At 67.9% G+C, this 226297-nt stretch carries 203 protein-coding genes, 8 tRNA genes and 1 pseudogene (1 of these 212 only partly in view); 129 read left to right on the top strand and 83 right to left on the bottom strand.

Features of this window, described 5'->3' with window-relative positions:
- Positions 1-780, top strand: the 3' portion of a protein-coding gene (locus AC1DGC_RS02595) for a phytoene desaturase family protein (RefSeq protein ID WP_478047151.1). 819 nt of this gene lie to the left of the window's left edge; the window shows 780 of its 1599 coding nt (coding positions 820-1599); its start codon lies beyond the left edge, outside the window; its stop codon occupies positions 778-780.
- 30 nt (positions 781-810) lie between these two features.
- Here the strand turns inward: AC1DGC_RS02595 and AC1DGC_RS02590 are convergent, their stop codons facing one another.
- From AC1DGC_RS02590 to AC1DGC_RS02575, 4 genes are all read right to left on the bottom strand, one after another.
- Positions 811-1641 (bottom strand): SEL1-like repeat protein, encoded by an 831-nt coding sequence (locus tag AC1DGC_RS02590; protein ID WP_394160848.1) that lies wholly within the window; start codon positions 1639-1641, stop codon positions 811-813.
- 141 nt (positions 1642-1782) lie between these two features.
- Positions 1783-3780 carry an alpha/beta hydrolase family protein gene (locus AC1DGC_RS02585; RefSeq protein WP_259205770.1) on the bottom strand — a complete coding sequence of 666 codons (1998 nt, stop codon included), beginning with the start codon at positions 3778-3780 and terminating at the stop codon, positions 1783-1785.
- Between the two features lie 111 nt (positions 3781-3891).
- Positions 3892-6792, bottom strand: a complete 2901-nt coding sequence (locus tag AC1DGC_RS02580; protein WP_259205767.1) for a TonB-dependent receptor domain-containing protein — start codon at positions 6790-6792, stop codon at positions 3892-3894.
- Positions 6793-7270: 478 nt separating this feature from the next.
- Positions 7271-10072 (bottom strand): TonB-dependent receptor plug domain-containing protein, encoded by a 2802-nt coding sequence (locus tag AC1DGC_RS02575; RefSeq protein ID WP_259205766.1) that lies wholly within the window; start codon positions 10070-10072, stop codon positions 7271-7273.
- Positions 10073-10279: 207 nt separating this feature from the next.
- Between AC1DGC_RS02575 and apbC the strand changes: the two genes are divergently transcribed.
- Together apbC and dcd are read left to right on the top strand one after the other, a co-directional pair.
- Entirely contained in the window at positions 10280-11137 is an 858-nt protein-coding gene (gene apbC / locus AC1DGC_RS02570) for an iron-sulfur cluster carrier protein ApbC (RefSeq protein WP_394160845.1), read from the top strand.
- A 166-nt stretch (positions 11138-11303) separates the two neighbouring features.
- Entirely contained in the window at positions 11304-11876 is a 573-nt protein-coding gene (dcd, locus tag AC1DGC_RS02565) for a dCTP deaminase (RefSeq protein WP_088433273.1), read from the top strand.
- A gap of 229 nt (positions 11877-12105) precedes the next feature.
- On the opposite strand, the gene AC1DGC_RS02560 is transcribed toward dcd, so the two are convergent.
- Genes AC1DGC_RS02560 through AC1DGC_RS02550 form a run of 3 tightly spaced genes read right to left on the bottom strand, consistent with a single transcriptional unit; the run spans position 12106 to position 13379 of the window.
- On the bottom strand, positions 12106-12273 hold the full coding sequence (locus AC1DGC_RS02560; RefSeq protein ID WP_259205760.1) for a LiaI-LiaF-like domain-containing protein: 168 nt from the start codon (positions 12271-12273) through the stop codon (positions 12106-12108).
- A 15-nt stretch (positions 12274-12288) separates the two neighbouring features.
- The gene (locus tag AC1DGC_RS02555; protein ID WP_259205759.1) at positions 12289-12711 is read right to left on the bottom strand and encodes an HIT domain-containing protein; all 423 of its coding nucleotides are present in this window, start codon (positions 12709-12711) and stop codon (positions 12289-12291) included.
- Entirely contained in the window at positions 12708-13379 is a 672-nt protein-coding gene (locus AC1DGC_RS02550) for a dienelactone hydrolase family protein (protein ID WP_478047150.1), read from the bottom strand. The genes AC1DGC_RS02555 and AC1DGC_RS02550 overlap by 4 nt, the downstream gene beginning before the upstream one ends.
- A 204-nt stretch (positions 13380-13583) precedes the next feature.
- Here AC1DGC_RS02550 and rimO point away from each other — a divergent pair, with 204 nt between their 5' ends.
- Both rimO and AC1DGC_RS02540 read left to right on the top strand, forming a co-directional pair.
- The gene (gene rimO, locus AC1DGC_RS02545) at positions 13584-14948 is read left to right on the top strand and encodes a 30S ribosomal protein S12 methylthiotransferase RimO (RefSeq protein ID WP_259205751.1); all 1365 of its coding nucleotides are present in this window, start codon (positions 13584-13586) and stop codon (positions 14946-14948) included.
- Positions 14945-15793, top strand: a complete 849-nt coding sequence (locus tag AC1DGC_RS02540; RefSeq protein ID WP_478047149.1) for a DUF3025 domain-containing protein — start codon at positions 14945-14947, stop codon at positions 15791-15793. Before rimO ends, AC1DGC_RS02540 begins: the two co-directional genes overlap by 4 nt.
- 88 nt (positions 15794-15881) lie before the next feature.
- Here the strand turns inward: AC1DGC_RS02540 and greB are convergent, their stop codons facing one another.
- Together greB and AC1DGC_RS02530 are read right to left on the bottom strand one after the other, a co-directional pair.
- Positions 15882-16388: a transcription elongation factor GreB gene (gene greB, locus AC1DGC_RS02535; protein ID WP_449334778.1), complete on the bottom strand. Its 507-nt coding sequence runs from the start codon at positions 16386-16388 to the stop codon at positions 15882-15884.
- A gap of 55 nt (positions 16389-16443) precedes the next feature.
- Positions 16444-17949 (bottom strand): helicase HerA-like domain-containing protein, encoded by a 1506-nt coding sequence (locus AC1DGC_RS02530; protein ID WP_449334779.1) that lies wholly within the window; start codon positions 17947-17949, stop codon positions 16444-16446.
- Positions 17950-18096: 147 nt separating this feature from the next.
- Between AC1DGC_RS02530 and AC1DGC_RS02525 the strand changes: the two genes are divergently transcribed.
- Positions 18097-19707, top strand: coding sequence for a transglycosylase SLT domain-containing protein (locus tag AC1DGC_RS02525; RefSeq protein ID WP_394160835.1), 1611 nt, complete (start codon positions 18097-18099; stop codon positions 19705-19707).
- Positions 19708-19827: 120 nt separating this feature from the next.
- The gene (locus tag AC1DGC_RS02520; protein WP_394160833.1) at positions 19828-20169 is read left to right on the top strand and encodes a ribonuclease E inhibitor RraB; all 342 of its coding nucleotides are present in this window, start codon (positions 19828-19830) and stop codon (positions 20167-20169) included.
- 94 nt (positions 20170-20263) lie between these two features.
- On the opposite strand, the gene asd is transcribed toward AC1DGC_RS02520, so the two are convergent.
- Entirely contained in the window at positions 20264-21106 is an 843-nt protein-coding gene (asd, locus tag AC1DGC_RS02515; protein ID WP_478047148.1) for an archaetidylserine decarboxylase, read from the bottom strand.
- Positions 21103-21753 carry an SCO family protein gene (locus AC1DGC_RS02510; RefSeq protein WP_259205722.1) on the bottom strand — a complete coding sequence of 217 codons (651 nt, stop codon included), beginning with the start codon at positions 21751-21753 and terminating at the stop codon, positions 21103-21105. Before AC1DGC_RS02510 ends, asd begins: the two co-directional genes overlap by 4 nt.
- A gap of 224 nt (positions 21754-21977) precedes the next feature.
- Here AC1DGC_RS02510 and prmB point away from each other — a divergent pair, with 224 nt between their 5' ends.
- From prmB to AC1DGC_RS02440, 14 genes are all read left to right on the top strand, one after another.
- On the top strand, positions 21978-22907 hold the full coding sequence (gene prmB / locus AC1DGC_RS02505; RefSeq protein WP_394160830.1) for a 50S ribosomal protein L3 N(5)-glutamine methyltransferase: 930 nt from the start codon (positions 21978-21980) through the stop codon (positions 22905-22907).
- On the top strand, positions 22904-24007 hold the full coding sequence (gene aroC / locus AC1DGC_RS02500) for a chorismate synthase (protein ID WP_478047147.1): 1104 nt from the start codon (positions 22904-22906) through the stop codon (positions 24005-24007). Before prmB ends, aroC begins: the two co-directional genes overlap by 4 nt.
- Positions 24000-25055, top strand: a complete 1056-nt coding sequence (locus AC1DGC_RS02495) for a 2-hydroxyacid dehydrogenase (protein ID WP_478047146.1) — start codon at positions 24000-24002, stop codon at positions 25053-25055. Before aroC ends, AC1DGC_RS02495 begins: the two co-directional genes overlap by 8 nt.
- Before the next feature lie 206 nt (positions 25056-25261).
- The gene (locus AC1DGC_RS02490) at positions 25262-26287 is read left to right on the top strand and encodes an aspartate-semialdehyde dehydrogenase (RefSeq protein ID WP_259205690.1); all 1026 of its coding nucleotides are present in this window, start codon (positions 25262-25264) and stop codon (positions 26285-26287) included.
- 88 nt (positions 26288-26375) lie between these two features.
- Positions 26376-28352, top strand: a complete 1977-nt coding sequence (locus tag AC1DGC_RS02485; protein ID WP_478047145.1) for a motility hub landmark protein FimV — start codon at positions 26376-26378, stop codon at positions 28350-28352.
- A complete protein-coding gene (locus AC1DGC_RS02480; RefSeq protein ID WP_259205674.1) occupies positions 28349-28729 on the top strand; it encodes a VOC family protein in 381 nt (126 codons plus the stop codon). Before AC1DGC_RS02485 ends, AC1DGC_RS02480 begins: the two co-directional genes overlap by 4 nt.
- Before the next feature lie 48 nt (positions 28730-28777).
- Positions 28778-29551 (top strand): tRNA pseudouridine(38-40) synthase TruA, encoded by a 774-nt coding sequence (truA, locus tag AC1DGC_RS02475; RefSeq protein WP_449334783.1) that lies wholly within the window; start codon positions 28778-28780, stop codon positions 29549-29551.
- A complete protein-coding gene (locus AC1DGC_RS02470) occupies positions 29548-30204 on the top strand; it encodes a phosphoribosylanthranilate isomerase (protein ID WP_259205657.1) in 657 nt (218 codons plus the stop codon). Before truA ends, AC1DGC_RS02470 begins: the two co-directional genes overlap by 4 nt.
- 223 nt (positions 30205-30427) lie before the next feature.
- Positions 30428-31108, top strand: coding sequence for a hypothetical protein (locus tag AC1DGC_RS02465; protein WP_478047144.1), 681 nt, complete (start codon positions 30428-30430; stop codon positions 31106-31108).
- Positions 31105-33123, top strand: a complete 2019-nt coding sequence (locus AC1DGC_RS02460; RefSeq protein ID WP_394160816.1) for a hypothetical protein — start codon at positions 31105-31107, stop codon at positions 33121-33123. Before AC1DGC_RS02465 ends, AC1DGC_RS02460 begins: the two co-directional genes overlap by 4 nt.
- A 120-nt stretch (positions 33124-33243) precedes the next feature.
- Entirely contained in the window at positions 33244-38601 is a 5358-nt protein-coding gene (locus tag AC1DGC_RS02455) for a DNA repair ATPase (protein WP_478047143.1), read from the top strand.
- Positions 38598-39320: a hypothetical protein gene (locus AC1DGC_RS02450; RefSeq protein WP_478047142.1), complete on the top strand. Its 723-nt coding sequence runs from the start codon at positions 38598-38600 to the stop codon at positions 39318-39320. Before AC1DGC_RS02455 ends, AC1DGC_RS02450 begins: the two co-directional genes overlap by 4 nt.
- Before the next feature lie 58 nt (positions 39321-39378).
- Positions 39379-40479, top strand: coding sequence for a toxic anion resistance protein (locus tag AC1DGC_RS02445; RefSeq protein WP_478047141.1), 1101 nt, complete (start codon positions 39379-39381; stop codon positions 40477-40479).
- Positions 40480-40715: 236 nt separating this feature from the next.
- The gene (locus AC1DGC_RS02440; RefSeq protein ID WP_478047140.1) at positions 40716-41162 is read left to right on the top strand and encodes an REP-associated tyrosine transposase; all 447 of its coding nucleotides are present in this window, start codon (positions 40716-40718) and stop codon (positions 41160-41162) included.
- A 1028-nt stretch (positions 41163-42190) separates the two neighbouring features.
- Here the strand turns inward: AC1DGC_RS02440 and AC1DGC_RS02435 are convergent.
- Positions 42191-43084: a LysR family transcriptional regulator gene (locus AC1DGC_RS02435; protein WP_478047139.1), complete on the bottom strand. Its 894-nt coding sequence runs from the start codon at positions 43082-43084 to the stop codon at positions 42191-42193.
- A gap of 94 nt (positions 43085-43178) precedes the next feature.
- On the opposite strand from AC1DGC_RS02435, the gene trpB reads away from it, so the two are divergent.
- From trpB to glmM, 5 genes are all read left to right on the top strand, one after another.
- Complete coding sequence (gene trpB / locus AC1DGC_RS02430) at positions 43179-44396, top strand: tryptophan synthase subunit beta (protein ID WP_259205629.1); 1218 nt, start codon at positions 43179-43181, stop codon at positions 44394-44396.
- Entirely contained in the window at positions 44393-45085 is a 693-nt protein-coding gene (locus AC1DGC_RS02425; protein WP_259205623.1) for a hypothetical protein, read from the top strand. Before trpB ends, AC1DGC_RS02425 begins: the two co-directional genes overlap by 4 nt.
- A 1-nt stretch (position 45086) precedes the next feature.
- Complete coding sequence (gene trpA, locus AC1DGC_RS02420) at positions 45087-45899, top strand: tryptophan synthase subunit alpha (RefSeq protein ID WP_478047138.1); 813 nt, start codon at positions 45087-45089, stop codon at positions 45897-45899.
- A gap of 138 nt (positions 45900-46037) precedes the next feature.
- Positions 46038-46922, top strand: coding sequence for an acetyl-CoA carboxylase, carboxyltransferase subunit beta (gene accD, locus AC1DGC_RS02415; RefSeq protein WP_259205613.1), 885 nt, complete (start codon positions 46038-46040; stop codon positions 46920-46922).
- Positions 46922-48289 carry a phosphoglucosamine mutase gene (gene glmM, locus AC1DGC_RS02410; RefSeq protein ID WP_478047137.1) on the top strand — a complete coding sequence of 456 codons (1368 nt, stop codon included), beginning with the start codon at positions 46922-46924 and terminating at the stop codon, positions 48287-48289. The genes accD and glmM overlap by 1 nt, the downstream gene beginning before the upstream one ends.
- A gap of 107 nt (positions 48290-48396) precedes the next feature.
- Here the strand turns inward: glmM and AC1DGC_RS02405 are convergent, their stop codons facing one another.
- Together AC1DGC_RS02405 and AC1DGC_RS02400 are read right to left on the bottom strand one after the other, a co-directional pair.
- Positions 48397-49251 (bottom strand): polysaccharide deacetylase family protein, encoded by an 855-nt coding sequence (locus AC1DGC_RS02405; RefSeq protein WP_478047136.1) that lies wholly within the window; start codon positions 49249-49251, stop codon positions 48397-48399.
- The gene (locus AC1DGC_RS02400; RefSeq protein WP_478047135.1) at positions 49238-50530 is read right to left on the bottom strand and encodes a glycosyltransferase family 4 protein; all 1293 of its coding nucleotides are present in this window, start codon (positions 50528-50530) and stop codon (positions 49238-49240) included. Before AC1DGC_RS02400 ends, AC1DGC_RS02405 begins: the two co-directional genes overlap by 14 nt.
- Before the next feature lie 193 nt (positions 50531-50723).
- Between AC1DGC_RS02400 and AC1DGC_RS02395 the strand changes: the two genes are divergently transcribed.
- The 19 genes from AC1DGC_RS02395 to AC1DGC_RS02305 all read left to right on the top strand — a co-directional run bounded on the left by AC1DGC_RS02395 (position 50724) and on the right by AC1DGC_RS02305 (position 68915).
- Complete coding sequence (locus tag AC1DGC_RS02395) at positions 50724-51659, top strand: isopenicillin N synthase family dioxygenase (protein ID WP_259205595.1); 936 nt, start codon at positions 50724-50726, stop codon at positions 51657-51659.
- 563 nt (positions 51660-52222) lie between these two features.
- A complete protein-coding gene (tpiA, locus tag AC1DGC_RS02390) occupies positions 52223-52978 on the top strand; it encodes a triose-phosphate isomerase (RefSeq protein WP_259205593.1) in 756 nt (251 codons plus the stop codon).
- Positions 52979-53032: 54 nt separating this feature from the next.
- Entirely contained in the window at positions 53033-53473 is a 441-nt protein-coding gene (gene secG / locus AC1DGC_RS02385; protein WP_478047134.1) for a preprotein translocase subunit SecG, read from the top strand.
- A gap of 63 nt (positions 53474-53536) precedes the next feature.
- Positions 53537-53621: transfer RNA gene (locus tag AC1DGC_RS02380), tRNA-Leu, on the top strand.
- Positions 53622-53734: 113 nt separating this feature from the next.
- Positions 53735-54091 carry an NADH-quinone oxidoreductase subunit A gene (locus AC1DGC_RS02375; RefSeq protein ID WP_038691968.1) on the top strand — a complete coding sequence of 119 codons (357 nt, stop codon included), beginning with the start codon at positions 53735-53737 and terminating at the stop codon, positions 54089-54091.
- Complete coding sequence (locus AC1DGC_RS02370; protein ID WP_259205588.1) at positions 54082-54636, top strand: NuoB/complex I 20 kDa subunit family protein; 555 nt, start codon at positions 54082-54084, stop codon at positions 54634-54636. The genes AC1DGC_RS02375 and AC1DGC_RS02370 overlap by 10 nt, the downstream gene beginning before the upstream one ends.
- Positions 54637-54668: 32 nt before the next feature.
- Positions 54669-55421, top strand: a complete 753-nt coding sequence (locus AC1DGC_RS02365) for an NADH-quinone oxidoreductase subunit C (protein WP_259205586.1) — start codon at positions 54669-54671, stop codon at positions 55419-55421.
- A gap of 89 nt (positions 55422-55510) precedes the next feature.
- The gene (locus AC1DGC_RS02360; RefSeq protein WP_259206509.1) at positions 55511-56740 is read left to right on the top strand and encodes an NADH-quinone oxidoreductase subunit D; all 1230 of its coding nucleotides are present in this window, start codon (positions 55511-55513) and stop codon (positions 56738-56740) included.
- Between the two features lie 94 nt (positions 56741-56834).
- Positions 56835-57362: an NADH-quinone oxidoreductase subunit NuoE gene (gene nuoE / locus AC1DGC_RS02355; protein WP_121038421.1), complete on the top strand. Its 528-nt coding sequence runs from the start codon at positions 56835-56837 to the stop codon at positions 57360-57362.
- 3 nt (positions 57363-57365) lie between these two features.
- Positions 57366-58706 carry an NADH-quinone oxidoreductase subunit NuoF gene (gene nuoF, locus AC1DGC_RS02350; RefSeq protein ID WP_259205581.1) on the top strand — a complete coding sequence of 447 codons (1341 nt, stop codon included), beginning with the start codon at positions 57366-57368 and terminating at the stop codon, positions 58704-58706.
- Positions 58703-60937 carry an NADH-quinone oxidoreductase subunit NuoG gene (gene nuoG, locus AC1DGC_RS02345; protein ID WP_478047133.1) on the top strand — a complete coding sequence of 745 codons (2235 nt, stop codon included), beginning with the start codon at positions 58703-58705 and terminating at the stop codon, positions 60935-60937. Before nuoF ends, nuoG begins: the two co-directional genes overlap by 4 nt.
- On the top strand, positions 60934-62025 hold the full coding sequence (gene nuoH, locus AC1DGC_RS02340) for an NADH-quinone oxidoreductase subunit NuoH (protein WP_259205569.1): 1092 nt from the start codon (positions 60934-60936) through the stop codon (positions 62023-62025). The genes nuoG and nuoH overlap by 4 nt, the downstream gene beginning before the upstream one ends.
- A gap of 3 nt (positions 62026-62028) precedes the next feature.
- Entirely contained in the window at positions 62029-62517 is a 489-nt protein-coding gene (gene nuoI, locus AC1DGC_RS02335; RefSeq protein WP_038687244.1) for an NADH-quinone oxidoreductase subunit NuoI, read from the top strand.
- Between the two features lie 6 nt (positions 62518-62523).
- Positions 62524-63183 (top strand): NADH-quinone oxidoreductase subunit J, encoded by a 660-nt coding sequence (locus tag AC1DGC_RS02330; protein ID WP_259205557.1) that lies wholly within the window; start codon positions 62524-62526, stop codon positions 63181-63183.
- Positions 63180-63485, top strand: a complete 306-nt coding sequence (nuoK, locus tag AC1DGC_RS02325; protein ID WP_017355932.1) for an NADH-quinone oxidoreductase subunit NuoK — start codon at positions 63180-63182, stop codon at positions 63483-63485. Before AC1DGC_RS02330 ends, nuoK begins: the two co-directional genes overlap by 4 nt.
- A gap of 7 nt (positions 63486-63492) precedes the next feature.
- A complete protein-coding gene (nuoL, locus tag AC1DGC_RS02320; RefSeq protein WP_449334793.1) occupies positions 63493-65688 on the top strand; it encodes an NADH-quinone oxidoreductase subunit L in 2196 nt (731 codons plus the stop codon).
- A gap of 23 nt (positions 65689-65711) precedes the next feature.
- Positions 65712-67220 (top strand): NADH-quinone oxidoreductase subunit M, encoded by a 1509-nt coding sequence (locus AC1DGC_RS02315; RefSeq protein ID WP_259205538.1) that lies wholly within the window; start codon positions 65712-65714, stop codon positions 67218-67220.
- 36 nt (positions 67221-67256) lie between these two features.
- The gene (gene nuoN / locus AC1DGC_RS02310; RefSeq protein ID WP_259205511.1) at positions 67257-68717 is read left to right on the top strand and encodes an NADH-quinone oxidoreductase subunit NuoN; all 1461 of its coding nucleotides are present in this window, start codon (positions 67257-67259) and stop codon (positions 68715-68717) included.
- A 121-nt stretch (positions 68718-68838) separates the two neighbouring features.
- A tRNA-Met gene (locus AC1DGC_RS02305) sits at positions 68839-68915 on the top strand.
- Between the two features lie 94 nt (positions 68916-69009).
- On the opposite strand, the gene AC1DGC_RS02300 is transcribed toward AC1DGC_RS02305, so the two are convergent.
- Positions 69010-69822, bottom strand: a complete 813-nt coding sequence (locus AC1DGC_RS02300; RefSeq protein WP_478047132.1) for a hypothetical protein — start codon at positions 69820-69822, stop codon at positions 69010-69012.
- On the opposite strand from AC1DGC_RS02300, the gene AC1DGC_RS02295 reads away from it, so the two are divergent.
- From AC1DGC_RS02295 to pnp, 8 genes are all read left to right on the top strand, one after another.
- Positions 69786-69862: transfer RNA gene (locus AC1DGC_RS02295), tRNA-Met, on the top strand. The genes AC1DGC_RS02300 and AC1DGC_RS02295 overlap by 37 nt on opposite strands.
- A gap of 1059 nt (positions 69863-70921) precedes the next feature.
- A complete protein-coding gene (gene rimP, locus AC1DGC_RS02290; protein WP_259205485.1) occupies positions 70922-71512 on the top strand; it encodes a ribosome maturation factor RimP in 591 nt (196 codons plus the stop codon).
- A 4-nt stretch (positions 71513-71516) separates the two neighbouring features.
- Positions 71517-73028, top strand: coding sequence for a transcription termination factor NusA (gene nusA / locus AC1DGC_RS02285; protein ID WP_259205483.1), 1512 nt, complete (start codon positions 71517-71519; stop codon positions 73026-73028).
- Between the two features lie 95 nt (positions 73029-73123).
- The gene (gene infB / locus AC1DGC_RS02280) at positions 73124-75763 is read left to right on the top strand and encodes a translation initiation factor IF-2 (RefSeq protein WP_259205476.1); all 2640 of its coding nucleotides are present in this window, start codon (positions 73124-73126) and stop codon (positions 75761-75763) included.
- Between the two features lie 78 nt (positions 75764-75841).
- A complete protein-coding gene (gene rbfA, locus AC1DGC_RS02275; protein ID WP_259205468.1) occupies positions 75842-76264 on the top strand; it encodes a 30S ribosome-binding factor RbfA in 423 nt (140 codons plus the stop codon).
- 119 nt (positions 76265-76383) lie between these two features.
- Positions 76384-77295 carry a tRNA pseudouridine(55) synthase TruB gene (gene truB / locus AC1DGC_RS02270; protein ID WP_259205467.1) on the top strand — a complete coding sequence of 304 codons (912 nt, stop codon included), beginning with the start codon at positions 76384-76386 and terminating at the stop codon, positions 77293-77295.
- A gap of 174 nt (positions 77296-77469) precedes the next feature.
- Entirely contained in the window at positions 77470-77730 is a 261-nt protein-coding gene (gene rpsO, locus AC1DGC_RS02265; protein WP_038687260.1) for a 30S ribosomal protein S15, read from the top strand.
- Between the two features lie 150 nt (positions 77731-77880).
- Entirely contained in the window at positions 77881-79989 is a 2109-nt protein-coding gene (gene pnp / locus AC1DGC_RS02260; RefSeq protein WP_259205453.1) for a polyribonucleotide nucleotidyltransferase, read from the top strand.
- Positions 79990-80101: 112 nt separating this feature from the next.
- Here the strand turns inward: pnp and AC1DGC_RS02255 are convergent, their stop codons facing one another.
- Complete coding sequence (locus AC1DGC_RS02255; protein ID WP_478047131.1) at positions 80102-81130, bottom strand: tetratricopeptide repeat protein; 1029 nt, start codon at positions 81128-81130, stop codon at positions 80102-80104.
- 251 nt (positions 81131-81381) lie between these two features.
- Here AC1DGC_RS02255 and AC1DGC_RS02250 point away from each other — a divergent pair, with 251 nt between their 5' ends.
- Positions 81382-82557, top strand: a complete 1176-nt coding sequence (locus AC1DGC_RS02250) for a glycoside hydrolase family 18 protein (protein WP_478047130.1) — start codon at positions 81382-81384, stop codon at positions 82555-82557.
- Here AC1DGC_RS02250 and AC1DGC_RS02245 read toward each other — a convergent pair.
- On the bottom strand, positions 82554-82937 hold the full coding sequence (locus AC1DGC_RS02245) for a VOC family protein (protein ID WP_478047468.1): 384 nt from the start codon (positions 82935-82937) through the stop codon (positions 82554-82556). The genes AC1DGC_RS02250 and AC1DGC_RS02245 overlap by 4 nt on opposite strands.
- 142 nt (positions 82938-83079) lie before the next feature.
- On the opposite strand from AC1DGC_RS02245, the gene AC1DGC_RS02240 reads away from it, so the two are divergent.
- Positions 83080-84651 (top strand): winged helix-turn-helix domain-containing protein, encoded by a 1572-nt coding sequence (locus tag AC1DGC_RS02240; RefSeq protein ID WP_478047129.1) that lies wholly within the window; start codon positions 83080-83082, stop codon positions 84649-84651.
- Here the strand turns inward: AC1DGC_RS02240 and AC1DGC_RS02235 are convergent.
- The 4 genes from AC1DGC_RS02235 to AC1DGC_RS02220 all read right to left on the bottom strand — a co-directional run bounded on the left by AC1DGC_RS02235 (position 84620) and on the right by AC1DGC_RS02220 (position 87947).
- Positions 84620-85696 carry a serine hydrolase domain-containing protein gene (locus tag AC1DGC_RS02235; protein ID WP_259205427.1) on the bottom strand — a complete coding sequence of 359 codons (1077 nt, stop codon included), beginning with the start codon at positions 85694-85696 and terminating at the stop codon, positions 84620-84622. The genes AC1DGC_RS02240 and AC1DGC_RS02235 overlap by 32 nt on opposite strands.
- Before the next feature lie 85 nt (positions 85697-85781).
- The gene (locus AC1DGC_RS02230; RefSeq protein ID WP_478047128.1) at positions 85782-87365 is read right to left on the bottom strand and encodes a PepSY-associated TM helix domain-containing protein; all 1584 of its coding nucleotides are present in this window, start codon (positions 87363-87365) and stop codon (positions 85782-85784) included.
- A 10-nt stretch (positions 87366-87375) separates the two neighbouring features.
- On the bottom strand, positions 87376-87639 hold the full coding sequence (locus tag AC1DGC_RS02225; RefSeq protein ID WP_478047127.1) for a hypothetical protein: 264 nt from the start codon (positions 87637-87639) through the stop codon (positions 87376-87378).
- On the bottom strand, positions 87639-87947 hold the full coding sequence (locus AC1DGC_RS02220) for a hypothetical protein (protein WP_259205417.1): 309 nt from the start codon (positions 87945-87947) through the stop codon (positions 87639-87641). Before AC1DGC_RS02220 ends, AC1DGC_RS02225 begins: the two co-directional genes overlap by 1 nt.
- Before the next feature lie 387 nt (positions 87948-88334).
- Between AC1DGC_RS02220 and thrS the strand changes: the two genes are divergently transcribed.
- The 9 genes from thrS (at position 88335) to AC1DGC_RS02175 (ending at position 96309) form a co-directional block, all read left to right on the top strand.
- Positions 88335-90239 carry a threonine--tRNA ligase gene (thrS, locus tag AC1DGC_RS02215; RefSeq protein ID WP_259205415.1) on the top strand — a complete coding sequence of 635 codons (1905 nt, stop codon included), beginning with the start codon at positions 88335-88337 and terminating at the stop codon, positions 90237-90239.
- A gap of 48 nt (positions 90240-90287) precedes the next feature.
- Positions 90288-90827, top strand: coding sequence for a translation initiation factor IF-3 (gene infC / locus AC1DGC_RS02210; protein WP_172407481.1), 540 nt, complete (start codon positions 90288-90290; stop codon positions 90825-90827).
- A gap of 441 nt (positions 90828-91268) precedes the next feature.
- Positions 91269-91466, top strand: a complete 198-nt coding sequence (gene rpmI / locus AC1DGC_RS02205) for a 50S ribosomal protein L35 (RefSeq protein ID WP_017355265.1) — start codon at positions 91269-91271, stop codon at positions 91464-91466.
- 10 nt (positions 91467-91476) lie between these two features.
- Positions 91477-91836: a 50S ribosomal protein L20 gene (gene rplT, locus AC1DGC_RS02200; RefSeq protein ID WP_017355264.1), complete on the top strand. Its 360-nt coding sequence runs from the start codon at positions 91477-91479 to the stop codon at positions 91834-91836.
- A gap of 195 nt (positions 91837-92031) precedes the next feature.
- Entirely contained in the window at positions 92032-93027 is a 996-nt protein-coding gene (locus AC1DGC_RS02195; RefSeq protein ID WP_478047126.1) for a phenylalanine--tRNA ligase subunit alpha, read from the top strand.
- 93 nt (positions 93028-93120) lie between these two features.
- Positions 93121-95502, top strand: coding sequence for a phenylalanine--tRNA ligase subunit beta (gene pheT, locus AC1DGC_RS02190; protein WP_478047125.1), 2382 nt, complete (start codon positions 93121-93123; stop codon positions 95500-95502).
- A gap of 26 nt (positions 95503-95528) precedes the next feature.
- Positions 95529-95828 (top strand): integration host factor subunit alpha, encoded by a 300-nt coding sequence (locus tag AC1DGC_RS02185; RefSeq protein ID WP_005410432.1) that lies wholly within the window; start codon positions 95529-95531, stop codon positions 95826-95828.
- Positions 95809-96165 (top strand): MerR family transcriptional regulator, encoded by a 357-nt coding sequence (locus AC1DGC_RS02180; RefSeq protein ID WP_068853353.1) that lies wholly within the window; start codon positions 95809-95811, stop codon positions 96163-96165. Before AC1DGC_RS02185 ends, AC1DGC_RS02180 begins: the two co-directional genes overlap by 20 nt.
- A 67-nt stretch (positions 96166-96232) precedes the next feature.
- A tRNA-Pro gene (locus tag AC1DGC_RS02175) sits at positions 96233-96309 on the top strand.
- A gap of 104 nt (positions 96310-96413) precedes the next feature.
- On the opposite strand, the gene AC1DGC_RS02170 is transcribed toward AC1DGC_RS02175, so the two are convergent.
- On the bottom strand, positions 96414-96998 hold the full coding sequence (locus tag AC1DGC_RS02170; protein ID WP_478047124.1) for a TetR/AcrR family transcriptional regulator: 585 nt from the start codon (positions 96996-96998) through the stop codon (positions 96414-96416).
- A complete protein-coding gene (locus tag AC1DGC_RS02165; RefSeq protein WP_345780464.1) occupies positions 96998-97342 on the bottom strand; it encodes a DMT family transporter in 345 nt (114 codons plus the stop codon). Before AC1DGC_RS02165 ends, AC1DGC_RS02170 begins: the two co-directional genes overlap by 1 nt.
- 185 nt (positions 97343-97527) lie before the next feature.
- Here AC1DGC_RS02165 and AC1DGC_RS02160 point away from each other — a divergent pair, with 185 nt between their 5' ends.
- Together AC1DGC_RS02160 and panB are read left to right on the top strand one after the other, a co-directional pair.
- Positions 97528-97839, top strand: coding sequence for a hypothetical protein (locus tag AC1DGC_RS02160; protein ID WP_394162398.1), 312 nt, complete (start codon positions 97528-97530; stop codon positions 97837-97839).
- A gap of 106 nt (positions 97840-97945) precedes the next feature.
- Positions 97946-98797: a 3-methyl-2-oxobutanoate hydroxymethyltransferase gene (gene panB / locus AC1DGC_RS02155; protein ID WP_478047123.1), complete on the top strand. Its 852-nt coding sequence runs from the start codon at positions 97946-97948 to the stop codon at positions 98795-98797.
- Between the two features lie 337 nt (positions 98798-99134).
- Here the strand turns inward: panB and AC1DGC_RS02150 are convergent, their stop codons facing one another.
- Entirely contained in the window at positions 99135-99608 is a 474-nt protein-coding gene (locus AC1DGC_RS02150; RefSeq protein ID WP_478047122.1) for a hypothetical protein, read from the bottom strand.
- A gap of 124 nt (positions 99609-99732) precedes the next feature.
- Here AC1DGC_RS02150 and AC1DGC_RS02145 point away from each other — a divergent pair, with 124 nt between their 5' ends.
- Both AC1DGC_RS02145 and AC1DGC_RS02140 read left to right on the top strand, forming a co-directional pair.
- On the top strand, positions 99733-100188 hold the full coding sequence (locus AC1DGC_RS02145; RefSeq protein WP_478047121.1) for a GNAT family N-acetyltransferase: 456 nt from the start codon (positions 99733-99735) through the stop codon (positions 100186-100188).
- 108 nt (positions 100189-100296) lie between these two features.
- Positions 100297-100470 (top strand): DUF1328 domain-containing protein, encoded by a 174-nt coding sequence (locus tag AC1DGC_RS02140; protein ID WP_259205127.1) that lies wholly within the window; start codon positions 100297-100299, stop codon positions 100468-100470.
- 79 nt (positions 100471-100549) lie between these two features.
- Here the strand turns inward: AC1DGC_RS02140 and AC1DGC_RS02135 are convergent, their stop codons facing one another.
- The 4 genes from AC1DGC_RS02135 to AC1DGC_RS02120 all read right to left on the bottom strand — a co-directional run bounded on the left by AC1DGC_RS02135 (position 100550) and on the right by AC1DGC_RS02120 (position 102940).
- Positions 100550-101320 carry a transporter gene (locus tag AC1DGC_RS02135; RefSeq protein WP_259205125.1) on the bottom strand — a complete coding sequence of 257 codons (771 nt, stop codon included), beginning with the start codon at positions 101318-101320 and terminating at the stop codon, positions 100550-100552.
- A gap of 75 nt (positions 101321-101395) precedes the next feature.
- Positions 101396-101821: a hypothetical protein gene (locus tag AC1DGC_RS02130; protein ID WP_394162406.1), complete on the bottom strand. Its 426-nt coding sequence runs from the start codon at positions 101819-101821 to the stop codon at positions 101396-101398.
- Between the two features lie 41 nt (positions 101822-101862).
- Complete coding sequence (locus AC1DGC_RS02125) at positions 101863-102102, bottom strand: hypothetical protein (RefSeq protein WP_259205116.1); 240 nt, start codon at positions 102100-102102, stop codon at positions 101863-101865.
- A 1-nt stretch (position 102103) separates the two neighbouring features.
- Positions 102104-102940: a MipA/OmpV family protein gene (locus tag AC1DGC_RS02120; protein ID WP_449335403.1), complete on the bottom strand. Its 837-nt coding sequence runs from the start codon at positions 102938-102940 to the stop codon at positions 102104-102106.
- A gap of 118 nt (positions 102941-103058) precedes the next feature.
- On the opposite strand from AC1DGC_RS02120, the gene AC1DGC_RS02115 reads away from it, so the two are divergent.
- Both AC1DGC_RS02115 and AC1DGC_RS02110 read left to right on the top strand, forming a co-directional pair.
- Complete coding sequence (locus AC1DGC_RS02115) at positions 103059-103733, top strand: response regulator transcription factor (protein WP_259205093.1); 675 nt, start codon at positions 103059-103061, stop codon at positions 103731-103733.
- Positions 103730-105085, top strand: a complete 1356-nt coding sequence (locus AC1DGC_RS02110) for a sensor histidine kinase (RefSeq protein ID WP_394162412.1) — start codon at positions 103730-103732, stop codon at positions 105083-105085. Before AC1DGC_RS02115 ends, AC1DGC_RS02110 begins: the two co-directional genes overlap by 4 nt.
- A 53-nt stretch (positions 105086-105138) precedes the next feature.
- Here AC1DGC_RS02110 and AC1DGC_RS02105 read toward each other — a convergent pair whose 3' ends face one another.
- Positions 105139-105420 carry a peptidase gene (locus AC1DGC_RS02105; protein WP_394162414.1) on the bottom strand — a complete coding sequence of 94 codons (282 nt, stop codon included), beginning with the start codon at positions 105418-105420 and terminating at the stop codon, positions 105139-105141.
- A gap of 125 nt (positions 105421-105545) precedes the next feature.
- Here AC1DGC_RS02105 and AC1DGC_RS02100 point away from each other — a divergent pair, with 125 nt between their 5' ends.
- On the top strand, positions 105546-106613 hold the full coding sequence (locus tag AC1DGC_RS02100; protein WP_394162416.1) for a linear amide C-N hydrolase: 1068 nt from the start codon (positions 105546-105548) through the stop codon (positions 106611-106613).
- A gap of 323 nt (positions 106614-106936) precedes the next feature.
- Here AC1DGC_RS02100 and AC1DGC_RS02095 read toward each other — a convergent pair whose 3' ends face one another.
- Positions 106937-107374, bottom strand: coding sequence for a MarR family winged helix-turn-helix transcriptional regulator (locus AC1DGC_RS02095; protein ID WP_259205081.1), 438 nt, complete (start codon positions 107372-107374; stop codon positions 106937-106939).
- Between the two features lie 78 nt (positions 107375-107452).
- On the opposite strand from AC1DGC_RS02095, the gene AC1DGC_RS02090 reads away from it, so the two are divergent.
- The 3 genes from AC1DGC_RS02090 (at position 107453) to AC1DGC_RS02080 (ending at position 109660) form a co-directional block, all read left to right on the top strand.
- On the top strand, positions 107453-108556 hold the full coding sequence (locus tag AC1DGC_RS02090) for an FAD-dependent oxidoreductase (RefSeq protein ID WP_478047120.1): 1104 nt from the start codon (positions 107453-107455) through the stop codon (positions 108554-108556).
- A gap of 184 nt (positions 108557-108740) precedes the next feature.
- Complete coding sequence (locus tag AC1DGC_RS02085; RefSeq protein WP_259205071.1) at positions 108741-109283, top strand: DUF3011 domain-containing protein; 543 nt, start codon at positions 108741-108743, stop codon at positions 109281-109283.
- Positions 109284-109456: 173 nt separating this feature from the next.
- On the top strand, positions 109457-109660 hold the full coding sequence (locus AC1DGC_RS02080; protein WP_259205065.1) for a hypothetical protein: 204 nt from the start codon (positions 109457-109459) through the stop codon (positions 109658-109660).
- Positions 109661-109762: 102 nt separating this feature from the next.
- Here the strand turns inward: AC1DGC_RS02080 and dxs are convergent, their stop codons facing one another.
- The 4 genes from dxs to AC1DGC_RS02060 form a co-directional block, all read right to left on the bottom strand.
- The gene (gene dxs, locus AC1DGC_RS02075) at positions 109763-111673 is read right to left on the bottom strand and encodes a 1-deoxy-D-xylulose-5-phosphate synthase (RefSeq protein WP_394162420.1); all 1911 of its coding nucleotides are present in this window, start codon (positions 111671-111673) and stop codon (positions 109763-109765) included.
- Positions 111674-111787: 114 nt separating this feature from the next.
- Positions 111788-112384, bottom strand: coding sequence for an HNH endonuclease (locus tag AC1DGC_RS02070; protein WP_478047119.1), 597 nt, complete (start codon positions 112382-112384; stop codon positions 111788-111790).
- A gap of 355 nt (positions 112385-112739) precedes the next feature.
- Complete coding sequence (locus tag AC1DGC_RS02065) at positions 112740-114533, bottom strand: acyl-CoA dehydrogenase C-terminal domain-containing protein (protein ID WP_394162424.1); 1794 nt, start codon at positions 114531-114533, stop codon at positions 112740-112742.
- Positions 114534-114578: 45 nt separating this feature from the next.
- Positions 114579-115067 carry an LEA/WHy family protein gene (locus AC1DGC_RS02060; protein ID WP_259205050.1) on the bottom strand — a complete coding sequence of 163 codons (489 nt, stop codon included), beginning with the start codon at positions 115065-115067 and terminating at the stop codon, positions 114579-114581.
- Positions 115068-116118: 1051 nt separating this feature from the next.
- On the opposite strand from AC1DGC_RS02060, the gene AC1DGC_RS02055 reads away from it, so the two are divergent.
- The 5 genes from AC1DGC_RS02055 (at position 116119) to AC1DGC_RS02035 (ending at position 124379) form a co-directional block, all read left to right on the top strand.
- Positions 116119-119478, top strand: coding sequence for a TonB-dependent receptor (locus tag AC1DGC_RS02055; protein WP_478047118.1), 3360 nt, complete (start codon positions 116119-116121; stop codon positions 119476-119478).
- Positions 119479-119539: 61 nt separating this feature from the next.
- The gene (locus AC1DGC_RS02050; RefSeq protein ID WP_394162428.1) at positions 119540-120124 is read left to right on the top strand and encodes an RNA polymerase sigma factor; all 585 of its coding nucleotides are present in this window, start codon (positions 119540-119542) and stop codon (positions 120122-120124) included.
- Positions 120108-121109 (top strand): FecR family protein, encoded by a 1002-nt coding sequence (locus AC1DGC_RS02045; protein ID WP_478047117.1) that lies wholly within the window; start codon positions 120108-120110, stop codon positions 121107-121109. Before AC1DGC_RS02050 ends, AC1DGC_RS02045 begins: the two co-directional genes overlap by 17 nt.
- 14 nt (positions 121110-121123) lie before the next feature.
- Entirely contained in the window at positions 121124-122926 is a 1803-nt protein-coding gene (locus tag AC1DGC_RS02040; protein WP_478047116.1) for an amidohydrolase family protein, read from the top strand.
- Position 122927: 1 nt separating this feature from the next.
- Entirely contained in the window at positions 122928-124379 is a 1452-nt protein-coding gene (locus AC1DGC_RS02035; RefSeq protein WP_478047115.1) for an amidohydrolase, read from the top strand.
- Positions 124380-124395: 16 nt separating this feature from the next.
- On the opposite strand, the gene AC1DGC_RS02030 is transcribed toward AC1DGC_RS02035, so the two are convergent.
- From AC1DGC_RS02030 to AC1DGC_RS02020, 3 genes are all read right to left on the bottom strand, one after another.
- On the bottom strand, positions 124396-124944 hold the full coding sequence (locus AC1DGC_RS02030; protein ID WP_478047114.1) for a lipocalin family protein: 549 nt from the start codon (positions 124942-124944) through the stop codon (positions 124396-124398).
- A 317-nt stretch (positions 124945-125261) separates the two neighbouring features.
- Positions 125262-125337 (bottom strand) — tRNA-Phe (locus AC1DGC_RS02025).
- 194 nt (positions 125338-125531) lie between these two features.
- On the bottom strand, positions 125532-126707 hold the full coding sequence (locus tag AC1DGC_RS02020; RefSeq protein WP_394162438.1) for a YbfB/YjiJ family MFS transporter: 1176 nt from the start codon (positions 126705-126707) through the stop codon (positions 125532-125534).
- An 83-nt stretch (positions 126708-126790) separates the two neighbouring features.
- On the opposite strand from AC1DGC_RS02020, the gene AC1DGC_RS02015 reads away from it, so the two are divergent.
- Positions 126791-127597 carry an AraC family transcriptional regulator gene (locus AC1DGC_RS02015; RefSeq protein ID WP_259203497.1) on the top strand — a complete coding sequence of 269 codons (807 nt, stop codon included), beginning with the start codon at positions 126791-126793 and terminating at the stop codon, positions 127595-127597.
- A gap of 48 nt (positions 127598-127645) precedes the next feature.
- Positions 127646-128383 (top strand): hypothetical protein, encoded by a 738-nt coding sequence (locus tag AC1DGC_RS02010; RefSeq protein WP_478047113.1) that lies wholly within the window; start codon positions 127646-127648, stop codon positions 128381-128383.
- An 18-nt stretch (positions 128384-128401) separates the two neighbouring features.
- Here the strand turns inward: AC1DGC_RS02010 and AC1DGC_RS02005 are convergent, their stop codons facing one another.
- Positions 128402-128821, bottom strand: coding sequence for a hypothetical protein (locus AC1DGC_RS02005; RefSeq protein WP_478047112.1), 420 nt, complete (start codon positions 128819-128821; stop codon positions 128402-128404).
- Positions 128822-129042: 221 nt separating this feature from the next.
- Between AC1DGC_RS02005 and AC1DGC_RS02000 the strand changes: the two genes are divergently transcribed.
- Positions 129043-130065 (top strand): NADP-dependent oxidoreductase, encoded by a 1023-nt coding sequence (locus tag AC1DGC_RS02000; protein WP_478047111.1) that lies wholly within the window; start codon positions 129043-129045, stop codon positions 130063-130065.
- 85 nt (positions 130066-130150) lie between these two features.
- Positions 130151-130315, top strand: a complete 165-nt coding sequence (locus AC1DGC_RS01995; protein ID WP_259203491.1) for a hypothetical protein — start codon at positions 130151-130153, stop codon at positions 130313-130315.
- A gap of 84 nt (positions 130316-130399) precedes the next feature.
- On the opposite strand, the gene AC1DGC_RS01990 is transcribed toward AC1DGC_RS01995, so the two are convergent.
- A tRNA-Ala gene (locus AC1DGC_RS01990) sits at positions 130400-130475 on the bottom strand.
- A 337-nt stretch (positions 130476-130812) separates the two neighbouring features.
- Between AC1DGC_RS01990 and AC1DGC_RS01985 the strand changes: the two genes are divergently transcribed.
- The 3 genes from AC1DGC_RS01985 (at position 130813) to AC1DGC_RS01975 (ending at position 137297) form a co-directional block, all read left to right on the top strand.
- Positions 130813-133362 carry a Cache 3/Cache 2 fusion domain-containing protein gene (locus AC1DGC_RS01985; protein ID WP_478047110.1) on the top strand — a complete coding sequence of 850 codons (2550 nt, stop codon included), beginning with the start codon at positions 130813-130815 and terminating at the stop codon, positions 133360-133362.
- Between the two features lie 318 nt (positions 133363-133680).
- Positions 133681-135978 (top strand): TonB-dependent receptor, encoded by a 2298-nt coding sequence (locus AC1DGC_RS01980; RefSeq protein WP_394162682.1) that lies wholly within the window; start codon positions 133681-133683, stop codon positions 135976-135978.
- A 185-nt stretch (positions 135979-136163) separates the two neighbouring features.
- Complete coding sequence (locus tag AC1DGC_RS01975) at positions 136164-137297, top strand: hypothetical protein (RefSeq protein WP_478047109.1); 1134 nt, start codon at positions 136164-136166, stop codon at positions 137295-137297.
- A gap of 121 nt (positions 137298-137418) precedes the next feature.
- On the opposite strand, the gene rnd is transcribed toward AC1DGC_RS01975, so the two are convergent.
- Positions 137419-138495, bottom strand: a complete 1077-nt coding sequence (gene rnd, locus AC1DGC_RS01970; RefSeq protein WP_259203485.1) for a ribonuclease D — start codon at positions 138493-138495, stop codon at positions 137419-137421.
- Positions 138496-138644: 149 nt separating this feature from the next.
- Between rnd and AC1DGC_RS01965 the strand changes: the two genes are divergently transcribed.
- Together AC1DGC_RS01965 and AC1DGC_RS01960 are read left to right on the top strand one after the other, a co-directional pair.
- Positions 138645-140513 carry a formylglycine-generating enzyme family protein gene (locus tag AC1DGC_RS01965; RefSeq protein WP_394162448.1) on the top strand — a complete coding sequence of 623 codons (1869 nt, stop codon included), beginning with the start codon at positions 138645-138647 and terminating at the stop codon, positions 140511-140513.
- Between the two features lie 95 nt (positions 140514-140608).
- Entirely contained in the window at positions 140609-141511 is a 903-nt protein-coding gene (locus AC1DGC_RS01960) for a M48 family metallopeptidase (RefSeq protein WP_259203483.1), read from the top strand.
- A gap of 19 nt (positions 141512-141530) precedes the next feature.
- Here the strand turns inward: AC1DGC_RS01960 and xseA are convergent, their stop codons facing one another.
- Positions 141531-142871: an exodeoxyribonuclease VII large subunit gene (gene xseA, locus AC1DGC_RS01955; protein ID WP_478047108.1), complete on the bottom strand. Its 1341-nt coding sequence runs from the start codon at positions 142869-142871 to the stop codon at positions 141531-141533.
- Positions 142872-142916: 45 nt separating this feature from the next.
- Complete coding sequence (queG, locus tag AC1DGC_RS01950; protein ID WP_259203478.1) at positions 142917-144005, bottom strand: tRNA epoxyqueuosine(34) reductase QueG; 1089 nt, start codon at positions 144003-144005, stop codon at positions 142917-142919.
- A 23-nt stretch (positions 144006-144028) separates the two neighbouring features.
- Between queG and AC1DGC_RS01945 the strand changes: the two genes are divergently transcribed.
- The 6 genes from AC1DGC_RS01945 (at position 144029) to AC1DGC_RS01920 (ending at position 151626) form a co-directional block, all read left to right on the top strand.
- Positions 144029-145516, top strand: a complete 1488-nt coding sequence (locus AC1DGC_RS01945; RefSeq protein ID WP_478047107.1) for an NAD(P)H-hydrate dehydratase — start codon at positions 144029-144031, stop codon at positions 145514-145516.
- Positions 145513-145995: a tRNA (adenosine(37)-N6)-threonylcarbamoyltransferase complex ATPase subunit type 1 TsaE gene (gene tsaE, locus AC1DGC_RS01940; protein WP_394162458.1), complete on the top strand. Its 483-nt coding sequence runs from the start codon at positions 145513-145515 to the stop codon at positions 145993-145995. Before AC1DGC_RS01945 ends, tsaE begins: the two co-directional genes overlap by 4 nt.
- A gap of 82 nt (positions 145996-146077) precedes the next feature.
- A complete protein-coding gene (locus tag AC1DGC_RS01935) occupies positions 146078-147670 on the top strand; it encodes an N-acetylmuramoyl-L-alanine amidase (protein WP_478047106.1) in 1593 nt (530 codons plus the stop codon).
- 186 nt (positions 147671-147856) lie between these two features.
- Entirely contained in the window at positions 147857-149725 is a 1869-nt protein-coding gene (gene mutL / locus AC1DGC_RS01930; protein ID WP_259203473.1) for a DNA mismatch repair endonuclease MutL, read from the top strand.
- 17 nt (positions 149726-149742) lie between these two features.
- Positions 149743-150672, top strand: a complete 930-nt coding sequence (locus AC1DGC_RS01925; protein WP_478047105.1) for a DUF1684 domain-containing protein — start codon at positions 149743-149745, stop codon at positions 150670-150672.
- Positions 150673-150675: 3 nt separating this feature from the next.
- The gene (locus AC1DGC_RS01920; RefSeq protein WP_478047104.1) at positions 150676-151626 is read left to right on the top strand and encodes a TraB/GumN family protein; all 951 of its coding nucleotides are present in this window, start codon (positions 150676-150678) and stop codon (positions 151624-151626) included.
- A gap of 75 nt (positions 151627-151701) precedes the next feature.
- Here AC1DGC_RS01920 and phaR read toward each other — a convergent pair whose 3' ends face one another.
- From phaR to gluQRS, 3 genes are all read right to left on the bottom strand, one after another.
- Positions 151702-152223 (bottom strand): polyhydroxyalkanoate synthesis repressor PhaR, encoded by a 522-nt coding sequence (phaR, locus tag AC1DGC_RS01915; protein ID WP_259203470.1) that lies wholly within the window; start codon positions 152221-152223, stop codon positions 151702-151704.
- Positions 152224-152766: 543 nt separating this feature from the next.
- Positions 152767-153507, bottom strand: a complete 741-nt coding sequence (phbB, locus tag AC1DGC_RS01910; protein WP_159497296.1) for an acetoacetyl-CoA reductase — start codon at positions 153505-153507, stop codon at positions 152767-152769.
- A gap of 71 nt (positions 153508-153578) precedes the next feature.
- The gene (gluQRS, locus tag AC1DGC_RS01905) at positions 153579-154463 is read right to left on the bottom strand and encodes a tRNA glutamyl-Q(34) synthetase GluQRS (RefSeq protein ID WP_259203469.1); all 885 of its coding nucleotides are present in this window, start codon (positions 154461-154463) and stop codon (positions 153579-153581) included.
- Positions 154464-154556: 93 nt separating this feature from the next.
- Here gluQRS and htpX point away from each other — a divergent pair, with 93 nt between their 5' ends.
- Positions 154557-155429 (top strand): protease HtpX, encoded by an 873-nt coding sequence (htpX, locus tag AC1DGC_RS01900; protein WP_259203468.1) that lies wholly within the window; start codon positions 154557-154559, stop codon positions 155427-155429.
- A 459-nt stretch (positions 155430-155888) separates the two neighbouring features.
- On the opposite strand, the gene AC1DGC_RS01895 is transcribed toward htpX, so the two are convergent.
- Positions 155889-156716: an inositol monophosphatase family protein gene (locus AC1DGC_RS01895; RefSeq protein ID WP_259203467.1), complete on the bottom strand. Its 828-nt coding sequence runs from the start codon at positions 156714-156716 to the stop codon at positions 155889-155891.
- A gap of 121 nt (positions 156717-156837) precedes the next feature.
- On the opposite strand from AC1DGC_RS01895, the gene AC1DGC_RS01890 reads away from it, so the two are divergent.
- The 3 genes from AC1DGC_RS01890 to AC1DGC_RS01880 all read left to right on the top strand — a co-directional run bounded on the left by AC1DGC_RS01890 (position 156838) and on the right by AC1DGC_RS01880 (position 160716).
- Positions 156838-157608 (top strand): RNA methyltransferase, encoded by a 771-nt coding sequence (locus AC1DGC_RS01890; RefSeq protein WP_259203466.1) that lies wholly within the window; start codon positions 156838-156840, stop codon positions 157606-157608.
- 61 nt (positions 157609-157669) lie between these two features.
- Entirely contained in the window at positions 157670-158593 is a 924-nt protein-coding gene (locus AC1DGC_RS01885; protein WP_449336158.1) for a phosphate/phosphite/phosphonate ABC transporter substrate-binding protein, read from the top strand.
- Positions 158590-160716 carry a putative bifunctional diguanylate cyclase/phosphodiesterase gene (locus AC1DGC_RS01880; RefSeq protein ID WP_259203464.1) on the top strand — a complete coding sequence of 709 codons (2127 nt, stop codon included), beginning with the start codon at positions 158590-158592 and terminating at the stop codon, positions 160714-160716. The genes AC1DGC_RS01885 and AC1DGC_RS01880 overlap by 4 nt, the downstream gene beginning before the upstream one ends.
- 55 nt (positions 160717-160771) lie before the next feature.
- Here the strand turns inward: AC1DGC_RS01880 and epmB are convergent, their stop codons facing one another.
- Positions 160772-161800 (bottom strand): EF-P beta-lysylation protein EpmB, encoded by a 1029-nt coding sequence (gene epmB / locus AC1DGC_RS01875; protein ID WP_259203463.1) that lies wholly within the window; start codon positions 161798-161800, stop codon positions 160772-160774.
- A 100-nt stretch (positions 161801-161900) separates the two neighbouring features.
- Between epmB and efp the strand changes: the two genes are divergently transcribed.
- The 5 genes from efp to AC1DGC_RS01850 all read left to right on the top strand — a co-directional run bounded on the left by efp (position 161901) and on the right by AC1DGC_RS01850 (position 166385).
- The gene (gene efp / locus AC1DGC_RS01870; RefSeq protein WP_259203462.1) at positions 161901-162470 is read left to right on the top strand and encodes an elongation factor P; all 570 of its coding nucleotides are present in this window, start codon (positions 161901-161903) and stop codon (positions 162468-162470) included.
- 318 nt (positions 162471-162788) lie between these two features.
- Positions 162789-164132 (top strand): TRZ/ATZ family hydrolase, encoded by a 1344-nt coding sequence (locus tag AC1DGC_RS01865; RefSeq protein ID WP_259203461.1) that lies wholly within the window; start codon positions 162789-162791, stop codon positions 164130-164132.
- Positions 164133-164148: 16 nt separating this feature from the next.
- A complete protein-coding gene (gene ubiG, locus AC1DGC_RS01860; RefSeq protein WP_478047103.1) occupies positions 164149-164877 on the top strand; it encodes a bifunctional 2-polyprenyl-6-hydroxyphenol methylase/3-demethylubiquinol 3-O-methyltransferase UbiG in 729 nt (242 codons plus the stop codon).
- Entirely contained in the window at positions 164870-165550 is a 681-nt protein-coding gene (locus AC1DGC_RS01855) for a phosphoglycolate phosphatase (protein WP_259203459.1), read from the top strand. The genes ubiG and AC1DGC_RS01855 overlap by 8 nt, the downstream gene beginning before the upstream one ends.
- Before the next feature lie 127 nt (positions 165551-165677).
- Positions 165678-166385 carry a squalene/phytoene synthase family protein gene (locus AC1DGC_RS01850; RefSeq protein WP_449336149.1) on the top strand — a complete coding sequence of 236 codons (708 nt, stop codon included), beginning with the start codon at positions 165678-165680 and terminating at the stop codon, positions 166383-166385.
- 255 nt (positions 166386-166640) lie between these two features.
- On the opposite strand, the gene AC1DGC_RS01845 is transcribed toward AC1DGC_RS01850, so the two are convergent.
- The 3 genes from AC1DGC_RS01845 to yidD are packed head-to-tail and all read right to left on the bottom strand — an operon-like array spanning position 166641 to position 169091.
- Positions 166641-167486: a M23 family metallopeptidase gene (locus AC1DGC_RS01845; protein WP_478047102.1), complete on the bottom strand. Its 846-nt coding sequence runs from the start codon at positions 167484-167486 to the stop codon at positions 166641-166643.
- The gene (locus tag AC1DGC_RS01840) at positions 167486-168832 is read right to left on the bottom strand and encodes a dihydroorotase (protein WP_259203455.1); all 1347 of its coding nucleotides are present in this window, start codon (positions 168830-168832) and stop codon (positions 167486-167488) included. The genes AC1DGC_RS01845 and AC1DGC_RS01840 overlap by 1 nt, the downstream gene beginning before the upstream one ends.
- A gap of 1 nt (position 168833) precedes the next feature.
- Positions 168834-169091: a membrane protein insertion efficiency factor YidD gene (gene yidD / locus AC1DGC_RS01835; protein ID WP_159497283.1), complete on the bottom strand. Its 258-nt coding sequence runs from the start codon at positions 169089-169091 to the stop codon at positions 168834-168836.
- 271 nt (positions 169092-169362) lie between these two features.
- Between yidD and dksA the strand changes: the two genes are divergently transcribed.
- Positions 169363-170634 carry an RNA polymerase-binding protein DksA gene (gene dksA, locus AC1DGC_RS01830; protein WP_478047101.1) on the top strand — a complete coding sequence of 424 codons (1272 nt, stop codon included), beginning with the start codon at positions 169363-169365 and terminating at the stop codon, positions 170632-170634.
- A gap of 112 nt (positions 170635-170746) precedes the next feature.
- On the opposite strand, the gene AC1DGC_RS01825 is transcribed toward dksA, so the two are convergent.
- The 3 genes from AC1DGC_RS01825 to cysS form a co-directional block, all read right to left on the bottom strand.
- A complete protein-coding gene (locus AC1DGC_RS01825; protein WP_449336151.1) occupies positions 170747-171997 on the bottom strand; it encodes an MFS transporter in 1251 nt (416 codons plus the stop codon).
- Positions 171994-172443: a SufE family protein gene (locus tag AC1DGC_RS01820; RefSeq protein ID WP_478047100.1), complete on the bottom strand. Its 450-nt coding sequence runs from the start codon at positions 172441-172443 to the stop codon at positions 171994-171996. The genes AC1DGC_RS01825 and AC1DGC_RS01820 overlap by 4 nt, the downstream gene beginning before the upstream one ends.
- A gap of 123 nt (positions 172444-172566) precedes the next feature.
- Positions 172567-173937, bottom strand: a complete 1371-nt coding sequence (gene cysS, locus AC1DGC_RS01815; protein WP_478047099.1) for a cysteine--tRNA ligase — start codon at positions 173935-173937, stop codon at positions 172567-172569.
- Positions 173938-174127: 190 nt separating this feature from the next.
- Here cysS and AC1DGC_RS01810 point away from each other — a divergent pair, with 190 nt between their 5' ends.
- The 11 genes from AC1DGC_RS01810 (at position 174128) to AC1DGC_RS01760 (ending at position 185725) form a co-directional block, all read left to right on the top strand.
- A complete protein-coding gene (locus tag AC1DGC_RS01810) occupies positions 174128-174691 on the top strand; it encodes a hypothetical protein (RefSeq protein ID WP_394162487.1) in 564 nt (187 codons plus the stop codon).
- 337 nt (positions 174692-175028) lie between these two features.
- Positions 175029-176039, top strand: coding sequence for an N-acetylornithine carbamoyltransferase (locus AC1DGC_RS01805; protein ID WP_259203445.1), 1011 nt, complete (start codon positions 175029-175031; stop codon positions 176037-176039).
- Positions 176040-176159: 120 nt separating this feature from the next.
- Entirely contained in the window at positions 176160-177353 is a 1194-nt protein-coding gene (locus AC1DGC_RS01800) for an argininosuccinate synthase (RefSeq protein ID WP_259203443.1), read from the top strand.
- Between the two features lie 91 nt (positions 177354-177444).
- The gene (locus tag AC1DGC_RS01795; RefSeq protein ID WP_478047098.1) at positions 177445-178533 is read left to right on the top strand and encodes an acetylornithine deacetylase; all 1089 of its coding nucleotides are present in this window, start codon (positions 177445-177447) and stop codon (positions 178531-178533) included.
- Positions 178534-178606: 73 nt separating this feature from the next.
- Positions 178607-179932, top strand: coding sequence for an acetylglutamate kinase (locus AC1DGC_RS01790; RefSeq protein ID WP_259203441.1), 1326 nt, complete (start codon positions 178607-178609; stop codon positions 179930-179932).
- A 5-nt stretch (positions 179933-179937) separates the two neighbouring features.
- Positions 179938-180537 (top strand): GNAT family N-acetyltransferase, encoded by a 600-nt coding sequence (locus AC1DGC_RS01785; protein WP_259203440.1) that lies wholly within the window; start codon positions 179938-179940, stop codon positions 180535-180537.
- Positions 180534-181487, top strand: coding sequence for an N-acetyl-gamma-glutamyl-phosphate reductase (gene argC, locus AC1DGC_RS01780; RefSeq protein WP_478047097.1), 954 nt, complete (start codon positions 180534-180536; stop codon positions 181485-181487). Before AC1DGC_RS01785 ends, argC begins: the two co-directional genes overlap by 4 nt.
- Before the next feature lie 74 nt (positions 181488-181561).
- Positions 181562-182857, top strand: coding sequence for an argininosuccinate lyase (locus AC1DGC_RS01775; protein WP_394162497.1), 1296 nt, complete (start codon positions 181562-181564; stop codon positions 182855-182857).
- Between the two features lie 70 nt (positions 182858-182927).
- The gene (locus tag AC1DGC_RS01770) at positions 182928-183188 is read left to right on the top strand and encodes a YciI family protein (RefSeq protein ID WP_394162499.1); all 261 of its coding nucleotides are present in this window, start codon (positions 182928-182930) and stop codon (positions 183186-183188) included.
- 11 nt (positions 183189-183199) lie between these two features.
- A complete protein-coding gene (gene proB / locus AC1DGC_RS01765) occupies positions 183200-184348 on the top strand; it encodes a glutamate 5-kinase (RefSeq protein WP_478047096.1) in 1149 nt (382 codons plus the stop codon).
- A 114-nt stretch (positions 184349-184462) separates the two neighbouring features.
- Positions 184463-185725: a glutamate-5-semialdehyde dehydrogenase gene (locus AC1DGC_RS01760; protein WP_259203433.1), complete on the top strand. Its 1263-nt coding sequence runs from the start codon at positions 184463-184465 to the stop codon at positions 185723-185725.
- Positions 185726-185807: 82 nt separating this feature from the next.
- On the opposite strand, the gene AC1DGC_RS01755 is transcribed toward AC1DGC_RS01760, so the two are convergent.
- The 6 genes from AC1DGC_RS01755 to AC1DGC_RS01730 form a co-directional block, all read right to left on the bottom strand.
- On the bottom strand, positions 185808-187019 hold the full coding sequence (locus AC1DGC_RS01755; protein WP_478047095.1) for a CynX/NimT family MFS transporter: 1212 nt from the start codon (positions 187017-187019) through the stop codon (positions 185808-185810).
- A 378-nt stretch (positions 187020-187397) separates the two neighbouring features.
- Positions 187398-187474 (bottom strand) — tRNA-Pro (locus tag AC1DGC_RS01750).
- 139 nt (positions 187475-187613) lie between these two features.
- Positions 187614-187690, bottom strand: a tRNA-Pro gene (locus AC1DGC_RS01745).
- 56 nt (positions 187691-187746) lie between these two features.
- Complete coding sequence (gene cydX, locus AC1DGC_RS01740; protein WP_259203427.1) at positions 187747-187860, bottom strand: cytochrome bd-I oxidase subunit CydX; 114 nt, start codon at positions 187858-187860, stop codon at positions 187747-187749.
- 53 nt (positions 187861-187913) lie between these two features.
- Positions 187914-189068, bottom strand: a complete 1155-nt coding sequence (gene cydB, locus AC1DGC_RS01735) for a cytochrome d ubiquinol oxidase subunit II (protein ID WP_478047094.1) — start codon at positions 189066-189068, stop codon at positions 187914-187916.
- A 15-nt stretch (positions 189069-189083) separates the two neighbouring features.
- Entirely contained in the window at positions 189084-190667 is a 1584-nt protein-coding gene (locus AC1DGC_RS01730; protein ID WP_259203425.1) for a cytochrome ubiquinol oxidase subunit I, read from the bottom strand.
- 228 nt (positions 190668-190895) lie between these two features.
- Between AC1DGC_RS01730 and cydD the strand changes: the two genes are divergently transcribed.
- From cydD to AC1DGC_RS01715, 3 genes are all read left to right on the top strand, one after another.
- On the top strand, positions 190896-192626 hold the full coding sequence (gene cydD, locus AC1DGC_RS01725; RefSeq protein ID WP_478047093.1) for a thiol reductant ABC exporter subunit CydD: 1731 nt from the start codon (positions 190896-190898) through the stop codon (positions 192624-192626).
- Complete coding sequence (gene cydC / locus AC1DGC_RS01720; RefSeq protein WP_449335917.1) at positions 192623-194308, top strand: thiol reductant ABC exporter subunit CydC; 1686 nt, start codon at positions 192623-192625, stop codon at positions 194306-194308. Before cydD ends, cydC begins: the two co-directional genes overlap by 4 nt.
- A 351-nt stretch (positions 194309-194659) precedes the next feature.
- Complete coding sequence (locus AC1DGC_RS01715; RefSeq protein ID WP_478047092.1) at positions 194660-195991, top strand: S41 family peptidase; 1332 nt, start codon at positions 194660-194662, stop codon at positions 195989-195991.
- An 86-nt stretch (positions 195992-196077) separates the two neighbouring features.
- Here AC1DGC_RS01715 and AC1DGC_RS01710 read toward each other — a convergent pair whose 3' ends face one another.
- Positions 196078-196482, bottom strand: a complete 405-nt coding sequence (locus AC1DGC_RS01710) for a hypothetical protein (protein ID WP_478047091.1) — start codon at positions 196480-196482, stop codon at positions 196078-196080.
- A gap of 272 nt (positions 196483-196754) precedes the next feature.
- On the opposite strand from AC1DGC_RS01710, the gene AC1DGC_RS01705 reads away from it, so the two are divergent.
- Together AC1DGC_RS01705 and AC1DGC_RS01700 are read left to right on the top strand one after the other, a co-directional pair.
- Positions 196755-197024: a hypothetical protein gene (locus tag AC1DGC_RS01705; protein WP_259203414.1), complete on the top strand. Its 270-nt coding sequence runs from the start codon at positions 196755-196757 to the stop codon at positions 197022-197024.
- Positions 197025-197171: 147 nt separating this feature from the next.
- The gene (locus tag AC1DGC_RS01700) at positions 197172-197852 is read left to right on the top strand and encodes a L,D-transpeptidase family protein (RefSeq protein ID WP_394162686.1); all 681 of its coding nucleotides are present in this window, start codon (positions 197172-197174) and stop codon (positions 197850-197852) included.
- 65 nt (positions 197853-197917) lie between these two features.
- On the opposite strand, the gene AC1DGC_RS01695 is transcribed toward AC1DGC_RS01700, so the two are convergent.
- Positions 197918-198823: a LysR substrate-binding domain-containing protein gene (locus AC1DGC_RS01695; RefSeq protein ID WP_478047090.1), complete on the bottom strand. Its 906-nt coding sequence runs from the start codon at positions 198821-198823 to the stop codon at positions 197918-197920.
- A gap of 132 nt (positions 198824-198955) precedes the next feature.
- Here AC1DGC_RS01695 and AC1DGC_RS01690 point away from each other — a divergent pair, with 132 nt between their 5' ends.
- The 6 genes and pseudogenes from AC1DGC_RS01690 to AC1DGC_RS01665 all read left to right on the top strand — a co-directional run bounded on the left by AC1DGC_RS01690 (position 198956) and on the right by AC1DGC_RS01665 (position 203759).
- Entirely contained in the window at positions 198956-199507 is a 552-nt protein-coding gene (locus AC1DGC_RS01690) for a hypothetical protein (protein WP_478047089.1), read from the top strand.
- A gap of 1 nt (position 199508) precedes the next feature.
- Positions 199509-199838 carry a hypothetical protein gene (locus AC1DGC_RS01685; RefSeq protein ID WP_478047088.1) on the top strand — a complete coding sequence of 110 codons (330 nt, stop codon included), beginning with the start codon at positions 199509-199511 and terminating at the stop codon, positions 199836-199838.
- A gap of 6 nt (positions 199839-199844) precedes the next feature.
- The gene (locus tag AC1DGC_RS01680) at positions 199845-200702 is read left to right on the top strand and encodes an MBL fold metallo-hydrolase (RefSeq protein WP_478047087.1); all 858 of its coding nucleotides are present in this window, start codon (positions 199845-199847) and stop codon (positions 200700-200702) included.
- Positions 200703-200709: 7 nt separating this feature from the next.
- A pseudogene (locus tag AC1DGC_RS01675) lies at positions 200710-201075 on the top strand (transcriptional regulator).
- A 31-nt stretch (positions 201076-201106) separates the two neighbouring features.
- Entirely contained in the window at positions 201107-202303 is a 1197-nt protein-coding gene (locus AC1DGC_RS01670) for a sensor histidine kinase (protein ID WP_478047086.1), read from the top strand.
- 106 nt (positions 202304-202409) lie between these two features.
- Positions 202410-203759 (top strand): chloride channel protein, encoded by a 1350-nt coding sequence (locus AC1DGC_RS01665; protein ID WP_478047085.1) that lies wholly within the window; start codon positions 202410-202412, stop codon positions 203757-203759.
- A gap of 380 nt (positions 203760-204139) precedes the next feature.
- On the opposite strand, the gene AC1DGC_RS01660 is transcribed toward AC1DGC_RS01665, so the two are convergent.
- The 19 genes from AC1DGC_RS01660 to ccmA form a co-directional block, all read right to left on the bottom strand.
- The gene (locus AC1DGC_RS01660) at positions 204140-205510 is read right to left on the bottom strand and encodes an ATP-binding protein (RefSeq protein WP_478047467.1); all 1371 of its coding nucleotides are present in this window, start codon (positions 205508-205510) and stop codon (positions 204140-204142) included.
- A gap of 17 nt (positions 205511-205527) precedes the next feature.
- Entirely contained in the window at positions 205528-206202 is a 675-nt protein-coding gene (locus AC1DGC_RS01655) for a response regulator transcription factor (protein WP_159496790.1), read from the bottom strand.
- A gap of 24 nt (positions 206203-206226) precedes the next feature.
- On the bottom strand, positions 206227-206895 hold the full coding sequence (locus AC1DGC_RS01650; protein ID WP_478047084.1) for a hypothetical protein: 669 nt from the start codon (positions 206893-206895) through the stop codon (positions 206227-206229).
- Positions 206876-207712 carry an SDR family oxidoreductase gene (locus AC1DGC_RS01645; protein WP_259203549.1) on the bottom strand — a complete coding sequence of 279 codons (837 nt, stop codon included), beginning with the start codon at positions 207710-207712 and terminating at the stop codon, positions 206876-206878. Before AC1DGC_RS01645 ends, AC1DGC_RS01650 begins: the two co-directional genes overlap by 20 nt.
- Positions 207712-208386 carry an iron-containing redox enzyme family protein gene (locus AC1DGC_RS01640; protein WP_259203400.1) on the bottom strand — a complete coding sequence of 225 codons (675 nt, stop codon included), beginning with the start codon at positions 208384-208386 and terminating at the stop codon, positions 207712-207714. The genes AC1DGC_RS01645 and AC1DGC_RS01640 overlap by 1 nt, the downstream gene beginning before the upstream one ends.
- Positions 208383-209879 (bottom strand): AMP-binding protein, encoded by a 1497-nt coding sequence (locus AC1DGC_RS01635; protein ID WP_478047083.1) that lies wholly within the window; start codon positions 209877-209879, stop codon positions 208383-208385. The genes AC1DGC_RS01640 and AC1DGC_RS01635 overlap by 4 nt, the downstream gene beginning before the upstream one ends.
- Positions 209876-210547, bottom strand: coding sequence for a thermostable hemolysin (locus AC1DGC_RS01630; RefSeq protein WP_478047082.1), 672 nt, complete (start codon positions 210545-210547; stop codon positions 209876-209878). The genes AC1DGC_RS01635 and AC1DGC_RS01630 overlap by 4 nt, the downstream gene beginning before the upstream one ends.
- A gap of 130 nt (positions 210548-210677) precedes the next feature.
- Positions 210678-211091, bottom strand: a complete 414-nt coding sequence (locus AC1DGC_RS01625; protein ID WP_394162531.1) for a DUF1330 domain-containing protein — start codon at positions 211089-211091, stop codon at positions 210678-210680.
- Positions 211088-211690: a cold shock and DUF1294 domain-containing protein gene (locus AC1DGC_RS01620; RefSeq protein ID WP_259203393.1), complete on the bottom strand. Its 603-nt coding sequence runs from the start codon at positions 211688-211690 to the stop codon at positions 211088-211090. The genes AC1DGC_RS01625 and AC1DGC_RS01620 overlap by 4 nt, the downstream gene beginning before the upstream one ends.
- Before the next feature lie 8 nt (positions 211691-211698).
- Positions 211699-212811 (bottom strand): homoserine O-acetyltransferase MetX, encoded by a 1113-nt coding sequence (gene metX / locus AC1DGC_RS01615; RefSeq protein WP_394162534.1) that lies wholly within the window; start codon positions 212809-212811, stop codon positions 211699-211701.
- A 67-nt stretch (positions 212812-212878) separates the two neighbouring features.
- Complete coding sequence (locus tag AC1DGC_RS01610) at positions 212879-213886, bottom strand: tetratricopeptide repeat protein (RefSeq protein WP_478047081.1); 1008 nt, start codon at positions 213884-213886, stop codon at positions 212879-212881.
- On the bottom strand, positions 213883-214371 hold the full coding sequence (locus AC1DGC_RS01605; RefSeq protein ID WP_478047080.1) for a cytochrome c-type biogenesis protein: 489 nt from the start codon (positions 214369-214371) through the stop codon (positions 213883-213885). The genes AC1DGC_RS01610 and AC1DGC_RS01605 overlap by 4 nt, the downstream gene beginning before the upstream one ends.
- Entirely contained in the window at positions 214334-214858 is a 525-nt protein-coding gene (locus AC1DGC_RS01600; RefSeq protein ID WP_394162692.1) for a DsbE family thiol:disulfide interchange protein, read from the bottom strand. The genes AC1DGC_RS01605 and AC1DGC_RS01600 overlap by 38 nt, the downstream gene beginning before the upstream one ends.
- Positions 214859-214960: 102 nt before the next feature.
- A complete protein-coding gene (locus AC1DGC_RS01595; RefSeq protein ID WP_478047079.1) occupies positions 214961-216874 on the bottom strand; it encodes a heme lyase CcmF/NrfE family subunit in 1914 nt (637 codons plus the stop codon).
- Complete coding sequence (gene ccmE, locus AC1DGC_RS01590) at positions 216875-217336, bottom strand: cytochrome c maturation protein CcmE (RefSeq protein ID WP_259203385.1); 462 nt, start codon at positions 217334-217336, stop codon at positions 216875-216877.
- A complete protein-coding gene (locus AC1DGC_RS01585; RefSeq protein WP_394162543.1) occupies positions 217333-217518 on the bottom strand; it encodes a heme exporter protein CcmD in 186 nt (61 codons plus the stop codon). Before AC1DGC_RS01585 ends, ccmE begins: the two co-directional genes overlap by 4 nt.
- Positions 217515-218291, bottom strand: coding sequence for a heme ABC transporter permease CcmC (gene ccmC, locus AC1DGC_RS01580; protein WP_394162545.1), 777 nt, complete (start codon positions 218289-218291; stop codon positions 217515-217517). Before ccmC ends, AC1DGC_RS01585 begins: the two co-directional genes overlap by 4 nt.
- Positions 218292-218387: 96 nt before the next feature.
- Positions 218388-219083, bottom strand: a complete 696-nt coding sequence (gene ccmB, locus AC1DGC_RS01575; RefSeq protein ID WP_478047078.1) for a heme exporter protein CcmB — start codon at positions 219081-219083, stop codon at positions 218388-218390.
- Complete coding sequence (gene ccmA, locus AC1DGC_RS01570; protein ID WP_394162547.1) at positions 219080-219742, bottom strand: heme ABC exporter ATP-binding protein CcmA; 663 nt, start codon at positions 219740-219742, stop codon at positions 219080-219082. The genes ccmB and ccmA overlap by 4 nt, the downstream gene beginning before the upstream one ends.
- 54 nt (positions 219743-219796) lie before the next feature.
- Here ccmA and AC1DGC_RS01565 point away from each other — a divergent pair, with 54 nt between their 5' ends.
- From AC1DGC_RS01565 to AC1DGC_RS01555, 3 genes are all read left to right on the top strand, one after another.
- Complete coding sequence (locus AC1DGC_RS01565; RefSeq protein ID WP_394162549.1) at positions 219797-220945, top strand: pyridoxal phosphate-dependent aminotransferase; 1149 nt, start codon at positions 219797-219799, stop codon at positions 220943-220945.
- Entirely contained in the window at positions 220945-221778 is an 834-nt protein-coding gene (locus AC1DGC_RS01560; protein WP_259203379.1) for an amidohydrolase, read from the top strand. Before AC1DGC_RS01565 ends, AC1DGC_RS01560 begins: the two co-directional genes overlap by 1 nt.
- Positions 221779-221870: 92 nt before the next feature.
- The gene (locus AC1DGC_RS01555) at positions 221871-222305 is read left to right on the top strand and encodes a hypothetical protein (RefSeq protein ID WP_259203378.1); all 435 of its coding nucleotides are present in this window, start codon (positions 221871-221873) and stop codon (positions 222303-222305) included.
- A 186-nt stretch (positions 222306-222491) separates the two neighbouring features.
- On the opposite strand, the gene AC1DGC_RS01550 is transcribed toward AC1DGC_RS01555, so the two are convergent.
- Genes AC1DGC_RS01550 through AC1DGC_RS01540 form a run of 3 tightly spaced genes read right to left on the bottom strand, consistent with a single transcriptional unit; the run spans position 222492 to position 226272 of the window.
- Entirely contained in the window at positions 222492-224312 is a 1821-nt protein-coding gene (locus AC1DGC_RS01550) for a pseudouridine synthase (protein WP_259203377.1), read from the bottom strand.
- On the bottom strand, positions 224305-225351 hold the full coding sequence (gene scpB / locus AC1DGC_RS01545; RefSeq protein WP_394162552.1) for an SMC-Scp complex subunit ScpB: 1047 nt from the start codon (positions 225349-225351) through the stop codon (positions 224305-224307). Before scpB ends, AC1DGC_RS01550 begins: the two co-directional genes overlap by 8 nt.
- Positions 225352-225366: 15 nt before the next feature.
- Entirely contained in the window at positions 225367-226272 is a 906-nt protein-coding gene (locus AC1DGC_RS01540; RefSeq protein WP_259203373.1) for a segregation and condensation protein A, read from the bottom strand.
- Positions 226273-226297: the final 25 nt, after the last annotated feature.

Below are 226297 nucleotides of genomic sequence, written 5' to 3'. Positions count from 1 at the left end.
GTGCGCCGGGTGCTGGTGGAGGGCGGGCGCGCGGTCGGGGTGGAAACACTGCAGGGTGAACGGATCACCGCGCGTGCGGTGGTCTCCAACCTCAACCCCAAGCTGCTCTACGAACAGCTGCTCGGCGCTGGCGAAGTGCCCGCGGCCACGCGCGAGCGGATGGCGAACTGGCGGTGTGGTTCGGGGACGTTCCGCATGAACGTGGCGCTGTCGCGCCTGCCGGACTTCCGCTGCCTGCCCGGGCCCGGCGACCATCTCACCGCCGGGATCATCATCGCGCCCTCGCTGGACTACATGGACCGCGCCTGGGTGGATGCACGTACCCACGGCTGGTCGCGCCAGCCGATCGTGGAGATGCTCATTCCCAGCACGCTGGACGACTCGCTGGCACCGCCCGGCCAGCACGTGGCCAGCCTGTTCTGCCAGCACGTGGCGCCGCAGCTGCCGGGCGGCCGCCACTGGGATGATCATCGCGAGGAGGTGGCCGACCTGATGATCGCCACGGTGGAGCAGCATGCGCCGGGCTTCTCGGCCTCGGTGCTGGGCAGGCAGGTGCTCAGCCCGCTGGACCTGGAGCGCATTTTCGGCCTGGTCGGCGGCGACATCTTCCACGGCGCGCTCAGCCTCAACCAGCTGTTCAGCGCCCGCCCGATGCTGGGCCAGGCCGATTATCGCGGCGCGCTGCCGGGGCTGTACCTGTGCGGGTCCGGCAGCCATCCCGGTGGCGGGGTGACCGGTGCGCCGGGGCACAATGCCGCGCAGGTGATCCTGCGCGGCTGAGGTGGCCGCTCACCGGCGGCGGTGCCGGGATTACTTGTGGTCAACCTTGGGCTGGATGTCTTCGGTCTGCGGCTCGAGCGCATCGGCCTGCGGTGCCACATCGGGAATGCGCGAACTGCGGCCCGGATCGGCCGGAACCGTGCTGACCGTGCCGACATCGACGCGGCCGACGCGCGGGGTCATCCAGATGCTGTCCTGGTACTGGCGGTACTTGTCCGGATCCCAGTAACGCTCGTCGTAGAACTTGGAGCCGTCGATCTGCTCGTCCACGCCGTTGGGGCCGGGCACGAATATCTTCACGTTGCTGGCGAAGCCGGTGCGGCTGCCGGTCATGCGGCGCCGTTCGCGGCGCATCGCCTGGTTCAGGCGCGGCATGGCCGCGTCATCGCCGAAGCGCGCATAGACCGCCTCGCCTTCGGCGATCGCCTGCGTCTGGCCGGTCGCATCCAGCGCCGCCCAGTAACGTTCGCGCAGCTCGATGAAGCCCTTGTAGCCACGTTCGGCGGCCAGGTCCATCCAGGCATACGCCAACGGCTTGTTGGCCGCGGTGCCGGTACCGTTCCAGAGCATCTCGGCCACCATCGCCTGGGACACCTTGTCCGAGTAGAAGCCGGCACGCTGGAAGAAACCGAAGGCGGCCGCCGGATCGTTGCCGCGCAGCTTTTCCATCCCGAGCATGCGGAAGCGCAGGTCCGGGTGGCCGTTGAGGAAGCCGGCGGTGATCATGACCGGATCGTCGGTGGGGTCGCTGGGCGCGGCGGCAGCAGCCTTGGCCTTGGTCGCCGGTGAGGCGGCCTGGGCCATGCCGGGCAGCAGCAGCGCGACGGCCAGTGCGGCCCCGAGATAGCGTGGTGCGTTCATGTGCATCGTTCCTTGATCGTCCCATGCGGAAAACCTTGGGTGACATGCTCCATCCGTGCATGGGCCGGAGGCATGCGGCGTAGGTCACTAGGCCAAACGGCAGGGCGGGCGGCTGCAAGGCCACCCGCCCTCGCATTCTACTCAGCGCGTGCGCGCGGTTCCGATATGGCGGTCAAAGAACTCCAGCATCTTGGTGTACAGGTTGACCCGCGCCGGCACCCCGTAAAAACCGTGCATCTCGCCGGACTGGATGATCACGCCTTCCGGCGCATTGCCTGCCTCGGTCAGCGCCTTGGCCATCAGTTCGGTCTGTTCGGGGACGGCGCGCATGTCGCGTGCGCCAGCGGCCAGGTACACCGGGATGCGGACTTCGGCAGCACGCCTGGCCGGCGACGCCTTGGCACGTTCGGCCGGATCCACGCCATGGGTGCGGCGGAGGTAGCGCAGGCCCGACTCGCGCTGCGGGATGTCGCCCTTGGTAAACAACATATCCACGTCGTAGACGCCCACGTAACCGAAGGCACACTTGAACAGGCCCGGCTCACGGATCGGCGCCATCAGCGCCGAGTAACCGCCGAAGCTGCCGCCGTAGATGCACAGGCGGTCCTTGTCGGCCACGCCCTGGTCGATCGCCCAGTGGGTCGCGTCGAGGATGTCGTTCTGGATGCCGTCGGCCCATTGCCGGTGGCCGGCCTCCTCGAAGCCCTTGCCGAACCCGCCCGAGCCGCGGAAATTGACCTGCAGCACTGCATAGCCGCGGCTGGCCAGCAGCTGTGCTTCCGGGTTGAAGCCCCAGTTGTCGCGCGGGCCGATCGGGCCGCCGTGCGGGTTGACGATCATCGGCAGCGGCTTGCCTTCCGCGCCCTTGGGCACGGTCAGGTAGCCGTAGAGCTGGCGGCCGTCGCGCGCTTTGACGGTGAACGGCCTGACCGTGGCCATGCGCTTGGCATCGAGCCAATCGCGGCTCTGCAGCAGGAAGCGGGCCTGGCCGGTGGCACGGTCGAACAGGTACAGCTCGCCGGGGTTGGTGTCGCTGTAGACCGAGACCAGGATCTTCTTGCCGTCTTCGGTATAGCTGGAGAACTGCACCATCTGGTTGGGGAAGGCCTCGCTCAGCGACTGGTACAGCGCCGCATCCGGGTGTTCCTCATCGACCAGGGTGACCTTGGGCGAGCCAGCCTGGTTGACCACGCCGATCAGGCGCGTGTCATCGGTGCTCCACATCAGCTGCGACACGTCGGTGACCGGGTCCTGGAAGATGCGGTGGAACTGCCCGCTGGCGGTATCCAGCGTGCCGACCGCAGGCGGTGCCTTGCCATCGTCCTGCTCGGCGTACACGGTGCCGTCGGCGGTGGTGCGCAGCACGCGCAGGTGCTGGCCATCGGCCTTGGACGCGTTGATCAGCGTCCAGTTGGTGCCATCGCGGCGATACAGCTCGCTGCGCTCATCGTACTCGCCGCTTTCATCGCGGCTGGAACTGCACACCGCAAAGCGGGGCTCCTTGGCCGCATCCAGTGCGATATCGCAGTTTTCCTTCGGCGCACGCGCCATCGGGGTACGTCGGCCGCTGATGGTGTCCACGCTGACCACCTGGGTGCCGGCACCTTCGGACGAGCGCGGGTAGCGCACCTGCATGATCACGTTCTGGTCGTCGCCGCGCAGCGTGTCCAGCAGTGAGTAGGACTCGTTGCCCACGCTCTTGCCGCGCTGGGTCGCGTCGCGGGTGCCGTAGAAGATCACCGGGCGGGCCAGGCTGCCGTCGGCATTGACCGCGAACCACTCACCGGTCGGGAAGGGCTGGGCATAGCCACCCTGCTTCTTGACCGCGTTGAACATCAGCCGTTCGGGCGAAATCCAGTAGAAGCTGCCCACGCTCTTCTTGTCGGGCAGCTGGTTGACCTTGAGTACTTTCAGGTCGCTGGTGCGCAGGATGGTCAGCACGTCCTGGTCGCCCAGGTCCACGCTGATGGCGAGGTAATCGCCGTTGGGCGAGATCTTGGCCGAGCTGTAGCTGGCGTGCTTGGCGAAGTCTTCGATGGAATAGGCGGCCGTCGCGCCTGCGGGGGCGGCGAAGGCAGTGGCGGGCAACGCGGCGGCGAGCGCGAGCGCCAGCGGAGCCAGCAGCGAGGTCATCTTCATGATCGAGGTTCCTTGTCCTGGCCGGCGGTGGAAACGGCCGGGTTCCAAAAAAAAGGAAAGCCCGGTTCAATCCCGGGCTTTCCGATGCGTCCTTACCTCATGCAGCGAGGATCAGAACTTGTACTGCAGGCTCACGTAGAAGCGACGGCCGAGCGGATCGGCGCCGATGAACGGGTCGTAGAACGGGTAGGTCGTGTTGCTGTTGTCCTTGCGGTACTGGTTGTCGAACACGTTGACCACCTGGAAGGTCGCCAGCACGTTCTCGCCGAACTTCTTGCCGACGCTCAGGTTCCACAGGAAGTACGGTTCCAGGCGACGCGAGTAGACACCGCCGGCGGCGTTGGTGCCGTCGGCTTCGGCATAGCTGAAGGCCGAGCCGTAACGGGTACCGAACACGGTGGTGGCCCAGTCGCCCTTGGTCCAGGTCAGGCTGCCGCGGGCGCGGCTGCGCTCGGGGTTGAAGTACTCCGGCGGCAGGTCGCGGTAGTCGATCAGCTCGTCGTCGGCGGTCTGCTGGTACTTGTTGGTCAGGGTCAGCGAGTAACCCAGGTCAACGTTGAAGCGGCCCCAGCGATCGGTGTCCAGCGTGTACTTGTAGCTTGCATCGATACCGCTGGTGTCCTGCAGCGCGGTGTTGATGTAGGCGTTGTTGATGCGCTGGATGCGGCCGTCGTCCGGCGAGCCGGGCAGGTTGGTGCGGGTGATCAGGCCAAGCACGTTTTCGCAGACCGAGGCACTCGGCACCGAGCGACCGTCGCTGGCGGTGCCCAGGCGGCACGCCGCTTCGGCGCGCAGCAGGTAGTCGTTGCTGAGCTGGGCAGCTGCGTCTTCCAGGCGGATGCGGTAGTAGTCAACCGTCAGCGACATGCCATCGGTGATGTCCCACACGAAGCCTGCGCCCCACGACTTGCCCTTCTCTTCGGTCAGGTTCGGGTTGCCGGCCACCAGGGTCTGCACCGAGTACTTGGTCGGATCGGAGGTCGGGGTGTTGCACTGGGTGCGGGTACGCGGGCCCTGGGCAGCGCCCGGACCGGTACCGGAACGGCAGGCGTACTCATCCAGCTCGGTGGTGTAGGACGCGGCACCGCCGGCGTAGATCAGCTGCATGTCCGGCGCACGGAAGCTGGTGGCGTAGCTGCCACGCACCAGCAGGTTGCTGAACGGACGCCATTCCAGGCCCAGGTTGTACGTGGTGGACGCGTCGACCGAGGAGATGTCGTCGTACTTGTCGTAGCGCGCCGCGGCATTGGCGTTGAGGCTGCTGAAGATCGGCACGCGGAACTCGGCGCCCACCGCGTAGCGGTCGCGGGTACCGTGGGTTTCACCGGAGCTGGTCAGGTTGTAGATGGTCTGGCCGTCGATCGGGCGCAGCTGGTCGGTGCGCGGGTCGCTCACCATGTCCATCTTCTGGCGGTTCCACTCCAGCACGCTGGCGAAGCCAACGGCGCCGGCCGGCAGTTCGAACAGGTCGCCGCTGATGTTGAACGCGGCGTTGGCCACGCTGGTCTCGGAGCGGTTGATCACGCGGGTCGCGAACGACTGGTAGATCTCCGGGGTGATCGGCGAGGACCAGCGATCCAGGTTCAGGCGGTGGATCGGGTAGACGCCCGCACCGGTGCCACCGGCGTTGCTGTAGCCCAGGACCGGGCCCAGGAAGTAGTCATGCACCGACTGCGCGAGCAGGCGCGGGCGGTCCATCTTGTAGTTGTAGTAGCCGTAGCCACCGGTGGCTTCCCAGTCGAAGCGGTCGGCGATGGTGCCACGCACGCCGGCGGCGAAGTCGTAGGTGTACTCGTCGTACTTGGTGCTGGCCGCATCGTTGCCACCCAGCTCGGCGGCGGTGAAGACGCGCTGCAGCTGCACGATGTCGCGCAGGCCGGCATCGTAGTAGTACGCGCTGGTGGCGCCGTTGGACAGGATGTTGAACTTGTCGCCCGAGGTGCCCCAGAACTCCGTGCCGGCGCTGGCCTTGGCGCTGGTGGTGTAGTAGTTGACGCTGGCCCAGCCCTGGGTGGTGTCGGTGAAGTCGAAGGTGCCGTAGCCGTACGCCGAGTAGAACTGGCGCTGGTTGGAGATCGAGCGCGCCGCGTTGCTGTCGTACGAGCCGCAGTAGGTGCCGCGCGCGGCGGTGGTGACCGTGGTGAAGCCCAGGGCGTCGCACTTGGCCTGGCCCGGGTAGTAGGCATTCTGGTTGACGGCACCGTTGGCCGAGGTCAGGCCGCGGATCGCGATCAGCGACAGGCCCGGGTTGGCGGTCTTGCCCAGCGGGCCTTCACGCAGGTCGGACAGCCACTCGCGCTGGTTGGCGTAGACCGCCTCGCGATCGCTGTACTGCAGGGCCCACACCGCGCTCCAACGATCGCCGGTACGGCCGCCGGTCAGTTCCAGGTTGACCGTGTCACCGCCGCCTTCAGCGGTGGTGCCGGTGGTCAGACGGACCAGGTTGCCGTCGTAATGCTCGCGCAGCACGATGTTGACCACGCCGGCGACGGCGTCGGAACCGTAAATGGCCGAGGCGCCACCGGTCAGCACTTCCACGCGCTCGACGATGCTGCTCGGGATCGAGTTGATGTTGGCGACGTTGTTGTCGCGGTTGTACGGCTGCGGGTACTGCGCCGGACGGCGGCCGTTGACCAGGGTCAGGGTGTAGCCCGGGCCCAGGTTACGCAGGTTGACCACCTGCGCGTTGGGGGTGAAGCCGGTCACGGCCAGGTCGCCGGTGAACGAGGAGGTGGTGTTCTGGGTCAGCGTCTGCAGCATGTCGCCGACGGTCTGGAAGCCTTCGCGGTCGATGTCGGTGCGGGTGATCACGGTCACCGGCGCCGGGCCTTCGACGTCCGAGCGCTTGATGCGCGAACCGACCACGGAGACGCGGTCCAGGTTGGTGGCGTTCTTGCCACCGGCCTCGTTGCCGGCTTCCTGTGCGAACGCCGGAGCGACGGCCGAAACGACCAGCGCCGATGCCAGCGCAAAGCTCAGCGGGTTGCGGCTGAGCAGCGTGCGATTTGCCATGAATAGTTCCCCTTGAAATCAGTTCTGTGCGCCAGGTGACGGTGAGCAGGCCTTCTTGGCCGAACCGGACACCTTTTTGCTCCCGACGGGCCCGTACCGCTGCCCCCTGTAATCAGCTTCACAAGCCGATGACTCGAAGTTAACACGAGCTTAACTTGCGCTGTCAACTGTTCATCACCGCGTCATAAAGACACGATCGGCAAACCGCCTTGCTGCCGTTGGGTTTGCGCTGAAATCTGCGCAAGTGATTGATTGCAAGGAATTTAGTTGCGCGTGCAACCATCCCCGGTAACCGCTCGCGGTGTCCCGGACTGGCGCTGGGGACAGTCCGGGCCATACACGGGGCGTTCATTTTCCTGGCTAAGAACAAATCGGAATAAGGACGGTCCTGCCGCCTTCGCCCGGGTCCGCGGCCGGCGTGCGGCACAAAAAAAGGCCCCGCCGAAGCGGGGCCTTTCGTCGTGCGCGACGGCGGCGATTACTTGCCGAAGTCGTACTTCATCTGCGCATACACGGCGCGCCCGTAGATGCTGTAGAAGGCGCTGTTGTACGGCGTGCCGGAGGTACCCGGGTAGCTGTATGCCTGGCCTTCGGGCATCTTGTTGAACACGTTGTTGACCATCAGCGACAGGGTCAGGTCATCCTGGGCGCGATAGTTCACGCTCAGGTTGTAGGTGGTGTACGAGCCCCACTTGCCTGCGGCCTTGCCCGACGCGGTGTGCACGTAGTCGTAGCCATTCAGGCCGGCCAGGTAGTTCGGGGTCTTGCCCACGTAGTTGGCGTAGGCGGTGGTGGTGAACCTGCCGAGCGACCAGGCCACGGCGGCATCGCTGCGCACCTTGGCGTAGTTGTCGTAGTTCCACATCGCCACCGGGTTGCCCAGCAGGTCCTGGAAGTCCTCGCCCGGCTCGGACTGCACTTCACGCTTGAGCATGTTGGTGTAGTTGCCCGAGAACTGCAGCGCACCGAAACGGCCGATGTCCTGCAGGTACTTGAAGCCGACGGTGACGGCCTGCAGGTTCTGGCGAGCCACGTTCATCTTCGGCGTGTACAGGCTGCTCAGGTTGCCGGCGGCGTCACGCACCACCCAGTCGGCCACGTTCTGGCAGGTGGCCGAGGCGGCGTTGGGCAGGCTGTTGCGGCAGTAGTACTCGGCCAACAGCAGCTGGTCGGTGCTGGCCGTGTCGACCTCGTTCTCGATCTTCCAGTTGTAGTAATCGGCCGAGATCGACAGGTTCGCCATCGGGGCCCAGACCAGGCCGGCGTTCCACACATCGGCGGTGATCGGCTCCAGGTCCGGGTTGCCGGCGCGCTCGGAGTACACCGAGACGCTGTTGTCGTAACGGCAGTCGGCGGTGTTGCCCGGCGCATAGCCCAACTGGCCGCAACGGTAGTAGTCGGTCGAGTTGTTGGCGTAGTAGCCGCTGGTGCCCTGGAAGGCATCGGACAGGGTCGGCGCGCGGAAGGCGGTGCCGTACTTGCCGCGGACCAGCAGGCTCTGCAGCGGACGGTATTCCAGGCCCAGGCTGTAGGTGGCCTTGTCGACGGTGTTGTCGGCGATCTTGAACGCGTCATAGCGACCGGAGGCGGTCACGGTGAGCTGTTCCAGCACCGGCATGCGCAGCTCGGAGGTCACCGCGTAGTTGCTGCGGTGGCCATTGCCGGCCACGGCCGACGAACCCCACGCCTGGCCATCGAGCACGCGCTGGTCGGGCGAGTAGTCCCAGCCTTCGCTGCCGCCTTCGACGACGACTGCAAAGCCGGCATCGCCGCCCGGCAGCGTGAACAGCGAGCCGTTGGTGACCTGCGCGCGCGCCAGGTTCTGCCAGGTGCGGCTGCGGTTGTGTGCGTAGCCGGTGAAGCTGGCGAAATCTTCCGGCGAGATCGCCGAGTAGAACGCGCCCCAGTTCGGGTTGTAGATGTCCCAGCCGTCTTCGTTGGTGCCCAGGCTCGGGCCCAGCACGTGTTCGGCGAAGTAGTTGTTGATCGGGTCCTGCCAACGCATGAACTTGTTTTCGGTGAGCTTGTACTCACCGCGGGTGAAGCTGGCGCTGTAGTCCCAGTTGCCGGCCGCGCCCTTGGCGCCCAGGGTGACCTGGTAGGAGCGGCTCTCGTCGCTGTTGAGCACGTCGTTGTAGCCCTGGCCACCGATGTCTTCCGGTGCGAAGGCGCGCTGCAGGTTGACCACCTTGCCCGAGGACTGGTCGTAGAAGCCGCCCATGGTGCTCTTGGTGCCCCACCACAGGTAGTTCGAACCGGAGGTGTACTCGGTCTTTTCCTTGCTGTAGAGCAGGTCGGCGAACAGCTGCAGGTTGTCGTTGACGTCGAAGGTCAGCGCGGAATAGAACTGGCCGCTGTCCTTGCCGTTCTTGACGGTCTTGTAGCCGGCGCCATACACCGAGCCGCAGGACAGGCCGGATGCGCGCGTGCCCATCACGGTGGTGCCACCGAACTGGCCGGCGACGCTGGCGCAGTTGCTCGGGTCCATCATGTACAGGCGGTTGGTATCGGCATCGATGACGGCGAAGTCATTGCCCGGCACCTGCGCGGTGTAGCCGTTGGCGTTGGTGGTGCGGGTGAGGTCGCGCTGGTAGCCCCAGATCGGGTTGCTCGACTCGATCTGCACGTTGACCAGTGCGTTGAAGCGGTCGTCGAACGCGCTGAAGCCATGCGCGGCGCTCAGGCGCACGCTGTTGCCGCCGCCTTCGGTGTAGCTGCCGCCACGCACGGTGACGGTGCCGCCGTCCATGCGTTCCTTGAGGATGATGTTGACCACGCCGGCGATCGCATCCGAGCCGTACAGCGACGACTGGCCGCCCGGCAGGACTTCGATGCGCTCGACGATGTCGATCGGGATGCCGCTGATGTTGTTGAACGTGTCGCCGCCGTTGTACAGCGCCGGGTAGGACATCATCGGGCGACCGTTGATCAGGTACTTGGTGTACCCCGGGTTCAGGCCGAACATGCCGGCCGCTTCAGCGCCCTGGGTGAACGAGGCGGAGGTCTGGCCGCCCTGCAGGCCACCGGTGGTCAGCGAGGACTGCTGCAGCACCTCGGCGACGCTGGTGAAGCCGCGGGTCTGGATGTCCTCGGCGGTGATCGACATCACCGGGGTCTGGGTTTCGAGATCGGTCTGCGGAATCAGCGAGCCGGTGACGGTGACCTTGTCGAGCGTCGTGGCCTTTTCCTGTGCCATGGCCGGAGCGGCTGCGGTGGCGATCAGGGCGGAGAACAATGCAGCGGCGAGCGTGTTGCGACGTGCGGTAGAGCTGTAAGTCATCAATAGTCCAAAGTGCAGAAACGAGAACGCACCCACGCCAAGATTCCCTCCCGCAATGCGCGGAAAACGCTGAACGTAGTGCCACTCGAACCTAACATGAACTTAACGAAAATTGCATGGATTGCTAGCAATTGCGATTTCCAGTCAGCGTTGGTCAAGGTTGTATGATGTTTGGCTATTCGTGCCGTTTTCTTTCGGAGTCATGCAGTGAGCAGCAACCAGACGCGTCGTCCCCATGCCAGCCAGGTGCAGAAGGGCCTCAGCCCGCATCCGCGCATCCGCAACGTGATCGCGGTGGGGTCGGGCAAGGGTGGGGTGGGCAAGTCGACCACCGCGGTCAACCTCGCCGTGGCGCTGGCCAGGCTCGGCGCGCGCGTGGGTCTGCTCGATGCGGACATCTACGGCCCGAGCGTGCCGGCGATGCTGGGCCTGAGCGGCCGCCCGGAGAGTCCGGACAACAAGTCGATCGAGCCGATGCGTGCGTTCGGCGTGGAAACGATGTCGATCGGCTACCTGATCGAGGACGAGACGCCGATGATCTGGCGCGGCCCCATGGCCACCTCGGCGATGACCCAGTTCTTCAATGACACGTTGTGGGATGACCTGGACTACCTGCTGATCGACCTGCCGCCGGGCACCGGCGACATCCAGCTGACCCTGACCCAGAAGATTCCGCTGGCCGGGGCGGTGATCGTGACCACGCCGCAGGACATCGCCACGCTGGACGCGAAGAAGGCGCTGAAAATGTTCGAGAAGGTGGAGGTGCCGGTGCTCGGCATCATCGAGAACATGGCCGTGCATACCTGCCGCAACTGCGGCCAGGTCGAGCACCTGTTCGGCGAGGGCGGCGGTGAGCGCATGGCGGCGCAGTACGGCGTGCCGTTGCTGGGATCGCTGCCGCTGGAGATCGGCATCCGCGAGCAGGGCGATGCGGGCACGCCGATCACCGCGGCAGCGCCGGAGTCGACGGCGGCGCAGGCCTACCTGCGTGCGGCCGAGCGGCTGGTCGAGGAAATGGGCAAGCGTCCGCGCGCGAGCATCCCGATCCTGTCCTCGCTGATCTGAGCGCGGCTGCCCTGGCGGCGGCGCATGGCGCCAGCCCGGCTCTGCCGGGCCGAGTCGTGGCCGGGCCAGGGGCGGCGCCGCTGGTCGCGGCGGGGGCGGCTGTTTAGAATCGTGGCCCGGGCGCCCGTTGGCGGTGCCGTTGTTCCTTTCGCACCCAGGACCCCCCATGAGCATCAAGAGTGACCGCTGGATCCGTCAGATGGCCGAACAGCAGGGCATGATCGAGCCGTTCGAAGCCGGCCAGGTCAAGCAGGCCAACGGCCAGCGCATCGTCAGCTACGGCACCTCCAGCTACGGCTACGACGTGCGCTGCTCGCGCGAGTTCAAGGTGTTCACCAACATCAACTCCACGATCGTGGACCCCAAGCACTTCGATCCGGGCAGTTTCGTGGACATCGTCGGCGACGAGTGCATCATCCCGCCGAACAGCTTTGCGCTGGCGCGCACGGTGGAATATTTCCGCATTCCGCGCGATACGCTGGTGGTGTGCTTGGGCAAGAGCACCTACGCGCGCTGCGGGATCATCGTCAACGTGACCCCGCTGGAACCGGAGTGGGAAGGCCACGTCACGCTGGAATTCAGCAACACCACGCCACTGCCGGCGCGCATCTATGCCAATGAAGGCGTGGCGCAGATGCTGTTCTTCCAGGCCGACAAGGACGACATCTGCGAGACCTCCTACAAGGATCGCGGCGGCAAGTACCAGGGCCAGACCGGCGTCACCCTGCCGCGCACCTGATCACCACGCGGGTGGCGCGGCGCACCTGGTCAATCCCCGGGCGTGCGGCCGCGTCCGGGCCTGGTAGCGCCGACCGTTGGTCGGCTGCCTCTGCGGCTACCGTTACTTTTCAATGGTGGCGACCAAAAAAAAGCGCGGCGTACGCCGCGCTTTTTTGTGGCCTGGTCCGGAGTCCGGCAGGGTAACCGGACTGTCAGTAGTCCTAAAAGCAGTGGACCAACGGTCCGCTCTACTTGCCGCGACCGAACAGCAACCCGATGCCGACCGCCACCAGGATCACGGGCCACCAGGTAAGGATAAGGCGACCCAGGTTCATGTTGGTCCAGCCCAGGTTGCTGGCCAGCAGGAACAGGCCGACGACGATCAGGACGATGGCAGCGACGAGGTTGGAACGCATCAGGGGCAGGGTCCGCTAGGGCTGGGGCGAATATCCTAGCCGTTCCTTCCAGTAGGCGACACGTTCGGACAGCACCTGGCCATCGTAACGGTGCGCCTGGCCCTGGCCCCACACCGGTCCGGGCCAGGCCGGATCACCGACGTGGCGGCCGATCACGTGGAAGTGCAGCTGGCGCACGATGTTGCCCAGCGAACCGATGTTGATCTTCTCCACCCCATCGGTGCCCTTGAGCGCCTTGCAGGCGCGGTTCAACTCGGTCCGCAGCTTGTCCTGCTGCTCCCCGTCCAGGTCGATCCACTCGGTGATGCCGGCCAGGCGCGGCACCAGGATCAACCAGGGGTACCGCTCGTCGTTCATCAGTCGCACTTGCGACAACGGCCCTTCTGCTACCAGTACGCTATCGGTGGCCAGGCGTGAATCCAGTTCGAACTCGCTCATCCAAGATGCTCCGCAAAGAAGTCCAGGGTGCGTTCCAGCGCCAGGGCGGCGCTGTCTGGATCATACGCATGTCCGACGCTGCGGTTGAAGCCGTGGTCGGCCGGGTAGACGAACGTGGCCATCTGCGGCAGCTTCTCGCGATGGGCCGCCACCGCCTCCGGCGGGATGCTCTTGTCCTGCGCTCCGAAGTGGAACATCACCGGCGCCTTCGGCGTTTCATCCAGGAACTGCACGTTGCGCGCGCCGTAATAGCTTACCGAGGGCAGGCCCAGCCGCAGCGCCGACAGCAGCGCGATACTGCCGCCCCAGCAATAGCCCACCGTGCCGACCTTGCCCGCCGGGGCCAGCCGCGAGGCCGCCGCGCGCACCACCTCCAGGGCCCTCTCCACGCCCAGCGCGTCCACCCGCTCCAGCCCCTGCTTCATGCCCTCGGGGGTGTAGGGCAGGGCATCGGGGTCGGCGTCCACCCCGTCGATGAGATCGAAGAACGACGGGGCCAGCACCGCATAGCCCTGCGCCGCAAAGCCCTCGGCCACCTCGCGCATGTGCGGGTTGACGCCGAAGATCTCCTGGATGACCACCAGGCCGGCCCGGGGCTTGCCCTCCGGGGTGGCCTGCCAGGCGCGGACCGGACCGTGATGCGTATCGAGCGTGACCCACTCACCCATGATGCGTGACTCCTGTTGGTTCAGGCATTCATTATCCGGCCCCCACCGGTTAGCGGGATGTCAGCGGCCATGCCGGATCGGGCGGCATCGGCGCGATCCGATTCAGGGGGCGGGGCGCAACGCCGGTATACTTGCCGCCGTTTCCGGCCCCAGGTCCCCACGCCATTCCGGCATGGGCCCAGGCCCCCAGAGTCCCGCGATTCCATGTCCCAGCTGAACCCCAAAGTCGGCTTCGTCAGCCTTGGCTGCCCGAAGGCCCTCGTCGATTCCGAGCGCATCCTTACCCAGCTGCGGTCCGAAGGCTACGACATCGTCCCTTCCTACGATTCGGCCGACGTGGTGGTGGTCAACACCTGCGGCTTCATCGATTCGGCCGTGACCGAGTCGCTGGATGCCATTGGCGAGGCGATGAATGCCAACGGCAAGGTGATTGTCACCGGCTGCCTGGGCAAGCGTCCGGAACAGATCCGCGAGGCCTACCCGAACGTGCTGGCCGTGTCCGGCCCGCAGGACTACCTGAGCGTGATGGAGGCCGTGCATGCCGCGCTGCCGCCCAAGCACGATCCGTTCGTGGACCTGGTGCCCGACTACGGCATCAAGCTGACCCCGCGCCACTACGCGTATCTGAAGATTTCCGAAGGCTGCAACCATAAATGCAGCTTCTGCATCATTCCCTCGATGCGCGGCAAGCTGGTCTCGCGCCCGGTCGATGAAGTGCTGCGCGAAGCCGAGCGGCTGGTGCGCGGCGGGGTGAAGGAGCTGCTGGTGGTGTCCCAGGACACCTCGGCCTACGGCGTGGATGTGAAATACGCCGAACGCATGTGGCGCGACAAGGCGTACCAGACCCGGCTGAAGGCACTGTGCGAAGGCCTGTCCGAACTGGACGCCTGGACCCGCATGCATTACGTCTACCCGTACCCGCACGTGGACGAGATCGTGCCGCTGATGGCCGAGAACCGGATCCTGCCGTACCTGGACATCCCGTTCCAGCACGCCAGCCCGCGCATCCTCAAGCTGATGAAGCGCCCGGGCGCGGTCGACAAGACCCTGGAGCGCGTGCAGCGCTGGCGCCAGCTCTGCCCGGACATCACCGTGCGCTCGACCTTCATCGTCGGCTTCCCCGGCGAGACCGAGGCCGAGTTCGAGGAACTGCTGGGCTTCCTGGACGAGGCGCAGCTGGACCGCGTCGGTGCGTTCGCCTACTCGCCGGTGACCGGTGCCACCGCCAACGACCTGCCCGATGCGGTGCCTGAGGAAGTGAAGCAGGAACGCCTGGCCCGCTTCATGGCCCGCCAGGCGGAGATTTCCGCCGCGCGCCTGGAGGCCAAGATCGGCAGCGTGCAGCAGTGCCTGGTCGATGCGATCGAGGACGGCATCGCGGTGGCCCGTTCCAAGGCCGATGCGCCGGAGATCGATGGCCTGGTGCATATCCAGAATGCCGAGGAAGCCAGGCTGCGCGTGGGTCAGTTCGTCGATGTGGAGATCACCGAGAGCGACGAGCACGACCTGTACGGCGATGCACTGATCGTGGAAACGGCGCGCAAGCCGTTCGATCTGCAGGTGCTGTGACCGCGGCGGCGGTCGATGCCGGTGGCACGCGCCGCCGTTTCATCGCACCGCCGCGTGGCGCGGTGGCCGCGGACGTCTTCGCCCAGCCGCTGTTTGCCGGCGTTTCCCGCTACGCCGATCTGATGACGGCGGCCGACTGGCCGACCGTCGCGGCGCTGGATGCCCGCCTGGCAGTGCCGGGCCGTCAGCTGGTCGAGCAGGACGAGGCGCTGCTGGCCGACGGCCTGCATTACGAGCAGCGCATTGCCCAGGGCCGCATCGCCACGCGCGCGGAGAACTGGCACGACCTGTTCAACGCGCTGGTGTGGGCGCGCCATCCGGCCATCAAGAAGGCGCTCAACGCGCGCCAATGCCTGCACATCGGCTGCCACGGTCCGCGGCAGCGCAACCGTGCGCAGGCGGCGCTGACCCAGTTCGACGAAACCGGCGTGATCGTGCGCGTCCACGATCCGGCGATGGTGCAGGCCTGGGATCGGCATGACTGGGCGGCGATGTTCGTGGACGGGGCAGGTCGCTGGCGCAGCGGCGAAATCGCCGTGGCGGCGGTGATCGGGCATGCCTTGATGGAGCAGGCCTTGCTGCCGGGGCGTCTGCTGGTGGGCAAGTGCGTGGTGGTGTGCGCCGACGAGGACGCGTGCGCCGTGGCGCAGGTCGCGCAGATGATCGAGAGCGGTTGCATCCTCGACGACCCGCTGGAACTGCGGCCGTTGCCATTGGCGGGCATTCCGGGCTGGCATCGGCGGCAGGATGCGGCGTTTTACCGGCAGGCCGACTACTTCCGGCCGCTGCGCGATGGCCGGTGCTATCCCGCGCCGCACACCGCCCGCGGCCCACGACGCGGGTGACACGCACACGGCAGGGTAGGTTGCCCAGCACCCGCCGATAGCGCTGCACCACCCGCGGTGACGCGGTGCGTTGAACGGCGCAAACGCCTCAGCCCACGCCGTACTCCACCGCGAGGATCGCAAAGCCGGTGCGCCCGCTGGGCAGTTCCACCTCGAATTCATCGTCCACGCGCTTCTTCAGCAGCGCGCGCGCCAGCGGCGAGTCGATGCTGATCCAGCCGGTGGCGGCGTCGGTCTCGTCCGGGCCGACGATGCGATACCGGCTCACATCGCCGCTGTCCACGTTCTCCAGTTCCACCCATGCCCCGAAGAACACCGCCTGCGGGTCGCTCGGCGTGGTATCGACCACGCGCAGTGATTCCAGCCGCTTGGTCAGGTAGCGCACGCGGCGGTCGATCTCGCCCAACTGCTTCTTGCGGTAGGTGTACTCGGCGTTCTCCGAGCGGTCGCCTTCGGCGGCCGCGGCGGCCAGTGCCTTGACCACCTCGGGACGGCGCACGCGCCACAGGTCATCCAGCTCATGCTTGAGTCGCTGGTGGCCCTGTGCGGTGATCAGGGCCGTACTTTTTTCCGCAGGGGGGCGCCAACGCGACATCGGGTCTGTCTGTGCTCTTCAAAAGGTGCCGCGGCAGGCGGCGCGGCACCGAGTATCAGCGTTTGCCGCCGAACAGGCCACCCAGGATGCCGCGCACGATCTGGTTGCCCAGCTTGGTGCCGACGGTGCGGGTGGTCTGCTTGGCCATCGTTTCAATCATGCCCTGGCGGCGCTTGGTGCCGAAGATGGCGTCCTTGATCGACTGCCCGAAGCCGCCTTCCTGCTGGTCGTCCTGCTCGCGGGTGCGGGCCTTGGGCGCATCCGCCTGTTCGACCGCCTTCTGCGCGCGCTGGGCCAGCAGTTCGGCGGCCGATTCGCGGTTGATGGCGGTGTCGTAGCGGCTGCCGACCGGGCTGCCGGCACGCACCTGGGCGCGCTCGGCCTCGCTGATCGCGCCCATCCGACAGCGCGGCGGTGCAATCTGGGTCTGCTGTACGGGCGAAGGAATGCCCTTGTCCTGCAGCGTCGAGACGAGGGCTTCGCCGGTGCCGAGCTTGGCCAGTACGGCGGCCACGTCCAGCTTCGGATTGGGGACGAAGGTTTCGGCGGCGGTCCGCACCGCCTTCTGGTCGCGCGGGGTGAAGGCACGCAGCGCGTGCTGCACGCGGTTGCCGAGCTGGCCCAGGATATTGGCCGGCACGTCATCGGGGAACTGCGAGCAGAAGTACACGCCCACGCCCTTGGAGCGGATCAGGCGGACCACCTGCTCGATGCGCTGGACCAGCGCCGGCGGGGCGTCGTCGAACAGCAGGTGGGCCTCGTCGAAGATGAAGACCAGCTTGGGCTTGTCCAGGTCGCCCACTTCCGGCAGCGTCTCGAACAGCTCCGACAGCAGCCACAGCAGGAAGGTGGAGTACAGCCTGGGCTTGAGCACCAGCTGGTCGGCGGCCAGGATGCCGATCACGCCACGGCCATCGTGGTTGACCCGCATGATGTCGGCCAGTTCCAGGGCCGGCTCGCCGAAGAAGGCTTCGCCGCCATCCTGGGACAGGCGCAGCAGCGAGCGCTGGATCGCCGCCACGGTCTGCGCGCTGACCAGGCCGTATTCGGTGGAGATGTCCTTGCGCTCGTCGGCGACCAGGCCGAGCAGCGCCCGCAGGTCGTCCAGGTCGAGCAGCAGCAGGCCGCGGTCGTCGGCCAGCTTGAAGACGATGTCGAGCACGCCGGACTGGGTGTCGTTGAGTTCCAGGATGCGCGCGAGCAGGGTGGGGCCCATTTCGCTCACGGTGGTGCGCACCGGGTGCCCCAGCTTGCCGTACAGGTCCCAGAAGATGGTGGGGCTGGCCGCGGGCGCGTAGTCGCTCACGCCGATTTCGGCGGCCCGCTGCAGCAGTGCCTCGCTGCCCGCACCGGGCACGGCCAGGCCGGACACGTCGCCCTTCACGTCGGCCAGGAACACCGGCACCCCGATCCGCGAGAAACCTTCGGCCAGGGTCATCAGGGTGACCGTCTTGCCGGTGCCGGTCGCCCCGGCCACCAGGCCGTGGCGGTTGCCCAGGCGGGGTTGCAGGGTCACGGCGATGTCGTCGGTGATGCCTTTGCCGAGCAGGATCGGATCCATGGTCAACTCGCTGGTGGACGTGCGGTGTGGGGAGGGTATCTGAATAGGCTGGATTCTAAACGTCGGCGCAGGTCCGGCTGCCTGCCGGGTTGCCCCGATGCAAGCGGCGCGGCTACTCTGCCCCTTCTTTCGCACACAGTGCCAAAAATGCCCGTTCCTGTCTTGCTTGTCCGTGGTTGGCCGCTGTTGGCGCTGGCTGCGATGCTGTCGTTCGTGCCCGAGGCACATGCCCAGCGGGTTTCCGCGCGTGATAAGGCCAAGATCGAGGCGCTGGACCAGCGCATGGCCGCCGCCGAGAAGCGCTACCGCGACGCGCTGGTACTGGTGGCCAACGCCGATCCGAAGGGCAAGAACGAAGGCGATGCCGCGCTGGAGGACATGGAGGACGTGATCAGTGCCTGCGTGGCCCAGAAGGGCTGCCAGGTGAGCAACATGCTGCCGGCCTACAAGCGCCTGCTCAAGGACAACGCCGATACCCGCGACAGCGACGACGCCACGCTGGCCAGCGATGGCGGCCTGCTCGAGGCCGACCCGGACCACACCAGCCCGCTCGCCGCCGACGTGCCCGAGGCCGCGCGCGCCGCGGCGCTGTTGAATGACAAGCGCCACGCCTTCGACAGCATGGTCGAGTACAACCCGGCCGTGCAGGCCGGCATCCGCCGCTGGCTGACCGACATGCGCCCGGCGTTGATGACCACCTACGAGAACTACCAGAACCTGCGTGCGGTGATGTGGCCCGAGTGGGAAAAGCGGGGCCTGCCCGAAGCGCTGCTGTTCGGGATCATGGCCAAGGAGTCCAATGGCCGCGTGCATGCCTCTTCGCGTGCGGGCGCCGCCGGGCTGATGCAGTTCATGCCCGCTACCGGGCGTCGCTTCGGGCTGGGCCCGGACGGTACCGGGTTCGACACCCGCTTCGATGCACGCAGCGCCGCCGAGGCCAGCGCGACCTATCTCAATGAACGCATGCGCGAGCTCAACGGCAACGTCGAGCTGTCGCTGGCCGGCTACAACGGCGGCGAAGGCCGCGCCGCGCGCGTGTTCAAGCAGAGTGGCGGACAGGGCTTCTGGGTGGACAGCGTGTACAACCAGTTCCCCGGTGAAACCAAGGACTACGTGCCGATGGTGATCGCCGCGGCGTGGATCTACCTGCACCCGCAGCAGTACGGCGTGGAGTTCCCGAAGATCAGCGCGCAGCCGGCCACGATCCGCCTGGCCAAGTCGACCAGCATCTATGAGCTGACCATCTGCCTGGGCAGCGCCGGCACCCGCGACGGTTACATGCGCGCGCTGCGCAACCTCAACCCGCGGTACGAGGCCGACGGCTGGATCCCGGCCGGCACCACGATCAACGCCACCACCCGCATCGCCGGTCTCTACAACCGCTACTGCGTCAGCGGTCCGCGTGCGGACCTGGCGCGCACCTTGATCACCGCCGACCTCAATGCGGCGATCGTGCGGCCGAGCGCGGCCAGCTATACCGGCAACGTGGCGGTGGGCAGCGTGGTGCCGGTGGCGCAGGTGCAGGCCACGGCCGTGGCCGCCACGCCGATCGCGCCGGTGGCCACGCCGGCCGCCAAGCCGAAGGCCAAGGCCAAGCCGGTACGCAGCCACAAGGTCGGCAAGGGCCAGACCCTGGGCGCGATCGCCGACAAGTTCCAGTGCGACGTGCGCGAGCTGGCGCGTGCCAACGGGCTCAAGGCGCCGGCCTACGCGCTCAAGCAGGGGCAGGTGCTCAAGCTGCAGGGCTGCGACAGGTAAGCGCCGCCGGAAAGGAGTAGGCTGCCGGCATTACGCCTGCAGCCCGCGCGCTGCAGCACATCCATCGCCGGCCGGGGCTGCGTGCCACGGCCCACAGGTAGACGCACACAGGACAGCAAGATGGATATCACCGCGATCAACGAGATGTTCGCCAACATCCGCGAGAACACCGATTGGGACCTCAATGGCCCGATGCTGTGGGGCTATTTCTTCGTCAACACCACCCCGGAGCCGCTGACCGGCCTGTCCGAGAAGCTGGTCGGCATGGGCTACACGCTGGTGGAGATCTTCGAACCGGACCTGGAGGAAGGCGAGGCGCCGTACCACGTGCTGCACGTGGAGCGCGCCGAGGTGCACGACGAGGCGTCGCTGGATGCCCGCAACCACGAGTTGCAGGCGCTGGCCGAGGCCAATGGCGTCGAGGATTACGACGGCATGGACGTCGGCCCGGTCGAGATCTGAGCGGATCGGATCACGACCAATGAAAACGCCCCGGGAAACCGGGGCGTTTTTGATTGTGCGGCGTGGACGCGCGGTTGCCACGCATGGCGCGGTGTTACCGCAGGGTGGCCAGGGGCTGGCCGAGTTGCACGGCATGCTCGGCATCCAGGTGCGGGGCGAACTCGGCCACGCCCGGCGGCAGCAGCACGATGACGGTGGAGCCGTAGTTGAAGCGCGCCATCTCCGCGAACCGTTCCAGGGTGATGCCCTTGTTGCGGTAATCCTTGCGGGTGATGGTGTCGCCGTAGGCAGGAATTTCTTCGCCGCCCCAGACGGTTTCCACGCCGGAGACCAGCAGCGCGCCGACCATCACCGAGACCATCGGGCCGAAGTCGGTATCGAAGTGGCAGACCAGGCGCTCGTTGCGGGCGAACAGGCCCGGCACGGTGTTGACCGCCGCCGGCCCGACGCTGAACAGACGCCCGGGCACGTGCACGGTTTCGCGCAGGGTGCCGGTCCACGGCATGTGCACGCGGTGGTAGTCCTTGGGCGAGAGGTAGACGGTGGCGAACAGGCCGTGGCGGAACACCTCGGCATCGGCGGCATCGCCGAGCAGTTCGGCGGCGGTGAAGGACTGGCCCTTGGCCTGGAAGATGCGGCCGTCCTCGATCGCGCCAAGCTGGCTGATGCGGCCGTCGGCGGGCATCACCAGGGTGCGCGGATCGGGCGCGGGCACGCGTGCGCCGGGCTTGAGGGCGCGGGTGAAGAACTGGTTGAAGTTGGCGTAGCTGCGCGGGTCGGGGTTGGCGGCCTCGGCGAGGTTGACGCCGAACTTCTCGGTGACGGTATCGATCAGCCAGCGCGAGATCCGCGGGTTGCTGGAATACGCCAGGCGCCGCGCCATCGAGGACAGCAGGCGGTGGGGCAGGACGTAGCTCAGCGTGGTGGTCAGGCTCATGGTGCGGTTTTCTCGGTCAGCGTCTGCAGGTCGCGGGCAATGGCCTGCGCATTGAAGGGGGGGCGGATCAGGCCGGCGAGTTTGCCGTCCGGGTCCAGCACGGCCAGGCTGGCCGAGTGTTCGAGGGTGTAATCCTCGGGATTCTCGTCGAAGTGCTTGCCGGGCACCTTCTGGAAGACGAAGCCGAGCGAGGTGGCAAAGCGTTCCAGCGAGGGGACGTCGCCGGTGGCGGCGAGGGTGTCCTTGTGGAAGGCGTGGACATATTCGCCCAGGCGGGTGGGGGTGTCGCGCTCGGGATCGACGGAGATGAAGACCAGGCGCGGACGCAGGGTGTCCGGCTGGGCTTCCCACTGCTTCTGGGCCTGGGCGAGGTCGGCCAGGGTGGTCGGGCAGACGTCGGGGCAGAAGGTGAAGCCGAGGAAGACCAGGGTCCAATGGCCCTTGAGCTCGCCGGGGATGAGGCGGGTGCCGTCGGACTGGCCCAGGTTGAAGTCGGGCAGCGGACGCGGCTGGGGGTAGAAGGTGATCGATTCGGTGGCGGGGCGATCGCTGGCCGGGGAGGGCGCGAACACTTTCTGCGCGGCGACCAGCCCCAGGCCGGCGGCCAGGGCGATGAGCAAAATGATGCCTGCGTTGCGGTTGAACATGGAAAGCCCGTTCCCGGAAGGGGCCACCATGATAGGGGGGGAGGCGGCGCTGGTGGGTTTTTTGGGGTTCTTCCACGCCAGAGGCAGCCGCACCGTCAAAGGCCCCGGTGGGCTGAAAACGGGGAGGGCACCGGAATGGTGGGCCCAACCACTTTCCACTGCAACGGATGCCGGGGGGCATGGGGTCGCCTATAATCGGGGGCCACTTTGTCTGTTGCCTTGCCATGACTGCCGAAACGGCCGCCGAACTCCATACGATCATCGACCTGATCCGCTACGGCACCAGCCGTTTCAATGCCGCCGGGCTCACCTTCGGGCACAGCTACGACAATGCCCTGGACGAAGCCACCCAGCTCGTCCTGCACAGCCTGCACCTCCCGCACGACCTCGGCCCGGCCTATGGTGCCGCCCGTGTCACCACCGCGGAGAAGGCCGAGGTGCTGGCCCTGTTTGAACGCCGCATCAGCGAACGCCTCCCGGCTGCCTACCTCACCGGTGAAGCCTGGTTCGCCGGCCTGAGCTTCAAAAGCGACCGCCGCGCCCTCGTGCCGCGCTCGCCCATCGCCGAACTCATCGAAACCGGCTTTGAGCCGTGGCTGGCCGGCCGCGACGTCCATCGCGCCCTGGACCTGTGCACCGGCTCGGGCTGCATCGCCATCGCCATCGGCCACTACTACCCCAATTGGGAAGTGGACGGCGTCGACCTCAGCGACGACGCCCTCGCGCTGGCGCACGAGAACAAGGAACGCCTGCAGGCGCACAACGTCACCCTGCTCAAGTCCGACCTGTTCAACGGTCTCACCGGCCGCCACTACGACCTCATCGTCACCAACCCGCCTTACGTCACCAACGACGAAACCGATGCCCTGCCGCAGGAATACTCCTACGAGCCGGACATGGGCCTGCGCGCCGGTCCCGATGGCCTGGACCTGGTCCTCAAGATCCTGCGCGACGCCCCGCTGCACCTCAGCGAGGATGGCCTGCTCATCTGCGAAGTGGGCGAGTCCGAACAGCACCTCATCAAGCTGCTGCCGGAAGTCGACTTTGCGTGGGTCGAGTTCAAGGTCGGCCAGATGGGCATTTTTGCCGTCGAATGCCGTGAACTGATCGCCCACAGCGCCCGCATCACCGAACTGGCAGCGCAGCGGCCGTGAGTTCCAACAGCTTCGGCAGACTGCTGACCGTCACCACCTTCGGCGAATCGCACGGTCCGGCGATCGGCTGCGTGATCGATGGCTGCCCGCCCGGGCTGGAGATCAGTGCCGACGAATTCGCCCACGACCTGCAGCGTCGCGCCACCGGCAAGAGCCGGCATACCTCGGCGCGGCGCGAGGCCGATGACATCGAGATCCTGTCCGGCGTGTACGAAGGCCGCACCACCGGCACCCCGATCGCGCTGCTGATCCGCAACACCGACCAGCGCAGCAAGGACTACACAAACATCGCCCAGCAGTTCCGCCCGGGCCACGCCGATTACAGCTACTGGCAGAAGTACGGCATCCGCGACCCGCGCGGTGGCGGACGCTCGTCCGCGCGCGAAACCACCATGCGCGTGGCCGCCGGCGTCGTCGCCAAGAAGTGGCTGCAGCAGCGCTTCGGCGTGACCGTGCGCGGCTACCTTTCGCAGCTGGGCGAGATCACCCCGACCGGGCATGACTGGTCGGCAGTGGAAGAAAACCCGTTCTTCTGGCCGGTCGCCGACCAGGTGCCGGCGCTGGAGAGCTACATGGATGCGCTGCGCAAGTCCGGTGATTCGGTCGGCGCGCGCGTCAACGTGGTCGCCGATGGCGTGCCGCCCGGCTGGGGCGAGCCGATCTACGGCAAGCTCGACGGCGAACTGGCCGCCGCGCTGATGAGCATCAACGCGGTCAAGGGCGTGGAGATCGGTGACGGCTTTGCCAGCGCCGCCCAGCTTGGCACCGAGCACCGCGACCTGATCACCCCGCAGGGCTTTGCCAGCAACCACGCCGGCGGCATCCTCGGCGGCATCTCCACCGGCCAGCAGGTCACCGCCTCGATCGTGCTCAAGCCCACCTCCAGCCTGCGCCTGCCCGGTGCCACGGTGGATGCGGCCGGCAACGCGGTCGATGTCATCACCACCGGCCGCCACGATCCCTGCGTCGGCATCCGCGCCACCCCGATCGCCGAGGCGATGATGGCCCTGGTGCTGATGGACCAGGCACTGCGCCACCGCGCCCAGTGTGGCGATGTCGGCGAGATCACCCCGCGCATCCCGGGCACGATCGATGGCTGATCGGCGCCCCCGGGTCTGGGTCAGCCAGCCGCTGTTCGATGATGTCATTGAGCAGCTCGGGCAGCATTTCGACCTGGACATGACCGGCGACGTCACCCGCTACACGCCGCAACAGCTGGCCGAACGGCTGGCCGGCGTGGACGGGGCGCTGATCACCCTCAACGAACGCATCGGCGCGGCCGAGATCGGCAACGCGCCGCAGCTGCGCGCGATCGCCAACGTCGGGGTGGGCTACAACAACCTGGACGTCGACGCGCTCAGCGCCGCCGGCATCCTGGCCAGCAACACTCCGGACGTGCTCACCGAGACCACCGCCGACCTCGGCTTCGCGCTGCTGATGGCCACCGCGCGCCGCATCACCGAGTCCGAGCGCTGGCTGCGCGACGGCCAGTGGGGCCAGTGGTCGTTCCAGACCATGCTCGGCGCGGACATCCACGGCAGCACGCTGGGCATCCTCGGCATGGGCCGGATCGGGCAGGGCATCGCCCGCCGCGGTGCGCTCGGCTTCGGCATGCGCGTGCTGTACCACAACCGTTCGCGGCTGCCCGAGGCCACCGAGGCCGAGGTCGGCGCGCAGTACGTGGACCTGGACACCCTGCTCGGGCAGGTCGATCACCTGGTGCTGGTGCTGCCCTACAACGCATCCTCGCACCACATCATCGATGCCCCCGCACTGGCGAAGATGAAGCCCACCGCCACCCTGGTGAACATCGCCCGCGGTGGCATCGTCGACGAGCTCGCACTGGCCGACGCCCTGGCCAACGGCCGGCTCGCCGCGGCCGGGCTGGACGTGTTCGAAGGCGAGCCGACGGTACGCCCGGAACTGCTCGCCCTGCACAACATCGTGCTGACCCCGCACATCGGCAGCGCCAGCCAGGCCACGCGCCGGGCGATGGTGCAGCTGGCCGTGGACAACCTGACCGCCGCACTCGGGCAGGGCCCGAACGCCGGCCACCCGCCGAGCGCGATCAACGCTGACGCGGTCGCTGCCGTGAAAACCGGCGGCGCGACCGTGGGCGGCAAGAAAATCGACGACGCAAAACGATAGGGAACCGCGCCGGCCAACAGGCGAGGTTCCCGAACCGGTAGGTACCGACCGTGGGTCGGTACACATCTCCAAGGCACGGCAGGTACCGATCGTTGGTCGGCACGCACATTCAACATTCCGGCAGGTACCGACCGTTGGTCGGTGCCCATCCCCCAAACAAGGCAGGTACCGACCGACGGTCGGTCCACCCAACACGAGGTTCCCCCATGAACAATCCAGATCGTCGTTTCCACGTCGCCGTCGTCGGTGCCACCGGTGCCGTCGGCGAAACCATGCTGGCCATCCTGGCCGAGCGCAACTTCCCGATCGCCACGCTGAGCCTGCTGGCGTCTTCGCGTTCGGCCGGTGGCGAGATCGACTTCCAGGGCAGCAAGATCAAGGTCCAGGACCTGAGCACCTTCGATCCGAACGGCGTGGACATCGCGCTGTTCTCCGCCGGTGGCAGCGTCTCCAAGGAGTACGGCCCGACGTTCGCCGCCGCCGGTGCGGTGGTGATCGACAACTCCTCGGCGTTCCGTTACGACGATGACGTGCCGCTGGTGGTCTCCGAAGTCAACCCGGAGGCGCTGAAGCTCCGCCCGCGCGGCATCATCGCCAACCCGAACTGCTCGACCATGCAGATGCTCGTCGCGCTGGCCCCGCTGCACCGCAAGTACCACATCGAGCGCATCAACGTGGCCACCTACCAGTCGGTGTCCGGCGGCGGGCGTTCGGCGCTGGAGGAACTGGGCAAGCAGACCGGCCAGCTGCTCAGCTTCCAGGAAATCGACCCGCAGCGCTTCCCGGTGCAGATCGCCTTCAACCTGATCCCGCACATCGACGACTTCCAGGACAACGGCTTCACCAAGGAAGAAATGAAGCTGGTCTGGGAAACCCGCAAGATCCTCGGCGACGACAGCATCCTGGTGAACCCCACCGCGGTGCGCGTGCCGGTGTTCTACGGCCACTCCGAGGCGGTCACCATCGAAACCCGCGAGAAGGTCACCCCGGACGCGGCGCGCGAGCTGCTCTCGCGCTCGCCCGGCGTGGAAGTGGTGGACCGGCACGAAGCCGGGGGCTACCCGACCCCGGTCACCCACGCCTCGGGCACCGATGCGGTGTATGTCGGCCGCATCCGCGAGGATCTTTCGCACCCGCGTGGCCTGAACCTGTGGATCGTCTCGGACAACATCCGCAAGGGCGCCGCGCTCAATGCGGTGCAGTTGGCCGAACTGGTCGCCGCCGAAGGCTGATCGCGTACCGCCGGTGGCATGGGGATGCCATCGGCGGCTGCACTACAAAACATCGCCGATCACGGGGGGAGCCGTTATATTGGCCGCCATGAAGAACCGGGCTCCGGGCGCACTGCGCCCGCTCAAGTATGTCTCCACGCTGGTGCTGGCCCTCGCCAGCAGCTCCGCCATGGCCCTGGGCCTGGGCGATATCCGCGTGCTGTCCAAGCCCGGCCAGCCATTGCTGGCCGAAATTCCGGTCATTTCGGCCGACCCGGCCGAGCTGCAGAACCTGCGCGTCGCCCTGGCGTCGCCGGTGACCTTCGCCCGGGTGGGGCTGGAACGCCCGGTCGGGCTGGTCAGCGAGCTGCAGTTCGAGCTCACCCGCAACGCGCAGGGCAGGGCGGTGGTCCGGGTCAGCACCCAGGCCCCGGTCACGACCCCCTCGCTCAATTTCCTGATCGAAGCCGATTGGGGCCAGGGCCGCCTGGTCCGTGAGTACTCGGCCCTGGTCGACGCGCCCAACAGCGCGCTGGCCGTGGCCGAACCGGAAATCGTCGCCCCCGCCGGCGCGATGTCCAACGCGATCGTGCGTGACCCGGAACCGGTGCCGGCAGCTGCAGCGGCGGCGGCAACGCCCACCCCGCCAGCCCAGGACACCCCGTCGCGCACCGCCCCGGTGCCGCCGCGCAACGCCAGCCCACGTGCCGCCGCACCCGCACCGGCGCCGCCCGCGGCGCGCCTGGCCGCCGATGGCAGCATCACCGTCCAGCGCGGGCAGACCCTGTCGCAGATCGCCGGTGCGATGGCGCGCGAGCAGGGCATCAACCGCAACCAGGCGATGATCGCGCTGTTGCGGGCCAATCCCGAGGCCTTCATCCGTGGCAACGTCAACCTGCTCAAGCAGGGCGCGGTGCTGCGTGGTCCCGCTGGCGACAATGCCACGCCGATCGATGCCAACGAAGCGGCCGCGATCGTGCGCGAGCATGCCGCGCAGTGGCGCCAGTCGCGTGCAGCCATCCCGCAACCGGCCAGCAGCGGCGTCGCCGCCACCCCGGGCCCGGCCACCGCGCCGGCCGCGGCCAGCGGTGCACGCCTAGAGATCGCCCCGGCGGTCGCGGCCACCGACAACAACGCAGGGACAACCACCGGCACCGCCGCCGGCAGTGAGGGTGACATGCTGGGCAACGACCAACTTCGCCAGGCCAAGGAAGACGTGGCCACGCGCGATGCCGAGATCCAGGAACTGCGCGGCCGCGTGGCCGAGCTGGAAAAACTGCAGAAGCAGCAGGACTCCCTGATCGCGATGAAAGACAGTGACCTGGCCGCCGCGCAGCAGCGCCTGGGCCAGGCCCCGGCCGCGCGCGAGGGTGGGGGCGCGGGCTGGTACTGGCTGGGCCTGGGCATCCTGCTGCTGGTCGTCGCCGGCTGGGCCGTGGCACGCCGGCGCAAGCCCTCGCCGCTGCCGCCGCTGCGTCGCGATGGCCTGGACGCCGCCGCGCTGGCCGCTGCCGTGCCTGCCGCCGACTACGTGGATGAACTGGCCGCCCAGCAAGACGCACCGGTGGCGGACGCGCTGGACAGCGAGGACTACGCCACGCCGCCGGACTACGTGCTCGATGGCCAGCGTCGCGAGCCGGTGTTCAGCCTGGAACCGGAGCCCGGCCATCGCGCACCGCACGTGGCCCCGGCGGACGACGTGGTCGCCGATGCGGTACCGGCCGTGGCCGACAGCGACGCTGACGCCGACGCCTTCGTCGCGCCGCCGGCGCATGCGCTGGCGGCCGCCGCGCAACCGTCCTTCCGCGGCGTGTTCGAATTCCCCGACGACAGCGCCGTCGCCCACGCCGATCCCGAGGCCGTGGCCGACGAGCCGGTGAACGAGGCTCCCGCGCACGGCGATGACAGCGGCGCTGCCGACGCGCATGCCATTCCGGCCGCCGGCCGTGATCGACTGGAACTGGCGATCGCCTACCTGGACCTGGGCGATGCCGATACCGCCCGCATCCTGCTGCAGGAAGTGGCCCAGGCCGCCGATCCGCACAGCCAGGCGCAGGCGCGCGAACTGCTGGCGCGGCTGGGATGAGCGCGGCGCCTGCACACCCCGGGCGGGAGCGGCGGCTGGATTACGTGGAGTTCGCCTCCACCGACCCGGCCGCCAGCCGCGCGTTCTTCAGCGCGGTGTTCGGCTGGTCCTTCGTCGATTACGGCCCGGACTACACGGCCTTCGATGATGGCCGCCTGCAGGGCGGGTTCTTCCGCGGCACCCCGTGCACCGCCAGCGCCGGCGCCGGCCTGCTGGTGATCTATGCCGATGACCTGGCGCCGATGGCCGAGGCGGTTGCCGCCCACGGTGGCCGGGTGGTCAAACCGGTGTTCTCCTTTCCTGGCGGCAGCCGCTTCCAGTTCGTCGAGCCCGGTGGCAACGAACTGGCGGTGTGGTCCGAACGCGACCCGGCCTGACCCCCTGGCCGGCCCTGGCCGGTTTCCCCCGACTTACAGAGGTTGACCATGCGCTACGCACTGGGCGTGGAATACGACGGCAGCGACTACAAGGGCTGGCAGCAACTGGGCGAAAGTGGCTGCCCCAGCGTGCAGGCCAGCCTGCAGGAGGCGCTGTCCTCGGTGGCCGATGCGCCCATCCACGTCACCTGCGCCGGGCGCACCGATGCCGGCGTGCACGGCCAATGCCAGGTGGTCCACTTCGACACCGACGTGGTCCGCGATCCGCGCGGCTGGACCCTGGGGACCACCACCCGGTTGCCGCGGTCGATCGCGGTGCGCTGGTGCGCACCGGTGGCCGACGACTTCCATGCGCGGTTCTCGGCCCGGGCCCGGCGCTACCGCTACCGCCTGCTCAACCGCCAGGTGCGGCCCGCGCTGGAGCGCCAGACCCTGAGCTGGGAGCGGCGCCCGCTCGATGCGGGGCGGATGCACGCGGCGGCGCAGGCGCTGCTGGGCGAAAACGACTTCAGCGCCTTCCGCAGCATCCAGTGCGAAGCCCTGCATGCCCGTCGCGAGCTGCAGGCCATCAGCGTGCGCCGCGACGGTGAGGTGGTGGAGGTCTGCGTTCAGGCCAATGCATTCCTTCATCACATGGTGCGCAATATCGTCGGTTCACTGATCCTGGTTGGATCCGGGGACAAACCGGTGTCGTGGATGGCCGAGCTGCTGGCCGGCCAGGACCGCACCGTGGCCGGACCGACCGCACCGCCACAGGGATTGGTGTTCGTTGGACCCTTGTACCCCGACAACTGGCACCTGCCCGCCGAGGTCACTTTATGAGCCGCTCTTTCTATCGCACCCGAATCAAGTTCTGCGGCATGACCCGCGCCGGCGACGTACGCCTGGCGGGGGAGCTGGGGGTGGACGCGGTGGGCTTCATCTTCGCCCGCGAGAGCAAGCGCCGGGTCGCGCCGGCCGAGGCGCGTGCGATGCGCCAGGCGATCGCACCGATGGTCGACGTGGTGGCGCTGTTCCGCGACAACAGCAAGGAAGAAGTGCGCGAGGTGCTGCGCACCGTGCGGCCGACCCTGCTGCAGTTCCACGGCGACGAGGACGAGGCGTTCTGCCGCAGCTTCAACATGCCGTACCTGAAGGCCGTGGCGATGGGCGGGCGTGACGACGTCAATGCCCGCCAACTGCAGCTGCGCTTCCCCAGCGCGGCCGGCTTCCTGTTCGACAGCCACGCCCCGGGCGGCGGTGGCGGCACCGGCGTGGCGTTCGACTGGACCCGCCTGCCGACCGGGCTGCACCGGCCGTTCCTGCTCGCCGGCGGGATCACCCCGGACAATGTGTTCGACGCGATCGTGGCCACATTGCCCTGGGGCGTGGACGTGTCCAGCGGGATCGAGTCCGAGCCGGGCATCAAGGACGGCTACAAGATGCGCAAGTTCGTCGAAGAAGTGCGCCGCGCCGACTGCCACGAAGCCGATTGATCGACGGCGGCCCCCCAGGGGGCCGGGTCCGGCCATTGCCGACACCCCCTGATGCCCGCCGCGCTTCGCGTGGCGGCGCTGCTATGGGCGTAGCCGCAAATTTCACGTAGCATCGACAGGACATGGCGCGGCCGGTACGGCGCGTAGTCGGGGCACGCCGGAGCGCGTGCCCACAGGAGGCAGCCGGGGGAAAGGTCGGCCGCCATCGCAGGGAAGACACGGAATGAACGAGTTCCTCAACGTCGTGTTGACGTTCCCCACGCTGCCGTACAGCGTCGTGCTGGCGTTTGCCGTGCTGTACTGGATGCTGGCCGCCTGCGGCGTGGTCGATGACGGCATGGCCCACGACGGCATGGACCTGCATCTGGGCGATGACGGTCTGCACGGCATTTCCGGCATGTTCTCGCGACTCGGCCTGGGCGGCGCACCGGTGATGCTGGTGATCGCGCTGCTGGCCTTCTTCGGCTGGACCGCCACCTATTTCGTGCATCTGTTCCTGCTGCAGTCATTGCCGACGCCGGTGCGGTGGCTGGCCGGCAGCGTCACCGCCGTACTCGCGCTGATTCCCGCCGTGCCGCTGAGCGTGATGGTGCTGCGCCCGATCCGGCGCCTGCTGTTGCGCCTGCGCCCGGTCGAGCAGGCCTCGCTGTTGGGCCGGGTGGGCGTGGTCGCCTCGCCCCAGGTCAGCGCCAGCAGCGGCTACGCCACCGTCGATGACGGCGGCGCCGGGCTGATCCTGCAGGTGCGCACGCGCGAAGGCGTGATCCTGACGCGCGGCGAGCGCCTGGTCCTGCTGGACTACGTGGCCGAACACAACCATTACCTGGTGGCGCGTGAAACCGACCACCCCGCGCTTTCCATCCAAGACAGCCTGATTCCGGGCGATAAGGAGATCCATCGATGAGTTTTGCGACCTTGGCCCCGTTCGTGATCGGGGTAGGCATCCTGCTGGTCCTTCTGCTCGGCCTCGCTGGCCTGTTCAAGGCCTTCTACCGCAAGGTGGACCAGGGCGTGGCCCTGATCGTCAACGACATGAGCTCCCAGCCGAAGGTGCACTTCACCGGCGCGTTGATCATCCCGGTGCTGTACCGCGCCGAGCTGATGCGGATCAGCCTGATCACCCTGCAGATCGACCGCCGCGGCAAGGAAGGCCTGATCTGCCGCGACAACATGCGTGCCGACATCGCCGTGGCCTTCTACCTGCGCGTCAATGAAACCCAGGCCGACGTGCTGCGCGTGGCCAAGGCGATCGGCGCCGATCGCGCCTCGGACAAGCATGCGGTGGATGAGCTGTTCAACGCCAAGTTCTCCGAAGCGCTGAAGACGGTCGGCAAGAAGTTCGAGTTCACCGAACTGTTCGAGAAGCGCCAGGAATTCCGCGACGAGATCATCGCGGTGATCGGCAACGACCTCAACGGCTACGCGCTGGAAGACGTGGCCATCGATTACCTGGAGCAGACCCCCAAGCTGCTGCTGGACCAGAACAACATCCTCGACGCGCAGGGCATCCGCAAGATCACCGAGCTCACCGCCACCCACAACGTGGTGACCAACGAGCTGGAGCAGAACGAAAAGCTGGCCATCACCAAGAAGAACGTCGAAGCGCGCGAAGCGCTGCTGGCCCTCGAACGCCAGCAGGCCGAAGCCGAAGCCCGCCAGAAGCGCGAGATCGACACCATCCGTGCGCGCGAGGAGGCCGAGACCGCCAAGGTCCAGGAAGAACAGCGCCAGCTGTCCGAGCAGGCCCGCATCGAAGCGCAGGAAGTGATCGAGATCCGCGAGCAGAACCGCATGCGCGAAGTCGAAGTGGCCGAGCAGAACCGCCAGCGTGCGGTGGCGATCGAAGCCGAGCGGGTCGAGCGTGCACGTCAGCTGGAGCAGGTCACCACCCAGCGCGAAGTGCAGCTGCAGGGCGTGGAGCGCGACAAGGTGGTCGAGTCCGGCAAGATGGACGTGGCCAACATCACCCGCGAGCGCATCGCCATCGACAAGACCGTGGCGCAGGAAGAAGAGCGCATCAAGGAAGTGCGTGAGGTCTCCGAGGCCGACCGCCAGAAGCAGGTGCTGATCCTCGAAGCCGAAGCCCGCGCGCAGGAACAGCTGGTGCGCCAGGTCAAGGAAGCGCAGGCCGGCGAGACCGCGGCCAAGCACCGCGCGGTGGAGATCACCACCCTGGCCCAGGCCGAGCACGAGGCGGCCGGCAAGCAGGCCGACGCCAAGCGCCTGCTCGCCGACGGCACCCGCGCCGAGCAGGCCGCGCCCGGCCTGGCCGAGGCGCAGGTGCGCGAAGCCTCCGCGCTGGCCATCGAGAAGGTCGGCATCGCCGAGGCCCGGGTGATCGAGGCCAAGGCCGACGCCAACCTCAAGCAGGGCACCAACGAAGCCCGCGTGCTGGCTGAAAACCTGCAGGCGCAGGCCCAGGGCGAAGAACAGATGGGCCGCGCCCGCGCCACCGCGACCGAGTCGGTCGGCGGCGCCGAGGCGGGCGTGGTGCAGAAGAAGCTGCTCGCCGAAGCCGAGGGCCTGGTGCGCAAGTTCGAGGCGATCGCCTCGCTCAGCGACACCGCGCGTGGCCACGAGGAGTTCCGCATGATGCTCGACAACAGCCTCAAGCAGGCCCTGGCCTCGATCGAAGCCGGCAAGGAAGTCTCGCGCGAGAACGCCGGGGTCATCGCCAGCGCGCTGCGCAATGCCGACATCGACCTGGTCGGTGGCGACGGCGGCATGTTCGAGAACCTGATCAAGGCGGTGTCGCTGGGCAAGTCGATCGAAGGCCTGGCCGACAAGAGCCCGATCGTGCAGGACCTGATGCAGCGCTACCTGGGCGTGAGCCCGCGCCAGGACGCCCCGCGCCAGATCAGCGAAGACACCACGGACACGGTGACCACCGTGACCGCCGCGGTGGTCGAAACCCGCTGAGACCCCCAATCGAGCGCCGCCCGCGTGGCGCGCTCGACCCTGGCGGTGGCCGTGTGGCCATCGCCACGCCTATCCCGGCCGGTTTGCCCGGCCGGTTGCAACTGAGCCGGAAGGAAGCCGATGTCCGATACCGCCAACCGTCCCGTGCCGTCCGTGCCGGAAGCCACCGCCAGCGTCGACCAGGCGGTCGCCCAGGGCGGCGCCTATGAGGTCCTGCGCCGCCGCCTCGGCGAGCAGGGCAGCCGCCTGCGCACGGTCGCCGATGCCCTGAACCGGCAGCGCCTGGCCGAGTTCGGCGACAGCCGGCTGGAGGTCACCGGACGCTTCCGCATCCGCAGCGAAAACAACTGCGTCGGCCGCGATATCGTGCAGGTCGGCCCCGAGCTGCTGCTGTTCGGCTACAACGTCTTCATCGGCCTCAAGACCCAGACCCGGGTCGAGGACGTGTTCGGCCTGTACCGCCTGGTCCAGGCCAACGATGGCTACGACGTGGTGCCGGTCGACGCCAAGGGGAGCTTCCTGGCCCAGCCCGGCTTCGTGCATGACTTCGGCGAGTTGTATGCCTACTACAAGCACGCCCGGCTGCTGCAGCTGATCGTGATCGGCGACAAGCTGCTGGCGGCGTTCCAGATCGGCGAACGCAGCAGCGATGTGCGCGTGTTCCGCTGGGCACTGGCCAGCGATGGCGAGCTCACCTACCTGGACGCACGTGGCGAGCGCGACATCGCACTGCCGCCGCCGTTCGATTTCGAGTGGACCCGCGCCACCCGCGACATGGCCGTGACCGGTCGCCATGCCCACCTGAACATCCTCGACACCCTGTTCGTGGAGACCACCGGCGGCGACCTGACCATCAAGGTCGAAAACAACACCGAGAGCGGGCAGGGCGTCTACAGCGAACCGGTGGATGACAGCACCCAGTCGCTGGACGATGCCCAGTTCGATTTCGCCCGGGTCGGCTCGCTGATCCTGCTCAAGGTGCTGCCTTACCGCGAAACCGTCTGGCGCGGGCTGATCTACAACACCCTCACCGGCAACATCATCCGCAACGATGCGATCGTGCAGGCCTGCGTGCAGCTGCCCGAGGACCACGGCATCATCTTCCCCGGCGGGTATTACCTGCAGAGCGGCGAGCACAAGGCCTTCGATGCGGCCATGGACGGCATGCAGTTCAAGCGCGCCATCCGCTCGCCCAACGGCGAGGACGTGCTCTACATCTTCTACGAGCGCGAGGGCGGGCGCTCGGCGCTGTTCGTCTACAACACCATCCAGCGCGTGCTGCAGAACCCGGTGTTCGGCCACGGCTACGCCTTCATGCATGACGGGCGCATGGTGCTGTTCCATGCCGAGGGAGACGAGCCGACGCGGATCCACGCCATGCAGGTCTGGCAGACCCCGTTCAGCAGCGACGAATTCGCGGCCAGCCGGCCCCCCGGCAACACCTTCATGGGCCGCATCGGCAATGCCGAGCTGGTCCGTGGCATTTCCAACCTGCTCGACCTGGCACGCACCATCGAAGGCGATGACGTCTCGGTGCAGCGGTACCAGCGCCTGGTGCAGGACACCCGCCGCCTGTTCGATGCACACCATTGGCTGGACGATGCCGAGTGTGGCGGCGCGGTCAGCCTGCTGCGCGAGATCAGCGGCACCGGCGAGTCGGTGCTGGACGAGTACGAGAAGGTGCAGTCGATCCGCGCCCAGTCGGCGCAGGCGATGGCCCAGGCGCAGGCCACGCAGAAGACCCTGCTGGCCCGCCTGCAGCCGGAAAACTGGACCGAGGTGCAGTCCTTCGTCGAGGCGCTCAACGCGATCTCGACCCAGCGTGGCCACCTGCTCACCATCCGCGATTACCGCTACATCGACACCGACCTGATCGATGCGATGACCGCCGCGTTGCAGGAGGCGCACCAGCGCATCGGCGCGGCGACCGGCGCGTTCCTGGCCGGCGATGCTGCCCTGGCCCCGCTGGGCGAACGCCTGCAGGCACTGGACGACGCCGCCCAGCAGGCCGGCAGCGCGCGCGTGCTCGACGAGCAGCTGGCCGGGCTGCGCGCGATGTCGGCCGACCTGGACATGCTCTCCGAACTGATGGCCGGGCTGAACGTCGACGATGCCACCGCACGCACCCGCGTGGTCGAGGCGATCTCGGCTATCTATGCGCGCCTCAACCAGACCCGTGCCCGCGCCGAACACCGTCGGCGCACGCTCGGCTCGGCCGAAGCGGTGGCCCAGTTCGCCGCGCAGTTCGCGCTGTTCTCGCAGGCCATCACCAGCGCGCTGGCGATGGCCACCGACCCCGAACGCGCCGACGAACAGATGTCACGGCTGCTGGTGCAGCTGGAGGAACTGGAGAGCCAGTTCGGCGAGCACGAGCAGTTCCTCGGCGACATCCTGGCCAAGCGCGAAGAACTGATCGATGCCTTCGAGGCACACAAGCAGGCGCTGCTGGATGAGCGCCAGCGCAAGGCGCGCTCGGTGCTGGACGCGGCCAATCGCATCCTGGACGGCCTGGCCAAGCGTACCGAGCGCTTCGCCAGTGCCGACGAGCTCAACGCGTTCTTCGCCGGCGATCCGCTGATCCTCAAGCTGCGTGAACTGGCCGAGCGCCTGCGCAGCCTGCGGGACAGCGTCAAGGCCGACGACATCGAGTCACGCCTGAAGGGCGTGCGCGACCAGGCCGTGCGTGCGCTGCGCGACCGCAGTGACCTGTTCGAGGCCGGCGGCAATGTGGTGCGGCTGGGGCCGCGCCACCGCTTCAGCGTCAACACCCAGGCGCTGGACCTGACCATCCTGCCGCGCGGTGACGAGCTGGCCATCCACCTCACCGGCACCGATTTCCTCGAAACCCTGCACGACCCCGAACTGGCCGCGCTCAAGCCGTACTGGCAGCTCAGCCTGGATTCGGAATCGGACGCGCTCTACCGTGGCGAGTACCTGGCCGGGAGCGTGCTGCGCGCCGCGATGGAGAACCGTGATGGCCTGGACCTGGCTACCCTGCAGCATGACGCGGCCGTACCCGCGACGCTGGATCGGGTGGTGCGCGATTTCGCCGCCCCGCGCTATCGGGAAGGCTACGAGCGCGGCATCCACGACCACGACGCCAGCCTGATCCTGCGCGCGCTGCTGCCATTGCAGCAGGCCGCGGGCACCTTGCTGCACGCGCCGCGCGTGCGTGCGTTGGCCATGCTGTTCTGGGCCGCCCGCCAGCGCCGCGAGGATGTCGTGCAGTGGCCGGCACGCCAGGCCGGTGCGGATGCGATCGCACGGCTGTTTGGTTCCGACGAAGGCCAGCTGGCCCTGCGCGCGGAGATGGCATTGGCGCTGGCCGCGTTCAACGAGGAGCACGGCCTGCCGTTCACCGCCGCCGACCATGTGGCCGCGGCGGCCTATCTGGCCGATGAGTTGTCGCGGGGCGAGCCGGTGTTCGCCAGCAGCCGCTACGCCACCGCCCTGGTCGAGGCCCTGGGCCAGCAGCTGCAGGCGGCTGGCCAGCGCGACAGCCTGGAGCGCGCGCTGCAGCGCGAGCAGGACGGCCTGTCCGCGCGCTGGGCGCTGGCAGGGCAGTGGCTGCGCGGCCTGTGCCGGACCCCGGCGCTGGCCGACCACGCGGGCTACGTCGACGAGGCCGCCGCGCTGCTGCTGGTCCAGCGTGCGCTGCGCACCCGCGCCAGCGATACCGTCCTGCAGGTCACCGTGGAAGGCCTGCTCGGCGAACACCCGCGCCTGCAACAGGGCCGCCTGGCCCTGTCGCTGGATGACTTCCTGGCGCGCCTGCAGCACCACGGCGGCGTCTTCGTGCCTGCCTTCCACGCCTACCAGGCGGTGCGCCAGCGCATCGTCGCGCGCGAGCGCGACAGCCTGCGCCTGTCCGAGTTCAAGGCGCGGCCGTTGTCCTCGTTCGTCCGCAACAAGCTCATCAACGACGTCTACCTCGGCGTGATCGGCGACAACCTGGCCAAGCAGATGGGCACGGTCGGCGAGAACAAGCGCAGCGACCTGATGGGCTTGCTGATGATGATTTCCCCGCCCGGCTACGGCAAAACCACGTTGATGGAGTACGTGGCGCACCGGCTGGGCCTGGTCTTCATGAAGATCAATGGTCCGGCGCTGGGCCACGAGGTGCGCTCGCTGGACCCCGCGCAGGCGCCGGATGCCACCTCGCGGCAGGAGCTGGAGAAGCTCAACCTGGCGTTGGAGATGGGCAACAACACCATGTTGTATGTCGATGACATCCAGCACACCCACCCGGAGTTCCTGCAGAAGTTCATCTCGCTGTGCGATGGCACCCGTCGCATCGAGGGCGTGTGGCGCGGGCGCACCCGTACCTACGACATGCGCGGCAAGAAGTTCTGCGTGGTGATGGCCGGCAACCCGTACACCGAGTCCGGCGAGGTCTTCAAGATTCCGGACATGCTGGCCAACCGCGCCGACATCTACAACCTCGGCGACGTGCTGGGCGGCATGGAAGATGCGTTCACCCTGAGCTACATCGAGAACAGCCTCACCTCCAATCCGGTCCTGGCGCCCCTGGCCACGCGCGACATGGCCGACCTGTACCTGCTGGTCGAACGCGCGATGGGCAAGGAGGTCTCCACCAACGCGCTCAGCCATGCCTACAGCGGCGCGGAGATCAACGAGATCGTGGCCACCCTGCAGCGCATGCTGCGCGTGCGCGACGTGGTCTACCGGGTCAACCAGCAGTACATCGCCAGTGCCGCGCAGGATGATCGCTACCGCACCGAGCCGCCGTTCCGGTTGCAGGGCAGCTACCGCAACATGAACAAGCTGTCGGAGAAGATCTCGCCGGTGATGAACGAGGCCGAGCTGCAGCAGCTGGTCTCCGACCATTACCAGGGCGAGGCGCAGCTGCTCACCACCGGGGCCGAGGAAAACCTGCTCAAGCTGGCCGAACTGCGTGGCCTGCTGCAGGGCGCCGAGCTGGAACGCTGGCAGCAGATCAAGCGCGACTTCCTGCGCAACAAGGCCATGGGCGCCGACGACAGCGACGTCGGCGGGCGCATGGTGGCGCAGCTGGCCGACATCGCCAGCGCGCTGCAGGTGCCGCCGCCGGCCGCGGCGGCCGAGCAGGAACCGGCGCCGTGGCCGGCGTTGCTGTCGGCGTTGGAGCGGCTGTCGGCGGCGCGTGCCGAACCGGTCGTCGCGCCGCCCGTCAGCCCCGCGCCGGCGCTGGCCGAGCCGTTGGCCGATGGCCTGCAGGCGGGGCTGGCGCCGTTGCTGCAGTTGCTGGGGCAGTCCCACCAGCAGCAGGTGCGCACCGGCGAGACGCTGGCACTGCTCGCCGGCTGGGTGCGCCAGCAGATGGACGCCGAGCCCGCGGCGCGGCAGCGCGTGCGACCGCGGCGCGCGACCACGCCGGAGGAGCGGGCGCTGGATGAGGCGTTGATGCGGCATTTCTACGGCGAGTCGGCCCGTCCGCCGCGCCTGGATGATGCCGCCGGCGACGACGCCCACGCATGAACACCACGCTGCCCGCGCCGGTCGCCCTCGACACGCCGCAGGCGGCGACGCTCGCGTCGTACGGCGATCCGTTGCTGCGGGCGATCGCACGCCGGGCGGATGCGCAGGGCGCGCTGCACGAGGGTGGCGCGGCGGGTCTGATCGATGCGCTGGCACGACTCGCACTGGCGTTGCAGGCGGCCGATCCGGCGTCGCTGCGCCGCCAGGCCGGCTGGTGGGGGCGCCTGCTCGGCCGTGACGTCGAGCGCCAGCGCGACGCCGACGCGTTGCAGCCGCAACTGGGCGTGCTGCTGCTGCAGGCCGAGGCGTGCGCGGCGCGGGTGCAGGCCGCCGCGGCGCAGCGGCAGGCAGCGGTCGCCACCAGCGAGCAGGCAGCCGCCGCGCTGCAGCAGTGGGTCGATGCCGGCAGCCAGGCGCTGCCCGGCTTGCCCGACGGCGATGGCGGCGCGCTGCAGGGGGTGCTGGCCCAGCGCCTGGATCACCTGCGCCGCCTGGCCGCCCTGCAGCGCAGCGAAGCGGCCCAGTGGCAGCTGCTGCTGGCGCAGGACGAGGCGTTGCTGGCGCGCTTCCGCCGCATCGCCGACATCCTGTTGCCGGCCTGGAAACAGGCCACGCTGGCGCGGCATGTAAAGGACCAGGCCCAGCGGAGCCAGCGCGCCGCGCAACTGCAGGCCGAGATCGCCGCCGAGGTTGCCTCGGCGCAGGCTAGACTGCGATGAAGACACTGCCCCTACCGGTGCGCCGCCGTCGGCCGCCCAACAGCATGGAGATCCACCGATGACCCAGGACCCGCAGGCCACTTCGACCCTGCCCGTGACCACGGCCGACGTGCTGGACGACGCGGCGCTGCAGGCGCTTGGCCTTGGCCGTGACGACCTGCCGAAGATCGAGGAGATCGGGCGTGGGTTGGACGACATCCGGCCAGGCAACCTGCAGGTATTCGGCCGCGACGCCGCCGCCAAGACGGCGGCGTTCTCCAGCCAGCTGCTGGACCAGGTGCGCAACCGCGATCTTGACGCCAGTGGCGACAAGCTGGGCGAGGTGGTGCGCATCGCACGCTCGCTCAAGCTTGACGGCCTGGCCGAGCGTTCGAAGGTACCGGTGATCGGCGGCCTGATCGACAAGCTGCGGGCATCCAAGGGCGAGCTGGTGCAGAAGTTCAGCGACACCAACCGCCAGATCGAACAGCTCATGGGGGACGTCGGCAGCCAGCAGGCCCTGATGGGCCAGCGCGTGGTCGAGTTCGACCACATGCACGAGATCGTCCGCGAGGAGCGCCACGGCCTGGGCCTGCACATCGCCGCCGGCAAGCGCCGGCTCGCCGCGCTGCGTGGCGAACAGCTGGCCGGGCAGGGCCAGGATGATCCGCAGCAGCGCATCCGCCAGGGCGAGCTGGACAACGCGATCCGCCTGCTCGACAAGCGCGTCGGCGACCTGGTGGTCATGCAGCACGCGGCCGACCAGTCGCTGCCCATGATCCGCCTGATCCAGGCCAACGCGATCCTGCTGATCGAGAAATTCAACACCGTCCGCGACATCACCATTCCGTCGTGGAAGCGCCAGTTCGCCATCCAGTTGTCGTTGGGCGAGCAGAAGAACGCGGTCGCGCTGTCCAACGCCATCGACGACGCCACCAACGAGATGATGCGCCGCAATGCCGACCTGCTGCGCCAGACCACCGTGGAAACGGCCAAGGCCAACCAGCGTGCGGTGATCGACGTAGCCACCCTGCGCCACGTGCACGAGCAGCTGATCGCCACCGTCGAGGAAGTGCGCACCGTCCACCGCGAGGGCATGCAGCAGCGCCAGCAGGCCGAAGTCGAACTGGCACGTCTGCGCGACGACGTGCAGCAGCGCCTGGCCGCCCCGACCACGTAACCCCACGCCACGCAGCCATCGGATCCACCGGCAAACGCGCCGCGCGCCGCGCGGCATCCACGCATGGCGTGGATCTACGGGACGCCAGATCGCGCGGTCAGATCCATCCCTCCACCAACCATCGTAGATCCACGCCATGCGTGGATGCTCTCCCACCCGACGCTGCATAGTTCGCCGACGCCTGAAGGAGCGGGGTGGCGATACAAGGCCGACAAGCCCGCACGCACCCTTTGCTCATGGCCAGTCCTCGCCTTCGCTACGGTCGTCAATCGCAACCCGGAAGCACGTACCTGTTGACGCTGGTCGTGGCCGGGCGCTGTCGCCTGTTCCTGGATCCCGGCAACGGTGCGCTGGTGGTGGAATCGCTTCGATACGCCGAACGCAACGGTTACAGCCGCAGCACCGCCTGGGTGGTGATGCCTGACCATGTCCATTGGTTGATGGAACTGCGGAGAGGCTCGCTGGCCAGTTGCATGGGCCTGTTGAAATCGCGCAGCGCCAGGCTGCTCAATCTGAGATTGGGCAGGCAGGGGCAGCTCTGGCAGCATGGCTATCACGACCACGCCCTGCGTGATGACGAGTCGCTTGTCCACGCCGTCCGCTACGTCATGGCCAACCCGATCCGCGCCGGCCTGAGCAGCGCGATCGGCGAGTACCCCCACGCCTGGAGCCGATGGCCGTAGATCCACGCCATGCGTGGATGCTCTCCGTACCGCCACCATGAACCGTGACCGAAAACGCGCCGCGCGTTGCGCGGCATCCACGCATGGCGTGGATCTACGGGATGCCGGATCGCGCGGCCCGGTCCATCCCACCACCGACCATCGTAGATCCACGCCATGCGTGGATGCTCTCCGTTCCGCCGCCATGCACCGTCACCGGAAACGCGCCGCGCGTTGCGCGGCATCCACGCATGGCGTGGATCTACGGGATGCCGGATCGCGCGGCCCGGTCCATCCCACCACCGACCATCGTAGATCCACGCCATGCGTGGATGCTCTCCGTTCCGCCACCATGAACCGTCATCGAAAACGCGCCGCGCGTCGCGCGGCATCCACGCATGGCGTGGATCTACGGGATGTCGACTCGCGCGGCCCGGTCCATTCCACCACCGACCATCGTAGATCCACGCCACGCGTGGATGCTCTCCGTCCCGCCACCATGAACCGTCACCGAAAACGCGCCGCGCCTTGCGCGGCATCCACGCATGGCGTGGATCTACGGGCTGCCGAATCGCGCTGCCCGGAACATCCCGCCACCGATCATCGTAGATCCACGCCATGCGTGGATGCTCTCCGTTCCGCCATCATGAACCGTCATCGAAAACGCGCCGCGCGTTGCGCGGCATCCACGCATGGCGTGGATCTACGGGCTGCCGAATCGCGCTGCCCGGAACATCCCGCCACCGACCACCGTAGATCCACGCCATGCGTGGATGCTCTCCGTCCCGCCACCATGAAACGTCATCGAAAACGCGCCGCGCGGCATCCACGCATGGCGTGGATCTACGCGATCACGGTTCGTTCGGCCCACGCCGGTGTGGATCCCCACGATCGCGGATCGTCCGGCCCATTCCAACATCCACGCCATCGTGGATCCCCACGCTCGCGCCTCCTCCGGCCTGAACCAATATCCCCAGGGTGTGGACCCCACATCCGGGATCGCCGGTTGTCCGCCCACGCCCAGACCCACGCGCAACCGCGAGGCCCGGTCAGGCGCGCGCCAGTTGCGCGGCCAGCCACCCGGCCAGCGCATCCACCCGGGGATCGCCCGCGCCCTCCGGCGTCGCCAGCACCCAGAATCCGCCGGTGGCGGCAAAGCCCCACGGGGCCAGCAGTCGCCCGGCGGCCAGTTCGTCGGCTACCAGCGGCTCCGGTGCGATCGCCACGCCCAGCCCGGCCACCGCCGCCTCCAGCAGGTAGTACAGGTGCTCGAAGCCGTTGCCGAGCTGCAACCGCGCCGGGTCCAGGCCGTGTGCCAGCGCCCAGGCCGGCCAGGCCTGGGGGCGCGAGGTGGTGTGCAGCAGCGGCTCGCCGAGCAAGGCCGACGGCGGGCGCTGGCGCAGCCGCGCCGCGGCCGGATGCTGCGGGCTCACCACCACGCCCACCCGCTCCGGCGCCAGTTCGCGCACCCGCCAGCCTGGCGGCCACGGCGGCTGGGCCAGCAGCAGCACCGCGTCCAGCGATTGCTGTGCCTCGGTGAAGCTGCCGTCCTGCGCGGACCAGTGCAGCGGCACCTGCGGCAGGTCGGCCTGCAGCACCTGCAGCCGTGGAATCATCCAGCGCGCCAGGATGCTGCCACTGCAGCCCAACACCAGCGCGTCGGCGCGCTGGCGGCGCTGCAGGGCGGCGACCGCCTCACGGATCTGCCCGAACGCGCCGGCGCAGGCCTGCTGCAGGGCCTCGCCGGCCGGGGTCGGGCGCAGCCCGCGGCCATCGCGCTCGAACAGCGCCACGCCCAGATGCTCCTCCAGCACGCGCAGCTGGCGGCTGATCGCTCCATGGGTCACGTGTAGGGACGCAGCCGCACGGCCCACCCCGCCCAGGCGGGCGGTCGCCTCGAAACTGCGCAGGGCGTTCAGGGGCGGCAGGGCCGGGGTGCTCATGTGAGTTTTCCTGACGGGTTGTCGCAGATAATATCGATATTGCTGCCATGACATGTGCGTTAAATTGTCAGCCTGTCTCAACCGGCTGTCGCGCATGTCCGCATCCCCCATTACCGATTTCCACGCCTACCCCGACGCGAACGGCCATTTCGGCCGCTATGGCGGCAGTTTCGTGGCCGAAACCCTGATCGGGCCGCTGCAGGAGCTGGCCGCCGCGTACGATGCGGCCCGTCGCGATCCGGCGTTCATCGCCGCCTACGACAAGGACCTGACCCACTACGTGGGCCGGCCCAGCCCGATCTACCACGCAGAACGCCTCAGCAAGCAGGTCGGCGGCGCGCAGATCCTGCTCAAGCGCGAAGACCTCAACCACACCGGCGCGCACAAGATCAACAACACCATCGGCCAGGCCCTGCTGGCCGCGCGGATGGGCAAGAAGCGGATCATCGCCGAGACCGGCGCCGGCCAGCATGGCGTGGCCAGCGCCACCGTGGCCGCGCGACTGGGCCTGGAATGCGTGGTGTACATGGGCGCCACCGACATCGAGCGGCAGAAGATCAATGTCTACCGCATGAAGCTGCTCGGCGCGACCGTGGTGCCGGTGACCTCCGGTTCGGCCACGCTCAAGGACGCGCTCAACGAGGCGATGCGCGACTGGGTCACCAACGTGCGCGACACCTTCTACATCATCGGCACCGTCGCCGGCCCGGATCCGTACCCGCGCATGGTGCGCGACTTCAACGCGATCGTCGGCCGTGAAGCACGCGCGCAGATGTTCACCGACTACGGCCGCCTGCCCGATGCCATCACCGCCTGCGTCGGCGGCGGCAGCAACGCGATCGGCCTGTTCCATGCCTTCCTCAACGACCGCGACGTGCGCATCGTGGGCGCCGAGGCGGCCGGTGACGGCATCGAGACCGGCCGCCACGCCGCCTCCATCGCCGCCGGTCGACCGGGCGTGCTGCACGGCAACCGCACCTACGTGATCTGCGATGACGACGGCCAGATCATCGAGACCCATTCGGTGTCGGCCGGCCTGGATTACCCGGGCGTGGGTCCCGAGCATGCGTTCCTGGCCGACGCCGGCCGCGCCGAGTACGTCGGCATCACCGATGACGAAGCCCTGGCCGCATTCCACCAGCTGGCCCACAGCGAGGGCATCCTGGCCGCACTGGAATCCAGCCATGCAGTGGCCCAGGCGATCAAGCTGGCGCGCGAGTTGCCCAGCGACAAGCTGGTGCTGTGCAACCTGTCCGGGCGCGGCGACAAGGACGTGCACACCATCGCCGCGCGCGAGGGCCTGATCCTGTGAATCCACTGCTGCGCCAGGGAAGTGCGCTGCTGATCGTGGTCGGCCTGAGTGGCTGCACCGCGCCGGATCCGCCGGTGCTCGCGGCCGCACCTTCGACACCGGCGGCGATCGCCCCGGCGCGGGTGCCGGCGAGCAACGACGACGACATCGCCAATCGTCCCATCCAGGACGATCCTGAGCCGGTACCGGCAAAGGAGGGCACCGATGAACCTGGCCCCGCCGTGGTCTCGGTCGCGCTGGATCATGCCGGTGACATGGTGGTCGGGCAGCGCTTCACCGCCGCCGACGCCGATGCGAACTGGCATTCGGCCGGCCTGAGCGAAGGGGGGCAGTTGGGTGGCTGCGAGTATTACGAGCGCGGCAGCCTGCCCGAGGGCATCTCGATGATGGTCGACGACGACCACGTGCAGCGCTTCGACCTGAGCCTGCTGGACGGTTCGGACGAAACCATCACCCAGGCCGGCCCGTTCGGACTGCGCCTGGGCATGTCCCGCGCCGAGGCGCTCAAGCGCCTGCCCCGGGGCAGCACCCACAAACCGCACGCGTACGATCCGGAAACGGGCGAGTACCTCACCTGGCAGGACCCCGGCTCGGATCTGGCGATCCGGCTGGAGATCTTCGAGGGCAAGGTGTCGATGTTGTACTGGGGCGCCAGTGGCGCCGTTGAATTGATTGAAGGATGTGCCTGAAATGTCAGTGGACCGTATCGATGCCTGTTTTGCCCGCCTGCGCGCTTCCCGGCGCAAGGCGCTGATTCCCTTCATCACCGCCGGCGATCCGGGCCTGGATGCGACCGTGCCGGTGATGCATGCGCTGGCGGCGGCCGGTGCCGACGTGATCGAACTCGGCGTGCCGTTCTCCGACCCGATGGCCGATGGCCCCACCATCCAGCGCAGCTCCGAGCGCGCGTTGGCGCGCGGGGCAGGGCTGCGCTACGTCCTGGAAACGGTGGCCGCGTTCCGCCGCGACGATGCCACCACCCCGGTCGTGCTGATGGGCTACCTGAACCCGGTGGAGATCCACGGCACCGCGCGCTTCGCCGAGGCGGCCATCGCCGCCGGCGTGGACGGGGTGCTGCTGGTCGACCTGCCGCCCGAGGAAGCCGCTGAAACCCGCGATATCTTCACCGCCGCGGGGCTGGCGCTGATCCTGCTGGCCTCGCCGACGACCGCCGATGCGCGCCTGGACACCCTGTCGGCGATGGCCCAGGGCTACCTCTACTACGTCAGCTTCGCCGGCGTGACCGGTGCCTCCGAGCGCCTGGACAGTGGCGCGGCCAGCACGCGCCTGCGTGACCTGCGCCGCCGCTCGACGGTGCCGGTGGTAGCCGGTTTCGGCATCAAGGACGCGGCCAGTGCCGCGGCGATGGCGGTCGAGGCCGATGGCGTGGTGGTCGGCAGCGCGCTGGTGGCGGCCCTGGGCGAGGCCACCGATGCTGCCGATGCCGCGCGGATCGCGGCGGGTTTCCTCACGCCACTGCGACACGCGCTCGACGCCGCCTGAATCACCCAAACGTACGTACCAGAATGGTTTGCGCCAGCCCCCCGGCAACCGCCGGGGGGTGCCCGAGCATGGAAACGGTGAGCTAGACTGTCCGCCTTTGCGGCCCCCGGGCCGCCCTGAACGGAAGTAGCATCCCGCATGAGTTGGCTCAGCAAGTTGATGCCGTCTGGCATCCGCACCGACAACGTCCCCAGCAAGAAGCGCAGCGTCCCCGAGGGCCTGTGGGAGAAGTGCAGCAACTGCGGCAGCGCGCTGTACGGTCCTGAGCTGGAAGAGAACCTGGAAGTCTGTCCCAAGTGTGGCCACCACATGGCCATCCGCGCCCGCGCCCGCCTGGCCTCGCTGTTCGATGCGGACAGCACCACCGAGATCGCCGCGCGCCTGGGACCGACGGACCTGCTCAAGTTCAAGGACCAGAAGAAGTACAGCGAGCGCATCAAGGCCTCGCAGAAGAACACCGGCGAGTACGACGCATTGATCGCCATGCAGGGCCTGCTCAAGGGGCGCCCGCTGGTGGCCTCGGCCTTCGACTTCGCCTTCATGGGGGGCTCGATGGGCTCGGTGGTCGGCGAGCGTTTCTCGCTGGCCGCTGAGAAGGCCCTGGACATCGGCGCTCCCTACGTGTGCTTCTCCGCCAGTGGCGGCGCACGCATGCAGGAAGGCCTGTTCTCGCTGATGCAGATGGCCAAGACCTCGGCCGCGCTCGGCAAGCTGCGCGAAGCGGGCCTGCCCTACATCTCGGTGTTGACCCACCCGACCACCGGGGGCGTGTCGGCATCGTTCGCGATGCTGGGCGACATCAACATCGCCGAACCGCAGGCGCTGATCGGCTTCGCCGGCCCGCGCGTGATCGAACAGACCGTGCGCGAGAAGCTGCCGGAAGGCTTCCAACGCTCCGAGTTCCTGCTTGAGCACGGTGCCATCGACCAGATCTGCGACCGCCGCGAGATGCGCGAGCGCCTGGCCGACCTGCTGGCCCTCCTGGGCCGCCAGCCGGCACCGGTCGCGGACGAGGCGGCCTGATGGGGGGCCGCAAGTACTTCGGCACCGACGGCATCCGCGGTCGGGTCGGGCAGGGCGTGATCTCGGCTGACTTCGTGCTGCGCCTGGGCAATGCGCTCGGCCGCGTGCTGACCGAACGCAACGGCCACCGTCCCGGGCACCGCCCGGTGGTGGTGATCGGCAAGGACACGCGCATTTCCGGTTACATGTTCGAAGCCGCGCTGGAGGCCGGCCTGGTTGCCGGCGGCGTGGACGTGCAGTTGCTCGGCCCGATGCCGACCCCGGCCGTGGCGTTCCTCACCCGCACCCTCGGTGCCGACGCCGGCATCGTCATCAGCGCCTCGCACAACCCGCACTACGACAACGGCATCAAGTTCTTCTCCGCCGATGGCGAGAAGCTCGACGATGCCACCGAGCTGGCGCTGGAAGCGGCGCTGGACGGGGCGTTCACCACCGCCGAGTCCGACCGGCTCGGCAAGGCGATGCGCGCGCGCGATGCCGTCGGCCGCTACATCGAGTTCTGCAAGGCCAGCGTGCCGCGCGCCTTCGACCTGCGTGGGCTGAAGATCGTGCTGGACTGCGCGCACGGGGCCACCTACCACATCGCACCGCTGCTGTTTCGCGAGCTGGGGGCGGAGGTGGTCACCATCGGCGCCGAACCCAACGGCGTCAACATCAACGATGGCGTCGGCTCGATGCACATCGACAACCTCGCCGCGAAGGTGCGCGAGGTGGGGGCAGACCTGGGCATCGCCTTCGACGGCGACGGCGACCGCGTGCTGATGGCCGACGACCAGGGCAATCCGGTCGACGGCGACGACCTGCTGTACGTGCTGGCCTCGTCCTGGCAGCGCAATGGCCGCCTGCGCGGCCCGGTGGTGGGCACGCTGATGACCAACTTCGGCCTGGAACAGGCGCTGGAGCGCATCGGCCTGCCGTTCGTGCGCAGCAACGTCGGCGACCGCTACGTGCACCAGGCCCTGGTCGAAGGTCGCGGCGTGCTCGGTGGCGAAGCCTCCGGCCACCTGCTGTGCCTGGACCGCGCCACCACGGGCGATGCCATCGTGAGCGCGCTGCAGGTGCTGGAAGTGCTGCGCCGTGAGGGCCACAGCCTGCGCCAGTCGCTGCAAGGCCTGCACAAGGTGCCGCAGAAGACGGTCAACGTGCGCCTCGGCGATGTGTCGGCCAAGGCCACGGTGCAGGCGGAGACGGTGCAGGCGGCGCTGGTTGCCGCCCAGCAGGCCGTGCAGGGCCGCGGCCGCGCGTTCCTGCGCCCGTCCGGGACCGAGCCGGTGGTGCGTGTCACCGTTGAAGCCGACACGGCCGAGCTGATGCAGTCCACGCTGGACAATCTGTCCAGCGCGGTCAAGGCAGCCGCTGCCGCCTGACGCGCGTCCGGCATGACGGTCGGTGTACCGACCAACGAAAACGCCCCGGGTTTCCGGGGCGTTTTCTGTTGCGGGCTGCCACGCATGGAGACGCCGGCGTTGCCGGCCTACGGCCCCGGCACCATCTTCTTCTGCCTGGCCTTGAAGCGATTGAACAGCGGCCCGATCAGCGGGTGGTAGCTCCAGGCGATGCGCTTGCGCAGCCAGCTGGCCGGACGGTTGCGGATGGCGAAACGATAGATGTGTTCCGGATCGCCGCCCACCACGTTGCGCCCGAACGGATGCGTCGTATGCAGGTAGCGGAAGCCCTGCGCGCGCGCGACCGGCAGGTAATCCTCGTCGAAATCGCCGTAGGGCCAGCACAGCGTGTCCGAGACCTCGCCCAGCTGCTGCTGCAGTACCAGGCGCGCCATCGACAGATCGCGGGTAATGCCCTCGCGCTTCTGCTCGCGGCTGATGTCCTGCTTCATCCAGCGCGTATGCGTGTGCGTGTGGCAATGCACTTCGAACGTGCCGGCGGCGATCATCTCGCGCGCTTCGCTCCAGCGCATCATCACATCATCGGCGCGGCCCTCGCGCAGGATCGCCGCCTCGCAGCCGCGGTGGTCCGGCGTTTCCGGCAGGGTGGCACCGGCCTGGCCGGCATGCGGCCGCGCGGGGCCTTCGCCCATCCAGCCGGTCACCACGAACACCACCGCATGCATGCCGTATTTCTGCAGGATCGGATGCGCGTACACCCAGTTGTCCAGGTAGCCGTCATCGAAGGTGATCACGATCGACCTGCGCGGTACCGGCTTGCCGGCCAGGAAGTCGGCGTACTGCGCCAGGGTCAGCGAGGTCCAGCCGTTGCGGGCCAGCCACGCGATCTGGCTCTCGAAATTCTCCGGCGACACCGTGATCATGCCCGGCGAGGGGCTGACGTGGTGGTGCATCAATACCGGCACGGATCTAGCGTTGGCCATGGCCCAGTTCCTTCAACCACTGGTGGTAGTAGTGTTCGGTCGCTTCGGTATGCCCCGACGGGGTGAAGCGTTGGGCGGTGCGCATCCATTCCCAGCCGGCACGGCCCATGCGCTGGCGCTGCTCGGGGTTCTCGACCAGGGTCTGCAGTGCGTGGCTGAGCGCGTCCCGATCGCCGAGCGGGGCGAGCATAGCATTGCTGCCTTCGAGCACCATCTCCGGTACCCCGCCCACGCGCGTGGCCACGATCGGCACGCCCACGTGGGCCGCTTCCAGGAACACCGTGCCGGCCGCTTCCTTGTGCGTGGCCAGCGCGAAGATATCGAACGCGGCCATCAACCGGCACGCGCCCAGGCGGAAGCCGAGCAGGTGCACCTGCGCTTCCAGGCCGAGCTCGCGGCGCAACGCCACCAGCCTGTCCATCATCGGCTGGCCATCGCCCACGATCACCAGCTGCAGGTTGGGGTGCTGGCGGCAGAGCGGGGCGATCGCGTGCAGCAGGTCGATATGGCCCTTGGGCTCGCGCAACACCGCCACGCAGCCGACCACGATCTGCGCCGCATCAAAACCGAGCTCGCGGCGCACCTCCGCGCGGGTGTCCTGCACGCATTGCCACGGATCCTCGGCGTCGATCTGCGACCACTGCGGCGGCACCGCGATCGGCGGCACGATGCCGATGCGGCCATCGTCCACCCCGCGCGACACCAGCAACTGCTTGACGTAGCTGCTGACGGTCATCACCCGGTGCGGCAGGCCGGTGTAGGTAAGCAGCGAATTGATGGGGCTCATCAAATGGCGCGAGCGCACGACCAGGCGCGCGCCCCCCAGGCGTGCGCCCGCGGCGGCGATCAGGCTGTCGCGGCGGCTGGTGGTGTTGACCACGTCGAATCCATGGCGGGCCACCAGCTGTTTGACCGACCAGATGCCCCGCACCAGCCGCAGCAACCCGCCCATTTTCAGGTAATGCACGGTGAAGCCGGCTTCGCGTGCGGTCTCGCCCAGGCGGGCCCCGGGCTGGCACAGCAGGGACACGTCGTGACCGCGGTCGCGCATGGCCAGCATGTGGCGATAGATATAGATCTCCTGGCCGCCGAATCCCTTGGCGGCCTCGGTGTGCAGGATCTTCAGCGGCGCGAATGCCGCCGGGGCATTCACCGCTGACCTGTCCAGGACCGGGGTGGCGCGCCGGGGTACGGGCGCGGCGGTCACCGTGCCATGCGCCGTGAGCGCCTGGTTCGGGGACAGGGAAGGGGCGGGAACGCTGGGGTGGAAAGCATCCATGGAGCGGCTCGGGTGGCGCAGGAGGGCAGGGGACGTGGCGGCGGCTGCGTCGGCGACCCGTCCAATCGAGGCGGGCGGCGCATTGTATCGGTTTGTATCTTTGTATCGGCAGTGCCGGTGGTCGGATCTGGCACAATGTTCAGCCGGGCCACAGTGGTGGCCCGCGACCCATCCGAACTAGCCAGGAACCGCTGTGAGCCAGATCCCGACCCTCGATATCACCCGTTTCGATAGTGACCGCGACGCGTTCGTCGCCGAACTGGGCGCGGCCTACCGCGAATGGGGATTCGCGGGCATCCGCAACCACGGCATCCCGCAGGCCGACATCGACGCCGCCTACGAGGTCTTCAAGGCCTTCTTCGCGCTGCCGGAGGAGACCAAGCGCAAGTATCACGTGCCGGGCAGTGGCGGTGCGCGCGGCTACACGGCATTCGGGGTGGAGACGGCCAAGGGCTCGCAGCACTTCGACCTGAAGGAGTTCTGGCACATCGGTCGCGAGATCCCGGATGACTCCAAGTACCGGGACGTGATGGCGCCGAACCTGTGGCCGAGCGAGGTCCCGGGCTTCCGCGAGCGCGGCTACGGCCTGTACCAGGCGCTGGACCAGTTGGGCTCGCGGGTGCTGTCGGCATTGGCCCTTCACATCGGCCTGCCGGAAGACTTCTTCGCCGACAAGACCAACAACGGCAATTCGATCCTGCGCCCGATCCACTACCCGCCGATCACCGCGGAGAACATCCCGAACGTGCGCGCCGGCGCGCATGGGGACATCAACTTCATCACGCTGCTGGTGGGGGCGAGCGCGGCCGGGCTGGAAGTGCAGGCGCACGATGGCAAGTGGGTGCCGTTCACGTCGGACGCGGACACGATCGTGGTCAACATCGGCGACATGCTGCAGCGCCTGACCAACCATGTGTACCCGTCGACCATCCACCGCGTGGTCAACCCCCCGGGTGAGCAGGCGCGCCAGCCGCGCTATTCGGTGCCGTTCTTCCTGCACCCGAACCCGGATTATCTGATCGACGTGCTGCCGACCTGCATCACCCCGGAAAACCCGAGCCGCTACCCGGAGCCGATCACGGCCCACGGTTTCCTGGAAGAGCGCCTGCGCGAGATCAAGCTGAAGTAAGCGATCCGTCGGGACAAACGAGAAGGCCGCCGCAAGGCGGCCTTCTTCATTCCGCGCCGTGCCGGCTTCTGGCTGGCTCCAGGCACTGCTGCCCTGGCTGCATTCGGCTATTCGCTGCCCCGTGCAGTGCTCGCCCCCGACAGATTGCCTCGGCGGAGGGCAGGGCAGATTCAACGCCGCCCCGACGCTTCGTCGCCGTCCCATGCAGGCCGACACACTGTCAGAGGGCGGGCGTGGGTGGGTTGGCGGGGCCGTTATGCGCCATGGATGGCGCATAACGAGCCCCATGGGTGAGAGCGCATTGCTTGCGAGGCACTGCCTCGCATGCGTTCGAACGCACAGCCGCCAGCGGCTGGGCCGGGCCGCGGAGCGGGGTGCACGGCGTGTCCCGCCAACCCACCCATGCTCGCCCAGCCCGGGACGTCCCCTGCTGCCGTTGCCGTTGCTTTTGACTCGAGCCCGCAGCGAAAAATAAATATCCAATTGAAATGTAAGCGTTTTCCCACCAACGCCATTTCGTTTCATCCGTTATCATGGGCGGCTGATACCAATGGAGCACCGCCATGCGCCGCAAGATCGTCGCCGGTAACTGGAAGCTGCACGGCAGCCGCCAATTCGCCACGGACCTGGTCAGCGACCTGGTTGCCAGCCTCCCGTGTGACGGCGTCGACGTGGTGATCCTGCCCCCGCTGCCCTACCTGGGCGAGCTGGTCGAGGCCTTCGAGGGCCGCGCCATCGCTTTCGGCTCGCAGGACGTCAGCTCCAATGAAAAGGGCGCCTACACCGGCGAGGTCTCCGCCGCGATGCTGGCCGAAGTCGGCGCCCGCTATGGCCTGGTCGGGCACTCCGAGCGTCGCCAGTACCACGCTGAAAGCAGTGAGCTGGTCGCCCGCAAGTTCGCCGCCGCCCTGCATGCCGGGCTGGTGCCGGTCCTGTGCGTGGGTGAGACCCTCGAGCAGCGCGAGGCGGGCCAGACCGAGCAGGTCATCGCCGGCCAGCTCGCTCCGGTCCTCGATCTGGTCGGCCCGGCCGGCTTCCAGCATGCGGTTGTCGCCTATGAGCCGGTCTGGGCGATCGGCACCGGCCGCACCGCCTCCAAGGAGCAGGCCCAGCAGGTCCATGCGTTCATCCGTGGCGAAGTGGCCAAGCTCGATGCTAGAATCGCTGATTCGTTGCCGATCCTGTACGGCGGCAGCGTGAAGCCCGACAACGCAGGGGAACTGTTCGCGCAGCCCGATGTCGATGGTGGGCTGGTGGGCGGCGCCTCGTTGGTAGCCGCGGACTTCCTGGCCATCGTCGATGCGGCGGCCGGGCGCTGATTCGTAATGTTGCCGGCTGACCGCCGGCACGACATGTCCGAGGACGGATTCGAAATGCTGATGTTGATCCTCAATGTGGTCTACGTGCTGGTGGCGGTCGCCATGATCGCGCTCATCCTGATGCAGCGTGGTTCCGGTGCGGCCGCAGGGTCGGGTTTCGGCGCCGGCGCCTCGGGGACCGTGTTCGGCGCGCGTGGCGCGTCCAACTTCCTGTCCAAGTCGACCAAGTGGCTGGCCGTGGTGTTCTTCGGCATCAGTCTCTTCATGGCCTGGTACGCCAGCCATGGTTCGCGTCCGGCCAGCGGCCAGGACCTCGGCCTGATGTCGGCTCCGGCCGCATCCGCGCCGGCCGCCCCGGCAGGTGAGCTGCCGGCCGTGCCCAAGGCCCCGGAAACCGCTGTCCAGCAGCCGGTTCCGCAGTCAACTGTGCCGGCTCAGGCGGAAACTCCGAAATCTGGTGAAGAAAAGCCTTCGGAAGGCACCCAGACTCGCTGAAGACGGTTACAATATGCGGCGCACTGAGGGAATCCGATAGGAACCCCCTTGCTGCGAACGTAAGCCCAGGTGGCGGAATTGGTAGACGCACTACCTTGAGGTGGTAGCGACGAGAGTCGTAGGGGTTCGAGTCCCCTCTTGGGCACCATTTTGTTTGTAAGCGGGTTCGTCTGGCGCGCAAAGCGCCAGGTAGCGGTATCCGTCCACTCCCCCATGCCAAAGCGCCTGCAGGCGCAGCGGCAGAGGCAAGAGAGAATCGCTGTGCTGGCCGAATATTTGCCGTCTCTGCTGTTTCTGATCGTTGCCACCGGTATCGGCGTATCGCTGATGCTGGTCGGCCGATTCCTCGGTCCACGACGTCCTGATCTGAAAAAGCTCTCGCCGTACGAATGCGGCTTCGAGGCTTTCGAGGACGCGCGCATGAAGTTCGATGTGCGCTACTACCTGATCGCGATCCAGTTCATCGTATTTGACTTGGAAATCATCTTCATCGTGCCGTGGACCCAGGTCTTCATGGAGCTGGGCGCACGTTCGCTGGTCACGATGGGCCTCTTCGTAGGCATGCTTTTCCTCGGTTTCATTTACGTCTGGAAGAAGGGAGCGCTGGAATGGGAGTGATTCAGACGCTCGACGGCCTGATGAACAACCCGGTCCCGGAAGGGCGGGTCGACGACATCCTGCGCCCCGAGGGCGACAACCCGCTGCTGGAAAAGGGTTACCTGACCACCAGCGTCGACGCCCTGCTGAACTGGGCGCGTACCGGGTCGATGTGGCCGATGACCTTCGGCCTGGCCTGCTGCGCCGTCGAAATGATGCATGCCGGTGCCGCGCGCCTGGACCTTGACCGCTACGGCGTGGTGTTCCGCCCGTCGCCGCGTCAGTCCGACGTGATGATCGTGGCCGGCACCCTGGTCAACAAGATGGCCCCGGCGCTGCGCAAGGTCTACGACCAGATGCCGGACCCGAAGTGGGTCATCTCCATGGGCAGCTGCGCCAACGGTGGCGGCTACTACCACTACTCCTATGCAGTGGTTCGTGGCTGTGACCGCGTGGTGCCGGTGGACGTTTACGTCCCGGGCTGCCCGCCAACCGCTGAAGCGCTGGTGTACGGGATCCTGCAGTTGCAGAAGAAGATCTGGCGTACGCAGACCATCGCCCGCTGACCTCCCTCCTGACTAGAGCACGCCAAGCCCCCATGGCAGAGCAAGCACCTTCCTTCATCGACCGACTCTCCGCACGTTTTGCTGGTGCGCAGGTCTTCGTGGTCGAACCCCGCGGCGAAGTGACGCTGGAAGTGCCCGCCGCTGACTGGCATGCCACCGCTGTGGCGCTGCGCGACGAATTCGGTTTCGAGCAGGCCGTGGATCTCTGTGGCCTGGACTACCTCGGTTACGGCAGCGACGAATGGGACACGGCCGATGTGTCGTCCCAGGGCTTCAGCCGTGGCGTCGAGGGCAAGTCCGTCGGCCGTTTCGCGTGGGGCGAGTTCCCCACCCGCGAAACCAGCGACGGCGCCCAGCCGCAGCCGATCCCGCTGCAGCGTTTCGCCGTGGTCGCCCAGCTGCGTTCCTACCAGCACAACCTCACCATGCGCATCCGCTGCTTCGCGCCGAACGAGGAACTGCCGGTGGTCGCCTCGCTGACCGACGTCTGGCCGGGCCTGAACTGGTTCGAGCGCGAGGCGTTCGACCTGTATGGCGTGATCTTCGAAGGCCATCCGGACCTGCGCCGGATCCTCACCGACTACGGCTTCGTCGGCCACCCGTTCCGCAAGGATTTCCCGCTGATCGGCAACGTCGAAGTGCGCTACGACGAAGAGAAGAAGCGCGTGATCTACGAGCCGGTCACCTCGGTGGAGCCGCGTGTCGGCGTGCCGCGCGTGATCCGTGACGATGCCCGTTTCCAGACCGCTGCCGGCGAAAGCGCGCAGTCGGAGGCAGTAAAGTGAGTGCTGATCTGAGCAAGCGTGAACCCCAGGCCCACCAGGCCTTTGCGAGCAACCCGGCCGAACTGCGCCAGGAAATCCGCAACTACACCATGAACTTCGGCCCGCAGCATCCGGCCGCGCACGGTGTGCTGCGCCTGATCCTGGAAATGGACGGCGAAACCATCGTGCGTGCCGACCCCCACGTGGGCCTGCTGCACCGGGGTACCGAGAAGCTGGCCGAATCCAAGCCGTTCAACCAGTCGATCGGTTACATGGATCGCCTGGATTACGTGTCGATGATGTGCAACGAGCACGCCTACGTGCGCGCGATCGAAACCCTGATGGGGATCGAGGCGCCGGAGCGTGCGCAGTACATCCGCACCATGTTCGACGAAATCACCCGCATCCTGAACCACCTGATGTGGCTCGGGTCCAACGCGCTCGATCTGGGTGCGATGGCGGTCATGCTGTATGCCTTCCGCGAGCGCGAAGAGCTGATGGACTGCTATGAAGCGGTCTCCGGCGCACGCATGCACGCGGCGTACTACCGTCCGGGCGGCGTCTACCGCGACCTGCCGGACCGCATGCCCAAGTACAAGGAATCGCGCTGGCACAAGGGCAATGCCCTGAAGAACCTCAACGCCTCGCGCGAAGGTTCGCTGCTGGACTTCCTGGAGAACTTCACCGTCGAGTTCCCCAAGCGTGTCGACGAGTACGAAACCCTGCTCACCGACAACCGCATCTGGAAGCAGCGTACCGTCGGCATCGGCGTGGTCACCCCGGAACTGGCCCATGCCTGGGGCATGACCGGCGTGATGCTGCGCGGCTCGGGCGTTGCCTGGGACCTGCGCAAAAAGCAGCCGTACGCCAAGTACGACGCGGTCGATTTCGACATTCCGCTCGGCAAGGAAGGCGACTGCTACGACCGTTACCTGGTCCGCGTGGCCGAGATGCGCGAATCCAACCGCATCATCAAGCAGTGCGTCACCTGGCTCAAGGCCAACCCCGGCCCGGTCATGGTCAAGAACTTCAAGGTCGCTCCGCCCAGCCGCGAGGACATGAAGGACGACATGGAAGCGCTGATCCATCACTTCAAGCTGTTCAGTGAAGGCTACTGCGTCCCGGTCGGCGAAACCTACGCTGCCGTCGAAGCGCCCAAGGGCGAGTTCGGCTGCTACCTGATGTCCGATGGCGCCAACAAGCCCTTCCGCGTGCACCTGCGCGCGCCGGGCTTTGCCCATCTGTCCTCGATCGACTCGATCGTGCGCGGGCACATGCTCGCCGACGTGGTGGCCATGATCGGCACCTACGATCTGGTGTTCGGCGAGGTCGACCGGTGATCCGGCCCGCATGCACGATGCCTGACACCCGCCGGCTGCTGCCGGCGCTGCAGGTTCTGGTTTTTAACGATTTCGTATTCGCTGAGGTCGGCCGATGAAGGCGACAGGTAATTTCGAGGCGGCGCGCGACGTCGACCCGATGGTGGTCTTGAACGACAAGACCCGTGCGCACATCGATCATTGGCTGGCCAAGTTCCCGCCGGATCGCAAGCGCTCGGCTGTCCTGCAGGGCCTGCACGCCGCACAGGAACAGAACGCAGGCTGGCTGACCGACGAGTTGATCGCCGGCGTCGCCAAGTACCTGGACCTGCCGCCGGTATGGGCCTACGAAGTGGCCAGCTTCTACTCGATGTTCGAGCTGGAGAAGGTCGGCCGCCACAACGTCGCCTTCTGCACCAACATCAGCTGCTGGTTGAACGGTGCCGAGGACCTGGTCGCGCATGCCGAGAAGAAGCTCGGCTGCAAGACCGGCCAGTCCACCGCCGACGGCCGCATCTACCTCAAGCGTGAAGAAGAATGCCTGGCCGGTTGCGCCGGTGCGCCGATGATGGTCATCAATGGCCATTACCACGAGCGCCTGACCGTCGAGAAAGTCGACGAGCTGCTGGACGGGTTGGAGTAAGACATGGCACATCATCACGCACCCAGTGGTCCGGTCGGTCCCGCACCGTTGCCGCACCAGGTGGTCTACACCACCCTGCATTACGACACCCCGTGGTCGTATGAGAGCTACCTCAAGACCGGCGGTTACGCCGCGCTGCGCAAGATCCTCGAAGAGAAGATCTCGCCGGAGCAGGTCATCGAGATGGTCAAGCAATCCAACCTGCGCGGCCGTGGCGGCGCGGGCTTCCCGACCGGCCTGAAGTGGTCCTTCATGCCCAAGGGCACGATGCAGAAGTACATCCTCTGCAACTCGGATGAATCCGAGCCGGGCACCTGCAAGGACCGCGACATCCTGCGCTACAACCCGCATTCGGTCGTGGAAGGCATGGCGATCGCCTGCTACGCCACCGGCTCGACCGTGGGCTACAACTACCTGCGCGGTGAGTTCCACCACGAGCCCTTCGAGAACTTCGAGCAGGCCCTGGCCGACGCGTACGCGAACGGCTGGCTGGGCAAGGACATCCTCGGCAGCGGCGTGGACATCGACATCTACGGTGCGCTCGGCGCCGGCGCCTACATCTGCGGCGAAGAAACCGCGCTGATGGAGTCGCTGGAAGGCAAGAAGGGCCAGCCGCGGTACAAGCCGCCGTTCCCGGCCAACTTCGGCCTGTACGGCAAGCCGTCGACGATCAACAACACCGAGACCTATGCCTCGGTGCCGGCGATCATCCGCAACGGTCCGGAGTGGTTCCAGGGCCTGAGCCTGACCAAGAACGGCGGTCCGAAGATCTTCTCGGTCTCCGGTTGCGTGCAGAAGGGCGGCAACTTCGAAGTGCCGCTCGGCACCACCTTCGACGACCTGCTGGAAATGGCCGGTGGCCTGAAGCCGGGCCGCACCCTCAAGGGCGCGGTCCCGGGCGGCGTCTCGATGCCGGTGCTGAAGGCCGACGAGCTCAAGGGCCTGCAGATGGACTACGACACCCTGCGTGCCCTCGGCACCGGGTTGGGGTCGGGTGCGATCGTGGTGCTGGACGACAGCGTCTGCTGCGTCAAGTTCGCCTGCCGCATCAGCCAGTTCTTCCACAAGGAATCCTGTGGCCAGTGCACCCCGTGCCGCGAAGGCACCGGCTGGATGCACCGCGTGCTCGAGCGCATCGTCGCCGGCAAGGCCACGATGGAAGACCTGCACCAGTTGAAGGCGGTGGCCGGCCAGATCGAAGGCCACACCATCTGCGCGTTCGGTGAAGCGGCGGCATGGCCCATCCAGGGCTTCCTGCGCCAGTTCTGGGACGAATTCGAGTATTACATCGTCAACGGTCATTCGATGGTTGACGGCAAGAAGGTGGAGGCAGCCGCTGCATGAGCGCGCAACCCGTAAATCCGAGCGTGCCACCGGACCACGTGACCGTCGAGATCGACGGCCAGTCGCTGGTCGTGCCCAAGGGCTCGATGATCATCCAGGCCGCCGACAAGGCCGGCATCCCGATCCCGCGCTTCTGCTACCACGAGAAGCTGCCGATCGCGGCCAACTGCCGCATGTGCCTGGTCGACGTGGAAAAGTCGCCCAAGCCGGCGCCGGCCTGCGCCACGCCGGTGACGGATGGCATGAAGGTCGCCACCCGCAGTGAAAAGGCGCTCAAGTTCCAGCGCTCGGTGATGGAATTCCTGCTGATCAACCACCCGCTGGATTGCCCGATCTGCGACCAGGGCGGCGAGTGCGAACTGCAGGACGTTTCGCTGGGCTATGGCCGTTCGGTCAGCCGCTTCAACGAGCGCAAGCGCGTGGTGCCCGACGAGGACATCGGTCCGCTGGTCGCCACCGAGATGACCCGCTGCATCCAGTGCACCCGCTGCGTCCGCTTCACCGCCGACGTTGCCGGTACCTACGAGCTGGGTGGCATGTACCGCGGTGAAAACCTGCAGATCGGCACCTACGACGGCAAGCCGCTGACCACCGAACTGTCCGGCAACGTCGTCGACGTGTGCCCGGTCGGTGCGCTGACCAACAAGGTGTTCCAGTTCCGCGCCCGTCCGTGGGAACTGACCGCGCGCGAATCGCTGGGCTACCACGACGCGATGGGCTCGAACCTGTTCCTGCACGTGCGTCGCGGCGAAGTGCTGCGCGCGGTGCCGCGCGACAACGAGTCGGTCAACGAATGCTGGCTGTCCGATCGCGACCGCTACTCGCACCAGGGCCTGTACAGCGAAGACCGTGCGGTCAAGCCGCTGCGCAAGGTCAACGGCGAGTGGAAGGAAGTGAGCTGGGCCGAAGGCCTGGCTGCGGCCACCGAGATCCTCAAGGCCAACCAGGGCGACCACCTCGGCGTGCTGGTGCATCCGTCCACTTCCAACGAGGAGGGCGCGCTGCTGGCTCGCCTGGCCACCGGCCTGGGCTCGAGCAACATCGACCACCGCATCAACAACCGCGACTTCTCCGACGCTGCCACCGCCGAGGCCTTTGGCCTGCCGCTGGCCGACATCGAAGGCGCCGACAGCATCGTGGTGCTGGGCAGCAACATCCGCCATGAGCTGCCGCTGCTGCACGCCCGCCTGCGCAAGGCGCAGACCACGCGCAACGCGAAGATCCACGCGGTCAACCCGGTGGACTTCGATTTCGCGTTCAAGCTGGCCAGCAAGCAGATCGTCGCCCCGTCGGCCTTCATCGACGCGCTCGGCAACGCCGACCTGCGCGATGCGGTCAAGGGCGCCAACAACGCCGTGCTGATCGTCGGTGCGATCGCCGAAAACCACCCGCAGGCCGCCGCGATCCGCGCCGCCGCGCGTGATTTCGCCGCCGCCACCGGCGCCAAGCTGTGCCGCATCCCGCAGGGCGCCAACGCGATCGGCCTGTCCCGTGCCGGCGTGCTGCCGGCCGGCAAGGACGTCAACGCCATGCTGGCCCAGCCGCGCAAGGCCTATGCGATCTACGGCATCGAGCCGGGCCTGGACTTCGCCGACGCCGCCGCTGCCCGCAAGGCACTGGCCGGTGCGCAGGTGGTGGCCTTCAGCCAGTTCGCCTGCGCCTCCACCCGCGACGTGGCCGACGTGATCCTGCCGATTGGCGCGCTGCCGGAAGTGGATGCCACCCTGACCAACCTCGATGGTCGCGAGCAGTCGGCCCGCGCCGGCGGCAAGCTGCCGGGCGAGGCGCGTGAAGGCTGGCGCGTGCTGCGTGCACTGGGCGGCGAACTGGCCCTGGCCGGTTTCGAGTTCACCGACCTGGCCGGCCTGCGTGCCAGCCTGGCCCCGGTCAGCGTCAGCGTTGCGGCCTCGGCGGCAACGCCGGTGGCGGGCGAGGGCCTGGAAGTGGCCTCGACGGCCGCGATCTACCGCACCGATGCGGTGGTCCGTCGCGCCCAGGCGCTGCAGTCGCATCCGCTCAACAACGCCCCGCGCATCGTGCTCAATGCCGCCGATGCCGCCCGCCTGCAGTTGGCGGAAGGGCAGATGGCCAAGGTCGGCACCGATGCCGGCCGCGCCACGCTGCCGGTGGTGGTCGACGCCCGCGTCGCCGCGGGTGCGGTCTGGATTGAATCGGGCCACGGTGCAACCGCGCCGCTGGGTGCCGCACGCGTAACGGTGGTGGCTGCATGAACGAAATGCTGTTGAACGCGGTCGACCCGCTGCACCAGTGGCTGCTGTCGCTGGGCGAGATCGGCGCGCTGCTCTGGATCATCCTGAAGATCCTGGTGATCGCCATGCCGGTGATCATCTCGGTGGCCTTCTTCGTGGTCTGGGAGCGCAAGCTGATCGGCTGGATGCACGTCCGCCACGGCCCGATGTACGTGGGCATGGGCATCTTCCAGGCCTTCGCCGACGTCTTCAAGCTGCTGTTCAAGGAAATCATCCAGCCGGCCAGCTCGCACAAGGCGATGTTCATCCTTGCGCCGTTGATCACGCTGGCCCCGGCCTTCGCGGCCTGGTCGGTGATTCCCTTCGACGCCAGAATCGTGCTGTCCAACGCCAACGCCGGCCTGCTGTACCTGTTGGCGATGACCTCGCTGGGCGTGTACGGCATCATCCTGGCCGGTTGGGCCTCCAACTCCAAGTACGCGTTCCTGGGTGCGATGCGCGCCTCGGCGCAGATGATCAGCTACGAAATCGCCATGGGCTTCGCCCTGGTCGGCGTGATGATCGCCTCGGGCAGCTTGAACCTGAGCAGCATCGTGATGGCGCAGGCCGGCAGTTCCGGTTTCTTCGACTGGTTCCTGCTGCCGCTGTTCCCGCTGTTCATCGTGTACTGGGTGTCCGGCGTGGCCGAAACCAACCGCGCGCCGTTCGACGTGGTGGAAGGCGAATCGGAAATCGTCGCCGGCCACATGGTCGAGTACTCCGGTGGTGCGTTCGCGCTGTTCTTCCTGGCCGAATACGCCAACATGATCCTGATCAGCTTCCTGATCTCGATCTTCTTCCTCGGCGGCTGGCTGAGCCCGATCCAGGGCTGGGTCACCGCGGACATCTCCCCGTGGATCGACTGGATCTGGAAGGGCGGTTGGCCGTGGCTGCTGCTGAAGGTGTTCTTCTTCGCCAGCGCCTACATCTGGTTCCGTGCCAGCTTCCCGCGCTTCCGTTACGACCAGATCATGCGTCTGGGCTGGAAGGTCTTCATCCCGCTCACCATCGCGTGGATTGCAGTGACGGCGTTGATGGTGTTCTACGGCGTGATCCAGAAGGGCGTCTAAGTGATGAACAGAATTACCCATTACTTCAAAAGCCTGCTGCTGCTTGAGCTGCTCGGCGGTCTGTGGCTGACCCTGAAGTACGCCTTCAAGCCCAAGTACACGCTGATGTACCCGATGGAAAAGTTCCCGCAGTCGCCGCGTTTCCGTGGCCTGCATGCGCTGCGCCGCTACCCCAACGGGGAAGAGCGCTGCATCGCCTGCAAGCTGTGCGAAGCGGTGTGCCCGGCACTGGCCATCACCATCGATTCGGCCAAGCGCGAGGACGGCAGCCGTCGTACCACCCGTTACGACATCGATCTGTTCAAGTGCATCTTCTGCGGCTTCTGCGAAGAAAGCTGCCCGGTGGACTCGATCGTCGAGACCCACATCCTCGAGTACCACTTCGAGAATCGTGGCGAGAACATCGTTACCAAGCCGCAGCTGCTGGCCATCGGTGATCGGCTTGAAGCCGAAATCGCCGAGCGTCGCGCCGCCGATGCCGCTTTCCGCTGAGGTCGAATGATGGATTGGGTAAATATCAGTTTCTGGGTCTTCTCCATCGTGGCGGGCATCTCCGCCGCGGCGGTGATCAGCGTGCGCAATCCGGTCTATGCCGTGTTGTGCCTGATCCTGACCTTCTTCTCCGTGGCCTGCATCTGGATCCTGGTCGGCGCCGAGTTCCTCGGCGTGGCGCTGGTGCTGGTGTATGTCGGCGCGGTCATGGTGCTGTTCCTGTTCGTGGTGATGATGCTGGACATCGACGCCAGCAACCTGCGCGAGGGTTGGGTCCGCTACCTGCCGATCGGCCTGCTGGTCGCCATCACCATGCTGGTGCAGATGCTGGTGCTGATCGGGGTGAAGGGCAGGGCGGTCAATCCGTTCCCGGCCGACAATGCCGCCGCGCTCGCCGCTGACAGCTCCAACATCACCTGGCTGGCGCGCAGCCTGTTCACCGAGTACCTGCTGCCGTTCGAGTTCGCCGCCGTCATCCTGACCGTGGCCGTCGTCGCGGCGGTGATGCTGACCCTGCGCCGCCGTACCGGCCTGAAGACGCAGAACCCGACCGAGCAGACCATGGTCAAGGGCAGCGATCGCCTGCGCGTGGTCAAGATGGACGCCGAAAAGCCGGTGATCCACACCAACACCCGGCCGTCCAGCGACGAGGAGGCAACGCCATGATCACCCTCGGCCATATCCTGGCGCTCGGCGCGCTGCTGTTCTGCATCAGCCTCGCCGGCATCTTCCTCAACCGCAAGAACATCATCGTGCTGCTGATGTCGGTCGAGTTGATGCTGCTGTCGGTCAACATCAATTTCGTCGGGTTCTCGCGTGAACTGGGTGATACGGCCGGACAGCTGTTCGTCTTCTTCATCCTGACCGTGGCCGCGGCCGAGGCCGCCATCGGCCTCGCGATCCTGGTAACCCTGTTCCGTAACCGCCGCACCATCAATGTCGGCGAAGTCGATTCGCTGAAGGGCTGATCCGTAGATGGAAATCACTCTCTCCAAGAGTCTGTTGATCGCAGTGGTGCTCGCACCGCTGATCGGCAGCATCATCGCCGGCCTGTTCGGTCGGCAGGTCGGTCGCATCGGCGCACAGACGGTCACCATCCTGGGCGTCGCCGCCAGCTGCATCATGTCCAGCTACGTGCTGTACATGCTGCTGTGGGGCGGGGCACAGCCGTACAACGCGAACGTCTACACGTTCTTCGAGGTGGGCCAGTACTCGGCGCACGTCGGTTTCATGGTCGACAAGCTCACCGCGATGATGATGGTCGTGGTCACCTTCGTGTCGTTCCTGGTGCACGTGTACACCATCGGCTACATGCAGGATGACCCGGGCTACCAGCGGTTCTTCAGCTACATCTCGCTGTTCACCTTCTCCATGCTCACCCTGGTGATGAGCAACAACTTCCTGCAGCTGTTCTTCGGCTGGGAAGCGGTGGGCCTGGTGTCGTACCTGCTGATCGGTTTCTGGTTCAAGCGCCCGACCGCGATCTTCGCCAACATGAAGGCGTTCCTGGTCAACCGCGTCGGCGACTTCGGCTTCATCCTGGGTATCGCCGGCGTGCTGTGGGTGTTCGGCTCGCTGGACTACGCCACCGTGTTCGCCAACGCGTCGGACATGCTGGTCAACGGCCAGAACTCGCACCTGCAGGTCTGGTCCGGCGCGATCAGCCTGTTCGGCAGCTCGATCCAGATGACCGATGCACCGGTCATCTGGTCGGTGGCCACCATCATCTGCATCTGCCTGTTCATCGGCGCGATGGGCAAGTCGGCCCAGGTGCCGCTGCACGTCTGGCTGCCGGACTCGATGGAAGGCCCGACCCCGATCTCGGCACTGATCCACGCCGCGACCATGGTCACCGCGGGCATCTTCATGGTCACCCGCATGTCGCCGCTGTTCGAGCTGTCGCAGACCGCGCTGAACTTCGTGCTGTTCATCGGTGCCACCACCGCGTTCTTCACCGGCCTGATCGGCATCGTGCAGAACGACATCAAGCGCGTCGTCGCGTACTCCACGCTGTCCCAGCTGGGCTACATGACCGTGGCGCTGGGTGTGTCGGCGTACTCCGCCGCCGTGTTCCACCTGATGACCCACGCCTTCTTCAAGGCGCTGCTGTTCCTGGGTGCCGGCTCGGTCATCATCGCGATGCACCATGAGCAGGACATGCGCAAGATGGGCGGCCTGCGCAAGTACATGCCGATCACCTTCATCACCATGTGGATCGGTACGCTGGCCCTGGTGGGGACGCCGTTCTTCTCCGGCTTCTATTCCAAGGACACCATCATCGAGGCGGCGCAGCACCACGCGCACGTGTCCGACAGCTGGGTCGCTACGTATGGCTACTGGGCGGTGCTGGGTGGCGTGATCGTGACCAGCTTCTACAGCTTCCGCCTGCTGTTCCTGACCTTCCATGGCAAGGAACGCTTCCGCGATGCGCATGACGACCATGGCCACGGCCATGACGACCACCATGCCGACGCGCATGCCGCCGACGCCCACCACGGTGACGCGCACCATGACGACCACGGCCATGGCCACGGTCCGCATGAGCCGCACGAGACTCCGTGGGTGGTCACCCTGCCGCTGATCCTGCTGGCGATCCCCTCGATCGTGATCGGTTTCTTCAGCATCGGTCCGATGCTGTACGGCACGGACTGGGCGGGGCACCATGCCGAGCATGCGATCCCGGGCCAGGTGCACTCGTTCTTCACCGGCATCGTCGATTTCTACGACCCGGCGCGCAACACCATTGGTGCGCTGGCCGAAGAGTTCCACGGCCCGGTCGCGTTCGCGCTGCACGGGATGATGGCCCCGGCCTTCTTCCTCACCGTGGCAGGCTTCCTGCTGGCCGTGCTGTTCTACCTGTGGAAGCCGGAACTGGCAGGCAAGGCCCGCAAGACCTTCGCGCCGCTGGTGTCGGTGCTGGAGAACAAGTACGGCTTCGACAAGCTCTGGATCGGCGGTTTCGCCGGTGGCGGCATCAAGCTGGGCAAGGTTTCGCGCGCGATCGACACGAACGTGGTCGATGGTGTGGTGGTCAACGGTTCGGCTCGCCTGATCGATCTGGCGGCCAACCTGCTGCGTCGCACCCAATCCGGTTTCCTCTATCACTACGCCTTCGCGATGATCATCGGCCTGATTGCCCTCCTGGGCGTCCTGATGCATTACCTGCGTTGATGACCTGTACGGAATAAGAAGACGTGTCGAACTGGCCTCTACTCAGTGTTCTCATCTGGCTGCCGATCCTCGGCGGTGCCTTGATCCTTGCCATCCGTGACGCCCAAACCGCCCGCTGGGCGTCGCTGGGCGTAGCGGTGCTGACCTTCGTGGCCAGCCTGTCGCTGCTCAGCGGCTACGACGTGGGGAACGACGCGCTGCAGTTCGTCGAGACCCGCGCCTGGATCCCCGCCTACGACATCGGCTACAACCTGGGCGTGGACGGCATCGCGATCGCGCTGATCCTGCTGACCACGCTGGTCTCGGTGCTGGCCCTGATCGGTGCCTGGAGCGCGATCGACAAGCGCGTCAACCAGTACGTGGCCGCCTTCCTGATCCTGGAAGGCGTCACGGTCGGCATCTTCGCCGCGACGGACGCGATGCTGTTCTACGTGTTCTTCGAAGCGATGCTGATCCCGATGTTCCTGATCATCGGTGTCTGGGGCGGCCCGCGCCGCATCTACGCCGCGCTGAAGTTCTTCCTGTACACCTTCCTCGGCTCGGTGCTGATGCTGGTGGCCCTGATCTACCTGTACCTGAAGGGCGGCAGCTTCCAGCTGGCCGACCTGTACCAGCTGCAGCTGTCGGGCAAGGAACAGACCTGGATCTTCTTCGCGTTCCTGATCGCGTTTGCGGTCAAGGTGCCGATGTTCCCGGTCCACACCTGGTTGCCCGACGCGCACGTGGAAGCACCGACGGCCGGTTCGGTGATCCTGGCCGCGATCGCGCTGAAGATCGGTGGTTACGGCTTCCTGCGCTTCAACCTGCCGATCGTCCCGGACGCATCGCAGGAATGGGCCTGGCTGGTGATCACGCTGTCGCTGATCGCAGTGATCTACGTCGGCCTGGTCGCGCTGGTCCAGGACGACATGAAGAAGCTGATCGCCTATTCGTCGATCGCGCACATGGGCTTCGTGACCCTGGGCACCTTCATCGCCATGTGGCTGGTGCGTGACGCCGGCAGCCCGGACGCGGCCCGCCTGGGCCTGCAGGGCGCCATGGTGCAGATGGTCTCGCACGGTTTCGTCTCCGGTGCCATGTTCTCCTGCGTGGGCGTGCTGTACGACCGCATGCACAGCCGCCGCATCGCCGATTACGGCGGCGTGGTCAATGTGATGCCGTGGTTCGCCACCTTCGCCATGCTGTTCTTCATGGCCAATGCAGGCCTGCCGGGCACCAGCGGTTTCGTCGGTGAGTTCATGATCATCATGGCCAGCTTCCAGCGTCATCCGGCGCTCGCGCTGGGCGCGGCGAGCACCCTGGTGATCACGGCGGCCTATACGTTGTGGCTGTACAAGCGCGTGTTCTTCGGTGAGGTGGCCAATGCCCATGTCGCCGAGCTGAAGGACATCAACGGTCGCGAATGGCTGGTGCTGGGTGTATTTGCTGTGGGCACCCTTGCCCTGGGCCTGTACCCCAAGCCGCTGACCGACCTGATGGAGCCCTCGATCGCGAAGCTGGCGATGCAGATCGCATCCAGCAAGCTGCTGTAATCGGGCCGTCGAGAGTATTGATTCCAGGATTTGATGATGACCACCTCGCCGCTGTTGCCACTGACCGCCGCCGACCTGCCGCCGCTCGCACCCGAGCTGGTGCTGATCGGCAGCGCGTTCGCCCTGTTGATCCTCGATCTGTTCATCAGTGAGAAGAACAAGATCTGGACCCATCTGCTCTCGGTCGCCGCACTGGCCGGGGTGCTGTTCATGCTCGCCACGGGAGTGGGCGGGCAGGGCGATGTGTTCCACGGCATGTTCGTCCGCGATACCGCGGCGGATGTGATGAAGACCGTGATCGTGCTGTGCAGCGGCCTGACCCTGGTCTATGGCTGGAGCTACCTGCGCGAGCGCAAGCTGTACCAGGGCGAGATCCCGGTGCTGATCCTGTTCGGCACCGCCGGCATGATGATCCTGGTCTCGGCCGGCAGCCTGCTGATGGTGTACCTGGGCCTGGAGCTGCTGGCGCTGTGCTCCTACGCGCTGGTGGCCAGCAACCGTGAGAACGGCTTGGCGTCCGAAGCGGCGATGAAGTACATCGTGCTGGGCTCGCTGGCCTCGGGCCTGCTGCTGTACGGCATGTCGCTGATCTACGGCGCCACCGGTTCGCTGCACCTGGACGTGATCCATGCGGCGATCCCGCATTCGGAAGAGAAGGTGCTGCTGCTGACCGGCGCGGTGTTCATGATTGCCGGCGTGGCCTTCAAGCTCGGCGCGGCGCCGTTCCACATGTGGCTGCCGGACGTGTACCAGGGTGCCCCGGCACCGATCGCATTGTTCATCAGCTCGGCGCCGAAGCTGGCCGCGTTCGGCATGGCCTACCGCCTGCTGGAAGTGGGCGTGGGCCCGCTGTCGGACGAGTGGAAGTATCTGATCGGCGGGCTGGCGGCCTTGTCGCTGGTGGTCGGCAACCTGATGGCGATCGCGCAGACCAACCTGAAGCGCATGCTGGCCTACTCGACGGTGTCGCACATCGGCTTCCTGCTGCTGGGCATCGCCGGCGGCGGTGAGCAAGGCTATGCGGCGGCGCTGTTCTACGCGCTGAGCTACGCGATCATGTCGACTGCCGGCTTCGGTGCGATCATCGCGCTGTCGCGCAACGGCTTTGAGGCGGAGAACATCGACGACCTCAAGGGCTTGAACGCTCGCAATCCGTGGATGGCTGGCCTGGTGCTGTGCATCATGGCGTCGATGGCCGGTATTCCGCCGTTCCTGGGCTTCTGGACCAAGCTGGCAGTGCTGGGCGCGGTGATCAACGGCGGCATGCTGTGGTTGGCGATCCTGGGCGTGCTGTGCGCGGTGGTAGGCTGCTTCTACTACCTGCGCGTGATCAAGGTGATGTACTTCGACGAGCCGGTGGGCGAGCCGCTGCCGGCCAACAACGATCGGGTGCTGGGCGTGGTGCTGGGCGTGAATGCCTTGGCGCTGCTGGCCCTGGGCCTGTCGTGGAACCCGATCATGGTGTGGTGCCAGCAGGCATTTGCACATATTTCATAAAAAACGATACAAACGTGCGCAACTCGTGTAATATTCATCTCCTGAGTTGTTGATGCAGCGGTTTCGCCAGAACATCGTTGCTTGGAAGTCCTTCGGGTCTTCCTCACTCATCGGCTTCTGCTGCGGGGTGGAGCAGTCTGGCAGCTCGTCGGGCTCATAACCCGAAGGTCGCAGGTTCAAATCCTGCCCCCGCTACCATATAGCTCCGGTGCAAGCCGGAGGCGGTGGACGAATCAAGCGATCCCGGCGACGGGGTCGCTTTTTTCGTTGTGTGCCCAGCGCAGGTCCAGGTCTAGGTCCAGGTGCAGGCGCAGGTCCAGGTGCAGGCGCAGGTGCAGGTGCAGGTGCAGGCGCAGGTGCAGGTGCAGGTGCAGGTGCAGGTGCAGGTGCAGGTGCAGGTGCAGGTGCAGGTGCAGGTGCAGGTGCAGGTGCAGGTGCAGGTGCAGGTGTCGATGCGGGTGCAGGTGCAGGGGCAGGGGCAGGTGCCCACGCCCATGCCGATGCCGCTGCCGCTGCCGCTGCCGATGCCGATGCCGATGCCGATGCCGATGCCGATGGCGATGCCGATGCCGATGGCGATGGCGATGCCGATGCCGATGCCGATGCCGATGCCGATGGCGATGCCGATGCCGGTGCCGGTGCCGATGGCGATTGCGATTGCGATGGCGATGGCGATGCCGGTGCCGATGCCGATGGCGATGGCGATGGCGATGGCGATGCCGGTGCCGATGCCGATGCCGGTGGCTATGCCGGTGCCGGTGCCGGTGCCGATGCCCATGCCCATGCCCATGCCCATGCCGACGCCCATGCCGACGCCCATGCCGACGCCCATGCCGACGCCCGCCGACGCCCGCCGACGCCCGCCGACGCCGACGCCGACGCCGACGCCGACGCCGACGCTGACGCCGACGCTGACGCGGTCGAGGGCTGGGTAGAGCCGATCCATGATCGGCTGGCTTTTGCTTTGGCCTTGCCTCTGGCTTCGGATCCACTCATACGGATCAATTCGGTCATGTTTCAACAGGGGGTTGCGCGGGGGTGAAAACTCCCTTACAATTCCGCTTCTGCTGCGGGGTGGAGCAGTCTGGCAGCTCGTCGGGCTCATAACCCGAAGGTCGCAGGTTCAAATCCTGCCCCCGCTACCACAGAAAATCTGCAGTGCAGATGCAGTAGACGAAAAGGCGATCTCGGCGACGAGGTCGCTTTTTTCGTTGTGGGGGTTTGGTTTTTCATTGCGCAGGCGCAGGGCGCAGGGCGCAGGGCGCAGAGCGCAGAGCGCAGAGCGAAGGCAGAAGCCTGTTCGCGTGCATGTGGGAGGGTGCTGGCATGGGCGGGACTGCGGGGCACGCCGCAAGTACGTCCATGTAGGCTCGTTTTGCGCCATCCATGGCGCAAAATCGGCCCCGCAGTCCCACCCATGCCAGCACCTGCGTGGATGGTCGGTGGCCTGGGGATGCGGGCTGCATCTGATCACGTTCCTGGGGCACTCATTGCTTGGCGGTGGGTGGCTGGCTGAGGGGATTGGTGGATTGGTGGATTGGTGGATGGTTGGTTGGATGATTGGTTGATTGGTTGATTGGTTGATTGGTTGATTGGTTGGATGGTTGGATGGTTGGTGGGGTGGGGTGGGGTGGGGTGGGGCTGGTGTGTCAGCCACCGCCCCCAGCTGTTGACCTCAACGACTGACCGTTGATCTGTCCAGGTGGCGGGAGGGGTGGGAGGCCCCCCCCCCCCACCCCTCCCGTCACCCACGACCAGGCCAGCCAAAGAGGCGCTCCCGCTCCGCGTCGGTGCCGGCTCTGGCTCTGGCTCTGGCTCTGGCTGCGGCTCCCGCTCCGCTTCCGCCACCCACCCCGCCTGTTCAGCTTTCGCGACAACCCACCCCAACCATTGCACCAGCGCGGTGCAACGGCTATCATCAGCGGCTTAGCGGACTGTCCATGCGTATCCTGTCAACGGATGTGAATGGGCCCGCAACCGGCTTCCAGGAACGGCAACCTGTACCCAGGCCGCCGTGACCCCCTCGGAAGACTGGGCTCGCAGGAACGCACGCCGCGTGTGTTCCCGCTACCGGAATCCAGCATGACCGGAGTTGTACCGGACAAGGGGCCCAGCGGGCCCTTTGTTGTTTCCGGGGCATGTCCAGTAGAGCCCGGCCAGCGCGACTGGCCAACCCGTATCTCTTTCAACGAACAAGGCAGACTGTGAGCGACAAGGCAACCGAAATCGCGAATCTGCTCGCCCCCACCGTTCAGTCGCTGGGTCTCGAGCTGCTGGGCGTGGAGTACCTGACTGCCCCAGGGGGTGCGACGCTGCGCCTTTACATCGACGTGCCGCTGGCCGAACAGCCCGAGCGTATCGTCAATATCGACGACTGCGAACGCGTCAGCCGCGAAGTGTCCGCACAGCTGGACGTCGAAGACCCGATCAGCGCCAATTACACGCTGGAAGTATCTTCCCCCGGCGTCGATCGGCCGCTGTTCACCGCCGAACAATTCGAGCGCGCCATCGGCGAATCCGCCAAGGTCACGCTGAAGCTGCCGCAGGATGGTCGCCGTCGTCTGCAGGGCGAGATCCTCGCGGTCGATATCGAACAGGGCAACGTCACCTTCAAGGTCGACAACTCTCCGTTCACCGCCGATGTCGAGAATATCGACAAGGCACGCATCATGCCGGACTGGGCCGCCCTCGGCCTGGCTCCGACCAAACCGACTGGCCCGGCACCCAAGCAGGGTGGCAAGGCGAACAAGAAACCATCCAACGAGCCGGCGGCCAAGAAGCCGCGCGCGGAGTGAGCCAATGAGCAAGGAACTTTTGCTGGTAGTGGATGCGGTCGCCAATGAAAAGGGCGTTCCGCGTGAAGTGATCTTCGAGGCCATCGAGGCAGCACTGGCGTCGGCCGCGAAGAAGCGCTACCCCGATGAAGAAGTGCTGGCCCGTGTGTCGATCGACCACAAGGACGGCAACTACGAAACCTTCCGCCGCTGGGAAGTGGTGGCCGATGACGTGGTGATGGAGTCGCCCGACCGCCAGATCCGTCTGATGGACGCCATCGACGAAGCCGAAGGCGTGGAAGTCGGCGACTACATCGAAGAACAGATCGAAAACCCGGACTTCGGCCGCATCGCCGCCCAGGCCGCCAAGCAGGTCATCGTCCAGCGCGTGCGCGAGGCCGAGCGCCAGCAGGTGGTCGACGCGTGGAAGGATCGCGTCGGCGAACTGGTCACCGGCGTGGTCAAGCGTGCCGAGCGCGGCAACATCTATGTCGACCTCGGCGGCAATGCCGAAGCCTTCATCCCGAAGGACAAGGGCATCCCGCGCGATGTCCTGCGCGCCGGCGACCGCGTCCGCGGTTACCTGGCCGAAGTCCGTTCGGAACCGCGTGGTCCGCAGCTGTTCATCAGCCGCGCCGCCCCGGAATTCATGATCGAACTGTTCAAGCTCGAAGTGCCGGAAGTCGGCCAGGGCCTGGTCGAGATCAAGGCCTGCGCACGTGATCCCGGCGACCGCGCCAAGATCGCCGTGCTGGCCCACGACGCGCGTACCGATCCGATCGGTGCCTGCATCGGCATGCGCGGTTCGCGCGTGCAGGCCGTGTCCAACGAGCTCAATGGCGAGCGCGTGGACATCGTGCTGTGGAACGAAAACCCCGCCAACTTCGTCATCAACGCCATGGCGCCTGCAGAAGTGCAGTCGATCATCGTCGACGAGGAAAAGCACTCCATGGACCTGGCCGTCGCTGAAGAGCGCCTGGCCCAGGCGATCGGCAAGGGCGGCCAGAATGTGCGCCTGGCCAGCCGCCTGACCGGTTGGCAGCTCAATGTGATGACCCAGGACCAGGTGACCGCCAAGTCCGAGGCAGAGCAGGGCGTGGCCCGCCAGCTGTTCATGGACAAGCTGGAAGTGGATGAAGAAATCGCCGCCATCCTGGTGACCGAAGGCTTCAACACCGTGGAAGAAATCGCCTACGTCCCGGTCGGCGAACTGCTGGCCGTGGAAGGCTTCGACGAAGACATCGTCGAAGAGCTGCGTGCCCGTGCCCGCGATGCGCTGCTGAACGAAGCGCTGGCGGTGGAAGAAGGTCTGGAAGACGGCTCGCCGTCGGAAGACCTGCTCGCCCTGGAAGGCATGGACGAGGCAACTGCCTACGCCCTGGCCGGTCACGGCGTGCGTACCAGTGAGGACCTGTCGGACCTGGCCGCCGACGAGATCCTCGAGTTCGGCATCGAGGACATGGACCAGGAGCGCGCCGCCGCCCTGATCCTTGCCGCCCGAGCCGAGGAGATCGCCCGCCTGGAGCGCGGCGAATGAGCCAGCGATGAACAGTGCCCTGACCCGCTCAGGGCTTAGACTCCGCGCTGCCTTCGCACGTTTCGAGGGAGCGCCAACCAGATCATAGGATCCGAATGTCGCAGCAAACCACCATCCGCAAGCTTGCCGAACTGGTCAATACGCCGGTCGATAAACTGCTCGTACAACTTGCCGAAGCCGGCATGAAGTTCAGCGGTCCCGACCAGGTCGTGACCAGTACCGAGAAGGTGAAGCTCCTGGGCTTCCTCCGTCGCTCGCACGGCAAGACCGAGCAGCCCGCCGAGAGCACCGACGAGGCCGCCAAGAAGATCACCCTCAACCGTCGCAAGTTGCAGGAAGTGACCGTCAGCGCCGGCCGCAGCAAGACCACCGTCAACGTGGAAGTGCGCCAGAAGCGTACCTACATGAAGGACGCCAGCGGCAAGCCGATGACCGCGGATGAGGAGCGCGCCGACATCCTGCGCAAGCTGGAGGAATCCCGCCAGCGCAATCTGGACGAGCAGCGCGCACTGGCCGAGAAGGACCGTGCGCGTGACGAGGAAATCGCACGCAAGCGCCAGGAAGAGGTAGACGCCAAGGAGCGTGCCGAAGCCGAGCGCAAGGCTGCCGAGGCCGCCGCCGAAGCCGCCCGCAATGCGCCGCCGGCCCCGGTCGCCGCCAAGCCGGCCGCTGCCGCAGACGCCCCGGCCCGTGCCGCGCGTCCGCCGGCGCCGTCGTCGGCCCGTCCGGCGCCGCGTTCGGATGACCGCAGCGCGAACAACAACAACAACCGTCCGGGCGCCAAGCGCGACGACGAGGGTGGCAACCGCTTCGCCGGTCAGCTGCACCTGTCGGCCGCCGATCGCGCCCGTCGCGGCAACAACAGCAACTCGCGCGGTCGTCCGACCGGGCGCGTGCAGCACGGCAGCCGCCGTGACAGCAACCAGTCGCGCAGTGGCGGTGGTGCCCATGGCTTCGAACGTCCGGTCGCACCGATCGTGCGTGACGTCACCATCGGCGACACCATCACCGTCGCCGATCTGGCCCAGAAGCTGGCCGTCAAGGGCGGCGATGTGGTCAAGGCGCTGTTCAAGATGGGCGTCATGGCGACCATCACCCAGACCATCGACCACGACACCGCCGCGCTGGTGACCGAAGAACTCGGCCACAACGTGATCCGTGCCAACACCAACGACGCCGAAGACGCGCTGCTGGCGCTGGCCGGTGGCAACCAGGGCGAGCCGGTGGCACGTCCGCCGGTGGTCACCATCATGGGCCACGTCGACCACGGCAAGACCTCGCTGCTGGATTACATCCGCCGCACCAAGGTCGCCACGGGCGAAGCCGGTGGCATCACCCAGCACATCGGTGCGTACCACGTTGAAACGCCGAAGGGCGTGATCAGCTTCCTGGATACCCCGGGCCACGCGGCGTTTACGTCCATGCGTGCCCGCGGTGCCAAGCTGACCGACATCGTGGTGCTGGTGGTGGCGGCCGATGACGGCGTCATGCCGCAGACCAAGGAAGCCATCCAGCACGCCCGTTCGGCGGGTGTGCCGCTGATCGTGGCGATCAACAAGATCGACAAGTCCGGCGCCGATCCGATGCGGGTCAAGAACGAACTGCTCACCGAGCAGGTCGTGTCCGAAGACTTCGGTGGCGACACCCAGATGGTCGAGATCTCGGCCAAGGCTGGGCTGGGCATCGACGACCTGCTGGATGCGATTTCCATCCAGGCCGAACTGCTCGAGCTGAAGGCCGTGGCCGACGGCCGCGCCAGCGGCGTGGTCATCGAATCCTCGCTGGACAAGGGCCGTGGCCCGATCGCCACCGTGCTGGTGCAGCAGGGTTCGCTGAAGAAGGGCGATTACCTGGTCTGCGGCATCCAGTACGGCCGCGTGCGCGCCCTGTTCGACGAAACCGGCAAGCAGCCCGACCAGGCTGGCCCGTCGATTCCGGTGCAGGTGCTGGGTCTGTCCGGCGTGCCGGATGCCGGCGATGACTTCGTGGTGGTGGAAGACGAGCGCCTGGCCAAGGACGTCGCGCAGCAGCGCGAAACCAAGCGCCGCGAATCGCGCCTGGTGCAGTCGGCCGGCAGCCGCATGGAAGACATCATGGCGACCTTGGGCAAGGGCGATGGCCAGCAGGTGCTGAACCTGGTGATCAAGGCCGACGTGCAGGGTTCGGTGCAGGCACTGAGCCAGGCCCTGGTCGCGCTGTCCAACGAAGACATCCGCATCAACGTGATCCACTCCGGCGTGGGCGGCATCACCGAGTCGGACGCCAATTCGGCGGTTGCCTCCAAGGCCACCGTGATCGGCTTCAACGTGCGTGCGGATGCCTCGGCCCGTCGCATCATTGAATCCAACGGCGTGGACCTGCGTTACTTCTCGATCATCTATGACGTGATCGACCAGGTGAAGCAGGTGGCGTCCGGTCTGCTCGGCGTGGAAATCCGCGAAGAGATCATCGGTATCGCGCAGGTTCGCGACGTGTTCCGCAGCTCGAAGTTCGGTGCGGTCGCTGGCTGCATGATCATCGAAGGTACGGTCAAGCGCAGCAAGCCGATCCGCGTCCTGCGCGACAGCGTGGTGGTGTTCGAAGGCGAGCTGGAATCGCTGCGTCGCTTCAAGGAGAACGTCGAGGAAGTCCGCAACGGTACCGAATGCGGTATCGGCGTGAAGGCTTACAACGACGTCAAGCCGGGCGACCAGATCGAGTGCTTCGAGCGTATCGAAGTGCCGCGCACGCTGTAATGTTCCAGGCCGGACCGCCCCGCGCGGTCCGGCTCTTTCCGCTTATCCGTATCATCTTTCAAGACGAGTCTGCCTACCGTGCCAAAGACCTTCCATCGAACCGACCGTGTTTCCGCCCAGATCCGCCGTGAACTGGGAACGCTCGTGCACAACGCGGTGCGTGAACACGGCTTGCCTTCGGTGAGCGTCTCCGACGTGGAAATCACCCGTGACATGGCCCATGCCAAGATCTTCGTCACGGCACTGATGCCCGAGCGTTCGGTGGAAGCCATGAAGGGCCTGAAGGAACTGGCCTGGGGCCTGCGCATGGAACTGGCGCGGGCGATGAAGCTGCGCCACGTGCCCGAGTTGCACTTCCACTACGATGATTCGGTGGACCGCGGCGAGCGCATCGACAACATCCTGCGCGACCTGCCCGATACGGTGGCGGCCGAGAAAAGCCGCCAGGCCGACGAGGGCGGGGACGGCGACGCGGACGAGAGCGAAAAGAACGCCGATTGATGGACCAACAGCCCGCAAGGGCTGTTGTCTTATGGGGCGATGCCCGGGTCCACAAGCGACCGCATCGCCGAACGCCGGGAACGCCGGCAGCGCCACATGGCGCCGATCGAAATCATGGCATGGCATCCCGAATCAATTTCCGTCGCCTGGACGGCATCCTGCTGCTCGACAAGCCGACCGGCATGAGCTCCAACGCCGCGCTGCAGATCGCCCGGCGGCTTTACCGCGCCGAGAAGGGCGGCCATACCGGCAGCCTGGACCCCCTCGCCACCGGCCTGCTGCCCCTGTGCTTCGGCGAGGCGACCAAGATCGCCGGGCTGCTGCTGGGCTCGGCCAAGGCATATGACGCCGAGGTGGTGCTGGGGCAGACCACCGACACCGACGATTCGGACGGCACGGTGCTGCGCGAGCGGCCGGTCCCGGCGATCAGCGCAGCCGAGCTGGAGGCGGCGTTGGCGCCGCTGAAGGGGCGCATCCTGCAGCGCGCACCGATCTACTCCGCGCTGAAGCAGGGCGGCGAACCGCTGTATGTGAAGGCCCGACGCGGGGATGTCATCGAGGCGCCCGAGCGCGAGGTGCACGTGCATGCCATCGAGGTGCTGGACCAGCAGCCGGGTCGCCTGAGCCTGCGCGTGACCTGCGGTTCAGGCACGTACATCCGCAGCCTGGCCCGCGACCTGGGCGAGACCCTGGGGTGCGGTGCGCATATCGCCGGGCTGCGCCGGTTGTGGGTGGACCCGTTCCGCGACGCCCCGATGGTGACGCTGGACACCCTGCGCGCCCTGGCCGACCAGGGTGACGAGGCCGGCATGGAGGCCCTGCTGTTGCCGCTGGGCGCGGGCCTGGCGGACTATCCGCGGGTCACCCTGGATGATGAACAGGCACGCCGCTTCTGCGTGGGCCAGCGCCTGCGCAATGCTGACTGGGCGCAGGGCGTGGTCGCGGTCTATGGCCCGGACGAGGCCATCCAGGGGCTGGGGCAGGTTGACGAGACCGGCCTGCTGGCCCCGCAACGCCGCTTCAACTTCTGACCGCGCCTCCGCTGTCCGGGGCATCGGTCCTTGTCCCGGACGGCCGCTACCGTTACAATTTCGCGGCCTTTTCAGGCTCCCCGCGTTCTGCGGGTTCATCCTTTCGTTCACGGCGAGTCGCGCGGTACGTCAATGGGACGTTTCTGCGGGCCACGCATCCAAGAGAAAATAGAAATGTCGATCGACACCCAGAAGGTCATTGAAGACAACAAGCGCAGCGCGGCTGACACCGGCTCCCCGGAAGTCCAGGTCGCCCTGCTGACCGCCCGCATCGAACTGCTGACCGGCCACTTCAAGACCCACAAGAAGGATCACCACAGCCGCCGCGGTCTGCTGCAGATGGTCAACCGCCGCCGCAGCCTGCTCGACTACCTGAAGAAGAAAGACGCTCCGCGTTACAAGGCCCTGATCGAAAAGCTCGGCCTGCGTCGCTAAGCACGAACCCCCACCGCGGCGCAGGAATGCGCCGCGGTTTTGTTTTGGTCGTACCGCATCAAACGCCTGGGCCGGACAACCGGTCACCCGTCGGCGGCAAGGGTCGCCCGCGGTCCATTCGAAGAAAGCATCATCCCAAGGACATCCCCCGTGGCAAAAATCACCAAAACCTTCCAGTACGGCAAGCACACCGTCACGCTTGAAACCGGCGAAATCGCCCGTCAGGCCGGTGGCGCCGTCATCGTCAAGTTCGACGACACCGTGCTGCTGGTCTCCGCCGTGGCTGCCAAGAGCGCGCGTGAGGGCCAGGACTTCTTCCCCCTGACCTGTGACTACCAGGAGAAGTTCTACGCCGGTGGCCGTATCCCGGGTGGCTTCTTCAAGCGCGAAGGCCGCGCGACCGAGAAAGAGACGCTGATTTCGCGCCTGATCGATCGCCCGATCCGTCCGCTGTTCCCGGAAGACTACAAGAACGAAGTGCAGATCATCGCCACGGTGATGTCGCTGAACCCGGATATCGATGGTGACATCGCTGCCCTGATCGGTGCCTCGGCCGCGCTGTCGCTGGCCGGTACCCCGTTCAAGGGTCCGATCGCCGCCGCCAAGGTGGGTTACAAGAACGGTGAGTACATCCTCAACCCGACCGTGACCGAACTGAAGGATTCGGAGCTGGAACTGGTCGTGGCCGGTACCGCCAACGCCGTGCTGATGGTGGAATCCGAAGCCGCGCTGCTGTCCGAAGACGTGATGCTGGGCGCCGTGACCTTCGGTCACCGCGAAATGCAGAAGGTCATCAACGCGATCAACGAGCTGACCGTGGAAGCCGGCACCAAGCCGTCCACCTGGGAAGCCCCGGCCAAGAACGAAGCGCTGATCAGCGCCCTGCAGGAAGCCATCGGCCCGCGCCTGGGCGAAGCCTTCCAGGTGCGCGACAAGCTGCAGCGCCGTGACGCCATCTCGGCGATCAAGAAGGACGTGGTCGAGTCGCTGGCTGGCCGCGTGGCCGCCGAAGGCTGGAACCCGGCCGAGCTGTCGAAGGAATTCGGCGAGCTGGAATACAGCACCATGCGCAACTCGGTGCTGGACACCAAGGTCCGCATCGACGGCCGTGCGCTGGACACCGTCCGCCCGATCGCCGTGAAGACCGGCATCCTGCCGCGTACCCACGGTTCCTCGCTGTTCACCCGCGGTGAAACGCAGGCCATCGTGACCATCACCCTGGGCACCGCCCGCGATGGTCAGGTGATCGACGCCGTGTCCGGTGAGTACAAGGACAACTTCCTGTTCCATTACAACTTCCCGCCCTACTCGGTGGGCGAGACCGGCCGCATGATGGGCCCGAAGCGTCGCGAAATCGGCCACGGCCGCCTCGCCAAGCGCGGCGTGCTGGCAGTGATGCCGTCGCTGGAAGCCTTCCCGTACACCATCCGCGTGGTCTCGGAAATCACCGAATCCAACGGCTCCTCGTCGATGGCCTCGGTCTGCGGTTCGTCGCTGGCTCTGATGGACGCCGGCGTGCCGGTCAAGTCGCCGGTGGCGGGTATCGCCATGGGCCTGGTCAAGGAAGGCGAGCGCTTCGTCGTCCTGTCCGACATCCTGGGTGACGAAGATCACCTGGGCGACATGGACTTCAAGGTCGCCGGTACCGCTGAGGGCATCTCCGCCCTGCAGATGGACATCAAGATCGAAGGCATCACCGAAGAGATCATGAAGCAGGCACTGCAGCAGGCCAAGGCTGGCCGTCTGCACATCCTGGGTGAAATGGCCCACGGCCTGACCGCCCCGCGCGAAGAGCTGTCGGACTACGCGCCGCGCCTGCTGACCATCAAGATCCACCCGGACAAGATCCGCGAAGTGATCGGCAAGGGTGGTTCCACCATCCAGGCCATCACCAAGGAAACCGGCACCCAGATCGACATCCAGGATGACGGCACCATCGTCATCGCCTCGGTCAACGCCATCGCCGCGCAGGCGGCCAAGGCCCGCATCGAGCAGATCACCTCGGACGTCGAGCCGGGCCGCATCTACGAAGGCAAGGTCGCCAAGATCATGGACTTCGGTGCGTTCGTCACGATCCTGCCGGGCAAGGACGGTCTGGTCCACGTCTCGCAGATCTCCAGCGAGCGCGTCGAGAAGGTCGGCGACAAGCTGAAGGAAGGCGACGTGGTCAAGGTCAAGGTGCTGGAAGTGGACAAGCAGGGCCGTATCCGCCTGTCCATGAAGGCCGTCGAAGAAGGCGAAGGCGCTGTTGCCGAGTAATCGGCGCACGCTGATCATCCGGTAGCTGGGGGCCTTGGGCCCTCACGCTTTCGAATAAAAAAAGCGGGCTTCGGCCCGCTTTTTTTGTGCGTGGTTGCCGGCGCCTGGCCTGCTATGCGCCGGCGTCGTCCGCGCCTGCGTCCTCGTCCTCGTCCTGGACGTCGGTAACGTCGCGCCACCACACCGTGCCGTCTTCCGGCGCGGTTTCCTCACAGGCCGGGCACTCGATCGCATCCACGCCGCGCCCCGGCCCGGCGGCAACCCAGTCGGCGAGCAGTCGCTCCACCGCGGCCTTGCCCTGTGCACCGATGCCGAGCGTGCGTTCGATCTGCCAATCATCGTTGCTGGCTGCATCGTCCTCGTGCGCGCTGTCGCCATCCCCGTGCACGTGGCCAACGCCGTAGCTGCAGCGCAGGCACAGCGGGACGATCGAGGCGGTCCAGTCCTCCACGTAACCGATGCCAGGCAGTTCTGCCGCCTGCAGCGTATCGAGGTCGTCGGCCGACGGGCAGCGGATGAACGCCACGAACGTGCGGTGATCCGAGCGCTCGAGGATCTGCAGCGCGTTGAACACCGGCACCACGCCGTCATCGAGCGCGCGCTCGCCGGTCTTGGCCCCATCGTGCAGCACGATGTCGAACAGGCGATGGCCGGATTCGGGCAGTGGGACGTTCAACAGGCGCGCACGCACCACATCGATCCGGCGGGCGAACACCGTCTCGCCGTCGCCCCACGGGTTGAGCCGGACGCCGATCATCCCGAAGTCGCGTTCCACCGGGCCATCGCCCTCGGGAAGGGTGATGCCGCAGTGCGCCCACTGCCGGCGCGCCTCGGCCCAGTCGCCGAGCGCGGTGGCGGCGATGCCGGCGTTCCAGGCCGCGCCCTCATCCAGCTGCGGCTGCAGCGCCTGCGCGTGCAGGTTGTGCTGCAGCGAGGCCGGCCAATCGCGCAGGTACTTGTGCGCCAGGCCGCGCATGTAATGCAGGTAGCCGACGTGCGGGGCGTGCCCGGCCAGCTCGCCGAACAGCGCGCTGGCCAGCTGCAGCTGGCCCTGGTCGAAGGCGGCGTACGCGCGCGCTTCGAGGGCCGCGAGGGCGTCGCTGTCCGGGGCGATGTCGTGTGTGTGATGCGGATCGGTCATGTGCGCTGGGCAGGAAGAACTGCGCTTACCTTACCGCGTTGCAGGCGCCGTCAGCGGCGTCGCAAGCGGACATCGCCCGACACGACGCATGACTCGGGATGGCGTCCCTGGCCGCGGCGATGTCGCCTGCGGGAGGGGCGGGGGTGTCCGCTGGACGGGACGGCAGGACAGGGTGCCCAAAGGCGCGCGCGACGGTCGTCGCGCATCGATCCAGCTGCTAACGTGGCCTTGTCGTTGAACGAGGAGAGGCCATGTTCCGTCCTGTCGTGACCGTGCTTGCCGTGTTGATGGCCGGCCTCATGCCGCGGGTCGCGGCCGCCGCCGAACCGTTGCCCAGGGTGATCGGCGCCTACTACCCGGGTGGCTCGGCCGAACGCTACCCGGTGGCCAGCATCCCCGCCGACACCCTGACCCACCTGTTCTACGCGTTCGCCACGATCGACGACGGGCGCTGCGTCGTGGATGCGCAGGCCGCCGGGCACTTCCAGGCACTGGCTGCGCTCAAGCGCACACACCCGCGCCTGCACACGCTGATCTCGATCGGCGGCTGGAATGCCGGCGGCTTCTCCGATGCCGCGCTCACCGCCGAGCGTCGCCAACGCTTCGTGGCTTCCTGCGTGACGCTGTTCTTCGAGCAGCACCGCGGCAGTTTCGATGGCGTGGACATCGACTGGGAATTCCCGGTGTACGGCGGCCCGACCGGGATCACCGACCGCCCGCAGGACCGCCGCAACATGACCCTGCTGGTGCAGGAGTTCCGCCGTCAGTTGGACGTGGTCGGCAAGGCGCGCCACGCCCACCTGCTGCTGACCGCCGCGCTGCCGGCCGGCCGCGTGCAGACCGATGGCCCCTACGATCCGGCGCGCAGCTATGCGCTGGAGGAACTGGGCCGCACGCTCGATTTCATCAACCTGATGAGCTACGACATGGGCACCGGCTTCTCCAGCGTGTCCACCTTCAACGCGCCGCTGCGCGAGGTGCCCGCCGATCCGCTGGACCCGGCGCAGCGGCGCTGGAACAACGTCGCCGGCGCGGTGCAGTACTACCGGCAGCACGGCGTGCCAGCCGACAAGCTGGTGCTCGGCGTGCCGTTCTACGGGCGCGGTTTCCGTGTCACCACCGACGCGGCCGATGGCCTGTACCAACCCTACAGCGCTCCGTTCGATGCCGGCGACTGGCGACGCATCCGCAGCGACTTCCTCGACCAGCCCGGCTGGCAGCGGCATTGGCACCCGGTGGCGCAGGCGCCGTGGTTGTACAACGCGGCCGAGCGGATGTTCATCAGCTATGAAGACCCCGCCTCGATTGGCGTGCGCGCCGAGCTTGCCAAGGCGTCCGCGCTGCGGGGCGTGTTCACCTGGGAGCTCACCGGCGACGATGCCGAGGGCAGTCTGCTGCGCGCGATGGCCAGGCCGTTCCAGCCTTAATCCAGGTAGTGCGAGACCTCGATCAGGTTGGCGTCGGGGTCGCGGAAGTACACCGACAGGATCGGGCCGGTGGCGCCCGTGCGCTGCACCGGGCCGTCCTTGATCGCCACGCCCTGTGCGCGCAGGTGGGCCAGGATCTCGTCCATGGTCGCGTAGGTGACCAGGCACAGGTCCGCCGACCCCGGCGTGGGGTTCAGCGCCTTGGGCTCGAATTCCCGCCCCGCGGCATGCAGGTTGATCTTCTGCAGGCCGAATCGCAGCGCGGTGCGCCCGGCGCCGAAGGTCTCCACCTGCATGCCCAGCACCCGCTGGTAGAAATCAGCCGTGGCGTCGATGTCGGCGACGGTGAGAACCAGGTGGTCGAGGCGGTCGATATGCAGGTCGGTCATGGTCGTGCGCAGTGCAAGGGAAACCGGCACGTTACGCCCGCCGCCGCCAGCGCGCGGTGAGCGATGGCACGCTGCCTGCCGGGACACCCACGGCATCTGTGTGGCGGGTCGGCGGTGCCCTATGCTTGGCCGCATGGAAACCGTGCGCCTGCTGGACCTGGATATCGACCGCACCGCGCAGGAGGTGCGGCGTGGCGATGCGCTGTTGCCGGTCAGCGGCCTCAGTTGGCGGCTGCTCGATTGCCTGCTGGCCCACGGCACCGACGTGGCGACCTTCGATACCCTCGCCGAGCAGGTCTGGGCCCCGGCGGTGGTCGGCGAAGACGCCATCAGCCAACGGGTGAAGCTGCTCCGCCAGGCGCTCGGCGATGACAGCCGCCAGCCGCGCTACGTCCGCTCGGTGCGTGGCCGCGGCTACCAGTTGTGCGCGCCGTTGCAGCCGGTCGCGCGCGTCGTAGCGGGCCATCCGGTCCCGCGCAGGCGCTGGTGGGCCGTCGGCGCGGCCGCCAGTGCCGCCGTCGTGGTGGTGGTCACGGCGGTCATGGCCTGGCCCAGCGCCGGCCCGCGCTCGCCGGCGGAGCCGCTGCTGCAGCGTGCCGACCACTACGCCGGGATCGGCCAGGCCAGCAACAACACGCGCGCCATCGCGCTGTATCGGCAAGCCCTGCAGATCGACCCGGACCTGCCCGCCGCGCGACGCGGGCTGGCGCGTGCGCTCGCGGCCGATACCTGCCTGTTCAATGGCCCCGCCGAACAGGCGCAGCAGGCATTGCTCGAAGCGGACCGGGTACTGCGTGCCGCACCCGACGATGCGGCCGCATTCGCCGCGCGTGGGTACGCCCATGACTGCCTCGGATCGATGCCGCGCGCGATGGCCGATTACCAGCGCGCAGTCGCGTTGGACCCGGACGATGAGCGCACGCGCGCCTCGTTGGCGTACCTGCAGCAGGAACAGGGCCAGCTGGTGCAGGCGCTGCAGGCCAACCTGGCGTTGCGCGCCCCCGAGCGCGTGCGCTTCCGTGAGGTGCAGGTCGCGCGTGAACTGGAGCTGCTCGGTTTCACCGACGCTGCGGCACATCGCCACGAACGCAGCTTCCAGTTGTTTCCCGACAATGTGTTCGCCAACATCGCCTGGCCGCGCAGCCTGCTGCTCAGGGGCGAGGCGGGCAGGGCAGACGAGGCGCTGCAGCAGGCGCTGGCCCGCGGCACCCCGCACCCGCAGTTGTACCGCCTGCAGGGCGAGCTGCGGTTTCTGCAGGGGGATGTGGCGGGGGCGGCGCAGGCGTTCGAACGAAGCCGGCAACTGCGTCCGCAGCAGACGCTGGGGCAGACCCTTGCGGGCCTGTATGGCAACGCGCCGGCGACCCCCGACTGGGTGGCCGGGCGGCTGGCGGCGCTGCAGGGCGAGGCCGGCGATGGCTGGGCGGACGCCGCCATCGAGCGCGCCCTGTTGCACCAGGCGCAGGGCGATGCCGATGCGGCCGTGGACGACCTGCAGCGCGCCGTGGACGCCGGTTTCCGCGACGCCGCCTGGTTGCGGGCGACGCCCTTGTTCACTGCGCTGCACGCTGCGCCGGGGTGGACGCCGCTGTTGGCTCGCATCGAGACCGACGTGGCCGCGCAGCGGGCGCGGGTGCTGGCCGCCGCCTGGCGGCCAGACGATCTCGACGGGCTCAGTGCAGGGCCGGCAACAGGAACTCGGTGAGGATCCGCCGCGACTGCGGATGGGCGTAGTTGCGGTTGTACGCACGGCTGGTGACCACGGCCACCAGCTTCCGCGCCGGGATCACGAACACGTAGTTGCCGCCATTGCCGGACATCGCCCACACCGTGGTTTCGCGACCGTCCACCGGCAGCTTCAGGCCCCACCACTGGTACCCGTAGTCGCTGCCATCCCCGGCGCGGGCCTGCGCGCTGACCATCGCCGCCACGTAGCCGGGCGGAAGCAGTGCCTTGCCCTGCCAGCGGCCGTCGGCCAACACCAGCTCACCCAGGCGCGCCAGGTCGCGGCTGCGGTAGCGCGTGCCGCCACCGCCCATGCCGATGCCTTCCGGGGAGCGGTTCCAGTGGCTGGCGCGGATCCCCAGCGGGCGCTCCAGCGCCTGTGCGGCGTAGTCGGCCAGGGGCATCCTGGTGGCGCGCTCCAGCACCGCGCCGAGCACGAACGCATTGGCGGTGCAGTAGGCATGGGCGCGGCCATGCGGGCTGTCCTGCGGGCGCGTCATCCACGGCGCGAACCCCTTCACCGGCAGCGCCAGGGCGAAGTCCAGCCAGCGTTCGGTGACGTACATGCGCTCTTCGTTGCCGGCCGAGAACGCGTTCTCGTCATCGCACTCCCACAGGCTGCTCATGGTGAGCAGGTCCTCGAGGGTGGTGGCGCGCAGGCGCGGGTCGACCGGATGGGTGGCGGTGAATGCGGGGAAGTAGTCGTAGACGCGGGCCTTCACCCCGGGCAGGTGGCCATCGCCGATGGCCGCGCCCACCAGCATCGCGGTGACGCTTTTACTGGCCGAGCGCACGTCATGCAGGGTTTCGGGGCCGGCGCCGTTGAAGTAGTGCTCGTAGGCGACCTGTCCGTCCACCATCAGCAGCACGCTGGTGACGTCCTGGATGTCCTTGCCGGCGATCGCCGCCTCCAGCGCGGCCAGTCGGGCCGGGTCGGGCGTGGCGGGGGCTGCCCGGCCGGGCAGCGGCAGGCAGGCGGCCAATGACAGGATCAGGGCGGCGCAGCGGTGGGGACGGGTGTGCATGGTCAGGCTCCTCGAGGTGGAACCCGACTAGGCCATGGGCACGGCTGAAGTGCTGGAAGAACGCCTGAAGGTTTCTGAAGCCCTGTCAGGACAAGGCATTGCCGGGGCGCGGACGCGACCACACGCTGTTCGGCTCGCCATGCAGTGCGCGCCGGCTGCTGGCCCGTGCCATCGCCGCGAACCCGATCGCCATCGCCAGGGCGACCCCGTCCACCCAGAACAGCGGCCAGTAGCCGCGCTGCGCGCTGGTCCACAGCCATAGCCCGCTCATCCCCCCATGCACCAGCGGGATCAGTGCGGTGACGATCGCCGCCGCCCACAGCAGCTCGCGTGCAGCCTGCCACGGCGCACGCAGCGCGGCCCACAGGGCGCAGCCGCCCCAGACCAGGAAACAGGTCCAGCGCATGCCGGCGTCGGCCTGGGCCGGGGCGAGGTGCTCCAGCAACTGCACGCTGACGAAGGCCGCCGACACCGCCACGCACAGGCCGATGCAGACCCCCACGGTGGCCCGCGCCATGTTGACCTGCGCGCGTCCCTGCTCCTGCTGGCGACGCTTGCGCCGCGACTCGATCCACAGCAGGTTGCCCGAGTAGAACAGGAACGCGCCGCCCAGCCCCAGCGCGAAGTACAGCCAGGGCACCAACCCGTTGCCGTACTCGCCGAAATGCAGTGCATAGGCCGCGGCGAGGGTGGCGTGGTTGGCATCGCGCCGGCCCGGCAACTGGGTGTGCAGCACCTGCCCGGTATTGGCATCCATGGCCACCGCACCCAGCGGCCCCAGCGAGACGCCGCCATCGCCGGTGATCTCGATCACGGCATTGGCATCGCCGGCATTGGCCAGTTTCAGGTAGGCCGGCTCGAAACGCGCCTGGCCCTGGTCGTTGGCCACCGCGATCGCCCGTGCATGCAGCATCGCCAGGCTGCCTGGGCGCACCGGTTGGCCGGCGGCGGCGCGGATCGGGGCGGTGTCCATCGCCGCAGGCAGTGCGGCCAGCAGCTTGCCGTCGTAGATCAGCGGATTGAGCGCGGCCATCTGCAGGAACACCAGGCACAGCAGCGCGCCGGTCACCGCGAACAACAGGTGGAAGGGCAGGCTCAGCACGCCGATCACGTTGTGCGCGTCCTGCCACATCTGCTTGAGGTTGCGGCCGGGCCGCAGCGCGAACAGGTCGCCCAGCAGCTTGGGCAGGTGGATCACCAGCCCGGACAGCAGCGCCAGTCCGTACAGCAGGCTGACCATGCCCATCAGGTAGATCCCGGCCACCGGCAGGCCCAGGGTGTAATGCAGTTCGTTGACCAGTTCGGCCAACCCGGCCTGGGGCGCGGTGGGGCTGCCGTCGTACTGGTCGGCCCAGGCGAACAGCCAGGTGCCCTTGGCGTCCTGCCAGTACGCCACCGATTGCGGCGTTTCGGCGCCGGGGAAGGTCATGCCGATGTGCCTGCGGGCCTCCGGGTGCCGTTCCAGCACGCCGTCCAGCAGCCGCTGCGCATCCTCCAGGGTCTGTGCCGGCTGCTCCATCGCGTGCGGTGATTGCCACAGCGGCAGGTCGTGGTGGAACACGGTGATCGCACCGGCATAGAACGCCACGAACAACGCGAAGCCGGCGACCAGGCCGACCCAGGTGTGCAGGGTGGTGAACGTACGCAGGGTGAGTGAACTGAACTTCATCGGGACATCCTCACAGCACCCAGTGGTTGGCGCGCAGCAGCCACAGCAGGGCGAAGCCGGCCAGCGCACTGCCGCCCAGCCAGGCCCAGGCGCGCAGCCCGGTACGGAAGGCGAAGGCCCAGAGCGCGGCCAGCATCCACGCCGGGATGAAGGCAATCAGGCTCGGCACGATCGCCGACTGCCATGGCCCCGGCGGCAGCCAGGCGAGCAGCCCGGTGACCGCCGCGGCGAGGAAGAAACCGGCCAGCAGGCCGGCCAATGCACGTGCCCACATCAGCGCCGCGCCTCGCGTTCGGGGCGCGTCCAGGCGGCCAGGTAGGGCAGCACCAGCGCGGTCAGCATCCACCCGGCGAGGGTCACGCACAGCCCGGTGGCCAGGCCGAGCTGGCCCATCCACAGCCATAGCGAGGTTGCCGCCGCGACCAGCCCGATCTGCCGGCCCAGGCGCCCGGCACGGCGCAGCCGCGGCCAGCGGCAATGGGGCGAGGCGGCATAGAAGGCCAGCGCCGAGAACGCCGACGCGGCGCCGGCGACGCCGCAGTACAGCAGGGCCAGGGTCGCGCCGTTCAGCACGGGGCGCACATCGAACGCAGGGCGGCAACCATCGCAGGTCCTTGGGAGAAAGCACCGCCGGGCGTCGCACGGCGTGCTGCGCATGGTAATCATTGCGGTTTTGGTCTGCCACACGGCCCCGTTCAGATGCAGGCCGGGCGTGCCGATGGCAGCAAAAAAACCGGGCTTGGTTTAAGATCGACGGCAACACCCTTCAGGCAACAAGGTGGCCCGCGCCCAGCGCCGGTCCAGCGTGCGACATGAGCACTACCATTGCCCACCGCTGAACGCTCCCGACGGCCCCTTGCAGGCGCCTTCGTGGCGCTTTTTTTATGGCCGGCCCGCCTGTCGCCATTGCCCACCTTCCCGCATTCGTCTCCCGGCCTGCGCTGCAGGCCCACCAGAAAAAGCCCAGTCATGATCGCGATCACGCTCCCCGACGGCAGCCGCCGTGAATTCGAACACCCCGTCAGTGTCATGGACGTCGCCCAGTCGATCGGCGCCGGCCTGGCCAAGGCCACCATCGCCGGTTCGGTGGATGGCGTGCTGGTCGATGCCAGTGACGTGATCGACCGTGATGCCCGCCTGCGCATCATCACCGCCAAGGACGAGGAGGGCGTGGAGATCATCCGCCACTCCAGCGCCCACCTGGTCGGCCATGCGGTCAAGCAGCTGTACCCGGACGTCAAGATGGTGATCGGCCCGGTCATCGCCGAAGGCTTCTACTACGACATCTACTCCGAGCGTCCGTTCACGCCCGAGGACATGGCCGCCATCGAGAAGCGCATGGGCGAGCTGATCGCGCAGGACTACGACGTCATCAAGAAGGTCACCCCGCGCGCGGAGGTCATCGAGATCTTCAAGGCGCGTGGCGAAGACTACAAGCTGCGCCTGATCGAGGACATGTCCCCGGACATCCAGGCCATGGGCATGTATTACCACCAGGAATACGTGGACATGTGCCGCGGCCCGCACGTGCCCAACACGCGCTTCCTGAAGGCCTTCAAGCTGACCCGCATTTCCGGCGCGTACTGGCGCGGCGATGCCAAGAACGAGCAGCTGCAGCGCATCTACGGCACCGCCTGGGCCGACAAGAAGCAGCTCGAGGCCTACATCAAGCGCATCGAAGAAGCCGAAATGCGCGACCACCGCCGCATCGGCAAGCAGCAGGAGCTGTTCCACCTGCAGGAAGAGGCCCCGGGCCTGGTGTTCTGGCACCCGAAGGGCTGGGCGCTGTGGCAGGTGGTCGAGCAGCACATGCGCCGCGTCTACCGTGACAGCGGTTACGGCGAGGTGCGCTGCCCGCAGATCCTGGACGTGTCGCTGTGGCAGAAGTCCGGCCACTGGGACAACTACCAGGAAAACATGTTCTTCACCGAGTCGGAGAAGCGCACCTACGCGGTCAAGCCGATGAACTGCCCGGGCCACATCCAGGTGTTCAACCAGGGCCTGCACAGCTACCGCGACCTGCCGATCCGCTATGGCGAATTCGGTTCGTGCCACCGCAACGAGCCGTCCGGCGCGCTGCACGGCATCCTGCGCGTGCGCGGCTTCACCCAGGACGACGGCCACGTGTTCTGCACCGAGTCGCAGATCGAGGCCGAAGTGACCGCCTTCCACCAGCAGGCGCTGGCGGTCTACACGACCTTCGGCTTCGAGGACATCCAGATCAAGATCGCGCTGCGCCCGGAAAAGCGCCTCGGCGATGACGCCACCTGGGACAAGGCCGAGGGCGCGCTGCGCTCGGCGCTGGGCAGCTGTGGCGTGGAATGGCAGGAGCTGCCGGGCGAGGGCGCCTTCTATGGCCCGAAGATCGAGTACCACCTCAAGGACGCCATCGGCCGTACCTGGCAGCTGGGCACGATGCAGGTCGACTTCATGATGCCCGGCCGCCTCGGCGCCGAATACGTGGACGAAAACAGCCAGAAGAAGCACCCGGTCATGCTGCACCGGGCCATCGTCGGCTCGATGGAGCGTTTCATCGGCATCCTGATCGAGCACCACGCCGGGTCCTTCCCGTCCTGGCTGGCTCCGACCCAGGTGGTGGTGGCCAATATCACCGATGCGCAGGCTGAATACGTGAACGAAGTCCGGAAAACCCTTGCAGATCAAGGCTTCCGGGTAAATGCCGATTTGCGCAACGAGAAGATCGGATATAAGATTCGCGAGCATACGCTGCAGCGGGTCCCGTACCTGCTGGTGGTCGGCGACCGTGAGAAGGAAAATGGCGCCGTGGCCGTGCGTACGCGCTCGGGCGAAGATCTGGGCAGCATGTCCGTCCAGGCCTTCATCGAGCGGTTGCAGGCAGAACAGTCCGTGTAAGAAAGTCCCGGCCCTGCGGATGATCCGCTCTGGGCCGGTTTGATTCCTCTGGGAGATTGCAATATCAGTACCCCTGACAACAAACAGAACCGCAAGAATCAGGAAATCCGGGTGCCGCGCGTCCGCGTGATCGGCAGTGACGGAGAAATGATTGGCGTGTTGACGCGTGACGAAGCGCTGTCGATGGCCGAAGACGAAGGTCTGGACCTGGTCGAGATTCAGCCGCAGGCTGATCCGCCGGTGTGCAAGATCATGGACTTCGGCAAGTTCAAGTTCGAAGCGCAGAAGAAGGCCAACGAGGCCAAGAAGAAGACCAAGCAGGTCGAGATCAAGGAAGTGAAGTTCCGCCCGGTCACCGATGAAGGCGACTACCAGATCAAGCTGCGCAAGATGCGCGGTTTCCTGGAAGAGGGCGACAAGATCAAGGTCAACATCCGCTTCCGTGGCCGTGAAATGAGCCATCAGGAACTGGGTCGCGAGATGGCCAACCGGATCGAGGGTGATCTGGGCGAGGACATCGTGATCGAGTCCCGTCCGCGCCTCGAAGGCCGGCAGATGGTGATGATGATCGCGCCGAAGAAGAAGTAACCGACCCTCGGCCTCGGCCCGAACGGGCGGGGCGGGCGCAGCGCCGGGCCATGCCCGGCTGCCGGCGCCGCCGGCGTCGTGTGCTTCAGATTCGCGTCACAAGGCAGGGGCGCCTTTTCAGGCGCCTGCTGCCGTTTGCCGTGGTCGCACTCCCCCTGCGGCCTGTACGGTCGGCGTTCCAGGCCTGCCGGCGCCGGCAAACAGCCGCCCAATCAAGCGTTTGCAACTGCCCGGCTTCACGGGCATAATGGGCGGCCCCGTTTTGCGGGGGTGCTGTTTTGAACGGTTTCCCGCCCCACAAAGGCACGCTGTTTCAATGGCAACAGGACCGGCCTGGTTCCCATCGGGGATCCCGGGCTTACAAGCAGGCAAGGGCACGGACGGAAAGTGTGGCAATGCCACCGCCCTGGTCAGTGACAAAACATCATCAAGGACATTGCAATGCCCAAGATCAAGACCAACCGGGCGGCGGCCAAGCGTTTCCGCAAGACCGCCTCCGGCAAGTTCAAGGCTGGCCATGCCAACCGTAGCCACATCCTCACGAAGAAGTCGACCAAGCGGAAGCGCAATCTGCGTCAGACGAACCATGTTCGTGCAGAAGACGCAGGCCGTTTGAACCGTATGCTTCCCTACCTCTGAGGACTGACCCATGGCACGAGTAAAGCGTGGCGTACAGGCGCGTCGCCGCCACAAGAAAATCCTGACCCTGGCGAAGGGTTATTACAACGCTCGCCGCAAGGTCTTCCGCGTTGCCAAGCAGGCCGTGATCAAGGCGCAGCAGTACGCCTACATCGGTCGTAAGCAGAAGAAGCGCAATTTCCGTTCGCTGTGGATCACCCGCATCAACGCGGCTGCCCGCATCAACGGCCTGAGCTACAGCCGTTTCATGAACGGCCTGCTCAAGTCCGGCATCACCCTGGACCGTAAGGTTCTGGCTGACATCGCCGTGCACGACGCAGCTGGTTTTGCTGCACTGGCCGAGAAGGCCAAGGGCGCACTGGCGGCATAAGTCCATTCCCCTGCCGTTGCCGTTCACGCGCAACGGCTGTGGGTAAGGCAAATGCATGGGGAAGGGCGCAAGTCCTTCCCCATTCTTTTTTGTGTTGGCGGTGGCCCTCCCGGTGCCATCGATCGACAGCGGTGGCGACGGGGGTCGGCCCGACGCGCATCGCGATGGCATACCGACGCGAGGCTCCGGCTATCCATGAGTGACATCCAATCCCTGACCACCCAGGCACTGGCCGACGTGGCCGCCGCCAGCAGCCCCGACGCGCTGGAAGCCCTGCGCGTGGCCCTGTTGGGCAAGAACGGCAGCATCACCGCCCAGCTCAAGCAGCTCGGCGCATTGCCGGCCGATGAGCGCAAGGCCGCCGGCGAAGCCATCAACCGCTCCCGCGACGCGCTGACCACCGCGCTGGCCGACCGCAAGGCCGTGCTGGACGACGCTGCCCTGGACGCACGCCTGGCCGCCGAAGCGATCGACATCACCCTGCCGGGGCGTCGCGCCGATCGCGCTGGCCTGCACCCGGTCACCCGTACCCTGGAGCGCATCACCGAGATCTTCGGGCGGCTCGGTTACGAGCTCTCCGAAGGCCCGGAAATCGAAGATGACTGGCACAACTTCGAAGCCCTGAATTTCCCGCCGCACCACCCGGCGCGCGCGATGCACGACACCTTCTATTTCGGCGATGGCCGCCTGCTGCGCACGCATACCTCCGGGGTGCAGGTGCGCTACATGGGCGACCACGCGCCGCCGCTGCGCATGATCGCCGCCGGCAAGGTCTACCGCAGCGACAGCGACCAGACCCATTCGCCGATGTTCCACCAGGTCGAAGGCCTGCTGGTGGATGAGCATTCGACCTTCGCCGACCTCAAGGGCACGCTGTCCGAGTTCGTGCGCGCGTTCTTCGAGCGCGATTTCGAGATGCGCTTCCGTCCCAGCTACTTCCCCTTCGTCGAGCCTGGCGCGGAAGTGGACATCGCCTGGCAGCAGCCCGACGGCAGCACCCGCTGGCTGGAAGTGCTCGGCTGCGGCATGGTCCACCCCAACGTGCTGCGCAACGTGGGCATCGATCCGGAGCGCTACACCGGCTTCGCCTTCGGCCTGGGCGTGGAGCGCTTCGCGATGCTGCGTTACGGGGTCAACGACCTGCGCGCGTTCTTCGAGAACGACGTGCGGTTCCTGAAGCAGTTCGCGTAAGCACGTCGGCTAAGGGCCGGGCCATGCCCGGCTGGATCGGATCCAAGACCATCACGGCCCAGGCGCATGCGCCGGGCCCACCAGGGTGACACCATGAAATTCTCTGAAAACTGGCTGCGCAGCCACGTTCCCGCATCGGCCTCGCGCGAAGAGCTCAGCGCGGTGCTGACCGCCATCGGCCTGGAAGTGGAAGAGGTCACCGCGCTCGGCGCGGGCCTGGACCACGTCGTGGTCGCGCGCATTGTCTCGGCCGAACGTCATCCCGAAGCCGATCGCCTGCAGATCTGCCAGGTCGACGCGGGGCAGGGCGAGCACCTGCAGATCGTCTGCGGCGCGCCGAACGCACGCCCGGGCCTGCTTGCGCCGCTGGCCATGGTGGGCGCGCAGATCGGCACGCTGGCGATCAAGCCGGCCAAGCTGCGCGGCGTGGAGTCCAACGGCATGCTGTGCTCGGCCAAGGAACTGGGCCTGGACAGCGATGCCTCGGGCCTGTTCGAGCTGCCGGACGATGCGCCGGTCGGCCAGTCGCTGGTCGAGTACCTCGGCCTGCCCGACGCCAGCATCGAGATCAAGCTGACCCCCAACCGTGCCGATTGCTTCAGCATCCGCGGCATCGCCTTCGACGTGGCCGCCGCGTGCGCCAGTGAAGTGGTGCCGTTCACCGCCGCGCCGGTCCCGGCGGTGGGGACGCGCGAACTGACCGTTGCACTGGCCGCAGGCGCCGAGGCGCCGCGTTACGTCGGTCGCGTCATCGAGGGCATCAACGCGCGCGCGGCCACTCCGCTGTGGATGGCCGAGCGCCTGCGTCGCAGTGGCGTGCGCCCGGTGTCGCTGCTGGTGGATATCACCCAGTACGTGATGCTGGAGCTGGGCCAGCCGATGCACGCCTTCGACCTGGGCACCCTGCAGGGCAGCATCGGCGTGCGCCGTTCGCGTGCCGGTGAAGCGCTGAAACTGCTGGACGGCCGCGATGCCGCGCTGGACGACAGCTTCCTGGTCATCACCGACGCCGATCGCCCGATCGCGCTGGCTGGCCTGATGGGCGGCTTCGACACCCGCGTCACCGATGACACCACCGCCGTGTTCCTGGAGGCGGCGCACTTCGCGCCCGCCGCGATCATGGGCCGTGGCCGCAAGCTGGGCCTGCATACCGATGCCGGCCATCGCTTCGAGCGCGGCGTCGACCCGGCGCTGCCGCGTACCGCCATCGAGTACGCCACCCGCCTGGTCCTGGACCTGGCCGGCGGCACCCCGGGCCCGGTCACCGAAGCGCTGCGTGCGGACGACCTGCCGGCGACCGCCACGATCGCCCTGCGCCGTGCGCGCATCGCCCGCGTGCTCGGCATCCAGATCGCCGATGCCGAGGTCGAGCGCATTCTGCGCGCGCTGGGCATGGACGTGGCGGCGGCCACCGACGGCTGGCAGGTGACCGCGCCGAGCCGCCGGTTCGACATCGCGATCGAAGAAGACCTGATCGAGGAGCTGGCCCGCATCCACGGCTACGAGCAGATCCCGACCACGCTGCCGGGCGGCGCATCGCGCATCGCCATGCCCAGCGAGACCCGCCTGGACGACCTCAGCGTCCGCCGCCAGCTGGTCGCGCGGGACCTGCAGGAGACCATCAACTACGCCTTCGTCGACGCCGGCCTGCTGGGCCACTGGCAGTTGCAGGGCGACGTGGTGGCGCTGGCCAACCCGCTGTCGGCCGAACTGGCGGTGATGCGCCCGTCGCTGCTGCCGGGGCTGGTGGCCACGCTGGGCCGCAACGCGGCGCGCCAGCTGGGCCGGGTGCGCCTGTTCGAACTGGGCCGCAGCTTCCACCCGCAGGCCGGCGACGGCCAGCCGGCGCCGCTGGAAACCCAGCGCGTGGCCGCCGCCGTGTGCGGCGATGCAGATCCGCAGCAATGGGGTTTGGCCACCCGCAAGGTCGACTTCCATGACCTCAAGGGCGACCTGGAATCGCTGGCCGCCGCCTCCGGCGCGGTGCTGACCTTCCAGCCCTCGCAGCGCCCGTATGGCCACCCGGCGCGTTCGGCCGATGTGCTCCGCGATGGCGTGGTGCTGGGCTGGATCGGCCAGGTGCACCCGCGCCTGGCCAAGGCCATGGACATCGACGTGGACGTGTTCGCCTTCGAGCTGGACCTGGCCCTGCTGGCGGCCCGCCAGCTGCCGCGTGCCAGCGAGCTGTCGCGCTTCCCCTCGGTGCGCCGCGACCTGGCCTTCCTGGTACCCGAGGCCGTCGCCTGGGCCGACCTGGAGGCCACCCTGCGCCGTGCCGTCGGCCCGTTGCTGCGCCAGGTCACCCTGTTCGACCGCTACGTCGGCCAGGGGGTCGAGCCGGGCTTCAAGAGTCTCGCTATGGGCTTGATTTTGCAGGACAAGTCGCGCACTCTGACGGACCGCGACGTGGATTCGGTAGTGGCCGAGGCGGTCTCTGCCATGGAGCGTGAACACCACGCCCGGATCCGCGGTTGAGCGGGCAGCATGGGGGATAGCAGGCAATGGCATTGACCAAGGCTGAGATGGCCGAAAAGCTGTTCGACGAAGTGGGTCTGAACAAGCGCGAGGCCAAGGAATTTGTCGACGCGTTCTTCGATGTGTTGCGAGAGGCATTGGAACAGGGACGTCAGGTGAAGCTGTCCGGCTTCGGCAATTTCGACCTGCGGCGCAAGAACCAGCGCCCGGGCCGCAACCCGAAGACCGGTGAGGAAATTCCGATTTCCGCCCGCACGGTGGTCACCTTCCGTCCGGGCCAGAAGCTCAAGGAAAGGGTAGAGGCATATGCTGGATCCGGGCAGTAACCGCGAACTTCCGCCGATACCGGCCAAGCGCTACTTCACCATTGGTGAAGTCAGCGAGCTGTGCGACGTCAAGCCGCACGTGCTGCGCTACTGGGAGACCGAATTTCCCAGCCTGGAACCGGCCAAGCGCCGCGGCAACCGACGTTACTACCAGCGCCACGACGTGCTGATGGTGCGCCAGATCCGCGGCCTGCTCTACGAGCAGGGCTACACCATCGGCGGCGCGCGCCTGCGCCTGGAAGGTGCCGGCGCCCGCGACGAATCGGCGCTGAGCAACCAGATCATCAAGCAGACGCGGATGGAGCTGGAAGAAGTGCTTCAATTGCTGCGTCGCTGAACAAATACGCGGATAAAACCGTTATACTCGTCGGCCCGCTGAGAGGCGGGGACATTGCCAGCATCATCGGGGCGTAGCGCAGCCTGGTAGCGCATCTGCCTGGGGGGCAGAGGGTCGTCGGTTCAAATCCGGCCGTCCCGACCAATGTTGGTAAACGATCAAGGGCTTGCACAGCGATGTGCGGGCCCTTTTTCATTGCGTGCGGGAAACACCGCGCGCCGGCACCGCCGCGCGCGCTGGCGCCGCCGTCAACCGCGCGCCACGCCCGCGCCGGCATCCTCGCAGGTGAAGCGCAACACGGCGTCCAGCAGTGCCTCCAGGCCGTCGGTGTCATACGCACCGAAGCCACTGCCCAGCATCTGCAGCCAATAGCCGTCGGCGGCCAGCCGCGCGACCCGCAGCCTGGGGTCGGTGCGCTCGGCGGGGAGCGCGTCCAGGCGGGCGCCGAGCCACTGCCGCCACTGTTCGGCGAACGCCGGTTCCACCAGCGCGGTGAGGGAGAACCTCGCCCAGCTGCGATCGTCCCTCTGCATCGCCGCGAACGTGGCCCGCACATACGCGCGCGTGAAGCGCCCGTGGGGCGTCGGGTCGTCGGCGAGCAGCGCGTCTATCGCCACGCCGAACTGCGCCAGGCACTCGGCATAGGCGGCCTCGAGAAGCGCCTGGCGGTTGGGGAAATGATGGAACAGCGCGCCCTTGCTGACGCCCGCGCGTGCGGCCACGGCGAGCACGGTGACGCTGCCCAGGCCGGCGTGCACGGCCTCCTGCACGACCGCGTCCAGCAGCGCGGCACGCACGATGTCCGGCTGCCGGCGGCGTGTGCTGGCGCCCATCAGTGCGCCGCCGCCTTGGAGAAGGCGTTGATCATGACCACGCCCGCGACGATCAACGCCACGCCGGTGACGGCCTGCCAGTCCAGCGACTGCTTGAACACGGTCACGCCGATCACCAGGGTGAGCACGATGCCCACGCCGCCCCAGATCGCATAGGCGATGCCCAGGGGCAGCGTCTTCAAGGCATGGCTGAGCAGGTAGAAGGACACCAGGTAGCACAGGGCCATGCCGAGCGTAGGACCGAGCTTGCTGAACTGCTCGGTCTTCTGCAGCAGCAGGGTGCCGGTGACCTCGGCCACGATGGCGCCGGACAGGAACAGGTACGCAGTGATGAGGGGGGACATGATGTCATCCGTTGTTAGATACCGACCGGGCGGTATGTTACTTGCCTGCGCGATGAATGGCGGATGACCGCGCATTCACGCGCGCCGCTTTCGGGACGGGCGTTGCGGGTCGTCGGCGCGTCGGCGAGCGCGGCTTCCAGGTGGCGGGCCCGTTGCGAGGGACGACGTAGCGGCTACCATGCCGCATGACTACTTCTCCGGCGGATCCAAACGCACCGCGCCTGCTTGGTTTCGACGTGCCCGACCTGCACAGCCGCGTCGACCACGCCGAGGACGAGGCCATCGTGGCCATGCTCGATGTCGAACCCTCGAGCGCGTGGCTGCAGGTCTTCCATGCCCATGTCGATGCCCTGAAGGGCGAACTCGGCCTGGCCGGGGTGGCCATGGATGGCCGCAGCATCCGCTTCTTCGGCTCCATCGCCGACAGTCGACGCCTGGCCAATGAGATTACCGGGCTGATCAAGGACGTCGCGCAGGCGCTGTCCAGCCAACGCTGACCCTCCGCACGGCGGACCCGCCACGCGATCGCGCGGCGTGGCGCATGCCGTGCGGTTTCCCGTAGCGCAGCCGACCGACGGTCGGCGTTACATTCAAGGTATTGCCATGAACGAACAACCCCCGCCGTACGCCACTCCCAAGAGCCCATTGGCGCAGGCCAAGCGCGTGCGCATTCCGCACCTGCAGCAGATGAAGGAACGCGGCGAGAAGTGGGCGATGCTGACCGCCTACGACATGTACACCGCGGCGATCTTCGAGGATGCGGGCATCCCGGTGCTGCTGATCGGCGATTCGGCGTCCAACAACGTGCTCGGCAACGACAGCCTGCTGCCGATCACCGTCGATGAGCTGATGCCGCTGGTGCGCGCGGTGAGCCGGTGCACGCGCCGGCCGCTGGTGATTGCCGATCTGCCGTTTGGCTCTTACCAGGCCTCGCCGGAGCAGTGCTTCCACACCGCGGTGCGCTTCATGAAGGAAGGTGGCGCGCATGCGGTGAAACTGGAAGGCGGGATCGAGATGGTGCCGCAGGTGCGCAAGCTGGTCAGCTCCGGCATCCCGGTGATGGCGCACATCGGCTTCACCCCGCAATCGGAGCACCAGTTGGGCGGCTTCCGCGTGCAGGGCCGTGGCGATGGTGGTCCGGTGCTGGTGGAAGCGGCGCGTGCATTGGAAGCGGCCGGTGCGTTCGCGGTGTTGATCGAGATGGTGCCGGCCGACGTGGCCGCGCAGATTACCGCCGCGGTGTCGGTGCCGACGGTAGGCATCGGCGCGGGTAGCGACTGCGATGCGCAGGTGCTGGTGTGGCAGGACATGGCCGGGCTGCGAACCGGCGCATTGCCGCGTTTCGTCAAGCAATACGCAGACATGCACGGGCTGCTGCAGAAGGCCGCGCGCGAGTTTGCCGCCGAGGTGGAGGCGGGTGTGTTCCCCGGGCCGGAACACGCGTTCCAGTCGTAACCGGCAGGGGCGGGGTGCAGCGCGTCGGGTGGCCGTCCTAGCCGATGGCGCGCAGCACTTCTTCGATCAGAACCACGTAGCAGGCCACGAAGTAGAACTTCAGCAAGGCCGGATGTTGCTTGGTGATAAGCGCGCGCATGGGCGTGAGCAGGAAGGAGTGGACGCCTCGATTGTGACGGAGGCGTGAATTTGTGGCAATGATCACAAATTAAACGCGCTTAGCGAGATGATGAACGTTCATGAGGCCATCTTGATCCAGTGCCAAGTGATTGATATTAAAGGGTTCAATCGGAGTTCAATCGCTCCCGGACGGCCCGTCTCGCCTTCCGGAATGCCTTCAGCGTGTCCCTGCCGCGCCGCGCAGCAGCCGGCGCAGGAGCGCCGCGGCCAGGGTGAGCGGCAGGATGATCGGCCACTGCAGGAGGAACAACCCGGTGGTGACCTCCCATGTTGTCCAGGTCGTGCCGAATACCTGCGCATCCGGCGGTCCGAGGCGGATCACCGCCAGCGTGGCCAGCACGAATGCCAGGTCCTGCCAGACGCGTGGCCGGCGCAGGCGGGCCAGCCAGTCAACCAGGACCAGCGCGGGCAGGACCACCAGGCTGGCCAGCAACGCATGGATCAGCACATCGCCACGTGCGTAGCCGTAGGGAATCGAGGGCCATGTCCAGCCGAGCCGGTCGCTCACAAGGGCGGCGGTCAGCACGCACGCGAAGGTGACCGACGTGGTGGACAGCACGGCAAGATCGATGGCGGCCTGCCACAGCGTGCGTGCGAGCGTCGGTGGTGATGCAGCGGGCAGGGTCGTCATGCGGGCGTGGGCGGTGCGGGCGGCAATCTCAACAGATTTCGCCGTCGCTGTCGCGCCCGGTTTCCCGCGTGGCGTGCGCAACGTCTAGCGTGATCCAACCGACCACGCCATGACGGAGAACAGGATGATCAGGACGTTGCTCGATGCCGACCTGGACGCTGCAAGCGCGGTGTGCATGCGTGCCTTCCTGATGGCCGTGGCGCCGTCGCTGGCAGCGCACGGCGTGGCGACGTTCCGCGTGATCGCCGCGCCGGATGGCTTTGCACAGCGCCGTGACCAGGACAACCTGCAACTGGTGTACGACGCGTCGGGACAGTTGCAAGGCGTCGGCGAACTGAAACAGCGCCGCCACGTGGCGATGCTGTTCGTCGACCCGGCATGCCAGCGCCAGGGCGTAGGCGAGGCGTTGTTGGCCGCGCTGGTCGCGCAGGCACGCACCGAGGTGCTCACCGTCAGCGCCTCGTTGCCGTCGGTGGATTTCTACGCACGCCATGGTTTCCAGTGCGCCGGCGACGTGGCCGAGTCGGCGGGGCTGGTGTACCAGCCGATGCAACGCACGCTGGTCGCAGGGAGCGGCTGAGTCGCACGCTGCTTCACGCCCTTCGTGCGCGCTGTTCACGAGGGCGGGACGGGCGCGCGACTATCGTGACTGCCTGTCAGTCATCCCGTTCCGGGAAAAAGGATCAGCATGATCAAGTGGGCCATCATCTTCGCCATCATCGGCCTTATCGCCGGCGCGCTCGGCTTCGGCGGCCTCGCCGGTGCATCCATCGGCGTGGCCAAGTTCCTGTTCTGGGCCGGCATCATCATCGCCGTGGTGCTGTTCCTGCTGGGCATGACCATCGCCAAGAAGGTCACCTGAGCAAGAAAGTCACCTGAGCCTGGCCGATGCCCGGCGGCAAACGACGAAGGCCTGCGCAGCGATGCGCAGGCCTTCTGCGTTACTGGAAGAAGAACGACACGCCCAGCCCGGCCTGCAGGTCGGGGCTGTCGTGGTCCAGGCCCACATCGAAGGAGGCGTCCAGTTGCACCGTGCGCGCCACCATCCAGGTGAGGCCGGCGCCGGCGATGGCGGTAGACGGCTCGCCGTCGGTATGCGTGAACCCGGCTTCGATGTAACTACTGACGCGGTCGCTCAGTGCCACGCTCAGGCTCGGCGACCAGGTGACGCTGTCCTCGCCCGCGCCACGGGTGGCATTGGCATACAGCGCGCCGCTCCAGCGGTCGTCAAAGGTGTACTCGTAGCTGGCGCCGAGGGCGTATTGGGTGCCGCCTTCGCTGAAATCGCGGGCGCCGGTGGCGAAACTGCTGCTGGCGAGCAGCGCGAAGGCGTGCCTGTCGGAGGAAGAAGGCAGTGCGATCTTCAGCGCCAGGCCGCTGTCGCCGGCACCGTTGATGCTGCGCGAGCGGGCGCCGCGCGGGTCCACCTGCAGGTGGTTCCAGGGCGTGCTGAACACCTGCAGTTCCACGTGCTCGGCCACGCCGATGCGCAGGTTGAGGTCACTGCTGTACTGGGTGGAACGGGTGCCGTCCTCATCGCGGTCGCGCTCCACGCTGGGCAGGCCCCACTCCAGCGCCACGCTGCCGCGCGGCAGCGTGCTGGGCGAGAAGCCGATGCCGGGGCGGTCGAAGGCGGGGGTCTCCTCGCCGCCGTCCTGCGCCAGGGCAGGTGAGGCGAGCAGCAGCAGGGCCAGGGTGGTGGTCAGGCGCATCGTACGATCTCCGGTAAGCGCGGCAGCTTGGTAGAGCGCGCGCCAAGGGATCGTGAGGGTAGTGACCGAACGCGCTCAGGCGTCTGGGCGGGTCAGGGCCAGCAGTCCATCGAGCAGGCGGTTGGCGCGCGGCCGGCCATCGGCATCGATCGGGTCGGCCAGCGACTGCAGCCAGAAGCCGTGCGCGGCGCGGCGCGCGGCGGTCAGGCGATGGTCGCTGCCTTCGCCGGGATGCTGCAGCAGGCGGCCCTGGATCCAGTGCTTGAGCGCCTGGGCGATCTCGGGATCGGGACGCCCGCGCGGCGCGCCGGGCCCCGCATCGTTACGGGCCAGGCAGGCGCGGAAGATCGCGGTGACGTAGGCGCGCGAGAAGCGCCCGTGGATGACCGGGTCCGCTGCGATCAACGCCTCCACGGCGTGATCGAAATCGACGAGGGCCTGGGCGAGCAGCGGATCGCCGCTGCTGTCCTGGGTGCTCATCATCGGGAAGGGTCGGCTCATGCAGGCTCCGTCGGGTGGGGCGAAAATACGGACCGGCGCAGCTAGTGCAACGCCGGCGGCGCGGCCTGTGGCAGCCGTGGCACGGTGTCGCCGGGCTGCAGCAGGAGGTCGTTGAGCAGCGCGATCACCCGCTCGCCTTCGCCGTTGCAGGCCAGCTCGAAGGTGGTCTGCATGCCGAGCGAGGGCAGCGGGGTGTGCAGGATCCAGTCGAGCACCGCCGTCCGGTTCGGCTCGATGCGCAGGGCCATTTCGGCGACGCGGCGTACGATTCCCTGGCGCATGTCAGAACCCGTAGCTGAGCGAGAGCGCGGCCGCGTCCATGTGGTCGCCACGCGTCATCGGGCTGTCCTTGATCGCATCGGACAGGACGGAGCGACGCAGCGAGGCCGTCGCGGTCCAGTGCGTGCCCAGCGGCATCACCGCGGTCAGGTCGATGTACGGCGAGACGCCACTGCCGGCACGATAGCGGGCCAGGCCGCTGCGGCGCGCTTCGGCATCGCTGATGCCGAAGTAGTAGTCGTTGAGGGCGCTGCCGGCATAGTTCACGCCGATCCCGGGCATCAGGGTGACCCGGCCGGTGGGCAACGGATAGGCGTACTTGGCGTCTGCGGCGATGCCACCGCCGTGGCCGCTGACCTCGGCCTGCACGTTGGCCTGCACCAGGCCCCACGACGCGTTGTGGCGGAGCGCCACGCCGGCCATCGCGGAGAAGCCGCGGTTGGACAGCTGGCGCAGTTGCAGGTCGTCGCTGTCCTTGCGCTTGAAGCGCATCATGTACGGCGAGGCCATCAGCGAGACTTCGGTCTGTTCGGTGTCGAACACCTTGTAGCCGATGCTGCCACCGCGCAGGTGGAACCTGCGGCCTTCGTAGCTGATGATCGGTGCCGCGACGGTGTCGGTCCCGTAACCGGCATACGGGGATTTCAAGGCCACCACGGCCACGCCGAGGCTGCTGCGCGGCTTGGCGCCCGGCGCCTGGGCCATGGCGCTGCCCGCGGCCAGCCAGGCCACGGTCATCAGCGCGAGCGCGAGCAGATAGGGGCCGATGGCCCGCGGGGCGCCGTCGTTGGCGTTGGGGCGGCAGTGGCCTGCCTGGGGGGAGTCTTCCTTGGAACGCACGCGCGTGTACCTGCAACAGTGGAATGCCAGACAGGCAGGGTGCCGGGGCTACATTGTCGGAACGTTGCGCCGGGCCGCGCGGTACCATCGGCAGCCGTCGACCCTGTCCCCCACGCCCATGCGCATCCTGCTGCTCGAAGACGATCCGGAACTGGCCAATGCCATCCAGGCCAGCCTGGGCCGGCACGGCATGGTGGTGGACGTGGTGGCCAGCATGGCCCAGGCCGGCGAAGCGCTCAAAGCCGGCGTGCACCAGATCCTGCTGCTGGACCGGCAGTTGCCCGATGGCGACGGCGCCAACTTCGTGCGCGTGGCGCGCAGCCTGGTGCCCAACCTGCCGGTGATCATGCTCACCGCGCGCGATTCGGTGGCCGACCGGGTGGTCGGCCTGGACGTGGGCGCCGACGACTACCTGACCAAACCTTTCGCGGTGGAAGAGCTGCTGGCGCGGATCCGCGCGATCTCGCGGCGGCCCTCGCAGATCGCGCTGCCGGTGCTGCTGCTGGGCCGCCTGCAGTTCGATTTCGTCGCACGCGAGGCGACGGTCAATGGCGTGCTGCTGGCGTTGCCGCGCCGGCAGTTGCTGGTGCTCGAAGCGCTGGCGGTACGGCAAGGTCGCACGGTGGCGCGCGCGGCGCTGCTGGAAGCGGTGTACGGTTTCGACGATGCGATCCAGTCCAATGCGCTGGACGCGCACGTGTCCAAGCTGCGCAAGGCGCTGGCCGAGGCGGATGCGCAGGTGGAAATCCACGTCATGCGCGGCATCGGCTACCTGTTGAAGGAGGTGGCATGAAATTCCTCAAGCCCGGGTCGCTGTCCTTCAGCCTTGCCTGGAAGATCATCCTCATCCAGGTGACCATGGTGGCGATGGGGCTGGTCGGCATGGTGCTGATGTATGGCGACAGCGGCGCGGGCTACATCGACTGGAAGATGAGCGAGTCGATCGCCAAGTCGATCCGTGTCGACGGCGATGCGCTGCAGGTGGACTGGGCCGCGCTGGACCGCGCCGCGCAGGACCGACCGGCCACGTTCTGGTTTGCCGCCAGCGACGAGGACGGTCGCCAGCTCACCCACGGCACCGTGCCGGAGGTCTTCCGCCCGCTGGTGGCGCAGCTGCAGTACCTGGAGCCCACCGACATCCGCACGCGCACGCGCGCGGCCGAGCTGGCGATGCGGATCTGGGTCAACGACACGCCGGAGGGACGCGTGCACGTGATGATCGGCGGCATGCCGCATCGCGGGTTGTGGCGGCAGATGCTGGTGGTGATCGGTTACCTCGGTGGCTGGATCACCGTGCCGCTGATCGTGATCACGCTGGTGGTGGCACCGTGGGCGATCCACCGCTCGCTGCGCGGGGTCAACCGGGTGGCCGCGCAGGCGGCGGCGATCCAGATCAACGAGCGTGGCGGCGGCCTGGATACGCACGCGGTGCCGGCGGAAATCTTCCCGCTGGTGGATGCCTTCAATGCCGCCGTGCGGCGCATCGGCGAAAGCTACGACGCGCAGGACCGTTTCCTGGTGGGGGCGGCGCACGAACTGCGCATGCCGATCGCGATCCTGGCCACGCGCATCGACGACCTGCCGCCGGGGCCGGCACGCTCGCGGCTGCAACGCGACCTGAGCCGACTCAGCAACATCGCCGAGCAGTTGTTGGACCTGCAGCGGCTGGATCACCATCGCAGCCACTCCCAGCGCGTGGACCTGGCCGCGCTCACCCGCGAAGTGGCCGGTGACGTGGCACCGCTCGTGCTCGACGCCGGCTATGCCTTCTCGGTGGATGCACCGGAGGAGCCGGTGTGGGTGCGGGGCGATCCGCATGCGCTGCATCGGGTGGTGGCCAGCCTGTTGCAGAACGCGATCGCCCACGGAGGCGACCGCGGCATGATCGCGGTGGCGCTGCAGCCCGATGGCGTGCTGGCGGTGACCGATGAAGGCTCCGGCGTGCCCGAGCAGGAGCGCCAGGCCATCTTCGAACCGTTCCATCGGTTGCGGCCCAGCGGCAGTGGCAGTGGCCTGGGGTTGTACCTGGCGCGCGAGATCATGCTGCGCCACGGCGGCAGCATTGCGGCAGAAAGCGCGGCCGGCGGCGGCGCGCGCTTCGTGGTGGCATTGGCGGTCGATCGCGGTGCTGCGACGCCGGGCTGAGGCCGGCGCGCGACTGCGATACGCCCGCACCCGCGGCACCCGCGCGGGGGCGATCAGCGCGACGCACCTTGGCCATCGTGGCGCGCTGGCGCCGCCGCGCAGTACGCATCGAAGGCGGCCGCGCTGTTGTCGATCTGGCGGGCCTTGGCGAGTTCCCAGGGCCGCTCGCATTGCGCGGTGCGCGCGCACCAGCGGTAGCCGGCCGAACCAATGCAGCCGTGGGGGTCACGGTCTGCGCCGGGCATCGGCGGGGCGGGGGAGGGCCCTGCAGCGCCGGGGTGGCTGCAGGCGGTGAGCAGGCTGACCAACAGTACGACGGGAAGGGATCGCCACATGGCCGGAGCTCCTTGTGCAGGTCCGGCCAGCGTAGCGCGTGCAGGGGCGCTGCCGGTTCACTGCCTCATCACCGGGCATGGGCTGTGATCGGGCGCATCACCCCCGCCCTGCCCGGAGACCGCTGATGACGTCTTTCGCGTACGTGCGTCTGTCGCTGCTGGCGCTGGCCCTGTCCGCCACCGCCGCCGCGGTCGCTCCGGCCGCGGCCTGCACCCGCGTGGTCTACCTGGGCGACCACCAGGATGTGATCACCGCGCGGTCGATGGACTGGAAGAGCGACATCGCCACCCATCTCTGGGTGCTGCCGCGCGGCATCGCGCGCACTGGCCAGGCCGGCCGCCATTCCATCCGCTGGACCGCCCGCTACGGCAGCGTGGTCGCCAGCGCGTACGACGTCGCCACCACCGACGGCCTCAACGAGGCCGGGCTGTCGGCCAACCTGCTGTGGCTGGTGGAGTCCGGGTATCCCGCGGCGCGCGGGCGCAAGCCGGGCCTGGCGATCTCGCTGTGGGCGCAGTACATGCTCGACAACTTCGCCACCGTGGCAGAGGCCGTGGCGGCGCTGCAGCGCGAGCCCTACGCGCTGGTGACCGACAGGGTGCCCGGCGAGACGCGGCTGGCCACCCTGCATCTGTCGCTGTCCGATGCCAGCGGCGACAGCGCCATCATCGAGTACATCGACGGCAAGCAGGTCATCCACCATGACCGCGCCTACCAGGTGATGACCAACTCGCCGGTGTTCGAGCAGCAGTTGGCGCTCAATGCGTACTGGCAGCAGATCGGTGGCACGGTGATGCTGCCTGGCACCAACCGATCGGCCGATCGGTTCGCGCGCGCAACGTTCTACGTCAACGCCATTCCCAAGTCCGAGGACCCGGTGGTGGCGCTGGCCAGCGTGTTCAGCGTGATCCGCAACGTGTCGGTGCCTTACGGCATCACCACCGAAGGCGAGCCCAACATCTCTTCCACGCGGTGGCGCACGGTGGCCGACCACAAGCGCAGGCTGTATTTCTTCGAGTCCGCGCTCACCCCCAACACCTTCTGGGTGGATCTGAACAAGGCCGACTTCAGCGTCGGCGCGCCGGTGCGCAAGCTCGACCTGGGCACCGACCAGCGCAACGTATTCGCCGGTGATGCACTGGCCCGGTTCCAACCCGCGGTCCCATTCGTCTTCCTCGGCACCGGCGACTGACGCCGTAGATTCAGACCAATCCGATATCCCGGCTGCTGTGCCGCCCGTATCGTGCTGCACGTGCGCTTCTTTCCGCACGGATGCGCGCCGCAGGAGCGATCAGCATGGTGATCAGAGTGCAATGCAAGGACCGCCGCTGGCAGGTCATCCACCCGTTGCGTGCCGCCCCGATCGGCTTCGCCAGCGGCGCGGTGGCGTTCGATTTCGCCGACGCGCTGGCCCGTGCGCACCACGACAAGACCGGGCAGGTCAGTGCGGTACGCGTGGAGGCGCTGGGCGCGTTCGTCGATGCGGTGCGTTACGGCGCGGCCGCCGCGACGGACTTACGCGTCGCGGTCGAGGTTGCCACTGAGCCGCTGCAGGAAGCTTGCCAGCAGCATGGTTTCATCGACACTGAAGCCGGCCAGCATGCGGGTGTTGCCGTCGTTGAGGATCTCGCGCGCCTGCGGTAACCGCTGCAGCGCCAGTGGGGTGAGCTCGATGCGCTGCGCGCGCGGGTGGTGGGGATCGGGAAAGCGCTGGATCAGGTGATCGCGCTCCAGCCGTGCCAGGGTCTGCGCCATCGAGGGTTGTTCCACCCGCAGCAGGCGGGCCAGCTCGGCCTGGGTCGCCGCCTTGCCTTGGCGCAGGGCCTCCAGCACCGGCAGGCTGGCCATGCCCAGGCCCAACGGGCGCAGCTCGGTTTCGGCCATCCGGCTCAACTCGCGGGCCACCCGCTTGATCAGGAAAGACGGGACGTTCCTGGGATCGGGACGCTCCATACGCTCGCTCCGGTCTGTTGACATAGGCGCCTATTATATAGAGCATAGGGTCCTATGTTTAAGCCCTGGAGGCGGTCGATGTCCCCGTTCCCCCGTATTGCCATCGTCGGTGCCGGCCCGGCCGGCCTGCTGTTGGCCTGCCGCCTGCACCAGGCCGGCAGGCCGTTCACCCTCTACGAAGCCGACGGCGCCGCCGATGCGCGCAGCCAGGGCGGCATGCTCGACCTGCATGTGGACACCGGCCAGGCCGCGCTGCGCAGTGCCGGCCTGTTCGAGCGTTTCCAGCAGTGGGCGCGCTATGAAGACCAGGGCATGCGCCTGTTCGATGCCGACGGCCGGCTGCTGCTGGAAGACGACGGCCAGGCCGGCGACCGCCCGGAGATCGACCGCGGCCACCTGCGCGACCTGCTGCTGGCGGCGCTGCCGGCCAACACCGTGCGGTGGGGCCACGCGCTGCAGCAGGCTGCGTTCGAGGGCGAGCAGGTCGAGCTGCGGTTCGGCAACGGCCACGTCCAGCGGCATGACCTGGTGGTCGGCGCCGACGGTGCCTGGTCGAGGCTGCGCCCGCTGCTCACCGGGGTGCGTCCGCTGCATGCGGGTATCACGCTGTACGAGCTCTCGCTGCCGGATGTCGACCGGGCCCATCCGCAGTTGGCGGCGCTGGTCGGGCACGGCACGTTGATCGCCAAACGCGGACAGACCACGTTGTTCGCCCAACGCAATGCCGGGGCCCACGTGCGCGTTTACGCCTCGCTGCCGCAGGTGCTGGGCGAGGGCGACCTGGCGCCCCTGTTGTCGCGCGAGGACCTGCTGGAGCAGTTCGCCGATTGGCATCCCGACCTGCGCCGCCTGATTGCCGAAGCCGGCGACGCCGTGCGGCCGTGGCCGATCCACATGCTGCCGGTGGGCCATCAGTGGACGCATCGCCGGTCGCTCACGCTGGTGGGCGATGCCGCGCACCTGATGCCGCCGGCAGGCGAAGGCGCCAACCTGGCCCTGCGCGACGCGGCCGACCTGGCCGACGCCGTGTGCAGCGGGGCGTGGGAGGTGGCCGTACCGGCCCATGAGCAGGTGATGATGGCGCGGGCGGCGGTGGCTGCGGCGAGCGCGCAGCGCCTGCTGGTGGCCAGCTCGCCGACCCATCTGCTGGAGGTGCTGGGCGGCGACCCGGCGACGGCCTGACGCGCATCCCGCGGTGGGGCAGGGGGATGTGACGCACGCCGGCACGGCCCAGTCAGCCAGGCGTCGGTTACCTAAATAGGGGATGAAATCAGCGACTTTCGGCCTATGTCGCGTCCCCTCGCTTTGCCACATCCTGTGTCCCACCACCACACACGGTTCAGAGGCAGGCATGAGGAGCAACGGGATGAAGCACGGAAAGCGCACGTGGATGTGGGCATTGCTGCCCTCGATGCTGCTGTTGGGCGGCGCGGTGCAGGCGCAGTCGTACGGCGGCTACAGCGATGGCCCGGTACGTTGCGAATCGATCAAGGGTCGCACCCAGCAGTGCGCACTGGATGGCCGTGCCCGGCTGGTCCGGCAGATCTCCGGTACGCCCTGCGTGGAAGGGCAGACCTGGGGCCAGGCCCGCAACGGCGTCTGGGTCACCCAGGGCTGCCGTGCCGAGTTCATCGCCGAAGGCCGCGGCCGGGGCGGCGGCTGGGGCAACAACCACGGCGGTAACAACCATGGCGGCAACAACGGGGGCAATTGGGGCGGGCGTGGCGAGCTGCTGACCTGCGACTCGAACAACCGCCGCCGTCAGCGTTGCACGGCCAACGTGCGCAACGAGGCGCGGCTGATTCGCCAGACCTCGGGCACCGCCTGCGTGGAAGGCAGCACCTGGGGCTGGGACCGCACCGGGATATGGGTCGACGGCGGCTGCCGCGGCGAGTTCATGGTCAACTGATCGACCGGGCCGCTGCCGTGCGTAGATTCAGAAAAATCTGATACGGCGCACAGTTTTGATGGAGTACTGTCCGGGGCGGGAAGCCCCGGCTTCCCTGCCGACAGGGGCCGCCGCGCTGCAATGGCGCGGCCTGGCCGCCTCCGGTATGCCGCCTCATGGAGAGAGAGCATCGCATGCTGATCCGCCTGCAACTGGAGCACCGCCTGTGGCGTGTGCTGCACCCGGATAGACTGGAATCCTTCCGCTTCCACGACAGCGCCAAGGCGTTCGATTTCGCCGATGCGCTGGCACGCCTGCACCACACCGAAACCGGCCACCGCAGCTCGGTGCGGGTGGAAGCCAGCGGCGCGTACGTGGAGGCGGTGCGCTACGGTTGAGGCCCGCGCGGCGGCACAGGCGCGGACACCAGAGCGGCCGCGTCGAGAAAACGCGGCCGCTTGCCGTGTGGCCCCTACGGACCGTGGGCCGACGGCCCTGGATCAGCCTGCGGCGCTGAGCGGGTGGCCGTTGCCGGCCAGCTGCGGCCAGCGCTTGAGCACCGCCGCACGGATGCCGGCGGCATCGATGCCGGCTTCGGCCAGCAGGTCTTCGCGGCTGGCGTGGTGCTGGAAGCTGTCGGGCAGGCCCAGGTGCAGGATCGACTTGAGCACGTCCTCGGCATTGAACAGCTCGGCCACGCCGGAGCCGGCGCCGCCGGCCACCACGTTGTCTTCGATGGTGACGAAGCCGTCGTGGGTGCGGGCCAGTTCCAGCAGCAGGGCACGATCCAGCGGCTTGATGAAACGCATGTTGACCACGCTCAGGCCCAGTTCGCGGCCCACCGCTTCGGCGGCCGGCACGGTGCTGCCGAAGGCCAGCAGGGCCACGCGGCTGCCCTGCACGCGCAGGTCGGCCTTGCCGATTTCCAGCGTGGACAGATCGGTGCCGGCCGCTACGCCGGTGCCGCTGCCACGCGGGTAGCGCACCGCCGCCGGGCCGGTGTAGGCCAGGCCGGTGCTGAGCATCTGCCGGCATTCGGCTTCATCGGCCGGCGCCATCACCACCATGTGCGGCACGCAGCGCAGGAAGCTCAGGTCGAGGTTGCCCGCATGGGTGGCGCCATCGGGGCCGACCACGCCGGCACGATCGATCGCGAACAGCACGTCCAGTTCCTGCACGGCCACGTCATGCACCAGCTGGTCATAGGCGCGCTGCAGGAAGGTGGAGTAGATCGCCACCACCGGCTTGGCGCCCTGGGTGGCCATGCCCGCGGCGAGCGTCACCGCATGCTGCTCGGCAATGGCCACGTCGAAGTACCGGTCCGGGTACTCCTTGCTGAAACGCACCAGGCCCGAGCCTTCGCGCATCGCCGGGGTAATGCCCAGCAGCTTCGGCTCGGCCGCGGCAGCATCGCACAGCCAGTCGCTGAACACATCGGTGTAGGTCGGCTTCTTGGCGCCGCCCTTGGAGACCAGGCCCTTGTCCGGGTCGAACGGGCCCACCGCGTGGTAACCGATCTGGTCACCCTCGGCACGCTCGTAGCCCTTGCCCTTGGTGGTCATCACGTGCAGCAGCTTCAGGCCCTTCAGGCCCTTGAGCGTCTTCAGCGTGGCCACCAGCGCCGGGATGTCGTGGCCATCGATCGGGCCGGTGTAGTGGAAGCCCATTTCCTCGAAGAACGTGGAGGGCACGAACATGCCCTTCCAGTGCTCTTCCCAGCGCTTGACGAAGCGCGCGGTGGGGTTGTTCTTCTTGTCGCCGAGGATCTTCTTGCCGCCTTCGCGCAGCGCGTTGAGCGTGCGGCTGCCGGTGGCGCGGCCGAGCATCTTGGTCAGCCCGCCGACGGCCTCGGAGATGGACATGTTGTTGTCGTTGAGGATCACCAGCAGGTTCGGCTCGTTGTCCATGCCACCGGCATGGTTGAGCGCCTCGTAGGCCATGCCGGCGGTCATCGCGCCGTCGCCGATCACCGCCACGACCTTGCGGTCGTCACCGGCGGCCTGGCGCGCGATGGCCATGCCGAGTGCCGCCGAGATCGAGGTCGAGGAGTGGCCGACGCCAAAGGTGTCGAACTCGCTTTCCTCGCGCTTGGGGAACGGCGCCACGCCGTCCTTCTGCTTGACCGTGTGGATCGCATCGCGACGGCCGGTGAGTATCTTGTGCGGGTAGGTCTGGTGGCCCACGTCCCAGACCAGCTGGTCGATCGGGGTCTGGTAGAGATAGTGCAGTGCCACGGTCAGTTCGATCACGCCCAGCCCGGCGCCGAAGTGGCCGCCACTCTTGCCGACCGACTCGATCAGGTAGGCACGCAGTTCATCCGCGATGGCGGGAAGGTCGGACTCGTCGAACCTGCGCAGGTCATCCGGTGACTGGATGCGCGACAGGCGGGGATAGCGGGCGGAATCGATCATGGTTATCGCGCTTCTTCTGAGCGCCTATTTTCCCCCCCAAACTCGGGTGGGGCAAGCAAACCGCCTTTGCAGTGAGCAAACGGTGAGCGCGCCTGCGACAGTCGGTCGCAGGGCTCAGCCGGCCAGCTTGGAACGTTTGGGCAGTTGCGCCTTCAGGAACGCCATCTGGTCGGCCAGGATGTTGCGGTTGGAGAGGATCATGTGTTCGATCCAACTGGGGCGGTACGGCACCGCCAGCAGGGGCATGCCCGCCTGCTGCGGGGTACGGTCGCTCTTGCGCGAATTGCAGTGGAAGCAGGCGCTGACCACGTTCTCCCAGACATCCCGGCCGCCCTTGGAGATCGGCATGACGTGGTCGCGGGTCAGCTGTGGGCGGTGGAACTGCTGGCCGCAGTACAGGCACAGGTGCGCGTCGCGGGCGAACAGCGCCTGGTTGGACAGGTTCGGGGTGGGATCGAGCGCGCGCGAGCGGGCGTGGCCGCGCGCGGCGATGATCGGGTGCAGGTCCATGCCGCTGCGCAGCCCGGTCAGTCGGCTGGTGCCGCCGTGGATGTGCAGGCACGGGTCGCCGAGGGTCCAGGCGACGGCATCACGGGCGTAGAGGCAGGCGGCGTCCTGCCAGTTGATCCAGTCCAGCACGCGGCCATGCGCGTCCAGGGACAGCAGGCGCACGCTGCCGGGACGATGCAGTGTATAGGCGCTTGCGGCCATACACAAAATGCAACGATTCGGTTGGGCATTCCACCTAAACCCCGCGCCGTTGGCGCGCCCAACGCGACCGCCTGCGGCGACTGCGTTCCGCGCATCCCCCCTAAACCCCGCGTCCTTGGCGCGCCCAACGCGACCGCCTGCGGCGACCGCGTTCCGCGCATTCCCCCTAAACCCCGCGTCCTTGGCGCGCCCCCTTTAACAAAAAGGGGGCTTTTCTCCAGATGGGGTGTCGGTGGTGCCGACCAGCGGTCGGCACCTGCCGGAGTGAAGGTGGTCGCGGTATTCAGTGACCGTTGGTCGGTGGATCGGATTGCCCAATGGCCACCGACCGTGGGTCGGTGGGCCGGTGCGGTGCTCAGGCTTCGCCGAAATGCGCGTCTTCCATGGCCATCAGCGGGGCGGCGCCGGACTGGATCGCGGCGGCGTGGCTGAGGGTGCGCGGGAGGACACGGGCGAAGTAGAAGCGGGCGGTTTCGCGCTTGGCCTGCTTGAACGCCTCGCTCTGCGCGGAGGCCTCGGCGGCGGCAACGCTGCGGGCCCACCAGTACGCCAGCACCACATAACCCGAATAGAACAGGTAATCGAAGCTGGCCGCGCCGAGTTCGTCCGGGTTGCCGGCCGCGCGCTGCAGGGTGGCCAGGGTCAGCGTGCCCCATTCCTCGGCCTTGGCACGCAGCGGGGCGATGAACTCGGCGAGCGCTTCATTGCCTTCGTTGGCCTGGGCGAAAGCCTCGATCTCGGCCAGCATCAGCTTCAGCCCGGCGCCCTGGCTGGAGGCGGTCTTGCGCCCGATCAGGTCCAGCGCCTGGATGCCGGTGGTGCCTTCGTACAGCGTGGTGATGCGGGCATCGCGGGCCAGCTGTTCCATGCCGTGCTCACGGATGTAGCCGTGGCCGCCGAAGCACTGCAGGGCGTTGTAGGTGTTTTCGATGCCCCATTCGGTCTGGCAGGCCTTGGAGATCGGGGTGAGGAAGCTGACCAGGGTATCGGCGCGCTCGCGCTCGCCGGCGTCCTCGGCGTGGTGGGCGACATCGACCAGGGTGGCCGCGTGCAGGGCGAGCAGGCGGCTGCCTTCGACCAGCGACTTGATGGTGAGCAGCATGCGGCGCACGTCCGGGTGGACCAGGATCGGGTCGGCCGGCTTGTCCGGGTTCTTCGGGCCGCTGAGCGAGCGCGACTGCAGGCGTTCACGGGCGTACTTGAGGGCGTTCTGGTAGGCACGCTCGGACAGGCCGATGCCCTGCAGTCCGACACCCAGGCGCGCGGTGTTCATCATGGTGAACATGGCCTGCAGGCCCTTGTGCGGCTGGCCGACGAGGTAGCCTTCGGCGCCATCGAAGTTCATCACGCAGGTGACCGAGCCCTTGATGCCCATCTTGTGTTCGATCGAACCGCAGCGCAGCGCATTGCGTTCGCCGACCTGGCCGTCACGGTCGACCTTGAACTTTGGGGTGACGAACAGCGAGATGCCCTTGGCGCCGGCGGGGGCGTCGGGCAGCTTGGCCAGGACCAGGTGCACGATGTTGTCGGTGAGGTCGTGCTCGCCGGCGGTGATGAAGATCTTGGTGCCGGTGATGGCATAGCTGCCGTCGGCGTTCGGTTCGGCCTTGGTCTTGAGCAGGCCGAGGTCGGTGCCGCAGTGCGGTTCGGTCAGGCACATGGTGCCGGTCCAGCGGCCCTCGATCAGCGGCTTGAGGAAGGCGTCCTGCTGCCAGGCTTCGCCGTGCTGCTTGAGCGCTTCGATGGCGCCATGGGAGAGCAGGGGGAAGTTGCCCCAGGCCAGGTTGGCGGCGTTGATCATTTCGTTGAGCGGCACGCCGAGGGTGTGCGGCAGGCCCTGGCCGCCGAGTTCGGGCGCGGCGGTAAGGCCGGTCCAGCCGCCCTCGACGAACTGGGCGTAAGCCTGCTTGAAGCCGGGCGGGGTGGTCACTTCGCCGGTCGCCTGGTCAAGCGCGCAGCCGATTTCGTCGCCGACGCTGTTGAGCGGGGCGAGCACGGTGGCGCTGAAGCGGCCGGCTTCGTCGAGGACGGCATCGACGACGTCGGCGGTGGCGTCGGCAAAGCCGAGGCGGGCGAACAGGGGTTCGACCTTGAGCACGTCATGCAGGGCGAAACGGATATCGGAAAGCGGTGCGGTGTAGCTGCTCATCGTCAGGTCTCGATCAGGTGCAAAGGGGGGCCGGGGAAGCGGGGGTCAGCGCAGCACGCCGGGCAGGCCGGGGGCCTGGTTGAGGGTGCTGCGGCTGTCGACGTCGAAGCTGCGTTGTTTCTTTTCCTGCGGGGTGGCGCTGACCGTGCCCTTGAGCGCGTACGCGAGGGTGCGATTGCCGGCGAGGGCATCGGCGACGACCAGGCGGGCGCCGGAGGCGGGCTGGAGCTGGAGGGTGATGACGTCGGCGGAGACGCCGCCGATGGAGAGGGCGGGTCGGGTGGCCAGGGTGCCGGCGGTTTCGTCGCCGACGGTGAGGGTGAGGTTGACGTCATCGAAGTGCATGGGCATGGAGCTGAAATTCTGCAGGCGCAGGGCGACGTCCCATCCGCCGTCGGCGCGGACGGTGAGCTGCTGGACGCTGGCGGCCGGGGGCGAGACGCGCTTGACGACGCCGCTGTTGCAGGCGGCAAGGGCGATGGCGGTGGTGGCGGCCAAGGCGATCATCAGGGCGGTACGGAAGCGGTGGTGCATGGGCGCAATCCTCGTGCGGGTGCTGCGTGGGCCAAAGCATACTACGGCGTATGGTGGTTTTGATGGCTTTGGGTGGGTGGGGGGTTTGAGGGTAGTGGGTGTGGGGTGGGTTTTGTTTTTTTCGACGGTGGGGCGGGTGCAACGGCGATGGCGACGGCAGGGCAACGGCAACCGCAACCGCAACCGCAACGGCAACCGCAACGGCAACGGCAACCGCAACGGCAACCGCAACGGCACAGAGCCAGGGCCGGTTCCGGATGGTTGGGGGGGGGGAGGGGGTGGGTGAGTTGGCGGGACACGCCGCAAGTACGTCCCTGTAGGCTCGTTTTGCGCCATCCATGGCGCAAAACCGGTCCCGCCAACTCACCCACCCCCTCCCCACACACATGGCGGGTGCGCATGGGAAGGCGACGGCAATGGACTGGGGGAGGGAGGGGATGGTGGAGAGCAGGGGACGGGGAGAGCAAGGGACGGGGGAGTGCAGGGAAAGGAGGACAGAGGGGAAGGCAGGACAGAGGGGAAGGCAGGGAAGGGGGAAAGGCAGGGAGGGGGAGAGGGAGGGGGAGGGGGAGGGGCAGGGGGACAGGAGGGGCAGGGGGAGAGGAGGGGCGGGGCAGAGGAGGGGCTGGGAGGCTGGGTAGTGCCGAGCCATGCTCGGCAGCTCCAACCGCCAAACGTGTTGCGCGTCCGCGCGCTGAAATGAACCGCCGGCGCTCACCGTTGCGCACCGACCCACTGTCGAGCGGCGGGGCGTAGGGGAGTGCGGGACCGGTTTTGCGCCATGGATGGAGCAGAACGAGCCTGCAGGGACGTACGTGCGGCGTGCCCGGATTCCCCTTGCGCGCTGCCGCACGCCAGAGAACGCCTAGCCAAGCGCTTCCAGCGCTTCAGCTGTTCGGCTTCACCGCAAAAAGAAAGAAGCCCGTAAAGTCGACCCAAGGGAACAACGAACATCCACGGCCGATGGCGGAACACGCGCGCCGGTGCATCTGGATTGTTCAGGGGGGTACGAAACATCGCCGCTCATGTTCACTTTCACGGGGAAGTATCCATGCGTTCGTACAAGTTGCAGCCGTTGGCCCGCGCCATCCGCGGAGGCCTGATGGTGTCGGTGCTGGGCATGGTCATGCCCGCGCTGGCCCAGCAGGCCAGTTTCGATATCGCCGGGGGGCGTATCGAGGAAGCATTGCCGGAATTCGCCCGCCAGGCCGGAATCCAGATCATCAGCCCCGCCGTCGGCGATCGGGAGAACGCCGTGGCCGTCGCCGCCCTCAAGGGCCAGATGGACGCCCGCCAGGCACTGGGACAACTGCTGGCCGGGACCGGGCTCAGTGTCGCCTCCGATGATGGCCGTACCATTACACTGCGCGCCGATCGGCCCTTGCTGGCCGCCCTCGGCAGCAGCGGACTGCTGGCCACGCAAGCCGCCGCACCGGTCGCCGTGGCCGACACCCAGGCCCCGCAGCCGGCCCGCGACGCGCCGGTCACCCTCGACTCGGTCACCGTCGTTGGTACCCAGATCAAGGGTGCCAAGAGCGCGGCGTTGCTGCCGGTCGCCACCCTGCAGGCCGAACAGATCGAAGCCACCGGCGCCGTCTCCGGCGACGAGTTGTACCGCTCCATCCCGCAGATGGGCGATGTCTCCTTCAGTGGCACCAACGGCGGCAACAGCTCCAACTATGCGCGCGGCGACATCGCCTCGGTCAACCTGCGCGGGCTCGGCGTCGGCAACACCCTGCTGCTGATCAACGGCCGCCGCACCGTGGTCCACCCCACCAGCCAGGCCGATGGCAACCTCGTCCCCGTGCTGACCTACAACGCCAACACCATCCCCGTTGCCAACCTGCGCCGGGTGGAAGTGCTGCTCGACGGCGCTGCGGCGATCTACGGCACCGACGCGGTGGCCGGCGTGGTCAACAACGTTCTGCGCGACGATGTCGACGGCGGCACCATCAGCGTGCAGCGCGGCATCGGCGAGGGCACGAATCTGCGCGATCTCGGCATCAATGGCCTGGTCGGCAGGAACTCCGAGGACCTGCGCAGCAACATCACGCTGGCCTTCAACTACTACTCCACCACCGGCCTGAACTCGCTGGACCAGGACTGGACCCGCAGTGCCGACCGCGCGCCGGATTTCGTGGGCACCGCGTTCGAGGGATTGAGCGGCACCGACAACCGCAACAGCAACAGCCCGTGGGGCAACTTCACCGCGATCGGTCCGCGCGTGCGCCAGGGCACTACCTTCCTGACCACCGCCGCCGGCGCGTTCCACGTGCAGCCCGGCACCAATGAAGGCTGCAACGCCAGTCTCGGCCAGGGCCTGTGCGTGCAGTACGGCAGCAAGGCCACCGCCGGTGCCGACCGCAACCTGCTGGACAACCAGCAGGCGCAGTTCCCGCTGTCGATCACGCCCGACGTGCGCCGGGTGAACCTGTTCCTGACCGGCAAGCATGATTTCGACAACGGCATCACCGCCTTCGGCGAAGCCGGTTGGTATCAGTCGGAGGCGCGCAGCCTGCAGTCGGGCGTCAACACCATCGCCGCGCTGCCGATGACCGTGGCCGCCAGCAACTACTGGAACCCGTTCGGTGCCACCCGCCTGCCCGATGGCAGCGTCAACCCGAACCGGCTGGCCAATCTCAACGTCGCCGCGGGCGGCATTCCGGTCAGCATCAGCAGCTACCGCTTCGAACGTCCCACCCAGATCGAGGTGAAAAACACCCAGTTGCGTGCCCTGGGCGGCCTGCGCGGTTTCCACTTCGGCTTCGACTGGGAAACGGCGGCGCTGTATTCCAGGGCCAAGGTGGTGGACACCCAGGATGCGGTCAGCATGACCCTGTTCCAGCAGGCGCTGGCGGATTCCACCTCGGCGGCCTACAACCCGTTCTGCGGTGGCTGCAACGACTACGGCAAGCTCGACCGCTTCTTCTACAAGGCCACCCGCAAGAGCGAGACCGAGCTGTATCTGTGGGACATCAAGGCCTCGCGTCCGGACCTGTTCCGGACCTGGGCCGGCGATGTCGGCATGGCCACCGGGCTGGAAGTGCGCCGGGAAACCCAGCGCGACGACCGCGATGCCCGCGTGGACGGCACCTTCACCTACACCGACAGCATCACCGGTATCGCCTATCCCAGCGACATGTACGGTGTCAGCCCGACCCCGGACACCGAAGGGTCGCGCACCGTCGCCGGCCTGTTCGCCGAGTTCTCGGTACCGCTGGTGTCGCGTGAGATGGGCATCCCGCTGGTGCGCGCGCTGGACCTGCAGGTGGCCGGCCGCGCCGAGCACTACAGCGATTTCGGCAACGTCACCAAGCCGAAGCTGGCCCTCGGCTGGACCGTCGTCGACGGGCTCACCCTGCGCGCGTCGTGGGCCAAGGGTTTCCGTGCGCCCAACCTGGAACAGGTCAACGCCACGGTGGTGAGCCGCTCCAACACGCGCACCGATTACATCCAGTGCGAAGCGGACGTGCGCTCCGGTGCGCTGGCCTCGATCAATGCCTGCGGCACCACCTACCGCTCGTCCACCACGGCGCGGCGCTCGGGCAACCCGGACCTCAAGCCGGAAACCTCCACCAATACCAGCGCCGGCATCGTGTTCCAGCCGCAGTTCATTCCGGACGACTTCGGCCGCTTCACCTTCGCGGTGGATTACTACAAGTACGCGCAGGAAGGCATCATCGGCCTGTTCGGCGAAGGCAATGGCCTGATCCTGGACTACCTGCTGCGCCAGCAGGGCAGCAGCAATGCCAACGTGGTGCGTGCCGCGCCGACCGCCGATGACATCGCCCGCTTCGCCGGCACCGGGCTTGACCCGGCCGGCAAGGTGCTTTATGTCACCGACCAGTACGTCAACATGCAGCCGCAGACCGTGCGCGGGGTCGATTACAGCCTGGCCTGGAGTTCGCCGGAGACCGGCATCGGCCGCGTCGACATCGGCATCAACGGTACGCGCCTGATCGAGTTCTATCGCGATCGTTCGCCGGCGTTGCAGGCGCTGGAAGATGCAAAGGCCACCGGCCTGGTCGATCCCTCGATCGCCATCACCGGCGGCGGCGACCTGATCGGTGACGGTGGCAATCCCAAGTGGAAGTGGAGCGGCAACCTTACCTGGCGCTACCAGAACGTCACCGTCGGCGCGAGCGCGCGCTACGCCAGCAGCTACCATGAAACCAGCCTGACCCTGGCCGATGGCACGCCGTGGACGGTGAAATCGCAGACCCTGGCCAACGCCTTCGTCAAGTACGACTTCAACCGCGAAGGGATGTTCAACGGGGTATCGCTCAAGCTGGGGGCCAACAACCTCGCCGACAAGCGACCGCCGGTGTCCGATGACAGCTACGGGTATTCCTCGGCGGTGTACCAGGCCTATCCGCGTTATTGGTATGCGAGCGTGACCAAGGCGTTCTGATCTTCGGTTCCTTCCTTACATCGCTGCCCGGTCGATGCCGGGCAGCGCAGCAGGAGTTTGAATGGGCGCAACATTGGCAGCAGAGCGGGCGTTGTGGTTGGCCGAGCATGTCCTGCCGTGCGAACGGGGGCTGCGCGACTGGCTGCGGCGGCGCATGGCGCAGGCGCAGGACGTGGATGACGTGGTGCAGGAGACCTACGCCATCCTGGCCGCGATGGCCGACGTCTCGCACGTGCGGCAGCCGCGCGCCTATGTCTACCAGGTGGCGCAATCGGTGGTGCTGCAGCAGCTGCGCCGCGCCCAGGTGGTCTCGATGGAGATGGTGGCCGAGTTCGATCGGCTGCCGATCACCGGTGAGGACGCCTCACCGGAACGGCTGGCGTCTTCGCGCCAGGAACTCAACACAGTCACCGCGTTGATCGCGCAGTTGCCGGACAAGTGCCGCCAGGCCTTCATCCTGCGCCGGGTGGAAGGGTTCTCGCAGCGCGAGATCGCCGAACGCATGCAGATCAGCGAGAACACGGTGGAAAAGCACGTATGCAAGGGTATCCGGTTGTTGATGGAGTCGATGAAACAAGGTGCGGGTGAGGCAGGATCCACGGGAAAACCGGACAACACGGAGGCGGTCCATGCAAGGCGGCGTTGAGAACCGGATCGATGACGAGGCCGCGCGCTGGGTAGCGCGCGAGGACCGCGGGCCATTGCCACCGGAAGAACTGGCCGAGCGAGACCGCTGGCTGGCGTCCGATCGCCGCCACTTCGGGGCTTACGCACGCGCCCATGCGGTGTACGCGCGCACCGGGCGTGCCCGCGCGCTGGGCAGTGCCGATCGGGTGCCGGCGGCCAGGCCCGTCGCCGGGTCGCGGCCGCGCCTGCAGTGGGCGATGGGGCTGGCTGCCTCGCTGTGCCTGTTGGTGCTGGGCGTGCACCCGCACACCGATGCCGGTGACTACTACGTCGCCGCCAAGGGCGAGATTCGCCGCGTACCGCTGGCCGACGGCTCGGCGGTGACGCTGGATTCCGGTGCGGCGGTGCGCGTGCATTACACCGACAAGCGCCGCGAGCTCAGCCTGCTGCGCGGCGAGGCCCTGTTCGACGTGGCCAAGAACCGCGCCCGTCCCTTCGTGGTGGTGGCGCGCGATACCGCAGTGACCGCGGTCGGCACCAGCTTCTCGGTCAGCCTCAACGAGCAGCGCACCCGCGGTGTGGAAGTGCTGGTGCGCGAGGGCATCGTGGATGTGGCCAATGCCAGTGGCGCGATCGCACCGACCCGGCTGCTGGCCAACCATCGCGCACTGGCCAATCGCACCCACGGCATCCGCATCGAGAGCGTGGGCCACGACGACCTGGACCAGCAACTGGCCTGGCGCGAGGGCATGCTCTCCTTCAATGGCGACACGCTCTCGGTCGCCGCCGCGCAGTTCCTGCGCTACAGCGATGTGCGCATCATGATCGATGACCCGCTGGTCGGCAGCCGCCGCATCGTCGGGCTGTACTCGGCCAACGACCCGATCGGCTTCGCCCGCAGCGTCGCGCTCAGCCTGGGGCTGGACGTGGAGCAGGAGGGCAACGATGTCTGGTTGCGCACGCCGCACAACGCCTCCTACAGCGCACCGCGCTCACTGCAATGAACCAGGACGCCCGAATGAACTCGACTGTGTTGCGCGCGCGCCGGCTGGCGCTGTTGACCGGGGTGCTGCTGGCCGGCGCCGTCGGGGTGGCCAGCGCGGCCGACGCGGACGTGCTGATCCGCAATGCGATGGTGTTCGACGGCACCGGCCGCGCGCCGTTCGCGGCCAGCGTGCTGGTGCAGGACGGGCGCATCGCCGCGATTGGAAGCGGGCTCAAGGCGCCGGCGCACACCCGCCAGGTGGACGCGAAAGGCCAGGCATTGCTGCCCGGCCTGTTCGACCTGCACACGCACTGGACGCCGAACGCGCAGCCGGCGACGCTGCCGCAGATCGCCAACCGTTACCTGGCCGCCGGGGTCACCACGGTCAGCGACTTCCACCAGCCGCCGGAGGCCTATGCGCCGCGCCGGGCATGGCTGCACAGCATCGACGCGCCGGATGTGAAGTTCGCCGCGCGCATGAGCACCCCGTTGGGCCACGGCGCCGACTGGGGCGATGAAAACACCACGCGCTGGGTCAACTCGCCGGAGGCCGCCACGGCGGCGGTCAAGGCGGTGGCCGCGTACGCGCCGGATTTCATCAAGGCGTTCACCGATGGCTGGCGCTACTCCAACGCCGCCGACAACAGCAGCATGGACGAGGAAACGCTCGCCGCGCTGGTCGCCGAAGCCCATCGCCAGCAGCTGCGCGTGTTCACCCACACCGTGATGGTCAAGCGTGGCAAGACGGCCGCGCGGGCCGGCGTTGATGCGCTGGCGCACAGCGTGCAGGACGGCCCGGCCGACGCGGCGTTGATCGCGCTGATGAAGCAGCATGGCACCCGCTACGCACCGTCGCTGGCGGTGTACCTGCCCGAACGCGTGGATGGCAGCGGCAAGGCGCGCGCCGGCACCGAGGCGTACCGGCAGCGCGAGGCCAACTTCGCCAACGCGCTGCACAACGTCAAGACCCTGCACGATGCCGGCATTCCGATCGTGCTCGGCACCGATGCCGGCATGACCGGCACCCCGCACGGCGCGTCCACCCTGCGTGAGCTGGAGCTGTTCGTGCAGGCCGGTCTGACCCCGACCGAGGCGCTGCTGGCCGGCACCCGTGACAGCGCCGAGGCCCTGGCGCTGGGCGACCGTGGCAGCATCGAGGTCGGCAAGCGCGCCGACCTGCTGCTGGTCCGGGGGCGGCCGTGGGAGCGCATCAGCGACGTGCGCAACACCGAGCAGGTCTACGTGGCCGGGCGCCAGGTGGTGGGCAAGGGCGTGCGGCAGCCGGCCGGCAACCGTGCCACCGCGCTGCCGCCGCTGGCCATCGACGCGCTCGTCGATGATTTCGAACGCGCTGACCAACGCACCGCGCTGGATACGCTGCGCAATGACGATGCCGACGGCGGCAACGACCGCACCGTGCAGGTCACCGCCGTGATCGACCGCGAGCAGGGCGGCAAGGCGCTCTCGATGCAGGCCCGGCTGTCCAGCAAGGACGATGCGCATGCAGCGGTGATCCTGCCGTTGACGCGCGGGTCGGTGGCACCGGCCGACCTGCGCCGCTGGCACGGCGTGCGCGTGGACGTGCGTGCCGATGCCACGCTGCGGCTGGAGGCACGCGGCCTGGAGGGGCGCCGTTGGAGCGCGCCGCTGGCGACCAGCGGCAGCTGGCAGACGCTCGAGATTCCCTTCACCGCGTTGCGGGGCCAGCCGCCGTACCGCAGCACGGGTCCGCTGCCGGCATGGCGCGGCGACGACGTGCAGCAGTTGCTGTTCTCCGGCACCGGCAGGGCCGGGGAGACGATCTGGTTCGAGATCGACAATGTACGGTTCTACTGAGATGGCGTGGCATCTGCGCATCGCCGTGGCCGTGCTGGTCGGGGCGCTGGCGTTGCCGGCGTCCGCCGCCGATGCGCCAGACAGCGTGCTGGCGGCAGTGGACGCCTACGCCGGCCGCCAGGCCGAGGTCGGGCAGGCGCTGTGGGCGCGGCCCGAGCTGGGTTACCAGGAAGTGCAGGCCTCGGCGCTGCTGCAGCAGGAACTGCGCAGGGCCGGGTTCCGCATCGAGGCCGGGGTGGCCGGCATGCCGACCGCGTTCGTGGCCCGTTATGGCACCCGTGGCGAGGGCCCGGTGATCGCGCTGCTGGCCGAGATGGACGCGCTGCCGGGCATGGCGCAGGCGGCCGTGCCGACGCGCAGCCCGCTGCTGGGCCAGGACGCCGGGCAGGCTTGCGGCCACAATCTGTTTGGCGCGGCGGTGGTCGGCGCGGCGCAGGCCGTGGCGCAGTGGCTGAAGGCCAGCGGCAGCGACGGCGAGATACGCGTGTATGGCACCCCGGCCGAGGAAGGCGGCAGTGGCAAGGTCTACATGGCCCGTGCCGGCCTGTTCGACGCCGTGGACGTCGCGCTGCACTGGCACCCGGCCGATGGCAACTCCGCCGCGCAGGGCACCAGCCTGGCCAACATCAGCGGCAAGTTCCGCTTCAAGGGCATCGCCGCGCATGCCGCGCTCGCGCCGGATCGCGGGCGTTCGGCGCTCGATGGGGTGGAGGCGCTCAACGACATGGCCAACATGATGCGTGAGCACGTGCCCGACGGCACGCGTATCCATTACGTGATCAGCAATGGCGGTGCCGCCCCCAACGTGGTGCCGGACGCAGCCGAAGCCTATTACTACGTGCGGCATGTCGATCCGGCCGTGGTACGCGATGTGATCGCGCGCCTGCAACTGGCCGCGCGCGGTGCGGCGATGGGCACCGGCACCGAGGCGACATTCGAGCCTACCGGTGGCGTGTACTCGCTGCTGCCCAACGATGTGCTGGGCCAGATCATGCAGCGTTCGCTGCAGCGGGTGGGTGGGGTGATCTACGACGCCGCCGATACCGCGTTCGCGCAGCAACTGCAGCAAAGCCTGCCGCAGCGCCCTGCGCTGGAAAGCGCGGCATCCCTGGAGCCCTACAGCGCCGAGCAGGCCGGCGGCGCCTCCACCGATGTCGGCGATGTCAGCTGGAATGTGCCGACCGTCGGTCTGAGTACCGCCACCTGGGTCCCGGGTACACCGGCACACAGCTGGCAGGCGGTGGCCGCCTCGGGGGCGCCGATCGGTGCGAAGGGCGCGCTCAACGCCGCGCGCGTGCTGGCCTTGGCCACGGTAACCCTGTTGCAGTCGCCGCAGACGGTGGCGGCGGCGAAGCAGGAGTTCGCGCAGCGACGTGGCGCGCAGTTCCGCTATGTGCCGCTGCTGGAGCGCGCCACGCCGCCGCTGGACTATCGCCAGCGCGCCAAGGAGTAAGCCGGCCGGGAGGTGCTCAGTCGAGCGGTGCCATCACCTTCAGCGGTGCCAGGTCGTAGCCCATCGCCTCGGCGCGCGCCTTGAGCCGGGCAAACAGGGCGCTGTCCATGCTCGGCGAGCGCGACAGGATCCACAGGTATTTGTGGGCCGGGTCACCGACCACGGCCCACTGATAGTCCGGATCGAGCGCGATCACCCAGTAGTCGGCCCAGACCAGCGGCACCCACGCGAGCCAGTCCGGCACGAAGCGTACCTGCAGGCGTCCGGGATGGCCCTCGACCGGGCGCGCCACGCCTTCGGCGGCGATGCGCTCCCCATCGGCGATGCGACAGCCGTTGTGCACGCTGATCCGCCCGTCGGCGCGCAGCGCATAGGTGGCGGTGATGTCGCCCACGCACTTTTTCTGGAACGACACCGGCAGGTGCGCGATCTCGTGCCACTGGCCGGCGTAGCGGCCCATGTCCAGGGCGGGCACGGAGGTGACGGGCGCGGCGGCCACGGCGTTCATCGCAAGGCCAGCCCAGAGCAGCATGCCGGCGGCGAGCAGGGTAGGGCGAAGATGCATGGGAGACCTCTCGGCTGGACGTTCGAGCTTAGGTGCAGGCATGCACGGGCGTGTAAAGGTTCTGTCAGCGCGGAGGGAGCGGGTGACCGCAGGCTGGCCAGCCGCTGGCACCGGGCGGACGTGCATCCACGTCGTTACCGTACCGCGTGCGCGGCGTGCGGAGTGCGCGCGCCGCAGCCAACCCGGTGCGTTGATCGGTTTCGCATCGTCCGCGCTTCGCCCTCGACGCTGTCGATCCGGCGCTGCCTGCAGAGCGTCCCGCAACGGAGAGAACACGCAAAAAAAAGACCTGCATTTCTGCAGGTCTTTTCGAATACTGGTGGCCGAGGACGGAATCGAACCGCCGACACGGGGATTTTCAATCCCCTGCTCTACCAACTGAGCTACTCGGCCACTTCATCGCTGCGTTGCCGCTGGCGAGGACGCGAATAATACGGAGGTATGCAGGGTTCGGCAAGCGTTTCGCGAAAAAAATTTCACATTTGTTGCCGCGCGGTACGCAGGCGCAGGCAAGTGCTTGATCCCGCATGCCCGCGTGCCCGGTGCGTGCGCATGAATATCGGTTCAGCACGCACGCCCTGCGCCGCTCAGTGCGTGTCGTCCGGCATGCACCACAGCAGCACGATGCCGATCACCATCATCACCGCCGCCAGCAGCAGTGACGCCTGGTAGGAGCCGCTGTCGCGCGCCAGCGTGCCGGCCAGCGCCGGGGCCACGATCTGGGCCACGCCATAACTGAGGGTGAGGGTGGCCATCGCCTTGGCCGGGTTGTGCGGGTAATGGCGGCCCACCACGGTCAGGGTGAGGCTGACGATGCCGGCGAAGGTGAGCCCGAACAGCAGCGCGCTGCCCAGCCCGGCCGCCAGCCCGTCATCCAGCAGCGGCAGCACGAATGACACCGCCTGCAGCGCGAAAGCCAGCATCAGCGCGCGGATCAGGCCCATGCGCGCGGCCAGCCGGTCCCAGCCGAACGTGGAGGGCAGGGCGGCCAGGCCGACCACCACCCACACCGCGCTGCCGTGGCCATGGAACGTCGGGGTCTGTTCGAGGATGGCGACGATGAAGGTGGCGCTGACCACGAAGCCGACGCCAGCGCAGAAATAGGCGGCGACCAGCAGCTGTCGCCAGCGTCGCCCGGGCGGCGCCGGGGCGTTGGCATCGGTGTGGCTGGAGATCGCCACCGGCGCGGGCATCCAGTGCCAGGCCGGGACCAGGAACAGCAGGCCCAGCCCACCCAGCCACAGCCACTGGGCGCTGGACCCGGCATGCCCGGCCAGGGCCGCCGTCGCCAGCCCCGAGATCACGATGCCCAACCCCAGCCCGGCGAAGTGCAGGCCCAGGCGAGGCCTTTGCTGCTGCGACAGCAGCCAGTTCAGCACCAGCCCCGAGGCCAGCAGCAGCCCGGCCGTGCTGGACAGGCCGGCGACGAAGCGCAGCGCGCTCCACAGCGCCACGTCGGTGGTGATGCCCATCAGGGCGGTGGCCAGCACCGCCAGCAGCAGGCCGATGCGGTAGAAGTGGAACTTCACGCGCATATCGCCCACCCGCGCCACCAGCAGGGTGCCCAGCAGGTAGCCGAGGTAGTTGAAGGTGGCCAGCCAGCCGCCTTGCGCGGCACTGAGCCCGGCGTCGACCCGCATCAGCGGCAGCAACGGGGTGTAGGCGAAGCGGGCCAGGCCCACGGTGAGGACCAGCGCGCAGATGCCGGCGCCGATGACCTGCCAGGGGCGGGGCGATGGAGAGGGCGGGCGGGAAGCAGGCATCGGCGGTCGGCGGGGTGGGGGGACGCAGCGATCCTCGGCGATCCGGGTGCGGCTGTCTTTCGATAGAATGACCCATCATGTCGATGAAGCGCCAAACCCGTCCGGCCACCTCCGGCGCTGCCGGTCGCGAGCTGGCCGTGCCACCGTTGCGCGCGCTGCCGTGGCCGGTGGTCGCGCATGGCCGGCAGATGGCCCCCGGTGAGCACTTTCCCCCGCACGTGCATGGCTGGAATCAACTTGCCTTCGCCACCGACGGCGTGCTGCAGGTCAGCGCCGCGCACGCGCGGTATGTGATCTCCCCGCAGCAGGCACTGTGGATCCCCACCGGCACGCTGCATCACACCCGCGCGCTGGGCGACGCGTCGTTCCGCAACCTCTATGTGGCCGATGCCATCGCCGCCGGGATGCCGGCGCAGTGCATGGTGCTGGACGTGTCGCCGTTGCTGCGGGCGTTGATCATCGAACTGGACGGCACCCGCGCCGACGACGACGGCCCCTATTACGCCGCGTTGTGCGCGGTGATCGCCGCACAACTGCTGCGCCAGCCCCGCCATGCACGGCACCTGCCGTGGCCGCAGGACGCGCGCCTGCAGCGCTGGTGCCAGGCGCTGTACGACCAGCCCGACGATGAGCGCCCCATGCAGGCATGGGCCGCGCAACTGTGCGTCTCCACCCGCACCCTGGCACGCCACTTCGAGCGCGAGACCGGCATGAGCGTGCGCGCGTGGCGCACAAGGTTGCGCGTGCTGCGCGCGATCGAATGGCTGGCCCAGGGCCGCTCGCCGACCGTGATCGCGCATGCGCTGGGCTACGCCTCGGCATCGGCGTTCAATTACATGTTCCGGGTCGAAATGGGGGTCAGCCCATTGCAATGGCGGCGATCGCGGTGACAATCCTCCCTCGTTCGATGGCGGGTTCGCCGCCTCTGGAGTAACGCCATGCCCGATTGGATGTCACTGCACGATGCCTACGGCAGTGCCGAATCCGCCGGCGCCATGCTCAATGCACTGGATGCCGGTGCGGGGATTGCCGAGGTGGATTGGGACGAACTCTGGTCGCGCCTCTGCCACCAGTCCACGGTCTACACGGCCAGTGTCCACGCGTTGCCGTATCTGCTGCGCGCGGCGCTGAGAGGCTCGCCGGAGACGCGGCTGGAGCCGCTGGTGTTGGCCGGTGCGATCGTCGCGCATGGCGACGACGTACCGGTGGTGCTGCCCGGTCATGCGCAGGTGCTGCAGTCGCTGGACGACTGCAGCGTGCAGACCCTGCGACAGCGGCGCGATGCACCCGGTGCGGAGACGGATGTCGTGTACCTGCTGCAGGCCGTGCTTGCGTTCCGCGGCGAACGGCTCTGGTCGCGGCACCTGGCGGGGGTGCTGCAGGGCGAGCTGTCGGGGGTGTGTCCGGCCTGCCAGTCGGATCTGTACATCGTGATCGATGACGCGCAGGCATTCGTCACCGACCAGGAATGGATCGGCGGGCGCAGCGTGCCGAAGGCGCCAATCGACGGCGGCGACCGTCCCCCGGCGTCCGAGGCGGAGGCCTGGCTGCTGGGCATGGCGCAGACGCATGGCGGCGCGCTCGCCGAGAAGCTGCCGCTGTTGTTCGGCACGTCGCGCTGCACCCACTGCGGGGCGGCGCTGGAGATCGGCGAGGCGGTCCGGCTGGCCAGCTGAGCGCCGGCGCTGCGCGGTTTACGGTGCAGCCGCCGGGGCCGCGACCGCGACCGGGCAGTCCAGGCTCAGCAGCCGCTCGCCATCGAAACGCGCCTGGATCATGCCGTTGCTTTCCTTGGCCAGCGGCCAGCGTGGCTGCGCGGCCGGGCTGGGCAGCGGGTTGCCAAGATGGAAATAGACCGTGGCCCGGGAATCGCCCGGATGGACGGCGGCGCAGCCAACCACAGGCGAGGCCAGGCGGCCGCAGTCGCCCTGCAACAGGCACAGCCGCGTGTGGCACTGGCCCTCGCCCGACCAGCGGCCCTGCGCGGCCAGGCAACCCGGTTCAGTGCCGAGTACCGCCCAGCAGGCCAGGCCCACTACGGTGGTGGCCGAGACCAGCGCCGGCAGCAGGGCGCGCCGCAGGCGCTGGCGCCAATGGACAGGCAATGCGTTCATGGCGTGATGATGCGCCACGCTGCGCGCGCTGACCATGTCGCGGCAGGGCCGCCGTGCCGATGGAACGCTGCAACCCCACCAGGGGCCGCGATCGCCGGCGTGCAAGGCCTGCGCGGCGCGCACTGGCGTGCACCAGTGGAACGCTGTTTTACCCCGCCGCCGCGCGGCGTCCACGGCGCGTAGTGTCGAACCTCCCGTCATACCCGCCCGGAGTTGCACCGATGAATGACCTCACCAATACCCGCGTCGTGCTGGCCTCGCGCCCGCAAGGCGAACCGGTGGCCGCCAATTTCCGCGTGGAGCAGGTGCCCGTGCCGACACCCGGCCCGGGCCAGGTGGTGCTGCGCAATCGTTATCTGTCCCTCGATCCGTACATGCGTGGCCGGATGGAGGAAGGCCCCTCGTACGCGCCGCCGGTAGCACTGGGCGCAGTGATGGAAGGGCGCACGGTGTCGGAGGTGATCGCCTCGGCGCACCCCGGCCTCGCCGTGGGCGAGCAGGTGCTGGCGACCGGCAACTGGCAGACCCACGCGGTGGTGGATGGCGAGGCCATTACCCGCCGGCTGCATGACACCGGGCTGCCGATCAGTACCGCGCTGGGGGTGCATGGCATGCCCGGTTTCACCGCCTATGCGGGCCTGCAGGAAATCGGCCGGCTGCAAGCGGGGGAAACGCTGGTGGTGGCGGCGGCAAGCGGGCCGGTCGGTGCGACAGTGGGGCAGATCGCCCGGTTGCAGGGCGCGCGCACGGTCGGCATCGCCGGTGGTGAAGCGAAACGCCGTTACCTTGAAACCCTCGGGTTCGACGTGGCCCTGGACCACCGCGCCGAGGATTTCGCCACGCAACTGCGCGCGGCGGTGCCGGACGGCATCGATGTGTACTTCGAGAACGTCGGCGGCCACGTGTTCGAGGCGGTGCTGCCGTTGCTCAACGATTTCGCCCGCATCCCGGTCTGCGGCACCATCGCCACGTACAACGCGCGCGGTGCGGTCCTGCCCGGCCCGGACCGGCTGCCCGGCTTCATGAGCCAGGTGCTGCGCCAACGCCTCACGGTGCGCGGCTTCATCCAGTCCGATTTCAACGCCTTGTTCCCCTCGTTCCTGGAGGAGATGGAGCAGTGGCTGAAGGACGGCCGCGTGCAGTATCGGGAAGACATCGTCGAGGGCCTGGCCAACGCGCCGGAAGCCTTCTTCGGCCTGCTCAAGGGGCGCAACTTCGGCAAGCTGGTGGTCAAGCTGGAGTGACTGCGCACGCGGCGCCGACGCGACCCTGACCCCTGCCTCACGACCGGCGGGCTAGCGTGGCTGCCTCCCCCGACGAGTACAGCGCATGAGCAGCCAAGACAAGCAGCCGGTCCAGCAGGAAGGCGTCAAGGAAAGCCAGCAGGACCGCAAGCAGGACGAAACGGCCCGGCAGCGGCCCGCGCAGACCGACCAGGCGATCCACGATGCGGAAACCCGCCGGCCGCCGCGCAAGGACGATAACCCCGCGTGAGCCGGCGCGACCGCGACCGGCCGGTCGCGGGCATCGCCAGAACGAAAAAAGCCCCGGGAGACCCGGGGCTTTTTTCTGGAATGGTGGTGGAGCCAAGGAGGATCGAACTCCTGACCTCGTCGATGCGAACGACGCGCTCTCCCAGCTGAGCTATGGCCCCACGGATACCGCAACAACCCCGCAGGCACCGCCTCGCGTTGGGCCTAGTCTAGCGCCGTGAATGGGGCGCTGCCAAGACCCGCTGCAATCCCGCACGTACGGGGGCGTGCGTACGCCCTCAAGCGGGTACGACGGCCTCCGTCCTCGGCCGCGCGCCGGAATTCTGAACGTTCGAGTGGATTTGTGAAGAACCAATTCACGCTTGAACCATATGAAACAAGCACTTGCGTACTGTCCCTAGTACAAAAGGACTAGGCAGGAAAACGTAAAGAGGACCAGAAAGGGTGCCGATAAGAAGTGTGACGAACATCCCACACTTTTCTCCTCGAGTACCAACGATGACGACCCGTGCCGCCACCGTTTTCTCCTCGTCCATCGGCGCGCGCCTTGCGCTGCTGATGGGCATCATCACTGCCGTTGCCTTCGTCGTGCTGGCGGTGCTCATCTATCGCCAGGCCGCCAGCAGCTACCAGCAGCGGGTGCAGGCCGGCCTGCAGTCCTCGACCGCGCTGATGCGCGATTCGGTGGACCTGTACGACCGCAGTCTGAGCGACAGCACCGAACGCATGGCCGGCACCTTCCGCGCGCTGCTGCCCGAGGGCGATGCCAGCGTGGACACCGCCCACCCGATGGCGGTCGGCGAGCGCCAGGTGCCGACGCTGCGCCTGGGGGCGCAGGTGATCAACCTGCAGGAGACCGCCGTGGATCGCTTCGCCAGCGCAACCGGCGGCGTGGCCACGGTGTTCGTGCGCGACGGCGAGGATTTCGTGCGGGTATCCACCTCGCTGCGCAACGCCGAGGGCGCGCGTGCGCTGGGGACCGTGCTCGACCATGCGCATCCGGCATACCGCAAGCTGCTTGAGGGCGGCCGCTACACCGGGCCGGCGCGCCTGTTCGGGGTGGACTACATGACCCATTACATGCCCATCACCGACGCCAACGGCGAGGTGGCCGGCATCGCCTTCGTCGGCCAGAACTACTCCGACGGGCTGACGGCGCTGAAGACCCGGTTGCGCGGCGCGCAGCTCGGCAAGGAAGGCCACTTCCTGGCGGTCGATACCCGTCCCGGCGAACGCCATGGCAGCCTGATCGTCGCACCGGCCGACGAGGGCCAGTCCATCACCGCGCATGTGGACGCCGCCGACCTGCCGGCGCTGGAAGCACTACTTGCCGGCACCCTCGACCAGGCCACGCTGCACATCCGCGAGCGCGCCGATGGCCCTGCGCAGGCCTACTTCGTCTCGGCCCAGGCGTACGGCCCCTGGCAGTGGGCGGTGCTCGGGCTGGAGCCGGTGTCGGTGCTGCAGAACGTGTTGCACACGCTGATGCTGCGCATCGCGCTGGTGGCCGGGCTCGGCCTGCTGGTGGTAATCGTGGCCCTGCTGGTGGTGGTCAAGCGCATGCTCACCACGCCGCTGGCCCAGGCCGGGCAGGTGGCGCGCGATGTGGCGGCCGGTCGCCTGGACCGGCAGATCGTGGTCGCGCGGCAGGACGAGGTCGGGCAGTTGATGGGCGCACTGCAACAGATGCAGGCCAAGCTGCGCGAGATCATCCAGGCGCAGAACGAGATGAGTCGCCGCCACGCCGATGGCGCGATCAGCCACCGCATCGACGCCAGCCGGTTCGAGGGCGAGTTCGGCACGATGGTGACCGGCACCAATGCACTGGTGGCCGCGCACATCGAGACCAAGATGCGCATGGTCGACCTGGTGCGGTCCTACGCCAGCGGCGACCTGTCGGCGTCGATGGAAGACCTGCCGGGCGAGAAGGCGCTGATCACCGAGGCGGTCAACGGCGTGCGCGGGCGGCTGCTGGCGATCAACGGCGAGATCAAGCGCCTGGTGGCGGCGGCGGCCGCCGGCGACTTCAGCGAGCGCGGCGACGCGGAGGCCTTCGAGTACGATTTCCGCGACATGGTCCAGGGCCTCAATACCCTGATGGTGACCGCCGACCGCAACCTCGCCGCGTTGTCCGGGCTGCTGCGCGCGCTCGCCGCCGGCGACCTGCGTGGCCGCATCGACGGCGAGTTCCAGGGCGTGTTCGCCACCATGCGTGACGATGCCAACGCCACCGTGGCGCAGCTGACCGCCATCGTCGGCGACATCCAGCAGGCGGCGGTATCGGTGTCCAGTGCCTCGGCCGAGATCGCGGCGGGCAATGAGGACCTGTCACGGCGGACCGAGCAGCAGGCGGCCAGCCTGGAAGAATCGGCGGCCTCGCTTGAGGAGCTCACCGCGGCGGTCAAGCAGAACGCCGACCACGCACGTCGCGCCGACCGGCTGGCCACCGACGCGGCCGAGGTGGCCGCGCAGGGCGGGGCGGCGGTGGCGCAGGTGGTGCAGACCATGGCCGGGATCGAGGCGTCCTCGCACCGCATCGCCGACATCACCACGGTCATCGATGGCATTGCCTTCCAGACCAACATCCTGGCGCTCAATGCGGCGGTGGAAGCTGCCCGCGCAGGCGAGGAAGGGCGTGGCTTTGCCGTGGTCGCCTCGGAGGTACGGGCGCTGGCACAGCGCTCGGCGCAGGCCGCGCGCGAGATCAAGGGCCTGATCGAGGCCTCCGGCAGCCAGGTTGCCGAAGGCAGCCAGCTGGCCAGCCAGGCCGGCCAGACCCTGCAGCGGGTGGTCGCCTCGGTGGGCGAATTGAGTGGCCTGATCGAAGACATCGCCAGCGCCAGCCAGGAGCAGGCCGCGGGCATCGAGCAGGTCAACCAGGGCATCGTGCAGATGGACGGGGTGACCCAGCAGAACGCGGCACTGGTGGAAGAGGCCTCGGCGGCGGCGCGTGCATTGAATGCCCAGTCGGCCGACCTGCAGCAGACAGTGGGCCGTTTCCGACTGGCCGGCAGCCCTCGCGCCGAGCGCCAGTCCGCGGCGGCCTGAGTCCGCGCGGCGGCGCCTGCGGCGTCATCCGCGGGCGCCGTCGGCCACATCCGGCACATCGTCAAGCCTACCGGGCGCGACGACGAGCGGGCATAATCCGCGCCAGAATCCCGGCGGCTCAGCCAGCAGACCAGGGGAGGGGGATGGACGGCCGTCCCCCGCATCGCCCTGCAACCAGCCTGCAACATCCACGCAATACCGTGCCCCATCGCTGCCCGCGCAGCGGTGTCGATGTTGTTCATCCGCGTGCGCCGCACGCCACCCAGATCCGTACCCCCGAGACCCTGCATGCCTGCCTATCGCACCACCCCCGCGTCGATGTCGTCCCGCCGTTCCACCGCGCTGCCGCGCCGCCATGCACTGGCGCTGGCCTGTGCCACCACCGCGCTGTTCGGCCTGGCCGGCACCGCGATGGCGCAGGACGCCACGCCGACCTCGCTGGATGCCATCACCGTCAACGCCGACCACCGCGAGCGCAACCTGCAGGAAGTGCCGGTCTCGGTCGGCGTGGTCCAGGGCGAGAAGATCCGCGATTACACCGCCGGCGGCGACGACACCCTGCTGGCGCTGTCGGGCAAGGTGCCCAGCTTCTACGCCGAGACCACCACCGGGCGCATCTTCCCGCGCTTCTACATCCGTGGCCTGGGCAACATCGACTTCTACCTGGGTGCCTCGCAGCCGGTCTCGATCATCCAGGACGACGTGGTCCTCGAGCACGTGGTGCTGAAGTCCAACCCGGTCTACGACGTGGACCAGATCGAAGTGCTGCGCGGCCCGCAGGGCACGCTGTTCGGCCGCAACACCACCGCCGGCATCGTCAAGTTCGACACCATCAAGCCGAGCCAGGACGCCAGCGGCCGCGTGCAGGCCAGCTATGGCAGCTACGGCAGCGTGGCCATCGACGGCGGCGTGGGCGGTGCGATCAATGACATCGCCTCGTTCCGCGTGTCGGCGCTGTACCAGCACCGCGATGATTACGTGGACAACACCTACACCGGGCCCAGCGCCGATGGCACGGTCGCGCCGCGCAAGAACGCCATGGGCGGCTTCGACGACCGCAACGTGCGCGCCCAGCTCCTGCTGCAGCCCAGCGACAATTTCTCGCTGCTGGCCTCGGCGCATGCGCGTGACTATGACGGCACCTCCACCCTGTTCCTGCGTGGCGCGGTGACCAAGGGCTCCAACAAGACCGACGTGGCGCGCGACCGCGTGGCTTACGACGAGGCGGACAACAACCCGCAGTCCTACAAGACCTACGGCGGTTCGGTGAAGGCGGTCTACGATTTCGGCAATGTCTCGCTGACCTCGATCACCGCCTACGAGACCACCTCCGGTTACAGCCGCGGCGATACCGACGGCGGCGCCGCGGCCAACTTCCCGGTCAACGGCGTGGCCAACGGCTACGGCCAGTCGATGGGCCAGATCCGCGACCTGGACCAGTGGACCCAGGAAATCCGCCTGGCCAATGGCGACGACAACCGCCTCAAGTGGCAGGTCGGCGCGTTCTACTTCGACGGCCGCGACACCACCGATTTCTACCAGCGCGCCTGGTTCCTGCAGGGCAATGCACGCAACCCGAACAACTGGGTGCGCCTGCGCAACGTCAACACCTCCTGGGCCGGGTTCGGCCAGGTCAGCTATGACGTGACCGACAAGTTCACCCTGACCGCCGGCCTGCGCCAGACCCGCGACGAGAAGCACACCCGCCTGCTCAAGACCGCCGATACCGCCGCCGGCGTGGTGACCTACAAGGGTCGCACCGACGTGGAAATGGCCGACACCACCCCGAGCTGGGACGTGAGCGCGATGTACGCGTTCAACCCGCAGTTCAGCGTGTATGCGCGCGTGGCCCGTGGCTTCCGCGGCCCGACCATCCAGGGTCGCTCGGCGGTGTTCAATGCCGACTTCACCACCGCCGATTCGGAAACCATCCTGTCCTGGGAAGCAGGCATCAAGAGCAGCCTGTGGGACAACCGCCTGCGCGTGAATGCCGCTGCCTTCACCTACGTGGTCAACGACATCCAGCTCAACGGCAACGATTCGGATGGCAACGGCGTGCTGTTCAACGCCGACAAGGCCAAGGCCTACGGCCTGGAAGCGGACATGGAACTGCGCCCGATCCCGAACCTGAGCCTGAGCGCCGGCGTCAGCCTGCTGCACAGCGAAATCCAGGACGACCGCGTCTACGCCCAGGTCTGCGCGCTGAACGGCGCGGTGGTGTGCACGGTGAACGACCCGACCATCAAGGTCGGTGCCAACACCTTCGCCCAGATCAACGGCAACCCGTTGCCGAACGCGCCGAAGTACAACATCAACCTGGCTGCGCGTTACGACGTGCCGGTCAACGACAGCGATGTGTTCTTCGTCTCCACCGACTGGAACAAGCAGGGCTACACCAGCTTCGTGCTGTACGACTCGGCCGAGTTCAACTCCAAGGGCAGTTTCGAAGGCGGCCTGAAGCTGGGCTATTCCGGCAACTACGGTGCGTGGGAAGTGGCGCTGTTCGCGCGCAACATCACCAACGAAAAGAACCTCAAGGGCGTGATCGAAAACTACATGGCCGCGGTCTACAACGAACCGCGCACCGTGGGTGTCTCGTTGAACATGAACTGGTAAGCGGCACGTGCCGGCACCGCGATGACGCGGTGCCGGTAGCCGTGCGATGTGTCACCCACAACGCCCTGCACCCGCAGGGCGTTGTCGTTTGCAGGCATCGGCGTTGGCACCCCTGCGTGCTATCGTCCGCAGCCGCAGCCGGCGTCCACGATGTCCAGGTGCCTGGCGTTGAACGGAGCCCGACCATGCTCAAAGAATTGTATGCCCGCTACCGGGACCCGTCCGCCGCCATCGACCTGCTGGCCCGATGCCGGGCGCAGGTGGTGCGCTGGCGCTGGGCGAACGACTCGATGGGGTCGCAGACGCCCTTCTCGCAGGAACACCATGGCGGCCCGGCAACGCGCTGGATCGCCGATGCAAAGGCCAAGCCGCAGGTGCACGTGCAGCACGGCCTGGACGCGCACGACCGGGTACTGATCGAGTGCTGGCCCAACGGTCGCACCATGGCATGGCTGCACGCACCCGGGGTGCGCCACGGCCTGGGGTTCGATGCCGATGGCGATATCAACGCGGCGTGGGCGCACCGTGAGCAGGACGGGCGCCTGCTCGCGCTGGATCTCGTCGATGCGGCGCGCGGCTTCAACCAGACCTACCACTGGCAGGGCGGGCAGCTGCAGCGCGTGGTGATTGAAAACTGGTCGTCGGACCAGCCCACCTGGTGGTGCCAGAACCTCTATGCCTACGACGATGCCGGCCAGCTCGATACGATCGTGCTGGAGTACCTGGAGGCCGATGGCAGCCCCAGCGGACAGCGGCGCCTGGAGTACCAGCGCCCACGCCCGGGTGAAACCCTGGCAACGCTGGGTGCCGAGGTCGAGCGGCTGCTGATCGAGGCGATCGCGGTGCAACTGCCGCGCATTCCACGCACCGAACCCCTGTATTGCCTGTTGCTGTGCTTCACCGACGAAGACCCCACTGCCGCATGGCCGCCGTTCCTGGTCTGGGGGCGGCAGTCGTATCGAGATGCGGTACTGGCGCGGGGCGAAGACGTGCGCTACTACCTGTGGGCGCCCGACGAGATCCGCCATGCACAGGGCGACGCCGACGAACACTGGTTCGATCTCCCCGCGCTGACCGAGGCATGCCAGCGCCACGGCCAGTACATGGCGCTGCGCCAGAGCCCGGCGTCGGCCAGGCGTGTGCTGAAGCAGGTGGTCGCGTGGCTGGACGCGCCCGAACGCCATGCGCTGTTGCACACCAGCGAGGATTTCGTGGTGGCCGTGGCCGACAACAGCGGCAACCTTGATCCGCTACCCGGGATGCGCCGTGCGATCGGCACCGAGCGCTGGGCACGGCTGAAATCACGCGGCTACGTGTGAGGTGCGCGAGGCCGCACGCCCCGGTGCAGCCCGGATGGGCTGCCGGGCGGTGCGGTGTGCATCCGCGCATGGGAGGACGGGGCCAGCAGTCTGCGCTCGCCCCGCGGGCCGATCCGCCGGCTCAGGCCGGCAGCAGCGGGGCCAGCACCGGTTCGAGCTGTTCCCGGCGCCATCCCGCCAGTGCCGGCGGCCACTGGCCACTTTCCAGGTAGCTTTCCAGGTGCTTGCGCGAGGCCAGCACGCCGTCGGGCAGGCCGAGTTCGGCGGTACGCGCGCTGACCGCATCCTGCAGCCGCTTCAGCGCCTGCTTGTTGCTGTCGTTGGCCGGTAGCGCCAGCGGTGCGTCGGCCTCGTCGTCCAGCGGCGTGTCCAGCGCCTGCCAGACCTGGCTGGCCAGTTTGCGCGGCGCCTTGGGGAAGCTCTCCATCAGCTTTTCCAGTGCCGGGACATCGGCCGGCGGCGTGCGGGCGAGCACCGCCGCCAGTTCGTTGTCCAGGATCCAGCTGCGCGGCTTGTCGCTGGCGCGCGCCTGCACGTCGCGCCAGCGCAGCAGCCGCAGCAGGCGGTGTTGCGCGGGGGCGTCCATGAACTGCGCCGAGCGCATCGCCACGTGCGGCCAGCGGTCTTCGTCATGCTCGACGCTGGCAAGCAGGCGTTCGGCATCGTCGTGCAGCCATTGCCGGCGATCGAGTTCGCCGAGCTTGGCGTCGATCGCATCGTGGATGGCGAACAGGTACTCGACGTCGTCGGCGGCGTAGTCCAGCTGCGCGTCGGACAACGGTCGGCGCATCCAGTCCGAGCGCGTCTCGCCCTTGGCCAGGGTGACGCCGGTGACTGCGTTGACCAGCTTCTGGTAGCCCATGCCGCCGCCGATGCCGGCCAGGGCCGCGCCGATCTGGGTATCGAACAGCGGCCGCGGCAGCACGCCGCAGGCGACCTTGAAGGTCACCAGGTCTTCGCTGGCGCTGTGCATGATCTTCAGGATGGCGGTGTCGGCCAGCCACGGGGCCAGCGCCTCGTTCATGCCGGGGATCAGCGGGTCGATCAGCAGGATCTCATCGCCGACGGCCATCTGCACCAGGGCCAGCTGCGGCCAGTAGGTGCGTTCGCGGATGAATTCGGTGTCCAGCCCGATGCGGGTGGGGCGCTGGCGGTAGCGCTCGTCCAGTTCCGCCGGGGTTTTGATCCAATAAGCCACGTGGGTTCCGTCTACTGCAGGGGGTGCACAGGGTACGCAGGATAACGCGCCGTGCCGGGCGCGCGCCCCGGTATCATGAACCGGTCGTCGTGCGGCTTGCCTGGCTCGTCCCGGTTCGGCCATGCTCGACCCTGGTTGCAAGGAACCCGATGTTGCGCACTTCTGCTCCCTTCCTGCCGCTGCTGCTCGCGCTGGCGGCGTGTTCGGCCGACGCGCCGCCGCCGGCCGCCGCCCCGACGGCGCCCCGGGCGGCCGCGCGCACCGCCGCGGCGGCCGTTCCGCCCGCCGCGCAGGTGACCATCGGCGGAGAGGACGCCGCCGAAACCGTGGCGCGCTGGCAGCCGCCGGCGGTGCAGATCGCCGACGATGCGGTGGCCGCCGCGCGGCGCAAGGCGGCACAGGCGTTCGAACAGGACCGGCTGTACGCCGACGAAGAGGCGGCGATTCCGATCTGGCTGGCGTTGCTGCAGCGCGACGGCAAGGACCGCCAGGCGCTGGCTGGACTCAAGCAGGCACGCCTGCGCCTTCTGGAAGAGGCCGGTGCGCTGCTGTCGCGGCCCTTGAAGCAGCGCGAAGCGCTGGCGCAGGCGAGTGACATGGCGCTGGTGCTGCTGGCGATCGCGCCCGAGGATGCGCGCGTGCGCCAACTGCAGTCGCGCGTGGAGATCGCCCAGCGCGTGATCGCCTACAACCGTGCCGGCGAAGACGACCTGCGCGCCGGCCGGGTGGGTGAGGATGGCGATGGCGCGATCCCCAATTTCCGCGAAGCGCTGCGCTTGAACCCGGATGACGTGCGCGCGCGGCAGGGGCTGGCCGCCGCCGAGAGCGCGTTGATCGGCCGGGCCGAAACGGCCGCGCGCGCCGGGGATTTCGCCACTGCCGGCACCTGGCTGGCCGAGGCGGCGAAGGTGCGCGACTCGTCCATCACCATCGCCGATGCGTTCGAACGCGTTGAACGCATCCGGGCCGATACGCTGACCCGGCTGCGCGACGAGGGCCTGCGCGACCTGACCACGCCGCAGGGGCTGAAGCCGGCGCGCGAGAAGCTCGAAGATGCGCTGCGCATTGCCTTGCCGGGCGATCCGGTGGTGGCGCAGTTGCGCGAGCGCATCGAGCTTGTGACCCACTACGGCAGCTTCCGGCCGCGCCAGGTGTTCAGCGATGCGCTGCGCGATGGCGGCCGCGGGCCGCAGATGATCGTGGTGCCGCACGGCGGCTTCCAGATGGGCGCCGGCGACAACGAGCGCGGCGCCACCGATGCCGAAAAGCCTTCGCATTACGTGCGCTTCGAGCGTGGCTTCGCGATGTCGATCACCGAGGTCACCGTGGCCGATTTCCGGCGCTACGTGCTGGCCAGCAACGCACGCCCGCGCGCGACCCGGCGCGGGCACTCGATCGTCTACGACGAACGCAGCGGCAACTTCGTGCGCCACAGCGGGGTGGACTGGCGGTCGGATTACAACGGCGCGCCGGCGATCGCCAATTCGCCGGTCATGCACGTGAGCGTGCGCGATGCCGAGAACTACGCGACCTGGCTGTCCGAGCAGACCGGGCGTTCCTACCGCCTGCCCAGCGAGGCCGAGTTCGAGTACGTGGTGCGCGCCGGCAGCAGCGGCCGTTACCCCTGGGGCGATGCCGGCACGCCGCCGGCCGGGGCGGGCAACTTCACCGGTGCCGAGGACGTCTCCCCGACCGGGCGACGCTGGTACAACGCCTTCGTCGGCTATGGGGATGGCTGGTGGGGGCCGGCGCCGGTCGGCAGCTTCGAGGCCAACGCCTGGGGGGTGCACGATGTGGCCGGCAATCTCAGCGAATGGGTGGCCGATTGCTGGCACGCCAGTTACCGGCGTGCGCCGGCCGATGGCGCGGCCTGGTTCAACCCGGGCTGCCGGCAGCGGGTGATCCGTGGCGGCAACTGGGCCAATGCGCCGGACCAGACCCGGGCGGCGTGGCGGCAATCGCAGGACTCGGATACCACCAGCGCCCGGATCGGCTTCCGCCTGGTCCGCGGTATCTGAGTCGTACAGGGCGGCACTCACGTCGCGTCCCGCCGCAGCCACTACCATGACGCCGTGCCGGCCAGCGTGCGCCGGTCCCGCCAGGAATCTGCAACATGCGCAACGATCCATTCGGTGGTCAACAACAGGGCCGGGCCCGGCGCCCGGGTATGTTCGGCAACATCCGCTGGTGGGTGCTGCTGGCCTTTGCCGGGTATGCGGCGTTCTACTGGTTCTCCAACCGGGCGGTCGACCCGTACACCGGGGAGAGCGTGCTGATCGACAGTTCGCTCGATGCCAGCGAGGAAAAGGCGCTGGGCCTGCAGGCCTACCAGGAGATCCTGGCCCAGGAGCGGCCGCTGGACCCTAACGCGCAGGTCTCGCGCGACGTGCGCGCGATCGCGCAGCGGCTGATCAGCAAGGTGGACGTGGTGGAGACCGCGCTGGCCGAGGAGCATGGGCTGAAGCCGGCGCACTTTTCGCGCGACTTCGAGTGGGAAGTGAATGTCATCCAGTCCGACCAGGCCAATGCGTTCTGCCTGCCCGGCGGCAAGATGGCCGTCTATACCGGGTTGATCCCGGTGGCGCGCACGGTCGATGCGATGGCGGTGGTGATGGGCCATGAAATCGCGCACGCGCTGCTGCGGCACGGTGCCCAGCGCATGGCCCAGCAGAAGCTGACCCAGATCGGGCAGATGGCCGGCGCGGCCAGCGGCATGGACCCGCAGCAGCAACAGATGGTGATGTCGGCGATGGGCTATGGCTACCTGTTGCCGTATGCGCGCAGCCACGAAACCCAGGCCGATGAGGTCGGGCTGATGCTGGCCGCCGCGGCGTGTTTCGATCCGCGCGAGGCGATCCCGCTGTGGGAGCGCATGGGCCAGAGCAGCGGGGGGCAGGCCCCGCCGGAATTCTCTTCCACCCATCCCAACCCCGGCACCCGCATCCAGAACCTGCAGGCGCTGATGCCCAAGGCGATGGAATACCGGCAGAAATACTGCGAAGGCGCGCGCCAGTGATCCTGGCCGGCGTTCGTGGTCAGCGCGCCGGTTCCTTGACCACGACGTCGATCACCCCGTCCTGCACGCGTGCCTTCAGCGCGTCGCCCGGGCGCACCTGCAACGGTGACCGCACCAGGCTGCCGTCGTCCTCGCGGGTAAGGATGCTGTAACCGCGCGCCACGGTGGCCAACGGGCTGACCGCTTCCATCGAACGGGCCAAGCCGCGCAGGCGCAATTGGTCGCGCTGAAGCTGGCGGTCGATCGCCGCTGCGGCGCGCGGCTGCAGGCGCTGCAGGCGCTCGCGCAGGGCGTCCAGGCGACGCTGCGGATGCCCGTTGCGCAGCACCACGGCGGCATGCCGCAGCTGCGCCTGGCGGCGTTCCTGTTGCTGCCGCCACACGCTGGCCAGGCGCCGCGCCAGGTCCTGCTGGCGGCGTTGCAGCAGTTGCAGGCGCGCCTGCGGGCCTTGTGCATTCAAGCGCAGCAACGCCCGGTCGGCGCGCTGCATCGCCTGGCCCAGGCCATGCCGTTGCAGCTGCACCATCCGCGCCGCCAACCGGCGCACGTGCAGCTGCAGGTCGCGCTTGTCGGGCACCAGCAGCTCGGCGGCCACCGACGGGGTAGGCGCGCGCAGGTCGGCGGCGAAGTCGGCCAGGCTGAAGTCGGTTTCGTGGCCCACCGCCGACACCACCGGGGTCTGGCTGGCGGCGATGGCGCGGGCGAGGTGCTCATCGTTGAAGGCCCACAGGTCTTCCAGCGAGCCACCGCCGCGGGTCAGCAGGATCACGTCGTAGCGCCGGCTGGCATCGGCAGCCCGCAGCAGCGCGGTGATCTGCGCGGCGGCGTTGTCGCCCTGCACCAGGCTCGGCAGCAGGTCCACCTCGAGCAGCGGGAAGCGGCGCGCCAGCACGCTGAGCACGTCGCGCACGGCCGCGCCGGTGGGCGAGGTGATGACGGCCAGGCGGCGTACGTGGGTGGGCAGCGCGCGCTTGCGCTCGGCCGCGAACAGGCCCTCTGCCTCCAGCCGCGCCTTGAGCTGCTCATAGGCGCGGCGCAGCGCGCCTTCGCCGGCTTCCTCCATGTGGTCCAGCACCAACTGGTACTCGCCACGCGCTTCGTACAGGGTCAGGCGGCCACGCGCGAGTACGCGCATGCCGTCGCGCGGGACGAACTTCAGCCACTGGCTCTTGGGCTTGAACAGCGCCGCGCGGATCTGCGCGCGCGCGTCCTTCAGGGTGAAATACATGTGGCCCGACGCCGGGCGGGTGACGCTGCCCAGTTCGGCCTCCACCCAGATCAGCGGGAAGGCGCCTTCCAGCAGGTCGCGGGCCAGGATGTTGAGCTGGCTGGGCGTGAGGATCTGCGCGCTGCGGTCCATGGGCGGGTCAAACGGTACGAACGGGCTCCCATGGTCGCATACGCGTCACGGCCGCGGGTCGCGCGCGGCGTGCTGCTGCAGCGCCCACTGCACATGTTCGCGCACGATCGGCGAGGCGTGCTCGCGGCGCGCGTGCAGCGCGGCCAGGGTGTCGGCGTGGGTGGGGGCATTGCCCAGCGCCACGGCGATGTTGCGCAACCAGCGCTCGTGCCCGCTGCGCCGGATCGGGCTGCCTTCGGTGCGGCGCAGGAATTCGTCTTCCTCCCACGCGAACAGCTGCGCCAGCGACGCGGTGTCCAGGTCGTTGCGCGCACGGAAATCCGGCTCGTCGGTACGCCGGGCGAACTTGTTCCAAGGGCACACCAGCTGGCAGTCGTCGCAGCCGTAGATGCGGTTGCCCATCAACGGTCGCATCGCTTCGGGGATCGGGCCATCGTGCTCGATGGTCAGGTAGGAGATGCAGCGCCGCGCATCCAGCCGCTGCGGGGCGATGATGGCCTGGGTCGGGCAGACGTCGATGCAGCGCGTGCAGGTGCCGCAGTGCGCCGTGGCCGGGGTGTCCACCGGCAGCGGCAGGTCGATGTAGATCTCGCCCAGGAAGAACCACGAGCCGCCCTGGCGGTCGATCAGGCAGGTGTGCTTGCCGATCCACCCGAGCCCGGCATTGCGGGCCAGCGCGCGCTCCAGCACCGGCGCCGAATCGACGAAGACGCGGTAGCCGAAGGCGCCGATCTCCGCGGCGATCGCATCGGCGAACTTCTGCAGGCGGTTGCGCATCAGCTTGTGGTAATCGCGGCCCAGCGCATAGCGCGCCACGTAGGCGCGGTCGCCATCGTGCAGCGTGTCCCAGGCCTGGGCATCGTCCTTGTGGCCGTAGTCCATGCCCACCGAGATCACCCGCACCGTGCCAGGCAGCAGTTCGGCCGGGCGCGCGCGCATCGTGCCGTGCCGCGCCATCCACTCCATCGTGCCGTACAGGCCCTTGCCCAGCCAATCGGCCAGGTGCGCTTCGTCCTCGCCGAGGTCGATGCCGGACACGCCGCAGCGCTGGAAACCGTGCACGCGCGCGATCTCGCGCACGCGCTGGGCGGCGCGGGCCAGGTCGACGGGGGCGGGGAGCGGAACAGCAGACATGGCGACAAGTATAGAATCCCGGCATGCCTGAGCTTGCTGAACTGTTCGATGTAGCCGCCGCGCGCCGGATCGACGCGGAGGCCAGCGCACGGCTGGGCGACGGCGGGGCGAGCCTGATGGAGCAGGCCGGCCAGGCTGCCTGGCAGTGCCTGCTGGAACGCTGGCCGCAGGCCCGGCGCATCTGCGTGGTGGCCGGGCCCGGCAACAATGGCGGCGACGGCTACGTGCTGGCCCGGCTGGCGCGCCAGGCCGGGCGTCATGTGCAGGTGCTGCGGCTGGCCGGCGACGGCGCCGCCACCCCGCTGGCGCAGGCCGCGCTGCAGGCGTGGCGGGATGCCGGCGGCGAAGAGGCGTGCTTCAGCGGCGCGCTGCCGGCAGCCGATGTCGTCGTCGACGCGCTCTACGGACTGGGCCTGAACCGCGCGCCGGCAGGGGATGCGCAGGCGCTGATCGAGACGATCAACGCCGCTGCGCTGCCGGTGCTGTCGCTGGACGTGCCCAGCGGCGTCGCTGCAGGCACCGGCGCGGTGCCCGGCGTGGCCATCCGCGCCCACCTCACCCTGCAGTTCATCGTGAGGCACCGCGGCCTGTACACCGGCGATGCGCTGGAGTACGTGGGCGAGCGCCGGCTGGCGCCGCTGCAGGTGCCCGATGCCGCGCTGACCGACGTGCCGCCTGCAGCCAGTGTCTGGGCGCAGGCGCGCCTGGCGGCGTTGCTGCCGGCGCGGCGCGCCAATACGCACAAGGGCGAATCCGGGCATGTGCTGTGCGTGGGCGGCAACCACGGCAGTGGCGGTGCGGTGATGCTGGCCAGCGAAGCGGCTCTGCGTGCCGGCGCGGGGCTGGTCAGCGTGGCCACCCAGGCCGCCCACGCGGCGCCGTTGCTGGCGCGACTGCCCGAAGCCATGGTGCACGCGGTCGAAAACGCCGGCGACCTGCAGGCGCTGTTTCCGCGCGCCAAGGTGATCGCCATCGGCCCCGGCCTCGGCCAGGACGACTGGGCGCATGAACTGTGGCGGCAGGTGCTGGCCAGCGGCACGCCGCTGGTGATCGATGCCGATGCCCTGAACCTGCTGGCCGCCGCGCCGCAGGTGGTCCACGGCGCCATCCTCACGCCGCACCCGGGTGAGGCCGCGCGACTGCTTGGCTGCAGCACCGCGCAGGTGCAGGCGGATCGTTTCGCCGCTGCGCACCAGCTGGCCGAGCGCTTCCACGCGGTGGTCGTGCTGAAGGGGGCCGGCACCCTGGTCGCCGCACCGGGCCAGCGCCCCCGAGTCATCGCGGCGGGCAACCCGGGCATGGCCGTGGGTGGCATGGGCGACCTGTTGACGGGCATCATCGCCGCCCTGCGTGCGCAGGGACTGGACGCCTTCGATGCGGCGAGCGCCGGCGCACTGGTGCATGCGCTGGCCGGCGACAGCGCCGCCGCCCAAGGCCAGCGTGGCCTGCTCCCCACCGACCTGCTGGTGCCGCTGCGCCGCCTGGTCAATCCGGAACCCGACATCGCATGATCACGTTTTTCCTGGCCCAGAGCGACGACACCGACCTGCTTGGGCAGTGGCTGGCCGCCACCCGTCCGCCGCAGGCGGTGATGCAGCTGCAGGGCGACCTCGGCGCGGGCAAGTCCACGCTGGCGCGCGCGCTGCTGCGCGCCCTCGGCGTGCAGGGCGCCATCCGCAGCCCGACCTACACGCTGGTGGAGCGGTACCCGTTGGACGACGGGCACGAGGCCTGGCACCTGGACCTGTACCGCATCGGGCAGGCCGAAGAGCTGGATTTCCTGGGCCTGGACGAGGGCAGCGCCTCGCTGTGGCTGGTCGAATGGCCCGAGCGCGGCGCGGGCGCATTGCCGCCGAGCGACCTGCACGTGGCGCTGGACATTGAAGGGCAGGGCCGTCGCGTTCGTCTCACTGCGACCAGCGACGCGGGTCGTGAATGGCTCGCCCGGCTGCCCCAAGGGGGTGACTTGCAGGCCCTTTCTGTCGGCTGACACTAGGAAACACCGGCAGGTTACGGATTATTAAGGGAAAAGGTGTTGCATTTCATTCAGCGCGGTGATTGAATCCTGACCCATGCCAATGGGGAAACCACTCACCGCCATCTGTGCCGCCGTCGGACTGTGTCTGGCGAGCGCCTTGGCGTGGGCGGGCGAAGTCCGCCAGGTGGGCCTGGAGACCGGTGCCACCGGCACCCGCGCGGAAATCGCGCTGTCCGGGAGTGGCGGTTACAAGACCCTGAGCCTGGCCGGCCCGAACCGCCTGGTGGTCGATTTCCCCGACTCCAGTGCCGTCCGCAATCTCAAGCTGCCCGCGCCCAAGGGCGTGGTCACCGCCGTGCGCACCGGCCAGCCGGTGCCCGGCACGTTCCGGGTGGTATTCGACCTGGCCGAATCGGTCGCGCCGTTCCGCCCGCAGATGCTCAAGCAGGGCGATGAATCGCGCCTGGTGATCGAATGGCCGGGCGATGCGCCGGCCAGCGTGGCCCGCAGCGCGCCGTCAGCGCCGCCTGCCAGCGCGCCGCCCGCCAGCGTGCCGACGCCGACGTCGAGCGCGGCACCGGCCACCTCCACCGCGACCACCACGGCCGCCGATGCGGCGCAGGCGCGCAGCGATGCCGCCCGCGCCACCGCGCTGCTCACCGCCTCCGTGCGCCAGCAGGCCAGTGCCATGGCGGCCACGCCGGTGCCCAGCCCGGCGACGCCCGCGGCGACGGCCGCCAACGTCGCAGCGGCCGGCAACGCCAACGCCGCCAGCAACTCGGCCACCCCGGCCGCGATCCTCGCCGGGCAGGCCACCGCGGCCGTCGTGTCGGCGCCCACGCCCGCGCCGGTGGTGACCCCGCCGGCCGAGATCCCGCGCCCGGCCATGCCCAGCGATGCCTCACGCATCAAGATGCGCGCGGGCATGCGCCCGCTGGTGGTGGCAATCGATCCCGGTCATGGCGGCCAGGACCCCGGCGCCGTCGGCCCGACCGGCAAGCGCGAAAAGGACATCACCCTGGCCGTGGCCCGCGAACTGGCCCGCCAGGTCAATGCCACCCCGGGTCTGAAGGCCTACCTGACCCGCGACACCGACGTGTTCATTCCGCTGCCGATGCGCGCGCAGAAGGCGCGCGCGGCCAAGGCCGACATCTTCATCTCGATCCACGCCGATGCCGCCGAGAACCGCGCGGCGACCGGTTCGTCGGTGTATGTCCTGTCCACCAAGGGCGCCTCCTCGCAGCGCGCGCGCTGGCTGGCCGACAAGGAAAACGCCGCCGACCTGGTCGGTGGCGTGCGCCTGCAGCAGACCGAAGGGACCCTGGCCAGCGTGCTGCTGGACCTGGCCCAGAGCGGCTACATGAAGGCCTCTGAAGACGCCGCCGGCCACGTGCTGGGTGGCTTGAAGCGGATCGGCAAGAATCACAAGCCCAACATCGAGCGCGCCAACTTTGCGGTGCTGCGTACCTCGGACATGCCGGCGATGCTGGTGGAAACCGCCTTCATCTCCAATCCGGACGAAGAGCGCCGCCTGATCGACCCGGCATACCAGCGCCAGATCGCCGGTGCGGTACTCGATGGCGTGCACACCTTCTTCAGCCGCCAGCCGCCGCCGGGCACGCTTTATGCCGCCCGCGCCGAAGCCGAGATCGACGCGGCCGGCACCGTGGCGGGCGGAAGCAAGTAATCCGCCCGTAGAGCCGACCGTTGGTCGGCTGCCTTTGGCGATGCCAGCCGACCAACGGTCGGCTCTACGTGCAAGCCGCGCTGCGGCAAGGCACGGGGCGGCGCTACGCTATCATCTACCGATGAAGTCCTGCCCCCACGTTCCCATCGCCTCCGCCCGTGCGTCCTCCGTCGTCCGGAGCCCTGCATGAGCATCCGCCAGCTGCCTGAAATCCTGATCAACCAGATCGCCGCCGGCGAAGTCGTCGAGCGGCCTGCGTCGGTGGTCAAGGAACTGGTGGAAAACGCACTGGATGCCGGCGCCACCCGGGTCGACATCGACCTGGAAGAGGGCGGCGTGCGCTTGATCCGCATCCGTGACGATGGCGGCGGGATCGCCCCGGAAGAGCTGCCGCTGGCGGTGTCGCGCCACGCCACCAGCAAGATCGCCAGCCTGGACGACCTCGAAGCCGTGGCCACGCTCGGTTTTCGTGGCGAAGCGTTGCCGTCGATCGCCTCGGTCAGCCGCTTCACCCTGTCCTCGCGCCGCGCCTGCGACGCGCACGGGTCGGCGCTGCAGATCGAGGGCGGCAAGCTGGGCGACGTCACCCCGCGCGCGCATGCGCCGGGCACCACCGTGGAAGTACGCGAGCTGTTCTACAACGTGCCGGCCCGGCGCAAGTTCCTGCGTGCCGAGCGCACCGAACTGGGCCACATCGAGGAATGGCTGCGCTCGCTGGCACTGGCGCGCCCGGACGTGGAGCTGCGCGTCTCGCACAACGGCAAGCCGTCGCGTCGTTACAAGCCCGGCGACCTCTACTCCGATGCGCGCCTGGGTGAAACCCTCGGCGAGGATTTCGCCGCGCAGGCGTTGCGCGTGGATCACAGCGGCGCCGGCCTGCGCCTGCATGGCTGGATCGCGCAGCCGCATTACTCGCGCGCCAGCACCGACCAGCAATACCTGTACGTCAACGGGCGGTCGGTGCGCGACCGAAGCGTGGCCCACGCGGTGAAGATGGCGTACGGCGACGTGCTGTTCCACGGCCGGCAACCGGCCTACGTGCTGTTCCTGGAGCTGGACCCGACCCGGGTCGACGTCAACGTGCATCCGGCCAAGCACGAAGTGCGCTTCCGCGACTCGCGGCTGATCCACGATTTCGTTTACCGCACCCTGAAAGAAGCGCTGGCCGAGACCCGCGCCGGCATGACCCAGGCCGGGGTCGGGGCCGACGCGGGCGGGTTGCCGCCTGCGGCCTCGCCGGGCACGGGCTATGCCCCCTCGACAGGCGCTTACGCCCTGGCCGGCAACGGGGCGGGCGGCGGCTTCGGCGCGCAGTGGCGGCCGCAGCAATCGCCGTTGGGGCTGCAGGTGGCCGATGCGCCCTCGGCGTATGCCGCGCTGTATGCCGCGCCCGCCGGTGCCGGCGTGTCCGCCGGGTTGCCACCGATGCCAAGCGAGCACGGCCTGCCGGTCACCGCCGCCGACAGCGGCGTGCCGCCGCTGGGCTATGCGGTCGCGCAGCTGCACGGGATCTATATCCTGGCCGAGAACGCCGAAGGCCTGATCGTGGTCGACATGCATGCCGCGCATGAGCGGATCGGCTACGAACGCCTGAAGACCGCGCACGACGGCATGGGCCTGCATGCGCAGCCGCTGCTGGTGCCGATCACCCTGGCGGTCGGCGAACGCGACGCCGATACCGCCGAGCGCGAGGCCGACACGTTGGTGGCGCTGGGCTTCGAGATCACCCGCTCCGGCCCTGGCTCGCTGCATGTGCGCAGCATTCCGGCGCTGCTGGCCAATGCCGAGCCCGAGGGCCTGCTGCGCGACGTGCTCACCGACCTGCGCGAACACGGCCAGAGCCGGCGCATCGCCACGGCGCGCGACGAGCTGCTCTCGACCATGGCCTGCCATGGCGCGGTGCGGGCCAACCGGCGCTTGACCGTGCCGGAAATGAACGCGCTGCTGCGCGACATGGAAATCACCGAACGCTCGGGTCAGTGCAACCATGGCCGGCCGACCTGGGCTCGTTTTTCGCTGGCGGAGATCGACCGCTGGTTCCTGCGCGGACGTTGAAGGGGGAAAAAATGCGGATGTGGACGAGGGGACTCGGCGCGGCGATGCTGGCGCTGGGATTGGTCGCGTGTGGGGACACGCCGCCGGCACCGGTCGCGGTGGCCGCCGATCCGGCGTTTGCCGCCGAACAACAGCAGTGGCGCCTGCAGCGCTACCAGGAACTGCACGCCGCCGACGGCTGGACCAGTCTGGTCGGCCTGCATTGGCTGGAATACAAGGCCCATTACATCGGCAGCGGCCCGGGCAGCGGCATCCGCCTGGCGGTGGGGCCGGACAAGCTGGGCATGGTGTCGCGCCAGGGCGACAGCGTGTGGTTCACGCCTGAGCGTGGCGTCGCATTGAGCGTGGACGACGCGCCGGTCACCGGGCGCATCCGCTTTTTCAGCGATCGTGACGCCACGCCGACCCTGATCCGCTTCGATGGCGGCAAGGGCCAGTTGAGCCTGATCCATCGTGGCGAGCGCTATGCGTTGCGCGTCAAGCACGCCGACGCGCCCACGCGCGCCAGCTTTGCCGGACTGCAGTACTGGCCGGGCGGGCCATCGTGGCGGATCAGCGCGCGCTTCATCCCGCACGAGCCCGGCAAGACGATGCCGATCGTAGACATCACCGGGCTCACCACGCAGATGCCCAATGCGGGCACGCTGGAGTTCGAGCGTGATGGCCGCACCTGGCGGCTGGAAGCGCTTGGCGAGCCGGGCCGCGAGCTGTTTGTCATCTTCGCCGACCGTACCAGCGGCCATGGCAGCTACCCGGCCGGGCGTTACCTGGACCTGGCTGCGCCGGATGCCAATGGCCAGGTGCTGGTCGATTTCAACCACGCCTACAATCCGCCGTGTGCGTTCACCCCGTTTGCGACCTGTCCGTTGTCGCCGCCGGAAAACCGCCTGGACCTGCGCGTGGACGCAGGCGAGCAGGCCTATCACGCCCCTGAAGGAGAGGCTTGAACCATGTCGATGCTGTCACGTGTGTTGTCTTCGTTGTTGATCGCCGGTGGCCTGCTCGGGGGCATCGGTGCGGCGCAGGCGCGCGGTGATGCGCCGGCCGCCAAGTCCGGCCCGCCGGTGCCGCTGCTGTGGAAGGTGACCGGCCCCGGCGACAGCCGGTTGTACCTGCTGGGCTCGTTCCACATGCTGCGCGCGCAGGACTATCCGCTGGCGGCGGACGTCGACCAGGCGTTCGCCGCCTCCAGGCGCGTGGTGTTCGAGTTGTCGCCGCAGGACATGGAATCCCCGCAGTTGGCCCAGAAACTGGTGCAGGCGGCGGTGCGCACCGATGGCACCGAACTCAAGCGCGACCTCGACGCTGCCACCTGGACCAAACTGCAGGCCTATGCGGCCGACAACCAGCTGCCGCTGGCCCAGTTGCAGGGGATGAAACCGTGGTTCGTCGGCCTCACCATCACCCTGGGCCAGTTCACCAAGATGGGGCTGGACCCCAACCTCGGCCTGGACCGGCACTTCATGGGTCGCGCGGCCGCCGCGGGCAAGCCGACCGCCGGCCTGGAAGACATCGACACGCAGGTCGGCGTGCTGGCCGGCATGTCGATGCAGGAGCAGCAGCAGATGGTGGCCGAGGCGCTGGACCAGGCCGAGAAGGCCGACGTCGAAGGCCGCCGCCTGCATGACGCGTGGCGCCGTGGCGACGACAAGCTGCTGTGGACCTCGATGGCCGCGGAGATGCGCGGCCAGTACCCGCTGCTGTACAAGCGGATCAACACCGATCGCAACGATGCCTGGGTGCCCAAGCTGCAGCAGTACCTGCAGCCCGGCCAGGGCGGCACGCTGGTGGTGGTGGGCGCGCTGCACCTGCTGGGCAATGACGGCGTGGTGGAAAAGCTGAAGTCCAAGGGCTTTGCGGTCGAGCGCATCTGCACCGGGTGCGCCAAGCCCAAGCGCTGACCGGCGCAGCGGGCGGATATGAAAAAGGCGCGGCCGGTGGGCTGCGCCTTTTTCGTTGCCGGTGACCGCAGTGACTCAGCGGCGGGTCTTGGTGCCTGGGCCGGGCGCCGGGGCATCCGGCTTGCCGGTGCCGGTGGAGGTGCCGCCCGGGCGGGGGCCGAAGCCGGTGCCCATGTTGCGCTGGAAGTCCTGCCAAAGCTCCAGGTTGCGCTCGGTCAGCTGGTTCATCATCGCCCACGGGGTCTGGCCGAGGAGGTTGCCCATCTGCTGGCGGAACTGCTGCTGCTGGTCCAGGAAGACCTGCATGCTGCGCTCCAGGTAGTTGCCCATGAAGCCCTGCAGCGAATCGCCGTAGAAGCGGATCAACTGGCTCAGCAACTGGGTGGACAGCATCGGTTCGCCGTCCTGTTCCTGGTCGGCAATGATCTGCAGCAGCACCGACCGGGTCAGGTCGTCGCCGCTCTTGGCGTCGCGGACTTCGAAGTCTTCGCCGTCGAGAATGAGCTGGCGCACGTCCTCGATGGTGATGTAACTGGAAATCTCGGTGTCGTAGAGCCGGCGGTTCGGGTATTTCTTGATAATGCGGTTCGCAGCCATGAAACGGTCACTCAGCACACAGTAGGCGCGCAGCATGGCGCAGTGCAGCAGCACATGCAACCGCCGAAAGGCCCATGCGGCGGGGTATCGCGGCCGATTCGTGTTGCGCAGCATGGATCTGCGCGGGGTGCAGCATTTTCCGGTTCCATGGCGGGGCTGTAGCCGGATGGGCCTGCAAACGTTTTCTCGAACAGCGCCGGCAGCGTATTCCCCCGCGCGGATTCCGTAGAGCCGACCGTTGGTCGGCTGCTCTATGCGCCGCTGCAAGGCAGCCGACCAACGGTCGGCTCTACGTTGCCGGAAGGCAGCCGACCAACGGTTGGCTCTACGTTGCCGGAAGGCAGCCGACCAACGGTCGGCTCTGCGTTGCCTGGAGGCAGCCGACCAACGGTCGGCTCTACGTTGGCCTGAAGGCAGCCGACCAACGGTCGGCTCTACGTTGCCTGGAGGCAGCCGACCAACGGTCGGCTCTACGTTGGCCGGGAGGCAGCCGACCAACGGTCGGCGCTACGTTGCCTGAAGGCAGCCGACCAACGGTCGGCTCTACCAGCCCATGTGGTGGCCGCCATTGATGTCCAGGTTCGAGCCGGTGATCCACGAGGCTTCCTCGTTGACCAGGAAGGCAACGGCGTAGGCGATTTCCTCCGGCTTGCCGAGGCGGCCGGTGGGGATGTCGGCGATGATTTTGGCGCGCACTTCGTCGGGCACGGCCATCACCATGTCGGTGGCCACGTAGCCCGGCGAAATCGTATTGACGGTGATCCCGAAGCCGGCGTTCTCGCGGGCCAGGGAGATGGTGAAACCGTGCATGCCGGCCTTGGCGGCGGCGTAGTTGGCCTGGCCGTACTGCCCCTTCAAGCCGTTGATCGAGCTGATCTGGATGACCCGACCCCAGCCGCGGCGGCGCATGCCTTCGATCACCGGGCGGGTCACGTTGAACACCGAGTTGAGGTTGGTGTTGATGACGTCGTGCCACTGGTCGGCGCGCATGCGATGGAAGGTGGTGTCACGGGTGATGCCGGCGTTGTTGACCAGGATCTCGATCGGGCCCAGTGCCGCTTCCACCGCATGGACCATGGCCTCGGCGGTATCCGGGTCGGCAACGTCGCCGGGAAAGATCGCCACGTCGCAGCCGCGCGCCAGCATCATCTCGCGCCACGCCAGGGCTTTGGCGTGGTCACGGTAATTGGTGGCGACCCGATGGCCCTGGTCGGCCAGGCGTTGGCAGATGGCGGTACCGATGCCGCCGGTTCCGCCGGTGACCAGTGCGACGCGAGATGTCATGAGCAGCTACTCCGAAAGGCAGGGCCAACAAGGGGGAAAGCGATTCTGCAACATCGCTGCGGCGATGGGTATCAGGCCGGCGGCATGGCCGGGCCGATGTCGTGGCGGGGCAGGCGCGCCGGGTCGAACCCCGCGCTGGCACGGGCCAGCAGTGCGGCCGGGCTGCCGTCGGCGGGGAGACAGCCCGGGTCCTGGCCGAGCGCGGCCCAGGCCTGGCGCAGGGCGGGCAGGGGATGGGCCGGGTCGAGCGGGTGCGCGGCCTCGGACTTGGACAGCTTGCGGCCGGTGTCATCCAGCAGCAGCGGCAGGTGCAGGTAAGCCGGGGTGGGCAGGCCGAGCGCGCGCTGCAACAGGATCTGGCGCGGAGTGGAATCCAGCAGGTCGGCGCCGCGCACGACATCGGTGATGCCCTGCGCATGATCGTCCACCACCACCGCCAGTTGGTAGGCCCAGTAGCCGTCGGCACGGCGCAGCACGAAGTCGCCCACCTCGGCGTACACGTCCTGCTGGATCGCGCCGCGCAGTCCGTCCACGAAGGCGACGGTGCTGCCCGGCGGCACGCGCAGCCGGATGGCCGGTTGCGCCCGCGCGCTGCGTGCCACGCAGTGATGGTGGATTCCGCCCGCGTCGGCCAGGTCGCTGCGGCTGCAATGGCAGGCAAAGGCCTTGCCGTCGGCGAGCAGGCGGTCGAGGGCTTGCTGGTAAAGGGCGTCGCGCTGGCGCTGATGGACGATCGGCCCATCGCTGGCCAGGCCCAGGGCGGCCAGGGTGGCCAGTTGCTGGTCAACCGCGCCGGGCACGGTGCGCGGCGGGTCGACGTCCTCGATCCGCACCAGCCACTGCCCGCGGGCATGCCGGGCCAGCAGCCAACTGCCCAGCGCCGCCAGCAGGGAGCCGGGGTGCAGGGGACCGGTGGGTGAGGGCGCGAAGCGGCCGCGGTAGGGGGAGATGGACATGAACTATGAATCGTCGGTCAGTTTGCGACTTGAATTCAACATGAAGTCCCCGCAGATTTGCAGTCATCAACCTCCAATGAGCGTTATTTCCCCATGTTCAGTCGTATTGCCCTCTTCCTTCTGACCAACCTTGCCGTGCTGGTCCTGGCGGGCATCGTCATGTCGGTGCTGGGCGTCAACCCGGGCCAGATGAGCGGTCTGCTGGTGATGGCGGCCATCTTCGGCTTTGGCGGTTCCTTCATCTCGCTGCTGCTGTCCAAGTGGATGGCCAAGCGCTCCACCGGTGCGGTGGTGATCACCGAGCCGCGCAATCCGACCGAGCGCTGGCTGCTGGCCACCGTCGAGCGCCAGGCGCGCGAAGCGGGTATCGGGATGCCGGAAGTGGCGGTCTACGATGGCCCGGAAATCAATGCCTTCGCCACCGGTGCCAACCGCAACAAGGCCTTGGTGGCAGTGTCCACCGGGCTGCTGCACAACATGAGCGAGGACGAGGCCGAGGCGGTGCTGGGCCACGAGATCGCGCACGTGGCCAACGGCGACATGATCACCATGGCGTTGCTGCAGGGCGTGCTGAACACCTTCGTGATCGTGCTCGCGCGCATCGTCGGCGGGTTCATCGACAGCGCGATCTCGGGCAACCGCGAGGGCGGTGGCCGGGGCTTCGCCTACTACATCATCGTGTTCGTGCTGGAGATGGTGTTCGGCCTGGGCGCGACGGTGATTTCGATGTGGTTCTCGCGCCACCGCGAGTTCCGTGCCGACGCGGGCGGTGCCCACCTGGCCGGCCGCCAGAAGATGATCGCGGCGCTGGAGCGCCTGAAGCTCAACCACGGCCAGAGCACGCTGCCCACCCAGATCGCGGCATTCGGCATCGCCGGCTCGACCGCGAAGAAGCTCTTCATGAGCCACCCGCCGCTGGAAGAACGCATCGCTGCGCTGAAGGCGGCAGGCGCCACCGTCAGCTGACTCCTGCGCCAGCCACGCTGAAATGAAAACGCCCGGCTTCGGCCGGGCGTTTTTTTGGGTTCTTCGTCCAACGCCAGATCCACCGCCATAAGCGTGGGTGTATCTGCGGGCAAGCCAGCAGGTACAGGACAACCGAACCCCATTCGCTGCGTCTCGTCTCGCCTTGCCTTGCCTGCAAAAACCACCAGCCAACTGTCTGGGGCGGGGGTGGGTGAGGTCGCGGGGCCCGTTTTGCGCCATGGATGGCGCAAAAGGAGCTTACATGGACGTACTTGCAGCGTGCCCCGCGGCCTCACCCACCCCCGCCCAGTCCGACCCAAGCGCACATCCGCAGCGGTTGACCTGGCCGTTGACGTTGCACTTGCCCACTACCCACCACCCACCACCCACCAAGGCCGGCCACCCAAACAACAACGGCGCCCGAAGGCGCCGTCGTCGAGGTGTCGCACAAGCAGTGGATCAGAACTTGGCGTCGAACTCGGCCGCGTAGCCGGTGTTGACCAGCACCTTCTGCAGCACGTCGGTGTTCTTCACGTTGCCCGCCACGATCTGCTGGGTCTCCGGGCCGCGGCTGTCCATGCGGGCCGGCGTGGCGCCCTTGAAATCGCAGACCCGACCGCCGGCCTCGCGGACCAGCAGCACGCCGGCGGCGATGTCCCAGGCCTTCACGCCGGCCTCGAAATACGCATCGGCACGACCGCACGCCACGTAGGCCAGGTCCAGGGCTGCCGAACCGGTGCGGCGCACGTCTTCGGCGTGCACCAGCAGCGCGTCGACCGCCTTCAACTGCGCGCTCGTACGCTGACGCTCACGCGGGGCGAAACCGGTGTGGATCATCGCCCCGGCCATGTCCTTGCGGTCGGCCACGCGGATGCGACGGTCGTTCAGCACCGCCCCGGCACCCCGGCTGGCGGTGAACAGCTCATTGCGGAGCGGATCGAAGATCACCGCGTCGATCGGCTCGCCGTTCTCGACCAGGGCGATGGACACGCAGTAGTGCGGGAAGCCGCGCAGGTAGTTGCTGGTGCCGTCCAGCGGGTCGATCACCCACATGTACCGGTTCACGGCCTGCACGCCGCCTTCCTCGGCCATGATCCCGTACTCGGGATAGGCGCGCTTGAGTTCCTTGATGATGACCTTTTCCGCATCCGCATCGACTTCACTGGCATAGTCCATGCGCCCCTTCTGCACGACGTTCAACGCCTCGAGCTTGTTGATGTTGCGCAACAGGACGTTGCCGGCGAGGCGGGCGGCCTTGACCATGACGGTGACGGCGGGTTTCTGCATGGCGAAAAGCTCCCGGAAAGGCAGAGTAGGGGGTACTGGCGGGGGAAAAGAGCGGTCCCGGCGCAGAGGCCGGTCGCACAGTTTACCATCTGTGGCTTGTCTGCTCGCGTTTGGCCTGTTCATGTCCATTGAAACCGCTCCTTCCCGTATCCGATTCGTCCTCGTCGGCACCCAGCACCCCGGCAACATGGGCGCCGCGGCGCGCGCCATGAAGACCATGGGCCTGGGCCGGCTGGTCCTGGTGGCCCCGGAAAAGCCGCTGGATGAAGAAGCGTTCAGGCGCTCGGCCGGTGCCGAGGACGTGCTCGGCGATGCCCCGGTCGTGGCTACCCTGGCCGAGGCCGTGGCCGATTGCACCCTGGTGCTGGGCTGCACCGCCCGTGCCCGCCGCGTCCAGCTTGAAGAGCTGCTGCCCACCGTGGCCGCCCAGCGCGCCCTGGCCAAGGCCGCCGAGCCGGGCGCCGAAGTGGCGTTCGTGTTTGGCCGCGAGCGCACCGGCCTCACCAATGAAGAACTGCAGCTGTGCCACCTGGCCGTGCATATCCCGTCCCACCCCGATTTCAGCTCGCTCAACCTGGCCGCCGCCGTCCAGGTGCTGGCCTATGAACTGCGCATGGCCGTGCTCGGTGGCGTCGAAGGCGCCGCCCCGGCCGATCCCGAACACCGCGAACAACCGGCCAGCCACGCCCAGGTCGAGGGCCTGTTCGGCCAGCTTGGCCAGACCCTGGACGAAATCGATTTCCACAAGGGACGCGCCCCGGATTCGGCGATGCGCAAGCTGCGCCGCCTGTTCCTGCGTACCGAACTGAGCGAACAGGAAGTCCGCCTGCTGCGCGGCATTCTCGCCGATGCACAGCGGATGGCGCGATTGGCCAACAATACGCCCGAATGAGCTGACGCAGTTCTCACTTTTTCGGGTAGGCTGTTCGGATTCCTTGGGGGGGCGAATGGGAGTGCCGGGTCTGCGATGGCTGTTGCAGGGAGGTCTGCTGTGTCTGGCCATCGCCTTGATGACCGGATCCGCCGCTGCCGGTCCCCACAACGTGCTGGTGCTGGGACGGATCAGCGACAACCCCAAGTCACACTATGCGCAACTGCAGCCCCTGCTCGATTACGTGGTCCCGCGCATGCGCGATGTCGGCATTACCGAAGGTCGCATCCTGATGGCGCCCGACGCCCAGCAGATGGCCAGCTACCTGCGCCGCGGCCGCGTTGACTGGGTCACCGAGACCTCCGGCACCGCCGTGGCGCTGGGCATGCGCAGTGGCGCCCAACCGCTGCTGCTGACCGAGCGCAGTGGGGTGCGCGACTACCACACCGTGTTCTTCGTGCGCCGCGGCAGCCCGATCGTGTCCCTGGCCGACCTCAAGGGCCACACCCTCGCCTTGCAGAACGTGGCCTCCACCAGTGCCTACCTGGTGCCGGTGATGACGTTGCTGGAGCAGGGCCTGACCCCGGAGATCCTGTTGTCCGCGCGCGATGCGGCCGCCCCCGACACCGTGGGCTATGTGTTCGCGCGCAGCGAGGGCAATATCGCCACGCTGGTCCACAAGGGCGTGGTCGATGCCGGCGCCGTGAGCAGCGTGGACTGGACCGACGGCCATCGGATCCCGGCCAGCTACCTGCGCGACTTCCGCGTGATCCACCGCACCGAGCCGTTCCCGCGGGCAGTGGAAGTGGTGCGCGCCGATCTCGATGCGAAGGTGCGCGAGCGCCTGCAGCAGGTGTTGCTGGAGGCCGCCGGCGATCCGCAGGCGCAGGATGCGTTGCAGACGTTTTTTGGTACGTCCGGGTTCCATCGGGTGGATGCGCAGATGCAGCACCGGTTGGATCAACTGAAACTAGGGCTGGCTCGCGTGCGGATGGAAGTGGAATGAGGCTGTTGGGTTCGGGAATGCAGGCACGCTTCGTGCTGGCGATGAGCGGCGCGATGCTGGTGGTGATCGCGATCGTGGCGGTGGTGCTCGGTCGCCAGGCGGCCATGCAGGATGAGGTCAAGCACCTCAGCGGCAACGTCATCCACGATCTGTTCGACCGCAGCGTGCGCAGTCGCGGCGAAGCCCTGGCGCGCGAGCTGTCCGACGCGCTGGCCAACCCGCTGTATTACAACGACCTGGAACAGGTCGGCGCCCTGGTCCGCAATACCTCGCGGCAGCAGGTGGTGCGCTACGTGCTGGTCTTCGACGAGGACGGCAAGCTGGTCCACGACGGCTCCACCGAGGTGATCGACTTCGGCCGGCCGATGAGCGATCCGCTGGCCGCCGGGGCGGTCGCGGCGCGCGCGCTGGTGGTCCAGGAGTCGCCCAAGGTGCTCGACAACGCGATGCCGATCATGATCGGCAACCAGCGTATCGGCGGGGTCCGGGTAGGCATGGCGCTGGATGACGTGCAGGCCATGGAGCACCGCGCCAACCAGACCCTCGGCGACCGCCTGCAGCAGGTCGGCAAGCGCCACCTGGGCTGGCTGCTGCTGATGCTCGGGCTGCTGCTGGGCATCGGCGTGGGCGTGATCATCTACGTGCAGCGCACCCTGGTCACCCCGATCCGCTTGCTGGCCGCGGCCGCGCGCCAGATCGAGGCGGGCGACTACCGCCCACAGCTGCAGCAGAGCAAGCGCCAGGATGAGGTGGGCGAACTGGTGCGCGCGTTCGGCCGGATGAGCGAGTCGATCGCCCGCCACGACCGCGAAGTGCGGCGCATGGCCTACACCGATGCGCTGACCGGGCTGACCAACCGGCTGGCGTTCCGCGAGGCGCTGGACCATCGGCTGATGGCTGCGCGCGCCTCCAACCACCGTCTGGCGTTGCTGTTTGCCGACATGGACGATTTCAAGCGGGTCAACGACACCCTCGGCCACGAGGCCGGCGACGAGGCGTTGCTGCAGTTCGCCCAGCGCATCAGCACCGCCGTGGCCCAGGCCGGCGGCGACGACGCCCTGCTGGCCCGCTTCGGCGGCGATGAATTCGTGATCCTGCTGGGCGAGGGCGACGTGGCCGCCAGCGCGCGCCAGCTGGCCGAGATCCTGGTGCGCGAGCTGGGCAAGCCGCTGTTCGTGCAGGGCCGGGAGCTGTTCCTGGGCACCTCGATCGGCGTGACCCTGTTCCCCGACGACGCCGCCGATGCGACCACGCTGCTCAAGAACGGCGACATCGCGATGTACCAGGCCAAGATGGCCGGCAAGAACTGCTACCGCTACTACAGCCGGGCCATGGACCATGCGGTCGAGCGCCGCGTGCACATGGAACAGGAGCTGCGCGGGGCGTGGGAGCGCGGTGAGCTGCGCCTGGTCTACCAGCCGATCTTCCGCACCCGCGACCGGCGCATGGTCGGGGTGGAGGTGCTGCTGCGCTGGCAGCACCCGACCCTGGGCACGATCCCGCCGTCGGTGTTCATTGAAGTGGCCGAGCAGAGCGGCCTGATCGAAGTGATCGGCCCCAAGGTGCTGCGCGCGGCCTGCATGGAGGCGGTGCAGTGGCCGCATGGCGTGGACGGCGAAGGCCTGTTCGTGTCGGTCAACGTCTCCCCGCGCCAGTTGCGTGGCGGCGAACTGCCCAGCCTGGTCGCCGACTGCCTGCGCGATACCGGCCTGCCGGCCTCGCGGCTGCACCTGGAGCTGACCGAGACAGCGGTGATCGGCGATGAAATGCTCGCCGCGGCCCTGCTCGACAAGCTGCACCGCACCGGGGTGAAGGTGTGGCTGGATGACTTCGGGACCGGCTTCTCGGGCCTGAGCCACCTGCGCCAGGTGCCGGTGGACGGGGTCAAGATCGACAAGAGTTTCGTGGCCGACATGCAGCGCGACCCGGACGACCTGGCCCTCACCACCGCGATCATCGCCATGGCCCACGCCCTGGGCATCACCGTGGTGGCCGAGGGCATCGAGCAGGAAGTGCAGTTCGACCTGCTGGCCCAGCGCGGCTGCGACCTGGCCCAGGGCTACTGGCTGAGCCACCCGATCAGCGCCACCGACGTGGTGCAGATGATCGAATCCGGTATCTAGGGCGCAGATCCACGCCCTGCGTGGATGCCGCCCCCTGCATCACCACCGGGCGCGCTCAGACCGGGCGCTTGCTGCTGTCCCCGGCAATTTCGCGCACCAGCTTCGGCACCAGGTAACCGGACAGCCGCGCGGTCAGCTGCGCGTGCAGGTCCTTGGCGGTGTCATCGCTGACCTCGAAATGGGCCACGCCTTCGACCCGGTCCACCTGGTACAGGTAGTAGGGCAGCACGCCGGCGGCGAAACTGCGCTCGCTCAACGCCTGCAGGGCCTCCAGGGAATCGTTGACCCCGCGCAACAGCACCGCCTGGTTGAGCAGGGTGGCGCCGGCGCCGCGCAGGCGGCCCATCGCCGCGTCCACGTCGGCATCGAACTCGTTGGCGTGGTTGGCGTGGATCACGAAGGCCAGTGGCCACGGCAGGCTGGCCATCCACTGCACCAGGTCCTCGTCCACGCGTTCGGGCAGCACCACCGGCAGCCGGCTGTGGATGCGCAGGCGGCGCAGGTGCGGGATCTGCCGCAGGGCGTCGGTCAGCTCGACCAGCTTGTGCGTCGCCAGCGACAGCGGATCGCCGCCGGACAGGATCACCTCGTCGATGTCCGGGTCCTGGGCGATCGCCTCGACCGCGTCGCGCCAGCCTTCGCGGGCCGCGTTCTCGGTGCCGTAATCGAAGTGCCGGCGGAAGCAGTAGCGGCAGTTGATCGCGCAGCTGCCGGTGGTCACCAGCAGGGCGCGGCCGCGGTATTTCTGGATCACCCCGGTGGCCTTCCTGGCCAGCCCGTCGCCGACCGCATCCAGGCTGAAGCCGGGCACCACCTGCATTTCATCGCTGACCGGCAGCACCTGGCGCAGCAGCGGGTCGTGGCGGTCGCCATGGCGCATGCGGGCGATGAAACCCTGCGGCACCCGCAACGCGAACTGGCTGGCGGCCTCGGCCGACAGGGGCAGGGCATCCGGGTCCAGGCCGAGCTGTTCCAGCAGCGCGCGCGGGTCGCGGACCGCCTGGCGCCACAGCTGTTGCCAGCGCACGGGGGTGGGCAGGGGCGTGGCGGAAAGCTGCATGGAATGGGGGCCTGCGGTTATCATGTCGGTCAGAAAAACTAGTCACCCCACCGGTGCCGGTGGGTTTTCCATTCTATCCGGCTCGCCGCGCCTGCGCGGCGTTTGCCCATTCAGGAGTTTCAGCATGGCCACTGTTGGCATGAACGACGTCAAGAACGGGATGAAGATCCTGGTCAACAATGAACCGGCGGTCATCACCGAGACCGAGTACGTCAAGCCGGGCAAGGGCCAGGCCTTCACCCGCATGAAGTACCGCTTCATCAAGTCCGGCCGCGTGGTCGAAATGACCATGAAGGCCACCGATGACGTGGAGAAGGCCGACGTCGTCGACACCAACATGGACTTCATGTACAGCGACGGTGAGTACTGGCACTTCATGGACCCGGAAACCTTCGAGCAGGTCCAGGCCACCAAGGCCGGCATGGGCGGCGCGGAGAAGTGGCTCAAGGGTGAGGAAGTCTGCATCGTCACGCTGTGGAACGGCGAGCCGATCTTCGTCCAGCCGCCGAACTTCGTCGAACTGAAAATCACCGAAACCGACCCGGGCGTCCGTGGCGACACCTCCGGCGGCGGCGGCAAGCCGGCCACCCTGGAAACCGGCGCCGTGGTCCGCGTGCCGCTGTTCGTCAACCAGGATGAAATCATCAAGGTCGACACGCGTTCGGGCGAATACTCCGCACGCGCAGGCAAGTAATCCGGCGAAGCCGGATGAGGGTAGAGCCGACCGTTGGTCGGCTGCACCCCCCGGTCGAACCGACCGTTGGTCGGCCATGCCACCCCGTAGAGCCGACCGTTGGTCGGCTGCGCCACCCGGTAGAACCGCCCCTTGGTCGGGGACGCCACCCCGTAGAGCCGACCGTTGGTCGGCTGCACCACCCGGTCGAACCGCCCCTTGGTCGGCGACGGCACCCGTGCAGCCGACCAACGGTCGGCTCTACGTCCAGAGCGTTCCGTTCCAGAGCGTCCCGGTCGCCCACGCCTTCGGGGCGTCCGCCCAGCACAGTGAGCCCGCATGACCGACACCGCACGCATCCCCGAAACCTGTGACCTGCTGATCGAAGCCGGTTACGTGGTCCCGATCGAACCGCATGCGGTGGTGCTGGAAGACCATGCCGTGGCCGTGCGAGGCAGCGAGATCATCGCGATCCTGCCGCGTGCCGAAGCGCGTGCGCGGTTCGCCCCGGTCCGCACCGTGTCGCGTCCGGACGCGGCGCTGATGCCGGGCCTGGTCAACGCGCACACCCACAACCCGATGACCCTGTTGCGCGGCGTCGCCGATGACCTGCCCTTGATGGTGTGGCTGCAGCAGCACATCTGGCCGGTGGAAGCGGCGGTGATCGGGCCGGAGTTCGTGGCCGACGGCACGACCCTGGCGATCGCCGAGATGCTGCGCGGCGGTACCACCTGCGCCAACGAGAACTACTTCTTCTCCGACGTCCAGGCCGCCGTCTACAAGCAGCATGGCTTCCGCGCGCTGGTCGGTGCGGTGATCATCGATTTTCCCACTGCCTGGGCCAAGACCGACGACGAGTACTTCGCCAAGGCCGGCGAACTGCACGACCAGTGGCGCAACGACCCACTTATCGGCACCTCGTTCGCCCCGCACGCACCGTACACGGTCAACGACGCCAATTTCGAACGCGTGCGCATGCTGTCCGACCAGCTGGACATGCAGGTCCACCTGCACACGCATGAGACCGCGCAGGAAATCAGCGACTCGCTCAAGCTGCACGGCCAGCGCCCGCTGGCGCGGCTGGATCGCCTCGGCCTGGTCAACGACCGCCTGATCGCGGTGCACATGACCCAGCTGACCGAGGCGGAAATCCACCTGTGCGCCGAGCGTGGCGTCAGCGTGGTGCATTGCCCCGAATCCAACCTCAAGCTGGCCTCCGGCTTCTGCCCGGCCTGCGCCCTGCAGCGCGCCGGGGTGAACCTGGCCATCGGCACCGACGGCTGCGCCAGCAACAACGACCTGGACATGTTCAGCGAGAACCGCACCGCGGCGATCCTGGCCAAGGCCGTGGCCAACGATGCCACCGCGCTGGATGCGGCCACCACGCTGCGTGCAGCCACCCTGGGCGGCGCCCGCGCGCTGGGCTTCGGCGACCGCATCGGCTCGATCGAGGTCGGCAAGCAGGCCGACCTGGTCTGCGTGGACCTGTCCGCGCTGGAGACCCAGCCGCTGCACCATGTGCTGTCGCAGCTGGTGTATGCCGCCGGTCGTCACCAGGTCAGCGATGTCTGGATCGCCGGGCAGCCCAAGCTGGTCCAGCGCGAGCTGGTCGGCATGGATACCGCCGCGATCGTCGCCAACGCCCGCCAGTGGCGCGAGCGCATCCGCCACATCCGTGCTTGATGCACCAAGGACCCCCATGACTACCCCACACGCTTCCACCAATTTCGATCAGGCCGAACTGGACAAGTTCGCCGCGCTCGCCAATCGCTGGTGGGACAGTGACGGCCCGCAGAAGCCGCTGCATGCCCTCAACCCGGTGCGCCTGCAGTACGTGGCCAGGCGCGTGGCGCTGCGCGGCGCGCGCGTGCTCGACATCGGCTGCGGTGGCGGCCTGCTCAGCGAGGCACTGGCGCGCGAAGGCGCCGACGTCACCGCGATCGACCTGGCGCCCGAGCTACTCAAGGTGGCGCGCCTGCACAGCCTGGAATCGGGGGTGACGGTGGACTACCGCCTGCAGGCCGCCGAGGACCTGGCCGCCGAACAGCCCGGCAGCTTCGACGTGGTCACCTGCATGGAGATGCTCGAGCACGTACCCGACCCGGGCGCGATCATCGCCGCCTGCCACCGCCTGCTCAAGCCCGGCGGGCAGCTGTTCCTGTCCACCGTCAACCGCACCCCGGCCGCCTTCGCCGTGGCGATCGTCGGTGCCGAGTACGTGGCGCGGCTGCTGCCCAAGGGCACGCACCACTACCAGGATTTCATCAAGCCGGCCGAGCTGGGCAAGTGGCTGCGCGAGGCCGATTTCAACCTGCGCGATGTCAGCGGCATGGCCTACGAGCCGTGGCGCAACCGCGCACGCTTGAGCAGCCGCACCGACATCAACTACCTGGCCCATGCGGTCAAGCCGGACGCTGCGGGTGTCTGAGTCCGGTTTCCCGCAGGCGGTGTTGTTCGACCTCGATGGCACGCTGCTGGACAGCGCGCCGGACATGCTGGCCACCGCCAATGCGATGCTGGCCGCGCGCGGGCGTGCCCCGATCAGCCTGGACGCGCTGCGCCCGGTGGTCTCCAAGGGCTCTCGGGCGATGGTCTCGGTGGCGTTCCCGGCGTTGGGGCAGGTCGAGCGCGACGCGCTGGTGCCCGAGTTCCTGGACCGCTACGAGGCCCTGATCGGCCAGCACGCGGTGGTGTTCGACGGCGTCGCCGGCATGCTCGATGCGCTGGATGCGGCTGGGTGCGCGTGGGGCATCGTCACCAACAAGCCCGAATACCTGGCCCGCCTGATCGTGCCCCAGCTGGGCTGGGAAGCGCGCTGCAAGGTGCTGATTGGCGGCGATACGCTGGCCCAGCGCAAGCCGCACCCGCTGCCGTTGCTGGTCGCCGCCGAGCGCATGCGGATCGACCCGGCCACCTGCATCTATGTGGGCGACGACGAGCGCGATATCGTGGCCGCCAATGCCGCCGGCATGGCCTCAGTGGCCGCCCTGTGGGGCTACCGGCTGGAGGCCGACGACCCGTTGGCGTGGGGCGCGGAGAGCATGATCGCGCACCCCGCGCAGCTGCAGCGCGGCGACGCCTGGCCGCTGGCGCGCGCCTGACCGCCCGCCAGGCATCGGCGGTTGGCCGATGCGCAGCGCAACCCAGGCATGCACCGGTGATCGGCCGGTGCGTACCCCCGGTAGCCGCCGAGCCTGGCTCGGCCAATTTCTTCCAAGGATTTTCCCCGTGACAACTTCCAGCGCCCTCGACAGTTTCCTGGACAAGTGGCGGACCCGCTGGCCGGAATGGTCGGTGGCCGAGCCGTTCGTTCCCGAGGCCCAGCGCAGCCTGGCCGTGGCGTGGTTTGCGCTGCTGCAGGAGTTCGACGACATCCTCAATACCAACGGCGATCCAACCCCTGCCGACGCCAAGCTGGCCTGGTGGGGCGAAGAACTGCGCAGCTGGGCCGGGCAGCGCTCGCGGCATCCGCTGGGGCGTTTGCTGGAGCCGGTGCGCGCGCCATGGGCGGAACTGGCGCAGGCGCTGCCGGACCTGGTCGAGGCCCGCGCCGCGTCTGTGGCACCGGCCCAGGCGCTGCACGCGCTGCAGGCCTATGCGGGCGCGGTGGCGGCGGTGGAGGCGGTGATGTTCGAGGCGCCGGCGCGCGGCGATGTGACCACCCCCGTGCTGGTGCAGACGCTGGCCCAGCGACTGCAGGAGGCCGGTGTCGCCGCCGTGCCGCGCGCGCTGCTGGACGCTGGCAGCGACACGGCCGCGCAGCGCTGGGCGCAGCACTTGCTGGCGCGGTGGCCGGCGCGCGTCGCCGGCCCGCGCGTGCGCCGCATGTACGCGTCGCTGGCGAGAACGCGGCTGCAGGCGCGTGCGCAGGGCAGCGAGCCCAAGGTCACGCCGCTGCGGACGCTGCTGCGCACGTGGTGGGCCGGTCGGGGCTGATCGCGGCGCGACCCGTGCATGGGGCCGGCACTGGACGGCATTGGCCGCCCATACACCGCGGTACAGCGAGGCACTGAGCGCCCCGGCGGCGCGGCACAGTGAGGTACTGGCGCCCCATGTGCCTCGTCATCTGACGGCGCGGACCGCCAGGGTCGGTTCCCGAACGACTGCCGACCGTGTCGATCGGCGCGGGGACGCATGGCCTCTCCCGGCAGCGCTGCACCGGCCGCGCCCAGCATTGCCGGCATGCCGCCATCACTTGCCGCGTTCAAGCACCAGCAGCGGATCGATGCGGGTATCGAACCAGTTCATGCCCCAGTGCAGGTGCGGGCCAGTGGCACGGCCGGTGGCGCCGACCGCGGCGATCACCTGACCCTGCTCGACACGGTCACCCACCTTCACGTCGATCCGCGACAGGTGCAGGAAATTGGAGCTGATGCCGTAACCGTGGTCCAGCAGCAGCGTGCCGCCGGTGAGGTACAGGTCCGGGCCGGCGAAGGTGACCACGCCGGCGGCCGGAGCCTTCACGGGGGTGCCGGTGGGCACCGCGATGTCCATGCCGGAGTGGCCGGCGCCGGGCTGGCCGTTGTACACGCGGGCATTGCCGAAGCGCCCGCTGATGCGCCCCTGCACCGGCCAGATGAAGGCCTGCGCGAAATCCGGCCGGTCATCGTCGCGCGCACGCGCGGCGGTCACCTGGGCCTGTTCGCGCTTGATCCGTTCGGCGATCGCCGGGGGCGGGTTGACGGTTTTCGGCGGCACCCCGTTGACCCGTTCGGTCGGCCAGTCGCGCGGGGTGACCGCGATGGTCACGGTGTCGCTGCCGCCGTCCGGGCGCCGCACCTGCACCTGCAACGGACCCTTCTCGTCACGGCCGATGCCGAACACCACGCTGCCATAGCCGCTCACCCGCAGCGTGCGGCCGGCGTACTGCACCGTGCTGTCGGCGGGAACCTTGCCGATGACCATTGCGCCCTGCGAGGCGCTGGCCGGAAACACCACCCGGCTGTCGGCCTGGGCGAGGGCGGGCGAGGGCAGCAGCGCGGCCACGCCCGCAGCGCCCGCCGCGAGCAGGCCCAGGCCAAGCAACGTCGCCCGCATCAGCGGTCGAAGCTCAGGCGCTGCCCGTTCGGCGCGCCGACCAGCTGCTCGCCGTCCCAGGCCAGCTCGCCATTGATCCAGGTCGAGGCGATCCGCGAGCGGAAGGTCATGCCTTCGAACGGCGACCAGCCGCACTTGGACAGCACGTCCTCGCGCTTGACCGTGAACGGCACGTCCTCCACCAGCACCAGGTCGGCGAAGTAGCCTTCGCGCAGGTAGCCACGCTGGCTCACGTCGAACAGCTGCGCCGGCGCGTGGGCGAACTTCTGCACCACCTGGGTGATCTCCAGCTTGCCTTCGTGGACCAGTTCCAGCGCGGCGACCAGCGCGTACTGCACCAGCGGCAGGCCGGACGGCGCCTGCGGGTAGGGCTTCTGCTTCTCTTCCCAGGTGTGCGGGGCGTGGTCGGTGGCCAGCACGTCGATCACGTCCTCGGCCACCGCGCGGGTGAGCGCTTCGCGGTCGCTGGCTTCCTTGATCGCCGGGTTGCACTTGATCAGGTTGCCCAGCCGCGCGTAATCGCTGCGGTCGAAGCGCAGGAAGTGGATGCAGGTTTCAGCGGTGATCTGCTTGCGGCTGCCGTCGGCGCGGATCAGCGGGCCGCGCTCGAACAGCGTGAGTTCGTCGGCCGTGGAGATGTGCAGCACGTGCAGGCGGGTGCCGTGCTTTTTCGCCAGCGACACGGCCAGCTCGGAGGACTTCAGGCAGGCCTCGCGCGAGCGGATGTCCGGGTGCTGTTCGGCACTGAGCGCATCGCCGTACTTCTCGGCGTACTCCCTGGCCTTGGCATCGATCATCGGGGTGTCTTCGCAATGCGTGATGATCGGGGTGGGCGCGTCGCGGAAGATCGCGTCCAGGGTGTCCGGGTCGTCGACCAGCATGTTGCCGGTCGAAGCGCCCATGAACACCTTGATGCCCGGCGCGGTCTTGGGATCCAGCGACTGGATGTGGGCCAGGTTGTCGTTGCTGGCGCCCATGTAGAAGCCGTAGTTGGCGCGCGCACGGCCGGCCGCGGCGTCGTACTTGGCCTGCAGGATCTCGGCATTCAAGGTGGGCGGGTTGGTGTTGGGCATGTCCATGAAGCTGGTCAGCCCGCCGGCCACGGCCGCGGCCGATTCGGTGGCGATGTCGCCCTTGTGGGTCAGGCCGGGTTCGCGGAAGTGGACCTGGTCGTCGATCATGCCCGGCAGCAGCCAGCGGCCGGCGGCGTCGACGACGGTTTCGCCCGGACGGGCCTCCAGGCCGGCGCCGATCTGGGCGATGCGCCCGTTCTCGATGCGCAGGTCGCCCTGGGTGATGGCGCCTTCGTTGACCAGGCGGGCGTTGACGATGAGCGTGGAGGACATTTCAGTGTTTTCCTGTGCAGCGGCAGGGGGCGTCATGCGCGGCGCGCGGCGGCACCTCGTCGATGCCACCGGGGTGGAAGGGATGGCAGCGGCCCAGCCGGCGCGCAGCCAGCCAGCTGCCGCGCGCGGGGCCATGTGTGGCGATGGCTTGCATGGCGTATTCAGAACAGCTGGGCATGAAGCGGCAGCGCGGCCCCAGCAACGGGCTGATGAAGCGCTTGTAGAAGCGCAGCAGGGCGATGAGCAGGCGGGAGATCACCTGCCAATCTTAGAGCAGTTGGCATGAAGGCCGCATTTGTCGCAGGATGGGCCGTTGGCCCCCTCCGCGTCCACGCGCGTGGCGGGCCGCCCCGGCTGTTGGCCGGGTCAGGTACCGAACTGCGCAAGACGGTCCGCCCCCGCGGTGGATTGGCTGCACGCCTTGCGACTCCGGGGCTGAACGGAGTAGGCGGTGTGGTTGCTGCTGCTGGTCGGGTAGGCTATAAAGGCCCGCTTTCCCGGGCCCCGGGGAATCCAAGGAAGAGCGTTTCGTGGCTGCTAAAAAAACTGCAAAGAAGGCCGTCAAGGCCGCCAAGAAAACCGCCAAGCCTGTTGCTAAGAAGTTGGCGGCCAAGTCCGTTGCCAAGAAACCGGCCTCCAAGCCGGCTGGCAAGCCTGCATCCAAACAACCGGCGGCCAGGACGGCACCCGTGAAAAAACCGGTCGCCAAGACCCCGGCCAAGGCGGTGAAGAAAGCCGTCGCCAAGAAGCCGGTCGTCGCCAAGGCGCCGGCAAAGAAAGCTGCACCGGCCAAGAAGGTCGTGGCCAAGAAGGCCGTGGCCAAGAAGGCAGCGGTGGCCAAGCCGTCCAAGCCGGTCGCCAAGCCGGTCGCCAAGGCGCCGGTGAAGAAGGCCGCACCGGCGACCGTGGCAAAGAAATCCGTGAAGCCGGCCGCTGCCAAGCCGGCTTCCAAGCCTGCACCTGTGAAGAAGGTGGCGGCCAAGCAGCCGCCGGCCAAGCCGGTGAAGGCAGCCAAGACCGCCAGCAAGCCCGTGGCAACCAAGCCGGCCGCAACGCCGGTGGCAGCACCCGTAGTGAAGTCCGCACCGAAGCCGGCATCGCCGGCGCCGGCCAAGTCTGTCCCGGCCAAGAGTGCGGCCACGCCTGTTACCCCTCCGGCCTCCGCGCCGGCGCCGGTAACGGCCGCCCCCGCCTCCAAGGCCCCGCAAAACAAGAATCCCGTGCCCGTTTCGAAATCGCCTGCAAAAACCCCCGCCAAGTCCGAGTCCGCCCCCAAGCCTGTTTCGCGTCCGGTCGGCAAGGTCGCCGTTGCCGTCGCCGCGCGTTCGGCCGCCCCGGCCCCGCGCACCAAGGTGAAGGTGGTGGAATACAAGACTGACGAAGCCACCGGTCGTCCGATCCTGCCTGACGGCTACAAGCCGAGCGCGGAAGAGGAGTACATGAGCCCGCTGCAGCTGGAGTATTTCCGCCAGCGCCTGCAGCACTGGCGCAATGATCTGGTGGAGGAATCCAAGCAGACCATCGCGAACCTGCAGGAAGAAGTGCGCGACATCGGCGATGAAGCCGAACGCGCCACCCGCGAGACCGAAAACTCGCTGGAACTGCGGACCCGCGACCGTTACCGCAAGCTGATCGGCAAGATCAACAGCACGCTGAAGCGTCTGGAAGATGGTGACTACGGTTACTGCGTCGATACGGGCGAGGAAATCGGCCTGGATCGCCTGGAAGCCCGCCTCACCGCCGAACGCACCATCGACGCCCAGGAGCGTTGGGAGCACCTGCAGAAGCAGCAGGGCGACTGATCGCTGGTCGTGGTGGAGTGCATGGAAAAAACCCGGCTTCGGCCGGGTTTTTTTTGCATGTTGGTCGCGATTGGCGCGTGGATGGGGCAAGGCATCCACGCATGGCGTGGATCTACAGGTCGCCGAGGTTTAGGCGGCGCAGGGTGGGGTTCTTCCAGGCGGTGATGCCGGCCACGCTCAGCACCGCGCAACCGCCCAGCACCACCGCCGGGACCAGGCCGAGCAGCCGGGCCATCGTGCCGGCGTAGAACGCGCCCAGTTCGTTGGAGGAGCTGATGAAGATGCCGTTGATCGAGGAGACCCGGCCGCGCATCGCTTCCGGCGTGGCCAACTGCAGGATCGTCGAGCGGATCACCACCGAGACCCCGTCGAAGGCACCGTAGAACAGCAGGATCACCGCCGACAGCCAGAAACTGTGCGACAGCCCGAAGCCGATCACGCACAGCCCGAACCCGGCCACCGCAAACAGCAGCACCCGGCCGGCATTGCGCTGCAGTGGCCGGCGCGCCAGCCACAGCCCCACGCACACCGAGCCCAGCGCCGGTGCCGCACGCAGGACGCCCAGGCCTTCCGGGCCGTGGTGCAGGATCTCGTGCAGGAACGCCGGCAGCATCGCGACCACGCCACCCAGCAGTACCGAGAACATGTCCAGCGCCATCGCCCCGACCATGATCCGGTTGCCCAGCACGAAGCGGCCGCCCTCGGCGATGCTCTTGAAGATGGGGGCCGCCGGCCCGGTGTGCACCGGCTCGGACACGCGCAGCACGCCCAGGCAGCCCACGGCCAGCAGCGCCACCGACGCGGCCACGCCGTACGCCACGCCCGTGCCGCCCCAGGCCACCAGCACGCCACCCAACGCCGGCCCGGCCACCATGCCGGTCTGGAACATCACCGCGCCGAGCCCGGCGCCGCGCGCGTATTGCGGGCGTTCGAGCACGCGCGCAAACAGCGCGTTGTAGATCGGCGAGAGGAACGCGCGGACCATGCCGGTCATCGCGATCGCCGCATAGATCGGCCATACCCCGTGGAAGGGCAGCCAGCCCTTGGCCACCGCGGTCAGCACCACCGCCGTGAGCACCAGCCCGCTGGCGGCGACCATGCCCAGCCTGCGCCGCGGCAGGTGGTCCACCAGGTAACCGGCGAACGGGGCCACGCAGAAGAACGGCAGCACCTCGGCCAGGCCCACCAGGCCCAGCGAGAACGGATTGCGGGTGACCTCGTAGATGTGCCAGCCCACCGTCACCGCGACGATCTGGTAGGACAGCATCGCGCAGATGCGGTAGGCCAGCAGCAGCGAGAAGCCGGGGCGGGCCAGCAGGGCCAGCGCGCCATCGGCACGGTCGGCGGGGGCGTCGGTACTCACGAGGCGGCGTGCTGCGACTGCGCCGTCTCGCGGATGAAGGCGAGCATGGCGGCCACGCCATTGCTGCGGGTCGGCGACAGGTGGCGCGACAGGCCGATGTCCTGGATGTAGGTCGGTTCGGTGGCCAGGATGTCGGCGGCCGAGCGGCCCGAGTACACCCGCAGCGCCAGGTAGATCAACCCGGAGACGATCGCCGAGTCGCTGATGGCGTGGAAGCGCAGCTGCTGCGCGTTGCCTTCGGGCACGATCCAGACCATCGACTGGCAGCCGAGCAGGCGGTGCTGCTCGGTCTTCCACTCGTCCGGGAAGGTGGGCAGCTTGCGGCCCAGATCGATCAGGTACTGGTAGCGCTCGGACCAGTCGCCGAAGAAGGCGAACTCCTCGGCGATGGCGGCCTGGGCCTCGGCGGCGGTGGCTTCAAGCGGGAACAGGGATGCGGTGGTCATGGGGGGGGCTCCAGGCCGGTGCGCGCCTTCCGTGGTCTGGCCTTGATGGTTCGGGGGAGGCACCCGGCCATCCGTGGCCGGGTCTGTGTCGAGGGGGTGCCCGGCCGCTGGCCGGGCGGCCGTTCAGCGCTTGCGTACCCAGCGCACGCCCTGCGCGGTGTCTTCCAGGACGATGCCCTCGGCGGCAAGCTGGTCGCGGAGGGCATCGGCGCGGGCGAAGTCGCGCGCCTGCTTGGCCGCGCTACGCGCGTCGATCAGGGCCTGGATGCGGGCATCGTCGTCGGCGTCGCCGGGGGCATTGCCGAACCATGCCGCTGGATCCTGCTGCAGCAGCCCCAGCGCGAGGCCGGCGCCGAGCAGCGCGGTCTTCCAGTGCGCCTGTTCGGCCGGGGCCGCCTTGCGCGCCTCGGCGGCGATGCGGGCCAGTTCGGCCAGCGCCTGCGGCGTATTGAGGTCATCGTCCAGCGCCGCCTCGATCTCGGCCGGGATCACCGCCGTCGCCGGCACGTCGGCCAGGTCGCGCAGGGTGCCGTACAGGCGGTCCAGGGTGCGGGTGGACTGCTCGATCAGCGCGTCGGACCAGTCCAGCGGCTGCCGGTAATGGGCCGACAGCAGCGCGTGGCGCAGCGCTTCCGGCGCATGCTTGCGCACCAGGTCGTGGACGCGCTCGATGTTGCCGATCGACTTGCTCATCTTGGCGCCGCCGAAGTTGAGCATGCCGTTGTGCAGCCAGAAGCGGGCGAAGGTCTTGCCGCCGTGGGCGCACTCGCTCTGCGCGATCTCGTTCTCGTGGTGCGGGAACTGCAGGTCCACGCCGCCGGCGTGGATGTCGATGGTCGGGCCCAGGTGGGCGGCGGCCATGGCCGAGCACTCGATGTGCCAGCCCGGGCGGCCCCGGCCCCAGGGCGAGTCCCAGCCGGGTAGGTCGTCGCTGGAGGGTTTCCACAGCACGAAATCGCCGGGGTCGCGCTTGTACGGGGCCACGTCCACCCGCGCGCCGGCCAGCATCTCGTCCGGATCACGGCGGGAAAGCTTGCCGTAGTCGGCATAGGAGGCGACCGAGAACAGCACGTGGCCCTCGGCGGCATAGGCATGCCCGACGGCGACCAGTTGTTCGATCATCGTCACGATCTGCGGGATGTGCGCGGTGGCTTCCGGCTCGATGTCCGGCGGGGCCACGCCCAGCGCCCCCATGTCCTCGCGGTAGGCGGCGGCGAAGCGGTCGGTGATGGTCGAGATCGGCACGCCCTGTTCACGCGCGGCGGCGTTGATCTTGTCATCCACGTCGGTGATGTTGCGGGCGTAGCGCAGGCTTCCGAAACGGCGCCGCAGCAGGGCCGCCAGCACCCCGAAGACCACCGGGCCACGGGCGTTGCCGATGTGGACGTAGTTGTAGACCGTGGGGCCGCAGACATACAGGGTCGGACAGGTCGGATCGAGCGGGGTGAACGGTTCGAGCTGGCGAGTCAGGTTGTTGTGCAGGCGCAGGGTCATGGGGTCGGTGGTGGGGAGGGAAGGGGGGGCAAGCCCTCGATTTTAGATCACATCGCGGCCCAGCGCCGGGGCCCGCCGCCTGTCCCGCACGGTAACCGGCTATGGGCAGAATCGTCGCGGAAGGGTAATGTTCAGCCCCTTGTGCCTGGCACTGCCTAAACTATCCGCCTTGTCCTCTAACCTGTTGCCAATGAAATCCACTTCGTTGTTGACGCTGGCCTGCCTGCTGGGAGGTGCCGCCTTCATGGCGTGTGCCCAGGACGGCGAGGTCCGTAACCGGGTGGTGATCGTGGAGAACGTCAAGTTCGACTACGCGCAGGTGCTCAACGTCGAGCCGGTGTTCCAGACGTTGCGCGCCACCCGCACCGAAGAGCATTGCGAGCCGGTCTCCACGCGCACGCTGGCCCCGGTCAATGTGACCGGCGAGGAACCCCAGGAGGACAAGGGCCGTTTCGGCCGCTTCATGGACTCGGTGCGCTCGATCTTCCGCCGTGAAGACGGCACCGAGGAAGAGCTGCCGGTGGCCGAAGCCCCGGCCCCGGCCGCCAACAACGGCCCGCTGCTCACCCGCGAATGCCGGATCATTCCGGTCGGCCGCGAGTTCCGCCGCCCCATCGCCTACGACGTGGATTACGTCTACAAGGGCACCAAGTACCGCTCGCGGCTCCCGGAGGATCCGGGCAACCGGCTCAAGATCCGCGTCTCGATCACCCCGTGGATCGGCGCCGAGCAGGGCAGCGCGGCCAATCCGTGAGGCCCGCGGCCTGAATATTCCCTTCAGGCCTTGCACCCACCCCGTACGCATGCAAAGATTGGCGGCCATGAAACTCACCGACTTCCAGCACGACACCAGCGCCGCCCGTATGGCGACCGGCATGACGTCGCGTGCCCGCCGACCGGAACCCCACATTTTCGCTGGGTAACCGGAGCTTCGTGCTGTCTGTTCGGAAAACCCAGCCCCCGCGCTGGGTTTTTTCGTTTCTACGATCTGAAAAGTTTCATCTGTATGTGTTTGTTTGAGCCCTGAACGCGCCCCGGCGCCCCCAACCTCCGCCGGCAACGGTGGAAAACCAGCCGCAAAGGATCGATCGATGTCCCTGAAGCACTTCCTGAACACCCAGGATTGGAGCCGCACCGACCTGGATGCCCTGCTGACCCAGGCCGCGCTGTTCAAGCGCAACAAACTGGGCGAGGAGCTCAAGGGCAAATCGATTGCCCTGGTGTTCTTCAACCCGTCCATGCGCACCCGCACCAGCTTCGAGCTGGGGGCGTTCCAGCTGGGCGGCCACGCGATCGTGCTGCAGCCGGGCAAGGATGCATGGCCGATCGAGTTCAACCTGGGCTCGGTGATGGACGGGGATACCGAAGAGCACATCGCCGAAGTGGCCCGGGTGCTGGGCCGCTACGTCGACCTGATCGGCGTGCGCGCGTTCCCGAAGTTCATCGACTGGACCAAGGACCGCGAGGACGAGGTGCTCAAGAGCTTCGCCAAGTACTCGCCGGTGCCGGTGATCAACATGGAAACCATCACCCACCCGTGCCAGGAACTGGCCCACGTGATGGCGCTGCAGGAACACTTCGGTACCCAGGACCTGCGCGGCAAGAAGTACGTGCTGACCTGGACCTACCACCCCAAGCCGCTCAACACCGCCGTGGCCAACTCGGCGCTGACCATCGCCACCCGCATGGGCATGGACGTGACCCTGCTGTGCCCGACCCCGGACTACGTGCTCGATGAGCGCTACATGGGCTGGGCCGAGCAGAACGTGGCCGAGAGCGGCGGTTCGCTGCAGGTCAGCCACGACATCGCCAGCGCCTACGCCGGCGCTGACGTGGTGTACGCCAAGAGCTGGGGCGCGCTGCCGTTCTTCGGCAACTGGGAGCCGGAAAAGCCCATCCGCGACCAGTACAAGCACTTCATCGTGGACGAGGCCAAGATGGCCTTGACCAACAACGGCGTCTTCAGCCACTGCCTGCCGCTGCGCCGCAACGTGAAGGCCACCGACGGGGTGATGGACTCGGCGCAGTGCATCGCCATCAACGAGGCCGAGAACCGCCTGCACGTGCAGAAGGCGATCATGTCGGCATTGATCGGCCGGTAACGCCAGCCAGGGGTAGGGCCGACCGTGGGTCGGCTGCTCCCCAACCGGCGCATCGAATATTCCAGCCGACCAACGGTCGGCTCTACCGAAATTTTTATCCCCCTATCGGACCTGACCCCCATGAGCAATAAAGACATCGTCCTGGCCTTCTCCGGCGGACTCGACACCAGCTTCTGCGTGCCTTATCTGCAGGAGCGCGGCTACAACGTGCACACCGTGTTCGCCGATACCGGCGGCGTGGATGACGAAGAGCGCGATTTCATCGAGAAGCGCGCCGCCGAGCTGGGTGTGACCAGCCATGTCACCGTCGACGGCGGCCCGGCCATCTGGAACGGCTTCGTCAAGCCGTTCGTGTGGGCCGGCGAAGGCTACCAGGGCCAGTACCCGCTGCTGGTGTCCGACCGCTACCTGATCGTGGATGCCGCACTCAAGCGCGCCGCCGAACTGGGCACCAACATCATCGCCCACGGCTGCACCGGCATGGGCAACGACCAGGTCCGCTTCGACCTGGCCGTGAAGGCACTGGGCGACTACCAGATCGTCGCTCCGATCCGCGAGATCCAGAAGGAACACACCCAGACCCGCGCCTACGAGCAGAAGTACCTGGAAGAGCGCGGCTTCGGCGTGCGCGCCAAGCAGCAGGCCTACACCATCAACGAAAACCTGCTCGGCCTGACCATGTCCGGCGGCGAGATCGACCGGTGGGAAGCACCGGGCGAAGGCGCCCGTGGCTGGTGCGCGCCGCGCAGCGCGTGGCCGATCGAGCCGCTGACCGTCAAGCTGAAGTTCGTCGCAGGCGAGGCGGTCGAGCTGGACGGCAAGGCGCTGCCGGGTGAGCAGATCCTGGCCAAGCTCAACAAGCTGTTCGCCCCGTACGGCGTCGGCCGTGGCGTGTACACCGGCGATACCGTGATCGGCCTGAAGGGCCGCATCGTGTTCGAGGCCCCGGGCCTGGTCTCGTTGCTGGCCGCGCACCGCGCGCTGGAAGATGCGGTGCTGACCAAGCAGCAGAACCGCTTCAAGCCGGACGTGGCGCGCAAGTGGGTGGAGCTGGTGTACGAAGGCTTCTACCACGACCCGCTCAAGACCGACATCGAAGCCTTCCTGAAGTCCTCGCAGGCCAAGGTCAACGGCGAAGTGGTGCTGGAAACCCGCGGTGGCCGCGTCGATGCGGTGGCGGTGAAGTCGCCGCACCTGCTCAACACCAAGGGCGCTACCTATGCGCAGTCGGCCGACTGGGGCGTGGAAGAAGCCGAAGGCTTCATCAAGCTGTTCGGCATGAGCTCCACGTTGTACGCGCAGGTGAATCGCTGAGGCGATCGAGTGATCTTGCCGGCGGATGTTGAGTCCGCCGGCGCCGAATTTTCGCGCCATGGCCCTGGCCATGGCGAAGGACCCCCGACACATGCTGGAACAGACGCTCACCCACCTGCAGGCCCTGGTGTCGTTCGACACGCGCAATCCGCCGCGTGCGATCACCACCGGCGGCATCTTCGATTACCTGCGCGCCAACCTGCCCGGGTTCAACGTGGAGGTGATCGACCATGGCGACGGCGCGGTCAGCCTGTACGCCGTGCGCGGGACGCCGAAGTACCTGTTCAACGTGCACCTGGATACCGTGCCGGACTCGCCGCACTGGAGCGCCGATCCGCACGTGATGCGGCGCGCGGAAGACCGGGTGATCGGGTTGGGCGTGTGCGACATCAAGGGCGCTGCTGCTGCGCTGGTGGCCGCTGCGAATGCCAGCGGGGGCGATGCCGCGTTCCTGTTCTCCAGCGACGAGGAGGCCAACGACCCGCGTTGCATCGCAGCCTTCCTCGCTCGTGGCATTCCGCACGACGCGGTGCTGGTCGCCGAGCCCACGATGAGCGAAGCGGTGCTCGCGCACCGTGGCATCAGCTCGGTGCTGATGCAGTTCAAGGGCCGGGCAGGGCATGCGTCGGGCAAGCAGGATGCGGCGGCGAGCGCGCTGCACCAGGCCATGCGCTGGGGCAACCGCGCGCTGGACCATGTGGACTCGCTGGCGCATGCACGCTTCGGCGGGCTGACCGGCCTGCGCTTCAACATCGGTCGGGTGGAAGGCGGCATCAAGGCCAACATGATCGCCCCGGCTGCCGAAGTGCGGTTCGGGTTCCGCCCGCTGCCGTCGATGGACATCGATGCGTTGCTGGCCACCTTTGCCGGGTTCGCCGAGCCGGAGGCCGCGGTATTCACCGAGACCTTCCGCGGCCCGAGTTTCCCGGCCGGTGACATCGCCGAAGCGGAAAACCGCCGGCTCGCCGCGCGCGATGTGGCCGACGCGCTGGATATCCCGATCGGCAATGCGGTGGACTTCTGGACCGAAGCCTCGCTGTTCTCCGCCGGTGGTTACACCACGCTGGTGTATGGCCCGGGCGACATCGCCCAGGCCCACACCGCCGATGAGTTCGTGACGCTGGAGCAGCTGCAGCGCTACGCCGACGCGGTACACCGCATCATCGCCCAAGGCGCCTGATTCCATGACGCCGTCGTGGCCTGCCACTGACGGATCCCCCATCGCGGCCGCGGCCGCCTGTGACGATACCGAAATGCCTTCTTCCCAGCCCCACCGCCAGACCCGTCAGACCATCGTGCGCCTGCTCTCGAGCATGGCCAGCGCGAAGGAGATCAGCCAGTACCTCAAGCGTTTTTCGCAGCTGGACGCCAAACGCTTCGCCGTGGTCAAGGTCGGCGGCGCGGTGCTGCGCGACGACCTGGAGGCGCTGACGTCCTCGCTGTCGTTCCTGCAGGAAGTCGGCCTGACCCCGATCGTGCTGCATGGCGCCGGTCCGCAGCTGGACGCCGAGCTGTCGGCGGCGGGCATCGTCAAGGAAACCGTCAACGGCCTGCGCGTGACCTCGCCGGAAGGCCTGGCGATCGTGCGCCGGGTGTTCCAGGCCTCCAACCTGCAACTGGTCGAAGCCCTGCAGCAGAACGGTGCGCGTGCTACGTCCATCACCGGCGGCGTGTTCGAGGCCGAGTACCTGGACCAGGCTACCTACGGGCTGGTCGGCGAGGTCAAGAAGGTCAACCTGGCCCCGATCGAAGCCAGCCTGCGCGCCGGTTCCATCCCGGTGATCACCAGCCTGGGCGAAACCCGCTGCGGGCAGATCCTCAACGTCAACGCCGATTTCGCCGCCAACGAGCTGGTCCAGGAACTGCAGCCGTACAAGATCATCTTCCTCACCGGCACCGGCGGCCTGCTCGACGAGGAGGGCAAGGTGATCGACTCGATCAACCTGTCCACCGAGTACGACCACCTGATCGCCCAGCCGTGGATCCACGGCGGCATGAAGGTCAAGATCGAACAGATCAAGGACCTGCTGGACCGGCTGCCGCTGGAGTCCTCGGTCTCGATCACCCGCCCGGCCGACCTGGCCAAGGAACTGTTCACCCACAAGGGCTCGGGCACGCTGGTGCGCAAGGGCGAGAAGGTGCTGCGCGCCACCGCCTGGGAGGAACTGGACCTGCCGCGCCTGAAGCAGCTGATCGAATCCAGCTTCGGCCGTACGCTGGTGGCGGACTACTTCGACAAGACCCGGCTGCTGCGTGCCTACGTGAGCGAGAACTACCGCGCCGCGGTGATCCTCACCGACGAGGCCGAAGGCGTGTACCTGGACAAGTTCGCCGTGCTCGATGATGCCCAGGGCGAAGGCCTGGGCCGAGCGGTGTGGAACGTGATGCTGGATGAAACCCCGCAGCTGTTCTGGCGCTCGCGGCATGGCAACCCGATCAACCACTTCTACTACGCCGAATCGGATGGCTGCTACAAGCAGGGGACCTGGAAGGTGTTCTGGTTCGGCGCCGATGGGTTCGAGCGCATCCGCACCTACGTTGAACACTGCGCCGCGCGCAGCCCCAGCCTGGAGGGCTGACCCGCATGAATCACGCCGATTGGACCAAAGTCCCCACCCTGGCCGGCACGCACGCGCGGCTGGAGCCGCTGCAGATGGCGCACATCGACGGGCTGCGTGGCGCGCTGGGCGACGGCACGCTGTCCAGCCTCTGGTACACCCAGGTGCCCAGCGCCAAGAGCATGACCGGCTACGTGCAGGCCGCGCTGCAGGCGCAGGCCGAGGGCAAGGTGCTGCCGTTCGTGGTCCTCAATGCCGCCGATGAAGTGGTCGGCACCACCCGTTACTACGGCATGGAAGAGGACGTGCCCAGGCTGAGCATCGGCTACACCTGGTATGGCGAGGCCGCCCAGCGCACCGGCGTGAACACCGAAACCAAGCTGATGCTGCTCACCCACGCCTTCGAGCGGCTGAACTGCCTGAGCGTGGTGTTCGAAACCAGCTGGTTCAATTTCGCCTCGCGCACCGCGATCGCGCGGCTGGGCGCCAAGCAGGACGGCGTGCTGCGCAACCACAAGCGCCACCCCGACGGCACCCCGCGCGACACCGTCATCTTCTCCATCATCGACGCGGAATGGCAGGGCGTGAAGCGCCACCTGCAGCACCGCCTGGACGCACACGCATGAGCACTACCCCTTTCACCGTCGGCATCGTCGGCGCCCGCGGCCATACCGGCGCCGAGCTGATCAAGCTGATCGCCGCGCACCCGAACCTGCAGCTGGGCTTCGTATCCTCGCGCGAACTGGCTGGCCAACGCGTGGCCGACCACCATGCCGACTGGCAGGGTGAGCTTCAGTTCGAGAACCTGGACGCCGACGCGGTCGCCGCCAAGGGCATGGACGCGGTGATCCTGGCGCTGCCCAATGGCTTGGCCGCACCGTTCGTGGCGGCGCTGGATGCGGCCAGGCCAGAGACGGTGATCGTGGACCTCTCGGCCGATCACCGCTTCGAGCCGAGCTGGTTCTACGGCCTGCCCGAGCTGACCCGTGGCGATTACCTGGGCCAGAAACACATCAGCAACCCGGGCTGCTATGCAACCGCCATGCAGCTGGCGATCAGCCCGCTGCTCAAGCAGTTGGCGGGCCCGCCGCAGTGCTTCGGGGTGTCCGGCTATTCCGGCGCCGGCACCACGCCCTCGGACAAGAACAACCCCGAGCTGCTGCGCGACAACCTGATGCCCTACGCGCTCACCAACCACGTGCACGAGCGCGAAGTGACCGCGCACCTGCGCGTGCCGGTGGAATTCATGCCGCACGTGGCCCCGCATTTCCGCGGCATCACCATGACCGTCAACCTGTGGCTCAACACCGTGGTCAAGCGCGAGGACGTGATCGCGCTGTACCAGGCGTATTACGCCCACGAGGGCTTGATCGAGGTGCTCGACGAGGCACCGTGGGTGAGCCGGATCGCCGGCCGGCATGGCGCGCAGATCGGCGGTTTCGACGTGGCCCCCGGCGGCAAGCGGGTGGTGGTGGTGGCGACCCTGGACAACCTGCTCAAGGGCGCGGCCACCCAGGCCATGCAGAACCTCAACCTGGCCCTGGGCCTGGACGAGCTGGCCTCGATCCCGCACTGAACCTTATCCGCTGCGCACCCGACCCCGGGCGCGCGCGTACAACCCGGCGGACGATTCCGCCTACGGAGCAAGACATGGCAGACCTTCTGTGGCAGAAGCCCGGCGTGGCGGTGGACGCCAAGATCCAGACCTTCCTGGCCGGCGATGATGTGATCCTGGACCGCGAGTTCTTCCTGTACGACGTGGCCGCCAGCAAGGCGCACGCACAGGGCCTGCAGCACATCGGCATCCTGTCCGGCGACGAGCTGGACGGCTTGCTGCGCGAGCTGGACGTGCTGGGCGAGGACTTCCGCAGTGGCGCCTTCGTGCTGGACGAGCGCTTCGAGGACTGCCATTCGGCGATCGAAGCGCGGCTGACCGAACGCCTCGGCGACGCCGGCCGCAAGATCCACACCGGGCGCAGCCGCAACGACCAGATCCTGGTCGCCACCCGGCTGTGGCTGAAGGACAAGCTGCTGCAGGTGGCCGGCCTGAGCCGGGAGATCGCCAAGGTCGCACTCGACCGCGCCGACGCCGAGAAGGACCTGCCGGTGCCGGGCTACACCCACATCCAGCGCGCCGTGGTGTCCTCGGCGGGCATGTGGTGGGCCGGCTGGGCCGAGGCCTTCATCGACAATGCGATCCGCGCGCACGACACCTTCGCGCTGATCGATGCCAATCCGCTGGGCACCGCCGCCGGCTACGGCGTCAACCTGCCGCTGGACCGCGCGCACACCACCGCCGCGCTGGGCTTTGCGCGCATGCAGGTCTCGCCGATCTATGCGCAGCTCTCGCGCGGCAAGTTCGAGCTGGCCGCCCTTGAAGCCCTGGGCGGGGCGACCCTGGACCTGCGCCGCATCGCGTGGGACCTGTCGCTGTTCACCAGCGGCGAGTTCGGCTTCGTCGCGCTGCCGGCGCAGTACACCACCGGCAGCTCGATCATGCCCAACAAGCGCAATCCGGACGTCATCGAACTGATGCGCGCCACCCATGCCAGCGTGGCCGCGGCGCGCACCGAGATCGAACAGCTGCTGTCGCTGCCGTCCGGTTACCACCGCGACCTGCAGAGCAGCAAGGGCGCCATCTTCCACGGCTTCGGCCGTGGCCTGGCCGCGCTGGAGCTGTTGCCGGCGCTGCTGGCCAACCTGGAATGGCGCGATGACAAGCTGCGCGCCGCCATCGACTCGGGCATGTATGCCACCGACGTGGCGGTGGAGGCGGCCGTAGCCGGCGTACCGTTCCGAGAGGCCTACAAGGCCGCTGCCGCCGGTGCCGACAGTGCAGGGCAGGGGCGCACGCCCGAAGGCAGCCTGGCCGCGCGCGTCTCGCCCGGTGCCGCCGCCGACCTGCGGCTGGACGAGCTGCGTGCCCGTTGGGCCGCACTGGTGTGATCACGACGGCGACCGCAAGGTCGCCGTTTCTTCATCGTCGTGCCGGGCCCGCCCGGCAAAGGGGAACTGCATGAAAACCTGTTACCTGGTCCTGGTCACGCGGACCCCGGCGTTCCGCGACGAGGTGGGCGCCGAGCACGCGCGTTTCCTCGACGAGGTGCGCGCCCGCGGCCAGCTGCTGCTGACCGGCGGTTTCAGCGACAAGCGCGGCGGTGCCTACGTGCTGCAGGACATCGCCGACCTGGCCGCCGCGCAGGCGCTGGTGGACACCGACCCGTTGCTGGTACACGGCAGCGCCACCGCCCGCATCCACGAATGGAACACGCGCTGAGGCGCACACCGATGACGCTGCCCGTGCATTCGCCGTTCCCCGAACAACCCGTCCCGGCGTGGAAGCGCGCGGTGCTCAAGGTCGGCAGCAGCCTGCTCGCCGCCGACGGTGGTGGCCTGTCGCCACGCCACGCACTGGGGCTGGCGCAGTTCGTCTCGGCCAATGTGCTGGCCGGGCGCGAGGTGGTGATCGTTTCCTCCGGCGCGGTGGCCGCCGGCCGCGCCATCGTGCCGCGCGCGCTGGAAGCCGGTGCGGCCATGGCGGCGCGCCAGGCGCTGGCGGCGCTGGGCCAGGCACAGCTGATCGGGCTGTGGCAGCGCTTCTTCGAGCGCCCGGTGGCGCAGGTGCTGCTCACCCACGACGACCTGCGCAATCGCCGTCGCTACCTCAATGCGCGCGCTACCCTCAATGAGCTGCTGCGGTTGGGCGCGCTGCCGGTGGTCAACGAGAACGACACCGTCTCGGTGGACGAGCTCAAGCTGGGCGACAACGACAACCTCGCCGCCACCGTGGCCGCGCTGATCGATGCCGACGTGCTGTTCATCGCCACCGACATCGATGGCCTGTACAGCGCCGACCCGCGCCGCGACCCGCAGGCGCGTCCGATCCATGACGTGCCCGAGCTCACCGGCGAGGTGCTGGCGATGGCCGGCGGGGCCGGCAGTGGGGCGGGCACCGGCGGCATGTATACCAAGCTGGAGGCCGCCGCCAAGGCCGGCCGGGTCGGCATCGACACCTGCCTGTTCAACGGCCGCGACAGCGAGGTGGTCCGCGCATTGGCGCAGGGGCGCCTGTTCGGCACGCGCATCCACGCCGCGCAGACCCGCGTGGCCGCACGCAAGTACTGGCTGCGGCATGCGCCGCTGGAGCCGGGCGCGATCCTGGTCGACGACGGCGCGGCAACTGCGCTGCGCGACAAGGGCGCCTCGCTGCTGCCCGGTGGCGTGCGCGGCGCGGACGGGGACTTCCGCCGTGGCGACATGGTCGAAGTACGTCTGTGCGATGCCAGTGGCGAGGTACGGTTGGCGCGGGGCGTGAGCCAGTATTCGGCCAGCGACATCCGCCGCATCGCCGGCCGCCATTCGCGCGACATTGAAAGCGTGCTCGGCTACAACTACGGTGGCAACGTGATCCATCGCGACGACCTGGTACTGCTGTGATCGGCGCCTTGCGATGTCGCGCGACGCACTGCGTGGCCGCGCACCCGGGCATCGTTCGAGACTCCGCAGCCACGCATGGCGTGGCCCTACGCTGCTTTTTCCGAGGATATTGAGATGGTCGCCAGCTCCCCCTCCGACATCCGCGCCCAGGCGCTGGCCTGCCGCGACGCGGCCCAGCAACTGGCGCAGCTGTCCTCCACCGCCAAGGCGGCGCTGCTGGAGGCGATGGCCGCCGCACTGGAGGCCGATGCCGATGCGATCCTTGCCGCAAACGCGCGCGACCTTGCCGCCGCGAGCGAAAAGGGCGTCGGCACCGCGATGCTGGATCGCCTGGCACTGAACCCGCAGCGCCTGGCCGGCATCGCCGCGGCCCTGCGTGAGGTCGCCGCGCTGCCGGACCCGGTCGGCACGATCACCCGCGACGACGTGCGCCCCAACGGCATCCGCGTGCAGAAGGTGCGCGTGCCACTGGGCGTGATCGCCATGATCTACGAGGCGCGCCCGAACGTGACCGCCGATGCAGCGGCGCTGTGCATCAAGGCGGGCAACGGCGTGATCCTGCGCGGCGGTTCGGAGGCGATCCATTCCAATACCGCCATTGCCGCCGCACTCAAGCGCGCACTGCGCGAGGCCGGCGTGGCCGATGCCGCGCTGACCCTGGTCGACGACCTGCGCCGCGAGACCATGCTGGAACTGCTGCAGCTCAACGACCTGGTGGACCTGGCGATCCCGCGCGGGGGCGAAGGCCTGATCCGCTTCGTGGCCGAACACGCGCGCGTGCCGGTGATCAAGCACTACAAGGGCGTGTGCCACCTGTACGTGGACCGCGCGGCCGATGTGGAGCGTGCGCTGGCGCTGCTGGTGGATGGAAAATGCAGCCGGCCGTCGGCCTGCAACTCGCTGGAGACGCTGTTGGTGCACGCCGACAGCGCCGCGACCTTCCTGCCGTTGGCCGACGCGGCACTGCGCGCGCGTGGCGTGCAGCTGCGTGCCGATGACCGTGCGCGCCAGTGGCTCACCGATGCGCAGCCGGCCACCGACGAGGATTACGCCGCCGAGTACCTGGACCTGGTCATCGCCGTGCGCGTGGTCGACGACCTCGAGCAGGCGCTGGCGCATATCCAGCAATACAGCTCGGACCACACCGAGGTGATCGCCACCGAAGACCCGCAGGCAGCCGAACGTTTCGTGCACGCGCTGCGCTCGGCGGTGGTGATGGTCAACGCGTCCTCGCGCTTCTCCGACGGCGGTGAGCTTGGCCTCGGCGCGGAGATCGGCATCTCCACCACGCGCCTGCACGCCTACGGCCCGATGGGCCTGGAGGCGCTCACGGTCGAGCGCTTCGTGGTGCGCGGCGAAGGCCAGACCCGCGCGTAAAGGATAGAGCCGGCCATTGGCCGGCTCCCTCGGATGCAACGCACGCGCTGTCGGCCGACGGCGGGCGCTGCCCGTGGTCAGATCACCACTGGTCTTCGAGCTTCTGCGGCTTGCAGGCCACCCACGAGGCGGCCAGCAGCACCAGCGCGCAGAACACCAGGAACCCGAACGGCAGGTACCACGCGCCGCTGATCGCGTGCAGCCAGCCGAACAGGAACGGCCCCAGGCAGCTGAAGGCATACCCGACGCCCTGCATGAAACCGGACAACGCCGCCGAGCCGGCCGGGGTGCGGGTGCGCAGGTTGATCAGGGTCAGCGCCAGCGGGAAGGTGGACGGGCCGATGCCGAGCAGGATCGCCCACAGCCACGGCGCCTTCATCGGCGCGAACAGCAGCCCGGCGAACGCGATCAGGAACGCGGAAAAGCCGATCAGCACCAGCGGGAACGGGTTGCGCAGGCGCACGGCCAGGGCTGGCATGGTCAGCGACGGCAGCAGGCCGCAGGCGGCGAAGATGGCCACCATGATCCCGCCGAAGCCCGGGCTGGCACCGGCTTCCACCACGATCCTCGGCAACCAGGTGAACATCGAGTAGGTCATCAGCGAGGTCATGCCGAACATCAGCGTCATGCCCCAGCCCAGCGGCGTGCGCCAGACCTTGCCGTGCGGCTGCGCGGCCGGATCGGCGGCGGTGTCCAGCGGGTCCGGGTGCGGGCGGCGCCGGGCCAGCATCAGCCACGGCAGCGCGGCGGCCAGGGCGAGGATCGACCAGATGCCGAGCGACACGCGCCAGCCGGCGCTTTCGGCCAGCGGCACGGCGAGCAGGGCCGGCATCATCGTGCCGACCTGCAGCACGGTGATGTACAGCGTGCTGACGGTGCCAACGCGGTTGGCGAAGTAGCGCTTCACCAGCGGCGGCACCACCACGTTGCCGATGCCCATGCCGGCCAGCGCGACGATGGAGCCGAACAGCAGGCTGCCAATGCCGCCGGCCATCGAGCGCAACAGCAGGCCCACGGTGGCGAGGCCCATGGCGAGCAGGGCGGTGCGTTCCAGCCCGATGCGACGGGCCACCATCGGCGTGGTAACGCCGAACAGCGCGAACGAGGCCGTGGGCAGCATGCCGAGCACACCGGTCATCGTGGTGCCGAAGCCGAAGGTCGTGCCGAGCAGGTCCAGCAGCGGGGTCACCGAGGTAACCGCGGTGCGCAGGTTCAGCGCAGCCAGCAGGATGGCGGCAAAGGCCAGCACGCGTCCGCGCAACAGGGACGAGGCAGGGGGATCGGTTGGCGTCATGGGCGTGGATCTCGTGCAGGTGGCGCAACACCGTGGGGGCGGATGTGCGGAAACGCCGCCGCCGGCGCAGGGCCGGTGGCAGCGTGGATTCAATGGCAAGGATGGGGCAGGCCGCGCGCATCCCGAAGGCGGGCATTGTACCCGCGCGGTCTGTCCGGGCGATGAAACGCGGTCATGCCACGCAGGGCCGGGGCGGGTGGGAGATCAGGACCATTGCGCTGAACGCGACACCCTTCCATGACGGTAGAGCCGAGCCACGCTCGGCTGCTCTTCGCGCGGCGAACGCACCGGCTGACATACCCGCAAAGGCACGCAGAACGACAAACACAAAAAAGCCCGGAGGACGTGAGTCTTCCAGGCTTCAATGTGACCAGTAACTGGTCGGGGAGACAGGATTCGAACCTGCGACCTCTACGTCCCGAACGTAGCGCTCTACCAGACTGAGCTACACCCCGTAAGGAGCCGCCTATTGTAGCCATCCCCGCATTCGGCGGCAAGGGGGATGTTTCATTCACCTTCGGTGCCGTGTCACCACGGCCTTAGACACAAAAGCCTGGAAATCGTGTTTCCAGGCTTCGATGCGACCACCAGAAGTGGTCGGGGAGACAGGATTCGAACCTGCGACCTCTACGTCCCGAACGTAGCGCTCTACCAGACTGAGCTACACCCCGAAGGAGCCGCCAAGAATACGGTGTGAAGGCCGTATCGGCAACCTTTTTTTACAGTTTCAACGCTGCTCGTCGTCCAGCCGGCTGGTTTCGCGGGCTTCGAACCACATGCCGTTGAGGATGGCCACGACCGAGGCCAGGCCGGCGCCGAGGATCCAGGCGAAGTACCACATGGTCAATCTCCTATGTGCGGGGGTGGGGGCCGGCCGCTGGCCGGCACCGGGGATCAATACGCGTTGGGGTTGTCGCCCATCTCCTCGGCGGTCGTCTTGCCCTTCAACACGCGGTACACCCAGGTGGTGTAGGCCAGGATGATGGGCAGGAAGATGGCCGTGGCGATCAGCATGATCCACAGCGTGAGGTGGCTGGACGAGCTGTCCCAGACGGTCAGGCTGGAGGTGGGCTGGCTGGAGGAGGGCAGCAGGAACGGGAAGATCGCAAAGCCGACGGTGAGGATGATGCCGGCGATGGACGTGCCCGAGGCGATGAACGCCAGGCCGCCACGGCGGGCACGCAGCAGCACCGCACTGGCCAGCGCACCGAGCAGGCCAAGCACCGGGAACACCAGGGTGGCGGGCATGCTGCTGTAGTTGCGCAGCCAGCCACCGGCCACGGTGCCGATTTCGGCGGTCTTCAGCAGCGGGTTGGTCGGGCCGTCGGTGAACACCTGCGAGGTGATCTGGTACCCGGGCAGGCCGAAGGCCACCCAGGCGCCGGCCGCGGCGAACAACACGAAGCTGACCAGCGCCGCGACACTGCCGTAACGGGCCGCCCGCTCGGCCACCGGGCCGTCGGTCTTGATCACCAGCATCGCCGCGCCATGCGAGACCAGCATGGCGACGCTGACCAGGCCGGCCACCAGCGCGAACGGGGTAAGCAGGCCGAAGAACGAGCCGGTGTAGAAGATGCGCATGCTGTCATCGAAGTGGAACGGCACGCCCAACAGCACGTTGCCCACGGCCACGCCGGCGATCAGGCCCGGCAGCAGGCCACCCACGAACAGCACGCGGTCCCAGTTGTCGCGCCAGCGCTTGGACGGCATCTTGCTGCGGTACTTGAAGCCGACCGGCCGCAGGATCAGGCCGAACAGCATGGCAAACACCGCCAGGTAGAAGCCGGAGAAGCTGACCGCGTACAGCGGCGGCCAGGCGGCGAAGATCGCGCCACCGCCCAGCACCAGCCATACCTGGTTGCCTTCCCAGACCGGGCCGACGGTGTTGATCACCAGCCGGCGTTCGTCGTCGGTCCTGGCCACGAACGGCAGCAGGGTGCCGACGCCAAGGTCGAAACCGTCCATGACCGCCCAGCCGATCAGCAGGATGCCGAGCAGCAGCCACCAGATCACGCGGAGCGTGGTGTAATCAAGTGCAATGAAGTCCATCTGGATTCTCCTGCCTCAGGCTTGGCCGGGGGCGGCGGCAATGGGGGTAACGGGGCGGATGTCGGCCTGCAGGGTGGGCAGGATGTCGTCGGGGCCCTTGCGGATCGCCTTCAGCATCAGCTTGACCTCGATCACCAGCAGCACCGTGTACAGCGCGGTGAACACCGCCAGCGTGGTCAGGATTTCATGCAGTGCCAGGCCCGATGCGGCATAGAAGGTGGGCAGCACGCCGTCCACCGCCCACGGCTGGCGACCGTACTCGGCCACGAACCAGCCGCACTCGATCGCGATCCACGGTGCCGGCAGCGACCACACGGCCAGCTTCAGGAACCAGCGCTTGTCCTGGAAGCTGTTCCGGCAGGAGAAGTAGAAGGCCACCGCGAAGAATGCGATCAGGTAAAAGCCCAGGCCCGCCATGATGCGGAAGGTCCAGAACAGCGGGGCAACGCGCGGCACGGTATCCATCGCCGCCTTGGAGATTTCTTCCGGCGTGGCGTTGAGGATGTCCTCGCGGTACCGCTTGAGCAGCAGCCCATGGCCAAGATCCTGCCAGTGGCGGTCGAACATCTCACGCGCTTCGAGGTCGTTCTTGTCCTTGCGCACGCGCTCCAGCGCACCGTAGGCGAGCTGGCCGCCGCGGATGCGGTTCTCGGCGCGGCCCACCAGTTCCAGGATGCCGGGGATCGGCTGGTCCAGCGAACGGGTGGCGATCAGCCCCATCAGGTACGGGATCTTGATCGCGTAATCATTGGCGTGGGTGCTCTGGTTGGGGATGCCGAAGGCGGTGAAGTCGGCCGGGGCACGCTCGGTTTCCCACATCGCCTCGATGGCGGCCAGCTTCATCTTCTGGTGTTCGCTGGCGGCATACCCGCTCTCGTCACCCAGCACCACCACCGACAGCGACGACAGCAGGCCGAACGCGGCGGCCACCGCGAACGAGCGGCGGGCCATGTCCTTGTACTTGTTGCGCAGCAGGTACAGCGCACTGATGGACATCACGAAGATCGCGCCGGTCACGTAGCCGGCACTGACGGTGTGCACGAACTTGGCCTGCGCCACCGGGTTGAACAGCACCGCGGCGAAGTCGACCACTTCCATGCGCATCGTTTCCGGGTTGAACACCGCACCGGTCGGGTTCTGCATCCAGCCGTTGGCGATCAGGATCCACACCGCCGACAGGTTGGTGCCCAGCGCCATCAGCCAGGTCACGGTGAGGTGCTTGACCGCGCTCAGGCGCTTCCAGCCGAAGAAGAACAGGCCGATGAAGGTGGCTTCCAGGAAGAACGCCATCAGCCCTTCGATCGCCAGCGGCGCACCGAAGATGTCGCCGACGTAATGGCTGTAGTACGACCAGTTCATGCCGAACTGGAATTCCATCACCAGGCCGGTGGCCACGCCGATGGCGAAGTTGATGCCGAACAGCGTGCCCCAGAACAGGGTCATCTGCCGCCAGACCTGTTTGCGGGTCATGACGTACACGCTCTCCATGATGGCCACCAGGAAGGACAGGCCAAGCGTGAGCGGGACGAATAGGAAGTGGTACATCGCGGTCAGGGCGAATTGCAGCCGTGACAGTTCTACGACTGTCTGATCAATCATGGCCTGGCTACCTCGTTGGGTTTTGCCGTTTCAGGTGGCGGGAAGGGGTCTACGGAGTGAATTCTGTGACCAGCAACTTCAAACAGCCTTGATTCAGATCAATGTACAAACGGTTCCACGAGGGAATCGTATGCGATCGGCGCAGCCTGCGACCGCTTGCCGCACGGGGGCCATCCCGGCACCCACTACAATCGACCGGAACCTCCCTGTGTCCCTCTGTGAGCTGTCTTGAGCATACCCCCTGACGCGAGCCCTGCCGATACCGCCGCCCTGCGCCGCCAGCGCCTGCACTGGCTGGGCAGCCTGGCGGTCGCCGCGCGCAGCCGCCAGCGCCTGGCCGCGCTGTGCATCTGCCTGTCCGGTGGGCTGTTGATCGGGCAGGCGGCGGCAATCGCCTGGTTGATCCAGGCCGTGCTGGTGCAGCATCGCCCCTTGGCCAGCGCGGTGCCGGTGCTGGTCGCGCTGCTGGCGGTGCTGGTCATCCGCGCGCTGCTGGGCAGTGCCACCCAGGCGGCGGCGGGCGAGGTGGCCGACACCGCGCGGCTGGCGCTGCGCGAGCGGGTCTACCGGCGGCTGCTGGCGCGCGGCCCGCTGTGGCTGCGCCAGCAGCGCACCGGTGAGCTGGGCGAGCTGATGCTCACCCATGCCGATGCAGTCGAGAATTATTACGCCGGCTACCAGCCGGTCCGCATCGAAGTGGTGGTGGTGCCCCTGCTGATCGTGCTGGCCGTGGCCTGGACCGACTGGGTGGTGGCGCTGATCCTGGTGTTCACCGCGCCGCTGGTGCCGTTCTTCATGATGCTGGTCGGCTGGGGCGCCGAAGCGGCCGGGCGTGCCCAGCTGGGTGAGCTGGCGCGGATGAGCGGGCACTTCGCCGACCGCATCAAGGGCCTGGGCCTGCTGCGCCTGTATGGCCGGGGCGAGGCCGAGCTGGATGGCGTGGCCGCCGCCGCCGAAGGCGTGCGCGAGCGCACCATGAAAGTGCTGCGGATCGCATTCCTCTCCTCCACGGTGCTGGAGTTTTTCGCCTCGATCAGCGTGGCGATGGTCGCGCTGTACTTCGGGCTGAGCTACCTGGGGCTGATGTCGCTGCATGCGCAGGTGCCCACGCTGGGCGTGGGGATGTTCTGCCTGCTGTTGGCCCCGGAGTTCTACGCGCCGCTGCGGCGCCTGGCCGCGCACTACCACGATCGTGCCAACGCGCTGGCCGCTGCGGCCGAGGTTGAGCGCCTGCTTGGCGAACTGCCCGCCGCCGAGGCCGCCGTCGACGCACCAGCGGCGGTGCCGCGCGCACCGGAGCTGCTGGAACAGCACGCGCCGCCGGTGCAGGTGCGCGACCTGGTGCTGCGCCCGGTGGGAGCACGGCACGATGTGATCCAGAGGCTGTCTTTCCAGATCGAGCCCGGCCAGCGCCTGGCGCTGGTCGGCCCCAGTGGCAGCGGCAAGAGCACGCTGCTGGAGGCGCTGGCCGGCTGGCTGCCGCCGCAGTCGGGCAGCATCGTGCTGCGCCCGGGCATGGACGTGGGGTATGCGGGCCAGCGCCCGTATCTGTTCCACGGCAGCATCGCCGACAACCTGCGCCTGGCCGACCCGGGGGCCACCGATGCGCACCTGCGTGCGGTGGCCGAGGCCGCGCAGGTGATGCGCTTTGCCGAGGCGCTGCCCGACGGGCTGGACACGGTGATCGGTGAGCGCGGCGTCGGCCTGTCCGGCGGCGAAGCACGGCGGATCGGGCTGGCGCGGTTGCTGCTGCGCGACCCGCAGCTGCTGCTGCTCGACGAGCCCACCGCGTTCCTCGACCCGGACACCGAGGCCGACCTGCTGCGCACCCTGGCCGCCTTCGCACGCGGCCGTGCAGTGGTCATCGCCACCCACAGCGAGGTCGCGATGCGCTGGGCCGATACCCGCCTGACCCTCACCGCCGGCGGCACGGCACTGGCCACGGAGGCCTCGCCATGAGCACCCCGCGCATCCACACCCCGCGCACCGATTCCCTGCGCGGCGTCTTCGCCCGCCATCGCGGCCGCCTGCTGCTGACCGTGCTGCTGCTGTGGATCACCATGCTGGCCGGCACCGCGCTGCTCGGCTTGTCCGGCGGCTTCCTCACCGCAGCGGCGCTGGCCGGCGCGGCCGGGCTCGGCAGTGGGTTCAACTTCTTCTCCCCATCGGCGGGCATCCGCGGCCTGACCATGGCGCGGATCGCCTCGCGCTATTTCGAGAAGCTGGTCGGCCACGATGTCACCCTGCGCATCGCACGCGACCTGCGCGTGTGGTTCTTCCGTCGCGCGCTGCCGCTGGCACCGGCGCGGCTGGCCGGCGTGCGCACCGGGGAGCTGCTGGCACGGCTGATGTCGGACATCGGCGAAGTGGATGGCCTGCTGGTCCGTGCGATCGGCCCGCTGCTGGCGTTGGGCGGCATTTCGCTGGTGGCGGTGGTCTCGGCCGCGCTGATCCATCCGCCGGCCGCGCTGCTGCTGGCGGTGTTGGCGCTGCTGATCGGCATCGGCGTGCCGTGGCTGACAGTGCGCGGCGCGGGTGGCGAGGAACGCGACCGCGCATGGCATCGTGCGCAGCTGCGCGCGCAGGCGTTCGAAGGGTTGGAAGGTGCAGCCGACCTCACCGCGCTGCAGGCGCGCGAGCACTGGAACCAGCGCGTGCTGGTGGCCGCCAAACAGTTGAAATCGCGCGACCGTCGCCGTCGCTGGCGGCTGATCGGCGGCAATGCACTGCATGGTCTGTGCGCGGCGGCCGGGCTACTGGCGATGGTGTGGGTGGCGTTGCTTGGCTTCCAGCGCGGCGCCATCGATGCGGCCATGGCGGCCGCGCTGGTGTTCCTCACCGTGGCGTTGCTGGAGCTGTGGGCGGGCATCGGCCTGGCCTGGCAGTCGTGGCTGTCCGGCCGGGTGGCGGCGGTGCGGCTGGAGCAGATCGTCGAGCAGGCCCCCGGCGTGGCCGAGCCACGCGATCCGGTACCGCTGCCTGCGGAGGCGGCCTTGCTCAGCGTCGAACACGTCACCTTCCAGTGGCCGGGGCAGGCACGCCGGGTCCTGGATGAGGTGCAGCTGCAGCTGCGCCCGGGCGAGCGCATCGCCATCCGCGGCGACAGTGGCAGCGGCAAGACCACGCTGTCCTCGCTGCTGTTGCGGCTGTGGGACCCGGCCTCGGGCTACGTCCGCTACGGCGGCGTCGACATCCGCCAGTTCAGCCAGGCCGAGTGGCATCGCCAGATCGCCTGGCTGCCGCAGAATGCGCCGGTGTTTGCCGGCAGCATCGCCGACAACCTGCGCCTGGGCGACCCGCAGGCCAGCGACGCGCAGCTGTGGCAGGTGCTAACCGACGTGCGCCTGGAGGCCTGGGCCGACCAGTTGGGGGGACTGCACGCCTGGGTCGGCGAGAATGGCGCGACCATGTCCGCCGGCCAGGCCCGGCGGTTGGCGCTGGCGCGCGCGCTGCTGCGTGGCTCGCCGATCCTGCTGCTGGACGAGCCCACCGACGGCCTGGACGTGGATACCGCGCATGCATTGCTGCATGACATGGTGGCGGCGCTGGGTGGGCGCAGTCTGTTGATGATCAGCCACGACGTATTGCCCGAGGGCATCGTGCATCGCAGCTATCGGCTGCGCGAGGGGCGGCTCGGGTAGGGGAGGGTTGGCCGGCCATGGGCCAACTATCCTGGCCCCGAGTTCGACAGCCGCGTCGATCGTGCGCGGCTGCGCGACGCTGCATTCGATCGTTGCGACACGCAGGAGGGCGTGCTGTTCCGAACATCCTCGCTACTGATGCACGCGCTCGATCCCGATGCCGATTTTTCTGCGTGGCAGTCGCAGTTGAAGCACGCATGCGCAGACGGTACATTCCACGCTGCCTGGCACCGAGTGACATCCTCGGAATCGTCGTGATCCGAAAGACCCGCTCCCCTGCGGATGTCGGGATGTCGACGGCCGTACAGGTGAACCAAGGATGGTTTTTCAACCCGGACAAGGACGTTGCCCATGCCCCGCACCGCGATGTTTCTCCTTCTTGCACTGCTCAGCAGTGGCGCGTCAGCGGACACCGTCTGGACGGGCACCAGCCCACTCTCGGTCACCCGCGGTGCGGGCGACATCCTGGAAACGCGCGGCGGCGCCATCACCCTGTCGGCCGAATCCACCGGTGATAAGGCATTCGTCGGCGCCATCACCTCGCTGGACGCCGGTCCGTTCCAGGGGCGGGAGGCGCGCCTGGCCGGCAGCGTGCAGGTAACCGATGGCAACGGCATCGCCACGCTCTGGATCCGTGCGGATGGCCCGACAGGGCGCTTGGCCTTCGCGAGTTCGGGGGGCGAGCCGGTGCATCTGGCTGACGGCGCACAGGCGAGGGAACTGCGGCTCTATATCCCTTCGGGAACGACCCATCTCAAGCTGGGGGCCACCCTGAACAGCCCCGGGCGTGTCGCAGTCGAGCATCTCACGCTGACGGCGCAGGATGCGCCGTCGGGCGGCGTATCGGCCTATGACGTGGTCGCGTATGCCCTTGCCACGATTCGCGCCAACGCCTTGAACGCCGACAAGGTTGACTGGCCGACCGTGCAGCAGGCGCAGCTGACGCCGGAGCTGAAACAACGTCCCGCCCAGGAGGCGTACGGCAGGATACGCAAGGTCCTGGACGCGCTGGCAGATCGCCACAGCTTCCTCCAGTCTCCCAACGAAGCCTTGGCATACCGCCAGCGAGCCGTGGCGACGCGGGCCATCGAGGTGAGGCCGATGCAGGACCTCGGCTACGTACTGGTGCCCGGCCTGCGCGGGACCGATGCAGCCGCCGGTGAAGCCTTCGCGACCGGACTATGCGAGCAGATCGCGCGGCTGGCCCCAGCGTCCACCAAGGGCTGGATCCTCGATCTTCGCCAGAACACCGGCGGCAACATGTGGCCCATGCTCAGCGGCGTGCACGCGCTGCTGGGCGATGGCGAGGTCGGTGCATTCCGCGATCGCAACGGGGTGGCGACATCGTGGCGCGCCCGCGCGCCCAAGGCGTGCGGAGGCGACATGGCCCACCATCGTGTGGCAGTGCTGGTGGGGCCGAAGACGGGGAGCTCCGGCGAGGCGGTGGCCGTGTCGTTCAGGGCCCGTCCGGGCACCCGCTTCTTCGGGCAGCCGACCGCGGGTCTTGCCACTGCCAACCGCGGCTATCCGCTCCCGGATGGCGGCGCCCTGCGGCTGACCAGGGCGATGATGCTCGATCGCTCGGGTGTGGCCTACCCACATGGCATACAGCCCGAGCAGCCTGTGCCCAGCGATCAGGACGCCATCGAGGCAGCGGCAGCATGGCTGCGTTCAATGCCTTGATCCAATAACGCAGCACGGTGCGCTCCTGATGGGTCAGGGGAGGGCAGGTGCGTCCACGTCGCCCGCCGTAGCGCGCGCCTGCGCACTCAGAGCTTGCCGGCCGCCATGTAGCGATGCACGCCCTGTGCGACGAGCAACCGCAGTTCGTCCAGCAGGACCGGGTCATTGACCGTCATGTTGAAGCAGGATTTTCCGTGCATGAGTTTCTTCAGAAGCGGGCTGATCTCCACCAGCAGCTCGGGGAAGTCGTAGACGGGCATGAAGTGGAAGGCACACCTCCTGCCGGACATCTTCACCGCGGCAAAGAACTGCGCCTTGCCGTTGGCGGCGGCGTGCATGCCGTTGGCGTAGAAGTGCGCGTCGTCGTCGTGCACGACGACAAGATGATCCTTGTACGGGAGCAGCAGATCCCGCAACGCGGCGAACAGACCCGGCGACGTCGGTCCGTGCGCCGTATCTGTCTGGATGGCTGAAGCGCGTGGGTGTTTCATGGGTGGCCCGGATCAGCGCGCAGGTGGGGATCGAAGAGAGTGACAGACGAGGCAGTCTGGCAGGGTCACCGCCAGCGACCCATCTGGCCGAAATCAGCCGCAATGGACGTTCGCGGCGGGTCGCGCAGCACCCGCGTATTCAGGCTCCGTCACGGCGGATTTCGCGTCCTTCACGCCCCCTCTACTTCCTCCAACTGTAGCTGAAAGCGTTTCCTGACTCGGGCGAAAAGCCGGCTATATTCCGGAGACCCCAGACGAAAGGAGGGTGTGCAATGTCCCTTAACAAGCAGCATTTGACGATGGCTCGTAGTTTCGGTGTGGCGATTGTCGTCGCCGTCGGACTCAGCTCCTGCGCCACCTACAAAGACGAATTTGCAACGATCAACTCACGCCTCGACCAGCTCGATGTGAAGGTGCAGGGCGCCGCCCAGAGCGCCGAGTCCGCCAATCAGTCCGCCCAACAGGCCAACCAGCGTCTGGATCAGATCGAAGGCCGCGTCCAGCAGCTCGAACAGGCCCCTCGACGCAAGCCGCGCGGTTGATCGCTCCTGCACCACCTGTGAGAAACGCTTGAATCGGGGACCGGTGGCCGCTTCTGGCCACTGGTCCCCGTGAGCCGCACGCGCTTCATTCCGAGGACCCTTCCCATCCGTACGCACTCTTACATTGCACGCCATGCTGCGCTGGCCCTGGCGCTGGCATTGACCAGCGTCGGTGCGGCCAGCGCGGCAGACAACGCCACGCAACCTGTGGCCGCCGTCGATGAGCTTCCGCAGGGCCAGGACGTGTCCGATACCGTGATCGAACTGGCCGGTTGGGTAGTGGCCAGCAAGGACAGCCAGGGCTACCCGTTCGCGGTCATGGACAAGGCCGCTGCACAGATCCTGGTGTTTGGTGGTGATGGCAAGCTTCGCGGCGCAGCACCCGCGCTGTTCGGCTCGGCTACCGGCGACCACTCCGCCCCGGGCGTTGCCGGCCTCGCGCTGCGCGAGATTCCGGGGCGCGATCGCACTACACCGGCTGGTCGTTTCGTCGGCGGCTATGGCCCCTCCATCGATGCCGGCCGCGTGCTGTGGGTGGACTACGATTCCGCCGTGTCCATCCACCCGACGCCGCCCGGCACGCCGGCAGAGAAGCGCGCCGAACGCCTCGCGTCGCCCACGCCGGATGACAACCGCGTCACCCATGGCTGCATCAACGTGTCCTCGGAGTTCTACGAGCGCGTCGTGCGGTCCACGTTCGAGCGCGGTGGTGTGTTCTACGTTCTGCCGGACAACGCGTCGATGGCAGAGACCTTCCCGGAGTTCGCGCAGAGCCGCGCGACGGCGCAGCACGAGGATGGAAAGCGGGAGCGCTCCGGACGCCATTGAGAGCTGGTTGGCCGAGCGCACCGCCGCGCTCTCCCTGGGCTGCAGGCCACGCGCTGCAGGGCCGCTCAGGCCTCCCGGTCGGCGCCCGGCTTGCCCGCCACGTCCAGCAGCCAGTGCGCAAACACCTGCACCGGGCCGGCGGTCAGGCCGATTGGCTCGGGCAGTACCAGACAGAAGGTCTTTGATACGCGCGTGGGGTGGGCCCATGGCGCGACCAGGCGCCCCTGTTCCAGCTCCGCCTCCACGTACAGGCGCGGCACCAGGGCAACGCCCAACCCGGCCAGCGCCGCCTCGATCAGCATCGCGTGCAGGTCGTAGCGCGCGCCTACCGCGGGATTGGTGAGGAGCACGCCTGTTTCCTCGGCGTAGCGCTGCCAGGCGTCAGGGCTGTGCCGCCTGTGCAGACGCGGCAGCGTGTCCAATGCGGGCAAGCGCTTGCGCCCGCCGAGCAGCGATGGGTGGCAAACCGGCAAAAGCACTTCCTGCAGCAGCGGATAGGTCCGCATGCCCGCCCACGCTGGATGCTCGAAGTGCACGGCGGCATCGACCCCGCTTCCTGCCAGCGCAAACGGTTCGGTGCGCTCGGACAGATGCACGGTGATGTTGGGATGCAGTCGGCCAAAACTGGCCAGGCGGGGGATGAGCCAGCGCATCGCGAACGTCGGTGTAACGGCGATGTCCAGGCTCGCGGCGTTCTCCGGCTGGCCCATCAGGTATTGGCTGTCCCGGTCCAGCCGGTCCAGCAGCTCACGGACCTGGCCGGCGTAGCGCGCGCCATTGGGCAGCAGGCGGACACGATTGCCGATGCGTTCGAACAGCGCGACCCCCAGGAACGACTCCAGCCTGCCGATCTGGCGGCTGATGGCGCCTTCGGTCAGCGAAAGCTCTTCCGCGGCCCGCGCGAAGCTGCCATGGCGGGCAGCCGCTTCGAAGGCGGTCAGGGCGGCGCTGCTGGGGATTTTTCTGCGCATGAAGGGCGTCCAGCGTGACGTTGTGTCACGGAAGCATACCGATTTATCGCTTTTGCGCCTGAAAAGGCAGGCCTAGCATGATGGAACATCAATGAGGGCCGGGCGCTGGGCCCGGGCCAGGAGAGCACGTCCATGATCTACGCCGTCGAATGCACCTTTGCCGATCCTGCCAGTGAGGCGGAGTGGAACCACTTCTACAGCCTGCAGAAACTGCCCGCACTCATTTCCGTGCGCGGCTTCCACACCTCGCAACGCTTCAGGGCATCCGGTCCCGGCTGCCCCGCTTACCTCGCCCTGCATACGATCGACGGCCTTGAGGTCCTGCTGGGCGAGGAATACGCCCGGAAGGGCGGCGGCAATTTCGCGCGCTGGCAGCGGCACATCACCCAGTGGCGCCGCACTCTGTACGACAGCCCCGCCCGGGCGCCGGCCATCGAGTCGGGCGGGTATCTGCTGGTGAGCCATGCGGGGCCGGGCCCGCTGACGGCGATGGGGATCACCTCGCAGGCGCTGCATGCCGTTGCCCTGGACCGCACGCCTGCACGACTCTGGCTGGCATCGGTTGCGCAGGCGGGAGCGCCGGGCGTGGATACCCTGCCCGAGGGCGTGCACGCCTATGTGCCCCTGACCGGGCAGCTGAACAGCCCGCAGGGTGCTGCACCCCGTGCACTGGAGCCGCGCTGACATGCCCGGGCTGACGATCTACTTCACCGAGCAACGCATGCCGGCGCACACCCATCTGGCGGCGCTCACCGAACGATGCACGCAGTTATGTACCGACCTGCTTGGGGCGGCCCTGGACAACGTGCACATCCAGTACCTGAGCGTGCGTCATGGGCGCGGCTACCCGGCGTCCGCGGAACTGACCTACCGTCTTTCGCCGGCGAGAACGCCAGCGCTCATGGACGAATTCATGCGTCAGCTCGCGCTGGCGATCCAACAGCATGCAGGGATGGCGGCGCGTATCCGTTGCTTTGGCTGCACCCCCGCGTCACTGCACGCCCGGAACGGATGACCGACCATGAACACACCCCTGCTTGGACCGGCCCTGCCTGCGCAGCAGACGGGCGACTTTTTCATCCAGGCCATCAGTGATGGCCACCTGCCTGCCAGCCTGGAGCTCCTTTCCCACATCGACCCGGCCGATGCCCTCCGGCTGCAGGCACGCGCAGGTGTGCACGATCCGGCGTCGATCCACATCAACGCGTATCTGGTGCGCGGGCAGGGCCGCACGATGCTCATCGATGCCGGCGCTGGCGGCGTAAAGGGATGGGGTGGGCAGCTGACGGCCAACCTCGCGCGGGCGGGTGTGCAGCCTGCCGAGGTGGACGCCGTGCTGCTGACGCATGCCCATCCTGACCATGTCGGCGGCCTGCTCGACGCGCAGGGCGGGCCGGTCTTCGCCAACGCGGAACTGTTGATCCACCCACGCGAGTTGGCCTTCTGGGAGGACGATGCCAACCTTGCGCGGAGCAACGCGCGCGCACGCGGCAACTTCCTGCTGGCACGCCAGGTCGTCGCCCGGTATCGCCACCATCTTCGGGTCGCGGGGGAGGGCGAGGTGCTGCCGGGCATGCACATGCTGCCGCTACCCGGGCATAGCGCAGGGCACGTGGGCTACCGCATCGAGTCGGCAGGGCGAAGCGCGTTGATCTGGGGCGATATCGTGCATTTTCCGCATATCCAGATAGCCCGCCCCTCGGTATCCATCGCATTCGACCAGGACCCGCTGCTGGCGGCCGCCACACGCTCACGGCTTCTGGATGTTGTCAGCGCCGATGGGCTGATGGTCGCCGGCATGCACCTGGGGGAGCTTGGCTTCGCACGCATCCACCGCGTGGGAAACGGGTACGGCATCAGGTACGAAGACCGGCGCTAGCCACGCAATGACGGGTAGGGCCGCTGGCGTCGCCGAGCTGCTCTGCTGCATGGCGACACCGTTGCGTCTGTTCTTCTTTGTCCGCTGTGTCGAGGTGAGTCGGCCGTGGGCGGCCCGGAGGCGGCTACCGGCAGTCGACAACCGGCCTTGTCACAGCAACTGGCTGAAGTGCGCAAGCAGCCGTGGGTTGCCACGCGAAGCGAGCCGCCTTCAATCCTCCACCGGATGTCGCCCCCCAGTGGCTGCCTTGCTCACGGCCCTGTATCGACGAAGGGCTCGCTTGCCTCCGTCGGGACACCCACCGGGCCCTGAGTGCCCAGCCCGACTGGCCCGCACGCCTGCGGACCTGCCAACGCACGGGTTCCCCCCATGAGATAATGCGCCACCGACCCAACCTGTCACGCATGGACACCCTGACCGACCCTGATCTGCTGAACGACATCGCTGAGATCGGTCGAATCCAGGCGGTGCCGCGAATCCTCGAAACCGTAGCTCACATCACGGGTTCGCGATTCGCCGCTATTGCCCGCGTGACCGAGACAACCTGGACGGCGTGCGCCACACTCGACACCCTGGGTTTCGGGCTGGTTCCAGGTGGCCAACTGGTGCTCGAAACCACCATCTGCGACGAAATCAGGCGGTCCGCGACCTCCGTCGTATTCGCGAATGCGAGCGCACACCCGCTTTACTCCACGCATCACACGCCCCGGATCTACGGGCTTGAGAGCTACGCGTCCGTTCCGATCCATCGGCCGGACGGGACCTTCTTCGGCACGCTGTGCGCCATCGACTCGGCGCCAGGCAACTTCGACGAAGCCCATGTCCAGCGGTCGATGGAGTTGCTTGCCGAGCTGATTGGAAACTACCTGGACAAGGAAGATCGCCTGCTGCAGGCCGAGAGTGCGCTCTCCGATGCGCACCGCGCTGCCGACTTGCGCGATCAGTTCATCGCGGTTCTGGGACACGACCTGCGCAGCCCTCTCCAGGCGATCAGCATCGCCGCAGACTCGCTGGGCATTGACGCGAATTCCGAGCGTCAGCATCGCATGCTCGCGCACATCGCGTCAGGCGTGACCAGGATGGACGGGCTGATCAACGACGTGCTTGATTTCGCCAGAGGGCGCCTGGGTGGCGGCATTCCCATCTCGCTGCAGGCAACCAGCACGCTGGACGCGGAGCTGAAACGGGTGGTGGACGAGGTAGCCATCGCCACTGGGTGCCAGGATATCCAGGTTCAGATACGGCTTGAAGGGACTGTGGTCTGCGACCCCAGCAGGCTGTCACAACTGCTGGCCAATCTGCTGACAAACGCGGCCCAGCATGGCGAACGTTCGTCCCCCATCACGTTGAACGTTCACTGCGCGCACAATGGGTTCATCCTGGAAGTGCACAACGCCGGCGTCATTCCGTCCAGCAGCATGGACACTATTTTCAGCCCGTTTTCGCGCGAAAAGGGCGAGCGCCCGCGACCGGGTCTCGGTCTTGGCATTTACATCGCATCGGAAATTGCGAGGTCCCATGGCGGCACACTGAGTGTGCAGTCGAACGAGGCCGCTGGGACATTGTTCACGTTCCAGATGCCGAACGCTACGCTGCCGTAGAGGGTGATTCTGACGTAGCGGCAGGTCATGGCGCGCGCCCGAAAGTCGTCGCTGAGGTAGGACGCGACACTATCCCGGCACATGCGAGAGGAGGACAATGATGCCCATGTCCTTACCTGATCCCCCACAAAGCGGGCTGCGGGCAGCCCTGTCGGCAGATGGCTGGAAGCGGCGAATGGCCCTGTGGGGCGGCGCGGTGGCGGTAGCGATCGTTGCCATCGTCTTTGCCAAAGCCAGTGATGCTGCCTTCCTGTTGTTTCAGCGCATCATCGGCCACTCGTTCTGGTGGGCCCTGCTGCTGACCCCCGGCATCTTCGCGTTGCTGGCGTGGCTCACCAATGGGGTGTTGCGTCCAACACGCGGCAGCGGCATCCCGCAAGTTATCGCTGCGTTGGAGAAGCCGGAAGACCATGCCTTTCGCGCTACCAATCTCTCGCTGAGAGTGTCGGCCGGCAAGCTCTTGCTGACCACGCTTTCCTTGCTGGGTGGAGCGTCCGTGGGGCGCGAGGGTCCTACCGTGCATGTAGGCGCCAGCCTGATGTATGCCTTTGGCCGTTGGTTTGGTTTTCGGGACCCACGTGAGCTGTCGCATTTCCTGTTGGCAGGCGGGGCGGCCGGCATCGCCGCAGCGTTCAATACCCCTTTGGCCGGGATCGTATTTGCCATTGAGGAACTCAGTGGACGGTTCGAACACCGCTTCTCCGGGACGCTCCTCACCGCGGTCATCGTCGGCGGTGTGGTCTCCCTCGGCATCCTTGGCAACTACACCTACTTCGGTCGCGTGGCTACGCTTCTTCCGCTTGGCCAGGCGTGGCTCGCCATTTTGCTGTGCGGCACCGTTGCAGGCTTGGCGGGCGGCTTGTTTGCCAAGCTTGTTCTTTTGAGCATGTCCGGAAGGCCGACCTGGCTGGGTCGGCTGCGGAGTAACCACCCGGTGCTGCTTGCCGCCGCCTGCGGGCTGGTCGTCGTTGGTCTGGCAGCGGCGTTCGGAAACGGTGCGTTCGGCACGGGGTATGAGCAGGCACGGAGTTTGGTGCAAGGCCACGCAGTAGTGGGCCACGAGTTCGGGGTCATGAAGCTGCTCGCGAACCTGGCCTCTTATGTGGCCGGCATTCCGGGAGGCCTGTTTTCACCAGCGCTCGCGGTTGGGGCAGGCCTCGGGCATAACCTGTCGGTAGTGATGCCCTCCGTGGACCCTCGTGCATTCGTGCTGCTCGGTATGTGTGCCTACCTGACGGGCGTGACCCAAGCTCCGCTGACGTCGGCAGTGATTTCTCTGGAGCTCACCGATACCAATGGGATGTTGCTGCCCATCCTGGCGACGGTGCTCCTGGCTCGGGGGGTGTCAGGGCTGGTCTGCCATGTGCCCATCTATCGAGGTCTGGCCGAGCGCTTGGCGCGTGTGGATGTGCCAAGAAGGGATCATGTTCATGAGGCGCCTGTGTCGTATAAATGAGGCATGTCCGTGGTTGTCTTGACGCGCGCCTCAGGGCTCGGGTCGGTCGAATGTCTGGCGGGGCATACTGCCCTGGCTGAGTGGCTCTCCGCCGGAATCCCGGCCAACCGGCGCAGTGCCCGTAGATCTCGGTGTGTGGTCTTTGCGGCTTGGCGGGCGGCCGTGGCTTGGGCGCGTTGATGTCCTACCTCAGCCATTGACTGGCGTTATTCTCGATCCAGGGAGGGGCCCAGTGCGCGGAGGGCCCGCGCCAAAGGTTCGCTTCAACCGTCTGCGCTCTTGGGCCGGTGTTGAAAGGGCCCTCAACGCTGAGGAGCGCGCGATTTGGCGTTGCAACGGTGCCTGGCTGACAGGTCACAAAGATCGTGAGCCGCTGCGCGTCAATGTGCCCCCGATGGCAGTTTGACTGTCACCTTCAAGCCCTTGAGGCATTCGGACGTCCCAAGCGTGATCCCGCCCTCGTGCGCGTCCAACGTCTCCTGGACAATGGATAAACCCAAGCCGCTTCCCTCCGCGCCGCTTCCGATCACCCGGTAGAAACGGTCGAAGACGCGGCCCTGCAGGTCCTTGGGAATGCCAGGTCCAGAGTCTTCCACCGTAAGAGCGCATTGCTCGCCCGTCTGTTCGGTAGACACCACCACGACCCCATGTTCGGGGGTATACCGGATGGAATTCTCGACGAGGTTACGCACCAGCAAGCCCAGCGAGAACTCGTCGCCGAAGACGTCGGCTTTGTCGAGAACGAGGTTCATGACCTGGTTCTTCGACGATGCCAAGGCCCTGAGCTCTTCAACCTCGCTTCTCACCAGAGCATCCAGGCTCAGCTTGCGAAACACATGCTTTCCGATGCCGCGTTCAGTTCGGCTCAGGGACAGCAGCTGTGATACCAAGCGCTCAACCCGTTCGACCCCTCGGGCAAGCAACCGCTGTGACTCGTGACGTTCTTCATCGAGCGTGGCAAGCCGCGCGTTGTCTGCATGAACCTTCACTGCGCTGATCGGCGTGCGCAGCTCGTGCGCAGCATCGGCGATGAAGCGGCGCTCGCGTGCCAAGGCGAGATCAAGGCGCTGCAGAAGCTCGTTTACCGCGCGTACCAGACCGTGGACCTCTTCCGGGAGCTTCGTGTCATCCAAGGGCGTCATCCGATCGGGGTCACGCTCACCGATGTCCGTCGAGACTTTTCGCAGCGAGCGCGTGGCCCAGGCGACCGTCAACCAGATGACCAAGGCCATCACCGGAAGCGCGAACAGCAGCGGCAGCAGTGTGCCGACGGCAATGTCCTCGGCCAGCTCCTGGCGGATGTCCGAGCGCTCGGCGGACTGAAACCATCGACCCTGTGGCGAGCGCAGCGTAAAGGTTCGCCACTGCGCCCCGTCGATGTCTACATCCGCGTAACCCGGCGATAAGCTCGCCATTGGCGCAGTGGGCGCACTGTCTGATCGGAGCAGCAGGCGACCGTCAGGCGCCCATATCTGAAACGCCAGCTTGTTCTCGTAGGCGTGCCCGTCTTTGAAGGCCAATGCCTCGCCAACGCCGTCGGCGCGCCCGTGCCACCCGCGCAGGACGATGGGGTCGCCGGGAAACGCGCTCAGATCGCTGAGCGGCTCGTCCACCAGGCTCAACAGCACCCGCGAGGACTGCACCAGCCGAGCGTCGAACATTTCCCCGGCCTCCTGCAGACCGGCCCGGTAACTCAGACCGGCCGCCAGGAGCATGAGCAGGGAGAGCACCCCCAGCAACACGACCAGCAGGCGGCGACGGATGGACGTCATGCAGTAGCGTCCGAGGGGTCGCCCAAGGCGTAGCCGATCCCCCGCACGGTGCGGATGATACCGGGATCCAGCTTCCTGCGCAGTTGGTGGACATGCACATCGACGGCATTGCTGGCCACGTCCTCATCCCAGCCATACAGGTGCTGCTGGATGGTCTCGCGCCCAAGCGGCCTGCCTTGTTGTTCCATGAGCAGTCTCAGCAGGGCGAACTCCCTGCGGGTCAAGTCGAGGGTGTGCCCTTTCCAGATGGCGGTCAGACGGGCCGGGTCCAGGCTCAGCGCACCCGCTTCCAACGTCGGTTTTGTACGGCCTACGCTACGGCGGAGCAGGGCGCGCACCCGGGCAAGCAGCTCGGGGGTGTCGAACGGCTTGCCCAGATAGTCGTCGGCACCCACGTCCAGCCCAAGGGTGCGGTCGGACGCCCGCTCGCGGGCGCTGAGGACCAAAATGGGCACGTTTCCGCCCGCTGCGCGCACCTTGCGAATGACGTCGATCCCGTCCATTCGTGGCAGACCCAGGTCCAGCACAACCAAGTCGATGTCGCCGTCGCCGATGGCGGTCAGCGCGGAGGCACCGTCCTGTACCCAGTCCACGGCGTATGCCGCTCGGCGTAGGGCGGTCCGGATGCCTTCCCCGAGTGATGCGTCGTCTTCGGCGAGCAGGATGCGCATGCAGGCAGTCTCGTTGTCCCGGGTTCACTTGGCAAGGTGGCCCCGGACCTCGTTGAGTTTGGCGGTCGCTTCGGCACGCCGGCCGGCATCGGCGACTTCCCGGCCGGGCCGGGCAGGGGCAGCAATCGCCTTCTCCAGCGCTGCCCGGGCACCTTGCCAGTTCTTCTGGTCGCGCAGGAAATCGCCGTAGAAGTAGTTGGCATCGATCCCGTTTGGATCCACGGCCAGGCCCTTCTTGAGCATGGCCGCTGCGGTTTCGTCATTGCCGAATCCCAATGGCCACCCCGGCACTTGGTAGTAAAGGGCGCCCAGGCTGGTGTAAGCCGCCCCCTGCAGTGCGTTGGGATCGATCTTCAGGGCGGCCTCGAAGTCCGCACGTGCCTGCTTCACCAGACTAAGCGCCCCCATGCCACCTTTCTCGCCGGCGAGGCTGGACAGCACGATACCCTCCCAGATCAGTGCGCCGGCATCACGTGGCTCGGTCTGGCGGGTCTTCGCTGCCTGGCTGGCCAAGGCCTCGAACGCGGTTTGTCGTTGCGCTTTACTGGTCTGGTAGTTGATCTGGGCCCAGCGGTCGCGCAGCTGGGCCACCGTCATGGGCGTTCCTGGCTCGGCGGCACAGGCAATGCCGACCAACATGACCAACGCGCTGATGAGCAGGATAAGCATGGTTTTACCGTGACGTTGCTTCATGGGAGGCGTCCTCGTGGATGGGCTGCGCCTGAGAGGCGTGGCGCCTGATGATGGGAAGCTGGGCACGCAGGCTGCGGTCGACCAGCGCGGGAAACATGCCGTTGATGCGTGCGAACAACTTTTCCGGCCAGCCGAGCTGGCGGCGCCGATCGCCTTGGACGATGGCGTGGACAAGCGCAGCGGCCACGGCCTCCGGCGCATCGCTGCCGACCTTGAGCTCGGCGTTGAGCGCATCGACGGCAGGCGTATTGAAGGCGGTGCGCGTGGCACGCGGGGACAGATACTGGAAGCTCAGGCCGGTGCCGTCGTGTTCACGGGAGAGCGCTTCCATCAGGCCGCGCACGCCGAACTTGCTGGCGCTGTAGGTGGCGAAGCCGGCAAAACCGATACTGCCGAAGGTGGAGCCGATGGCAACCACGCTGGCCTGTTCGTGGCGGCGCAAAACCGGCAACAGGGCGTGGATAAGCAGGGCGGAGCCGACCAGGTTGGTCTGCAGCAGGTTTTCCAGCTCATCGGGATGCTGGTCTTCGAACAGACCGAACGCGCTCTGGGCGTGGCCCAGCACCAGTACCGACGGTGCCACATTTGCCTGTCGGATTGCGGCGATCAGGTGCGAGCGGCCCAGTGACGTGGACAGGTCGGCGACCACGGTGTGCACGCGCCCGGCCGGTAGCGCGGCGGCAAGTGTGGTGAGCCGGCTGCGGTTGCGCCCGACGGCCATGATCGAGGCGCCCGCCTGGACCAACGCGTGGCACAGCGCCACGCCGATGCCGCCACTCGCGCCGGTGACGATGACGGTCCTGCCGGCGAGATTCATCACGCGGCCTCCGCCCAGCGCACGCCGTCCTGGCGAAGCGTGCGGAAGATGTCGCCATACAGCACGTAGAAGCGTCGGGCGGCATGGATGACGGCCTGCTGATCCGCCGGATCGTCCAGGCGGTCCATCAGCCCTTCAAAGAAGCCGACATGCTCGATGTCCAGGTCGCCGTGGGACAGCAGGTAGCTGAAGGCGTTGCGCGGCAGGTCAAGCGAGGTCTGGAGGGTGTTGGCCGCACGGGTCGCCAGCGCCACGCTGGTTCCTTCCAGCACCAAGACCATGCCGAAGAAGCCGACCGGGTTGCCACGGTGGATGGTGTCGTAGGCGTAGCTCACCATCAGCTCGGTGGCCAGTGAGGGGAGGCTGGCGGCGGCTTCGGCGCGGTCGGCACCGCAGGCCGCCAGGTCGTCCAGCACCCACTCCTGGTGGCCCATCTCTTCTTCGATGTACTCACCGATGGCCGTGCGCAGCCATTCAAGCCGCGCAGGAAGGCGCGCGCCGCATGCCATGAGCAGCGGGACGGTGTGCCTGACATGGTGGTAGGCCTGCCCGAGAAACGCGACGTAGTCTTCGCGGGCGATCCGGCCGCCCAGCGCGGACTGGATGATCGGCACGGAGATCAGGGTGGACCGCTCCTGCTGAGTCTGGGCGAGCAGTTCGGAATGGAAACTCATGCGGATACTCCCGTGGAAGGAACGGAGGCGGGACGGCGATAGCTCGCATCGACCTCGGCCTGGAAATGGGACAGGATGGCGTCGCGACGCGGGCGCCCATTGGCGGTGAGCAGGCCGGTACTTGCAGAAAACGGCGCTGGCGCGCGCACGATCCGCGAGACGCGGGCGTAGTCGGGCAGGCCGGCGTTGACCTCCGCTACGGCGCGGGCGAGGGCGGCATCGTCCAGGTCGGCACGGCGCGGAACGAGCACGGCGACGTTGTCGGCCTGTGCCTCGCCCCATACCACCGCCTGGGCCAGGTCCGGATGGGAGAGCAGCTCGCTCTCCACCCATTCGGGTGAGACATTGCGACCGAACGCGGTGATGAAGACATTCTTGCGGCGGCCGGTGACGTGGACGAATCCGTCCGCGTCTACGTGGCCCAGATCACCGGTACGGATCGGCCCCTCGGGAAGCGGCTCCGCACCCAGGTAGCCCAGGGCGCGTGCCCCCTCGACCTGGATCTCACCGTCGACAATGGCGATGCGCGCGTGCGGAAGCGCTTTGCCGACACTGCCATCCAGGCTGGCGCCGGGTTGGTTGAGGCAGACCACGGAGGCACATTCGGTCAACCCGTAGCCTTCAAACACCGGCAGACCCAGCGCCCGAGCCCGTGCCAGCAGCCCCGGCCCCACGCGCCCGCCCCCGACGGCGATATAGCGCAGCGAGGCGGGCAGGGGGGCACCGCTTTCGGCGGCCATCACCACCGCCAGCAACAGCTGGGGTACGAGGATGACGCTCTCCGGCTGATAGCGGTGCAGGCATCGCAGTAGCGTCGGTACGTCCAGGCCCGAGGCGCCGGTGTAGCCGATTTCCGCCAGCGATGGGAGCGCAATCTGCGCGTCCGAGAGCAGCGTTGCATACAGCCCGGCAACGTTCTCCAGGAGTGTGGACAACGGCATCAGGCAGAGGTGGCGGCGTGGCGCAATCGCCGACGATCCTTGCACCAGTGAACTGGCGACCGTTAGCAGCGTGTCGGCCGACAGGCACACGCCCTTGGGGCGGCCGGTCGTGCCTGAGGTGTAGGTCACGCATGCGGTGCCAGTGGGAAGGTCGACCGACGTCGTCGGACAGGTCCGCCACTGGACCAGCATTCCGCCATCCAGGGTCCCCAGTGCGCCCGTGCTGCCTGTTGGCGCAGGCGCACCGCCGGCGGTGACCACGCATTGGGCGCCGCTGGACTCCATGGCATGAGCGATCTGCTCGGGAGAGAAAAACGTCGGCAGCGGCACATGCACGCCGCCAAGCTCGCGCACGGCAAGATCCAAGACCAGCCAGTGAATACCGTTGTCCAGCTGGCTTGCGACGCGGTCGATGCCTTGCAGGTCCAGCCGACTAGCCAATCGCAATGCGCGTTGCCGGATCTGCTCATCGCCAATTTCCGCGCTGGAAGTGAGCACGCGTGCCTTGCGCCCGCCGAGACCGGCGATCAGGGGAGAGGTCAGCGCGTTCATTGCGCCCCCACCATGGCTTGCAGAGACGAATCAGGATCCGTCTTGGCGCGCGCATCGTTTTTTCGTGCTTGATGCAAGAACGCACGTCCGGCGGCGACATTCCCGCAGACCACCTTCGGCCGGGCCTGGTAGTAGCTGCCCCATTGGGATGCATCGCCGGTGAGTCGCTCTGGGCTTGCTTCGCCAAGTTCCACCGTCACCAGATGCAGTCGGTCGAGGGTGTTGCGTAGCTGTTGGGTGGCGGCGAACAGCACCCAGCGCACGCGTGCGGCATGCAGCATCTCGGTCAACCGGACAATCAGCTCACGGGCTACGCCGGGGGTGGTGGCGGCAAAGTTGCCGATCTCAGCGATGCGGTCGCGGCCCACGTTGGCGATTTCCCAATGCGAGAGGATGGCCTGCACCGGTTCATCGAGATATTGCTCGACAAACAACGGGCCTTCGCTGCCCACGCGCATGCCGACCGCCGCCACCAGGTGCCCCTGGCCATCCCGGAACGCAAGCAGATGGGGCAGAAACGCGTGTAGGGTGGCACCGTAGCGTTCGCGGTATACGTGGGCGATGAACTGCTCCACCTCGCTGCGGCTTGGGTCTTGCGGGCCCACCACCTGCGACTGCGGCAGGATCGATGGGAACGTGACAGCGAGAGAGGTGGGGATCCAGGACATGGCGAGTATGCTGGCCGGCCCGGATTAAGGCTGAATTAGGTGGTAGTTAAGTAGTCATTAGCTTTTTGGAATGCTTTCGTTGGAGTTGCCCGGCGTTGCGCGCGGCGTGAAAGCTGCACAGCCGGTATTTCTACGCTGTAACCCCATCCACGATGAAGACGCGATACTCCGCGCCTTTACGCCGATGCTTCAACGCCGCTTGATAGAGCGGATCGTCGTAGGCCGCCCTGGCGTCTTCCCGACTGGCGAACTCAACGATTACCGCACCGTCGACCTGTGGCCCCTCCAAGGTCTCGACATTGCCGTAAAACGCAAGGGGCACGGCGGGGTGACCGGCTGTAGCATCGCCGAGTCGGCAACGATCTGCTGGTGAGTAACAAAGTGACGGATTTCGTATCGACCGCAAGCAGTCGAGACACGTCAGTTTGCGGGGTCGCTTCTGAATGAAGCATCGAGTGTGCGCGATATTGAGGTGCTCGGTCACGGGAGGTCGCGTCCTCGTAGTGGCCGGTTCGCTGCCGGAGTGATCCGGCGGCGATGTCATGCAGCGATGTCGTGCAGGAGCCAGGCCAGCCCGACCAGGTTGATCACCACTATCAGCCAGAACATCTGCTGGAAGGAGGCCTTGCGGTTCTTGTGGCGCAGCAGCGACTGGGCAAGCAGGGCGCCTGGCCAGCCGCCGAGGAGTGCGAGCAGCTGCAGGGTCTTTTCGGGGGTGCGGCGGCGGTCGGCCTGCGCGGCGGATTTGTCGTGCGAGTAGGCCAGGAACGTGACGACGCTGGCGCCCAGGTAGGCGGCCGGCAACCATGTCGGCCAGTGCATCCACGCCGTCAGCGCACCCAGGCAGGCAAGGAAGAGCAGTGCGATGGCCTTGCGAGGGAGGATGTCGCGCCCCGTCCGTTCGGCCGAAGGGCGGGTGCGTGCGCCACCCCGCTGCAGCGCGAAGCGCACCTGGGCCGCGTTCGGCCGCCCTTGCGCATCGCGCTCGGCCACATAGGTGATGACATCGCCGAGTGCCGGGCGCCGATCGCGCGCGGCAAATGCGCGGATATGCACGAAACAGCGCTCGCCGCCGCCATTGGGCTGCACGAAGCCGAAGCCGCGTGCGTCGTCCCACTCACTGAGCTTTCCCTGCAGTCGCATGTCTGTCCTTAGAGGGTGGAAAGGAACTCGCCGACCGCAGGCCCGAACCGCGCGAAGTCGACCAGGAACGCATCATGGCCCTGCGGCGAATCCAGGCCGATGAAGCGCGCATCGGCGCCCCCGGCACGCAGGCCGTCGGCAATCTGTTGCTGCTGCTGCACCGGGAACAGGATGTCGGTGTTGGCGCCGATCGCCAGCGCTTTGTCGACCTTGATCCTGGCCAGCCCGGCCAGGACATCGCCGTCGGCGTATTCGGCCAGGTCGAACCAGTCCATCGAGCGGCTCAGGTACAGGTAGCAGTTGGGGTCGAAAAAGCGCACGAACCGACGCGCGTGGCCTTCCAGGTAGCTTTCCACCTGGAATTCCAGCCCAAACGGGTCATCGTCGGCCTGGTCCGAATCCAGCCGCACGCGGCCGAAGCGGCCGTCCCATTCCAGCGCGGACCGGTAGGTGATCACGCCAAGCTTACGCGCCATGCGCATGCCCGATTCGGGGTAGCTGGCGTCGTCGTAGCGGCCGGCATCCCACTTGGGGTCCAGGCGGATCGCCTCGCGCTGCAGGGAGCGGATCGCGATGGAGAAGGGCAGGGCCTGCGCACTGCCGGAGATATTGATGTGGCTGCGGGCGATGCCCGGGTGCAGCAGCAACAGCGCCAGCGCGGTCATGCCGCCCATCGAGTTGCCGATGACGCAGGCCAGCTGGTGGATGCCCAGCGCGCGCACCACCTCCACCGCCGCACGCGCGCCGTCTTCAATGGACAACTCGGGGAAACCGAGGCGGTACAGCTGGCCGGTGGCCGGATCGATCGTGGCCGGGCCGGTGGAGCCCTTGCAGCTGCCCAGCGAGTTCACGCAGACCACGAACCAGCGCTCGGTATCGATCGCCTTGCCCGGGCCGAGCATGCCTTCCCACCAGCCAGCCGCGGGGTTGTCCGCGTTGGCGGCAGCGTGCGCGTCCGGCGACAGGCCGGTGACGATCAGGATTGCGTTGCCCGCATCGGCATCCAGCGTGCCCCAGGTTTCAAACGCCACATGCGCGCCGATCAGTTGGCCACCGCGCTTGAACGGGAACGGCGAAGGCAGGGCGTGGTAGCGGGTACCGGGGGGGATGAATTCAGTCATGCGGCCATTTTAGCCGGGTCCGTGCCACGCGCCGCACCGCTGGCGGCACGCAGCATCGCAGCGCCGCTCATGGCCCGCCAATCACCAACCGCACCGGCCCGGCATGCGGCAGGCGAACGCGGACGATCGGGGAATCGACATCGCCGTCCTGGCGATTGGCCTGGCCGGATGCGGACAGGCGCGCAAACACCTCCACCTCCGGATGCGCAGAGAGCGGCTGGGTCGGCATGGGGCTGTCGGCATCGTCCAGCGTGACCTGCAGCGGCAGCTCGGCCAGCGCGTGCTTCTGCACGGCCACCGGCATCGGCGGGCCGCCCGGCACGCGGGCGATGACGAACACCCGGGCGTCGGCAAGCACCTGCAGCCGTGCGGCGAAGGCGGGCGCCAGGCTCACCGTGACGGCCAGCGAAGGCGACGCGCTGGCGGCCTGCGCGGCGGCCGGCAGGCCGGCCTTGTCGCGGGCAACCGCAATCTGCGCGCGCAGGGCCTTGGCCGCGCCCGGCGCAAGCCTGGGCAGCAATGCCTCCCACGTCGCGGCAGCCTCGGCATCCTGGCCGCGCTGGCGCAGCGCGATGCCGATCAGCCAGCCGGCACGTTCGCCGTCGGGGGCGAGCTGTTGGGCGTGGCGCAGCCATTGCAGCGCGGTGTCGTCGAACGTCCTCGTCGGGTCGGCCTGGGCACGCGCCTGCGCCGCTTCCACCAGGACCTCCGGTTCGTCGGGGGCCAACTGCACCGCCCGGGCATAGGCCGCGTTGGCCTCGGCCAGGTTGCCCAGTGCCTGCTGCGAGCGGCCGAGCAACGCCCAGCCATCGGCGCGCTGCGGGTCGCGCGCCAAGGCCTGCTGCAACTGCGCCACGCCGGCCGCCAAGGTGGCCGGTTCGCCCGTGTCCGGCGCCTGCGTGGCAGCCTGGGGCGTGCCCACCAGGGAATACACTCCGTAGCCGGCCAGGCCGAGTGCCACCACCAGTGCGATGAAGGGCGCGCGCCGGCTGCTGGCGCGCAGCGGCCACAGCACCGCCAGCCCGACCGCACCTGCCGCCAGTGCCGCGGCCGTTGGCAACCAGGACCCGCTCACCAGCGCGCCTCGTTGTCGTCCATCGGTTGCAGCTGGCGGCTGCGGCGACGCACCTCCCACACCAGCACGCCGGCACCGGCCACCAGCAGCACGACGGGGCCGAACCAGAGCACGCTGTTGCGTGCATCCATGGCGGGGCGATACAGCACGAAGTCGCCGTAGCGCTCGACCAGGAACTGCTTGATCTGGGCGTCGTCGCGGCCCTGCTGCATCAGTGCGAGCACTTCGCGGCGCAGGTCGTGGGCGATCTGCGCGTTGGAATCGGCCAGCGACTGGTTCTGGCACTGCACGCAGCGCAGCTCGGCGGCCAGCGCATGGAAGCGCGCCTCTTCGGCGGCGCTGCGGTAGTGCAACGGGGTGGGGTCGGAGACGGCCTGGGCCAGTGCCGCCCAAGGCAGCAGCAGCAACGCGGCGAGCAGCAGCCCGCCGCGCAGCCAGCCGTGCAGGTCAGGGCGCGGCGGGAAGGCGGTTTTGGGCGTTGGCATTGGCGCGCTCCACCTTCTCCAGTTCGGGGATCAGCTGGGTGTCGATCACCCGCTGGCTGAGGGCACCGCTGTATTTCCAGCGCACCACGCCGCTGGCATCGACCAGGAAAGTCTCCGGCGCGGCGGTTACGCCCCAGTCGATGGCGGTGCGGCCTTCGATGTCGGTGAGCACCAGCACGAACGGATTGCCCAGTTGTTCCAGCCAGCGCAGCGCATCGGCCGGTTCGTCCTTCCAGTTGTAGCCGATCACCCGCACGCGCTTGGTCTCGGCGAAGCGGGTCAGGATCGGGTGCTCCTCACGGCACGCCGCGCACCAGCTGCCCCACACGTTGAGCACGTAGGGCGCGCCGCGCAGTTCGGTGCTGCTCACCTTGAGGGTCGGGTCGTGCAGCACCGGCAGCGTGAATGCCGGGGCCGGCTTGCCGATCAGCGCCGAGGGCAGTACATCGCGGTCCGGCGCGCCGGATTTCATCACCCCGTACACCATCAGCCCGAGCAGCCCGAAGAAGAACAGCACGCCGATGACGATGGCCACGGGCGGCAACGGACGGGAAGCGGGACGCGGATCGGACACGGGGAACTCCAGGACTCAGGGACGACGGAAACGACGGTCGGCGGCGGTGACGAAGCCACCCAGTGCCATCAACAGGGCGCCCAGCCAGATCCAGCGGACGAACGGTTTGACGTGCACGCGCACCGCCCAGGCATTGTTGCCCAGCGGCTCGCCCAGCGCCACGTACACATCGCCATTGATTCGGGCATGGATGCCGGCCTCGGTCATCATCTGGCCGCCGCTGGCATAGGCGCGTTTTTCCGGATGCAGCAGCGCCACCTCGCGATCATCGCGCAGCACCCGCACATGGCCACGATCGGCGCTGTAATTGGGGCCCTGCTGGTGGTCCACGCCCTCGAAGCGCAGTTCATAGCCCGCCACCTGCAGCGTCTGCCCCGGTGACAGCGCGACCTCGCGCTGCACGTTCAGCGCTTCCACCAGCAGCGCGCCGGCCAGGAACACCGCCACGCCACCATGGGCCAGCAGCATGCCGACCATCTCGGCGTTGAAACGGCCATTGCCGCGCAGCCGGCTCCAGACGAAACGGGCCGTGCCGAACGCTACCCAGGCCGCCGCGGTCACGCCGGCGGCGGTCTTGAGTGCGCCCTGGGGCGCCATGAAATAGGCAATCCCACCCAGCAGCAGGGCCAGCACGGCCCACGGCGCCAGCATCGCCAGCGCACGCGAGGGCTGGTCGCGCTGCCAGTTGACCAGCGGGCCGAACGGCAACAACGCCACCAGCGGGGTCATCAGCAGCAGGAACAGGGTGCCGAAGTAGGGCGGCCCGACCGACACCTTGCCCAGCCCCAGCGCATCGGCCAGCAGCGGGTACAGGGTGCCCAGCAGCACCATCGCGCAGGCCGCGGCGAGCAGCAGGTTGTTGGCCAGCAGCAGCGTCTCCCGCGAGGTTGGCATGAAGCCGCGGCGCGGGTCGTCGTTGCCCAGCGCGCCGGCGCGCAGTGCGTACAGCAGCAGCGCGCCGCCGATGACCAGGGCAAGGAAGATCAGGATGAAGGTGCCGCGCGAGGGATCGGCGGCGAACGAATGCACGCTGGTCAGCACGCCCGAGCGCACCAGGAAGGTGCCCAGCAGCGACAGCGCGAACGCGGCGATGGCCAGCAGCAGTGTCCAGCTGGCGAAGCTGCCGCGCTTTTCGGTGACCGCCTGCGAGTGGATCAGGGCGGCGCCGGCCAGCCACGGCATGAAGCTGGCGTTCTCCACCGGGTCCCAGAACCACCAGCCGCCCCAGCCCAGTTCGTAATACGCCCACCAGCTGCCGAGTGCGATGCCCAGGGTCAGAAAGCCCCAGGCCACGTTGGTCCACGGTCGCGTCCAGCGCAGCCAGCGTGCATCCACGCGGCCATCCAGCAGCGCGGCGATGGCGAAGGCGAACGGCACGGCGAAGCCGACGTAGCCCAGGTACAGCATCGGCGGGTGGATGATCAGCCCGGGGTCCTGCAGCAGCGGGTTGAGATCGTGGCCTTCCAGCGGTGCCGGCAGCAGGCGGGCGAAGGGATTGGAGGTGAAGATCAGGAAGGCGAGGAAGCCGATGCCGATGATGCCGAGTACGCCCAGCACGCGGGCCAGCACCTCGATCGGCAGGCGCTTCGACCACAGCGCGACGGCGCCGTTCCACAGCGCCAGCACCAGCGCCCACAACAACAGCGAGCCTTCATGCGCGCCCCACACCGCCGAGTAGCGGTAGGCCAGCGGCAGCAGCGAATTGGAGTTCTCGGCCACGTAGCGCACCGAGAAGTCCTGGGTGACGAATGCGGCGGTGAGCACGCCGAACGCGCCCAGCAGCAGGGCCAGCTGCGCGAACGCGGCGGGCCGCGCCACCGCCATCCACGTCGCGCGGCCGCGCTGGGCCCCCCACAGCGGCAACACGGCCTGCAGCACCGCCATCAGCAGGGCGGTCACCAGCAGGATCTGCCCCAGTTCGGGCAGCACTCAGCGCGCCTCGGGTGCGGTCACGGGCACGTCGTGCTTGCTGTGCGCCTGGCCCATCTTGTCGGCCACTTCCTTGGGGATGTAATTCTCGTCGTGCTTGGCCAGCACTTCATCGGCGATGAAACGGCCGTCCTGCAGGCGGCCCATGGCGACCACGGCAGTGCCTTCGCGGAACATGTCCGGCAGGATCCGCGAGGTGCTCACCGGCAGGGTGGCATCGCCGTCGGTCACCACGAAATGCGCTTCCAGCGAACCGCTGGCGCGCTGGAACGAGCCCTTCACCACCATCCCGCCGAGCCGGAACCGCGACTGCGGATCGACATCGCCGCGCAGCACCTCGGCCGGGGTGTAGAGGTAGGCGATATTGCGTTGCAGGGCGAAGGCGACCAGCGTGGTGGCCAGGCCGGAGGCGAGCAGCAGCAACAGCACCCAGACCATGCGGCGGCGCTGTACCGGGGTCATCGGCTCAGCTCCGGGGCCAACGTGGCGCCGGGTTGCGGCTTGGCGCGCGCCTGCAGCCGCTGCTGGCGGTGCCGGGCCTGCCAGCGCGCCAGGCGCAGGCGCAGCCAGGAGCCGAACGCATCGCAGCACAGCACCAGCACGAACACCGCGAAGGCGGCAATGATGAAGGGCAGGTGGGTCATCGCGGCATCTCCCCGGCAGTGCTGGCGGCACCGCCGCCGATGCGTTCGCCCACCCAGGCCTTGCCGGCCTCGCGCAGCAGGTTGTCGGCGCGCGCCTTGGCCAGCAGCGAGCCGGCGAACCACAGCTTGGTGCCCACCACCATCCACCACAGTGGTGCGATCAGCTCCGGGCGGATGGCGTTGTCACCGAACACGTTGACCGACTGGCGCTGGTGCAGCCCGCCCCACCAGTCCACCGAGTAACGGATCACCGGCAGCAGGCCGACGCCGACGATGGCCAGCAGCCCGGCCGCGCGCGCGGCGCTGCGACGGTCTTCGATGGCGTAGTACAGGCCGATCACGCCGAGATAGAGGAACAGCAGGATCAGCTCGCTGGTCATGCGCGGGTCCCAGTCCCACCACGTGCCCCAGGTGCCCTTGCCCCAGATGCTGCCGGTGAGCAGGGTGATCAGGGTGAAGCCGGCGCCCATCGGCGCGCAGGCCATCGCCAGGATCTCGCAGATCTTGATCCGCCAGACCAGCGCGATGGCCGCGTACAGCGCCATCAGCGCGAATACGAACAGGCTCATCCACGCGCTGGGCACGTGGATGTAGATGATGCGGAAGGCGTCGCCCTGGTTCTGCTCCGGCGGTGTCACGAACAGGCCCTGCCAGATCCCGAGCAGCAGCACCGGCACCGCCGCCACGTAGAACACGCGCGACCAGCGCGCGGCGAAGCGATCGAAGGTGGGCGGCGAAGCGGTTTGGTGGAACCAGCGGACAATCGGATGCATACGGCGGTGGTTATCCAACGAAGGGCGACGATTCAACGGACGTGGAGCGGCTTGTTGAACGATGACGCTGGAAACGGTGGTGCGGTGGACGATGGCTCAATGCAGGGAAATCCGGATGGCCGCGGCGGTGGCCAGCGGTGCCAGCACCAGGGCGACCACCAGGCCGGCGCCGAGCAGCAGCAGCGCGCCGACCGGGTCCTGCCCGCGCGCGGCTGCCGCCACGCTGCCCGCACCGAACACCAGCACCGGTACGTACAGCGGCAACGCCAGCAACCCCACGAGAATACCAGAGCGCCGGATACCGACGGTCAGTGCGGCAACCACGCCACCGATCAGGCTCAACAGCGGTGTTCCCAGTACCAACGATGCCAGCAGGATGGGCAGTTGGTCATGCGGCAGATGCAGCATTTCGGCCAGCAGCGGCGCCATGAGGATCAGCGGCCCGGCGGTGGTCGCCCAGTGCAGCAGCACCCGCACCAGCACCAGCCAGGCCAGCGGCACCGGGGCCAGCAGCCACTGTTCGAGCGAGCCGTCCTCGGCATCGCTGCGGAACAGCGAGTCCAGCGACAACTGGCCGGCCAGCAGCACCGCCAGCCACAGCACCGCCGCGCCCACCTGCGCCATCAACTGCGGTTCGCGGCCCAGGGCAAGGGCGAACAGCACCACCACCAGTACCGCGAACATCAGCGGCTGCAGCGCATCGCCGCGGCGCCGCCAGAGCAGGCGCAGGTCGCGTGCCACCAGCGCGCGGGCGGTCTGCCACAGGCCGGGTTCGGTGCCGGGCGCGATCATGCCGCCGCTCCCAGGCTGAGCAGGCGGGTCTGCACCGGCGGCGCCGCGTAGGCGCCGTGGGTCGTCACCAGCGCCGCGCCGCCGCTGCGCAGGTGCGCCGAAATCATCCGGTTGACCAGGTTGATGCCCTCCAGGTCCAGGTTGGCGTAGGGCTCGTCCAGCAGCCACAGGGGCGCCGGCGACAGCCAGATGCGGGCCAGGGCCAGCCGGCGCTTCTGCCCGGCCGAGAGTTGCCGCACCAGGGTGTCCTCGTAGCCGGCCAGGCCGACGATGGCCAGCGCGTTGCCGGGCATCTGCCGGGTGCGCCGCCCGTGCAGGCCGCACAGGAAGTTCAGGTTCTCCAGCGTGTCCAGGTCGGCTTTGAGGGCGGGCAGGTGGCTCAGGTACGCCACGAACTGCGACCGTTCCTTGTGCCCGGCGGGCCGGCCATCGATCTGCACCTGCCCGGCGTCGGCGCGCAGCAGGCCGGCCAGCACCCGCAGCAGGGTGGTCTTGCCGGCGCCATTGTCGCCCTGCACCAGCAGCGCCTCGCCAGCGTCGATGTGGAAATCGAGCGGGCCGAACACCGGCTCATCGTTGCGACTGAAGGCAAGGCCCTGGGCGGCCAGCAACGGAGGAGCGTTCAAGGGGCGGGTCTTTGCGGCGGGAAGGGCGGTCATTGTATCGGGGGTTTTGCGTACACTGCCCTTTCCCCCTTTTCGCCTTCCCTGCCGATGCAACCGCAAACCAAGCTGCCCAAGGTGGGCACCACCATTTTCACCGTGATGTCCCAGCTGGCTGCCGAGCATGGCGCCGTGAACCTGGGCCAGGGGTTTCCGGACTTCTCCGCGCCGCAGCGGCTGCTGGATGAAACCATCAAGGCCATGCAGGGCGGGTTGAACCAGTACCCGCCGATGACCGGGGTGGCCCCGCTGCGCCAGGCCATCGCGCAGAAGTCGCTGGACCTGTACGGGGCCCAGGTCGACCCGGATGCCGAAATCACGGTGACCAGTGGCGCCACCGAGGCGATCTTCAACGCCATCCACGCCGTGGTGCGCCCCGGCGAGGAAGTGATCGTGCTGGACCCGGCCTATGACTGCTACGAGCCGGCCATCGACCTGGCCGGCGCGCGCGCCGTGCACGTGCCGCTGGACCCGCAGACCTTCGCGGTCGATTGGGACCGCGTGCGCGCGGCGATCACCCCGCGCACCCGCCTGCTGATGGTCAACACCCCGCACAATCCCTCCGGCGCGATGCTGACCGCCGATGACATGCAGGCGTTGGCCGACGTGCTGCGCGGCACCGGCATCTACCTGATCTCGGACGAGGTCTACGAACACATCATCTACGACGGCCGCCGCCATGAGTCGGCGCTGCGTTACCCGGAACTCCGTGAGCGCGCGTTCGTGATCTCCAGTTTCGGCAAGACCTACCACTGCACCGGCTGGAAGATCGGCTATGCGATCGCGCCGCCGGCGATGAGTGGCGAGTTCCGCAAGGTGCACCAGTACAACACCTTCACCAGCTTCGGCCCGGCCCAGTATGGGTTTGCCGCGATGATCCGCGACGAGCCCGAACACCACCTGGAACTGGGCGCGTTCTACCAGGCCAAGCGCGACCGCTTCCGCGCGCAGTTGCTGGGCACCCGCCTGACCCCGCTGCCGGTGCCGGGCGGTTACTTCCAACTGGTGGATTATTCCGCGATCAGCGACCTGCCCGACCATGAGTTCGTGAAGTGGCTGACCATTGAAAAGGGCGTCGCCGCGATCCCGCTGTCGCCGTTCTACGAAACTGCGCCGGCCAGCCAGCGCCTGGTGCGGCTGTGCTTCGCCAAGAACGAGGCCACCCTGGACGCGGCGATCGAACGCCTGCAGGTGCTGTAATGAGTGCAGCCATCGAGCGCGGCGACCTGCGCATCTCCCTGGTCCAGGGCAACACCCGCTGGCACGATCCCGCCGGCAATCGCGATTACTACGGCGCGCTGCTGGCGCCGTTGGCCGGGCAGACCGATCTGGTCATCCTGCCGGAGACCTTCACCAGTGGATTCTCCAACGAGGCCATCGACAAGGCCGAGGGCATGGACGGCCCGACCGTGGCGTGGATCCGCGAACAGGCGGCACGGTTGGGCGCGGCGGTCACCGGCAGCGTGCAACTGCGGGCGGGGCAGGGCGTGTTCAACCGCCTGTTGTGGGCCACGCCCGATGGCGAGCTGCAGCACTACGACAAGCGCCACCTGTTCCGTTACGGCAACGAGCACCTGCGCTATGCCGCCGGCAGCGAGCGCCTGAGCGTGGACTGGAAGGGCTGGCGGATCAATCCGCAGGTCTGCTACGACCTGCGTTTCCCGGTCTTCTGCCGCAACCGCTTCGACGTGGAGCGCCCCGGCGAGCTGGATTTCGACCTGCAGATTTTCGTCGCCAACTGGCCCTCCGCGCGTGCGTATCCGTGGCGCACGCTGCTGCGTGCACGTGCGATCGAGAACCTCTGCTATGTCGCGGCGGTCAACCGCATCGGCGTGGATGGCAACGACCTGCACTACGCCGGCGACAGCGCGGTCATCGATTTCCTCGGCCAGCCGCAGGTGGAAGTGCGTGAGGTGGAGCAGGTGGTTACCAGCACCATTTCTGCCGCCGCGCTGGCCGCGCACCGCGCCCGTTTCCCGGCGATGCTCGATGCCGACGCGTTCACCCTCGACGGGCCGGTCGACGCAGGCTGAACGGACGCCTGATGGCTGCGTGTGGCCTCATCCGGGCCACACGCCGGCGCTGCTAGATTCGCCTCGTCACCCACTGAGTACGAGCGGACCGCATGAAGAAGTTTTCCCTGGCATTGATCGCACTGGCCGGCCTGTCCACGGCCTCGGCCGCGCAGGCCGCCGGCAACATCGACTGCGAACTGCACTACAACCTGGCCGGTTGGTCGGTGCTGTACAAGACCGCGTCCGGCACCGGCACCATCAGCTGCGACAACGGCGCGCGCATCCCGGTCAAGATCACCGTCAAGGGCGGCGGGCTCACCGTGGGCAAGTCGAAGATCGTCGATGGGAAGGGCAAGTTCTCCGGCGCCTATTCGCTCGACGACCTGATCGGTTCGTACGCCTCGGTGGAAGCGCATGCCGGCGCGGACAAATCCAGCAACGCGCAGGTAATGACCAAAGGCGATGTGTCGCTGGCCCTGGCCGGCACCGGCAAGGGCTGGGACCTGGGCGTAGGCCTGGGCAAGTTCACGATCGAGCGTCGTTGAGGCAAGCGCGCCGTTGAGGCAAGGGTGGCCCGGCGAACGGCATCCACGCATGGCGTGGATCCACGCGCGACGGCATGCAGTTCTCCGTCGTGCACGCAGCGCTGCCCGTAGCGTCACGCGATGCGTGGATCCACAACGAAAAACCCCGGCTCACGCCGGGGTTTTTTGATCTCAGCGTATCAGCGATCAGCCGCCGCGCGGGCCGCCACCACGGTGACCGCCGCCGCCCGGGCCGCGGCTGCCGCCGGGCCGGCCGCCCGGGCCGCCGGGACCACGACCGCCGGGGCCACCCGGACCGCGGTTGCCGCCCGGACCACCCGGGCCACGGTTACCACCGGGGCCGCGTGCGCTGGCGCCGCCCGGACCACGGGCACCGGGGCCACCCGGGCCACGATTGCCACCCGGACCACCCGGGCCGCGGTTACCCGCCGGACGCGCGCTGCCGTACGGGCTGACGCCCGGGTTGGCATGGTCGGACGGGAAGCTCGGGGCATTGCCCGGGTGACCGTACGGGTGGCGGGACGCGCCCTGGCCACCTTGGCCACCGCGGTTGCCACCGGCACCGGCACCGGCCGGACGGCCCTGGCCGCCGTAGCCGCCACGACTCTCGCCACCACGGTTCTCACCGCCGTAACCACCACCGCCGCCATAGGGGCCGCGGCCTTCAGCGCCGCCACCGTAGCTGCCACGCCCCGGGCCGCCTGCGCCGCCCGGACCCTTCGGCTTGCCGTAGGGACGGCCCTGGCCGCCGGCACCGGCGCCGGCACCCGGACCCCGCGCGCCCGGCCCACGGGCAGCGCCCGGGCCGGCATTGCGGTGGCCGCTCGGGCCGGTGCTGACACCGTCCGGCACGTACCAGCTGCGGAACGCGGCCGGGTTGCCTTCCGGCAGCGCGCGGTTGCCCTTGTCCGGGCGCGCCTTGAACGGGCGCTGCGACTGCTTGGCCGCCGCTTCACCGCTGACCGTCAGGCCACCCTTGAAACCGCCGCCCTTGCCGCCGCGGCCACGGCCGCGTTCTTCGCGCACGTTGTCGAAACGACGCAGTTCGCGGCCTTCATCGGCCGAGTTGTGGCCGTTGACGTAGGCGTTGCTGCGGGCACCGTCGCGCGACACGCGCACGGTGGTCTTGGCGGCGCGACGCTGGCCGATCACCGGCTGCAGGGTCAGCGCCGACGGCGCGCCTTCTTCCAGCTTCAGTTCGGCGCGCAGCGCTTCGACCTGCTTGGCCGGCAGTTCCACCGACTGGCCGCGCAGCAGTTCGCGCGGCAGGCTCACCTTGCCGTAGCGGGTGCGCTTGAGGCGGCTGACCTGGCAGCCCTGCGATTCCCACAGGCGGCGCACTTCGCGGTTGCGGCCTTCCTTGACGACCACGCGGAACCAGTCATGCGAATCGGTGCCGCCAATGCGTTCGATCTCGTCGAACTTGGCCGGACCGTCTTCCAGCGCCACGCCACGGGCGAGGCGGTCGACGATGTTGTCCGGCACTTTCTCCTCGCCTTCCGGGGCGCGCACGCGCACCACGTACTCGCGTTCGACCTCGTAGGAGGGGTGCATCATCGCGTTCGCCAGCTCACCATCGGTGGTCGCCAGCAGCAGGCCGGTGGTGTTGATGTCCAGGCGGCCGATCGCGATCCAGCGCGCGCCCTTGAGGGCAGGCAGCGCTTCGAACACGGTCGGGCGACCTTCGGGATCTTCGCGGGTGGTCACTTCGCCTTCCGGCTTGTTGTAGGCCAGCACGCGGGAGGTTTCGGTCAGCGCGGTGGCGACGAAGCCACGGCCGTCCAGTTCGACCTTGTCGCCGCTCTTGATCGACTGGCCGGTCTGCGCGACCTCGCCGTTGACCTTGACCAGGCCATCGGCGATGCGCTGTTCCAGCGCGCGGCGCGAACCCAGGCCGGCCTGCGCCAGCACTTTGTGCAGGCGCTCTTCGAGCTTGGGCTGTTCGGAGGCGGTTTCGCGCTTGAGCGAAAGCTTGTTCAACGACGGCTTGCGGGGGGTGTCACTCATTTACTTGGCTCCGGCCGGCGACGGGTGCGTCGGCCTCTGGTTCGGGATCGGCTTCGTCAACAGCCACGGTCGTCTTCGCGACGGCGTTGTTTTCGGTTTCGTTCTGGGGCGCCGCGCGCTCTCCCGGCGCGGTATCGGGTTCGCCATCGCTGGCGGTCGTATCCGCGTCGTCGTCGGCGAGCGACAACGGCGCATGGGATGGGGTATCGGTGTCGTCCGCGTTGGCGGACGCATCACCATTGTCCGGGTCTGCGGGGTGCTCCGCCAGCCGTGCCGAGGCCAGCGCCACGCGGGCTGCCAGACGCGCGGCGACCGGGTCCACCGGGTCTGCGGGATCCGCGGGATCTGCAGAATCCGACGGCTCCGACGGCTCCGACGGCTCCGACGGCGCCGGGGTGGCGTCGTCATTGGCCGCGTCCGTGTCCGGCTCGGCCTCCGGTGTCGCAGCGCCGGCAGCCAGGCGACCGGCCGGCTGGCCCTCGCTGTCCAGCGGCAGCTGCGGTTCCAGCTCGCCCAGGTCGCGCAGTTCGGACAGCGGCGGCAGTTCGTCCAGGCGCTTGAGCCCGAAGTAATCCAGGAAGCCCTTGGTGGTGCCGAACAATGCCGGCTTGCCGGGCACGTCGCGATGGCCGATCACGCGGATCCATTCGCGCTCTTCCAGCGCCTGGATGATGTTGCTGCTCACCGCCACGCCGCGCACCTGTTCGATCTCGCCGCGGGTGATCGGCTGGCGATAGGCGATCAGCGCCAGGGTTTCCAGGGTGGCGCGGGTATAGCGGGTCTTGCGTTCGGTCCACAGCCGGGTGATGTAGCCGTGCACTTCACTGGTGACCTGGAAGCGGAAGCCGGAGGCCACCTCGACCAGTTCCACGCCGCGCTGCGCGCAGCCTTCGCGCAGCAGTTCCAGCGCGCGTTCGATGCTGCCCGGCGGTGCCGGTTCCTCTTCCGGGAACAGGCCCTGCAGCTGCGCCAGGGTCAGCGGCTGGCTGGAGGCCAGCAGCGCGCCTTCGACAATGCGGTTGATCAGCGGTTGATCCATGCGTGGGTCGGGTGCTCAGTCGGATTCGTTGGCGGCGTCGGCGTCGTCGAACTCGCTGTTGAACTGCAGCGGTTCGTTGGTGTTGCCGGCGGCCAGGGACTTGACGTAGATCGGCGCCAGCGGTGCTTCCTGGACGATGTCCAGCAGCTGTTCCTTGGCCAGTTCGAGCAGGGCCAGGAAGGTGACCAGCACCCCCAGCTTGCCTTCCTCGGCGGTGAACAGCGTTTCAAACCGGTAGAACCGGCCGTCCTCCAGGCGCCCCAGCACGTCGCCCATGCGTTGGCGCACGCTCAGCGCCTCGCGCTTGATCGCGTGGCCGGTGAACAGCTCGGCGCGCTTGAGCACGTCGTGCAGCGCCATCAGCATTTCCTTCAGGTCCACCGGCGGCGGCAGCTTCACCGCGGCCCGGTCGGGCACGAAGGCATGGGCCAGGCTGGTGTCGCGATCCTGGCGGGGCAGGGCGTCGATGTCTTCGGCGGCCTGCTTGAAACGTTCGTACTCCTGCAGCCGGCGCACCAGCTCGGCGCGCGGGTCGGCTTCCTCGCCTTCCACGCTCGGCGGCCGCGGCAGCAGCATCCGCGACTTCACCTCTGCCAGGATCGCCGCCATCACCAGGTACTCGGCCGCCAGTTCGAAGCGCAGCTCCTGCATGACGTTGATGTACTCGACGTACTGGCGGGTGATCTCGGCCACCGGGATGTCCAGGATGTCCAGGTTCTGCCGGCGGATCAGGTACAGCAACAGGTCCAGCGGGCCTTCGAAGGCATCCAGGATGACTTCCAGCGCATCCGGCGGGATGTACAGGTCCTGCGGAATCTGCAGGACCGGTTGACCATGCACCACGGCCAGCGGCATTTCCTGCTGCTGTGGAGCGGTCGGCCGGGTTTGCGGGTTCGCGTCGAGCGCGAGTTCGGAAGTCATCTAGTTGACGTCAGTATTGCAACGG

Source organism: Stenotrophomonas sp. 05N37, from assembly GCF_056397365.1.
Note: the sequence above shows the minus strand (reverse complement) of the source record. Positions and strands in the feature narration are given on the sequence as shown.

What these genes read in the sequence shown, in the direction of transcription:
- trpA (WP_478047138.1), top strand. Translation starts at nt 45,087, where the DNA reads ATGTCAGTGGACCGTATCGATGCCTGTTTTGCCCGCCTGCGCGCTTCC.
- AC1DGC_RS01635 (WP_478047083.1), bottom strand. Translation starts at nt 209,879, where the DNA reads ATGAACGCGCTGACCTCTCCCCTGATCGCCGGTCTCGGCGGGCGCAAG.
- cydX (WP_259203427.1), bottom strand. Translation starts at nt 187,860, where the DNA reads ATGTGGTACTTCGCCTGGATCCTCGGCGCCGGCCTGGCCTCGGTCGTG.
- AC1DGC_RS01975 (WP_478047109.1), top strand. Translation starts at nt 136,164, where the DNA reads ATGCTCAAAGAATTGTATGCCCGCTACCGGGACCCGTCCGCCGCCATC.
- nuoL (WP_449334793.1), top strand. Translation starts at nt 63,493, where the DNA reads ATGGAAATCACTCTCTCCAAGAGTCTGTTGATCGCAGTGGTGCTCGCA.
- AC1DGC_RS02100 (WP_394162416.1), top strand. Translation starts at nt 105,546, where the DNA reads ATGACGTCTTTCGCGTACGTGCGTCTGTCGCTGCTGGCGCTGGCCCTG.
- cysS (WP_478047099.1), bottom strand. Translation starts at nt 173,937, where the DNA reads ATGACCCTGCGCCTGCACAACAACCTGACTCGCCAGCTCGAACCGTTC.
- nuoN (WP_259205511.1), top strand. Translation starts at nt 67,257, where the DNA reads ATGACCACCTCGCCGCTGTTGCCACTGACCGCCGCCGACCTGCCGCCG.
- AC1DGC_RS01620 (WP_259203393.1), bottom strand. Translation starts at nt 211,690, where the DNA reads ATGCGACTGCAGGGAAAGCTCAGTGAGTGGGACGACGCACGCGGCTTC.
- AC1DGC_RS02180 (WP_068853353.1), top strand. Translation starts at nt 95,809, where the DNA reads ATGCTGGATCCGGGCAGTAACCGCGAACTTCCGCCGATACCGGCCAAG.
- AC1DGC_RS01600 (WP_394162692.1), bottom strand. Translation starts at nt 214,858, where the DNA reads ATGGTGTACGGGGTGATGAAATCCGGCGCGCCGGACCGCGATGTACTG.
- AC1DGC_RS02130 (WP_394162406.1), bottom strand. Translation starts at nt 101,821, where the DNA reads ATGAGCCGACCCTTCCCGATGATGAGCACCCAGGACAGCAGCGGCGAT.
- AC1DGC_RS01840 (WP_259203455.1), bottom strand. Translation starts at nt 168,832, where the DNA reads ATGTCCTCCACGCTCATCGTCAACGCCCGCCTGGTCAACGAAGGCGCC.
- ccmB (WP_478047078.1), bottom strand. Translation starts at nt 219,083, where the DNA reads ATGATCGCGCCCGGCACCGAACCCGGCCTGTGGCAGACCGCCCGCGCG.
- rpsO (WP_038687260.1), top strand. Translation starts at nt 77,470, where the DNA reads ATGTCGATCGACACCCAGAAGGTCATTGAAGACAACAAGCGCAGCGCG.
- AC1DGC_RS01680 (WP_478047087.1), top strand. Translation starts at nt 199,845, where the DNA reads ATGAACACACCCCTGCTTGGACCGGCCCTGCCTGCGCAGCAGACGGGC.
- AC1DGC_RS02140 (WP_259205127.1), top strand. Translation starts at nt 100,297, where the DNA reads ATGATCAAGTGGGCCATCATCTTCGCCATCATCGGCCTTATCGCCGGC.
- AC1DGC_RS01555 (WP_259203378.1), top strand. Translation starts at nt 221,871, where the DNA reads ATGAAGAAGTTTTCCCTGGCATTGATCGCACTGGCCGGCCTGTCCACG.
- AC1DGC_RS01640 (WP_259203400.1), bottom strand. Translation starts at nt 208,386, where the DNA reads ATGAGTTTCCATTCCGAACTGCTCGCCCAGACTCAGCAGGAGCGGTCC.
- AC1DGC_RS01985 (WP_478047110.1), top strand. Translation starts at nt 130,813, where the DNA reads ATGACGACCCGTGCCGCCACCGTTTTCTCCTCGTCCATCGGCGCGCGC.
- AC1DGC_RS01770 (WP_394162499.1), top strand. Translation starts at nt 182,928, where the DNA reads ATGAAAACCTGTTACCTGGTCCTGGTCACGCGGACCCCGGCGTTCCGC.
- AC1DGC_RS02435 (WP_478047139.1), bottom strand. Translation starts at nt 43,084, where the DNA reads ATGAGCACCCCGGCCCTGCCGCCCCTGAACGCCCTGCGCAGTTTCGAG.
- AC1DGC_RS01630 (WP_478047082.1), bottom strand. Translation starts at nt 210,547, where the DNA reads ATGTCCTGGATCCCCACCTCTCTCGCTGTCACGTTCCCATCGATCCTG.
- truA (WP_449334783.1), top strand. Translation starts at nt 28,778, where the DNA reads ATGCGCTACGCACTGGGCGTGGAATACGACGGCAGCGACTACAAGGGC.
- AC1DGC_RS02235 (WP_259205427.1), bottom strand. Translation starts at nt 85,696, where the DNA reads ATGCACACCCGTCCCCACCGCTGCGCCGCCCTGATCCTGTCATTGGCC.
- AC1DGC_RS02005 (WP_478047112.1), bottom strand. Translation starts at nt 128,821, where the DNA reads ATGAACGCATTGCCTGTCCATTGGCGCCAGCGCCTGCGGCGCGCCCTG.
- nuoI (WP_038687244.1), top strand. Translation starts at nt 62,029, where the DNA reads ATGAACAGAATTACCCATTACTTCAAAAGCCTGCTGCTGCTTGAGCTG.
- nuoF (WP_259205581.1), top strand. Translation starts at nt 57,366, where the DNA reads ATGGCACATCATCACGCACCCAGTGGTCCGGTCGGTCCCGCACCGTTG.
- AC1DGC_RS01665 (WP_478047085.1), top strand. Translation starts at nt 202,410, where the DNA reads ATGTCCTTACCTGATCCCCCACAAAGCGGGCTGCGGGCAGCCCTGTCG.
- AC1DGC_RS02575 (WP_259205766.1), bottom strand. Translation starts at nt 10,072, where the DNA reads ATGACTTACAGCTCTACCGCACGTCGCAACACGCTCGCCGCTGCATTG.
- rplT (WP_017355264.1), top strand. Translation starts at nt 91,477, where the DNA reads ATGGCACGAGTAAAGCGTGGCGTACAGGCGCGTCGCCGCCACAAGAAA.
- AC1DGC_RS01820 (WP_478047100.1), bottom strand. Translation starts at nt 172,443, where the DNA reads ATGACCACCGCATCCCTGTTCCCGCTTGAAGCCACCGCCGCCGAGGCC.
- AC1DGC_RS02015 (WP_259203497.1), top strand. Translation starts at nt 126,791, where the DNA reads ATGAAGCGCCAAACCCGTCCGGCCACCTCCGGCGCTGCCGGTCGCGAG.
- scpB (WP_394162552.1), bottom strand. Translation starts at nt 225,351, where the DNA reads ATGGATCAACCGCTGATCAACCGCATTGTCGAAGGCGCGCTGCTGGCC.
- AC1DGC_RS01995 (WP_259203491.1), top strand. Translation starts at nt 130,151, where the DNA reads ATGAGCAGCCAAGACAAGCAGCCGGTCCAGCAGGAAGGCGTCAAGGAA.
- AC1DGC_RS01980 (WP_394162682.1), top strand. Translation starts at nt 133,681, where the DNA reads ATGTCGTCCCGCCGTTCCACCGCGCTGCCGCGCCGCCATGCACTGGCG.
- AC1DGC_RS01655 (WP_159496790.1), bottom strand. Translation starts at nt 206,202, where the DNA reads ATGCGCATCCTGCTCGCCGAAGACGACGCATCACTCGGGGAAGGCATC.
- AC1DGC_RS02115 (WP_259205093.1), top strand. Translation starts at nt 103,059, where the DNA reads ATGCGCATCCTGCTGCTCGAAGACGATCCGGAACTGGCCAATGCCATC.
- AC1DGC_RS02160 (WP_394162398.1), top strand. Translation starts at nt 97,528, where the DNA reads ATGACTACTTCTCCGGCGGATCCAAACGCACCGCGCCTGCTTGGTTTC.
- AC1DGC_RS02445 (WP_478047141.1), top strand. Translation starts at nt 39,379, where the DNA reads ATGACCCAGGACCCGCAGGCCACTTCGACCCTGCCCGTGACCACGGCC.
- AC1DGC_RS01715 (WP_478047092.1), top strand. Translation starts at nt 194,660, where the DNA reads ATGCCCCGCACCGCGATGTTTCTCCTTCTTGCACTGCTCAGCAGTGGC.
- AC1DGC_RS02560 (WP_259205760.1), bottom strand. Translation starts at nt 12,273, where the DNA reads ATGCGTTCCAACCTCGTCGCTGCCATCGTCCTGATCGTCGTCGGCCTG.
- AC1DGC_RS01785 (WP_259203440.1), top strand. Translation starts at nt 179,938, where the DNA reads ATGAATCACGCCGATTGGACCAAAGTCCCCACCCTGGCCGGCACGCAC.
- AC1DGC_RS02495 (WP_478047146.1), top strand. Translation starts at nt 24,000, where the DNA reads ATGGCTGATCGGCGCCCCCGGGTCTGGGTCAGCCAGCCGCTGTTCGAT.
- AC1DGC_RS02035 (WP_478047115.1), top strand. Translation starts at nt 122,928, where the DNA reads ATGGCGTGGCATCTGCGCATCGCCGTGGCCGTGCTGGTCGGGGCGCTG.
- AC1DGC_RS01945 (WP_478047107.1), top strand. Translation starts at nt 144,029, where the DNA reads ATGCCTGAGCTTGCTGAACTGTTCGATGTAGCCGCCGCGCGCCGGATC.
- AC1DGC_RS02240 (WP_478047129.1), top strand. Translation starts at nt 83,080, where the DNA reads ATGGAAACCGTGCGCCTGCTGGACCTGGATATCGACCGCACCGCGCAG.
- AC1DGC_RS02135 (WP_259205125.1), bottom strand. Translation starts at nt 101,320, where the DNA reads ATGCGCCTGACCACCACCCTGGCCCTGCTGCTGCTCGCCTCACCTGCC.
- AC1DGC_RS01685 (WP_478047088.1), top strand. Translation starts at nt 199,509, where the DNA reads ATGCCCGGGCTGACGATCTACTTCACCGAGCAACGCATGCCGGCGCAC.
- AC1DGC_RS02085 (WP_259205071.1), top strand. Translation starts at nt 108,741, where the DNA reads ATGAAGCACGGAAAGCGCACGTGGATGTGGGCATTGCTGCCCTCGATG.
- AC1DGC_RS01805 (WP_259203445.1), top strand. Translation starts at nt 175,029, where the DNA reads ATGTCCCTGAAGCACTTCCTGAACACCCAGGATTGGAGCCGCACCGAC.
- AC1DGC_RS02000 (WP_478047111.1), top strand. Translation starts at nt 129,043, where the DNA reads ATGAATGACCTCACCAATACCCGCGTCGTGCTGGCCTCGCGCCCGCAA.
- AC1DGC_RS02480 (WP_259205674.1), top strand. Translation starts at nt 28,349, where the DNA reads ATGAGCGCGGCGCCTGCACACCCCGGGCGGGAGCGGCGGCTGGATTAC.
- AC1DGC_RS02125 (WP_259205116.1), bottom strand. Translation starts at nt 102,102, where the DNA reads ATGCGCCAGGGAATCGTACGCCGCGTCGCCGAAATGGCCCTGCGCATC.
- epmB (WP_259203463.1), bottom strand. Translation starts at nt 161,800, where the DNA reads ATGATAACCGCAGGCCCCCATTCCATGCAGCTTTCCGCCACGCCCCTG.
- AC1DGC_RS02060 (WP_259205050.1), bottom strand. Translation starts at nt 115,067, where the DNA reads ATGCACCACCGCTTCCGTACCGCCCTGATGATCGCCTTGGCCGCCACC.
- AC1DGC_RS02365 (WP_259205586.1), top strand. Translation starts at nt 54,669, where the DNA reads ATGGCAGAGCAAGCACCTTCCTTCATCGACCGACTCTCCGCACGTTTT.
- nuoG (WP_478047133.1), top strand. Translation starts at nt 58,703, where the DNA reads ATGAGCGCGCAACCCGTAAATCCGAGCGTGCCACCGGACCACGTGACC.
- AC1DGC_RS01550 (WP_259203377.1), bottom strand. Translation starts at nt 224,312, where the DNA reads ATGAGTGACACCCCCCGCAAGCCGTCGTTGAACAAGCTTTCGCTCAAG.
- AC1DGC_RS01650 (WP_478047084.1), bottom strand. Translation starts at nt 206,895, where the DNA reads ATGAAGCAACGTCACGGTAAAACCATGCTTATCCTGCTCATCAGCGCG.
- AC1DGC_RS02185 (WP_005410432.1), top strand. Translation starts at nt 95,529, where the DNA reads ATGGCATTGACCAAGGCTGAGATGGCCGAAAAGCTGTTCGACGAAGTG.
- AC1DGC_RS01795 (WP_478047098.1), top strand. Translation starts at nt 177,445, where the DNA reads ATGCTGGAACAGACGCTCACCCACCTGCAGGCCCTGGTGTCGTTCGAC.
- AC1DGC_RS01670 (WP_478047086.1), top strand. Translation starts at nt 201,107, where the DNA reads ATGGACACCCTGACCGACCCTGATCTGCTGAACGACATCGCTGAGATC.
- AC1DGC_RS01960 (WP_259203483.1), top strand. Translation starts at nt 140,609, where the DNA reads ATGCGCAACGATCCATTCGGTGGTCAACAACAGGGCCGGGCCCGGCGC.
- AC1DGC_RS01585 (WP_394162543.1), bottom strand. Translation starts at nt 217,518, where the DNA reads ATGACCCACCTGCCCTTCATCATTGCCGCCTTCGCGGTGTTCGTGCTG.
- AC1DGC_RS02145 (WP_478047121.1), top strand. Translation starts at nt 99,733, where the DNA reads ATGATCAGGACGTTGCTCGATGCCGACCTGGACGCTGCAAGCGCGGTG.
- AC1DGC_RS01890 (WP_259203466.1), top strand. Translation starts at nt 156,838, where the DNA reads ATGTCCATTGAAACCGCTCCTTCCCGTATCCGATTCGTCCTCGTCGGC.
- tsaE (WP_394162458.1), top strand. Translation starts at nt 145,513, where the DNA reads ATGATCACGTTTTTCCTGGCCCAGAGCGACGACACCGACCTGCTTGGG.
- AC1DGC_RS02090 (WP_478047120.1), top strand. Translation starts at nt 107,453, where the DNA reads ATGTCCCCGTTCCCCCGTATTGCCATCGTCGGTGCCGGCCCGGCCGGC.
- AC1DGC_RS02040 (WP_478047116.1), top strand. Translation starts at nt 121,124, where the DNA reads ATGAACTCGACTGTGTTGCGCGCGCGCCGGCTGGCGCTGTTGACCGGG.
- phbB (WP_159497296.1), bottom strand. Translation starts at nt 153,507, where the DNA reads ATGACATCTCGCGTCGCACTGGTCACCGGCGGAACCGGCGGCATCGGT.
- AC1DGC_RS02105 (WP_394162414.1), bottom strand. Translation starts at nt 105,420, where the DNA reads ATGTGGCGATCCCTTCCCGTCGTACTGTTGGTCAGCCTGCTCACCGCC.
- phaR (WP_259203470.1), bottom strand. Translation starts at nt 152,223, where the DNA reads ATGGCTGCGAACCGCATTATCAAGAAATACCCGAACCGCCGGCTCTAC.
- AC1DGC_RS02490 (WP_259205690.1), top strand. Translation starts at nt 25,262, where the DNA reads ATGAACAATCCAGATCGTCGTTTCCACGTCGCCGTCGTCGGTGCCACC.
- AC1DGC_RS02080 (WP_259205065.1), top strand. Translation starts at nt 109,457, where the DNA reads ATGCTGATCCGCCTGCAACTGGAGCACCGCCTGTGGCGTGTGCTGCAC.
- AC1DGC_RS02170 (WP_478047124.1), bottom strand. Translation starts at nt 96,998, where the DNA reads ATGGGCGCCAGCACACGCCGCCGGCAGCCGGACATCGTGCGTGCCGCG.
- AC1DGC_RS01560 (WP_259203379.1), top strand. Translation starts at nt 220,945, where the DNA reads ATGAGTGCAGCCATCGAGCGCGGCGACCTGCGCATCTCCCTGGTCCAG.
- AC1DGC_RS01925 (WP_478047105.1), top strand. Translation starts at nt 149,743, where the DNA reads ATGTGGACGAGGGGACTCGGCGCGGCGATGCTGGCGCTGGGATTGGTC.
- pheT (WP_478047125.1), top strand. Translation starts at nt 93,121, where the DNA reads ATGAAATTCTCTGAAAACTGGCTGCGCAGCCACGTTCCCGCATCGGCC.
- AC1DGC_RS01710 (WP_478047091.1), bottom strand. Translation starts at nt 196,482, where the DNA reads ATGAAACACCCACGCGCTTCAGCCATCCAGACAGATACGGCGCACGGA.
- AC1DGC_RS02045 (WP_478047117.1), top strand. Translation starts at nt 120,108, where the DNA reads ATGCAAGGCGGCGTTGAGAACCGGATCGATGACGAGGCCGCGCGCTGG.
- AC1DGC_RS02050 (WP_394162428.1), top strand. Translation starts at nt 119,540, where the DNA reads ATGGGCGCAACATTGGCAGCAGAGCGGGCGTTGTGGTTGGCCGAGCAT.
- AC1DGC_RS02330 (WP_259205557.1), top strand. Translation starts at nt 62,524, where the DNA reads ATGATGGATTGGGTAAATATCAGTTTCTGGGTCTTCTCCATCGTGGCG.
- accD (WP_259205613.1), top strand. Translation starts at nt 46,038, where the DNA reads ATGAGTTGGCTCAGCAAGTTGATGCCGTCTGGCATCCGCACCGACAAC.
- AC1DGC_RS01625 (WP_394162531.1), bottom strand. Translation starts at nt 211,091, where the DNA reads ATGACATCGCCGCCGGATCACTCCGGCAGCGAACCGGCCACTACGAGG.
- glmM (WP_478047137.1), top strand. Translation starts at nt 46,922, where the DNA reads ATGGGGGGCCGCAAGTACTTCGGCACCGACGGCATCCGCGGTCGGGTC.
- AC1DGC_RS02400 (WP_478047135.1), bottom strand. Translation starts at nt 50,530, where the DNA reads ATGGATGCTTTCCACCCCAGCGTTCCCGCCCCTTCCCTGTCCCCGAAC.
- AC1DGC_RS02055 (WP_478047118.1), top strand. Translation starts at nt 116,119, where the DNA reads ATGCGTTCGTACAAGTTGCAGCCGTTGGCCCGCGCCATCCGCGGAGGC.
- ubiG (WP_478047103.1), top strand. Translation starts at nt 164,149, where the DNA reads ATGACTACCCCACACGCTTCCACCAATTTCGATCAGGCCGAACTGGAC.
- greB (WP_449334778.1), bottom strand. Translation starts at nt 16,388, where the DNA reads ATGTCGCGTTGGCGCCCCCCTGCGGAAAAAAGTACGGCCCTGATCACC.
- AC1DGC_RS02510 (WP_259205722.1), bottom strand. Translation starts at nt 21,753, where the DNA reads ATGTTCAACCGCAACGCAGGCATCATTTTGCTCATCGCCCTGGCCGCC.
- AC1DGC_RS01800 (WP_259203443.1), top strand. Translation starts at nt 176,160, where the DNA reads ATGAGCAATAAAGACATCGTCCTGGCCTTCTCCGGCGGACTCGACACC.
- AC1DGC_RS01965 (WP_394162448.1), top strand. Translation starts at nt 138,645, where the DNA reads ATGTTGCGCACTTCTGCTCCCTTCCTGCCGCTGCTGCTCGCGCTGGCG.
- AC1DGC_RS02250 (WP_478047130.1), top strand. Translation starts at nt 81,382, where the DNA reads ATGTTCCGTCCTGTCGTGACCGTGCTTGCCGTGTTGATGGCCGGCCTC.
- AC1DGC_RS02470 (WP_259205657.1), top strand. Translation starts at nt 29,548, where the DNA reads ATGAGCCGCTCTTTCTATCGCACCCGAATCAAGTTCTGCGGCATGACC.
- AC1DGC_RS02440 (WP_478047140.1), top strand. Translation starts at nt 40,716, where the DNA reads ATGGCCAGTCCTCGCCTTCGCTACGGTCGTCAATCGCAACCCGGAAGC.
- AC1DGC_RS01695 (WP_478047090.1), bottom strand. Translation starts at nt 198,823, where the DNA reads ATGCGCAGAAAAATCCCCAGCAGCGCCGCCCTGACCGCCTTCGAAGCG.
- AC1DGC_RS01790 (WP_259203441.1), top strand. Translation starts at nt 178,607, where the DNA reads ATGCCTTCTTCCCAGCCCCACCGCCAGACCCGTCAGACCATCGTGCGC.
- AC1DGC_RS02465 (WP_478047144.1), top strand. Translation starts at nt 30,428, where the DNA reads ATGAACGAGTTCCTCAACGTCGTGTTGACGTTCCCCACGCTGCCGTAC.
- infB (WP_259205476.1), top strand. Translation starts at nt 73,124, where the DNA reads ATGTCGCAGCAAACCACCATCCGCAAGCTTGCCGAACTGGTCAATACG.
- AC1DGC_RS02525 (WP_394160835.1), top strand. Translation starts at nt 18,097, where the DNA reads ATGCCCGTTCCTGTCTTGCTTGTCCGTGGTTGGCCGCTGTTGGCGCTG.
- htpX (WP_259203468.1), top strand. Translation starts at nt 154,557, where the DNA reads ATGTTCAGTCGTATTGCCCTCTTCCTTCTGACCAACCTTGCCGTGCTG.
- AC1DGC_RS01775 (WP_394162497.1), top strand. Translation starts at nt 181,562, where the DNA reads ATGGCAGACCTTCTGTGGCAGAAGCCCGGCGTGGCGGTGGACGCCAAG.
- AC1DGC_RS02585 (WP_259205770.1), bottom strand. Translation starts at nt 3,780, where the DNA reads ATGAAGATGACCTCGCTGCTGGCTCCGCTGGCGCTCGCGCTCGCCGCC.
- secG (WP_478047134.1), top strand. Translation starts at nt 53,033, where the DNA reads ATGCTGATGTTGATCCTCAATGTGGTCTACGTGCTGGTGGCGGTCGCC.
- thrS (WP_259205415.1), top strand. Translation starts at nt 88,335, where the DNA reads ATGATCGCGATCACGCTCCCCGACGGCAGCCGCCGTGAATTCGAACAC.
- AC1DGC_RS02230 (WP_478047128.1), bottom strand. Translation starts at nt 87,365, where the DNA reads ATGAAGTTCAGTTCACTCACCCTGCGTACGTTCACCACCCTGCACACC.
- gluQRS (WP_259203469.1), bottom strand. Translation starts at nt 154,463, where the DNA reads ATGTCCATCTCCCCCTACCGCGGCCGCTTCGCGCCCTCACCCACCGGT.
- AC1DGC_RS02485 (WP_478047145.1), top strand. Translation starts at nt 26,376, where the DNA reads ATGAAGAACCGGGCTCCGGGCGCACTGCGCCCGCTCAAGTATGTCTCC.
- nuoH (WP_259205569.1), top strand. Translation starts at nt 60,934, where the DNA reads ATGAACGAAATGCTGTTGAACGCGGTCGACCCGCTGCACCAGTGGCTG.
- AC1DGC_RS02165 (WP_345780464.1), bottom strand. Translation starts at nt 97,342, where the DNA reads ATGTCCCCCCTCATCACTGCGTACCTGTTCCTGTCCGGCGCCATCGTG.
- AC1DGC_RS01565 (WP_394162549.1), top strand. Translation starts at nt 219,797, where the DNA reads ATGCAACCGCAAACCAAGCTGCCCAAGGTGGGCACCACCATTTTCACC.
- ccmE (WP_259203385.1), bottom strand. Translation starts at nt 217,336, where the DNA reads ATGACCCCGGTACAGCGCCGCCGCATGGTCTGGGTGCTGTTGCTGCTG.
- AC1DGC_RS02530 (WP_449334779.1), bottom strand. Translation starts at nt 17,949, where the DNA reads ATGGATCCGATCCTGCTCGGCAAAGGCATCACCGACGACATCGCCGTG.
- argC (WP_478047097.1), top strand. Translation starts at nt 180,534, where the DNA reads ATGAGCACTACCCCTTTCACCGTCGGCATCGTCGGCGCCCGCGGCCAT.
- AC1DGC_RS02195 (WP_478047126.1), top strand. Translation starts at nt 92,032, where the DNA reads ATGAGTGACATCCAATCCCTGACCACCCAGGCACTGGCCGACGTGGCC.
- AC1DGC_RS02360 (WP_259206509.1), top strand. Translation starts at nt 55,511, where the DNA reads ATGAACTTCGGCCCGCAGCATCCGGCCGCGCACGGTGTGCTGCGCCTG.
- AC1DGC_RS01540 (WP_259203373.1), bottom strand. Translation starts at nt 226,272, where the DNA reads ATGACTTCCGAACTCGCGCTCGACGCGAACCCGCAAACCCGGCCGACC.
- AC1DGC_RS02010 (WP_478047113.1), top strand. Translation starts at nt 127,646, where the DNA reads ATGCCCGATTGGATGTCACTGCACGATGCCTACGGCAGTGCCGAATCC.
- AC1DGC_RS02460 (WP_394160816.1), top strand. Translation starts at nt 31,105, where the DNA reads ATGAGTTTTGCGACCTTGGCCCCGTTCGTGATCGGGGTAGGCATCCTG.
- dcd (WP_088433273.1), top strand. Translation starts at nt 11,304, where the DNA reads ATGAGCATCAAGAGTGACCGCTGGATCCGTCAGATGGCCGAACAGCAG.
- AC1DGC_RS02405 (WP_478047136.1), bottom strand. Translation starts at nt 49,251, where the DNA reads ATGGCCAACGCTAGATCCGTGCCGGTATTGATGCACCACCACGTCAGC.
- AC1DGC_RS01810 (WP_394162487.1), top strand. Translation starts at nt 174,128, where the DNA reads ATGAAATCCACTTCGTTGTTGACGCTGGCCTGCCTGCTGGGAGGTGCC.
- AC1DGC_RS01705 (WP_259203414.1), top strand. Translation starts at nt 196,755, where the DNA reads ATGTCCCTTAACAAGCAGCATTTGACGATGGCTCGTAGTTTCGGTGTG.
- AC1DGC_RS01920 (WP_478047104.1), top strand. Translation starts at nt 150,676, where the DNA reads ATGTCGATGCTGTCACGTGTGTTGTCTTCGTTGTTGATCGCCGGTGGC.
- AC1DGC_RS02095 (WP_259205081.1), bottom strand. Translation starts at nt 107,374, where the DNA reads ATGGAGCGTCCCGATCCCAGGAACGTCCCGTCTTTCCTGATCAAGCGG.
- AC1DGC_RS02370 (WP_259205588.1), top strand. Translation starts at nt 54,082, where the DNA reads ATGGGAGTGATTCAGACGCTCGACGGCCTGATGAACAACCCGGTCCCG.
- AC1DGC_RS02065 (WP_394162424.1), bottom strand. Translation starts at nt 114,533, where the DNA reads ATGAGCAGCTACACCGCACCGCTTTCCGATATCCGTTTCGCCCTGCAT.
- AC1DGC_RS02110 (WP_394162412.1), top strand. Translation starts at nt 103,730, where the DNA reads ATGAAATTCCTCAAGCCCGGGTCGCTGTCCTTCAGCCTTGCCTGGAAG.
- asd (WP_478047148.1), bottom strand. Translation starts at nt 21,106, where the DNA reads ATGAGCCTGACCACCACGCTGAGCTACGTCCTGCCCCACCGCCTGCTG.
- panB (WP_478047123.1), top strand. Translation starts at nt 97,946, where the DNA reads ATGAACGAACAACCCCCGCCGTACGCCACTCCCAAGAGCCCATTGGCG.
- AC1DGC_RS01690 (WP_478047089.1), top strand. Translation starts at nt 198,956, where the DNA reads ATGATCTACGCCGTCGAATGCACCTTTGCCGATCCTGCCAGTGAGGCG.
- AC1DGC_RS02225 (WP_478047127.1), bottom strand. Translation starts at nt 87,639, where the DNA reads ATGTGGGCACGTGCATTGGCCGGCCTGCTGGCCGGTTTCTTCCTCGCC.
- nuoE (WP_121038421.1), top strand. Translation starts at nt 56,835, where the DNA reads ATGAAGGCGACAGGTAATTTCGAGGCGGCGCGCGACGTCGACCCGATG.
- cydC (WP_449335917.1), top strand. Translation starts at nt 192,623, where the DNA reads ATGAGCACCCCGCGCATCCACACCCCGCGCACCGATTCCCTGCGCGGC.
- AC1DGC_RS01935 (WP_478047106.1), top strand. Translation starts at nt 146,078, where the DNA reads ATGCCAATGGGGAAACCACTCACCGCCATCTGTGCCGCCGTCGGACTG.
- cydB (WP_478047094.1), bottom strand. Translation starts at nt 189,068, where the DNA reads ATGGACTTCATTGCACTTGATTACACCACGCTCCGCGTGATCTGGTGG.
- queG (WP_259203478.1), bottom strand. Translation starts at nt 144,005, where the DNA reads ATGTCTGCTGTTCCGCTCCCCGCCCCCGTCGACCTGGCCCGCGCCGCC.
- prmB (WP_394160830.1), top strand. Translation starts at nt 21,978, where the DNA reads ATGACTGCCGAAACGGCCGCCGAACTCCATACGATCATCGACCTGATC.
- dxs (WP_394162420.1), bottom strand. Translation starts at nt 111,673, where the DNA reads ATGATCGATTCCGCCCGCTATCCCCGCCTGTCGCGCATCCAGTCACCG.
- AC1DGC_RS02520 (WP_394160833.1), top strand. Translation starts at nt 19,828, where the DNA reads ATGGATATCACCGCGATCAACGAGATGTTCGCCAACATCCGCGAGAAC.
- rpmI (WP_017355265.1), top strand. Translation starts at nt 91,269, where the DNA reads ATGCCCAAGATCAAGACCAACCGGGCGGCGGCCAAGCGTTTCCGCAAG.
- AC1DGC_RS02255 (WP_478047131.1), bottom strand. Translation starts at nt 81,130, where the DNA reads ATGACCGATCCGCATCACACACACGACATCGCCCCGGACAGCGACGCC.
- AC1DGC_RS01845 (WP_478047102.1), bottom strand. Translation starts at nt 167,486, where the DNA reads ATGCGGGCGACGTTGCTTGGCCTGGGCCTGCTCGCGGCGGGCGCTGCG.
- AC1DGC_RS02455 (WP_478047143.1), top strand. Translation starts at nt 33,244, where the DNA reads ATGTCCGATACCGCCAACCGTCCCGTGCCGTCCGTGCCGGAAGCCACC.
- rimO (WP_259205751.1), top strand. Translation starts at nt 13,584, where the DNA reads ATGTCCCAGCTGAACCCCAAAGTCGGCTTCGTCAGCCTTGGCTGCCCG.
- ccmC (WP_394162545.1), bottom strand. Translation starts at nt 218,291, where the DNA reads ATGCATCCGATTGTCCGCTGGTTCCACCAAACCGCTTCGCCGCCCACC.
- AC1DGC_RS01645 (WP_259203549.1), bottom strand. Translation starts at nt 207,712, where the DNA reads ATGAATCTCGCCGGCAGGACCGTCATCGTCACCGGCGCGAGTGGCGGC.
- AC1DGC_RS01865 (WP_259203461.1), top strand. Translation starts at nt 162,789, where the DNA reads ATGACCGACACCGCACGCATCCCCGAAACCTGTGACCTGCTGATCGAA.
- AC1DGC_RS02030 (WP_478047114.1), bottom strand. Translation starts at nt 124,944, where the DNA reads ATGCATCTTCGCCCTACCCTGCTCGCCGCCGGCATGCTGCTCTGGGCT.
- AC1DGC_RS02590 (WP_394160848.1), bottom strand. Translation starts at nt 1,641, where the DNA reads ATGAACGCACCACGCTATCTCGGGGCCGCACTGGCCGTCGCGCTGCTG.
- tpiA (WP_259205593.1), top strand. Translation starts at nt 52,223, where the DNA reads ATGCGCCGCAAGATCGTCGCCGGTAACTGGAAGCTGCACGGCAGCCGC.
- AC1DGC_RS01760 (WP_259203433.1), top strand. Translation starts at nt 184,463, where the DNA reads ATGGTCGCCAGCTCCCCCTCCGACATCCGCGCCCAGGCGCTGGCCTGC.
- AC1DGC_RS02550 (WP_478047150.1), bottom strand. Translation starts at nt 13,379, where the DNA reads ATGGGTGAGTGGGTCACGCTCGATACGCATCACGGTCCGGTCCGCGCC.
- mutL (WP_259203473.1), top strand. Translation starts at nt 147,857, where the DNA reads ATGAGCATCCGCCAGCTGCCTGAAATCCTGATCAACCAGATCGCCGCC.
- AC1DGC_RS01895 (WP_259203467.1), bottom strand. Translation starts at nt 156,716, where the DNA reads ATGCAGAAACCCGCCGTCACCGTCATGGTCAAGGCCGCCCGCCTCGCC.
- trpB (WP_259205629.1), top strand. Translation starts at nt 43,179, where the DNA reads ATGTCCGCATCCCCCATTACCGATTTCCACGCCTACCCCGACGCGAAC.
- AC1DGC_RS01605 (WP_478047080.1), bottom strand. Translation starts at nt 214,371, where the DNA reads ATGCCAACGCCCAAAACCGCCTTCCCGCCGCGCCCTGACCTGCACGGC.
- nusA (WP_259205483.1), top strand. Translation starts at nt 71,517, where the DNA reads ATGAGCAAGGAACTTTTGCTGGTAGTGGATGCGGTCGCCAATGAAAAG.
- AC1DGC_RS02555 (WP_259205759.1), bottom strand. Translation starts at nt 12,711, where the DNA reads ATGAGCGAGTTCGAACTGGATTCACGCCTGGCCACCGATAGCGTACTG.
- AC1DGC_RS02070 (WP_478047119.1), bottom strand. Translation starts at nt 112,384, where the DNA reads ATGGCCGCAAGCGCCTATACACTGCATCGTCCCGGCAGCGTGCGCCTG.
- proB (WP_478047096.1), top strand. Translation starts at nt 183,200, where the DNA reads ATGACGCTGCCCGTGCATTCGCCGTTCCCCGAACAACCCGTCCCGGCG.
- nuoK (WP_017355932.1), top strand. Translation starts at nt 63,180, where the DNA reads ATGATCACCCTCGGCCATATCCTGGCGCTCGGCGCGCTGCTGTTCTGC.
- AC1DGC_RS02580 (WP_259205767.1), bottom strand. Translation starts at nt 6,792, where the DNA reads ATGGCAAATCGCACGCTGCTCAGCCGCAACCCGCTGAGCTTTGCGCTG.
- xseA (WP_478047108.1), bottom strand. Translation starts at nt 142,871, where the DNA reads ATGGACCGCAGCGCGCAGATCCTCACGCCCAGCCAGCTCAACATCCTG.
- AC1DGC_RS01730 (WP_259203425.1), bottom strand. Translation starts at nt 190,667, where the DNA reads ATGATTGATCAGACAGTCGTAGAACTGTCACGGCTGCAATTCGCCCTG.
- metX (WP_394162534.1), bottom strand. Translation starts at nt 212,811, where the DNA reads ATGACTGAATTCATCCCCCCCGGTACCCGCTACCACGCCCTGCCTTCG.
- AC1DGC_RS02300 (WP_478047132.1), bottom strand. Translation starts at nt 69,822, where the DNA reads ATGAGCCCGACGAGCTGCCAGACTGCTCCACCCCGCAGCAGAAGCGGA.
- AC1DGC_RS01755 (WP_478047095.1), bottom strand. Translation starts at nt 187,019, where the DNA reads ATGACGCCAACCGATCCCCCTGCCTCGTCCCTGTTGCGCGGACGCGTG.
- AC1DGC_RS02450 (WP_478047142.1), top strand. Translation starts at nt 38,598, where the DNA reads ATGAACACCACGCTGCCCGCGCCGGTCGCCCTCGACACGCCGCAGGCG.
- truB (WP_259205467.1), top strand. Translation starts at nt 76,384, where the DNA reads ATGGCATCCCGAATCAATTTCCGTCGCCTGGACGGCATCCTGCTGCTC.
- AC1DGC_RS02150 (WP_478047122.1), bottom strand. Translation starts at nt 99,608, where the DNA reads ATGACGACCCTGCCCGCTGCATCACCACCGACGCTCGCACGCACGCTG.
- ccmA (WP_394162547.1), bottom strand. Translation starts at nt 219,742, where the DNA reads ATGACCGCCCTTCCCGCCGCAAAGACCCGCCCCTTGAACGCTCCTCCG.
- AC1DGC_RS02020 (WP_394162438.1), bottom strand. Translation starts at nt 126,707, where the DNA reads ATGCCTGCTTCCCGCCCGCCCTCTCCATCGCCCCGCCCCTGGCAGGTC.
- AC1DGC_RS01880 (WP_259203464.1), top strand. Translation starts at nt 158,590, where the DNA reads ATGAGGCTGTTGGGTTCGGGAATGCAGGCACGCTTCGTGCTGGCGATG.
- efp (WP_259203462.1), top strand. Translation starts at nt 161,901, where the DNA reads ATGGCCACTGTTGGCATGAACGACGTCAAGAACGGGATGAAGATCCTG.